Source organism: Marinobacter salinus (assembly GCF_001854125.1).
Taxonomy (GTDB): Bacteria; Pseudomonadota; Gammaproteobacteria; order Pseudomonadales; family Oleiphilaceae; genus Marinobacter; species Marinobacter salinus.
In genome coordinates this window covers 3787026-4017711 of the sequence record NZ_CP017715.1, presented here as the reverse complement: position 1 = coordinate 4017711, position 230686 = coordinate 3787026, and the positions used below count along the sequence as shown (strand labels likewise).

At 56.1% G+C, this 230686-nt stretch carries 213 protein-coding genes, 1 tRNA gene, 2 other RNA genes, 1 pseudogene and 2 riboswitches (2 of these 219 only partly in view); of the genes and pseudogenes, 114 read left to right on the top strand and 103 right to left on the bottom strand.

Annotated elements, in window-relative coordinates:
* Nucleotides 1–1183, bottom strand: the beginning of a protein-coding gene (gene aceE, locus BKP64_RS18510) for a pyruvate dehydrogenase (acetyl-transferring), homodimeric type (RefSeq protein WP_070973294.1). The gene continues 1481 nt to the left of window position 1, outside the view; 1183 of the gene's 2664 nt are visible here — the first part of the coding sequence; it begins with the start codon at nucleotides 1181–1183; the stop codon falls past the left edge of the window.
* A gap of 658 nt (nucleotides 1184–1841) precedes the next feature.
* Between aceE and BKP64_RS18505 the strand changes: the two genes are divergently transcribed.
* On the top strand, nucleotides 1842–3206 hold the full coding sequence (locus BKP64_RS18505) for a KamA family radical SAM protein (RefSeq protein ID WP_070973292.1): 1365 nt from the start codon (nucleotides 1842–1844) through the stop codon (nucleotides 3204–3206).
* 58 nt (nucleotides 3207–3264) lie between these two features.
* On the opposite strand, the gene paaY is transcribed toward BKP64_RS18505, so the two are convergent.
* Complete coding sequence (gene paaY / locus BKP64_RS18500) at nucleotides 3265–3861, bottom strand: phenylacetic acid degradation protein PaaY (protein ID WP_070973290.1); 597 nt, start codon at nucleotides 3859–3861, stop codon at nucleotides 3265–3267.
* A gap of 494 nt (nucleotides 3862–4355) precedes the next feature.
* Here paaY and paaG point away from each other — a divergent pair, with 494 nt between their 5' ends.
* The 11 genes from paaG to paaZ all read left to right on the top strand — a co-directional run bounded on the left by paaG (nucleotide 4356) and on the right by paaZ (nucleotide 15889).
* On the top strand, nucleotides 4356–5147 hold the full coding sequence (paaG, locus tag BKP64_RS18490) for a 2-(1,2-epoxy-1,2-dihydrophenyl)acetyl-CoA isomerase PaaG (protein ID WP_070973286.1): 792 nt from the start codon (nucleotides 4356–4358) through the stop codon (nucleotides 5145–5147).
* Nucleotides 5148–6671 carry a 3-hydroxyacyl-CoA dehydrogenase PaaH gene (paaH, locus tag BKP64_RS18485; protein ID WP_070973284.1) on the top strand — a complete coding sequence of 508 codons (1524 nt, stop codon included), beginning with the start codon at nucleotides 5148–5150 and terminating at the stop codon, nucleotides 6669–6671.
* Nucleotides 6668–7114 carry a hydroxyphenylacetyl-CoA thioesterase PaaI gene (gene paaI / locus BKP64_RS18480; protein WP_070973282.1) on the top strand — a complete coding sequence of 149 codons (447 nt, stop codon included), beginning with the start codon at nucleotides 6668–6670 and terminating at the stop codon, nucleotides 7112–7114. Before paaH ends, paaI begins: the two co-directional genes overlap by 4 nt.
* Nucleotides 7111–8358 carry a 3-oxoadipyl-CoA thiolase gene (gene pcaF / locus BKP64_RS18475; RefSeq protein WP_269466072.1) on the top strand — a complete coding sequence of 416 codons (1248 nt, stop codon included), beginning with the start codon at nucleotides 7111–7113 and terminating at the stop codon, nucleotides 8356–8358. Before paaI ends, pcaF begins: the two co-directional genes overlap by 4 nt.
* A 50-nt stretch (nucleotides 8359–8408) precedes the next feature.
* Nucleotides 8409–9719 carry a phenylacetate--CoA ligase PaaK gene (gene paaK / locus BKP64_RS18470; RefSeq protein WP_070973280.1) on the top strand — a complete coding sequence of 437 codons (1311 nt, stop codon included), beginning with the start codon at nucleotides 8409–8411 and terminating at the stop codon, nucleotides 9717–9719.
* 312 nt (nucleotides 9720–10031) lie between these two features.
* Complete coding sequence (paaA, locus tag BKP64_RS18465) at nucleotides 10032–11024, top strand: 1,2-phenylacetyl-CoA epoxidase subunit PaaA (protein ID WP_070973278.1); 993 nt, start codon at nucleotides 10032–10034, stop codon at nucleotides 11022–11024.
* Between the two features lie 17 nt (nucleotides 11025–11041).
* On the top strand, nucleotides 11042–11323 hold the full coding sequence (gene paaB, locus BKP64_RS18460; protein WP_070973276.1) for a 1,2-phenylacetyl-CoA epoxidase subunit PaaB: 282 nt from the start codon (nucleotides 11042–11044) through the stop codon (nucleotides 11321–11323).
* Nucleotides 11324–11335: 12 nt separating this feature from the next.
* Complete coding sequence (gene paaC, locus BKP64_RS18455) at nucleotides 11336–12100, top strand: 1,2-phenylacetyl-CoA epoxidase subunit PaaC (RefSeq protein ID WP_070973274.1); 765 nt, start codon at nucleotides 11336–11338, stop codon at nucleotides 12098–12100.
* Nucleotides 12084–12653 carry a 1,2-phenylacetyl-CoA epoxidase subunit PaaD gene (gene paaD, locus BKP64_RS18450; RefSeq protein WP_070973272.1) on the top strand — a complete coding sequence of 190 codons (570 nt, stop codon included), beginning with the start codon at nucleotides 12084–12086 and terminating at the stop codon, nucleotides 12651–12653. Before paaC ends, paaD begins: the two co-directional genes overlap by 17 nt.
* A gap of 13 nt (nucleotides 12654–12666) precedes the next feature.
* Complete coding sequence (paaE, locus tag BKP64_RS18445; protein WP_070973270.1) at nucleotides 12667–13746, top strand: 1,2-phenylacetyl-CoA epoxidase subunit PaaE; 1080 nt, start codon at nucleotides 12667–12669, stop codon at nucleotides 13744–13746.
* 97 nt (nucleotides 13747–13843) lie between these two features.
* A complete protein-coding gene (gene paaZ, locus BKP64_RS18440; RefSeq protein WP_070973268.1) occupies nucleotides 13844–15889 on the top strand; it encodes a phenylacetic acid degradation bifunctional protein PaaZ in 2046 nt (681 codons plus the stop codon).
* A 112-nt stretch (nucleotides 15890–16001) separates the two neighbouring features.
* Here paaZ and BKP64_RS19595 read toward each other — a convergent pair whose 3' ends face one another.
* The 6 genes and pseudogenes from BKP64_RS19595 to BKP64_RS18415 form a co-directional block, all read right to left on the bottom strand.
* A complete protein-coding gene (locus BKP64_RS19595; RefSeq protein WP_070973780.1) occupies nucleotides 16002–16706 on the bottom strand; it encodes an ABC transporter ATP-binding protein in 705 nt (234 codons plus the stop codon).
* A 210-nt stretch (nucleotides 16707–16916) separates the two neighbouring features.
* Nucleotides 16917–17366 (bottom strand): annotated as a pseudogene (locus tag BKP64_RS19590) (hemerythrin domain-containing protein); the annotation flags it as partial.
* Nucleotides 17367–17382: 16 nt separating this feature from the next.
* Nucleotides 17383–18141 carry an ABC transporter ATP-binding protein gene (locus BKP64_RS18430; RefSeq protein ID WP_070973266.1) on the bottom strand — a complete coding sequence of 253 codons (759 nt, stop codon included), beginning with the start codon at nucleotides 18139–18141 and terminating at the stop codon, nucleotides 17383–17385.
* Complete coding sequence (locus BKP64_RS18425; RefSeq protein WP_070973265.1) at nucleotides 18138–19157, bottom strand: branched-chain amino acid ABC transporter permease; 1020 nt, start codon at nucleotides 19155–19157, stop codon at nucleotides 18138–18140. The genes BKP64_RS18430 and BKP64_RS18425 overlap by 4 nt, the downstream gene beginning before the upstream one ends.
* A complete protein-coding gene (locus BKP64_RS18420; RefSeq protein ID WP_070973263.1) occupies nucleotides 19157–20032 on the bottom strand; it encodes a branched-chain amino acid ABC transporter permease in 876 nt (291 codons plus the stop codon). Before BKP64_RS18420 ends, BKP64_RS18425 begins: the two co-directional genes overlap by 1 nt.
* A 91-nt stretch (nucleotides 20033–20123) precedes the next feature.
* On the bottom strand, nucleotides 20124–21281 hold the full coding sequence (locus BKP64_RS18415; RefSeq protein WP_070973261.1) for an ABC transporter substrate-binding protein: 1158 nt from the start codon (nucleotides 21279–21281) through the stop codon (nucleotides 20124–20126).
* Between the two features lie 407 nt (nucleotides 21282–21688).
* Here BKP64_RS18415 and paaX point away from each other — a divergent pair, with 407 nt between their 5' ends.
* Nucleotides 21689–22660 (top strand): phenylacetic acid degradation operon negative regulatory protein PaaX, encoded by a 972-nt coding sequence (gene paaX / locus BKP64_RS18410; RefSeq protein ID WP_070973779.1) that lies wholly within the window; start codon nucleotides 21689–21691, stop codon nucleotides 22658–22660.
* A 318-nt stretch (nucleotides 22661–22978) separates the two neighbouring features.
* On the opposite strand, the gene BKP64_RS18405 is transcribed toward paaX, so the two are convergent.
* Nucleotides 22979–23842, bottom strand: a complete 864-nt coding sequence (locus BKP64_RS18405) for a thioredoxin family protein (RefSeq protein WP_070973778.1) — start codon at nucleotides 23840–23842, stop codon at nucleotides 22979–22981.
* 218 nt (nucleotides 23843–24060) lie between these two features.
* Here BKP64_RS18405 and lon point away from each other — a divergent pair, with 218 nt between their 5' ends.
* From lon to BKP64_RS18390, 3 genes are all read left to right on the top strand, one after another.
* On the top strand, nucleotides 24061–26511 hold the full coding sequence (gene lon / locus BKP64_RS18400) for an endopeptidase La (RefSeq protein WP_070973259.1): 2451 nt from the start codon (nucleotides 24061–24063) through the stop codon (nucleotides 26509–26511).
* 146 nt (nucleotides 26512–26657) lie between these two features.
* Nucleotides 26658–27923 (top strand): PQQ-dependent sugar dehydrogenase, encoded by a 1266-nt coding sequence (locus tag BKP64_RS18395; RefSeq protein WP_070973258.1) that lies wholly within the window; start codon nucleotides 26658–26660, stop codon nucleotides 27921–27923.
* Nucleotides 27924–27988: 65 nt separating this feature from the next.
* On the top strand, nucleotides 27989–28327 hold the full coding sequence (locus tag BKP64_RS18390; protein ID WP_070973256.1) for a c-type cytochrome: 339 nt from the start codon (nucleotides 27989–27991) through the stop codon (nucleotides 28325–28327).
* A gap of 23 nt (nucleotides 28328–28350) precedes the next feature.
* On the opposite strand, the gene BKP64_RS18385 is transcribed toward BKP64_RS18390, so the two are convergent.
* Complete coding sequence (locus tag BKP64_RS18385) at nucleotides 28351–28851, bottom strand: MarR family winged helix-turn-helix transcriptional regulator (RefSeq protein ID WP_070973777.1); 501 nt, start codon at nucleotides 28849–28851, stop codon at nucleotides 28351–28353.
* Between the two features lie 315 nt (nucleotides 28852–29166).
* On the opposite strand from BKP64_RS18385, the gene BKP64_RS18380 reads away from it, so the two are divergent.
* From BKP64_RS18380 to BKP64_RS18340, 9 genes are all read left to right on the top strand, one after another.
* A complete protein-coding gene (locus BKP64_RS18380; RefSeq protein WP_227515461.1) occupies nucleotides 29167–30171 on the top strand; it encodes a tetratricopeptide repeat protein in 1005 nt (334 codons plus the stop codon).
* A gap of 195 nt (nucleotides 30172–30366) precedes the next feature.
* Complete coding sequence (locus tag BKP64_RS18375; protein WP_070973254.1) at nucleotides 30367–31479, top strand: branched-chain amino acid ABC transporter substrate-binding protein; 1113 nt, start codon at nucleotides 30367–30369, stop codon at nucleotides 31477–31479.
* Nucleotides 31480–31641: 162 nt separating this feature from the next.
* Complete coding sequence (gene livH, locus BKP64_RS18370) at nucleotides 31642–32565, top strand: high-affinity branched-chain amino acid ABC transporter permease LivH (protein ID WP_070973252.1); 924 nt, start codon at nucleotides 31642–31644, stop codon at nucleotides 32563–32565.
* Entirely contained in the window at nucleotides 32565–33836 is a 1272-nt protein-coding gene (locus tag BKP64_RS18365; protein ID WP_070973250.1) for a high-affinity branched-chain amino acid ABC transporter permease LivM, read from the top strand. Before livH ends, BKP64_RS18365 begins: the two co-directional genes overlap by 1 nt.
* A 6-nt stretch (nucleotides 33837–33842) precedes the next feature.
* Entirely contained in the window at nucleotides 33843–34598 is a 756-nt protein-coding gene (gene livG / locus BKP64_RS18360; protein WP_070973248.1) for a high-affinity branched-chain amino acid ABC transporter ATP-binding protein LivG, read from the top strand.
* A 9-nt stretch (nucleotides 34599–34607) separates the two neighbouring features.
* Complete coding sequence (locus BKP64_RS18355) at nucleotides 34608–35309, top strand: ABC transporter ATP-binding protein (protein ID WP_070973246.1); 702 nt, start codon at nucleotides 34608–34610, stop codon at nucleotides 35307–35309.
* Nucleotides 35310–35582: 273 nt separating this feature from the next.
* Complete coding sequence (locus tag BKP64_RS18350; protein WP_070973245.1) at nucleotides 35583–36047, top strand: DUF3015 domain-containing protein; 465 nt, start codon at nucleotides 35583–35585, stop codon at nucleotides 36045–36047.
* A gap of 90 nt (nucleotides 36048–36137) precedes the next feature.
* A complete protein-coding gene (locus BKP64_RS18345; protein WP_070973775.1) occupies nucleotides 36138–38003 on the top strand; it encodes an Lnb N-terminal periplasmic domain-containing protein in 1866 nt (621 codons plus the stop codon).
* The gene (locus BKP64_RS18340; protein WP_070973243.1) at nucleotides 37973–38866 is read left to right on the top strand and encodes an alpha/beta hydrolase; all 894 of its coding nucleotides are present in this window, start codon (nucleotides 37973–37975) and stop codon (nucleotides 38864–38866) included. Before BKP64_RS18345 ends, BKP64_RS18340 begins: the two co-directional genes overlap by 31 nt.
* Before the next feature lie 85 nt (nucleotides 38867–38951).
* Here the strand turns inward: BKP64_RS18340 and pnp are convergent, their stop codons facing one another.
* The 13 genes from pnp to ftsH form a co-directional block, all read right to left on the bottom strand.
* Nucleotides 38952–41066 (bottom strand): polyribonucleotide nucleotidyltransferase, encoded by a 2115-nt coding sequence (pnp, locus tag BKP64_RS18335; protein WP_227515613.1) that lies wholly within the window; start codon nucleotides 41064–41066, stop codon nucleotides 38952–38954.
* 364 nt (nucleotides 41067–41430) lie between these two features.
* The gene (rpsO, locus tag BKP64_RS18330) at nucleotides 41431–41700 is read right to left on the bottom strand and encodes a 30S ribosomal protein S15 (protein ID WP_070973239.1); all 270 of its coding nucleotides are present in this window, start codon (nucleotides 41698–41700) and stop codon (nucleotides 41431–41433) included.
* A 78-nt stretch (nucleotides 41701–41778) separates the two neighbouring features.
* Entirely contained in the window at nucleotides 41779–42708 is a 930-nt protein-coding gene (truB, locus tag BKP64_RS18325; protein WP_070973237.1) for a tRNA pseudouridine(55) synthase TruB, read from the bottom strand.
* Nucleotides 42705–43136 carry a 30S ribosome-binding factor RbfA gene (rbfA, locus tag BKP64_RS18320; protein WP_070973235.1) on the bottom strand — a complete coding sequence of 144 codons (432 nt, stop codon included), beginning with the start codon at nucleotides 43134–43136 and terminating at the stop codon, nucleotides 42705–42707. Before rbfA ends, truB begins: the two co-directional genes overlap by 4 nt.
* The gene (infB, locus tag BKP64_RS18315) at nucleotides 43136–45688 is read right to left on the bottom strand and encodes a translation initiation factor IF-2 (RefSeq protein ID WP_070973233.1); all 2553 of its coding nucleotides are present in this window, start codon (nucleotides 45686–45688) and stop codon (nucleotides 43136–43138) included. Before infB ends, rbfA begins: the two co-directional genes overlap by 1 nt.
* An 18-nt stretch (nucleotides 45689–45706) precedes the next feature.
* The gene (gene nusA, locus BKP64_RS18310; RefSeq protein ID WP_070973231.1) at nucleotides 45707–47200 is read right to left on the bottom strand and encodes a transcription termination factor NusA; all 1494 of its coding nucleotides are present in this window, start codon (nucleotides 47198–47200) and stop codon (nucleotides 45707–45709) included.
* Between the two features lie 55 nt (nucleotides 47201–47255).
* Nucleotides 47256–47717 carry a ribosome maturation factor RimP gene (gene rimP / locus BKP64_RS18305; protein WP_070973229.1) on the bottom strand — a complete coding sequence of 154 codons (462 nt, stop codon included), beginning with the start codon at nucleotides 47715–47717 and terminating at the stop codon, nucleotides 47256–47258.
* Nucleotides 47718–48039: 322 nt separating this feature from the next.
* Nucleotides 48040–48124: transfer RNA gene (locus BKP64_RS18300), tRNA-Leu, on the bottom strand.
* A 7-nt stretch (nucleotides 48125–48131) separates the two neighbouring features.
* Complete coding sequence (gene secG, locus BKP64_RS18295; RefSeq protein ID WP_070973227.1) at nucleotides 48132–48512, bottom strand: preprotein translocase subunit SecG; 381 nt, start codon at nucleotides 48510–48512, stop codon at nucleotides 48132–48134.
* A gap of 24 nt (nucleotides 48513–48536) precedes the next feature.
* On the bottom strand, nucleotides 48537–49295 hold the full coding sequence (gene tpiA, locus BKP64_RS18290) for a triose-phosphate isomerase (RefSeq protein WP_083329262.1): 759 nt from the start codon (nucleotides 49293–49295) through the stop codon (nucleotides 48537–48539).
* 75 nt (nucleotides 49296–49370) lie between these two features.
* Entirely contained in the window at nucleotides 49371–50714 is a 1344-nt protein-coding gene (glmM, locus tag BKP64_RS18285; RefSeq protein WP_070973223.1) for a phosphoglucosamine mutase, read from the bottom strand.
* Nucleotides 50714–51544 (bottom strand): dihydropteroate synthase, encoded by an 831-nt coding sequence (gene folP / locus BKP64_RS18280; RefSeq protein ID WP_070973221.1) that lies wholly within the window; start codon nucleotides 51542–51544, stop codon nucleotides 50714–50716. The genes glmM and folP overlap by 1 nt, the downstream gene beginning before the upstream one ends.
* Before the next feature lie 101 nt (nucleotides 51545–51645).
* Nucleotides 51646–53589, bottom strand: a complete 1944-nt coding sequence (gene ftsH, locus BKP64_RS18275) for an ATP-dependent zinc metalloprotease FtsH (protein WP_236953990.1) — start codon at nucleotides 53587–53589, stop codon at nucleotides 51646–51648.
* 392 nt (nucleotides 53590–53981) lie between these two features.
* Between ftsH and yhbY the strand changes: the two genes are divergently transcribed.
* Complete coding sequence (gene yhbY / locus BKP64_RS18270) at nucleotides 53982–54293, top strand: ribosome assembly RNA-binding protein YhbY (RefSeq protein WP_070973219.1); 312 nt, start codon at nucleotides 53982–53984, stop codon at nucleotides 54291–54293.
* Between the two features lie 30 nt (nucleotides 54294–54323).
* On the opposite strand, the gene greA is transcribed toward yhbY, so the two are convergent.
* The 7 genes from greA to grpE all read right to left on the bottom strand — a co-directional run bounded on the left by greA (nucleotide 54324) and on the right by grpE (nucleotide 64119).
* Entirely contained in the window at nucleotides 54324–54803 is a 480-nt protein-coding gene (gene greA, locus BKP64_RS18265) for a transcription elongation factor GreA (RefSeq protein WP_083329261.1), read from the bottom strand.
* A 4-nt stretch (nucleotides 54804–54807) separates the two neighbouring features.
* On the bottom strand, nucleotides 54808–58023 hold the full coding sequence (gene carB, locus BKP64_RS18260; protein ID WP_070973218.1) for a carbamoyl-phosphate synthase large subunit: 3216 nt from the start codon (nucleotides 58021–58023) through the stop codon (nucleotides 54808–54810).
* 81 nt (nucleotides 58024–58104) lie between these two features.
* A complete protein-coding gene (gene carA / locus BKP64_RS18255) occupies nucleotides 58105–59235 on the bottom strand; it encodes a glutamine-hydrolyzing carbamoyl-phosphate synthase small subunit (protein WP_083329260.1) in 1131 nt (376 codons plus the stop codon).
* Nucleotides 59236–59476: 241 nt separating this feature from the next.
* Nucleotides 59477–60277, bottom strand: a complete 801-nt coding sequence (gene dapB / locus BKP64_RS18250; protein WP_070973213.1) for a 4-hydroxy-tetrahydrodipicolinate reductase — start codon at nucleotides 60275–60277, stop codon at nucleotides 59477–59479.
* Between the two features lie 23 nt (nucleotides 60278–60300).
* Nucleotides 60301–61428, bottom strand: a complete 1128-nt coding sequence (gene dnaJ, locus BKP64_RS18245) for a molecular chaperone DnaJ (RefSeq protein WP_070973211.1) — start codon at nucleotides 61426–61428, stop codon at nucleotides 60301–60303.
* 77 nt (nucleotides 61429–61505) lie between these two features.
* The gene (gene dnaK, locus BKP64_RS18240; protein ID WP_070973209.1) at nucleotides 61506–63431 is read right to left on the bottom strand and encodes a molecular chaperone DnaK; all 1926 of its coding nucleotides are present in this window, start codon (nucleotides 63429–63431) and stop codon (nucleotides 61506–61508) included.
* 91 nt (nucleotides 63432–63522) lie between these two features.
* On the bottom strand, nucleotides 63523–64119 hold the full coding sequence (gene grpE, locus BKP64_RS18235) for a nucleotide exchange factor GrpE (RefSeq protein WP_070973207.1): 597 nt from the start codon (nucleotides 64117–64119) through the stop codon (nucleotides 63523–63525).
* 288 nt (nucleotides 64120–64407) lie between these two features.
* Here grpE and recN point away from each other — a divergent pair, with 288 nt between their 5' ends.
* The gene (gene recN / locus BKP64_RS18230) at nucleotides 64408–66087 is read left to right on the top strand and encodes a DNA repair protein RecN (RefSeq protein ID WP_070973205.1); all 1680 of its coding nucleotides are present in this window, start codon (nucleotides 64408–64410) and stop codon (nucleotides 66085–66087) included.
* A 79-nt stretch (nucleotides 66088–66166) separates the two neighbouring features.
* Here recN and fur read toward each other — a convergent pair whose 3' ends face one another.
* Nucleotides 66167–66577, bottom strand: coding sequence for a ferric iron uptake transcriptional regulator (fur, locus tag BKP64_RS18225; protein WP_070973203.1), 411 nt, complete (start codon nucleotides 66575–66577; stop codon nucleotides 66167–66169).
* Nucleotides 66578–66699: 122 nt separating this feature from the next.
* On the opposite strand from fur, the gene BKP64_RS18220 reads away from it, so the two are divergent.
* Nucleotides 66700–67032, top strand: a complete 333-nt coding sequence (locus BKP64_RS18220; RefSeq protein WP_070973202.1) for an outer membrane protein assembly factor BamE — start codon at nucleotides 66700–66702, stop codon at nucleotides 67030–67032.
* A gap of 8 nt (nucleotides 67033–67040) precedes the next feature.
* On the opposite strand, the gene BKP64_RS18215 is transcribed toward BKP64_RS18220, so the two are convergent.
* From BKP64_RS18215 to BKP64_RS18205, 3 genes are all read right to left on the bottom strand, one after another.
* Nucleotides 67041–67322: an RnfH family protein gene (locus BKP64_RS18215; protein WP_070973200.1), complete on the bottom strand. Its 282-nt coding sequence runs from the start codon at nucleotides 67320–67322 to the stop codon at nucleotides 67041–67043.
* Complete coding sequence (locus BKP64_RS18210; RefSeq protein WP_070973198.1) at nucleotides 67322–67765, bottom strand: type II toxin-antitoxin system RatA family toxin; 444 nt, start codon at nucleotides 67763–67765, stop codon at nucleotides 67322–67324. The genes BKP64_RS18215 and BKP64_RS18210 overlap by 1 nt, the downstream gene beginning before the upstream one ends.
* Before the next feature lie 71 nt (nucleotides 67766–67836).
* On the bottom strand, nucleotides 67837–69459 hold the full coding sequence (locus BKP64_RS18205; protein WP_070973197.1) for a sodium-dependent transporter: 1623 nt from the start codon (nucleotides 69457–69459) through the stop codon (nucleotides 67837–67839).
* A 179-nt stretch (nucleotides 69460–69638) separates the two neighbouring features.
* Here BKP64_RS18205 and smpB point away from each other — a divergent pair, with 179 nt between their 5' ends.
* From smpB to BKP64_RS18165, 8 genes are all read left to right on the top strand, one after another.
* Nucleotides 69639–70118, top strand: coding sequence for an SsrA-binding protein SmpB (gene smpB / locus BKP64_RS18200; RefSeq protein WP_070973195.1), 480 nt, complete (start codon nucleotides 69639–69641; stop codon nucleotides 70116–70118).
* A 139-nt stretch (nucleotides 70119–70257) separates the two neighbouring features.
* Nucleotides 70258–71676, top strand: a complete 1419-nt coding sequence (locus BKP64_RS18195) for a wax ester/triacylglycerol synthase family O-acyltransferase (protein WP_070973194.1) — start codon at nucleotides 70258–70260, stop codon at nucleotides 71674–71676.
* Nucleotides 71677–71767: 91 nt separating this feature from the next.
* Nucleotides 71768–72132: a transfer-messenger RNA gene (gene ssrA / locus BKP64_RS18190) on the top strand.
* Between the two features lie 175 nt (nucleotides 72133–72307).
* Nucleotides 72308–73519 (top strand): tyrosine-type recombinase/integrase, encoded by a 1212-nt coding sequence (locus BKP64_RS18185; protein WP_070973192.1) that lies wholly within the window; start codon nucleotides 72308–72310, stop codon nucleotides 73517–73519.
* A 22-nt stretch (nucleotides 73520–73541) separates the two neighbouring features.
* Nucleotides 73542–75137, top strand: coding sequence for an ATP-binding protein (locus tag BKP64_RS18180; RefSeq protein WP_070973190.1), 1596 nt, complete (start codon nucleotides 73542–73544; stop codon nucleotides 75135–75137).
* Between the two features lie 341 nt (nucleotides 75138–75478).
* On the top strand, nucleotides 75479–75694 hold the full coding sequence (locus tag BKP64_RS18175) for a helix-turn-helix transcriptional regulator (protein ID WP_070973188.1): 216 nt from the start codon (nucleotides 75479–75481) through the stop codon (nucleotides 75692–75694).
* Nucleotides 75695–75984: 290 nt separating this feature from the next.
* Complete coding sequence (locus BKP64_RS18170; RefSeq protein ID WP_227515460.1) at nucleotides 75985–76665, top strand: inovirus Gp2 family protein; 681 nt, start codon at nucleotides 75985–75987, stop codon at nucleotides 76663–76665.
* A 58-nt stretch (nucleotides 76666–76723) separates the two neighbouring features.
* Nucleotides 76724–77653, top strand: a complete 930-nt coding sequence (locus tag BKP64_RS18165) for a hypothetical protein (RefSeq protein WP_070973184.1) — start codon at nucleotides 76724–76726, stop codon at nucleotides 77651–77653.
* Nucleotides 77654–77860: 207 nt separating this feature from the next.
* Here BKP64_RS18165 and BKP64_RS18155 read toward each other — a convergent pair whose 3' ends face one another.
* Entirely contained in the window at nucleotides 77861–78784 is a 924-nt protein-coding gene (locus BKP64_RS18155) for a viperin family antiviral radical SAM protein (RefSeq protein WP_070973180.1), read from the bottom strand.
* 101 nt (nucleotides 78785–78885) lie between these two features.
* Between BKP64_RS18155 and BKP64_RS18150 the strand changes: the two genes are divergently transcribed.
* The 3 genes from BKP64_RS18150 (at nucleotide 78886) to BKP64_RS18140 (ending at nucleotide 82141) form a co-directional block, all read left to right on the top strand.
* Nucleotides 78886–80877, top strand: coding sequence for a hypothetical protein (locus tag BKP64_RS18150; protein WP_070973178.1), 1992 nt, complete (start codon nucleotides 78886–78888; stop codon nucleotides 80875–80877).
* Between the two features lie 7 nt (nucleotides 80878–80884).
* Nucleotides 80885–81412, top strand: a complete 528-nt coding sequence (locus BKP64_RS18145; protein WP_070973176.1) for a GIY-YIG nuclease family protein — start codon at nucleotides 80885–80887, stop codon at nucleotides 81410–81412.
* 189 nt (nucleotides 81413–81601) lie between these two features.
* Nucleotides 81602–82141 (top strand): hypothetical protein, encoded by a 540-nt coding sequence (locus BKP64_RS18140; RefSeq protein WP_070973174.1) that lies wholly within the window; start codon nucleotides 81602–81604, stop codon nucleotides 82139–82141.
* A 70-nt stretch (nucleotides 82142–82211) separates the two neighbouring features.
* Here the strand turns inward: BKP64_RS18140 and BKP64_RS18135 are convergent, their stop codons facing one another.
* Entirely contained in the window at nucleotides 82212–85058 is a 2847-nt protein-coding gene (locus BKP64_RS18135; protein ID WP_070973172.1) for a BPTD_3080 family restriction endonuclease, read from the bottom strand.
* 10 nt (nucleotides 85059–85068) lie between these two features.
* Nucleotides 85069–88467, bottom strand: a complete 3399-nt coding sequence (locus BKP64_RS18130; RefSeq protein ID WP_070973170.1) for a site-specific DNA-methyltransferase — start codon at nucleotides 88465–88467, stop codon at nucleotides 85069–85071.
* A 412-nt stretch (nucleotides 88468–88879) separates the two neighbouring features.
* Between BKP64_RS18130 and BKP64_RS18125 the strand changes: the two genes are divergently transcribed.
* Together BKP64_RS18125 and BKP64_RS18120 are read left to right on the top strand one after the other, a co-directional pair.
* On the top strand, nucleotides 88880–89503 hold the full coding sequence (locus BKP64_RS18125; RefSeq protein ID WP_070973169.1) for a DUF6088 family protein: 624 nt from the start codon (nucleotides 88880–88882) through the stop codon (nucleotides 89501–89503).
* Nucleotides 89500–90570, top strand: a complete 1071-nt coding sequence (locus BKP64_RS18120) for a nucleotidyl transferase AbiEii/AbiGii toxin family protein (protein ID WP_070973166.1) — start codon at nucleotides 89500–89502, stop codon at nucleotides 90568–90570. Before BKP64_RS18125 ends, BKP64_RS18120 begins: the two co-directional genes overlap by 4 nt.
* 64 nt (nucleotides 90571–90634) lie before the next feature.
* Here the strand turns inward: BKP64_RS18120 and BKP64_RS18115 are convergent, their stop codons facing one another.
* From BKP64_RS18115 to BKP64_RS18075, 10 genes are all read right to left on the bottom strand, one after another.
* The gene (locus BKP64_RS18115) at nucleotides 90635–91438 is read right to left on the bottom strand and encodes a GIY-YIG nuclease family protein (RefSeq protein ID WP_070973164.1); all 804 of its coding nucleotides are present in this window, start codon (nucleotides 91436–91438) and stop codon (nucleotides 90635–90637) included.
* A gap of 143 nt (nucleotides 91439–91581) precedes the next feature.
* Nucleotides 91582–91956 (bottom strand): Rap1a/Tai family immunity protein, encoded by a 375-nt coding sequence (locus BKP64_RS18110; RefSeq protein ID WP_070973162.1) that lies wholly within the window; start codon nucleotides 91954–91956, stop codon nucleotides 91582–91584.
* Nucleotides 91957–92018: 62 nt separating this feature from the next.
* Complete coding sequence (locus BKP64_RS18105) at nucleotides 92019–92699, bottom strand: hypothetical protein (protein WP_070973160.1); 681 nt, start codon at nucleotides 92697–92699, stop codon at nucleotides 92019–92021.
* A gap of 174 nt (nucleotides 92700–92873) precedes the next feature.
* Entirely contained in the window at nucleotides 92874–93218 is a 345-nt protein-coding gene (locus tag BKP64_RS18100) for a hypothetical protein (protein ID WP_070973158.1), read from the bottom strand.
* Nucleotides 93219–93610: 392 nt separating this feature from the next.
* Nucleotides 93611–93826, bottom strand: a complete 216-nt coding sequence (locus BKP64_RS19430; protein WP_198402630.1) for a hypothetical protein — start codon at nucleotides 93824–93826, stop codon at nucleotides 93611–93613.
* Between the two features lie 54 nt (nucleotides 93827–93880).
* Complete coding sequence (locus tag BKP64_RS19425) at nucleotides 93881–94213, bottom strand: PIN domain-containing protein (protein ID WP_198402629.1); 333 nt, start codon at nucleotides 94211–94213, stop codon at nucleotides 93881–93883.
* Nucleotides 94214–94437: 224 nt separating this feature from the next.
* Nucleotides 94438–95331 carry a recombination directionality factor gene (locus BKP64_RS18090; RefSeq protein ID WP_070973156.1) on the bottom strand — a complete coding sequence of 298 codons (894 nt, stop codon included), beginning with the start codon at nucleotides 95329–95331 and terminating at the stop codon, nucleotides 94438–94440.
* A 62-nt stretch (nucleotides 95332–95393) separates the two neighbouring features.
* Entirely contained in the window at nucleotides 95394–96395 is a 1002-nt protein-coding gene (locus BKP64_RS18085; RefSeq protein ID WP_198402628.1) for a YqaJ viral recombinase family nuclease, read from the bottom strand.
* An 86-nt stretch (nucleotides 96396–96481) separates the two neighbouring features.
* The gene (locus BKP64_RS18080; protein ID WP_070973152.1) at nucleotides 96482–97444 is read right to left on the bottom strand and encodes a DUF932 domain-containing protein; all 963 of its coding nucleotides are present in this window, start codon (nucleotides 97442–97444) and stop codon (nucleotides 96482–96484) included.
* Nucleotides 97445–97475: 31 nt separating this feature from the next.
* Nucleotides 97476–97826: a hypothetical protein gene (locus tag BKP64_RS18075; RefSeq protein ID WP_070973149.1), complete on the bottom strand. Its 351-nt coding sequence runs from the start codon at nucleotides 97824–97826 to the stop codon at nucleotides 97476–97478.
* A gap of 256 nt (nucleotides 97827–98082) precedes the next feature.
* Here BKP64_RS18075 and BKP64_RS18070 point away from each other — a divergent pair, with 256 nt between their 5' ends.
* The 3 genes from BKP64_RS18070 to BKP64_RS18060 are packed head-to-tail and all read left to right on the top strand — an operon-like array spanning nucleotide 98083 to nucleotide 100198.
* Nucleotides 98083–99147 carry a hypothetical protein gene (locus tag BKP64_RS18070; protein ID WP_070973147.1) on the top strand — a complete coding sequence of 355 codons (1065 nt, stop codon included), beginning with the start codon at nucleotides 98083–98085 and terminating at the stop codon, nucleotides 99145–99147.
* Nucleotides 99148–99156: 9 nt separating this feature from the next.
* Nucleotides 99157–99564: a hypothetical protein gene (locus BKP64_RS18065; protein ID WP_070973145.1), complete on the top strand. Its 408-nt coding sequence runs from the start codon at nucleotides 99157–99159 to the stop codon at nucleotides 99562–99564.
* Nucleotides 99554–100198, top strand: coding sequence for a hypothetical protein (locus BKP64_RS18060; RefSeq protein ID WP_070973143.1), 645 nt, complete (start codon nucleotides 99554–99556; stop codon nucleotides 100196–100198). Before BKP64_RS18065 ends, BKP64_RS18060 begins: the two co-directional genes overlap by 11 nt.
* A gap of 218 nt (nucleotides 100199–100416) precedes the next feature.
* On the opposite strand, the gene BKP64_RS18055 is transcribed toward BKP64_RS18060, so the two are convergent.
* The gene (locus tag BKP64_RS18055; protein ID WP_070973141.1) at nucleotides 100417–101763 is read right to left on the bottom strand and encodes a S41 family peptidase; all 1347 of its coding nucleotides are present in this window, start codon (nucleotides 101761–101763) and stop codon (nucleotides 100417–100419) included.
* A gap of 137 nt (nucleotides 101764–101900) precedes the next feature.
* Here BKP64_RS18055 and BKP64_RS18050 point away from each other — a divergent pair, with 137 nt between their 5' ends.
* Nucleotides 101901–102557, top strand: a complete 657-nt coding sequence (locus tag BKP64_RS18050) for an SDR family NAD(P)-dependent oxidoreductase (RefSeq protein WP_070973139.1) — start codon at nucleotides 101901–101903, stop codon at nucleotides 102555–102557.
* 182 nt (nucleotides 102558–102739) lie between these two features.
* Nucleotides 102740–103627, top strand: a complete 888-nt coding sequence (locus BKP64_RS18045; protein WP_070973137.1) for a chemotaxis protein — start codon at nucleotides 102740–102742, stop codon at nucleotides 103625–103627.
* On the opposite strand, the gene BKP64_RS18040 is transcribed toward BKP64_RS18045, so the two are convergent.
* The 5 genes from BKP64_RS18040 to mqo all read right to left on the bottom strand — a co-directional run bounded on the left by BKP64_RS18040 (nucleotide 103628) and on the right by mqo (nucleotide 111282).
* The gene (locus BKP64_RS18040) at nucleotides 103628–104509 is read right to left on the bottom strand and encodes a periplasmic heavy metal sensor (protein ID WP_070973135.1); all 882 of its coding nucleotides are present in this window, start codon (nucleotides 104507–104509) and stop codon (nucleotides 103628–103630) included.
* Between the two features lie 46 nt (nucleotides 104510–104555).
* Nucleotides 104556–106229: an acetolactate synthase large subunit gene (locus tag BKP64_RS18035; protein ID WP_070973133.1), complete on the bottom strand. Its 1674-nt coding sequence runs from the start codon at nucleotides 106227–106229 to the stop codon at nucleotides 104556–104558.
* Nucleotides 106230–106334: 105 nt separating this feature from the next.
* Nucleotides 106335–108359 (bottom strand): hypothetical protein, encoded by a 2025-nt coding sequence (locus BKP64_RS18030; protein ID WP_070973131.1) that lies wholly within the window; start codon nucleotides 108357–108359, stop codon nucleotides 106335–106337.
* Between the two features lie 54 nt (nucleotides 108360–108413).
* Nucleotides 108414–109646 (bottom strand): ATP-grasp domain-containing protein, encoded by a 1233-nt coding sequence (locus BKP64_RS18025; RefSeq protein ID WP_070973129.1) that lies wholly within the window; start codon nucleotides 109644–109646, stop codon nucleotides 108414–108416.
* Between the two features lie 154 nt (nucleotides 109647–109800).
* A complete protein-coding gene (gene mqo, locus BKP64_RS18020; RefSeq protein WP_070973127.1) occupies nucleotides 109801–111282 on the bottom strand; it encodes a malate dehydrogenase (quinone) in 1482 nt (493 codons plus the stop codon).
* Nucleotides 111283–111605: 323 nt separating this feature from the next.
* On the opposite strand from mqo, the gene nhaD reads away from it, so the two are divergent.
* The 4 genes from nhaD (at nucleotide 111606) to sorU (ending at nucleotide 115709) form a co-directional block, all read left to right on the top strand.
* On the top strand, nucleotides 111606–112856 hold the full coding sequence (nhaD, locus tag BKP64_RS18015; protein ID WP_070973772.1) for a sodium:proton antiporter NhaD: 1251 nt from the start codon (nucleotides 111606–111608) through the stop codon (nucleotides 112854–112856).
* Between the two features lie 9 nt (nucleotides 112857–112865).
* Nucleotides 112866–113849 carry a calcium/sodium antiporter gene (locus tag BKP64_RS18010; RefSeq protein WP_198402627.1) on the top strand — a complete coding sequence of 328 codons (984 nt, stop codon included), beginning with the start codon at nucleotides 112866–112868 and terminating at the stop codon, nucleotides 113847–113849.
* Between the two features lie 245 nt (nucleotides 113850–114094).
* The gene (sorT, locus tag BKP64_RS18005) at nucleotides 114095–115321 is read left to right on the top strand and encodes a SorT family sulfite dehydrogenase catalytic subunit (RefSeq protein ID WP_070973125.1); all 1227 of its coding nucleotides are present in this window, start codon (nucleotides 114095–114097) and stop codon (nucleotides 115319–115321) included.
* A gap of 64 nt (nucleotides 115322–115385) precedes the next feature.
* Nucleotides 115386–115709: a SorU family sulfite dehydrogenase c-type cytochrome subunit gene (gene sorU / locus BKP64_RS18000; protein WP_083329259.1), complete on the top strand. Its 324-nt coding sequence runs from the start codon at nucleotides 115386–115388 to the stop codon at nucleotides 115707–115709.
* A 31-nt stretch (nucleotides 115710–115740) separates the two neighbouring features.
* Here the strand turns inward: sorU and msrB are convergent, their stop codons facing one another.
* A complete protein-coding gene (gene msrB / locus BKP64_RS17995) occupies nucleotides 115741–116166 on the bottom strand; it encodes a peptide-methionine (R)-S-oxide reductase MsrB (RefSeq protein ID WP_070973123.1) in 426 nt (141 codons plus the stop codon).
* A gap of 11 nt (nucleotides 116167–116177) precedes the next feature.
* Entirely contained in the window at nucleotides 116178–116834 is a 657-nt protein-coding gene (msrA, locus tag BKP64_RS17990; RefSeq protein WP_070973121.1) for a peptide-methionine (S)-S-oxide reductase MsrA, read from the bottom strand.
* Nucleotides 116835–117047: 213 nt separating this feature from the next.
* Here msrA and BKP64_RS17985 point away from each other — a divergent pair, with 213 nt between their 5' ends.
* The gene (locus BKP64_RS17985) at nucleotides 117048–118022 is read left to right on the top strand and encodes a metallophosphoesterase (RefSeq protein ID WP_070973118.1); all 975 of its coding nucleotides are present in this window, start codon (nucleotides 117048–117050) and stop codon (nucleotides 118020–118022) included.
* A gap of 12 nt (nucleotides 118023–118034) precedes the next feature.
* On the opposite strand, the gene BKP64_RS17980 is transcribed toward BKP64_RS17985, so the two are convergent.
* The 12 genes from BKP64_RS17980 to exaC all read right to left on the bottom strand — a co-directional run bounded on the left by BKP64_RS17980 (nucleotide 118035) and on the right by exaC (nucleotide 130288).
* Nucleotides 118035–118517, bottom strand: coding sequence for a CDP-archaeol synthase (locus BKP64_RS17980; protein WP_070973116.1), 483 nt, complete (start codon nucleotides 118515–118517; stop codon nucleotides 118035–118037).
* A 55-nt stretch (nucleotides 118518–118572) separates the two neighbouring features.
* Nucleotides 118573–119949 carry a class II fumarate hydratase gene (locus BKP64_RS17975; RefSeq protein ID WP_070973114.1) on the bottom strand — a complete coding sequence of 459 codons (1377 nt, stop codon included), beginning with the start codon at nucleotides 119947–119949 and terminating at the stop codon, nucleotides 118573–118575.
* 62 nt (nucleotides 119950–120011) lie between these two features.
* Entirely contained in the window at nucleotides 120012–120296 is a 285-nt protein-coding gene (locus tag BKP64_RS17970; RefSeq protein ID WP_070973112.1) for a hypothetical protein, read from the bottom strand.
* Nucleotides 120297–120373: 77 nt separating this feature from the next.
* Nucleotides 120374–122131 (bottom strand): PAS domain-containing hybrid sensor histidine kinase/response regulator, encoded by a 1758-nt coding sequence (locus tag BKP64_RS17965; protein ID WP_070973110.1) that lies wholly within the window; start codon nucleotides 122129–122131, stop codon nucleotides 120374–120376.
* Nucleotides 122115–123278: an alcohol dehydrogenase-like regulatory protein ErcA gene (ercA, locus tag BKP64_RS17960; protein ID WP_070973108.1), complete on the bottom strand. Its 1164-nt coding sequence runs from the start codon at nucleotides 123276–123278 to the stop codon at nucleotides 122115–122117. The genes BKP64_RS17965 and ercA overlap by 17 nt, the downstream gene beginning before the upstream one ends.
* Nucleotides 123279–123322: 44 nt before the next feature.
* Nucleotides 123323–125239 (bottom strand): alpha/beta hydrolase family protein, encoded by a 1917-nt coding sequence (locus BKP64_RS17955; protein ID WP_083329258.1) that lies wholly within the window; start codon nucleotides 125237–125239, stop codon nucleotides 123323–123325.
* The gene (pqqE, locus tag BKP64_RS17950) at nucleotides 125205–126353 is read right to left on the bottom strand and encodes a pyrroloquinoline quinone biosynthesis protein PqqE (RefSeq protein WP_070973106.1); all 1149 of its coding nucleotides are present in this window, start codon (nucleotides 126351–126353) and stop codon (nucleotides 125205–125207) included. The genes BKP64_RS17955 and pqqE overlap by 35 nt, the downstream gene beginning before the upstream one ends.
* Nucleotides 126350–126625, bottom strand: coding sequence for a pyrroloquinoline quinone biosynthesis peptide chaperone PqqD (gene pqqD / locus BKP64_RS17945; RefSeq protein WP_070973103.1), 276 nt, complete (start codon nucleotides 126623–126625; stop codon nucleotides 126350–126352). The genes pqqE and pqqD overlap by 4 nt, the downstream gene beginning before the upstream one ends.
* Nucleotides 126626–127381 carry a pyrroloquinoline-quinone synthase PqqC gene (gene pqqC, locus BKP64_RS17940; protein WP_070973102.1) on the bottom strand — a complete coding sequence of 252 codons (756 nt, stop codon included), beginning with the start codon at nucleotides 127379–127381 and terminating at the stop codon, nucleotides 126626–126628. It lies immediately after the preceding gene.
* Nucleotides 127378–128307 carry a pyrroloquinoline quinone biosynthesis protein PqqB gene (gene pqqB / locus BKP64_RS17935; protein ID WP_070973099.1) on the bottom strand — a complete coding sequence of 310 codons (930 nt, stop codon included), beginning with the start codon at nucleotides 128305–128307 and terminating at the stop codon, nucleotides 127378–127380. Before pqqB ends, pqqC begins: the two co-directional genes overlap by 4 nt.
* Before the next feature lie 55 nt (nucleotides 128308–128362).
* Nucleotides 128363–128434: a pyrroloquinoline quinone precursor peptide PqqA gene (gene pqqA / locus BKP64_RS19195; RefSeq protein ID WP_007153157.1), complete on the bottom strand. Its 72-nt coding sequence runs from the start codon at nucleotides 128432–128434 to the stop codon at nucleotides 128363–128365.
* 333 nt (nucleotides 128435–128767) lie between these two features.
* Nucleotides 128768–130288, bottom strand: coding sequence for an acetaldehyde dehydrogenase ExaC (exaC, locus tag BKP64_RS17930; protein WP_070973097.1), 1521 nt, complete (start codon nucleotides 130286–130288; stop codon nucleotides 128768–128770).
* Between the two features lie 376 nt (nucleotides 130289–130664).
* A riboswitch (guanidine-I (ykkC/yxkD leader) is annotated at nucleotides 130665–130778 on the top strand.
* Between the two features lie 59 nt (nucleotides 130779–130837).
* Here exaC and BKP64_RS17925 point away from each other — a divergent pair.
* From BKP64_RS17925 to BKP64_RS17905, 5 genes are all read left to right on the top strand, one after another.
* A complete protein-coding gene (locus BKP64_RS17925) occupies nucleotides 130838–131566 on the top strand; it encodes an urea amidolyase associated protein UAAP1 (protein WP_070973095.1) in 729 nt (242 codons plus the stop codon).
* A gap of 17 nt (nucleotides 131567–131583) precedes the next feature.
* Complete coding sequence (locus BKP64_RS17920) at nucleotides 131584–132222, top strand: urea amidolyase associated protein UAAP2 (protein WP_070973093.1); 639 nt, start codon at nucleotides 131584–131586, stop codon at nucleotides 132220–132222.
* Nucleotides 132213–135839 (top strand): urea carboxylase, encoded by a 3627-nt coding sequence (uca, locus tag BKP64_RS17915; RefSeq protein ID WP_070973091.1) that lies wholly within the window; start codon nucleotides 132213–132215, stop codon nucleotides 135837–135839. The genes BKP64_RS17920 and uca overlap by 10 nt, the downstream gene beginning before the upstream one ends.
* A gap of 70 nt (nucleotides 135840–135909) precedes the next feature.
* The gene (locus BKP64_RS17910; RefSeq protein ID WP_070973089.1) at nucleotides 135910–136986 is read left to right on the top strand and encodes a putative urea ABC transporter substrate-binding protein; all 1077 of its coding nucleotides are present in this window, start codon (nucleotides 135910–135912) and stop codon (nucleotides 136984–136986) included.
* A gap of 221 nt (nucleotides 136987–137207) precedes the next feature.
* Nucleotides 137208–137822, top strand: coding sequence for a TetR family transcriptional regulator (locus BKP64_RS17905; RefSeq protein ID WP_070973087.1), 615 nt, complete (start codon nucleotides 137208–137210; stop codon nucleotides 137820–137822).
* Here BKP64_RS17905 and BKP64_RS17900 read toward each other — a convergent pair.
* A complete protein-coding gene (locus BKP64_RS17900; RefSeq protein ID WP_070973085.1) occupies nucleotides 137802–138671 on the bottom strand; it encodes a bile acid:sodium symporter family protein in 870 nt (289 codons plus the stop codon). The two genes, BKP64_RS17905 and BKP64_RS17900, sit on opposite strands and share 21 nt — an antisense overlap.
* A 305-nt stretch (nucleotides 138672–138976) precedes the next feature.
* Between BKP64_RS17900 and BKP64_RS17895 the strand changes: the two genes are divergently transcribed.
* On the top strand, nucleotides 138977–140167 hold the full coding sequence (locus BKP64_RS17895; protein ID WP_070973083.1) for a helix-turn-helix transcriptional regulator: 1191 nt from the start codon (nucleotides 138977–138979) through the stop codon (nucleotides 140165–140167).
* A gap of 215 nt (nucleotides 140168–140382) precedes the next feature.
* Here the strand turns inward: BKP64_RS17895 and BKP64_RS17890 are convergent, their stop codons facing one another.
* Together BKP64_RS17890 and glnT are read right to left on the bottom strand one after the other, a co-directional pair.
* Nucleotides 140383–142038 carry a hypothetical protein gene (locus BKP64_RS17890; protein WP_070973081.1) on the bottom strand — a complete coding sequence of 552 codons (1656 nt, stop codon included), beginning with the start codon at nucleotides 142036–142038 and terminating at the stop codon, nucleotides 140383–140385.
* A gap of 149 nt (nucleotides 142039–142187) precedes the next feature.
* The gene (gene glnT / locus BKP64_RS17885) at nucleotides 142188–143546 is read right to left on the bottom strand and encodes a type III glutamate--ammonia ligase (RefSeq protein WP_070973079.1); all 1359 of its coding nucleotides are present in this window, start codon (nucleotides 143544–143546) and stop codon (nucleotides 142188–142190) included.
* Between the two features lie 160 nt (nucleotides 143547–143706).
* On the opposite strand from glnT, the gene BKP64_RS17880 reads away from it, so the two are divergent.
* From BKP64_RS17880 to BKP64_RS17870, 3 genes are all read left to right on the top strand, one after another.
* Nucleotides 143707–144738, top strand: a complete 1032-nt coding sequence (locus BKP64_RS17880) for an alpha/beta fold hydrolase (RefSeq protein WP_070973077.1) — start codon at nucleotides 143707–143709, stop codon at nucleotides 144736–144738.
* Between the two features lie 205 nt (nucleotides 144739–144943).
* Nucleotides 144944–145057: riboswitch (guanidine-I (ykkC/yxkD leader) on the top strand.
* Nucleotides 145058–145123: 66 nt separating this feature from the next.
* On the top strand, nucleotides 145124–145939 hold the full coding sequence (locus tag BKP64_RS17875) for an ABC transporter permease (protein WP_070973075.1): 816 nt from the start codon (nucleotides 145124–145126) through the stop codon (nucleotides 145937–145939).
* Nucleotides 145939–146724 carry an ABC transporter ATP-binding protein gene (locus BKP64_RS17870; RefSeq protein ID WP_070973073.1) on the top strand — a complete coding sequence of 262 codons (786 nt, stop codon included), beginning with the start codon at nucleotides 145939–145941 and terminating at the stop codon, nucleotides 146722–146724. The genes BKP64_RS17875 and BKP64_RS17870 overlap by 1 nt, the downstream gene beginning before the upstream one ends.
* 62 nt (nucleotides 146725–146786) lie before the next feature.
* Here the strand turns inward: BKP64_RS17870 and BKP64_RS17865 are convergent, their stop codons facing one another.
* From BKP64_RS17865 to pedF, 3 genes are all read right to left on the bottom strand, one after another.
* Complete coding sequence (locus tag BKP64_RS17865) at nucleotides 146787–148562, bottom strand: PQQ-dependent methanol/ethanol family dehydrogenase (RefSeq protein ID WP_070973071.1); 1776 nt, start codon at nucleotides 148560–148562, stop codon at nucleotides 146787–146789.
* Between the two features lie 212 nt (nucleotides 148563–148774).
* Entirely contained in the window at nucleotides 148775–149731 is a 957-nt protein-coding gene (locus tag BKP64_RS17860; protein WP_070973069.1) for a substrate-binding periplasmic protein, read from the bottom strand.
* 77 nt (nucleotides 149732–149808) lie between these two features.
* A complete protein-coding gene (gene pedF / locus BKP64_RS17855) occupies nucleotides 149809–150237 on the bottom strand; it encodes a cytochrome c-550 PedF (protein WP_070973067.1) in 429 nt (142 codons plus the stop codon).
* Nucleotides 150238–150500: 263 nt separating this feature from the next.
* Here pedF and BKP64_RS17850 point away from each other — a divergent pair, with 263 nt between their 5' ends.
* Genes BKP64_RS17850 through BKP64_RS17835 form a run of 4 tightly spaced genes read left to right on the top strand, consistent with a single transcriptional unit; the run spans nucleotide 150501 to nucleotide 154207 of the window.
* Complete coding sequence (locus BKP64_RS17850; protein ID WP_070973065.1) at nucleotides 150501–151673, top strand: ABC transporter substrate-binding protein; 1173 nt, start codon at nucleotides 150501–150503, stop codon at nucleotides 151671–151673.
* Between the two features lie 37 nt (nucleotides 151674–151710).
* Nucleotides 151711–152685, top strand: a complete 975-nt coding sequence (locus BKP64_RS17845) for a YVTN family beta-propeller repeat protein (protein WP_070973063.1) — start codon at nucleotides 151711–151713, stop codon at nucleotides 152683–152685.
* Complete coding sequence (locus BKP64_RS17840) at nucleotides 152682–153407, top strand: ABC transporter ATP-binding protein (RefSeq protein WP_070973061.1); 726 nt, start codon at nucleotides 152682–152684, stop codon at nucleotides 153405–153407. Before BKP64_RS17845 ends, BKP64_RS17840 begins: the two co-directional genes overlap by 4 nt.
* Nucleotides 153404–154207, top strand: a complete 804-nt coding sequence (locus BKP64_RS17835) for an ABC transporter permease (protein WP_070973059.1) — start codon at nucleotides 153404–153406, stop codon at nucleotides 154205–154207. The genes BKP64_RS17840 and BKP64_RS17835 overlap by 4 nt, the downstream gene beginning before the upstream one ends.
* Here the strand turns inward: BKP64_RS17835 and BKP64_RS17830 are convergent.
* Genes BKP64_RS17830 through BKP64_RS17820 form a run of 3 tightly spaced genes read right to left on the bottom strand, consistent with a single transcriptional unit; the run spans nucleotide 154187 to nucleotide 156616 of the window.
* The gene (locus BKP64_RS17830; RefSeq protein ID WP_070973057.1) at nucleotides 154187–154858 is read right to left on the bottom strand and encodes an ABC transporter ATP-binding protein; all 672 of its coding nucleotides are present in this window, start codon (nucleotides 154856–154858) and stop codon (nucleotides 154187–154189) included. The genes BKP64_RS17835 and BKP64_RS17830 overlap by 21 nt on opposite strands.
* Nucleotides 154851–155627, bottom strand: a complete 777-nt coding sequence (locus tag BKP64_RS17825; RefSeq protein WP_070973056.1) for an ABC transporter permease — start codon at nucleotides 155625–155627, stop codon at nucleotides 154851–154853. Before BKP64_RS17825 ends, BKP64_RS17830 begins: the two co-directional genes overlap by 8 nt.
* Complete coding sequence (locus BKP64_RS17820; RefSeq protein WP_070973054.1) at nucleotides 155624–156616, bottom strand: ABC transporter substrate-binding protein; 993 nt, start codon at nucleotides 156614–156616, stop codon at nucleotides 155624–155626. Before BKP64_RS17820 ends, BKP64_RS17825 begins: the two co-directional genes overlap by 4 nt.
* Nucleotides 156617–156888: 272 nt before the next feature.
* Between BKP64_RS17820 and BKP64_RS17815 the strand changes: the two genes are divergently transcribed.
* The gene (locus BKP64_RS17815) at nucleotides 156889–157566 is read left to right on the top strand and encodes a response regulator transcription factor (RefSeq protein WP_070973768.1); all 678 of its coding nucleotides are present in this window, start codon (nucleotides 156889–156891) and stop codon (nucleotides 157564–157566) included.
* A gap of 48 nt (nucleotides 157567–157614) precedes the next feature.
* Here BKP64_RS17815 and BKP64_RS17810 read toward each other — a convergent pair whose 3' ends face one another.
* The 4 genes from BKP64_RS17810 to BKP64_RS17795 all read right to left on the bottom strand — a co-directional run bounded on the left by BKP64_RS17810 (nucleotide 157615) and on the right by BKP64_RS17795 (nucleotide 163934).
* Nucleotides 157615–159894: a NahK/ErcS family hybrid sensor histidine kinase/response regulator gene (locus tag BKP64_RS17810; RefSeq protein WP_070973767.1), complete on the bottom strand. Its 2280-nt coding sequence runs from the start codon at nucleotides 159892–159894 to the stop codon at nucleotides 157615–157617.
* Nucleotides 159872–161041 carry a nitric oxide-sensing protein NosP gene (gene nosP, locus BKP64_RS17805; RefSeq protein WP_070973766.1) on the bottom strand — a complete coding sequence of 390 codons (1170 nt, stop codon included), beginning with the start codon at nucleotides 161039–161041 and terminating at the stop codon, nucleotides 159872–159874. Before nosP ends, BKP64_RS17810 begins: the two co-directional genes overlap by 23 nt.
* A gap of 202 nt (nucleotides 161042–161243) precedes the next feature.
* On the bottom strand, nucleotides 161244–162350 hold the full coding sequence (locus tag BKP64_RS17800) for a porin (RefSeq protein WP_070973052.1): 1107 nt from the start codon (nucleotides 162348–162350) through the stop codon (nucleotides 161244–161246).
* Nucleotides 162351–162521: 171 nt separating this feature from the next.
* Nucleotides 162522–163934 (bottom strand): WS/DGAT domain-containing protein, encoded by a 1413-nt coding sequence (locus BKP64_RS17795; RefSeq protein WP_070973765.1) that lies wholly within the window; start codon nucleotides 163932–163934, stop codon nucleotides 162522–162524.
* Nucleotides 163935–164255: 321 nt separating this feature from the next.
* On the opposite strand from BKP64_RS17795, the gene BKP64_RS17790 reads away from it, so the two are divergent.
* Together BKP64_RS17790 and BKP64_RS17785 are read left to right on the top strand one after the other, a co-directional pair.
* Nucleotides 164256–165179, top strand: a complete 924-nt coding sequence (locus BKP64_RS17790; protein WP_070973050.1) for an alpha/beta hydrolase — start codon at nucleotides 164256–164258, stop codon at nucleotides 165177–165179.
* Nucleotides 165180–165252: 73 nt separating this feature from the next.
* The gene (locus tag BKP64_RS17785; protein WP_070973048.1) at nucleotides 165253–166002 is read left to right on the top strand and encodes a DUF8198 family protein; all 750 of its coding nucleotides are present in this window, start codon (nucleotides 165253–165255) and stop codon (nucleotides 166000–166002) included.
* A gap of 18 nt (nucleotides 166003–166020) precedes the next feature.
* On the opposite strand, the gene BKP64_RS17780 is transcribed toward BKP64_RS17785, so the two are convergent.
* Nucleotides 166021–166299, bottom strand: a complete 279-nt coding sequence (locus tag BKP64_RS17780) for a polyhydroxyalkanoic acid system family protein (protein ID WP_070973046.1) — start codon at nucleotides 166297–166299, stop codon at nucleotides 166021–166023.
* A 126-nt stretch (nucleotides 166300–166425) separates the two neighbouring features.
* On the opposite strand from BKP64_RS17780, the gene ubiE reads away from it, so the two are divergent.
* From ubiE to BKP64_RS17735, 9 genes are all read left to right on the top strand, one after another.
* The gene (gene ubiE / locus BKP64_RS17775; protein ID WP_070973044.1) at nucleotides 166426–167217 is read left to right on the top strand and encodes a bifunctional demethylmenaquinone methyltransferase/2-methoxy-6-polyprenyl-1,4-benzoquinol methylase UbiE; all 792 of its coding nucleotides are present in this window, start codon (nucleotides 166426–166428) and stop codon (nucleotides 167215–167217) included.
* The gene (locus BKP64_RS17770; RefSeq protein WP_070973041.1) at nucleotides 167217–167858 is read left to right on the top strand and encodes a ubiquinone biosynthesis accessory factor UbiJ; all 642 of its coding nucleotides are present in this window, start codon (nucleotides 167217–167219) and stop codon (nucleotides 167856–167858) included. Before ubiE ends, BKP64_RS17770 begins: the two co-directional genes overlap by 1 nt.
* Complete coding sequence (gene ubiB / locus BKP64_RS17765; RefSeq protein ID WP_070973039.1) at nucleotides 167855–169498, top strand: ubiquinone biosynthesis regulatory protein kinase UbiB; 1644 nt, start codon at nucleotides 167855–167857, stop codon at nucleotides 169496–169498. Before BKP64_RS17770 ends, ubiB begins: the two co-directional genes overlap by 4 nt.
* 54 nt (nucleotides 169499–169552) lie before the next feature.
* Nucleotides 169553–169942, top strand: coding sequence for a phosphoribosyl-AMP cyclohydrolase (hisI, locus tag BKP64_RS17760; RefSeq protein ID WP_198402699.1), 390 nt, complete (start codon nucleotides 169553–169555; stop codon nucleotides 169940–169942).
* A 12-nt stretch (nucleotides 169943–169954) separates the two neighbouring features.
* Nucleotides 169955–170284, top strand: coding sequence for a phosphoribosyl-ATP diphosphatase (locus BKP64_RS17755; RefSeq protein WP_070973035.1), 330 nt, complete (start codon nucleotides 169955–169957; stop codon nucleotides 170282–170284).
* Nucleotides 170285–170374: 90 nt separating this feature from the next.
* On the top strand, nucleotides 170375–170620 hold the full coding sequence (gene tatA / locus BKP64_RS17750) for a Sec-independent protein translocase subunit TatA (protein ID WP_070973033.1): 246 nt from the start codon (nucleotides 170375–170377) through the stop codon (nucleotides 170618–170620).
* Between the two features lie 11 nt (nucleotides 170621–170631).
* Nucleotides 170632–171069: a Sec-independent protein translocase protein TatB gene (gene tatB, locus BKP64_RS17745; protein ID WP_227515458.1), complete on the top strand. Its 438-nt coding sequence runs from the start codon at nucleotides 170632–170634 to the stop codon at nucleotides 171067–171069.
* Nucleotides 171066–171851, top strand: coding sequence for a twin-arginine translocase subunit TatC (gene tatC / locus BKP64_RS17740; RefSeq protein WP_070973031.1), 786 nt, complete (start codon nucleotides 171066–171068; stop codon nucleotides 171849–171851). Before tatB ends, tatC begins: the two co-directional genes overlap by 4 nt.
* Nucleotides 171848–172567 carry a 16S rRNA (uracil(1498)-N(3))-methyltransferase gene (locus BKP64_RS17735; RefSeq protein ID WP_070973029.1) on the top strand — a complete coding sequence of 240 codons (720 nt, stop codon included), beginning with the start codon at nucleotides 171848–171850 and terminating at the stop codon, nucleotides 172565–172567. Before tatC ends, BKP64_RS17735 begins: the two co-directional genes overlap by 4 nt.
* Nucleotide 172568: 1 nt before the next feature.
* On the opposite strand, the gene BKP64_RS17730 is transcribed toward BKP64_RS17735, so the two are convergent.
* Nucleotides 172569–173483 carry a DUF808 domain-containing protein gene (locus tag BKP64_RS17730; RefSeq protein ID WP_070973027.1) on the bottom strand — a complete coding sequence of 305 codons (915 nt, stop codon included), beginning with the start codon at nucleotides 173481–173483 and terminating at the stop codon, nucleotides 172569–172571.
* Nucleotides 173484–173544: 61 nt separating this feature from the next.
* Nucleotides 173545–175362 carry a protein-disulfide reductase DsbD gene (gene dsbD, locus BKP64_RS17725; protein ID WP_070973025.1) on the bottom strand — a complete coding sequence of 606 codons (1818 nt, stop codon included), beginning with the start codon at nucleotides 175360–175362 and terminating at the stop codon, nucleotides 173545–173547.
* A gap of 120 nt (nucleotides 175363–175482) precedes the next feature.
* Here dsbD and BKP64_RS17720 point away from each other — a divergent pair, with 120 nt between their 5' ends.
* The 4 genes from BKP64_RS17720 (at nucleotide 175483) to BKP64_RS17705 (ending at nucleotide 178659) form a co-directional block, all read left to right on the top strand.
* Nucleotides 175483–176013, top strand: a complete 531-nt coding sequence (locus BKP64_RS17720) for a TlpA family protein disulfide reductase (RefSeq protein WP_083329254.1) — start codon at nucleotides 175483–175485, stop codon at nucleotides 176011–176013.
* Between the two features lie 42 nt (nucleotides 176014–176055).
* On the top strand, nucleotides 176056–176310 hold the full coding sequence (locus BKP64_RS17715) for a DUF4266 domain-containing protein (protein WP_083329253.1): 255 nt from the start codon (nucleotides 176056–176058) through the stop codon (nucleotides 176308–176310).
* A complete protein-coding gene (locus BKP64_RS17710) occupies nucleotides 176301–177653 on the top strand; it encodes a DUF3570 domain-containing protein (RefSeq protein ID WP_070973022.1) in 1353 nt (450 codons plus the stop codon). The genes BKP64_RS17715 and BKP64_RS17710 overlap by 10 nt, the downstream gene beginning before the upstream one ends.
* 61 nt (nucleotides 177654–177714) lie before the next feature.
* The gene (locus BKP64_RS17705; protein WP_070973762.1) at nucleotides 177715–178659 is read left to right on the top strand and encodes an FAD:protein FMN transferase; all 945 of its coding nucleotides are present in this window, start codon (nucleotides 177715–177717) and stop codon (nucleotides 178657–178659) included.
* Here BKP64_RS17705 and BKP64_RS17700 read toward each other — a convergent pair.
* From BKP64_RS17700 to BKP64_RS17685, 4 genes are read right to left on the bottom strand one after another with little or no spacing between them, the layout of a single operon-like run.
* A complete protein-coding gene (locus tag BKP64_RS17700) occupies nucleotides 178656–179879 on the bottom strand; it encodes an FAD-dependent monooxygenase (protein ID WP_070973021.1) in 1224 nt (407 codons plus the stop codon). The two genes, BKP64_RS17705 and BKP64_RS17700, sit on opposite strands and share 4 nt — an antisense overlap.
* The gene (gene ubiH, locus BKP64_RS17695) at nucleotides 179872–181152 is read right to left on the bottom strand and encodes a 2-octaprenyl-6-methoxyphenyl hydroxylase (RefSeq protein WP_070973019.1); all 1281 of its coding nucleotides are present in this window, start codon (nucleotides 181150–181152) and stop codon (nucleotides 179872–179874) included. The genes BKP64_RS17700 and ubiH overlap by 8 nt, the downstream gene beginning before the upstream one ends.
* Before the next feature lie 4 nt (nucleotides 181153–181156).
* Complete coding sequence (gene pepP / locus BKP64_RS17690; protein ID WP_070973017.1) at nucleotides 181157–182476, bottom strand: Xaa-Pro aminopeptidase; 1320 nt, start codon at nucleotides 182474–182476, stop codon at nucleotides 181157–181159.
* Nucleotides 182477–182502: 26 nt separating this feature from the next.
* A complete protein-coding gene (locus BKP64_RS17685; RefSeq protein ID WP_070973016.1) occupies nucleotides 182503–183102 on the bottom strand; it encodes a UPF0149 family protein in 600 nt (199 codons plus the stop codon).
* Between the two features lie 182 nt (nucleotides 183103–183284).
* Here BKP64_RS17685 and BKP64_RS17680 point away from each other — a divergent pair, with 182 nt between their 5' ends.
* Complete coding sequence (locus tag BKP64_RS17680) at nucleotides 183285–183857, top strand: ZrgA family zinc uptake protein (RefSeq protein ID WP_070973012.1); 573 nt, start codon at nucleotides 183285–183287, stop codon at nucleotides 183855–183857.
* Nucleotides 183858–183885: 28 nt separating this feature from the next.
* Here BKP64_RS17680 and BKP64_RS17675 read toward each other — a convergent pair whose 3' ends face one another.
* Nucleotides 183886–184407, bottom strand: coding sequence for a DUF3299 domain-containing protein (locus BKP64_RS17675; protein WP_070973010.1), 522 nt, complete (start codon nucleotides 184405–184407; stop codon nucleotides 183886–183888).
* A gap of 68 nt (nucleotides 184408–184475) precedes the next feature.
* Between BKP64_RS17675 and BKP64_RS17670 the strand changes: the two genes are divergently transcribed.
* The 6 genes from BKP64_RS17670 to BKP64_RS17645 all read left to right on the top strand — a co-directional run bounded on the left by BKP64_RS17670 (nucleotide 184476) and on the right by BKP64_RS17645 (nucleotide 187974).
* Nucleotides 184476–185192: an ABC transporter ATP-binding protein gene (locus BKP64_RS17670; RefSeq protein ID WP_070973761.1), complete on the top strand. Its 717-nt coding sequence runs from the start codon at nucleotides 184476–184478 to the stop codon at nucleotides 185190–185192.
* Entirely contained in the window at nucleotides 185189–186463 is a 1275-nt protein-coding gene (locus BKP64_RS17665) for an ABC transporter permease (protein WP_070973008.1), read from the top strand. The genes BKP64_RS17670 and BKP64_RS17665 overlap by 4 nt, the downstream gene beginning before the upstream one ends.
* A 102-nt stretch (nucleotides 186464–186565) precedes the next feature.
* Nucleotides 186566–186772, top strand: a complete 207-nt coding sequence (locus BKP64_RS17660) for a TIGR02449 family protein (protein ID WP_070973007.1) — start codon at nucleotides 186566–186568, stop codon at nucleotides 186770–186772.
* Nucleotides 186772–187068, top strand: coding sequence for a cell division protein ZapA (locus tag BKP64_RS17655; protein ID WP_070973004.1), 297 nt, complete (start codon nucleotides 186772–186774; stop codon nucleotides 187066–187068). The genes BKP64_RS17660 and BKP64_RS17655 overlap by 1 nt, the downstream gene beginning before the upstream one ends.
* A gap of 74 nt (nucleotides 187069–187142) precedes the next feature.
* Nucleotides 187143–187322: non-coding RNA, 6S RNA (gene ssrS / locus BKP64_RS17650), on the top strand.
* Between the two features lie 4 nt (nucleotides 187323–187326).
* Nucleotides 187327–187974: a 5-formyltetrahydrofolate cyclo-ligase gene (locus BKP64_RS17645; RefSeq protein WP_070973002.1), complete on the top strand. Its 648-nt coding sequence runs from the start codon at nucleotides 187327–187329 to the stop codon at nucleotides 187972–187974.
* On the opposite strand, the gene BKP64_RS19420 is transcribed toward BKP64_RS17645, so the two are convergent.
* A complete protein-coding gene (locus BKP64_RS19420; protein ID WP_198402626.1) occupies nucleotides 187944–188108 on the bottom strand; it encodes a hypothetical protein in 165 nt (54 codons plus the stop codon). The two genes, BKP64_RS17645 and BKP64_RS19420, sit on opposite strands and share 31 nt — an antisense overlap.
* 181 nt (nucleotides 188109–188289) lie before the next feature.
* Entirely contained in the window at nucleotides 188290–189822 is a 1533-nt protein-coding gene (ilvA, locus tag BKP64_RS17640; RefSeq protein WP_070973000.1) for a threonine ammonia-lyase, biosynthetic, read from the bottom strand.
* A gap of 140 nt (nucleotides 189823–189962) precedes the next feature.
* On the opposite strand from ilvA, the gene rpiA reads away from it, so the two are divergent.
* The 3 genes from rpiA to ppa all read left to right on the top strand — a co-directional run bounded on the left by rpiA (nucleotide 189963) and on the right by ppa (nucleotide 192578).
* Nucleotides 189963–190643 carry a ribose-5-phosphate isomerase RpiA gene (gene rpiA / locus BKP64_RS17635; RefSeq protein ID WP_070972998.1) on the top strand — a complete coding sequence of 227 codons (681 nt, stop codon included), beginning with the start codon at nucleotides 189963–189965 and terminating at the stop codon, nucleotides 190641–190643.
* A gap of 147 nt (nucleotides 190644–190790) precedes the next feature.
* Nucleotides 190791–191930, top strand: a complete 1140-nt coding sequence (locus BKP64_RS17630; RefSeq protein ID WP_070972997.1) for an acyl-CoA dehydrogenase family protein — start codon at nucleotides 190791–190793, stop codon at nucleotides 191928–191930.
* Nucleotides 191931–192050: 120 nt separating this feature from the next.
* Nucleotides 192051–192578, top strand: coding sequence for an inorganic diphosphatase (ppa, locus tag BKP64_RS17625; RefSeq protein ID WP_070972994.1), 528 nt, complete (start codon nucleotides 192051–192053; stop codon nucleotides 192576–192578).
* A 70-nt stretch (nucleotides 192579–192648) separates the two neighbouring features.
* Here the strand turns inward: ppa and BKP64_RS17620 are convergent, their stop codons facing one another.
* Complete coding sequence (locus BKP64_RS17620) at nucleotides 192649–193701, bottom strand: DUF2333 family protein (protein WP_070972992.1); 1053 nt, start codon at nucleotides 193699–193701, stop codon at nucleotides 192649–192651.
* Nucleotides 193702–193707: 6 nt separating this feature from the next.
* The gene (locus BKP64_RS17615) at nucleotides 193708–195708 is read right to left on the bottom strand and encodes a bifunctional diguanylate cyclase/phosphodiesterase (RefSeq protein ID WP_070972990.1); all 2001 of its coding nucleotides are present in this window, start codon (nucleotides 195706–195708) and stop codon (nucleotides 193708–193710) included.
* Between the two features lie 199 nt (nucleotides 195709–195907).
* Here BKP64_RS17615 and BKP64_RS17610 point away from each other — a divergent pair, with 199 nt between their 5' ends.
* The 12 genes from BKP64_RS17610 to BKP64_RS17555 all read left to right on the top strand — a co-directional run bounded on the left by BKP64_RS17610 (nucleotide 195908) and on the right by BKP64_RS17555 (nucleotide 209454).
* A complete protein-coding gene (locus tag BKP64_RS17610; protein WP_070972988.1) occupies nucleotides 195908–197521 on the top strand; it encodes a diguanylate cyclase in 1614 nt (537 codons plus the stop codon).
* A gap of 253 nt (nucleotides 197522–197774) precedes the next feature.
* Nucleotides 197775–198215, top strand: coding sequence for a type II 3-dehydroquinate dehydratase (aroQ, locus tag BKP64_RS17605; RefSeq protein ID WP_070972986.1), 441 nt, complete (start codon nucleotides 197775–197777; stop codon nucleotides 198213–198215).
* Nucleotides 198216–198242: 27 nt separating this feature from the next.
* Nucleotides 198243–198701: an acetyl-CoA carboxylase biotin carboxyl carrier protein gene (gene accB, locus BKP64_RS17600; protein WP_070972984.1), complete on the top strand. Its 459-nt coding sequence runs from the start codon at nucleotides 198243–198245 to the stop codon at nucleotides 198699–198701.
* An 18-nt stretch (nucleotides 198702–198719) separates the two neighbouring features.
* Nucleotides 198720–200066 carry an acetyl-CoA carboxylase biotin carboxylase subunit gene (gene accC / locus BKP64_RS17595; protein WP_070972982.1) on the top strand — a complete coding sequence of 449 codons (1347 nt, stop codon included), beginning with the start codon at nucleotides 198720–198722 and terminating at the stop codon, nucleotides 200064–200066.
* Between the two features lie 29 nt (nucleotides 200067–200095).
* Nucleotides 200096–200992 (top strand): 50S ribosomal protein L11 methyltransferase, encoded by an 897-nt coding sequence (gene prmA / locus BKP64_RS17590; protein WP_070972980.1) that lies wholly within the window; start codon nucleotides 200096–200098, stop codon nucleotides 200990–200992.
* 62 nt (nucleotides 200993–201054) lie between these two features.
* A complete protein-coding gene (locus BKP64_RS17585; RefSeq protein WP_070972979.1) occupies nucleotides 201055–202227 on the top strand; it encodes a DUF3426 domain-containing protein in 1173 nt (390 codons plus the stop codon).
* Nucleotides 202228–202452: 225 nt separating this feature from the next.
* Complete coding sequence (dusB, locus tag BKP64_RS17580; protein ID WP_070972977.1) at nucleotides 202453–203451, top strand: tRNA dihydrouridine synthase DusB; 999 nt, start codon at nucleotides 202453–202455, stop codon at nucleotides 203449–203451.
* The gene (gene fis, locus BKP64_RS17575; RefSeq protein ID WP_070972975.1) at nucleotides 203448–203765 is read left to right on the top strand and encodes a DNA-binding transcriptional regulator Fis; all 318 of its coding nucleotides are present in this window, start codon (nucleotides 203448–203450) and stop codon (nucleotides 203763–203765) included. Before dusB ends, fis begins: the two co-directional genes overlap by 4 nt.
* 84 nt (nucleotides 203766–203849) lie before the next feature.
* Complete coding sequence (gene purH / locus BKP64_RS17570; protein WP_070972973.1) at nucleotides 203850–205430, top strand: bifunctional phosphoribosylaminoimidazolecarboxamide formyltransferase/IMP cyclohydrolase; 1581 nt, start codon at nucleotides 203850–203852, stop codon at nucleotides 205428–205430.
* Between the two features lie 27 nt (nucleotides 205431–205457).
* Complete coding sequence (gene purD / locus BKP64_RS17565; protein WP_070972971.1) at nucleotides 205458–206744, top strand: phosphoribosylamine--glycine ligase; 1287 nt, start codon at nucleotides 205458–205460, stop codon at nucleotides 206742–206744.
* Nucleotides 206745–206850: 106 nt separating this feature from the next.
* Nucleotides 206851–207786 (top strand): alpha/beta fold hydrolase, encoded by a 936-nt coding sequence (locus tag BKP64_RS17560; RefSeq protein ID WP_070972969.1) that lies wholly within the window; start codon nucleotides 206851–206853, stop codon nucleotides 207784–207786.
* 114 nt (nucleotides 207787–207900) lie between these two features.
* On the top strand, nucleotides 207901–209454 hold the full coding sequence (locus BKP64_RS17555) for a cation:proton antiporter family protein (RefSeq protein ID WP_070972967.1): 1554 nt from the start codon (nucleotides 207901–207903) through the stop codon (nucleotides 209452–209454).
* Nucleotides 209455–209468: 14 nt separating this feature from the next.
* On the opposite strand, the gene BKP64_RS19675 is transcribed toward BKP64_RS17555, so the two are convergent.
* Nucleotides 209469–210035 carry an SUMF1/EgtB/PvdO family nonheme iron enzyme gene (locus BKP64_RS19675; RefSeq protein WP_250637460.1) on the bottom strand — a complete coding sequence of 189 codons (567 nt, stop codon included), beginning with the start codon at nucleotides 210033–210035 and terminating at the stop codon, nucleotides 209469–209471.
* Nucleotides 210032–210838, bottom strand: a complete 807-nt coding sequence (locus tag BKP64_RS19670; RefSeq protein ID WP_250637459.1) for a DinB family protein — start codon at nucleotides 210836–210838, stop codon at nucleotides 210032–210034. Before BKP64_RS19670 ends, BKP64_RS19675 begins: the two co-directional genes overlap by 4 nt.
* A 337-nt stretch (nucleotides 210839–211175) precedes the next feature.
* Here BKP64_RS19670 and BKP64_RS17545 point away from each other — a divergent pair, with 337 nt between their 5' ends.
* Together BKP64_RS17545 and BKP64_RS17540 are read left to right on the top strand one after the other, a co-directional pair.
* Nucleotides 211176–212567 carry a sigma-54-dependent transcriptional regulator gene (locus BKP64_RS17545; protein ID WP_070972965.1) on the top strand — a complete coding sequence of 464 codons (1392 nt, stop codon included), beginning with the start codon at nucleotides 211176–211178 and terminating at the stop codon, nucleotides 212565–212567.
* Nucleotides 212564–213625, top strand: coding sequence for a transporter family protein (locus BKP64_RS17540; RefSeq protein ID WP_070972963.1), 1062 nt, complete (start codon nucleotides 212564–212566; stop codon nucleotides 213623–213625). Before BKP64_RS17545 ends, BKP64_RS17540 begins: the two co-directional genes overlap by 4 nt.
* Before the next feature lie 16 nt (nucleotides 213626–213641).
* On the opposite strand, the gene BKP64_RS17535 is transcribed toward BKP64_RS17540, so the two are convergent.
* From BKP64_RS17535 to BKP64_RS17520, 4 genes are read right to left on the bottom strand one after another with little or no spacing between them, the layout of a single operon-like run.
* Nucleotides 213642–214133 carry a hypothetical protein gene (locus tag BKP64_RS17535; RefSeq protein WP_070973760.1) on the bottom strand — a complete coding sequence of 164 codons (492 nt, stop codon included), beginning with the start codon at nucleotides 214131–214133 and terminating at the stop codon, nucleotides 213642–213644.
* A 4-nt stretch (nucleotides 214134–214137) separates the two neighbouring features.
* Entirely contained in the window at nucleotides 214138–214830 is a 693-nt protein-coding gene (locus tag BKP64_RS17530; protein WP_070972961.1) for a C39 family peptidase, read from the bottom strand.
* Nucleotides 214831–214843: 13 nt separating this feature from the next.
* The gene (locus BKP64_RS17525; RefSeq protein WP_070972959.1) at nucleotides 214844–215194 is read right to left on the bottom strand and encodes a hypothetical protein; all 351 of its coding nucleotides are present in this window, start codon (nucleotides 215192–215194) and stop codon (nucleotides 214844–214846) included.
* Nucleotides 215195–215252: 58 nt separating this feature from the next.
* The gene (locus BKP64_RS17520; protein ID WP_070972957.1) at nucleotides 215253–216200 is read right to left on the bottom strand and encodes a hypothetical protein; all 948 of its coding nucleotides are present in this window, start codon (nucleotides 216198–216200) and stop codon (nucleotides 215253–215255) included.
* 108 nt (nucleotides 216201–216308) lie between these two features.
* On the opposite strand from BKP64_RS17520, the gene BKP64_RS19350 reads away from it, so the two are divergent.
* A complete protein-coding gene (locus BKP64_RS19350; RefSeq protein WP_157755439.1) occupies nucleotides 216309–216512 on the top strand; it encodes a hypothetical protein in 204 nt (67 codons plus the stop codon).
* A gap of 76 nt (nucleotides 216513–216588) precedes the next feature.
* On the opposite strand, the gene BKP64_RS17515 is transcribed toward BKP64_RS19350, so the two are convergent.
* Nucleotides 216589–218181 carry an isocitrate lyase gene (locus BKP64_RS17515; protein ID WP_070972955.1) on the bottom strand — a complete coding sequence of 531 codons (1593 nt, stop codon included), beginning with the start codon at nucleotides 218179–218181 and terminating at the stop codon, nucleotides 216589–216591.
* Between the two features lie 278 nt (nucleotides 218182–218459).
* On the opposite strand from BKP64_RS17515, the gene BKP64_RS17510 reads away from it, so the two are divergent.
* Genes BKP64_RS17510 through BKP64_RS17500 form a run of 3 tightly spaced genes read left to right on the top strand, consistent with a single transcriptional unit; the run spans nucleotide 218460 to nucleotide 220703 of the window.
* Nucleotides 218460–219953 carry a DUF1538 domain-containing protein gene (locus BKP64_RS17510; RefSeq protein ID WP_070972953.1) on the top strand — a complete coding sequence of 498 codons (1494 nt, stop codon included), beginning with the start codon at nucleotides 218460–218462 and terminating at the stop codon, nucleotides 219951–219953.
* Complete coding sequence (locus tag BKP64_RS17505) at nucleotides 219950–220300, top strand: transcriptional regulator (RefSeq protein ID WP_070972951.1); 351 nt, start codon at nucleotides 219950–219952, stop codon at nucleotides 220298–220300. The genes BKP64_RS17510 and BKP64_RS17505 overlap by 4 nt, the downstream gene beginning before the upstream one ends.
* Nucleotides 220301–220313: 13 nt before the next feature.
* A complete protein-coding gene (locus BKP64_RS17500) occupies nucleotides 220314–220703 on the top strand; it encodes a CBS domain-containing protein (RefSeq protein WP_069182034.1) in 390 nt (129 codons plus the stop codon).
* A 7-nt stretch (nucleotides 220704–220710) separates the two neighbouring features.
* Here BKP64_RS17500 and BKP64_RS17495 read toward each other — a convergent pair whose 3' ends face one another.
* Both BKP64_RS17495 and dauA read right to left on the bottom strand, forming a co-directional pair.
* Nucleotides 220711–222657, bottom strand: coding sequence for a CASTOR/POLLUX-related putative ion channel (locus tag BKP64_RS17495; protein ID WP_070972949.1), 1947 nt, complete (start codon nucleotides 222655–222657; stop codon nucleotides 220711–220713).
* 93 nt (nucleotides 222658–222750) lie between these two features.
* Nucleotides 222751–224469, bottom strand: coding sequence for a C4-dicarboxylic acid transporter DauA (dauA, locus tag BKP64_RS17490; RefSeq protein ID WP_070972947.1), 1719 nt, complete (start codon nucleotides 224467–224469; stop codon nucleotides 222751–222753).
* 111 nt (nucleotides 224470–224580) lie between these two features.
* Between dauA and BKP64_RS17485 the strand changes: the two genes are divergently transcribed.
* Both BKP64_RS17485 and BKP64_RS17480 read left to right on the top strand, forming a co-directional pair.
* Entirely contained in the window at nucleotides 224581–224760 is a 180-nt protein-coding gene (locus BKP64_RS17485) for a CopG family transcriptional regulator (protein ID WP_070972945.1), read from the top strand.
* A gap of 83 nt (nucleotides 224761–224843) precedes the next feature.
* Entirely contained in the window at nucleotides 224844–225788 is a 945-nt protein-coding gene (locus BKP64_RS17480; protein ID WP_070973759.1) for a ChaN family lipoprotein, read from the top strand.
* An 18-nt stretch (nucleotides 225789–225806) separates the two neighbouring features.
* Here BKP64_RS17480 and BKP64_RS17475 read toward each other — a convergent pair whose 3' ends face one another.
* Nucleotides 225807–226343, bottom strand: a complete 537-nt coding sequence (locus BKP64_RS17475) for a macro domain-containing protein (RefSeq protein WP_070972943.1) — start codon at nucleotides 226341–226343, stop codon at nucleotides 225807–225809.
* Between the two features lie 107 nt (nucleotides 226344–226450).
* Between BKP64_RS17475 and BKP64_RS17470 the strand changes: the two genes are divergently transcribed.
* Nucleotides 226451–227161, top strand: coding sequence for an SIMPL domain-containing protein (locus BKP64_RS17470; RefSeq protein ID WP_070972941.1), 711 nt, complete (start codon nucleotides 226451–226453; stop codon nucleotides 227159–227161).
* A gap of 9 nt (nucleotides 227162–227170) precedes the next feature.
* Here BKP64_RS17470 and BKP64_RS17465 read toward each other — a convergent pair whose 3' ends face one another.
* Complete coding sequence (locus tag BKP64_RS17465) at nucleotides 227171–228238, bottom strand: beta-N-acetylglucosaminidase domain-containing protein (protein ID WP_070972939.1); 1068 nt, start codon at nucleotides 228236–228238, stop codon at nucleotides 227171–227173.
* A gap of 163 nt (nucleotides 228239–228401) precedes the next feature.
* On the opposite strand from BKP64_RS17465, the gene BKP64_RS17460 reads away from it, so the two are divergent.
* The 3 genes from BKP64_RS17460 to BKP64_RS17450 all read left to right on the top strand — a co-directional run.
* Entirely contained in the window at nucleotides 228402–228860 is a 459-nt protein-coding gene (locus BKP64_RS17460; protein WP_070972937.1) for an ATPase, read from the top strand.
* A gap of 143 nt (nucleotides 228861–229003) precedes the next feature.
* Nucleotides 229004–230080: a TRAP transporter substrate-binding protein gene (locus tag BKP64_RS17455; RefSeq protein ID WP_070972935.1), complete on the top strand. Its 1077-nt coding sequence runs from the start codon at nucleotides 229004–229006 to the stop codon at nucleotides 230078–230080.
* A gap of 103 nt (nucleotides 230081–230183) precedes the next feature.
* Nucleotides 230184–230686 carry the 5' portion of a TRAP transporter small permease subunit gene (locus BKP64_RS17450; protein ID WP_070972933.1) on the top strand. 43 nt of this gene lie beyond the right edge of the window, so 503 of the gene's 546 nt are visible here — the first part of the coding sequence; the start codon lies at nucleotides 230184–230186; its stop codon lies beyond the right edge, outside the window.

Sequence of the window (230686 nt, the reverse complement as noted above, 5' to 3'; positions counted from 1 at the left end):
CGCCGAACCCATAGCCCTTGATGGTATGAGCCAGGATAACAGTCGGGCGTCCGCCGTTGTTGTGGATGGCGTGATGGTAGGCCGCGTAAATCTTGTAGGGGTCATGGCCACCGCGGTTAAGCTTGTTGATCTCCTCATCAGACAGACTTTCAACCAGCTTCGCCGTTTCGGGGTATTTGCCGAAGAAGTGCTTGCGGGTATAGGCAGGGCCGTTGCTCTTGTAGTTCTGTAACTCGCCATCACAGACTTCGTCCATGACATGCTGCATTTTGCCGTCCTTGTCATTCTCGAACAGGGGATCCCAGTGACGCCCCCAAACCACTTTCAGCACGTTCCAGCCGGCTCCCCGGAAGACGCCTTCAAGCTCCTGAATGATTTTGCCGTTGCCCCGCACAGGCCCGTCCAGGCGCTGGAGGTTGCAGTTCACCACGAAAATGAGGTTGCTGAGGTTTTCCCGACCGGCCATGGAAATGGAACCCAGGGTTTCCGGCTCGTCCGTTTCACCGTCACCAACAAAACACCAGACTTTGCGGTCGCCCATTTCGATGAGCTCCCGGCTATCCAGATACTTCATGACGTGAGCCTGGTAGATGGCCTGGATGGGGCCAAGCCCCATGGAAACCGTCGGGAACTGCCAGTAATCCGGCATCAGCCAGGGGTGCGGGTAAGAGGAAAGGCCGGTGCCATCCACTTCCTCCCGGTATTTGTCCAGATCCTTTTCCTCGAAACGGCCTTCAAGGAAGGAGCGTGCATAGATGCCCGGTGAGGAGTGACCCTGGAAATACACCAGATCGGATTCGCGCTTTTCATCGCCGCCGTGGAAGTAGTAGTTGAAGCCCACGTCGTAAAGCGTCGCGGCAGATGAAAACGACGAAACGTGACCACCCAAATCTCCGGGCCGCTGGTTCGCACGCATAACCATGGCCATGGCATTCCAGCGGATCAGGGAGCGAATCCGGCGCTCCATGAACAGATCACCCGGCATGGGTGCCTGCTGGGCAACAGGAATACTGTTCCGGAACGGCGTGGTAATGGAATAAGGCAGCTCGGTGCCATCGCGACTAGCTCGCTCGGAAAGCCTTTCAAGTATGTACTTGGCCCGGTCTACGCCTTCCTGCTCGATCAGAGACTCTAGCGCATCCAGCCATTCGCTGGTTTCAATGGGATCATCATCTTGGTACATCAAACCCTCCCCCTGGCATCAAAAATACGGCGCGGGCCGCGATCAGCAGCCGGGCGCGTTGCGGTGTTGTTAAGCTGCGATGGATTGCAGAATATTGTTATGGGTGTATCAGCCTGACAGATGCTCTGCAGACTGTAAGCAGAACCTCCATCAAGCATAGAACAGCTTTCGCACTTTTCCTGCCCGATCACCCTGTGAAATAAAGGCTTTTGCCCGGGATGATCGACGTTGCGGTGACCTTCCTGGAAAATCCGGCCCGATTACGTAGTATTTTTACTACATAATGACCTCCGAATTCAATCAAACTGGCTTTTAGATCCAGTTTTCCGATAACCTTTCGATTACTTACGGAAGAATGACCGTTTTCGGGCCATCAGACAACCATAATCAGACCAATGTCGTAGTATTATTACCGACACTCAATTCGTTCATACACTAAAAATAATAATTTCTCTATTTTCGTGACTTTTAGCCGAATTTCGTTGCTTTTAGCGGGATTTAAACATAGAAATGCATATCCCGCCGGTCTCAAAACCGGGATTATTAATTAGACCTGAAAACAAACCTCGTTTTATGTATACTCGCCTGCCCGTTTTTTAACCAACGGAGATGGAACCCCATCCTCCAGTCTTTTGGCCACAAACACAGAGGGCGATCTATGAACTCCATCGTCACCTTTCCGAACCGGATACCCACTACCGAGTTCGAGGAACGGCGCTTCAAGGTCTACACAGACCGCCAGCTTGACAAGATTGAGGTTATCCAGAACCTCCCGGCAGAGACCCTGTTTGAGATGAAGGTCGTTGCCAGCGTACTGCCCTTCCGGGTCAACGAATACGTGATCAATGAGCTGATCAAGTGGGACAAGGTCCCCAATGACCCCATCTATCAACTTGTCTTTCCCCAGAAAGCGATGCTGAAAGACGAGCATTACGAGCGTATGGCAAAACTGCATCAGGACGGTGCTGACAAGAAAGAAATACAAACGGTCGCAAAAGAAATCCGTGATGACCTGAACCCTCACCCGGCCGGGCAGATGGAAATGAACATGCCGGAACTGGACGGCGAGGTTCTTGACGGCGTTCAGCACAAGTACCGTGAAACCGTGCTGTTCTTCCCGGCTCAGGGGCAGACCTGCCATTCCTACTGCACCTTCTGTTTCCGCTGGGCGCAGTTTGTCGGTGACAAGGATCTGAAGATATCCAGCACCGAAGCCGAGAAACTGCATGGCTACCTGCAGGAACATACCGAGGTAACGGATCTCCTGGTCACCGGCGGCGACCCCATGGTGATGAAAACCAAAAACCTGGTCCAGTACCTCGAACCCCTGCTGCAGCCGGAGTTCGACCATATCCAGACCATTCGGATCGGCACCAAGGCCCTGACCTTCTGGCCATACCGCTTTGTCACAGACAAAGACGCTGACGAACTGATCGAACTGTTCGCCAAGCTGGTGGATGCCGGCAAACACGTCGCGATCATGGCCCACTACAACCACTGGCAGGAAATCACTACCGATATCGCGGAAGAGGCGATCCGCCGCATCCGGGCGACCGGCGCTGAAATCCGCGCCCAGGGCCCTCTCATCAAACACGTGAACGATGATGCTGACGCCTGGGCCAAGCTGTGGAAGAAGGAAGTGCAGCTGGGCATTATCCCCTACTACATGTTTGTAGAGCGGGATACCGGCGCCAAGAACTATTTCGAAGTGCCGCTTGCCGAGGCCTTCCGGATTTACCGGGAAGCGATGAAAAAGGTCAGCGGCCTTGCCCGTACCGCTCGCGGTCCGTCCATGAGCGCCGGCCCAGGCAAGGTTGAGATTCAGGGTATTGCCGAGATTCAGGGCGAGAAAGTCTTTGTTCTGCGGTTCCTGCAAGGACGCAACCCGGACTGGGTGCAGCGCCCATTCTTCGCCAAGTACAGCGAGACCGCCACCTGGCTGCACGAGCTGGAGCCCGCCTTCGGCGAGGAAAAGTTCTTCTTTGAGGACGAATTTGAAAAAATGAAGAAGGGCGAGGCATAACCTCCCTGACTGGCGGTCCCGTAGCCGATCCGAGGGCTACGGGACCCCTGCCCCGCTATCAGGATTGTTCGTACTTGGGGCGATAATCGCTGATACTCAGCCTTGGCCGATCCGACTCGGCCTCTGCCAGAGGCACGCACTCCTCAACTGTCTCAAGGCAACGCGTCGTCAGCCTCTGATACTCCTCGGTTCCTTTACGCTTCCAGTCAATCTCTTTGTCACTGAGAGCCCGCAGGACTTTGGCGGGAGACCCGACAATCAATGAGCCAGGCTCACATGAAAATCCGGCCTTCACGAAAGCACACGCCCCCACGATAGATCGCGGTGCAATCACAGCCTCATCCATTATCACTGCATTCATCCCAACCATGGCATCCTCACCGACCGTGCAACCGTGAAGGATGGCGCCATGCCCCACATGACCGTTTTTCTCAACCACCACATCCTTGCCGGGAAACGCATGGGTAACGCAGGTATCCTGTATGTTTGCCCCTTCCTTTAACACGATACGCCCAAAGTCTCCCCGCAGAGAGGCCGCAGGGCCAACATAGCAATCCGGACCAACCCACACATCACCGATCAGAATGGCAGTGGGATGAACGTAAGCGGACGGGTGAACAACGGGCCTTACCCCTTCGATACTGTAACTGGGCATTCTTCTCTCCTTTTTTCTGTGGCACGCAAACCGGTCACATTTTCTGATTCACTTTATAGACCACTTTATAGTTTTCCTGAGTATCTTTCACAGCACCAACGAGCATAAAACCGCCTTTAGACACCACAATTCGAACTAAAAGCCACTCATTGGTTATATTTTTCCTTTCTTTTTCAATGAGTAAAAAATTTCCACGCCGCCGCTCGCCAAAGTGATACAAAAGTTAGACTTTCGGGTTCTTGACGAGTATCAATTAATAGATATACTTATTTTCCAGTCAGCCAGCTCATTATTCGAACATAGTCTGGTGGTCACTCTGATTCTGAACCGTTCAGGTCTGCCAGCCCGAGCCAACCATTGAGAGAGCCACCCAGATAAGACGTTCCATCGTCAGGAAGGGCATGATGCCTTCCGGGAACAGCGCAAACCCCATTTCACGGGCCGGTATACCGTCGCCCTGAAGCCATCATCAATTCTGTTTATAGGACAACGCCATGACTCAGCCGAGCATTCTTCTCGAAATCGATCAGGGTGTGGCCCTGCTTACCCTTAACCGCCCAGACAACCTGAACAGTTTCAACGTCGAGATGCACGAACAGATGCGGGACGCAGTCAGCACGGTGCGCAAGGACAGCACCGTTCGCGTTCTGGTGATTACCGGTGCCGGTCGTGGTTTCTGTGCCGGACAGGATCTGTCTGATCGAAGCGTTGCCCCGGGCCAGGAAGCACCCGACCTCGGAGAGTCCCTGGAAAAATACTACAACCCGCTGATGCGCAGCCTCCGGGATCTGCCCATGCCCGTCCTGTGCGCGGTGAACGGTGTTGCAGCGGGTGCCGGCGCGAACATTGCGTTGGCCTGTGACATTACACTTGCGGCACGCTCCGCCAGTTTCGTGCAGGCATTCTGCAAGCTTGGACTGGTCCCGGATTCAGGCGGCACCTGGACCTTGCCGCGGGTCGCTGGCATGGCACGGGCCAAGGGCATGGCCCTACTGGGCGACAAGATTGCTGCCGAGCAGGCCGAAAGCTGGGGCATGATCTGGCGCTGTGTCGATAATGAGGCACTGATGGAAGAGACCATGAAGCTGGCAAGGCACTTCGCCACCCAGCCCACAAAAGGCCTGGCTCTGATCAAGCGCGCTCTGCACGCCAGTGCCAGCAACACGTTTGAAGAACAACTCAACCTTGAGCGTGATCTCCAGCGCATGGCTGGCCGATCCGAGGATTACCGCGAAGGCGTCGCTGCCTTCATGGAGAAACGCACGCCAACCTTCAAGGGGAAGTAAATGAGCCAGGCACTTGATACCCATACCGCCATTGCCGTCATCGGTGCCGGCGCCATGGGCTCCGGTATTGCCCAGGTTGCCGCCCAGGCTGGCCACAAAGTCTACCTTCACGACCAGCGCGAAGGCGCGGCGGCCACAGGACGCGATGGTGTTGCCAAACAGCTCCAGCGCCGGGTCGACAAAGGCAAGATGGAACAGCAGGCCGTGGACGCTATCATTGGCCGCATTCATCCGGTCAGCGCGCTTTCCGACGTAGCCGAGAGCAGCATGGTCATTGAGGCCATTATCGAAGACCTCGAGATCAAACGTGAACTGCTGGCAAACCTCGAAGAACTCTGTGGCCCGGAGACCATCCTTGCCACCAACACCTCGTCCATTTCAGTGACCGCGCTTGGCGCCAAACTCAGTAAGCCGGAACGCCTGGTCGGGATGCACTTCTTCAACCCGGCGCCATTGATGGCGTTGGTCGAAGTCGTCAAAGGGCTGGCAACCGACAACGTTGTTGCCGAAACCGTCCACGCCACCGCATCAAACTGGGGCAAGAAACCGGTCTTTGCCACGTCCACACCGGGGTTTATCGTTAACCGGGTCGCCCGCCCCTTCTATGCCGAGAGCCTGCGACTGCTCCAGGAACAGACCGCAGATGCGGCAACGCTGGATGCCATCATCCGGGAAGCCGGAAATTTCCGCATGGGACCGTTTGAACTGACCGACCTGATCGGTCATGACGTCAACTACGCAGTCACGAATTCGGTGTTCAACGCCTATTATCAGGACACCCGCTTTCTGCCATCACTGATTCAGAAAGAACTGGTTGAGGCCGGACGACTGGGCCGCAAAAGCGGTCACGGATTCTACAGCTATGCCGAAGGCAGCCAACGCCCCTCTCCCCGCACAGAACCGGAATGTCAAAGTCATGAAAACCGGCTGATTGTCGAGGGCGAGATGGGCCCTGCCAAGGCGCTGGTTGATCGCTTCCGCGACGCCGGGCTTGAGATCATCGAACGGGACGGCCCTGGCCAACTCCGCTTCGGCGACGCCGTATTGGCCCTTACCGATGGCCGCATGGCCACCGAGCGCGCCCAAGTGGAAGGCACACTCAACCTGACACTGTTTGACCTCGCTTTCGATTTCGCCAAGGCCTCCCGGCTTGCCGTTTCTGTCGCCAGTCAGGCCTCCGACAAGGCGGTTTCCGATGCGTGTGCTTTACTGCAAAAAGCGGGTATCGCCGTCAGTCTGCTTGAAGATCGCCCCGGCCTGGTGGTCATGCGCACTGTCGCCATGCTTGCCAATGAAGCCGCCGATGCCGCGCTGCAGGGCGTAGCGACGAAGGAAGATATCGACCTGGCCATGCAAGCGGGGCTGAACTACCCGGAAGGCCCGCTGAGCTGGAGCGACCGCCTGGGCAATGGCCGGGTATTCCGGGTCCTCAGAAACATTCAGGGCAGCTACGAAGAAGACCGGTATCGCCCGGCGCTGCTGCTTCGGAAAAACCATTATGCCGAGAAGGGGTTTTACGCATGACGGACACCAACCCGCAACAGCTCGCGGAGCAGTGCGCAGAAGCAATGTTTGCCCGTGACCAGGCGAGCCAGAAGCTGGGCATGGAGATCGTTTCAGTTGCGCCCGGCAAAGCCGTGCTGACCATGACCGTGACTGATGACATGATTCAGGGCCACGGTTCCTGCCATGGCGGCTACCTCTTCACCCTCGCCGACTCTGCATTCGCCTTCAGCTGCAATTCTTACGACAAGGCAACGGTGGCGTCCGGCTGCAGCATTGACTACATGGCTGGCGCCAAAGCCGGAGATATCCTGACCGCAACCGCCGAAGAACAGTCTCGTGGCGGCCGGACCGGTGTCTACGACGTTACCTTAACCAATCAGGATGGCCGTACCGTTGCCCTTTTCCGGGGCAAGTCCTACCAGGTCCGCGGCCCTGTCATTAATTCGGAGGAAAACTCATGAGTGGAGATAACCGCTTGCAGGACGCCTATATTGTCGACGCCGTACGTACGCCCATTGGCCGTTATGGCGGCGCACTGTCTGCAGTCCGGGCAGATGACCTGGGCGCCATCCCAATGAAAGCACTGGTGGAGCGTCACCCCGGTCTCGACTGGTCAAAAATTGACGATGTGCTCTATGGCTGCGCCAACCAGGCTGGCGAAGACAACCGGGATGTCGCTCGTATGTCACTGCTGCTGGCCGGCCTGCCAGTGGATGTTCCAGGCAGCACCATCAACCGGCTCTGCGGTTCCGGCATGGATGCGGTTGGCAGCGCGGCGCGCGCGATCCGCACCGGCGAAGCCCGCCTGATGCTTGCAGGCGGTGTCGAATCCATGTCCCGGGCACCTTTTGTGATGGGCAAGTCGGAGAGCGCCTTCAGTCGCAAAGCGGAGATTTTCGACACAACCATTGGCTGGCGCTTCGTCAATCCGGTACTGAAGAAACAATACGGCATCGACTCCATGCCCGAAACCGCCGAAAACGTTGCTGCCGACTTCGGAATTTCACGGGAAGACCAGGATGCGTTTGCCCTGCGCAGCCAGCAACGGACCGCCGCAGCCCAGGCCGCTGGCCGGTTTGCCAGTGAGATCACGCCGGTCTCTGTGCCCCGCCGCAAACAGGAACCGCTGATCGTCGATACCGACGAGCATCCGCGGGAAACCACCCTGGAAAAACTGGCATCGCTGCCAACACCGTTCCGTGAAAACGGCTGCGTGACGGCGGGCAACGCGTCTGGCGTCAATGACGGCGCCTGTGCACTTCTGCTGGCCAACGCCGACGCCATAGGACAATACAACCTGAAGCCCCGGGCCCGTGTGGTCGCCATGGCCACCGCAGGCGTCGAACCCCGCATCATGGGCTTCGGTCCGGCTCCGGCTACACGCAAGGTATTGAAAACGGCAGGGCTGGAACTGGGTGATATGGATGTCATCGAACTGAACGAGGCGTTTGCCGCCCAGGCACTGGCCGTCACCCGCGATCTGGGGTTGCCGGATGACGCCGAACACGTGAACCCGAACGGGGGCGCTATCGCCCTTGGCCACCCTCTAGGCATGAGTGGCGCTCGCCTGATCACAACCGCACTGAATGAGCTTGAGCGACGCCACGACAAGGGTGAAAAAGCCCGTTATGCACTCTGCACCATGTGCATCGGCGTTGGCCAGGGTATCGCACTGATCATTGAACGGGTGGACAGCGCTGCCTGATCCGTCAGAAGCAACGCTCCCGTTAAGCACAAAAAAAGCAGGACAGACTTATGAGCTTACCATCACAAAAACTTGGCAAACTTGACCGCATGGAGACCGCCAGCATCGACGAGCTCCGCCATGAGCAGTTGCAGCGTCTGCGCTGGAGCGTCGTCCATGCTTATACCAACGTGCCTTTCTATCGGAACGCCTTTGATCAAATCGGCCTGAAGCCGATGGACATCAACTCGCTGGAAGACCTGGCCAAAATTCCCTTCACAACCAAGGGGGATCTGCGGGACAACTATCCGTTCGGCATGTTTGCCACTCCGATGGATCAGGTAGTCCGGGTTCACGCGTCCAGCGGCACCACCGGCAAGCCCACCGTTGTCGGCTATACCCAGGGCGATATCAACACCTGGGCCGACATTGTTGCCCGCTCCATTCGGGCCGGTGGCGGCTCCCGGGGAGACAAGGTCCACGTGTCCTATGGCTATGGCCTGTTTACCGGCGGGCTTGGTGCTCACTACGGTGCCGAACGCCTCGGCTGCACGGTGATTCCCATGTCGGGTGGCCAGACTGAAAAGCAGGTTCAGCTGATCAATGACTTCCAGCCCGACATTATCATGGTAACCCCGTCCTACATGCTCAATATTGCTGACGAGATGGAAAGGCAGGGTATCGACCCTCACAAGCTGCCGCTCCGCCTCGGGATTTTCGGTGCCGAACCCTGGACCAACAGCATGCGCACCGAGCTGGAAGAGCGCCTGGGCATTCAGGCTCTGGACATCTACGGCCTCTCTGAAGTCATGGGGCCGGGTGTCGGTATGGAATGCATCGAGACCAAAGACGGCCCTACCATCTGGGAAGACCATTTCTATCCCGAGATCATTGACCCGAATACCGGCGAAGTGCTGCCCGACGGAGAGTATGGGGAGCTGGTCTTCACGTCACTCACCAAAGTGGCCTTGCCGATCATGCGTTACCGCACGCGCGATCTGACCCGTTTGCTGCCGGGAACCGCCCGCCCCATGCGCCGCATCGACAAGATCACCGGCCGCAGCGATGACATGCTCATTATCCGGGGCGTCAACGTATTCCCGAGCCAGATCGAAGAGCAGGTGCTCAAGTGTGAAGCACTGGCACCTCACTACGAGATTGAGGTCTACAAAGAAGGCAACCTGGACTGCGTCGACATTCGCGCGGAGCTCAAGCCGGAAGCCTCCGACAGTGAGGAAAACCGGGCCGCGGCTGCCAAAGAGCTCGCCCATCACATTAAATCCTATATCGGGATCAGCACCCGTATAGAGATTGTTGAGTCTAACCGTCTTGCTCGCTCGGAAGGCAAAGCAAAAAGGGTCTTCGACCGCCGCAAGCAGTAATGGCGAACCGGGTCTTGGCACAGTCGGTCAGTTTTCCGGTTGTGCCTCCCTTTCCGGTCTAACGAATTCGTTTTATTTTTTCATTTCCTTATTCCAGTTACTTTAATAATCATTCCTGGAATTATTTTTTACATTTTATATCAACATGATGCGGTCATCAGAACAACGCCTGAAGCCGAACATGACACACAAAGACATTTCTTGATATTTATTCAGTATCATATACTATGAGTAATATAGCCCTTCAGTATTTTCTGAGGGCATCGCTGTTCACGGAACAAGAGAACAACAAGCCCGAACCGGAGGTATTGTATGTACGCCCAGCTCGTTGAAACCGGCGCAAAACGCCTTAAGACACTGGAAGAGATGTCGCCTGAAGAGCGCGCTTTCCAGGAAAAGGTCGACGCCGAGACCAAGATCGAACCCAAAAACTGGATGCCGGAAGGCTACCGGAAGACGCTGGTGCGTCAGATATCCCAGCACGCTCACTCTGAAGTGGTTGGCATGCTCCCGGAAGGTAACTGGGTTACCCGGGCCCCCACCCTTAAGCGCAAGCTCCAGTTGATGGCCAAGATCCAGGACGAAGCAGGCCACGGCCTGTACCTATACAGTGCCATGGAAACCCTCGGTGCAGACCGCGACGAAGAGATCGAGAAACTGCATCAGGGCAAGGCCAAGTATTCCAGCATCTTCAACTACCCGACCCTGAACTGGGCCGATATGGGTGCTGTTGGCTGGCTGGTAGATGGCGCTGCAATCGTCAACCAGGTTGTGCTTCAGCGTACTTCCTATGGCCCCTACTCCCGCGCCATGGTCCGGATCTGTAAGGAAGAGAGCTTCCACCAGCGCCAGGGTTACCAGATTCTGCTGGACATGATGCGCGAAGGTACCGATGAGCAAAAAGAAATGGTGCAGGACGCCATCAACCGTCTGTGGTGGCCGGCCCTGATGATGTTCGGCCCGCACGATGACGAGTCCCCGAACTCACAGCAGTCCATGGCCTGGAAGATCAAGCGCAAGAGCAACGACGAACTGCGCCAGATGTTTATTGACCAGACAATTCCGCAGCTTGAATTCCTGGGATGCACTGCGCCGGACCCGGACCTGAAATGGAACGAAGAAACCGGCCACTACGATTTCGGTGAAATCAACTGGCAGGAATTCTATGACGTGCTCAAGGGCAATGGCCCTTGCAACCGCGAGCGCATCAATACTCGCAAGAAAGCAATTGACGAGGGCGCATGGGTCCGCGAAGCGGCCGTCGCCTATGCCAAAAAACAAAAGCAGCGCGCACAAGCCGCTTGATACCGGAGGATTACAACATGTCTGAATGGCGCCTTTATGAAGTCTTTGTGCGGTCCAAGCACGGCTTGAACCACAAACATGTGGGCAGCGTGCATGCCTCTGACGCTGAGATGGCCATGGAAAACGCCCGTGACCTATACACACGCCGAAACGAAGGTGTGAGCATCTGGGTTGTACCCTCCGATACCATCACGGCTTCCGCATCCGACGAAAAAGAAGTTCTCTTCGACCCGTCGGAAGATAAAGTTTACCGGCATGCTTCCTTCTACAAGCTGCCCGATGAAGTCGGACACATGTAAGGAGCGGTTCCAATGACACAAGCAGAAGCATTAAAGGAATACCTGCTGCGCCTGGCAGATTCTGACATGATCCTGGGCCAGCGCCTGTGCGAGCTGTGCGGCAAGGCCCCGGCAGTCGAGGAAGAAATGGCGCTGATGAATGTTGCCCTCGACCTCGTCGGCCAGGCCCGCAACTGGTACGAGTACGCAGCCGAGCTGATTAATGATGGCCGGGATGCAGACAAGCTGGCCTTTCGCCGTGATGCCCACGACTATCGCAACCTGCTCCTGACCGAGCAGCCGAACGAAGACTATGCGGTCACCATGGGCCGCCAGTTCTTTTACGATGTCTGGCACTACTTCACGCTCAAGAGCCTGACCGAAGCCAGCGACGAACGCATCGCAGGTGTTGCGGCCAAGGCGCTGAAGGAAGTCACTTATCATCTGCGCCGTTCATCGGAGTGGGTGAAGCGCCTGGGCGACGGTACGGACGAGAGCCACCGCCGCATGCAGGATGCTGTCGACATTCTCTGGCGCTTTACCGGGGAACTGATCACCCCGGACGAAACTGATCGCCTCATGGCCGAGGCCGGTATCGGCCCGGATCCTGAGCAGCTCAGGAATGACTGGCGTGGCATGGTCAATGAAGTGCTCACCCAGGCCACCCTGACACCGGGCGCAGAAGACGCCTGGATGTATATGGGCGGCAAGCACGGCGAACACACCGAACATCTCGGTTTCATTCTGGCGGAAATGCAGTTTCTGCAGAGGGCCTATCCCGATGCCACAACATGGTGAGTCAGACAGCCGGTCAGCAGTAGATATCCTGATCGCCAGTGACCGGGTGCCAGCCAACGCTCGCCCCGATTTGCTGACAGAACAGGATATCTGGGCAATTCTTGACAAGGTCAAGGATCCGGAGGTACCGGCGGTAAGCGTCGTGGAGCTCGGTATTGTCCGAGCAGTTCGATGGGATGGAAAAGAGTTGTCCATCGATGTCACACCGACTTACTCCGGCTGCCCTGCCACTGAACTGATTGAAGAGCTGATTGCCGAGGCCCTGCGAGCCGCAGGGTTCCGGGATCCGAAAATCAATCAGGTGCTGACCCCTGCCTGGACCACCGACTGGATCACAGACGAAGGCAAAGAGAAGCTTCGGGCATTCGGAATCGCACCGCCCCAGGGCAGCTCCAGCAAGATGAGTCTGCTTGGCGAACCTGAAGTGATCACCTGCCCCCATTGTGGCAGCGAAGACACCGAGCGGGTCAGCGAATTCGGATCCACCGCCTGCAAAGCCCTTTATCGTTGCAAGGAATGCCTCGAGCCCTTCGACTATTTCAAATGCATCTAGAGCCGATACGATCATGAACAAATTCTACTCACTGACCCTCAAAGAGGTCAGACCTGAAACAAGAAACGCCGTATCACTTGCTTTCGACGTGCCGGAAGATCTGGCAGACAAGTTCCATTACCAGCAGGGCCAGCACCTGATCGTGCGGACCAAGCTGGATGGCGAGGAAGTTCGTCGCTCCTACTCGATCTGCCGAAGCGTCAACGATCAGGAACTGCGCATCGCGGTCAAGAAGGTTGCCGGCGGCCGGTTCTCCACGTTTGCCAATGAGCAACTAAAGCCGGGCCAGACGCTGGAAGTCATGCCGCCCCAGGGCCACTTCTCCGTCGACCTGGATCCCGAGCGCGAAGGTAATTACCTCGCGGTCGCCGCAGGCAGTGGCATCACCCCGATCCTGTCGATCGTCAAGACCACCCTGGAAACCGAGCCCAAGAGCGAGGTAACGCTGTTTTATGGCAACAAGGCCACCAGCAGCACCATGTTCCGGGATGAACTTCAGGATCTGAAGAACGAATACATGTCCCGGCTGAACCTGGTGTACATCTTCACCCGGGAAGACCAAGACATTGACCTCTATAACGGGCGGATTGACCACGACAAGTGTGATGCCCTGTTCGACCATTGGATCAACGCCAAAGAGCTTACGGCGGCCTTCATCTGCGGTCCACAATTAATGACAGAAGACGTGCGGGACTCACTGCTTCGCCACGGTCTGGACAAAAGCAAGATCCACTACGAGCTGTTTACGCCGGTCGGTGGTGCGCCCCAGGCCCGTAAAGACCGGGCGCCGTCAAAAGTGGATCCACAATCCATCAGTGAAGTAACGGTGATTGCCGACGGTCGCTCCCTGACCTTCCCGCTGGTTCGTGATACCAAGAGCATTCTTGAGGCCGGCAACGAGGAAGGCGCGGACCTGCCCTACTCCTGTAAGGCTGGCGTCTGTTCCACCTGTCGCGCCAAGGTTGTCGAAGGCGAGGTGGAAATGGACCAGAACTTTGCCCTCGAAGATTACGAGGTAGAGGCTGGCTACGTGCTTTCCTGCCAGTGCTACCCGATCAGCGACAAGGTGGTTCTCGACTACGACGAGATGTAAGCCGTTTCCCCAACAACCGAACAATATGACTCGACAAAGGCAAGTTCTGCAGAAGCAGGACTTGCCTTGACGTTTTCAGAAACGAACGGAGTTTCCAATGTCAGTCCTTAAGAGTTTCATCGCCGGCCAGTGGGTCGGTGAGAAAGCCGCCAAGGCTTTGCCCAGCGCCGTCAATGGCGACATCGTGGCCCACACTCACGACGATACCCTGGATTTCAGGGAAGCCGTCCAATACGGCCGCAAGGTCGGCGGCAAGAGCCTGATGGCCATGGATTTCCAGGAACGCGCCCTGGCCCTGAAAGCGATGGCAATGTACCTTCAGGAGCACAAGAAAGAGCTCTATGCCCTGTCCATGCACACAGGTTCAACCAAAGGTGACAACGGAATCGATATCGATGGCGGTTTCGGCACCCTGTTTTCCTATGCAAGCATGGGCCGCCGGGAGCTCCCCTCCGGCAATGTGCTCCACGAAGGACCCGTGATACCTCTGGGTAAGAACAATCATTTCGCAGGCACTCACATTATGGTGCCCCGCGGTGGTGTAGCCGTACACATCGATGCCTACAACTTCCCGGTCTGGGGCATGCTGGAGAAATTCGCACCCACGTTCCTCGCGGGTATGCCCTCCATTGTGAAGCCAGCCACCTCCACCTGCTACGTTACCGAACTGGCGGTGCGGCTGATGCAGGAATCCGGCGCCTTGCCTGAGGGCAGCCTGCAGCTGATCATCGGCAGCACCGGCGATCTGTTCGATCACCTGGAAGAACAGGACGTGGTGACCTTCACCGGCTCGGCGGCGACCGCCCGCAAGCTCAAGAACCATCCGAACATCATCAACCGTTCGATTCCGTTCAACGCCGAGGCTGATTCACTGAACAGTGCCATTCTGGCGCCGGACGTCACCCCGGAGCACGAAGAATTCGACATCTTCGTGAAGGAAATACGCCGCGAAATGACCGCCAAGGCCGGTCAGAAGTGTACCGCCATTCGTCGTATCCTGGTGCCGAAAGATCAGGTAAACGCGGTCTGCGACAAGCTGAAAGAGCAGCTCTCCAAGGTCACCGTGGGCGATCCTGCAGTAGAAGGCGTTCGGATGGGCGCCCTGGCTTCCGTCGACCAGCTGGAAGATGTCAAAGCCAATATCCAGGAACTGTTCAAGACCAGTGAACTTGTTGTCGGTGGCGAAGGCAACTTCAAACCCACCGGCGACGGCACTGAGAAAGGCGCCTTCATCGAGCCGCACCTGCTGCTGTGCCGGAACCCTGAAAATGGCTGTGGCGCCCACGATATCGAGGCATTTGGTCCGGTCGCGACCGTTATTCCCTACGACACTATTGAAGATGCGCTGGAGCTGTCTGCCAAGGGCCGTGGCTCGCTGGTCACCACTCTGACTACCCGCGACCCTGCCATCGCGGCCAGGATCGTACCCGCACTGGCGGCCTACCATGGCCGCCTGCACCTGCTGAACGCCGAAGCCGCCAAAGAGTCGACTGGCCATGGTTCGCCACTGCCAATGCTCAAACATGGTGGCCCGGGTCGTGCCGGCGGTGGTGAGGAACTGGGTGGTATCCGCGCAGTTCACCATTACCTGCAACGTACCTCGATCCAGGGCTCTCCCACGATGCTGGCTGCCGTTACCGGTGAATACGTCCGTGGCGCCGAGCTGATCGAATACGAAGTACATCCGTTCCGCCGGCATTTCGAGGATCTGCAGATCAACGAATCGCTGCTGACGCACCGCCGCACTGTGACCGAGGCTGACATTGTAAACTTCGGTTGCCTGTCCGGTGATCACTTCTACATGCATTTTGATGACATCGCGGCGCGGGAATCGCAGTTTGGCAAGCGCATTGCGCACGGATACTTCGTGCTCTCGGCAGCGGCCGGCCTGTTCGTGTCTCCGGGTGAAGGCCCGGTACTGGCGAACTACGGCCTGGACACCCTGCGCTTCATCGAACCCGTAGCGCCGGGCGACACCATCCGTGCCCGCCTGACGTGTAAACGCAAGATTGATCAGGGTCGGACATCACCAGACGGACACCCCCAGGGTGTGGTTGTCTGGGATGTTCAGGTTCACAACCAGAACGACGAAATGGTTGCGAGCTACGACATCCTGACGCTGGTTGCCAAGAAGCCCCAGTAAATCGGGGCTTCATCCGGCTAACGTTTGTCTTGGACCCCAAACGTTAGCCGGAGGCACAAAAAAAGGCAGGTGATGAACCTGCCTTTTTTTGTGCCTCCGGAAACCTGTCGGGTTACATGCCCAGATACGCCTCCCGGACTTTCTCGTTACTCAAAAGCTCCTTGCCGGTTCCCTCAATGACCACCCGACCGGTTTCCAGGACGTAGCCCCGATCCGCCAGGGCCAAGGCCTGGGAAGCATTCTGCTCGACCAGAAAGATGGTAATACCCTCTTTTTTGAGCTCTTTCACGATGTTGAAAATCTCTTCGATGATCAGTGGCGCAAGCCCCATGCTGGGCTCATCGAGCAGCAACAAGCGGGGACGGGCCATCAGCGCACGCCCCATGGCCAGCATCTGCTGCTGGCCGCCGGAAAGCTCACCGGCCAGGTTATGACGCTTCTGCCGAAGGATCGGAAACTTGCCGTACATCCGTTCCAGATCCGCCGTGACTTCCGGGCTTCGGCCGCGGGTGTAAGCGCCCAACAAAAGGTTGTCATGGACACTCAGGTCCTTGAAGACCTGACGCCCTTCCGGCACCTGGACAATACCTTGCCCAACACGCTGGTCAGCACCCACTTTGGCCAGATCTTTCCCGTCAAACATCACGCTGCCACGATCCACCGACTGCAAGCCGGAGATGGTCATCAACAAGGTCGACTTGCCGGCGCCGTTGGCACCAACCAGCGATACAATCTCACCGCTGTTGATCTTGATATCCACATCATGAAGCACTTCAATCTGACCGTACGAGGTAACCAGGCCTTTCACCGAGAGCAGTTCCTGCTTCTCATGCGGCGCAGTAACGCGCTCCTCGTGCTGCAGGCCAAGACCGCCAAAACGTTCCGGGGTATAACTGATGATCTCATGACGAAGTTCCCGGAACTCGTCACGGACCCGTTCACCGAACAGAGGATCATTCTCCACATCCCTGGATTCAATGATCTTTTCCCAGTCGTCCTCGCTGAACAGTTCACGAGCCCTGGGAATTACCACACCTTCTTCCTTGCGGATATGCTTGCGCAAGGCTTCGGTAAAGCGTGCCAGTCCGTGGCTGAACTCTTCACGCCCTTCCGGCCACTTTTCCATACAGACTTTAAGCAGCTGACGCAGTTCATTAATTTTTGCGTCGCCAATCTCGTAGCCTTTGGAGAGTTTCTCAAGAAGCGGCACGGATTCCAGAGACCTTTCTCCCAACAGCCGGTACAGCACAATTTCTGTAGGCTGACTATGCACCCGACGGGCAAAATGCTGAATGTAATTGAAAATGGTGGTGAGCAGCTTCTCGTCCGGACGTTGCTCATTAATGTTCATGTCATGCAGCAGCTGATCCAGAAGATCAAGAGTCCGCCAGAGCGCCTGATGCTCCTGCACGATGGTTCCGATGGCCTGCTGACTGCGTGACTGGGCAGGCGCAATTTCCGTGTGTTGCTGTGTCATTCGAATTGCCTCCTGTTCAGCCACCCAGATAGGCAGCAATAACGTCTGGATTCTGACGAATTTCCGCCGGGGTACCTTCAGCCAGTACACGACCGTAATTAAGAACCAGAAGCCGGTCTGAAATGCCCATCACCAGCTTCATGTCATGTTCCACCAGCATGACGGTGGTTCCCTCGTCAGCAATTTTTCTGATTAATTGCTCAAGGGCTGCCGTCTCGGTCGCATTCAGGCCGGCGGCGGGCTCATCCAGAAGGATAATCTTCGGGTCAGCGGCCAGTGCGCGCGCGATCTCAAGACGCTTGAGGGCGCCATAGGACATTGCCGAGGCTTCGGTATCCAGATAGTCACCACAGCCGACGTACTCCATCAGCTCTGCCGCCCGCTGTCGGGCATTGTCCTCATCCCGGCGCAGTGCCGGCAAGCGGAACAGGGTCGTAAACAGACTGCTTTTGAGCTTGAGGTGACGACCGAGCATGACGTTTTCAATGGCCGTCATGTTCATGCAAATCTGCATTTGCTGGAACGTACGACACATTCCGCGCTCGGCCAGTTGATTGGGCTCAAGATCGGAAGTGCTTTCACCGTTGAGCCGGATCTCCCCCTTTGTCGGGGTATAGAGGCCGGTAATCAGATTGAACAAGGTCGTCTTGCCGGCACCGTTCGGACCGATAACAGAATAGACCTGCCCGGCATCAACTGAAAAACTGACCCCTTCAACCGCATGCACCCCTCCGAAGGCCTTGTCGAGGGCTTTTACTTCGACCAGTGCGCTCATGATGCACCCCCTGCCTTCTTTTCAAGCTTCTTTTCAAACTTCTTTGAGACAACCGCAGTTAACGTGGGCAACAGTCCCTTGGGCATGAAAATCATCGTGAGCATGAGGATTGCACCGAACATGACGGTTTCCAGCTCCTGGAAGTCCGCCAGCACCTGCGGCAACAACTTCAGAACAACCGCGCCCAGAATTACGCCAAAGGTAGACCCCATACCGCCCAAAACAACCATTGTGATAAGTACGATCGAGAATTCGAAGCTTGCCACGGCGGGAGTGATAAAACCCTGAAAATGGGCGTACAGGCTGCCCATGAGACTGGCATAAACGGCAGAGATTACGAACACCAGGCTTTTGTACTTTGCTGTATCCACACCGACGACCCGTGCGGCCACTTCCGACCCATGCACCGAACGCAGGGCCCGACCGATGGGCGACTCAATAAGGTTCTGGGCAAACCACACCGCCAGCAGCAGGATCAGGCTGGCAAAGAGGTACCAGGCCAGAAAGCCTTCGATCTCCAGACCAAACAATGAATACTGCCCGAACGAGCTCAATTCCCAGCCGAACAGATCAAGAGCAGGCACTGGCATGCCGTCGGGGCCGCCCGTGATGGCACGCTCGTTATTCAGGATAATGGCGATAATGAAGCCCACCGCCAGCGTTGCCATAGACAGGTAATGACCTTTCAGGCGCAGAATGGGGCGCCCGACAACCCAGGCGATAAACCCGACAACAATCGCACCGACTATCAATGCTGGTACCGCAGGCCAGCCATAGGTTCCGGTCATGATGCCGGTGAAGTAGGCTCCCAGACCGAAAAAGCCCGCATGCCCCAGACTGATCTGACCGGCAAAACCGACCAGCAGATTCAGGCCGACCACCGTGGCAGCGATGATTGCCATCTGTGTTGCCAGATCATAATGGAAGGGGTTGCTGAGAAACGCCGGCAGACAGAGCAGGATGATCGCGAGGACAATCAGCCCCCGGAGACGCAACTGCAAAAAACGGTTCAACATCAGACACGCTCCACGACTTTGGCACCGAACAACCCGCGAGGCAGGAAGAAAAGCACCAGCAGAATCATGGAGAAGGCCACCGCATCCTTGTAGTCGGAGGACAGATAACCCGCCGCCATGGCCTCAACCACTCCGAGAGCGAGTCCGCCAACAACCGCACCGACACCGCTGCCCAGGCCACCAATAGCTGCCGCAACAAAGCCTTTAAGGCCAAGGATGATACCAATGTCATAGGAAGTGAACGTGATAGGGGCAACAACGATTCCGGCAACGGAGCCCAGCAACGCAGACACCATAAACGCAAGCATCAGCACCATCTGGGTCCGGATGCCAACCAGGCGGGCAGCTTCCTTGTTCATTGACGTCGCGAGGATGGCCTTACCAATCAGCGTCCGGGTAAAGAACAGCACCAAACCAACCACAAGCACAGCCCCAATACCAAGAACCCACAGACTTTGGCTGTTCAGAACCGCTCCGAACACCTGAATAGGTTCATCACTGCTGAAATTCGCCATGACATGGTATTCCTTGCCCCAGATTAACTGGGCCAGGCCACGGATAAAAATAGAAGCGCCGATGGTGATAATAATGAGCGTCACCACGTCAGCCTGCTTCGCAGGTGCGATGGCAAACCGTTGCAGGGCAATACCCAGTATGCCGGCCAGCAGAACCGCAAGAACAACCGCCAGAATCATGGGCACGCCCATGGAAGTCAAAGATACCGTTGCCATGCCACCAATCATCAGGAACTCGCCCTGGGCGAAGTTGATGACGTGACTGGCGTTATAGATGAGGGTAAAGCCGAGGGCAATCAATGCGTAGGTTGCACCGATAGTGATCCCGGTAAAGAGGTACTGCAAGAATTCTGAGAACATAGCCTTGATTCCGGTCGAACACCAACCGGCTGACTGCGCACCCTCTCAGGGGCGAGCAGTCAGCCAGCGGAGAGACAAGTTACAGATAGGATCAGTCGATCAGCTTCCATTCTCCGTTCTGGACTTCCAGAATACGGAAAGAGTCAGCATCGAGGCCGTTATGGTCTTCTGGAGACATGTTGAACTCGCCAGTCACGCCAACGTAGCCACTGATGCTTTCCAGAGCGTTGCGAACGGCTTCCGGATCGGTGCTACCAGCAGCTTCAATAGCCCGGACTGCCAGCATCAGGCCGTCATAGGCATAGGCACCAAATGTCGACACTTTGGAGTCCCAGCGTGCTTCATACTCAGCTTTGTAGTTCTGGACAACCTCTTTTTGCGGATCAGACTCTGGCAGAGAATCCGGCACCAGAAGAGGTGAAGCCGGCAGGCGCAGACCTTCGGCCGAATCTCCGGCCAGTTCCAGGAAGCTGTCAGAGGCAACACCGTGAGACTGGTAGAACGGCAGGTCAATTCCCAACTGATTGTAGTTGCGGGTAACAATGGCCGGTCCCTGACCGAAGCCAAAGTTGAGCACAGCCTGAACACCATCGGTATTACGGATATTGGTCAGCTGAGCAGTCATGTCGGTATCGGAGCCGCTGTAAGTCTCGTCGGCCACAATTTCGACACCCATCATTTCAGCAACTTCGAGTGTCTGGGCACGGCCAGAGCTACCAAAACCGCCGGTTCCGGAAATCAGACCCACTTTGGTCAGACCACGGGCCTTCATATCACCCAGAACACGCTCAGCGGCCATACGGTCAGTTTGCGGAGTTTTGAAAACCCACTTCTTCACCGGTGTGGTGATAACCACTGCGCCGGCGAGTGAAATGAAAGGTACGCCCGCTTGTTCCACCAGCGGAACAGCGGCCATTGTTGCCCCTGTGGTGCTCCCGCCTACGATAATGTCAACCTGGTCAGAGCGAAGCAGACGGCTCGCAAAGTTGCGTGCTGATGAAGCGTTGCCTACGTCATCGTAGTGAATCAGTTCCAGTTGACGCCCCAAAACACCACCCTCTTCGTTGATCTTCTCAACATACATCTGAAGGGTTTTCAGCTCGGGATCACCGAGAAACGAGGCCGGCCCTGTCACGGACAGGAAGGAGCCGATTTTGATTGGTTCCGCTGCCTGGGCGCTCATCATCATGAGACCAGCCGCAGCAACAGCTGCGCATTTTCCTGCGCGACGCATCATTTTGCTAAGCATTGTTTTTGTTCTCCCGAGTTGTATGGGGCCTGAGCAACCCCCGTCTTAATCTCTCAGAAATAAGACAGCGACCTTATGTTTAGAAAGCTCTTCCGTGTCACAAACATCAGATCACCTTGCTTTCCCTGATCGCTCCCCAGCCGTTAAAGCCACGTAAGAGCATATCAGAGCCTTCGCTTTCCGGCATTAATTCGATACCGTTGACGAATATCAATTGAAGTTATTGTATCATAAAGTCAGTGTCAACTAATTTTGGAGGCACCCGAAAGTCCCCTTTCAAGTAAAGTCGACCTTCGGCGAAGCCGCCAGTTTCGACGCTTATGGACGGCGAGCTTTACCTTAACGGACAGAACCGCATAATAACCGGCAGACGAAATTTTCATTTCCATGAATCCGATACCAAAATCATGTCAGCAAAGACCCAGTTAGATAACCTTGTAAAAGAGTTCAAGAAAAAGCGGCCACTCCGGGCGGGCTCGCTCATCATTACTGTTTATGGTGACGCCATAGCGCCAAGAGGCGGGACAGTCTGGCTCGGGAGCCTGATGAAATTGCTTGAACCCATGGGGATCAGCCAGCGCCTGATCAGAACATCGGTCTACAGACTGGTCCAGGAAACCTGGCTGCAAACGGAGCGTATCGGCCGGTGCAGCTATTACAGCCTGACCGGCCCCGGCCTCCGCCGCTTCCAGCAGGCCTTTCAGCATGTTTACAGCATCACCAACGAAGAATGGAGTGGGAGCTGGTGCCTGGTCTTTTTGAACCAGCTCAGTCCGGAAATGAAGCAAAAGGTCCGCGAAGAACTGAAGTGGCTAAGTTTCGGGAGCATGGCTCCGGGAGTAATGGAACATCCCCGCTATACCCGTCATCAGTTGATCCCCATGCTTCAGGAGTGGGGCGCACTGGATGACACCATTGTGATGCAGACCCAACCTCTGGAGCAGAAAAGTCCCAGAGCCCTCAGGCTTCAGGTACGGGAAAGCTGGAATCTGGACGAACTGGCGTTCCGGTACCGGCGTTTTCTGGAACAGTTCAGGCCCTTATGGCGGGAACTGCAGTCAAATGACAACCTGACCCCGCAGGAGTGCCTCCTCGCCAGAATTTTGCTGATCCATGAATATCGGAAGATTCTCCTTAGAGACCCGCAACTGCCTGATGAGTTGTTGCCGGGTGACTGGGAAGGCCGAAGCGCCAAACAGCTATGCCGAAACCTGTATCGGAAAATCTACGCACGGGCAGAACAGTGGCTGGATGAAAATCTGGAAAACGCGTCCGGCCCCCTGCCCAGCCCGAACGAGTCGTTTTACAAGCGTTTTGGTGGGCTAAGGGATACACCCCAGGCCGGACAACTGACTCCCAATGGATCCATTGTCGGGTAGCGCCCCCGATGTAGCGGAAAAGAGAGAGGGGTCGGCTAACCAAATACCCTCCTCTCTTTTTCATCGAGCAGGACAGCTTGTATACCTGTTTTAATTGGGCAGGGTCGGCACACCCATAAAGTACGGGTAACCAGGTTCTCTCTGGAAAACAGGCTTTGAAAGCGCTTCTTGCGATGCAGATGCTTCGGAATGAGGTGGTGACGAGTAAGTCGTGCGACAGGTCGTTCACACAGTTCACAGTTGTCGGGCTGGGGTGGGAGCTTCAGCATACAGAACTCGCGGAGCAGGCGCTGACACCGGCCCCGCGCGGATCAGGTATCAGTGCATCAGAGTATAAAGTTTACGCCGATAAGTGCGAACATCCGGGTTGCTGTTACCCAGCTTGTCGAACAACTCAATCAGCGTGGTCTTGGCAACCTCATCCTTGTACTTGCTATCGACCTGCATCAGTCGAATTAACAGGTCCATGGCCTGAGCATTGTTCTCCTGCAATACGTGATGCAGCGCCAACTGGTGCAACGCGTTGGGATCTTTCGGATCCTGCTCCAGGGCCATCTCAAGATCTTTGACCGGGGGCAACTCGGCAGACTGCTTCAGGAATTTCAGCCGGGCCGCCAACTGCTTGGCCTGATGCTGCATTCTCTCTTCCGGCGGCAGACTGGCAAGGACCTGTTCCGCGGTGTCCAGATCACCCATTTCCGCTTTCAGTTGAGCCAGGTCTATCAGGACCTTCAGGTTTTCAGGGTCTTTCTGGTTCATCTCGGCCAGAATCGTCAGAGCACCATCCACGTCGCCTTCTTCCCAAAGGCGATGGGCTTTCTCATACGGATCTTCCTCAGGTGCCTCAATGTGCTGGTCCAGCACCTTGCGAATTTCACCTTCTGGCAACGCACTGTTGAAGCCATCTACCGCTTGCCCGTCCTTGACCAGGATGACCGTCGGAAGACTGCGCACACCCAGACTTGAAGTCAGCTGTTGCTGTTCATCGGCATTGACCTTCGCCAGCAAGAAGGCGCCCTGATATTCATTCACCAGTTTTTCCAGAATGGGCATCAACTGTTTGCAGGGGGCACACCAGTCCGCCCAGACATCCACCAGGATCGGCGTACTGGCTGACGCCTCCATCACCTGCTGCTGGAAGTTTTCCATGGTGGCTTCAAATACGTAGGGAGAATCGCTCATGCATGGCACCTGCAAAGTCGAATGAATCGTCGTGATTGCCAGAAACATGGGGGCAGACAGAAGAAAATCAAGCATCTACCCGGATCCCTGCTGAACAACGGCGAGATCCTTGAAATACCCGTAACTGCCGTTACATAGGCTATTAAGCGTTAGATCGGATACAGCTCAGGTTCGTATCCAGACCATACCACAACCGTTCCGGATGGATACCTCACTGCATGAATGATGAAAACCACAACGACTCAATCGAAGGATTCGAAGAGGACGTGACCGAGTACATCGGCAAGGACGAACACAGCAAGAGCCTCGCCCTGCCCCAGCAGATGATGCCAAGGCGGATGTATGTGCTGCCGGTAACCAATCGCCCGTTTTTCCCGGCCCAGGTTCAGCCCATCATGGTGAATCAGAATCCTTGGCAGGAGACCCTCAAGCGGGTCGGCGAAACGGATCACCGGGTGCTCGGCATCTGCTTCGTGGATGAGCATGAAGCCGAACAGGGCATTCCTGACAGCGAGGAACTGGAGACCATGGGTTGCGCGGTCCGGGTTCATCATGCCCAGCCGGAAGGGGGTAAGGTTCAGTTCATTGCCCAAGGCCTTCAGCGCTTTCGCATTGTCCAGTGGCTGCGCCGGAAACCACCCTACCTGGTTGAGGTGGAATACCCGGACGAGCCGGAGGAAGACGCCGATGAACTAAAGGCCTATACCCTTGCAATAATAAGCTCCATCAAGGAGCTGCTGCGCACCAATCCGTTGTACGGCGAAGAGGTCAAACAGTATCTGTCCCGTTTCGGGCCGGACGACAGCTCGCCGCTGGCTGATTTTGGTGCCTCCATGACCAGCGCACCAGGCCCTGAATTGCAGGATGTGATTAATACAGTACCTCTGCTGCGGCGCATGGAAAAAGTGCTCCTGCTCATGCGCAAAGAGCAGGAAGTAGCGCGCCTGCAGTCCGAAATCAGCGAAGAGGTGAACGCCAAGGTTCAGAAGCACCAGCGAGAATTCTTTCTGAAGGAACAGCTGAAGGTCATACAGCGTGAGCTCGGTATGGCCAAGGACGATAAAACTGCGGATGCGGAGCGGTTTGCAGAACGCATGGCCAAACTGCACCCGCCCGAACAGGTGCAGGAACGTTTTGACGATGAACTGCAGAAACTGCAGGTTCTGGAGCAGGGGTCGCCGGAATATGGCGTGACCCGCAATTATCTGGACTGGCTGACCCAGGTACCCTGGGGCACCCACTCAGAGGACCACTTTGACCTGGCCGAAGCACGCCGCATTCTTGACCGGGACCATGACGGCCTTGATGACGTAAAAGACCGTATTGTGGAGTTTTTGGCCGAAGGAACCTTCAAGGGCGAAGTCAGTGGGTCCATTCTTCTGCTGGTCGGCCCCCCGGGCGTAGGCAAGACTTCGATTGGCCATTCCGTGGCGGATGCGCTGGGCCGAAAATTCTATCGCTTCAGTGTCGGCGGCATGCGGGATGAAGCCGAGATCAAGGGGCACCGACGCACTTACATCGGCGCCATGCCCGGCAAATTTGTGCAGGCACTGAAGGATTCGAAAGTCGAAAACCCCGTGATCATGCTCGACGAGATCGACAAAATCGGTGCTTCCTTCCAGGGCGACCCCGCGTCGGCACTCCTGGAGACGCTGGACCCTGAACAGAACCGCGAATTTCTGGATCACTACCTGGATGTGCGCATGGATTTGTCCAAGGTTCTGTTCATCTGCACCGCAAACCAGCTGGACACCATTCCCCGGCCATTGCTGGACCGGATGGACGTGATTCGCCTGTCCGGCTACATCGCGGAAGAAAAGCTGGCAATTGCCAAGCATTACCTGCTGCCACGCCTGCTCAAGAGGGCCGGCCTGCTCAAGAAACAGCTCAATATCAGCGACGCCGCCATCAAGCAGGTCATTGAAGGCTATGCCCGTGAGGCCGGAGTCCGCAACCTCGAAAAGCTGCTTCACAAGATCATCCGAAAGGGCATCGTGAAGCTGCTCGAAACTCCGGACAAGCCGGTGAAGGTGGGGGCCCCGGACCTTGCCACTTACCTGGGCCAACCCGCATTCCGCAAGGAGAAATCCCTGAAGGGGATCGGCGTGGTTACTGGCCTGGCCTGGACCGCCATGGGCGGCGCCACCCTGAGCATCGAGGCCTCACGGATTCACAGCACCCAACGGGGGTTCAAGTTAACCGGCCAGCTCGGCGACGTCATGAAAGAATCGGCCGAGATCGCCTACAGCTATGTATCCTCCAACCTGAAGCGATTCAAGGGTGACCCGACCTTCTTCGACAAGTCCTTCGTACACCTCCATGTCCCGGAAGGTGCCACACCCAAGGATGGCCCGAGCGCCGGCGTCACCATGGCGACTGCGCTCCTTTCCATCGCCAGGAAGGAGCCACCCCAACAGAATCTTGCGATGACCGGGGAACTGACCCTGACAGGCCAGGTGCTGCCCGTCGGGGGCATTCGGGAAAAAGTCATCGCCGCCCGCCGGCAGAAAATCAGCAACCTGATTCTTCCCGACGCTAACCGGGGCGACTACGAAGAGCTTCCCGACTACCTGAAGGAGGGCCTGACCGTAAACTTTGCCAGACATTACAATGATGTATTCCAGGTCTGCTTTGGAAATAAACCGCGCAAGGGGTCAAGCGTCCACTGATAAACTGGTCTAACCAGTGGGCGGTCAACTTGACGCTCACTGGACCGCTGTCTTTACTCGATGTGTAGCAGTGATCAAAAAGTAACCGGTCGGCAGCTTCCAGATTGCCGACTTCCTACTCGTTGATAAAGAGAGCGGAAAAAACAATGAACAAGGAAGCCTCAATACTGTGTATTGCCGCAAGCCTGGCCATAGCACCTTACGCCCATAGCCAATCCGACGACACATTGAAAAAACTTGGCAACTTCCAAACTACCGGAAAGGCAGAATTCACTGTCATTGACCAGAAAAGCGACAGCGCTGATGCCATAAGGAATACCCTGAAAAAAATCCAGTTGCCGAAAGGCTTTGAAATCAGCCTTTATGCCCTGGTTCCCGACGCCCGCCACATGGCAGTGGGTCCGCAGGGTGTCGTCACCTTCGTGGGGACCCGCAAGACTGAGGTCTGGGCGGTCACCGATCGCGACAAGGACCGGGTGGCAGACGATGTCAAAAACTTCGCACCCTCCGTGGCCAAGGCGGTACCCAATGGCCCCTGCTTCTCCCCCGACGGTGTGCTTTACATCGCGGAACAAAACCGCGTATTAGCCTACCCGGCTGCGGAATTCTTCTATGAAGGCGGCGATGTAGTGGCCGAGCAAGTGGTCCCCGGAGGTGAGCTGATCCCGGATCAGTTTGTCAGTTACAACCATACCGCGCGGGTCTGCGACATCGGTCCTGACAACAAGCTCTACATCTCTCTGGGACAACCCTACAACGTCACCCCACATGAGCACCTTGATGAGTTCAGCGAGTTGGGCATCGGCGGCATCATCCGGATGAATCGGGACGGCACCGGAAGGGAGGTATACACCCGGGGTGTCCGGAATTCGGTTGGTCAGGATTTCAACCCCAATACCGGCGAATTGTGGTTCACTGACAACCAGGTGGATGGCATGGGTGACGATATCCCGCCGGGCGAAATCAACCGCCAGACCGCGATGGGTCAACACTTTGGCTTCCCTTGGTATGGTGGTGGCGATGTTCGTACCAACGAATACAAGGGTGAGGAAGTGCCCGTCGATGTGGTGTTCCCGGTATCGGAAACCGTTGCCCACGCTGCGGACCTGGGGATGATGTTCTACACCGGAAAGATGTTCCCGAAAGCCTATCAGGGCGGAATATTCTCGGCCCAGCACGGGTCCTGGAACCGGACTGTACCCATCGGCGCACGAGTGATGTTCACGCCAGTGGATGCGGAGGGCAACATCGCCGGCGAGACCGTTCCGTTTGCTGAAGGTTGGCTCGATGAAAACGGCGAATACCTCGGCCGCCCTGTCGACGTAGCCCAACTCAAGGATGGCTCACTGCTGGTGTCCGATGATCTGGCTGGCGCCGTCTACCGGATCGCTTACACCGGCTCCGGTTCCTGAGCTACCCCCAACAACTGCCCCAGTGCCGGAGAGCCTTGAGCTCTCCGGCCAATCGGAGAAACCGTATGTCCAGAAAGGCCAAAGCTGCTCTGTCGGCCGCACTGACAGTGTTGCTTATGATCCTTCCTTCCCTGGCACTTCCGGCAGATCCTGTCGCGGGCCGAAAACTCGCAGGCCAGTGTAAAACCTGCCACGGCCTGGATGGTATTGCCAAAATTCCGATCGCCCCGAACCTGGCCGGTGAAAGCCAGATCTATATTCAGAATCAGCTTAAAGCGTTCCGAAGCGGAAAACGGCAGCATGAGATGATGACCGTGGTAGCCAGAGACCTGACCGATCAGCAGATAGCCGACGTGGCAGCATGGTACGAATCCATCGAAGTCACCGCAAAGCTACCGGAGTAAGGCAACAACTCTCCGGCACTGACTCAGGATTTGGAGTCTGCCTTCCAGCCATCTTCCCGAAGGACCGGCCCCACGTGGAGGACGGGGGAGGCATCAATATTATCAGCGTCCATCATATTGGCCACCCGCTGAAGCGAGGCCAGGATCATGGTCTGCTCCCATTCGTGCAGGCTCTGGTACTTCTTGATGAAATCCTCCTGAAGAGGATTAGGCGCTCTCGCCAGGATTTCAGCGCCTTCTTCAGTCAGGTGCGCATGGACTTTGCGCTTGTCCTGGGTACTCCGGACCCGGTAAACCAGCTTCCGGTGTTCCAGCCGGTCCAGGATCGTGGTCACCGTAGCCTGACTGAGACTGACCTTGTCAGCGATGGTGCCAATGGTGACCTCACCGAGGTCACGAATCGTCCGCATAATCAACAACTGAGGTCCTGTCAGCCCGGCATGCTTGCTGAGGCGCTTGGAGTGGAGATCCGTCGCCCGAATCACCCGCCGGAGCGCCACAAGTACTTGATCATAATTAGTCACGTCATTGCTCCGAACAAGGTCCACTGCCCCCTGTTGATCAGGATCGGAGGCATTGGGAAGTTTTGAATATGTACCCTTGGTACTCGCCATCGGCTTAAGCCTCACTCCAACGATGTCTTTGTTGCCCTTTCAAGCTCAACAAATTTATTTATACCACTAACTATTAGAGGTCTTTGCACCATAAATTGCAAGCAACCACTTCGAACTGACTAAGCGCGGCCCGCCCAACTTCGGCTGCCAGGGACATTTTTTCCAGCAGGCACTGTGCTAAGGTCAGCATCTTCCCGAAATCCTGCATAAACGGAAGCAGCTCAAATGATCATGCGATACGTTCACCGCTTCGTACCTGAACTACTAATACCCCGGAATCAATCGGGCCGTCTTGTCCGGCGAAGGGGAACCCTGCCCGGAATTATTGCCGTTGTCGCACTGGCTTTTATGGTGAGCGGGGCAGCTCAGGCGCAAAGTTCGGGATCCACGGCATCCCAGCGCAAAGACGTCACCTCGGACGACGTTGCCGCAGCGCTCGCCGACCTGGAAGAGCCCATGTACACGCCCTTCATCGAGTTATACCTGCTTGAGGAAAGCAAGGCGCTGCGCAAAGAGATGCAGAATACCCGTGCAGAACTGATCGAAAAGGTGGTCGACAAAGAACTGTCGGTTGCTGACAAGACCATGTCGTACGCAACCGATACGGTTACCTACTTCTTTTACCTGATAGCGGGCGCCACCTCCATTCTCGTCGTAATCGGCTGGAACTCGATTCGCGATATGCGGAACCAGCTGACCAGCCTGGCAGAGAAACGGGTGAACGAACTGGTCGTCGTCTATGAAAACCGGCTCGCGTCGATTGAGGAGCAGTTGCAGCAGAAATCCGACATCATCCATCAGAACCAGGCCGAGATTGAACGCACTAATGAGGTGCATTCGCTCTGGCTTAAAGCAAGCCAGGAGACCTCCCAGCAAAACAAGATTGCTGCGTATGACCAGATTCTCGACCTCCGCCCGGACGATGTTGAAGCACTCAGTTACAAGGCGGACGCGGTTCTGGAAATGCAGGAACCCCTCTGGGCCATCAGCCTGTGTCAGCGGGCACTCAAGCTGGGACAGGATAATGGCCACGCCCACTACCAGCTGGCCTGCGCCTACGCGGAGATCGGGCGCTGGGAAGACGCGGTTGCCACGTTACAAAAAGCCATCGACATTTCAGAAGCATACCGTGACGATGCTTCGGTTGACGTCAGTTTCGAACAGTTGCGTGAACACGAAAGCTTCCGCACACTGGTGTTTCCGGACCAGGATGAGAGCACGGATGCGTGACAGGTCTCAGACCGGCACAGGCTTTGCTAGCAGGCTACGTTGTTTGTATCGACAGGCATCAATCAAGACCTGCTCTGCATCCCTGTGTTCCGAGACAAACTCCAACCCACTACGCTTGACAAGAGGCGGGGTGTAGTGTTTGTTTAACTCTCTGAGAACACAAGAATAACCCTGAACCAAACAGGACAGAACCTAATGAGAACTTCAGTTAAGAAACTCGTAACCGCTGTTAGCACATCCGTAGCCCTCATGGGCGCCGGCCACGCCGCCGCCGAAATCCAGATTGGTATCGCTGGCCCAATGACCGGCCCTGTCGCCCAATATGGTGACATGCAGTTCTCCGGTGCCCGCATGGCCATTGAGCAGATCAATGCCGCCGGCGGTGTCATGGGCGAGGAACTTGTCGCCGTGGAATACGACGACGTATGTGACCCAAAACAGGCTGTTACCGTAGCCAACAACCTGGTTAACGATGGTGTCCGCTTTGTTATTGGCCACCTGTGCTCCAGTTCCTCCCAGCCCGCCTCCGACATCTATGAGGATGAAGGCATCTTGATGGTGACACCGGCATCCACCAGCCCGGAAATCACTGAGCGTGGCTATGAACTGGTATTCCGCACGATCGGCCTGGACAGCATGCAGGGACCGGTTGCCGGCAACCATATTGCAAGCCTGAATCCGGAGCGTGTCGCGATTATTCACGACAAGCAGCAGTATGGTGAAGGCATCGCGACTGCCGTTCGCGACACCCTGAAGAACAAGGGCGTTGAGATCGCCATGTTCGAAGGTATTACCGCGGGCGACAAAGACTTTTCATCCCTGATCACCAAGCTGAAACAGGCAGATGTCGATTACGTTTACTACGGCGGCTACCACCCGGAACTGGGCCTGATTCTGCGCCAGGCCCGCCAGGCGAATCTGGATGCGACCTTCATGGGCCCGGAAGGTGTCGGCAATAAAGACATCAACACCATTGCCGGTGAAGCAGCCGAGGGTCTCCTGGTTACTCTGCCACCAAGCTTCGACAAGAAGGCCGAAAACCAGAAGCTGGTTAAAGCCTTCGAAGATAAAGGTGAAGACCCCTCCGGTCCGTTCGTCCTGACCTCCTACACTGCAGTGCAGCTGGTTGCTGAAGGTATTGAGAAGGCCGAGTCTACCGATCCGTTTGATGTTGCCGCAGCGCTGCGCAGCGGGTCATTCCAGACTCCAATCGGTACTGTCGAGTACGACAAGGCCGGTGACATGAAGTCATTCGAGTTCGTTGTATACGAATGGCATTCAGATGGAAGCAAAACTCCGGTAAACTGAGCCAAAATCGTTAACAAACGGTAATACTGGGAACACCTTCTCACCGCGATCCGGGAGAAGGTGTTTTTCTAGGCTCCTGTTGAACCTCCCCTACCCCCGGCGCGGATATCCCGCTCTGAGGGTGTGGCAGTGGAGGGAGCAGGCTTTCGGAGTTCCAAAACAATGCAAGACCTCCTGTATTTTTCTCAGCAGCTCATTAACGGGCTAACGATCGGGAGCACCTATGCCCTGATCGCCATCGGTTACACGATGGTTTATGGCATCATTGGCATGATTAACTTTGCCCATGGTGAAATCTACATGATTGGTGCCTACACGGCGCTGATTGCGATCACTGGCCTGGCCTCCCTTGGTGTCGCCTGGTTGCCGGTGATTCTGCTTGTCGCGCTCATCTGCGCCATGCTTGTTTCGAGCGCCATGGGCTGGGCAGTGGAACGGGTGGCGTACCGTCCGGTGCGCGGGCGACACCGCCTGATCCCGCTGATCTCCGCTATCGGCATGTCGATTTTCCTTCAGAATTACGTACACCTTGCCCAAGGCTCCCGTAACATCGGCTTTCCGGCACTGATTGACGGCGGCTTCCAGTTCGGTTCGGAAGGCGCTTTCCAGATGTCGTTGTCCTATATGCAGATCACCATATTCATTACCACGCTGATCTGCATGACCGCACTGTCCCTGTTCATTGCTCGCTCCAGAACAGGTCGTGCCTGCCGCGCCGTCTCACAGGATCTCGGCATGGCCAATCTGCTCGGTATCGACACCAACCGGATTATTTCCGCAACGTTTGTTATCGGCGCAGCACTGGCTGCAGTGGCGGGCCTTCTCCTCGGGATGTACTACGGCTCGGTTGATCCGCTGTTCGGCTTTATCGCGGGCCTCAAGGCCTTTACTGCAGCGGTTCTGGGTGGCATCGGGAGTATTCCTGGCGCGATGCTGGGCGGCCTGATTCTTGGAGTTTCCGAAAGCATGACCTCCGGCTACCTCAGCGGTGAGTACAAGGACGTGGTCTCCTTCGGTCTGCTGATCCTCATTCTGCTGTTCAAACCCACCGGCCTGCTCGGCAAACCGGAGGTTGAGAAGATCTGATGGCTGCTCATAACGTCAAACATGCGCTCTTCTGCGCATTTATCACTCTGATTATTTCCTACCCTATCCTAGGCTTTAACCTGGAAGCCCAGGGCATCAATGTCACGCTTACCGGCGCCAAGACATCGACCCTCTTGATGGTATTCCTGGCAGCAGCCGTTGTCTTTGCGTTCCAGCTTTTCCGGGACCAGATCATGGCCAGGATCCGCAGCTTGCCGGGCCTGAACCCCATGGCCCACAAGGAACCGATGGAAGAAAACCGGCGTGCCAAGGTGGAGTCCTGGGTTCTTACCGGGATTGTTATTTTTGCCCTGTTCTGGCCCTTCTTCGTTTCACGGGGATCGGTCGATCTGGCAACGTTGGTTCTGATTTACATCATGCTGGCCCTCGGCCTGAACGTGGTGGTGGGTCTGGCTGGCCTGCTGGATCTGGGCTACGTGGCCTTCTACGCGGTGGGTGCCTACACTTTCGCGCTCTTATCCGACTATCTCGGAGTCTCGTTCTGGCTAGCGCTGCCGATTGGCGCACTGCTGGCCGCAACGTTCGGGCTGGTGCTCGGCTTCCCGGTGTTGCGATTACGGGGCGATTATCTGGCGATCGTGACCCTGGGCTTCGGTGAGATCATCCGGATTCTGCTCAACAACTGGACCAGTCTGACCGGCGGCCCCAACGGGATCGGCGGCATACCCGACCCCACCCTGTTTGGCATGGAATTCGGTCGTCGGGTCAAGGAAGAAGGCAACACCTCCTTCCATGAAACCTTCGGCATTGCCTACAGCGGCGAACACAAAGTAATTTTCCTGTACCTGATCGCACTGGTTCTGGCGGTGTTCACCGCGCTGGTCATCCGTCGCTTCATGCGCATGCCGGTAGGCCGCGCCTGGGAAGCCCTGCGTGAAGATGAAATCGCGGCCCGCTCCCTGGGCCTGAGCCGGACGGCCGTCAAGTTGTCCGCATTCACCATTGGCGCATTCTTTGCCGGCTTTGCCGGTACTGTCTTTGCCTCGAAGCAGGGCTTTATCAGCCCGGAATCCTTCGTCTTCCTTGAGTCTGCCATCGTTCTGGCGATTGTGGTTCTTGGCGGGATGGGCTCCCAGGTTGGCGTCATTCTGGCGGCGATTGCCGTCACCATCCTGCCGGAGCTGGCCCGCGAGTTTTCCGAATACCGCATGCTGATCTTTGGCGCTGCCATGGTCCTTATGATGGTCTGGCGGCCACAGGGTCTGATGCCCATGCGCCGAATTCACATTGAACTTAAAAAGCAGGAGTGACGGGCGATGCTTGAAGTACAGAATCTGTCCATGCGCTTTGGCGGCCTGCTGGCGGTAGACCAGGTGTCTCTGGACGTGAAAGAACGGGAAATTGTTTCCATCATCGGCCCAAACGGAGCCGGAAAAACCACTGTTTTCAACTGCATGAGCGGTTTTTACAAGCCAACAGGTGGCAAGATCCTTTTTGAAGGCCAGGAAGTTCAGGGTAAGCCGGACTACAAGATCTCCCGTCTCGGCATGGTAAGGACTTTCCAGCACGTGCGTCTGTTTACCCAGATGACCGTCGTGGAAAACCTGCTGGTAGCCCAGCACCGCCACCTGAACACCAACCTGATTGCCGGCTTGCTTAAAACCCCGAGCTACCGGGACCGGGAACAGAAGTCCCTTGACCGCGCAGCCTACTGGCTTGAGCGGGTCGGGCTGATGGACCTGGCTAACCGGGAAGCAGGAAACCTGGCCTACGGACAGCAACGACGACTGGAAATAGCCCGTTGCATGGTGACTGAACCGAGCCTGCTCATGCTGGACGAACCCGCTGCGGGTCTGAATCCGGCGGAAACCAAGGACCTCAATCAACTGATCGTCAGCCTGAAAGAGGACTATAACGTTTCCGTAGTGCTGATTGAGCACGACATGAGCCTGGTTATGGATATCTCTGACCGGATCAACGTCATCAACCAGGGACGCCCCCTGGCGAATGGTACACCGGAAGAAATCCGCCAGAATGACGACGTGATCAAAGCCTACCTGGGCGAGGCCTGAGGAAGAACCATGCTTGTACTAGAAGATGTCCATACCCACTACGGCAAAATCGAAGCACTGCACGGGGTTTCTGTCGAGGTCAAGAAAGGTGAGATCGTCTCCCTGATAGGGGCCAATGGCGCGGGCAAAACCACGCTGCTAATGACCGTTTGCGGAAACCCGCAGGCGAGCTCCGGGCGCGTGATCCTGGAAGGCCGCGATATCACTCGCGAGCCGACAGCGCAAATCATGCGCTCGGGGATAGCCATTGTCCCAGAGGGGCGCCGGATCTTTTCCGGACTCACTGTGGAAGAAAACCTGCATATGGGCGGGTTCTTCAACTCCAAGGCCGAGATCCGCAAGAGCCAGGATCATGCCTACGAGCTGTTCCCTCGCCTCAAAGAGCGTGAGCACCAGCGTGCAGGCACCATGTCCGGCGGTGAGCAGCAGATGCTCGCCATTGGCCGCGCGCTGATGAGCAGGCCCAACATGATCATCCTGGATGAGCCCTCGCTGGGCCTCGCACCGCTGGTGATCAAGCAGATCTTCGAGATCATCGGCCACCTTCGTGACGAGGGTATTACCGTGTTTCTTGTCGAGCAGAATGCTCACCAGGCACTGAACCTCGCGGACCGCGGCTATGTGCTGGAAACCGGAAAGATCCGACTCCAGGACACCGGGAAAAACCTGCTGGCCAACCCCGATGTGCAAAACGCATACCTTGGCGGCTAGGCCACCAACACCCCATAGGCAAGAAGCCGGTGCATATTTCCATGCGCCGGCTTTTTTCGTTTCAGCGCCAGAGAAACGGATCGGTTTGTGCGGAATTTCGTGTTTAAATCAATTAGTCACGTAAGAATTGGTTGGCGCACGCACGATCTGCACTATACTCAAGATAACGGTCATCCTGTCTCCACATACAAGTCAGGGCCGTTCCCGCATATTCCGCTGGAAAGATTCGGTGGAATACGCGTGACGTAGCTAAAACACACAAAGGAGTGGATAATGAAAAAACTCATCGCAGGTGCAATTCTTCTCGGCGCTTCTTCCATGGCCTTCGCCCAGCCAGGCTGTGGCGTGGGTGCAATGATCTGGAAAGGACAGTCCGGTATCGCCCCACACGTGCTGGCCGCCACAACCAATGGCACTTTTGGTAACCAGACGTTCGGCATGACGACCGGCACCCTGGGCTGCCAGACCAACGCTGCCGTCCAATCCATGGCCATGTACATGGACAGCAACATCGACAAGGTTGCCCGAGACATGTCTCGTGGCTCTGGCGAAAACATCGATACCCTCGCGGTATTGCTGGGCGTTGAAGAAGCTGACCGCGGCACCTTCCGCAAAGTACTTCAGGATAACTTCGCAACTGTATTCCCCAGCTCTGAAACCACCTCTGGTGAAGCGGTAGACGCAATCGTCGCCTTGCTGGAGAAGAATGAATCACTGAGCAAATACGTGGCAGCCTGATCCAGGCCACAAAAAGGAATGCCTATGCGCCAGGGACGGCGCATTTTTCTGCATCACGCCCCCCGTCAAATCTGGAAGAATCGATCACTCATGGGCTATTCGCTTCGCATTGGGCCGGCTCTCATCTGGCTCGCTCTCACAGCAACCGCGCACGCAGACCCGGATGCCGGGGCAGGCCAGCCCTACCTGGACCCAGCCTGGCTCATGCTAGGCCACTATCACCCCGACACTCTGGGAGACGGCTATACCAGCCAGGCGGATGACCCTGCGTTTTTCCTCAGTAAAAATGGAAAGCATTCACCCGCCTCAGAACTGGAAGCGACCTTATCCGCCATCCAGAGGCCGGGCGGGGGCGACAATCACGCCCGATGCCGTTACCCGGCCAGAACCGCCTGGCTTCAGCAGGAATTTGACCTTTCTCTGGCGCCTATGGACTGCCCCGCATACGGGGAGTGGAAAGAGACTCTGAATACAAAGACCGTAACTTTGGTCTTTGCAGCCTCTTACCTGAACAGCCCTTCGTCGATGTTCGGGCACACATTCCTGAGACTTGACCCACCCCAGGAAGACGAAGAAACGAACCTGTTGCTGGCCAGCACCATATCCTACGCGGCCGACGCAGCAGCACATGACAGCGAGATCCTGTTTGCCTACAAAGGGATCTTTGGCGGATACCCGGGCATAACAACAATACAACCCTATTATGAAAAGATCCGCCTTTACTCCGATATCGAACACAGGGATCTCTGGGAATACACTCTGAACCTCAATCAGGAAGAAGTAGACCTGATGCTTGCCCACGCCTGGGAAATTCGTGATCGCAACTTCGATTACTATTTCTTCGACGAAAACTGCGCCTACCGACTGTTAGCTCTTATTGATGTAGCGCGCCCGGGCACAAACCTTCTGGACGAAGTGGGCACTCACGCTATCCCCTCCGATACCGTTCGGTGGGTTGTGGACAAAGATCTTATCAGCAGCGTTCATTACCGGCCATCGGCCGCCACCTCGGTCGCTTACAGCTTGTCCTCATTGCCGGACTCGCAGCAAACACTGGCCGCTGCCGTGGCCAATGGTTATGTCTCCGCTGATGCCGACGAGCTAAAGCGACTGACCGCCAGTGAAAGGGCCCATGTACTGGACGCCACCTACGACTATGTGCGCTACCAGAGCGAAGCCGAAGGCTGGCCGCGTGACATCGCGGCCCCGCTATCCCATGAATTGCTGCAAGAACGCAGCACCATCGAAAACGTACCGCCTCCCGAAACCCCACCCGAACCCGCTATCCGGGACGACCAGGGCCATGACACTTTCCGTCTGAGCCTGGCCGGCGGCCAGCTGGACCACCGGGAATTCACCCAACTCACCCTTCGGCCTGCCTATCACGATATTCTTGACCCTCCGGAGGGCTACCGTAGTGGTGCCCAACTCCAGTTCCTGAGACTGGACGCCCGCTACTACACCGACAACGACGAACTGCAACTGGAACAGCTGACGGGCGTAGAGATTCGCTCTCTCAGCCCCAGAAACCAGTTTTTTTCGCCTTTGTCCTGGCAGGTAGGCTTTGGTGGCCGCAGAACCGATACCGGCACTGAGCGTGTGCTGGCGCCTTATCTTGAGGGCGGCGCAGGAGGTAGCTGGCAATTGGCTCCAAAAACCCAACTCTTCGCCATCGCAACCGCCGACCTGGAGATTGATGACGACCTCCGCCGCGGCTACGATGCCGCATCCGGCGCCGACATCGGGCTGCTGCACCAAAACAACCAGTTCAGCCTGATGGCCGGAGCCAAGACCAAAGCCTGGATCGTCAGCAGCCAGCACAGACAGTATCAGGCCTACGCAAAAGCCAGCTGGCACATAGGCCGGGAGTTCAGCCTGTTTGCCGAATTCACCCGGGAAGATCACTACGACAGGTACGAGAGCAAATGGCAAACCGGACTGCACGCCTACTTCTGACTGTATCAAGGGTGAAAGCGGCCATTGCGGCCGCAGGCGCGGTGGCAGCCACACTGAGCCTGAGCGGCTGCAGCAGTGTCTTCTTCTATCCAGATAACGTCACCTACATCACCCCGGACCGGCTCAACCTGAGTTATGAGGATGTGTACCTCAATACCGCCGACGGCGAAACCCTCCACGGCTGGTGGCTTCCCGCCGAGACCACACAAAGCCCTCCGCGAGGCACCGTCTACTTCCTCCATGGTAACGCCCAGAACATTAGCAGCCACATCCTCAACGTCGCCTGGCTGCCTGCGGAAGGCTACAACGTCTTCGCCATCGACTATCGCGGCTACGGAAACTCCACCGGTGCGCCAGACATCGGAGGGGCCCTCCATGACACAGAGTCCGGTCTCCGCTGGCTGGTGAACCAACCCGACGTCCAGGGCGACCCTGTTTTCCTTCTCGGCCAAAGTCTGGGGGGCGCACTGGGCGTAGCCTTGGCCAGCGAGTGGGTACAACGGGAAGAAACGCCAGAGCTCAGCGGCGTCGTGCTTGACGGAACCTTTTCGGGGTTTCGGGGCATTGCGAGGGAGAAACTGGGAAACTTCTGGTTAACCTGGCCACTCCAGATCCCCCTGAGCTGGACGATTCCCGAAGACTATGAAGGCGTGAACCGCATTGCCGCTATCAGCCCGGTTCCGGTTTTGGTGATCCACAGCGCCCGCGACGGCATCATCCCCTTCCATCATGGCAAAGCACTCTATGAGGCTGCAGAGGAGCCTAAAGAATTTCTGCAGACCGACACTCCCCATGCCGCGACATTTGTGATCCCGGCCTATAAACAAATGGTTTTGGACTTCCTCTCGAGGGCCAGCAACTGAGGCCTAAGCTGGTTTTGGAATCAGAAAGAAAAAACCCGCCAATCCAGAGGAAAGACGGGTTTTCAGGCCGTTTAGCGGTTAGCTATCAGGCAGAGAAGTCAGTCGGCTGCTCGCCTTCCTGAACTTCCTTCATGGACAGCTTGACGCGACCACGGTTGTCCACATCCAGAACCTTAACCAGAACTTCCTGACCTTCGCTCAGCTCGTCAGTCACGTTCTCGATACGGCGCTCGGAAATCTGGGAGATGTGTACCAGACCATCCTTACCAGGCAGGATGTTGACGAACGCACCGAAGTCCACAATGCGCTCAACACGACCCTTATATATCGCACCAACCTCGATTTCCGCGGTAATTTCCTTAACCCGGTTAACCGCAGCCTGAGCCGCTTCCTGGTTATCCGCGTAAATCTTCACATTGCCATCGTCATCCAGATCGATAGACGCGCCGGTCTCGTCACAGATAGAGCGGATAGTCGCACCACCTTTACCGATAACGTCACGGATCTTGTCCGGGTTGATCTTGATAGTGGTGATGCTCGGTGCACGGGCAGACAGCTCTGGACGCGACTCGGCAATAACCTTGTTCATCTCGCCAAGAATATGCAGCCGCGCTCCGTGAGCCTGCTCCAGGGCAAGTTCCATGATCTCGTCGGTAATGCCGTTGATCTTGATGTCCATCTGCAGGGCAGTGATACCGTCTTTGGTGCCAGCGACCTTGAAGTCCATGTCGCCCAGGTGATCCTCGTCACCCAGGATGTCGGTCAGAACAGCGAATTTCTCGCCTTCCTTGACCAGACCCATGGCAATACCGGCAACTGGCGCCTTCAGCGGAACGCCTGCGTCCATCAGCGCAAGGCTGGAACCGCATACGGAAGCCATGGAACTGGAACCGTTGGACTCGGTGATCTCGGAAACCGCACGGATGGTGTACGGGAACTCTTCGATAGTCGGCATCACTGCGGCAATACCGCGCTTCGCCAGACGACCGTGACCAACCTCGCGACGGCCTGGAGTACCCATGCGGCCAGCTTCACCAACCGAGTACGGAGGGAAGTTATAGTGGAACAGGAACGGATCCTTGCGCTCACCTTCAAGGGCATCAATGATCTGCATGTCACGGGCGGTCCCCAGCGTTGCAGTAACGATTGCCTGGGTTTCACCCCGGGTAAACAGCGCGGAACCGTGCGTGCTCGGCAGAACGCCCACTTCGATTTCTATCGGACGAACAGTCTTGTTGTCGCGGCCATCAATACGTGGCTTGCCGTCAATAACCTGCTGGCGAACAACTGTCTTCTCGATCTTGCCAAAGTACTTCTTGACCTCTTCCCCGGAAGGCTGGCCTTCTTCTTCGCCCGCAAACTTTTCAACTGCTGCGGTCTTGATCTCGCCCAGACGAGCGTAGCGCTCCATCTTGTCGCGGATGCTGTAGGCTTCCTCAATCGCACCGGAGAATTCGCCCTTGATCGCGCTCAGCAGTTCGGTATTTTCTGCTTCAACCTGCCAGTCCCAGCGCGGCTTGCCAATCTCGGCAGCAAATTCCTTGATCGCGTTAACCGCAACCTGCATTTCCTGGTGTGCGAACAGAACGCCGCCCAGCATCTGGTCTTCGGTCAGGCCCTTGGCTTCGGATTCAACCATCAGAACCGCGTCTTCAGTACCGGCAACGACCATGTCCAGCAGCGAGGTTTCAAGCTCTTCATAAGTCGGGTTCAGGAAGTAACCGCGCTCATTGGTGAAAGCAACACGGGACGCACCAATGGGGCCGTCGAACGGGATCCCGGAAATCGCCAGCGCAGCAGACGCAGCCAGCATTGCGGCAATATCCGGATTCTGGGTCTTGTTGGCAGACATAACGGTCAGGACAACCTGAACTTCGTTCATGTAGCCATTGGGGAACAGTGGACGGATCGGACGGTCGATCAGACGCGACGTCAGGGTTTCTTTTTCAGAAGGACGGCCTTCACGCTTGAAGAAACCACCGGGGATCTTGCCTACAGCGTAGGTTTTCTCGGTGTAGTTAACCGTCAGCGGGAAAAAGCCCTGCCCCGGCTTTGGTTCCTTGGCACCGACAACTGTGCCCAGCACGGACACATCATCGATGGTAACGAGAACAGCGCCAGTAGCCTGACGGGCAATACGGCCGGTTTCGAGAGTGACGGTCTTGCCGCCGAGCTCAAATGATTTCTTTACAGGTTTCAGATCCACAAAAAACTCCTGATAACTCTATTCCAGATTGATTCGATCGCCACGCCCATGCGCCCGATCGTCGCTCCACAGGTGTTTGTCGTGTGATCCGAAGGCAACCCGTCTGAAAGCTAACAGGCTGTTGCAAAACCCCGGAAAAACGGTAGACGTCCATGAGGAAGGTCCGCCCGGGCTTTTCAACAACCTGCTATCAATTTCGGCTTCCCATTACGACAGAGAGTCCTTCGATATCACTGACACATCAACTGCGGCATTGCTTGTGAGAAAAGCACAACCGGCAGAACCAGAAACGGTTCCGCCGGTTGCCGGCGTGCTTCCAGCCATGGCTGGAAACAGCCCTCAGGTCGAAAAGACCGGATTAGCGACGCAGACCCAGACGCTGGATCAGCTCCAGGTAACGGTCAGCATTTTTGCGCTTCAGGTAGTCCAGCAGTTTACGACGCTGGTTTACCATCCGGATCAGACCGCGGCGGGAATGATGATCCTGCTTGTTGGTCTTGAAATGATCCTGCAGCTTGTTGATGTTGGCGCTCAGCAGTGCAACCTGAACTTCCGGAGAACCGGTATCGCCTTCACCTTGCTGATAATCCTTAACGATCTGTGACTTCTCACTGGCAGAAAGTGCCATATTTCACCTCATTGTTTGCGATGCTATCGAATACGGCCGAACCGCGCATCTCTACAGCCCGGCTAGACAGCGACACGCTTATCGCTTGTCGCTGCTCTTCACCAGTCGGCGGGGAATCAGATTGACAACCTCACCTTCCGGGAATGCTTCTGCCAACCCCACAAAACCTTCGTTGCCATACAGACGAACAAAGCCTTCAAAGGATTGACCCGATATTCTAACCGGTTGCCCGTTCAATATCGACACCAGTGACGGCCCGGTCAGCTTCACTTCGGGGAACATCGAAAGGGCCGCATCCGGCGCCACCAGAAGTCCATCGAGACTCTCACCACGCTCACGCATAGCCTCAAGTTCCGGGACCTCGTGGGCGTTGGCCAGAGTAAAACCCGACGCCATGGTACGGCGCAAAGCGGTAACATGGGCACCACAACCCAGGACAGCGCCGATGTCCTCAACCAGTGAGCGAATGTACGTACCCTTGGTGCAACTGACGGCGATATCCAGCTCATTCTCCCGAACTTCCAGCAGGGTCAGCTCATAAATGGTGACCGGACGGGCAGGACGCTCTACTTCAATTCCCTCACGGGCATACTCGTAAAGCGGGCGTCCTTTGTGCTTGAGCGCCGAATACATGGACGGAACCTGCTGGATGTCGCCCCGGAAACCTTCCAGAACGGACTCCACCTTTTCCACTGACAGATCGGCTGGGACAGGCTTTTCCTCAACCACTGCACCTTCACTGTCTCCTGTTTCCGTCCGGACGCCCAGCCGGGCGGTCGCGATGTAGGACTTGTCACTGTCCAGCATCATCTGGGAAAACTTGGTGGCTTCACCGAAGCATAAAGGCAGAACACCCGTGGCAAGCGGATCGAGAGCACCCGTATGTCCCGCTTTTGCGGCACCATAAAGGCGTTTGACCTGCTGAAGGATGCCGTTGGACGTAATGTCCAGAGGCTTGTCGATCACCAGAATTCCGTTGACGTCACGACCTTTGCGTCTGCGGCTCAAGCGTCTCGCTCCGGGTTGTCAGAAACGGGATCGTCATTGTCTTCCCTGGGGACGGCCGGCTTATCACCCACCGCCTTGCGGATAAGACTATCCATTTTTCGACTGTATCCCTGCAAGGTATCGAAGTGGAACCGAAGCTGGGGAACAACCCTCAGCTTCATTGCCCGTCCAACGTGGCCCCGCAGAAAACCGGAGGCCTTGGACAACACCTTGAGAGACTCCTGGACTTCCGGAGACTCCTCGGTTAGTTCCTCGGTGGACAGCAGCGACACGTAGACATCGGCATAGCCTAGATCACGACTCACTTTCACGGCATTTACCGAAACCATGCCGACCCGCGGGTCTTTGACCTCCCGCTGGATCAGCTGGGCCAGTTCTCGCTGCATCTGATCGCCAATGCGATCAATACGACTGAACTCTCTTGGCATCAGGCCCCCGTGGATTCGAGCTTACGCTCAACACGAACGCGGTCAAACACCTCGATCTGGTCACCGACCTTGACGTCATAACCCTTAACACCGATACCACATTCCATACCGTTGCGAACCTCGGGCACGTCATCCTTGAAGCGACGCAGGGACTCCAGCTCGCCTTCAAAGATCACTACGTTATCCCGCAGGACACGGATGGGCTTGTTACGGTATACGGTACCTTCAGTCACCATACAACCGGCTACCTGGCCGAACTTCGGCGAACGGAACACATCGCGCACATCTGCAATACCAACGATGTCTTCGCGGAACTCCGGCGCCAACATGCCAGTCAGGGCGGCTTTCACATCATCAATCAGGTTATAGATGATGCTGTAGTAGCGAAGGTCCAGGCCTTCCTGCTCGACCAGGCGCTTCGCTGCAGCGTCGGCACGAACATTGAAGCCGAAGATCACCGCATTGGTGGCCATGGCAAGGCTGATATCGGTCTCGGCAATACCACCAACACCGGAAGACACGATCTTCACCTGGACTTCATCATTGCCCAGGTCCTGAAGTGCCTTGGTGATGGCTTCCAGAGAACCGCGAACATCCGTCTTGAGAACAACATTGAGGGTTTTGACTTCATCCTTACCCATGTTCTCAAACAGATTCTCAAGCTTGGCAGCCTGTTGGCGCTGCAGGCGCTGCTCACGCTCACGCGTCTGACGGAACTCGGCGAGTTCTTTCGCCTTCTTCTCGTCCGCCACAGCGAAGAACTCGTCACCCGCGTCCGGAGTACCGTTAAGGCCCAGGATCTCGACCGGGATCGACGGTCCTGCTTCCTTGGTCTGCTTACCCGCTTCGTCGGTCATTGCCCGAACTTTACCGAAGTAGGAACCGGCTACAACCATGTCACCCTGGCGAAGGGTACCGTTCTGAACCAGAACAGTCGCAACGGAACCACGACCGCGCTCAAGGCTGGACTCAACCACGACACCTTTGGCCGGAGCGTCCGGGGATGCTTCCAGCTCGAGAATCTCGGACTGCAGCAATACCGCTTCGAGCAGGGCTTCGATGCCCTCACCGGTGTGCGCGGAAACAGGAACAAACTGAGTGTCCCCGCCCCAATCTTCCGGAACCACTTCCAGCGCAGCCAGCTCACTCTTGATCCGATCCGGATCCGCCCCTTCCTTATCCATCTTGTTGATGGCAACTACCAGGGGAACACCTGCGGAACGTGCATGCTGCACAGCTTCCTTGGTTTGCGGCATAACACCGTCATCGGCAGCCACAACCAGGATAACGATATCGGTGCACTGGGCACCGCGTGCACGCATCGCAGTAAACGCTGCGTGGCCCGGGGTATCAAGGAAGGAGACCATGCCATGGTCGGTTTCCACGTGGTACGCACCAATATGCTGGGTAATGCCACCGGACTCACCGGAAGCCACCTTGGTGCGGCGGATGTAATCCAGCAGCGAGGTTTTACCGTGGTCAACGTGGCCCATAACACTGACGACCGGCGCACGCTTGGTTTTTTCGCCGCCTTCAAAGGAGAATTCGCTCAGAACCTCTTCTTCAAACGCATCGTCACTGACGGTCTTGGCCTTGTGCCCCAACTCCTCAGTCACCAGAACCGCTGTTTCCTGGTCCAGTGCCTGGTTGATGGTAGCCATTACGCCCATACCCATCAGGGTCTTGATAACGTCGGCTGACTTGACTGCCATACGCTGGGCAAGGTCACCTACGCTAATCGTCTCGGGAATCTCTACTTCTCTGACCATTGGTTTGGTCGGCCTCTCGAAAGCATGACGCTTCTCTTTGGGTTTCTTTTTCGCACGCAGCGGCTTACGCAGGGTGGTGTCTTCTTCGTCCTCGGTAATAACCAAGGGCTCTTCCACCGGGCGGCTGCGCGGACCACGATGACCAGCCGATTTCTTCTTCGGCTTGCCTTCCTCGGCCTCATCGGCGCGGTCGCGAACTTTTTCTTTCTTTTTCTTCGGCTTCCGGTCCTTGCCCTCGCCTTCGGGAGGCGGAATGGGCATATCTTCCGGCGCCGGAACGGGCTCAGGCTCCCGAGCCTTCTCAGGCGCTTTTTCAGCGACCGGCTCTTCCTCAACAGAGGTAGCAGGCGTCTGTTCCTGAGTCGGCTTTTCGGTCTCGACCGCAGGCGTCTGCTCAGCAGTTACCTGCGGAGTTTCCTCTACCGGTTGTTGCTCCGGAATTTGCTCTTCTGTTGCCGCGTCAGACTGGGGAACTTCCGCTTCCGGCTGTAATTCAGCGCGCTTGATGTAGGTGCGACGCTTGCGCACTTCCACATTGACCGTTTTCGCCTTGCCCGCCTTAAGCGTGGTTGTCGTCTTACGCTTCAACGTGATCTTGCGGGGCTCAGAATCCGCCTCACCGTGCGTCTTTCTTAAATAGGCCAGCAACTGCTGCTTCTCATCGCTGGATACAGCGTCGTTTTCAGAGCGGGCCTTGAGGCCTGCTTCCACGATCTGCTTCAGCAAACGATCCACGGGAGCGCCTACATCTTCGGCCAGTTGTTTTACCGTTACTTCAGCCATACTGGTCCTCCTCCCGAATTAAGCCTGGTCTTCAAACCAGGGGGCGCGTGCGGTCATAATCAACGTACCTGCACGCTCTTCATCCATACCTTCAATATCGAGCAAGTCGTCAACCGACTGCTCCGCCAGATCTTCCATGGTACGCACACCCATGCCTGCCAGCTTGAACGCCAGGCCCCGGTCCATGCCATCCATCGTCAGAAGATCTTCTGCCGGCTCTGCACCCTCGAGAGCCTCTTCGCTTGCCAGCGCCTGGTTCAGCAGGACGTCTTTAGCGCGGCGACGCAATTCGGAGACAGTGTCTTCGTCAAAGCCTTCGATCGCCAGCATCTCTTCCATCGGTACATAGGCCACTTCCTCAAGCGAAGTGAAACCTTCCTCGATCAGAACAGCAGCAAATTCCTCGTCGACATCGAGATGACTAACGAAGTGCTCTACCAGCCGAGTATACTCCTGTTCCTGACGCTCACCGGCCTCTTCTTCGGTCATGACGTTCAGGGTCCAGCCGGTCAGTTCTGTTGCCAGCCGTACATTCTGACCATTCCGGCCGATAGCCTGGGCCAGATTATCTTCAGCGACAGCCACCTCCATGGTATGACGATCTTCATCCATCACAATGGAAGCCACTTCAGCCGGAGCCATGGCGTTGATTACCAACTGCGCGGGGTTGTCGTCCCAGAGCACGATGTCCACACGTTCGCCGCCTAGCTCATTGGAGACCGCCTGCACACGCGAACCGCGCATGCCGACGCAGGCACCAACCGGATCAATGCGGCGGTCATTGGTCTTCACGGCAATCTTGGCACGGGATCCCGGATCACGGGCGGCGCCACGAATTTCGATAAGCTCCTCGGCAATCTCCGGAACTTCAATGCGGAACAGCTCAATCAGCATCTGCGGAGAGGTCCGGCTCAGGATCAACTGAGGTCCCCGGTGATCGGTCCGGATCTCCAGCAACAGTGAGCGCACCCTGTCCCCCATCCGGAATGTTTCCCGGGGAATGAGGTTTTCGCGGGGCAACAGCGCTTCGGCATTGGCGCCGAGATCCACAATCACATTGTCGCGCGTTACTTTCTTGACGGTACCGGATACAAGCTCGCCAACACGGTCACGGTAGCTATCCACAATCTTGGTGCGTTCAGCTTCGCGAACCTTCTGGAAAATGATTTGCTTGGCCGCCTGCGCACCAATCCGCCCGAAAGCGACTGACTCGATCTTCTCTTCATGAATATCGCCAGGGCGAAGGTTTGAATCAATTTCCTCCGCTTCCTGCATGGTCAGTTCGGTACCCAGAGCTGGCACGGCATCATTATCGACAACCAGCCAGCGCCGGAAGGTTTCGTATTCTCCGGTACGGCGGTCAATGGAGACCCGGATATCCGCGTCCTCATCTTCATAACGTTTTTTGGCAGCGGTGGCGAGCGCAAGCTCGATCGCCTCGAAAATCACATCCTTCTCGACTCCTTTCTCGTTCGAGACGGATTCAACCACCAGCAAGATCTCTTTACTCATTGGATTGCCCTGCCCTCAAAATAAACTGTGCGTCCACTGACTTTCTTGAATGTATTCATTCAAATACCGGGATGATGTGTGCTTTTTCTATGCTGTCAAACGGCAGCAGATACTCGTGATCATCAACAACGACAATCACCTCATCACCCTCAACGCCTTTGATCAGGCCCTGAAACTTCCGCCTGCCCTCAAACGCCATGCGCAAGCGAATCTGTACCTGATGACCAGCAAAGGCCTCGTATTGTTCAAGACGGAACAGCGGGCGATCCATCCCCGGGGATGAGACCTCAAGTGTGTACTCGGTCTGGATGGGATCCTCCACATCCATCACACCGCTGATCTGGCGACTGACCTTTTCGCAGTCCTCAATCGAGATGCCATTTTCGACATCATCAATAAAGACCCGCAGCTTGGAATGATGTCCCTGCGAGCGATATTCGATACCCCAGAACTCATATCCCAGGCCTTCCACTACAGGCCGAAGTATGTCTTCCAGTTGTTTAAGCTTGGCTGACAAGTTATGCCGTCTCCGTTTTCAAATTTACCGGCCCCAAAAACAAAAAAAGGGCTGTTGATCAGCCCTTTTTATGCACCAGGGCCTGATGCGCCAGGCCCCTTAATCAAAAAGCCCCTAAAAGTGGGGCTCTTTGTTGCAAGAACTCACAGGAAACAAAACGATGAACCGTTTCCTGCTGACAGACACCTGGCCTGCCAGAAACCCGCCGACTTATATGTCCGCCGGTCCCAATATCCGCCGGAGTATAGAGACGCCGACAGGAGTGGTCAAGGACTGACCAAAAAAAACGGCCTGGAGATACCAAGCCGCTTTTCTTCTAATATGGTGCCCGGGGCCGGACTCGAACCGGCACGGCTTTCGCCACTACCCCCTCAAGATAGCGTGTCTACCAGTTCCACCACCCGGGCAACACTCTTACTCGAGCTCGGGAAGATCAGACTTCCCGCTCTCGGCTTCGCCTGTTTGCGCTGCATCAACCTTATCAGCGGCCTGATCAACCGGGTCCTGCTTTGATTCCTGAACTACCGGAATACCCGCTTCACCAGCCACTTCGGCACGCTGCTTGGCAAACACAGCCAGCGAAAAACTTGTCACAAAAAACACAATCGCCAGCAGAGTAGTGACACGGGTCAAAAAGCTGCCACTGCCCTGACTGCCAAAAACAGTCTGGGACGCACCGCCACCAAATGCCGCACCGGCATCAGCACCCTTGCCCTGCTGGATCAGAACCAGACCCACCAGCGCCACGGCGATTACCACGTGCACAACGACTACCAGTGTTTCCATCCAATCCATAACGACTCTCGCCAACCTTTAACTTTAGGTACCTGCCGGCATAGACCGGCAAATACTCACAAAATCTTCTGCTACAAGCGATGCCCCGCCGATCAAACCGCCATCGATATCTGGCTCGGCAAAAAGAGCGGCTGCATTATCCGCTTTTACACTGCCGCCGTAAAGCAGAGATATGCTTTCGGACGGCGCGCCCATGTCCGCAAGCACATCCCGGATCATCGCGTGCATTGCCTGAGCATCTTCTGCCGTGGCTGTTTTACCGGTGCCAATTGCCCAAACCGGTTCGTAAGCCACCACGATCTTGCCCCACTGGTCAGCGCTCACACCCGACAAACCACTTCTAACCTGCCCCGCCACAACACCATCAGCGCGACCGGCATCGCGTTCCTCCAGGGTCTCACCGACACAAACAACAGCAATCAACCCACTGGAGACCACACGCTCAACCTTGGCAGCCACCACGTCATCGGACTCTCCGAAAATCTGGCGACGCTCTGAGTGACCAACCAGTGCATACTTGCAACCCTGATCTCTCACCATCTCCGAAGATATTTCTCCGGTGTAGGCACCTGATGGCCACTGGCCTAGGTTCTGGACACCGACAGCCAACGTACCAGCTGCGTGTTCAACCACATCCCTGACATAGATTGCGGGAGGGATGATAACAACCTCCACGCCATTATCAAGAGACTCGGCCTCTGACCGCACATAGCCCACCAGCTTTTCGGCCAGGTCTTTCGACCCGTTCATTTTCCAGTTTCCGGCTACGATCCTGTGACGCATAACAGTTCCCGAACGTAAGGGAGGGCGAACTATACAGCAGTCCCTCCTGGCAGACAACCGCCTGAAAACACAAAATTAAGGCGTGGAATTCTCCACCACCAGCGCGAGCTCTTTCGCGATGCGGGAAATTTCCGCCGCATCCTGCCCTTCCGTCATAACACGAATCAACGGCTCGGTACCGGAAGCACGCAGAAGGACACGCCCGGAACCCCCAAGCTGCGCTTCGGCCTTGCGAACCGCGGCGACAATATCCTCCCGACCCAGAGGATCAAAACGCTTCGCGACCCGAACATTCACCATGGTTTGCGGTAACTTGCTCATACCCTGACGAAGTTCCATCAGTGACTTACCAGACTTCCTGACGGCGAGCAGAACCTGCAGCGCCGAGACGATTCCATCCCCGGTGCTGGTACAATCACGGATAACCATGTGGCCAGAGCCTTCGCCACCAAGCACCCACTGCCTTGCCAGCAGGCGCTCCATCACGTACCGGTCACCGACCTTGGCACGCTCGAATTCGATGCCCTGCTCTCTCAATGCCAGCTCCACACCGAGGTTCGTCATCAGCGTACCAACAACGCCCCCGTTCAGACGACCTTCAGAAAACCGCTGAGAGGCAATCACGTACAACAGTTCATCACCATCCACTTCGGAGCCATCACGATCGACCATTAACACCCGGTCGCCGTCGCCATCGAACGCGATACCGAGATCCGCACCTTTCTCCAGCACCGACTTCTTGAGGGCACCAAGATGGGTGGATCCCACATTCAGGTTAATGTTAAGACCATCCGGATCACCACCGATAACGGTGACGTTGGCACCAAGCTCCCGGAACACCTTTGGCGCAACGTGGTAGGTTGCACCATGGGCGCAATCAAGCACGATATTCATTCCATCGAGCGCAAACTCATTGGGCACAGTGCTCTTGCAGAATTCCACATAGCGACCGGGCGCATCGTCTACCCTGGATGCCTTGCCCAACTCCGAGGACTCACACACCTGGATGGGCTTGTCCAGCCAGCGTTCAATTTCTGTTTCCAGCGCATCATCCAGCTTGGTGCCGGCTGGCGAGAAGAACTTGATGCCATTGTCATGATGCGGGTTGTGGGAGGCGCTGATGACAATACCCGCCGACGCCCGGAACGTTCGCGTCAGGTAAGCAATGGCAGGTGTCGGCATCGGTCCAAGCAGCTTCACATCCACTCCGGCGGCAGACAGCCCAGCCTCCAGAGCGGATTCGAACATATACCCGGACAGACGGGTATCCTTACCGATCAGGACACTGTTGCGCTGACCACCCCGCTTGAACGCCTGACCTGCGGCCCAACCAAGGTGAAGCATGAACTCCGGAGTAATGGGAAACTCGCCCACGTGCCCCCGTATACCATCAGTGCCAAAATACTTTCTCTCGGACATCAACCTGCCTCCTTCAAAGCCGCCACCACCTTGACGGCGTCTACTGTTTCCCGGACATCATGCACCCGAATGATGCTCGCCCCCTTCATGGCCGATATTGTCGCGACGGCAAGGCTCGCGGGCAACCGTTCATTTACATCACGCCCGGTAATGGCACCCAACATGGACTTTCGCGACATTCCGACAAGCAGGGGATGACCAAGAATATGCAGTTGCTCCATAGAAGCCAGTAACTGGAGATTATGCTCAAGCGTCTTGCCAAATCCGAAGCCCGGATCCAGCACAATCTTTTCCGGCCGCACGCCCGCCAGTTCGGCAACGCGCATACGCTCACTCAAAAATGCACTCACTTCGCGGCGAACATTACGGTATTCAGGACGCTGTTGCATGGTATCCGGCTCACCCTGAATGTGCATGATACAGACTGGAATACCCGCTTTTGCCACCACCTCCGGTGCGCCTTCACGCTGGAGCGCCCGAACATCATTAATGAGCCCGGCACCCAGGCGTGCGGTTTCGGCCATTACTTCCGGCGCACTGGTATCAACCGAAATGACCACTTCCAGCTCCCGGGCAATCCTCTCAACCACCGGGCAAACGCGATCCAGCTCTTCCTGGACCGATACTGCAATAGCACCGGGCCGGGTGGATTCGCCGCCCACATCAATAAATTCCGCGCCATCAGCGACCATCTGGTGGGCACGTAGTAAAGCGTCCTCCGGGCGATTGAACTTACCCCCATCAGAAAAGGAATCCGGCGTGACATTCAAAACGCCCATGACATGGCTGCGGGACATATCCAGTACCCGGCCGGCAAAATTCATTTCCATAGCGAATTCGTTCCCCAGTCACAAATTTCGAAGTAACAAAAACAAACGCCGCCCGGAGTCCGGGCGGCGCTGAAATCAAACCACTTGGTTGTTCAGGCTGGTCAGTGCTCTCCCGCCGGCCGGCCAACGCCCGGCTGACGACCGTCATCAGAGCCTTGCTGATCCGGAGCCTGTTCCGGCTCGTCCGCCTTGACGCCACCAGTCGGGCCACTATCACCCCAACCTTTCGGCGGGCGGGGGACACGACCTTCCATGATGTCGTCGATCTGGAAGCGATCGATGGTTTCGTACTTCATCAATGCATCAGCCATCAAGTCCAGCTTGTCACGATTGTCGACCAGCAACTGCTTGGCTTTTTCATAACACTCATCAATGATGTTACGGACCTCTTCGTCGATTCGCTGTGCAGTTTCAGGCGAGTAAACAGTTTGAGCCTGACCCGCAGACCGACCCAGGAAGGGCTCCTCACTGTCGGTGTCGTACTGCAGTGGGCCAAGCTTTTCCGAAAGGCCCCAGCGCGTAACCATATTTCTGGCCAGACTGGTTGCACGTTCGATGTCGTTGGACGCACCGGTAGTCACCCCGTCAAAGCCAAGGGTCAGCTCTTCGGCAATACGGCCACCAAACAGGCTACAGATCGAGCTGATCAGGAACCGCTTGCTGTGACTGTACTTATCCTCTTCCGGCAGGAACATAGTCACACCAAGGGCACGGCCACGAGGAATGATACTCACCTTATACACCGGATCGTGCTCGGGCGTGAGACGGCCAACAATAGCGTGGCCTGACTCATGGTAAGCGGTGTTCCGCTTTTCCTTCTCGCTCATCACCATGGACTTACGCTCGGCGCCCATCATGATCTTGTCCTTGGCGAGCTCGAACTCTTCCATTGAAACCAGACGCTGGTTACGGCGAGCCGCAAACAGGGCAGCTTCATTCACCAGGTTGGCGAGGTCAGCACCGGAGAACCCCGGTGTACCACGTGCAATCAACGCAGGCTCTACGCCGTCTCCCAAAGGCACCTTCTTCATGTGCACTTTCAGAATCTGCTCACGACCGATGATATCCGGAAGACCGACCACAACCTGACGGTCGAAACGGCCGGGGCGCAACAGCGCCGGATCCAGAACGTCAGGGCGGTTAGTGGCGGCGATGACGATAACGCCCTCGTTGCCTTCAAAGCCGTCCATTTCAACCAGAAGCTGGTTCAGGGTCTGCTCACGCTCATCATGTCCGCCGCCCATACCGGCACCACGATGGCGACCAACGGCATCGATTTCGTCGATAAAGATTATGCACGGGCTTTGCTTCTTGGCCTGCTCGAACATGTCACGCACACGAGACGCGCCAACACCCACAAACATTTCCACGAAGTCTGAGCCAGAGATGGAGAAGAAAGGCACCTTGGCTTCGCCGGCAATCGCCTTGGCGAGCAAGGTTTTACCGGTACCCGGCTGCCCCACCATCAGAACACCCTTCGGAATGCTGCCGCCGAGGCGCTGGAATTTGCTGGGATCCCTGAGGAAATCAACCAGCTCCTTCACATCTTCCTTGGCCTCATCAACGCCAGCAACGTCCGCGAAGGTCGTCTTGATCTGGTCTTCACTCATGAGACGCGCCTTGCTCTTACCGAACGACATGGGGCCTTTGCCACCACCGCCGCCCTGCATCTGGCGCATGAAGAAAACAAATAACGCGATTATGATCAGTATCGGGAAGGCGGCTACCAGCAACTGAGTCCACAGGCTCTGGCGCTCCGGCTCCTTACCGATCACTTCCACGTTGTTGGCCAGCAGGTCGTCCATCAGCTTATTATCCGCTACTTGCGGACGGATCGTCTGGAACTGGGAACCGTCACCTCGGGTACCCTGAATTTCCAGGCCATCAATCGTGACCTTGTTGACCTGGCCTTGCTGGACCATTTCAACAAACTGGGAATAATTGACTTGTTGCCCGCTAGTGGTGGGAGAAAAGTTCTGAAACACCATCAGCAGTACTGCGGCTATAATTAGCCAAAGAACCAGATTTTTTGCCATATCGTTCAAGGATCATCACCTGTGAATTGAAGAGCCGCCCTCACGGGACCCACCCTTTTCTGACACCTTACACCAATTGTACGCCCGTCCACCAGAAACGGCCCATCCGTATCGGCCACAGGCTGCCTTCCCTCGGGTCAGCCATCAAAGCCTCCGGAATTCGGAAAACTTCGACCTCACCCCTGATATTGGGCGTCAAATCTCAAATTACAACGCCTACCAGATATTTCGACCGGATCCGGGCGGCCAAGTTCATCAACTGCAGCTCACAGAGCGTCATCCGTAAGTGTTAACTGCCATTTTTAACGCAGAGCGATCTGGTACAATCCCCGAATTATACGACTATGCCAGCGAAAACATCGCTGACCTTTTGTTAATCGCAGCTATAAAGAGATTACATCATGAGTCTTTCACCGGAACAGCGCCGGGAATATCGGGCCATCGCCCACAATCTGAAGCCGGTCATCATTGTTGGTGACAAAGGCCTGTCGGAAGGACTTCAGGAAGAGCTGGAGCGCGCACTCAACGATCACGAGCTGATCAAAATCAAAGTGGCCAGTCAGGATCGCGAAGCCCGCCAGGAAGCCATCGATGCGTTGTGCGATTCATCCGGAGCAGAGCTGGTTCAAAGCATCGGGAAAATGGCGGTGATCCTCCGCCGGGCGAAGAAGCCCAACCCGAAACTGTCGAACCTTCTGCGCTTCAAGCACTGACCGGAAAGGTCGCTGAAAGCTCCATCAATATCAGATGTACTCTACTTCTTCGACCTCATATTCCACGGTGCCGGAAGGCACCCGGATGGCCACAACATCACCTTCGCTCTTGCCTACCAACGCCCGGGCAATCGGTGAGGATATGGAAATTTTGCCGGCCTTGATGTCAGCCTCGTCTTCTCCGACGATCTGGTAAACCACCTGCTCGTCAGTATCCATGTTGAGCAGGTGAACCGTCGTGCCGAAGATCACCTTACCGGTGTTCTCTATAGTCGTGACATCAATCACCTGAGCACCGGAGAGTTTCCCTTCAATCTCCTGGATACGGCCTTCGATAAAGCTCTGTTGCTCCCTGGCGGCATGATATTCCGCATTTTCCTTGAGGTCGCCGTGCTCACGGGCATCGGCGATGGCCGCAATCACCCGTGGACGATCTTCGGACTTCAGCTTCTGAAGCTCCTGCCGGAGGCGGGATTCACCTGCGATAGTCATCGGTACTCTGTCAGCCATAGTCTCACTTTCCTGCGTGAAGGTCCTGGAGGCGGCGCACAGTGCGCTCCGGGCCAAACTTGATGGCCCGGCAGAAGGCTTCGCCACCCGCCAGGGTAGTTGTATATGTCACTTTGGTCTGCAATGCGGACTGGCGAATCTGCGCCGAATCCGAAATCGCCTTGCGACCCTCGGTGGTATTGATAATCAGTTGAACCTGTCCGTTTTTGATCGCGTCCACAATGTGAGGACGGCCTTCACGGACTTTGTTAACTCTCGCAACCTCAATGCCGGCTTCTTTTAGCGCCTTGGCGGTTCCGGTGGTGGCAATCAACTTGAAGCCAGCCTCCACCAGATCACGGGCGACCTTGGCAGCGCCGGGTTTGTCTACATCTCTTACGGACATAAACGCAGTCCCCTTGACGGGCAAGCGTTCACCAACCGCCAGCGCAGCCTTGGCAAAAGCCTCATCAAAGCTGTCACCCAAGCCCATCACTTCGCCGGTCGACTTCATTTCCGGCCCGAGGATCGGATCCACCGCCGGGAACTTGTTGAACGGGAACACGGACTCCTTCACCGCGTAATAGGTGGGCACGATTTCCCGGGTGAAGCCCAGCTCTTTGAGGGTCTTGCCGGCCATCACTCGGGCCGCCACCTTGGCCAGGGAAACGCCAATGGCCTTGGACACGAACGGCACGGTCCGGGACGCCCGCGGATTCACCTCGATGACGTAGATCTCGTCATCCTGCCACGCCAGCTGGACGTTCATCAGGCCGATGACCTCAAGCTCGATGGCCATTTTCTTCACAGCCTCGCGCATCTCATCCTGCACCGCCTTGGGCAAGCTGTACGGCGGCAGGGAACAGGCGGAGTCCCCGGAGTGAACACCGGCCTGCTCGATGTGCTGCATGATGCCGCCGATGACCACGTCGGTGCCGTCGGAGATGGCGTCGATGTCCACCTCGATGGCGGCGTTCAGGAAGTGGTCCAGCAGCACCGGGCTGTCGTTGGAGACCAGCACCGCGTTGCGCATGTAGCGCACCAGTTCGGTTTCGTCGTAGACGATTTCCATGGCCCGGCCGCCCAGTACGTAGGACGGACGCACCACCAGCGGGTAACCGATTTCCCGGGCCGCCAGTATGCCTTCCTCGTGACTGCGCACGGTGGCGTTTTCCGGCTGCTTCAGGCCCAGGCGGGTAATCATCTGTTGGAACCGCTCACGGTCTTCGGCGCGGTCGATGGCATCCGGGCTGGTGCCGATGATGGGCACCCCGGCCGCTTCCAGGCCACGGGCCAGTTTCAGCGGGGTCTGACCACCGTACTGGACAATCACACCCTTGGGCTTTTCGACGTGAATGATTTCCAGCACGTCTTCCAGGGTGATCGGCTCGAAGTACAACCGGTCGGAGGTGTCGTAATCGGTGGACACGGTCTCCGGGTTGCAGTTGATCATGATGGTTTCGTAGCCGTCCTCACGCATGGCCAGGGCCGCGTGCACACAGCAGTAATCGAACTCGATGCCCTGGCCGATCCGGTTGGGGCCACCGCCGATGACGACGATCTTCTCGCGATTGCTGGCGTCCGCCTCGCACTCCTCCTCATAGGTGGAGTACATGTAGGCGGTGTCGGAGGCGAATTCGGCGGCACAGGTGTCCACACGCTTGTACACCGGGCGGATACCCAGGTCGTGGCGCAGCTTGCGCAGGCTGACTTCGGAGAGACCCAGCAATTTCGCCAGACGGCCGTCCGAGAACCCCTTACGCTTGAGCCGGAACAGCGTGGCCTGATCGATGTCGGCCTTGCCGGCACTCTTGAGTGCCTGCTCTTCTTTGATCAGGTCTTCAATCTGCACCAGGTACCAGGGATCGACGTGGGTATTGGCGAAGACTTCCTCAACCGTCATGCCGGCGCGGAAGGCGTCGCCGATGTACCAGAGCCGTTCCGCGCCCGGCACATTCAGCTCCTGGGTGAGGGTTTCCTGCCCGTCAGTCGTGGCCAGATCCACCTTCTCCTCAAAGCCTTCGGAGCCTACCTCAAGGCCACGCATGGCTTTTTGCAGGGATTCCTGGAAGGTCCGGCCGATGGCCATGACCTCACCCACGGATTTCATCTGGGTGGTCAGGCGGGCGTCGGCCTGGGGGAACTTCTCGAAGGTGAACCGGGGAATCTTGGTGACCACGTAGTCGATGCTGGGCTCGAACGAGGCCGGGGTGACGCCGCCGGTGATTTCGTTGCGCAGTTCGTCCAGGGTGTAGCCGATGGCCAGTTTCGCGGCCACCTTGGCAATCGGGAAGCCGGTGGCCTTGGAGGCCAGGGCCGAGGAACGGGACACCCGCGGGTTCATCTCGATGACGACCATGCGGCCGGTGTCCGGATTAATCCCGAACTGGACGTTGGAGCCGCCGGTTTCCACACCGATCTCACGCAGGACCGCCAGGGAGGCGTTCCGCATGATCTGGTATTCCTTGTCGGTGAGGGTCTGGGCCGGAGCCACGGTGATGGAATCACCCGTATGCACGCCCATGGCGTCGAAGTTCTCGATGGCACAGACAATGATGCAGTTGTCCGCCTTGTCGCGAACCACTTCCATCTCGTATTCCTTCCAGCCGATCAGGGACTCGTCGATCAGCAGTTCGTTGGTCGGCGACAGGTCCAGGCCACGGGTACAGATTTCTTCAAACTCGTCCCGGTTGTAGGCGATACCGCCCCCGGAGCCGCCCATGGTAAACGACGGGCGGATGATGCACGGGAAGCCGATGTCGTCCGCCACATCCCAGGCTTCCGCCATGGTGTGGGCGATGGTCGCGCGGGGACACTCCAGGCCGATTTTCTTCATGGCCTTGTCAAAGCGGTCCCGGTCTTCGGCCTTATCAATGGTGTCGGCGTTGGCGCCGATCATTTCCACGCCGTGTTCGGCCAGAACCCCGTGCTTTTCCAGGTCCAGGGCGCAGTTCAGGGCCGTCTGGCCACCCATGGTGGGCAACAGCGCGTCCGGCTGCTCTTTCTCGATGATCTTGGCGACGGTTTTCCAGGTAATCGGCTCAATGTAGGTGGCATCGGCCATCACCGGATCGGTCATGATGGTCGCCGGGTTGGAGTTGACCAGAATGACCCGGTAGCCTTCTTCCCGCAGCGCCTTGCACGCCTGGGCGCCGGAGTAGTCAAACTCGCACGCCTGGCCGATCACAATCGGGCCCGCGCCCAGGATCAGGATGCTCTTGATGTCAGTACGTTTTGGCATGTCTTGGTAAACCTGTCAGCAACTTTTAAATTCTTGCAGCGCAAAACGCAGCGCCCGTGAGTATTCCGCAGCGATCCGCACTCAGGCAGATCGCGATTTCATTAGACGGATAAACTCGTCAAACAGGGGCGCCACATCGTGGGGGCCGGGGCTGGCTTCGGGGTGACCCTGAAAGCTGTAAGCCGGCTTGTCGGTCCGGCGGATGCCCTGCAATGTGCCGTCGAACAGCGATTTATGAGTCGCCTGCAGATTGGCCGGCAGTGTTAATTCATCCACGGCGAACCCGTGATTCTGGCTGGTAATCATCACCGTACCTTTGTCCAGATCCTGCACCGGGTGATTGGCTCCGTGGTGACCGTGCCCCATCTTCATGGACTTGGCACCACTGGCGAGGGCCAGCAACTGGTGTCCCAGGCAGATTCCGAACACCGGAATTTCAGTCTCCAGCACTTCCTGAATCGCCTTGATCGCGTAGTCGCAGGGCTCGGGATCACCGGGGCCGTTGGAAAGGAAGATGCCGTCCGGGTTCATCGCGAGCACTTCGGAGGCCGGGGTCTGGGCAGGCACAACCGTAATATCGCAGCCGCGAGACACGAGCATGCGAAGGATGTTCAGTTTGACGCCATAGTCCCAGGCGACAACCTTGAACGATGACTCGCCACCCTCGCCGTAGCCCTCAGTCAGGGACCATTCGCTCTGTGCCCAGCTCCATTTTTTTCCGGAGGTCACTTCTTTGGCGAGATCCATGCCTTTCAGGCCCGGAAAAGCTCTGGCAAGTTCCAGGGCGCGCTCAGCGGTAGCATTTTCACCAGCAACCACGGCGCCATTCTGGGACCCCTTATCGCGAAGGATTCGGGTGAGACGACGAGTGTCGATGTCGGCAATTCCGACAATGTTGTTGCTTCGCAGGTAATCGTCCAGCGTGCCTTTGCTGCGCCAGTTGCTGGCCATCAGAGGCAGGTCGCGAATAATCAGGCCCGCGGCATGAATGCGATCCGACTCTACATCCTCCTCGTTGACACCGGTGCTTCCGATGTGAGGATAAGTCAGAGTTACAATCTGGCGTGAGTAGGACGGATCGGTCAGGATTTCCTGGTAACCGGTCATCGCGGTGTTGAACACCACTTCACCACTGGTTTCTCCGTCAGCGCCAATGGCGGTGCCGTAAAACAGGCTTCCGTCTGCGAGTGCAAGGATTGCGGGTGTGCTCAAGGCTTGTATCCTCATCGAGTGGCGTATCGGTTCGTCACGAACAGGAACGCAAGCGCAAATTCAGGTCGCAAAAAAGCGAGAGGGAGTCAAAACTCCGTCCCGCTTTTTTGTAGGCCGGGAACGGTTTTTGTTCTCCGGGCGTTTTTCAAAACTACGCTTGGTGCAGTTAAACCGCCTTATTGTAAAAAATATGGCGCTTTGTGTCCATCTGAATCCGCCCTCCCGACCTCCGGGATGACGCCTACTTCAGCGAGAGCACATCCTGCATATCGTAAAGACCTGCGGGCTTGCCTTTCAGCCACAACGCTGCGCGCATCGCCCCCTTGGCAAAAGTCATGCGACTGCTCGCCTTATGAGTGACCTCGATACGCTCGCCTTCGGTGGCGAACAGGACAGTATGATCACCTACTACGTCGCCAGCACGAATGGTCTCAAAACCAATCTCCTTGCGGGTACGCTCCCCGGTAAAACCTTCACGACCGTAGACGGCGCATTCCTTCAGATCACGACCGAGGGCATCCGCCACGACCTCACCCATACGCAAAGCCGTGCCGGAGGGTGCGTCTTTTTTGTGACGGTGATGGGCCTCAATGATTTCCACATCGTAGTCGTCACCTAAAGTAGCCGCAGCAGTGCGCAACAGGTTGAGGACAACGTTGACCCCGACACTCATGTTGGGCGCAAACACCACCGGGGTGGACTCTGCGGCCAGCGCCAGCTGCTCTTTTTCAGCATCGGACATGCCGGTTGTCCCGATGACGAGCATTTTGCTGTTGGCTTTGCAGAACTCGGCGTTTTCCAGCGTCAGATCCGGGAAGGTAAAGTCGACCAGTACATCGAAGTCATCCTTCACGTCTTTCAGAGCGCCCGCAATTTTGACGCCCGTTTTTCCGATACCGGTCATTTCGCCAGCGTCCGCGCCAATCAGACTGCTGCCCGACTCGACGATGGCCGCACCAAGCTCCAGACCTTCGGTACCGTCTACCGCTTCGATCAGAACTTTACCCATGCGCCCAGCGGCGCCGATGATTGCTACCCTCATGATCGGATTCCTTTATACGCCCGTCAGAATTTCATTTCGTCGAAGAAGCTTTTTACACCTTCAAACCAGGAGGTTTTCCGCGGAGCGTGATGATTGCCGACGCCTTCATCGAGCGTTTCCTGGAATTCGCCCAGCAACTCCTTCTGGCGCTTGGTCAGGTTCACCGGCGTTTCAACGATTACACGGCACAACAGATCACCGGCCGGGCCACCGCGTACCGGGCTCACGCCCTTGTTACGGAGGCGGAACAGCTTACCGGTCTGGGTTTCCTCGGGGATCTTAAGCTTTACACGGCCATCCAGGGTCGGCACTTCCAGCTCGCCTCCGAGTGTGGCATCAACGATGCTGATCGGCACTTCGCAATAGAGATTGCGGCCATCACGGGTGAAGATGGAGTGCTCACGGACAGCGATCTGAACATAAAGGTCGCCGGGCGGGCCGCCATCAACTCCCATTTCACCTTCGCCAGAGAGACGGATACGGTCTCCGGTATCCACGCCAGGCGGAACTTTGACGGACAGCGTTTTCTCTTCCTGAACGCGGCCCTGGCCGTGACAGGCTTTACACGGATTCTTGATAATTTGACCTGAACCACGACATGTCGGGCACGCCTGCTGCACAGTAAAGAAACCCTGCTGCATACGCACCTGGCCCATGCCCTTACAGGTTCCGCAGGCTTCCGGCCGAGAACCTTTCTCGGCGCCACTGCCATCACAGACCTCACACTCTCTGTGGCCGGGAATCTGGATCTGGACGTTTTTGCCCTTTACAGCTTCCTCGAGATCCAGTTCAAGAGTGTAGCGCAGGTCGGCACCACGAGTGCTGCGGCCGCGACCGCCTCCACCGCCGAAGATGTCACCAAATACGTCACCGAAGATGTCGGAGAAGCTTCCGCCACCACCTCCGAATCCTCCACCAGCCTGACCGTCAACGCCGGCATGGCCGAACTGGTCATAGGCTGCCCGCTTGGAGTCATCCGCCAGAATCTCGTAGGCTTCGCTGGCCTCTTTGAACTTGTTCTCGGCGTCAGTGTCGTCCGGGTTACGGTCGGGGTGATACTTCATCGCAAGCTTGCGGTAAGCTCGCTTGACTTCCTTCTCGTCCGCATCCCGGGATATGCCGAGAATTTCGTAATAATCGCGCTTGGCCATGCTTTAAAACCCTGTTTTTAAACGCGGAAAACGCGGGGAACTCCCCGCGTTTTCCAACTACCTGATGTACGTCAGAATTACCGCTTGTCGTCGTCTTTGACTTCTTCAAACTCGGCGTCGACAGCGTCGTCAGCCTGCTGGGACTGAGCCTCTTCCTGCCCGCCAGCCTGCTGGGCCTGTGCGCCCTCTTCTGCGTACATCTTCTGAGCCAGCTCAGAAGAAACTTCTGTCAGCTTCTTGGTCTTGGCTTCAATGTCGTCCTTGTCCGATCCTTCCAGAGCTGTTTCGAGTTCCTTGATGGAGGCCTCAATAGACTCTTTCTCGCTCTCACTGACCTTGTCACCAGCCTCGGTCAGGGTCTTGCGAACGGCATGAACCATCGCGTCACCCTGGTTGCGAACCTGAACCAGCTCCTCGAACTTGCGATCTTCCTCGGCATTCGCCTCGGCATCCCGCACCATCTTCTCGATCTCGTCATCGTTCAAGCCGGAAGACGCCTTGATCACGATGGATTGCTCTTTGCCGGTGGCCTTATCCTTCGCAGATACGTTCAGGATACCGTTGGCATCGATGTCAAAAGTAACTTCGATCTGCGGAACACCGCGCTGTGCCGGCGGAATATCGGCCAGATCAAAACGGCCCAGTGATTTGTTCTGGGCAGCCTGCTTACGCTCACCCTGGACCACGTGAATGGTAACCGCCGTCTGGTTGTCATCAGCTGTGGAGAACGTCTGCGACTTCTTGGTCGGGATCGTGGTGTTCTTGTCGATCAGAGGAGTCGCCACGCCACCCATGGTTTCGATACCCAGGGTCAGCGGAGTAACATCCAGCAACAGCACGTCTTTCACGTCACCAGAGAGAACGGCCGCCTGGATAGCAGCACCCATAGCCACGGCTTCGTCCGGGTTAACGTCCTTACGGGCTTCTTTGCCGAAGAACTCTTTAACCTTTTCCTGCACCAGCGGCATACGCGTCTGACCACCGACAAGAATAACCTCGTCGACTTCACTGGCTTTCATGCCTGCGTCCTGCAGGGCAACCTTACAGGGTTCAAGGCTGCGCTGTACCAGATCTTCCACCAATGACTCGAGCTTGGCGCGGGTCAGCTTCACGTTCATGTGCTTGGGACCGCTGGCGTCTGCCGTAATGTAAGGCAGGTTCACGTCGGTCTGCTGGCTGCTGGACAGTTCAATCTTCGCCTTTTCGCCCGCTTCTTTCAGACGCTGCATCGCCAGTGAGTCGCCGCGCAGGTCGATTCCGCTGTCCTTCTTGAACTGGTCTGCCAGGAACTCAATGATCTTCAGGTCGAAGTCTTCACCGCCCAGGAAAGTGTCGCCGTTGGTTGCCAGCACTTCGAACTGGTGCTCGCCGTCGACATCGGCAATCTCGATGATTGACAGATCGAAGGTACCACCACCGAGGTCATAAACCGCTACTGTGCGATCGCCGCTCTTCTTGTCCAGGCCATAAGCGAGGGCAGCCGCGGTCGGCTCGTTGATGATGCGCTTCACTTCCAGACCTGCAATCTTGCCAGCGTCTTTGGTGGCCTGACGCTGACTGTCGTTGAAGTAAGCCGGAACCGTGATAACGGCTTCGGTTACTTTCTCGCCCAGATAGTCTTCTGCAGTCTTCTTCATTTTCTTCAGGACTTCAGCAGAAACCTGAGGCGGAGCCATCTTCTCGCCCTTCACCTCAACCCAGGCATCACCATTGTCAGCTTTCGCGATTTTGTACGGGACCATCTTGATGTCTTTCTGTACCACGTCGTCTTCGAAACGACGACCGATCAGACGCTTGATGGCATACAAGGTGTTGTGCGGGTTGGTAACCGCCTGACGCTTTGCAGATTGACCAACCAGAGTTTCGCCATCATCGGTGTACGCGATGATGGACGGGGTGGTGCGATCACCCTCGGCGTTTTCAATAACCTTCACCTTGTCACCATCCATGATGGCAACGCAGGAGTTTGTGGTTCCCAGGTCGATACCAATAATCTTGCTCATTGAGTCACTCCAATTCTTCTGAATACTTTCCCGGAGAAGTTTGCTCCGGATTTGGCCAGTTACAGGCTATATTGGCGCTTTAATCGGCTTTTCAAGCCTGCTCATCAATTTTTGGTGCGTCTGCGGCTTTGGCGACGACGACCATGGCCGGGCGTACTACGCGACCATTCAGGAGATAACCTTTCTGCACCACAGCAACAACACTGTTCGGCTCTGCGTCAGGCGCCGGCACCATGGACATGGCCTCGTGCTGCTGCGGATCGAACGGCTCACCAACCGGATTCAGCTGCTCAACGTTGAATTTCTTAAGACTTGCAGTGAACAGATTGAGCGTCATTTCCACGCCTTCGCGAATCGACGCAACCAGCTCACCAGTATTCTCGTTGGCCTCGGTGCTTTCTACCGCCTTTTCCAGGCTGTCCGCCACCGGCAACAACTCCTTGACAAACTTTTCGAGAGCAAACTTGTGAGCTTTTTCCACGTCGATCTCAGCTCGACGGCGCACATTCTGCATCTCGGCCTGGGAGCGCAACATTTGCTCCTGGGCTTCCTGGACCTGGGCCTTCAGTACTTCCACCTCGGAGCCTTCGTTTTCGGCACCGGAAGCCTCAGCGTCCTCAGCTGCAGCTTCGGTCGCTTCCTTCAGCTCTTCCTCTACCTGTTCGTTGCGGTTTTCATCAGTGCTCATGACTACTCCTGCTGAATATCCGGCGGCCAGCTTCATACCGGCCGATTAAACATGGCTCCCGGCCGCAGCGAGCCGGAAAAACTGTATTTCCGAACGGATATGGGGCCCGTCCGTCAGGTTTCAACCGCTATACACCTCAATACTGAAGAAATTCACATCCCGGGATTTGCAAACAGGAAAAACCCTGTATATATTCACAGTCACTGTATGAAATCACAGTGTTTGGCCAATCGCTCATTTTGAGCAACCCGCCAAGACGCTGGCTCGAAGAACGCGGAGGTTATCTGCATGCTCACACAGCTCACGGTTTCCAATTACGCCATCGCCGAACGGGTAGAGCTCCAGTTCGGCAAAGGGATGACAGCACTGACCGGAGAGACCGGCGCCGGCAAATCCATTGTTCTTGACGCCCTTGGGCTGGCCATGGGCGGGCGCGCCGATGCGGGCGCCGTGCGTCATGGAGCCAAACGTGCAGACATCACCGCCAGCTTCGAAGTGTCTGGCATTCCGGAAGCAGTGCAGTGGCTTGAAAACCACGAACTGGATGATGACAGCGACTGTATCCTGCGCCGTGTCATCAGCAAGGACGGGCGCTCACGAGCCTATATCAATGGTCAACCCTGCCCCCTGGCGCACCTGAAAGATCTGGGCGGCCTGCTGATGGACATTCATAGCCAGCACCAACACCAGTCCCTGCTACGCAAGGATACCCACCGCAAACTGCTGGACGAGTATGCTGGCGTTGAAACCCTGGCCGCCGACACCCATACAGCCTGGAAAGGTTGGAACCAGACCCGCCAGCGCCTGACAGAACGAAAGCAGAATGCGGACGAAACCGAAGCCAAGCTGCAACTGCTCCGCTACCAGGTGGAAGAGCTGGACCGCCTGTCACTGGAAAACGGCGAACAGGACCAACTTGAGCAGGAACAGGCACAACTGAGCCAGGCCGACGCAGTTCTGCACAACAGCCACCAGGCTGCGCTGCTCTGCACCGAAGAAGAAACCAGTGCCGCCGACCTGGTTCGCCAGGCGCTGCAACAGCTTGAACAGCTACCGGTCGATGTGCCGGCGCTGGCAGACACCATTCAGATGCTGACCGAAGCCCAGATCCAGATCAGCGAGGCGGGCGATAACCTGCGCCGTTTTGTCGAGGACTATGAGGCAGACCCGGCAAGACTGACAGAAGTGGAAGAGCGGCTTAGCGCGATATACCAGATGGCACGGAAACACCGAATCACTCCGGAAGAGCTTCCGGAATTCCATCAGCGGCTAAGTGCAGAACTTGCCGAACTGGACGGCGGCGCGGGCAGCCTTGAACAGCTGGAAGCAGAATTGGAAAAACAGCGCGCATCCTTTGACCAACTGGCCGACAAGCTTACAGAAGCACGCGAACAGGCAGCGGTCGAGCTGGATCAGCGCATTGCGGAAGAACTGACACAACTGAGCATGCCGTCCGTGCAGTTTGTCACCCACCTTAGCCGTAACGCCAACGGCGAGCCTGCGCCCCACGGCCAGCAGGACATTGAGTTTTTGGTCAGCGCCAACCTTGGCCAGCCGGCTCGCCCGCTGGCGAAAGTCGCCTCCGGCGGCGAACTATCCCGGATCAGCCTCGCGATTCAAGTGGTAGTGGCCCAGACGTCAACCACACCTACTCTGGTTTTCGACGAGGTGGATGTGGGCATCGGCGGCGGCACTGCCGAAGTCGTTGGCCGCCTGCTCCGCAGTCTTGGCAACAGCGGACAGGTCCTGTGCGTTACGCACCTGCCCCAGGTGGCAGCCCAGTGCAACCAGCACCTGTTCGTCAGCAAGTTTACCGAACACGATGCTACGTTCTCGAAAATAGAAACACTGGATGATCAGGGAAGAATCAGCGAAGTGGCCAGAATGCTGGGTGGAGTGGATATGACCGAGCATACCATTGCCCATGCAAGAGAAATGTTTTCCAAGGGACAGGCAACCCACCACTGAATTGCCCAAAGATACCTCTACCCCTCTCGATCCTGAGAGCTGTTGGGGCGGGCCTAAAAACCCGCCCTTTTTTTTCGGCTTACGACTTGGCGGGTTTTACGTAGAGAATCAGGCTGTGATCGACAATCTCATAGCCATGCTCTGCAGCAATCTTTTTCTGACGCTCCTCGATAACCTCATCGACGAACTCAATAACCTCGCCAGTCTGGGTACAAACCATATGATCATGGTGATCGTCCCCGGCCATTTCAAAGACTGCGTGGCCACCTTCAAAATTATGACGGAGCACGAGGCCAGCCGCCTCAAACTGTGTCAGAACCCGATAGACCGTTGCCAGCCCCACGTCATCTCCCTGCTCCAGAAGCTTCTTGTAAACGTCTTCTGCACTCAGGTGGTGTTCGTCGGCGTTCTCCAGAATATTGAAGATCTTCACTCTCGGCAGAGTAACTTTCAGACCGACTTTACGTAATTCGGCGTTTTCAGATGACATGTTACTATTCACTCTTTGGTGTGCCTCACGGCTTCCGGTATGATGAAGCCGCCTTTGAACGGTTTGACCGTGTCACACCTGCCCCTGGCAGGCGAATTCAAGATAGAGGATTTCCCCCGGCGATGCAAAAGCTCACAGCTCTCATTCTCACTCTCACTCTCATTATGTCAGGTTGCGTTTTCCCAGGCGTTTACAAAATCAACGTCCAACAAGGCAACATCGTGACCGATGAAGAGCTGACCGCACTGACCGAGGGCATGCCCCGCAGCCAGGTACACGCCGTCATGGGCACACCCCTGATGCTGAACCCGGTCGACCTGTCCCGGGAATACTACGTGTACACCTTCCAGCGCAGTGGTGGCGACATTGAGGAACAACGAATCGTGGTCTATTACGACAACGACCTGTTTTCCCACTATGAAGCACAGCTTCTTGAAGAAACTCCAGCCTACTAGGACAGCCGTCAGGCTTTCTTCTTCGCCCGGTTCTGGCGCGCCTGCTTCGGATCGATCTTGAGCGGGCGGTAGAGCTCAATCCGGTCGCCTTCCCTTACCTGGTGGGCAGCCGGATCCTTGATGACTTTGCCAAAAATACCCATATCGGTAGCGTCTGGATCAATTTCCGTGAAAATTCCGGAAATACCGGACAACTTGACTGCTTCCAGCACAGTGGTTCCCTCAGGCACTTTAACCGCCAGAATTTCCTGTTTGTCCGGGCGGGCATAGGCGACTTCCACGTTCGGCATCACGCGCCTCCCCGATACAAGTCATCTGCCCGGCGGCAAAACGCATCTACCATCGTATTCGCAGCCTGGCTGAAAATGGTGCCAAAGGCCATTCGGGACAAGGAACCGGAAAATTCGAATTCAAGACTCAGAATAACCTTGCAGGCGTTTTCATCCAGTGACTTGAAGTGCCATCGACCCCTCAGGTTCTGAAACGGGCCCTCGACCAGGTTCATCTCAATCGCGTCCGGCATCAGCAGCTGATTGCGTGTGGTCAGCGTATGGCGAATGCCCCCCTTGGCGATTTCCATGGAGGCCGTAATTTGCCCGGAATCCTGGTCATGAATTTCTGCATTCGCGCACCAGGGCAAAAACTCCGGATAACGGGCGACATCGTTAACCAGATGGAACATGCGCTCAGCCGAGTGCATGACAAGAGCTGTTTTATCAATCTGATGGGGCATTGGAGCCGAATGTCCTGCTTACAAACTTGCGGTGATATCGGATACGGACGTCAGTGAAATGACAGTCTGAATCAAACGCTATTATAAAGGATTTCGCCTTCCTTTGGGGTATTTTCAGCGGGTGCCGGCTCTGCCCCGGTTTTTTCCGGCGGAACCTTTTCCTCCGGCGCTGGCGGGATCGAATCACCAGACTCCCTGACCGGGTCCGCCGTGGATGCCTGGCCACGCGACTCACTCTGTTCGCGCCCAGGGGCATCGTAGATAGCAGCTTCAGGCTGGCCACACCACAAAGCATTACTGCCGTTTTCACACAGACCCGCCAGCGAGAACGCGGTGTACTGGATACCGATATAAGCCACCACAACTGGCAACACGAGACGCATTACCCAGAACCAAATGAAAGCAAACAGCTTGGGCGCCTGCCCCAGGATTCGATGGGACAGACTTCGAGTCAAGCACCAGCCTGCGAACACCGCAACCAGGATGGCCACCACGGGAATGAGAAAACCACCCGTCATCAGCTCTAGCCAGCGGAAAACGGTTGCCCCCGCATAGCGGTCCTGGGACCAGATGTTGAAGGAAAACAAGGACGCCAGGCCGGCAAACCATACCGCCAGTCCGGCCAGCAGCACCGACCAGCCCCTGGGCGCTCCGATCCACTCCTGCAACCAGCCAACGACCGGCTCCAAAAGACCAATTGCGGTAGTCCATACAACCATAACCACCATCAGAAAAACGGCTGCAATTACAAACTGACTCCCGGGTAGCTGTGCCAGTGTGACCGGCAGAGAAACAAACAGAAGACCGAACCCACGCTCGCCATCAAAGCTGCTTCCATCTGTGGCTACCGCATAAATCATCAGCCCGGCGAGAATCGCCACTAGTGCGTCCATCAGAACAACCGCCAGAATTGATCGCTTCAACCGGGTATCCGGCGTGGTGTAAGCGCCAAAAATGGCCCACACGCCCATCCCAAGACCGAGAGTAAAAAACGCATGGAACAATGCCGCCTTCAGACTTTCCAACGTCACATCCTGGGGATGCATTTCAAGGATATGACTGACAGCCCCATCGATCCGCCCATGCCAGGCTGCCAGGGCAAACAGGCCGAGCATCAGCATCAGACTGCCCGGCACCACAATTCTGAGGGTCCGCTCCAGCCCCTTTGCTACACCCTGAACGGACACCCATACCACCAGCACCATGAACAAGGCGTGCCAGCCCATGAAAACACGGTATTGCCGGGGGTCAGACACAAGGGCTGAGAGAATGCCCGTGGCATCGGCTTGATCCGCGCCGGTAAACCGCCCCATCGCGCCAAAGAAGATATAGGCCAGGGCAATGGAGCCAAACACCGCGGTATAGGACAGTACAAGGAAGGCAGCAACAATGCTGAGGCGCCCGGCCGCCATCCACGCTCGCGAAACCTTGGCACTGCGGATAAATCCGTCCATGGCCAGGACAATGCCATGGCGGGAATAACGCCCAAGCGCTGCCTCGGTCACCATTAAAGGAAGCGTGACCAGTAAGAGACAACCCAGATACAACAGCACAAATACCCCGCCGCCGTGAAGACTCGCAAGGTACGGAAACTGCCACAGATTCGCGAGGCCGACAGTGGCGCCGACCGCTGCCCAGAAAAATGTGGATTTGCGGGTAAAGGACCCTATGGCTGTCTGATACGGCTTAGGCATTGGCATCCCTGATCAAATTCAGACCCACATTGTAGCCGATGGACTCGCGGGCGCACGACCGACAACTCCCCATGAAGGCGATTTCGTGACCGGTCTGGCACTCCTGAGCTACAATGCGCGTTTTGCCGGCCACCTATCGGCCGGCTCGTTCATTCGTCCGAACCCGGATTAACTGATTCATGAGCAAGAAAAAGCCCGGAACGCCGAGCGGTACCATCGCCCTCAACAAGAAGGCGAAACACGAGTATCACATTGAGGAACGCTTTGAAGCGGGCCTTGCCCTGCTGGGCTGGGAGGTTAAATCCCTGCGCGCCGGCAAGGCACAGCTGGTGGACGCCTACGTGTTACTTAAAAATGGCGAAGCCTGGCTGCTCGGCTCTCACATCACGCCTTTGAATACAGCCTCAACCCACGTGATCGCGGACCCGACCCGCACGCGGAAACTGCTGCTGCACGCCAAAGAAATTTCCAAAATCATGGGCAAGGTCAACCAGACTGGCCATACCTGCGTTCCCCTCGCCCTGTACTGGAAAAAGAACAAAGTGAAGTGCGAGATTGCCCTGGTAAAAGGCAAGAAGGAATTCGACAAGCGGGCCACCGAGAAAGAGCGCGACTGGAACCGCCAGAAACAACGCATCATGCGTGATGCCAACGCCTGATTGTGTAAGTGACTAATCACTGAGTACCTGACATCGGTCATATGCGACACGTATCAGTGTGTCGCATACTCATGCTCTTTGCGCACCTGTTTATCGGGCCTATACTCGGGAATCCCGGTGCATGGCAAAGGGAGGACTTATGTCACCAACTCAAACACCTATGTCCGCTGTCGACCGTGCCTGGCTGCGAATGGACACGCCCCAGAACCCCATGATGATCTGTGGGGTGTGGACCCTGGACCGCCCCGTTTCCATGGACCGTCTCAGGCGCACGCTTGAGGAGCGATTCCTGCGATTCAACCGGTTCCGTCAGCGGGTTATCGACACCGGAGACCGGGCTTACTGGCAGGATGACCCGCTGTTCGATCTGGACAACCACCTTCACCAGATCGCCTTGCCCGGCAAGGCCGACAAAGCCGAACTCCAAAAGCTCGTCAGTGACATGAACAGCACCTCGCTGGATTTCCGGCGGCCGCTCTGGCAAATGCATTACATCGACAATTACGAGGGCGGAAGTGCGCTGCTTATTCGCATTCACCATTGTATTGCCGATGGCATCTCACTGGTTCGGGTCATGCTGTCCCTGACGGATAAAACCCCGGAACCCAGACTCAGTAAAGTGGCGTCGAAGCGGCATTCAAAACCGCATCGAAGATCGGCAGTCCAGAAGTTTCTCCACCGTGCGGTGGACAATGCACAAACCGCAGCAAGTCAGGCCAGACTGTTCATTCAGTCCGTTCGGGAAGAGCCCAACTACCCACTTAAACTGGCGTCGACCGCCAGCGGCGTGGCCCTGGATCTCATCAAGCTTGGCCTGGCCCCCTATGAACCGGCAACCGGTTTGAAGCAGCCGCTCTCCGGCCGCAAACATGTGGCCTGGGCAGACCCTCTGGACCTCTCAGAAGTAAAGGCCTGCGCCAAAGCCCTGGGTGGTACGATAAACGATGCACTGCTCTGCACGGTCACCGGGGCTTTGCAGCGGCATTTTGCAGCGCACAAGGAAACCATTCCCGAATGCGGGATCCGAGTGGCTGTGCCCTTTAACCTGCGCCCCCTTGACCAACCTATCGAAACCCTGGGCAACCAGTTTGGGCTGGTGCTGGTTACCTTGCCGGTAGAAGTGCTGGATCCGCTCATGTGCTTCCGGCAGGTGCAGGAGAACATGAACCGCCTGAAACGTTCTTATCAGGCCCAGGTTACCTACAGCCTTCTTGATTTATTCGGCCGCGGCCCGGATATCATTGAACGGCGGGCACTGGACCTGCTTAGCAACAAGGCGTCTGCCGTGCTGACCAACGTGCCGGGACCGAAAGACGCCCTCTACCTGGCGGGTAGCAAGCTCACCCAACCCATGTTCTGGGTGCCCCAGAGCGGCACTATCGGCATCGGTATGAGCATTCTCAGCTACGCGGGCACCGTGCAGTTCGGCATTACCGTCGATAAAGCCATTCATGCGGACCCGGATGCGGTGATGGGCTACTTCCGGGAAAGCTTTCAGGCCCTGAGCCATGCGGCTTTGGCAGGCCGGCAGGGCGAGCCTGAACGAAGGGCAGGATAGCGGCGGTAAGTACAACTACCGGCAAAAATACAGAAAAGCGGAAAAAAGAAACCTTGAAGTCCGGCAAACCGGACACATATACTGTGAGTAAGGGGACGACATGGCTTCGACGCCGGTGGCGAACCCTTGAGTGCATGTCGAGATGGCAGCGAATCTCGTTAATCCAAAGCTGCAACGCAATAGTCGCAAACGACGAAAACTACGCACTAGCAGCGTAAGCTGCTAGTCGTCCTGACTGGGTCGCCCGTAGCCCAGAGCTACATCTCAGGACGTCATCGCTTACGGGATGCTCCGTTATCCAGAGCTCACTGGCTAACGGCTAAGATTTAAAGAGATCGCTTCTTGCACCCTGACCTTCGGGTCGCTTGAAGTTAAATTAATAGAAGGACACTAAGCATGTAGACCCTCAAGGCTGAGTACTGGCGGACGCGGGTTCAATTCCCGCCGTCTCCACCAACCAAGAGTTTCAGAAGGTCCAGCGAGATCCACTGAAACGCCCTAAGGCCCCGGAAACGGGGCTTTTTTATGCCTGCAAGGTCCATATTGATCCACTGGCTTCCACGCTCACTTGTGGGTAACATTGCGGGTAACAGCGCTTTTTCATGCTCCGTTACCCACAAAATGGATACCCATGGCCCGCCAGCTCAACAAACTCTCCGCCAACGAAGTGAAAAATGCCAAAGATTCCGGGAAGATGCGGAAACTGGCCGACGGCGGCGGCCTCACCCTGGTCATTAAGGGCGAATCCAAGTACTGGTGGTTGCGGTACCGCTTTGCGGGTAACGAGAAGACCCTTTCGTTAGGCAGTTACCCACAAATTTCCCTCGCGGCTGCGCGCAAGGCGCGGGATGATGCCAGAGCATTACTCCAACAGAAGATCGACCCCAGCGCTCACAAACGGCAGGAATCCACGCAAAGAGCATCCGACGGTGAAAATACCTTCCGCACCCTCTGTGAGGACTGGTATCAGCAGAAGCATTCCGTTGAAGTGACGGAGGCACACGCAGTTCGGAACTGGAGAAGACTGGAAATCTACACTTTTCCTCTGCTGGCCGGACGCCCTATCCGCTCCATTCAGCCAGTGGATGTCCTGCAAGCCCTGGATGCCATTGTCAAAAAAGGCAACACAGAGACCGCTCACAGGGTCAAAACCCTTATCAGCCTGGTGTTCCGGTACGCAGTTGCAACATCGAGGGTCGACTCCGACGTTACCCGCGATCTGACCGGTTACTTACCCAACACACAAGTGAAACACCAGCACGCGTTGGTTCGGCCCGATGAAGTCTCACAGCTGCTGAAGGATATCCATGCCTACCAGGGTCACTTTGCAACGTCAGCCGCCTTAAGGCTCTCGCCGCTGGTATTTACTCGTCCTGGCGACACCAGACAGATGCTTTGGGAACAGATCGATTTCGACAAGGCGCAGTGGGAGCTACCCTCGACGAAAAACGGCGCACCCTTGATCGTGCCTCTGTCCCGCCAGGCAGTTGCGATACTTAAGGAAGTAGAGCCAGTCACGGCGCACCGCAGTCGCTATGTATTTCCCAATGCCAGGGATGCAAAGCGCCCTATGAGCAATGTAGCTATCAAAGCAGCATTGGATCGGATGGGATACGGGGGAAAGATGACCGCCCATGGATTTCGGGCGATGGCCCGGACTCTGCTGCAGGAAGAACTCAAGTACCCCGTCGACCTGATCGAAATGCAATTAGCCCACCGTGTTGCGGACATGCACGGTCGCGCCTATAACAGGACAGAGTTCATCGATGATCGCAAAGAGATGATGCAAGCTTGGGCAGATTACCTAGACGATCTCAGGCACCCGCCTGACTCCACCCATTAATTGACATCATGAGCCCGAAAAGATGAGCAACCCAGCGAATCCAGACAAATACCCGCAACGAGTTAACATTCCTAAGCCAACACCCCCGACGAAGAGCGATCAGGTAAGGGCAATTGTCGAACTCACATTGTCCGTCATGCAGAAACGCTTGCATAAAAACGGAAATGTTTACCTCGTAGATACTGAAACCAGAGAGGTCTTCTTCATCGACGAGGAGACAATTTTTAATAAGATTACAGACGTAGCATTCTCCAGTTACCATATCGTTATTAGTAATTCAGCGATAGAAACAGCGAAACGTATCCTCAAAGCTGAAACTAAGGCTATTCCAAGCAAGATAAGTATTAGAGTTGGTATAGGGCAGCACTCTTATTTTTTGGATCTAGCTGACGGAACGAATTTCATTCGATATTCATCAGATGGAGCTGAACATTTTCTCCTTGATCCCCAGTCTAAGCACCTCATAGATGTTGATTTTTTACGACCACCCAACCTTTCCAGCATCGACGCTAGAATTCGCCATGATTCAGGTGTACCTGGGGCCTTGCTGTCGAACCCTGATGAAAAAGAATTTCCTTACCTGCTATCAAAAAAATCGCCTCATCTAACTTATATATTAGGCCTGACCAACATTCCCGAAACATACTACAGCACCGTGATAACTTGGATGGTTTGCACACTTTTTCCGGAGGGAGATCAAACAATTCTGGAAATAACCGGCACAGAAGACTCTGGAAAAAGCACCGCAGCCTGGATTATTAAAAACTTGATAGATCCGACTGATAAAACATTAAATGAAGTACCAAGCTCGCCAAAAGAATTACTTTCCCTCGCCCAAAATAATTACATAATTGCAATAGATAATGCAGACGACATTTCAGAGCCTATGCAAAAGCAGATTTATGAGTTGTTAAACAATGGAATAAATAACCGGATCAACCACGGAAACTCAGGAAGCAACTGGACCATCAATCTAAGGAATCCAGTTATTGTTGCCAGTACATCCTCAATACTTTCAAATCCACTTCTTATCAAAAAAGGAATATCTATTGACCTTCCAATACTAGATGCAAAAACCTTGAATGAAAATTTAAATCAGCTATTTAAAGAAACCAGGTATAAAGCCTTACTTGAATTGGTAAACATTGCAGCTGGCACACTTAACAAGCAAAGATCACTATCACTTAAAATTAATGACGAAATATATTTCGACAACTTTGCATTAACGGGAGCAATGGTCTGCAAATACTTTAATGCCAATATTAGCTCATTTGCAGAAACACTTAGTGAGTTAAGAAGCGAAACCAACGAAAACATCATAGATGAATCTGTTGTTGCCAGATCTCTTCTCTTATGGGCAGCTGAGAACCCCAAATATAAAGAAAATAAGCCGTTAAATGATTGGCAAAAAGATCTCTTCAAAAACCTTCCAGAAGAAGACCGTAATGACTGGCCGAAAAGCACGCGGAAATTTGGCGCTGAATTAAAGATAGTTGCCCCTCGGCTTAAGAAAAAAGGAGTCTTTTGCAAATCATTAGGAAAGCAAGGATCGAACGTTGTTTGGGAGATTCGAGCCACTGAGACCACTCAATCCTCCGACGACATTGACGACGTCTAAGACATTTTTTCTGTAATTTCATAATTTTTTTCAAAGCTCAGCCCCCAAAATAGGCCAGATAAAGCCCTGAAGTCGTCTCGAATTGGCGAGGCGGTTGTCTTCCAACTCTCACTCGCTCACCCGAGCACACCCATAATTTTGCTGCCTGAGCTGAACACACGGCTAGGTAAACGATTACCGATCAGCGCCCCAGGCTATAAGCCACAAAATCTGGCTTCCACCGCAATAGCTTATATAAAGGCAAGCCCTATATTAAGACTTGCCTCCATAGATACACTGGCATCTATTATTGTTTACACGCTCGCCAGATCCTCTGAACCCATACGCTTTGGAGGAAATAAATGAAAATACTTCGGCTAAAAGATGTCATCGAAAAAACCGGCCTAGCCCGTTCAACCATATATAAGTACGTTTGCGCAGGCACATTCCCTAAACCCATCCCCCTGGGTGGTCGGAGTGTCGGCTGGGTTGACGCAGAGGTCCACAGGTGGATTACAGAAAGAATCGAGAATCGCGACATCCAGAACCACCCGATGAATCGCAATTCCGTTGCTTGATCGGATCCCTAAGAAATAATAAATGCTTGTTCAAACACCTTGATATTGATGCAGAGTAACGCCGCTCTATAATCCTGATGATCTCTCGATCAAGTTAGCACCAATATTCAAGCCGCATCGACAAACTAGTTGTAGGTTTTAAATAGTATTTACTTACGGGCATCAAGTCATCCATCTCACCACTACATAACAACCAATTGAATAGCTAGATCAGATACCTATAGGAAGCCTATGCATTAACCAGGTTACCTAGGGATTGCTGTGTCTGGTGATTGACTAATAAGGAATTCATGATGATTGATACACTTAACCTCTACAGACACTCTTCTGATCCAAACCTCTGGATTTATAATGGTTATGCCTACAACGGTATGCCTCTTGTTTGGCAGCAGGGCCCGTTCATTCATAATTATCTTCAACGTATTGATGAAACGATTGAGGGAGCGCTGAGGCAACATGCCAGCATAATGGCCGTCAGGGTCGACCTTAGACTCCCGCTCCAGTTCGACTGGAGGCACCATCCAGATTGGCGCCCTGTATTTAGCAGGTTCATTGCTTCATTGAAGGCCAAGATAAAAGCCAGGCAGGCGCAGGCGGTACGAGATGGGAAGCGATTTCATCCGACTGCACTTCATTTCGTTTGGACCAGAGAATTTGGAAAAAATGGCAACCCTCACTATCACTGCGCCCTTCTACTCAACAAGCAGACTTTTCGCGGATTAGGAGAATTCAGCCCGTACTCAGGAAGCCTCTACGGCATGATCAGTAGTGCCTGGGCTAGCGCACTAGGAATGGAAGAGCATCTGGCTGACGGACTTGTCAGCATCCCTAGGAAGCCGATCTATCGGATCAACAGGGGGGAGCGGTACGACGATCTCTTCTACCGCCTCAGCTACTTCGCCAAGCTCGCCAGCAAGTTATTCGGATCAGGCAACCATAACTTCGGCTCGAGCAGAACGTCGAGCAGCTGAGTTGCCACCTACTCAATACCCCCTCCGTACTCCCCCACATTGCCTAGAAGAGTGCCTCATGAAAAACAATTCAAGCCAACCGCCAACGGCTGCGGAGATTGCTGCGTATTTCCAGGGGAAGAAAGCCACAGAATACCAAGCAAGAATGATTCGCGAGTGCGGGCAAAAAGTGAAAACCTACCCGTTTGAGCGTGTCGTGACCAATCCGTACTTGCTGGCCTGTCATCACCGGTTCTGCCCCGATTGCCAACGAAGGCGTGCTCGAAATTGGGCGTCGGCACTACGGTCGGTGATTGACAGGGAATCCATGCCCACTTCTGAAAGCGACCCGAGGCGCGCGCCTCACTGGATTGCCATCGTATTGCCAGGCGTGCCATGCGATGCGTCAAATTTACGAAATCAGCTCGAGACCCTTATAGCGTACTTATATCTCGCCCGTGACCAGCCGTTCTGGCGTTACACCGTCAGAACGGCGCTGCGGCTCCTGAAAGTCGAGATCAGTCGAACAACAGACCGGAAGCTCCAGATCACACCGACATTTACATGTCTCGTGAGCGTCTCGCGAGATTTGCTCAACGCACAAAGGCAAGGGCGGCTAATTCAGCGGGTTCAACGAGACTGGATTCAGCCTGAAAATCCAGATAGCTGGCCCGGGACGCGTTCATTCATTATCCCCACAGCAACAGCAAGAGAACGAGATATCCTACAGAACAAGGTCTCAGAGATGATCGAAGGCCACTCCCCCCAAATGAGCAGGCAGGCCTTTCTGACCATCAATGAGCAATTGAAGGGAGTTAAGACAGTGGCCATGTATGGACCTGAAGGGACGCCATTTCGGCCCCCCAACGTTTCACAGGCTGATGATCTTCGCTATGAGCAGGAGTACTCCGTTTCCAGGATTGGTGAAGACCTACCGGAATCCATGAGCGGAAACCGAGGTCTTGAGCTGCTGCCATGGAATTTGAAGGCGCAGCTCAAGGCGCGGTAATGTCAACTCGCGCTGCAGGTTAAAGATTACGAACGGCCCACGCCAACTCCTGAACCGCTCTTTTACTGCTTGGGCTTGTCGGTACAACTACGATGCCCCTGCGGCCAGGGGCAATTAACTTCCCGTGTTTCTTGCCACGCTTGAAGCCCCACCCCTCTCGAACCAGTTGTTTTGCATACTTGTTGACATCTTTATCCGAGGAATACTTCATGCCACTCCCCCGCCGTTTCCGGGGTATCGGGAGCTGAACTTATCGACATCGAAGTTAACCTGGCTGAATGCCTTTTCAGCACCAACCCCGAGGATAGGCTGGCTATACTCATAGCCTGCTGAACAGGGCGAGTTCTGAAAAAACCGGCCCTGAGGATCAACCATGATGTAGGACTCCACCATATCCTGGTTATCTTCAATCACGGCAATCTTGCCGTACTTTCGGTGCCGGTTTAAAAAAAACTGAAATTCCTCATCTGTGATGGTCATGGACTGATCCGTCACAGGCAGAACTCTTAAGACCTTCCACTTGTCGGGCTGTATCAGCGATATCAGGTCCGAGAAATCATCCTGCCAGTTCACTCGATTAACAACGGTATTCAACTTGATCTTAATCGCCGGGTTCCGCTCCCTGATGGCTTCAACAGCCCTCTGCAGCTGCCCCAAGTCCAAGAACTCCCCTTGCGAATTGATACGCCCAATAAGGCGGTTACTGAATGGTTGAGCTGAGTCGATGCTGATTCCTAACACCTCCAGGCTTGAACCAATGCGACGAGCAATCCGTTCTGTCAGAAGGGAGCCGTTCGTTATCAGCGAGGCCCGAAGCCCAACCCGTCGCGCAAACTTAACAGTGTCCTCGACAACGGAGGGAAATAGCAGCGGCTCACCTCCAGCGATGTTCAACCGGGTGTTCGACCAGGCCATTTTCCAAGCCAATGGGTTCCGGGAATTAATCGGATCGAAGAACCCTCGCAGCTCCGACAGCAGCTGATGTATCTGGTAGTCTTGCCGAATCAGATCTTTTACCGACTCATCGCGTTGCCAATGGGCATAGCAATACCGGCATGAATAATTACAGGCTTCTGTGAGATGCCAGTTGATGACCAGCTGTTTCGGATTGTGGGCGTTGTAGTGCAGCATCGTTTCCTCTCCTCAGTTTGACGACGTGAGAGCAAACAATAAGTTTTGAGTGGTGGGGTTAGTGGAAAACGCTTTCCCACCCCCCCCTAAAGGGAGAAGTTTTGGCCAACATTCCCTCAAAAGAGTCTGTCCTCGCCTTCATTCGCGACATCCTCCAGGCGGGTCCAGCCGACAAGAAGAGAAGAGAGTTCGAGGAACTTCGACGAAAGAGCGACAGCCAACTCGCAACAACGGAAGATTATGTCGATGACATCCTATCCTCACTTGGCGTAGATGAAGTTGCTCAGTTGCAGGCCCGGCACAACTTCTCAGTGTGGTCAGAGGTCAATAATTTCCTGGAACGCAATATCTGGGTTTCCCATTCAGACCCAAAACACGTCATATGGCTGATGGCAACGCACGTGTATGCCCCAGGTCTTGGCAGGCACCTAGCTTTTTGGGACACAGAGCAAAAAACAGATCCCGGAATGCCGGGTGGACGATTCTGGTATCTTCCAGCGGTAATGGAAGAAAATGATGAAGTGCTAACAATGCCAGTGACTCAGGTGCTGGATTGGCTTCTCGATTTACTGTCGGGATCGATTGATGAGCTTGCACAAGCCCTCACCGACTCCAACATGATTGGAGGTCGAGAAAAAGACACGGTTGCTGACGCAAGATCCATACGAAAAACCTTAGGGAACTGGTACACGGGCGCACGGACGCCCGGAATCAACAAAATCCTCGAGTTCTTCCCTAACAGGCTCAACTTAAAGTTCAAAGGAACCTTTGAGTGGGACGAAAACAACAGCCTTGATGAAAACTTCGAAAGGGCTCGAGCGTTCGTCAAACTGAAGGGCCTCAACGAACATGCGCTTAGTGTTGAAACCCCTATTCCTGAGGAAATGGCAAAAAATCTCCTCGAGAACGACCAGCTCAGTGCCGAAGAAAAAGACTACTTTTGTCACCACGTATCCCTGCGGTATCACCCGCCAACGATTCGAACGATTCGAAAGCGTCTTCTTTACGCCAGAGCCTTCCAAGCCACCTACTTCATGCTTGCAGAGGCTATAGGCGTACCTGACGAAGCCAAGAGACTGCCAAACCCTTCAATCAATCAGGCGATGCAGGTGGTCTCTCTCTTTCAGGTGGCTTACAACACCACAATTGGTACCTGCAAGCGGACCGACGACGAAAGGACAGAACGCCAGTTGTTCAGAGAAACACTAGATGAACGCTTTCCATTGGAAGCCCGGACAACTTTACTGTCAGTGACCCCGCTTGATGGCAACCTAAACTTTCTCTCGAACCAGTTGAACAAGAGATTGATGGAGCTGGGCAATACCGATCCAATTCAAGATGAGTCACCGTTCGCTTTCTCTAAAGAGCATTTCGTGGCGCTCTACAAGCGAAAAGCTGAACTTCTCCGAGCATGTCAGATCGAGTATGAGGAAAGCGACTGGTTAAATACTGCACCGACAGATAGCGACCTCTACCAACGGATCGACAACACTCAGAACTGGGCGGCCCTTAACAGCGTGGTCTGCTCTGACACAATTTCATTACCTGTGAGAAGGGCTGCCGGATGGAGGATGGTGAATCTAGCAAGCACTGATCTTGAACAAGCCTATGGATTCGTGAGTTTGCTCTCGCAACTACTGAATGACCCGGACAAACGGAATAGACCTGCCGATGCTCGTGAGCTGGCAGATACTCTTTTTAATCGACTAAAGCAGCTCCCGACTGCAGACAATCTCAGGCCTCTAATACTTCAGCTGGAAGCAAAGCACGAGTTGGCAAATAACCACCTGGAAGCATCGAAGAAAAAGTTTGACCAGGCCCTGAATATGCTCAGTAGGCAAGGTTTTGGCGATATTCGCGGAGAAGTCGCGAGAGATGCTCTTGCTGTCTTTGCTTGCGGGCACCATCGCGGGTTTAACCCAGGTGCATGCGACCAATACAGATTGTCGATTATTTACTATGGCGGTCTGGAAGAGCCTGTGATGTACCTTCCTTCAACAGAAGAAATGGTCAAGAAGGTACGGGAGTATTTTTGGGAAAACCTATACCAAACCTATGAGGGCGTTCCACGACTGCAACCCCAAGGAGGCTAATCCACCGGTGCACAATTCCAGTCAAATCCGAACCGTCAACGAAATCTGTTCAGGGAGAAAAATTGACCTTCCACATGATGCAGGCATCTATGCGTTTTGGTGGCTTGGCGACCGGGAACAGCTTTTAAGATCGAATAGATCCGTTGTTCTGAAAGGCCCCGGGGGCAACCTGGTGCAAGTAAGATACGAAGACTGGTGGCCTCAGGAATTGGAGTTTCCATGCCTTTACGTTGGGAAAACGACCAATATTCGCGGGCGGTTCTCTCCCCACCTCAAAAGAGGGTGTTCTGGCAGGCTCCACGGGACTGAACCAGAAAACCGTAAAGCACGTCCGAAAACCACATCCTGTCAACTACGCTGGGGCATTGAGCATATATTTCCTGATGAGAAGGAGCCACTGACCCTCATTGGATCATCGGTCGGCTTTTCGTATCGTACTGACTTTGAGGACAATGCCATTGCAGAACGCTTCTTCGAAGAAGATCGCCTGATTGGCGCTTGGCGGCCGTGGTTCAATATTGACTCGGAGCGTTGAATCCGAAAAACACAGCCGCCGAACGCATGAATAATATAGACCCTCATGGCCGCAGGTGAACCCCAATCCTGCCATCGAGTAAGACTTGGCGTGGCCCGCCGCCGTGAATTGGCCATCGAACCTGATACAGTCCAAGGCTCTGCGGGCGAGAGGTATTTCAGCTTGAGAGAAAACTAACCCACGGACGAAATGGAAACGAAATTGATTGAAGCATCGATTGGAACTATCGGAACCATCACGACGGCCGTAATCGGGATTTGCGCTCTCGGCCTCACTATCTATCAAGCCGCCCTGGCGCGTAAGCACAACCGACTCTCCGTCCGGCCCCACCTAACCAGGTTCACTCACCGGACCACTGAACCGGGCAAAGGGGTCCTGTCAATCGACCTGATCAACAAAGGGATTGGCCCTGCCTTTATCAACGAGTTTGAGGTTTACCTTGATGGCAAGCCAATAACTGACGTTAAAGAAGCGGTGAACAAAATGCTCTCCACGCGACGGTATCACCAGCAAATAACATTGCTCACCGACGACTATGCTCTGTCTGCAGGTGAGTCGAAATCATTGCTCACAATAGCAGTTGCCCTCCAGGACGGTGACAGCCTCGACCAGATCGAAAAGGAGCTGAGCCGGTTGGATCTCCGGGTGGATTATGAATCTGCCTACAAGGAATCTTACCAACTGGACACCCGCGAAGGAGAGATTGCCAAATCAGGACAAGCGACTTAACCAAGAGTCTTGAGGTATCAGCTGAACCAGCCGCCCATCACCCGGAAACAAACGTCATTATTCGCTGATATCAAGCAGAAGCAGGCTGTTTGGAATGGACAGCAATCACATCCCTCGCCAAGCTTGGATCAAATACCGTATCAAAGCACCAGGAGCCAAAGCCCCCTTGCTCGTTCACGGCTTTAACCCAGACATCCATCGCTGCCCGCTTGGCTCGATTCTGCTCTGAATCCTGCCCTTTAACTTCCAATACCAGTGTCAGGCCATTCTTTAGCCGAATTAGATAATCCGGTATGAAGTTCCGGGAAGAGCCATTCCACAGGTACCGGACCTTGAAGCCCAAATGATCGTTCTTCGCCCATGAATGGACTGATTCGTCCTTTTCACAGACATCCGCTACAAGTTTTTCCCAGGTGCTGTCATAAACAACATGGCTGATCTGTGAACGCTCTGTCTGCCTGCACGGCTTGGTGGTTAGCCAAGGCCGCATCTGAGAGGTCGCGCCAATTGGCTGATGCTCATCGAACAAAGCTTCCAGACGTTCAACGTTCTGTTTGCTTACAAACCGATTCACATGGGTGACTACGTTATCCATATTCAGCGCGAACAAAAGTCGGCGGCGAACCGGGTCCTGGTGCCACAGGCTTGGGATATCTAACTTCTCGGACTCCAGGAACTGCTCAACGATACGGATTAGCTGAACGGCCAGATACTGTTTATCCCCCTCAAATCCAGCGCTGCTACTGATGAAAAGCTTTTTGGCTGCACGAAAGATCAGGTGCTGCAACCTGAAGTCCTCTACAGCCTTCTCCAGATCGATCTGAGAGGCCTGTGCAAGATTAGGAATACCGGTCAGGGCAGGTGCAATTTCCGCATTCAGCGGCGTTTGGGCCGGGTCCAGAGTCAGTGGCTCAACCGCCTCCCAATCCATTCTCAACTCTGGTTTGAGAACAGTCTGAACCCGGTCAATATTGGGCCAACGGATTTCAAAGTGGTTTCTGCCAGGCTCAACTTCTACCCGTACGCTGGGTTTTGGAGGAGGCGGTGTCTCGCCACCCTCGCCCACTTCCTGGAAAATCGATAGCGGCACACCAAATACATTGACGTATTCTGGAATGAACTTGCCGTTCTCATCCATATCGTGCGCTACCCGCCGTAACCCTCGGCCAATAACCTGTTCACATAGAAGTTGGCTGCTAAACGCTCTCAAGCCCATGATGTGAGTTACATTGGCCGCGTCCCATCCCTCGGACAGCATGGCTACCGAAATCACGTTCTCAAGATTCTGACCGGGCTTTCCTCGTTTGCCGACTGTATCGACCAGAGCCCGGAGCTGCTCCTCTTGCTTCAATGAAAGAAGCTCTTCCTTCTTATCGGCCGGGAGCATGGATGCATTGATTATCTCCTCCATTCTCACCGCATAATCTTTATCCTTCGTGATGCTTTCCCCTCGCTCGGCTTTTTCCAGAACCCTCGAATCAACACGCAAGGTAGCCAGCGGATTCTGGGTTCCGGAAATCAGGCAGTCGCCGCTGTTGAAGAAATGCTCAATACGGGACGCGGTTTCGGTTCGGTTGCAAACGGTAAGCAGCACGGGTGGAATCGTGTGACCTTCTGCCTCCCAGCTTTTTGCCGTCTCTTGCCAATCATAGGCAAGGATCGCATAGGCCTTCTGAACCAGATCCGGCAAGGGGTCGGTAGGCTGAGCTTTGCGGGCAAGATCCTGCTTTACGGACTCGTCCCGATACAGATGGTACAGCTTGCTGGCATATGTCTTCGCATCCGGTAGCGCGTCATCCCGAACGACAATTCGAGGTGTCTTGACCAATCCCGCTTCAATGGCGTCATTGAGGCCAAAATCCGAGATGATCCACTCAAACAGCCCTTTCTCCGTGTTTTTCTTGCCCGTAGGTGAGAAAGGAGTCGCGGTTACGTCAAAGCATCGGCGAATTCGACGGGTCTTGTGAATGCGATCCAGCCCCTCAATCCAACGGGTCGCCTCCTCCAGATCGATCCCCATTTCCTCAGCCTCTTTCTTGCTGACTTTTACCTCAGCCTTTTGGCGGTAGGCGTGGTGGGCTTCATCGTTAATAACCAAGATGTCTTTGTAAGAAGCCAGCTTGCCAAGCACTCTTCGGGAAAACGCCTCGTCGCTCTCTTTACCCTTTTTCACGACGGAGCGTGTCTGCTCTTTGAGGGGCATCAGGCTGTGCCAGTTTTCGATGACCAGAACCACCTGGTTCAGCTTTTGGCGCATTGCCTCGTTCGGGCACAACACGAACTCATCGTAAACATTACTTTCGTTGCCAGGGTTGAGAACCTGTAGCCGGCTTTTTACCGTAAGACCTGGCGCCACCACAAAAACGGCCTTTGAGTAACGTTTATCTTTCGGGTAGGTGACGGCATTGAGGGTCTGCCATGTAATGATCAAGGCCATCAGCGAGGTTTTGCCGGAGCCTGTCGCCATTTTGTTACAAATGCGCTCCCAGGGACCGCCATCGCCTTGCAGAAAGATTCCTTGACGGTAATCCTCTGGAGCTTCCAGCCACCAGATCAGAGATTCAATCGCTTCAAGTTGGCAAAAATAGAACGGAAAAGGCCTCGGACCACCATTCCAGCGCTTTGAGTCAGAGTCCCACTCACCCCTTGAGTACCAGTGGCTAAGCAGTTCACGGGAAACACTCGTCACCCCTGGCCAGCCAGCCTCCCGCCACGCATCGACACGCTGACGGATTCGGTTAACCGTTTCCAGCTCCTCAACTCGACGCGTATTATTCCGGGAATCATAGAGCTCATAGGCGGCAGGTCTACGGCCACTCACTACACCGGCAACACGGCCATTATCATCCTGTGACCAGAACTGATCTGGCTTGTCATAAGGCGAATTGATCACCAGGGAATTCGGTTTATCAGCCATGCTCCCCTCCTCAATTCAGCCTGATGACTTTCAGTGACTCAATACCCCGATCGTCGACGATCTTAACCGCTATGCAGCGATTGTCGCCTGGCTCGAAAGGAATTGACTTAGTACCGTGAAACTGGTCCAGCAGATCTTCATTGAGCTCAGCACGGATGTCTTTCTTCAGCTTGTACCAGCCATCTTTTTTGCCTGCCATTGGGAAGAATATCTGGCGTGCAAAAAGTGAACGATTGTCATAGTCAGTGTCGAGCTGCCACATCGCTATGTTTTTCTTACCACCAGATTTAAGCTCCCCGGTTTTGGTATCGAAATAGTCAAAACCATGGACCTCAACTTGAAGCTTACCGCCCTTATGGTCATGTACCTCGATGTCTGGCTGCCCCATGAGCCAAAAGGACTGGTTGCTTGCCCGACCTTTCTTGAGATCTTCCGTAAGCAAGTCCGTGTTCATATGAACTTTCAGCGCCGGAATACCTCTGATGTTGTCTATATCTTTCGCTGCTTCAGGATCAAAGTTGAAAGCACAGAAAACCAGCATCTTGGGGAGCGGAAACAGATCTCCCGCCTCACGCATCGCTATCTCAACTTGCCGCTGTTCCAACGCGACGTGTTCAGGCCCAAAGCTAACCGCTACACGATCTCCGGTGTCTGCAATAGTACCGACAGCATGAATGTAATGAGCACCTGGAAGTGTTTCGAGGTCCTGCATTTTAATTTGCTGGCCACCCTTTCCACGGATGCCTGCTTTGAGTAGTTCTTCTCTCCATTGCGCCTGAATTGAAGTGACACCAGATCTTGCTAAAGTAACATCTCCCTCTGCGGTCTGGTCTGTTTCGTCTAGGCCCAACACCGTCGCAAATGGAACCGCTTCGACCGTAAACGGTCCTGTAATCCTCAGCTTGTCCTTGCTTATTTGTGGCTGATCATAAAGCACCTCTTGTTCTGAGTGAGAAGCAATACTCTCGTCTATGCGCGCTTGCATAGATGATTTAGCCGTATGGAAGCTACGGAAGGACGATTCTGTTGCCTTAGGCCAATCGTCGGGTAACGAAAAAGGCACTTCCCATTCAAGCAGTTCATTCGATTTGGCTAGATCACCATTAGGTAACTCATACTCATCAACTGCAGATTTTGAAAACACTAAATTTTTTCCGGATCTAACCCCACCCGCAACCCGGAATGAGACGTTACTGCCCTTCAGAGCAGCGTTTATTCCGTTCAGATGCCTCTCAACAGAGGGGTGCATCGAATTGTAGGCATCGTCAATCTCGGGATTATTTGCGATTGCCTTTAATCCGATATGCGCAGCAATTTTATAAACGAATCCGCCCTTCAATCCCTCCTGCGGATATTTCAGCTCATAGTAATCAAAACTTGCTGTCATCAATCGTTGCTTTGCAAGAGTGATTGCAACGCGAGAAGTATCACAAGTAATCCAACGTCTTCCCCATTTCTCAGCCACAAATGCAGATGTACCTGAACCACATGTTGGATCTAAAATTAAATCGCCTGGGTTGGTAACCATCAACAAGCATCTTTCTATTACTTTAGCGGACGTCTCAACAACGTAGCTTTTATCGGCTGCGAACCCAGCAACGCCTGTGTCACTCCACAAATTGTTGATCGGATATACAGGGAAGTCGCTTAAAAACCTGACATATCTCAGCGTATTCCCAATCAACGCAACACGGTTTGCTTTGATAAGGCGAGGCATCCCTTCTTGTCCGGTTTTCCAGTATCCGGTTCGAGGAGTACTGACAATTCCGCTTAATTCAACAGGGAAATTTCCCGGTGGGCGCTGACTGGTGAGGTTATCAAATGTTAGCCATTTACCTTTATTTGCATTCTTTTTCGCATTTTCACCTCGAACTCTCTCTCCTGATGGTAACTGCACACTGGTATAGCCCGTAGCGCCTTTACCTCCAATTTCTTTATCAAAATACAACTGGTTGTACTTCATTTTGGGCAGGTCTTTCGCATACCAAACGATGTAATCAGAAACAGCCGCTAATCTATCGGAGGTCGCACTACTCGTTTTCGTGAATGTAATTACAGAGACAAAATTTTCCGGCCCCATAACTTCATCCAGAAGCTCCCTCACATGATGCAAGTTCTCATCCGAAATCTGCACGAACACACTTCCGGAGCTGGCGAGCAATTCCCTAGACAAAAGCAGTCGATCTCGAAGGTAGGTAAGATAGGAGTGAATACCCAACTCCCAAGTGTCCCTGAATGCTTTGATCATTTCGGGCTCTTGAGTAAGATCTTGATCATCTCGATCTTTAACTTCCCTTTTGTTTACGAACGGCTGAAAGTTAGATCCATATTTGATGCCATACGGAGGATCGATATAAATCATTTGTACCTGTTCAGCCATTCCTTCCTTTTGAAGAAGGGAATTCATAACCAACAGTGAGTCGCCGGCGATCATGCGGTTAGCCCAATCACGCTCGTGCTTGTAAAAATCGATGGCATCCCTGAGCGGTAGATTTTCAAATGGTGCATGGAAAAGATCGGACTGGAGTGCTGGCGAGGCCTTCCCCTTTGCGTCTTTAATTTTTTTCTGGACTGCAGCCAAAATAGTCGCTGGATCAATTCGCTCGTGAACATGGAGCGAGACGGTATCTACCTCAAAACTGGTCCGCTCCGCCTTGCCGCTCCAGTTCAGATACGGAGCTTGCATCCGTTTGAGTTCAGCAAGATCATCCCGCTCGCGCTCCAGAAATTCCTTGTCAGCCACCCTCTTTCTCAGATTGGATACAACCTCCCGAACGGCCTGCTCGTTGTCCGCCGCCAAAGCATGGTCCAACCAAGTCAGCAAATCATCTTTGGCCTGTTTTGCTTCCACCTCTCTGGCTTGCAGGGCATCTTCAATTAGGTCTTCAACGCGGGATCTAGTTGGATCGAACTGCAATTCAGGAGAGAGGTGAGGATCGTATTGCCAGGTTGTTTTCTGCTCGACGCCGTCTGAGTGAGTATCGACCATCCCCACGTGAGGATTATTCTTCCGCTTTTCGTCGTACCGGTAAGACAGCACCTGGTTGTGCTCGCCTCTTTTTTTACCGGGTTGACGATTAGTTTGAGGCCGAGCGGGTTTCTGTTTCTCGCCAAAGGTCAGATCTTCCTGGGACGGAGCTACCTGCGCCTGCAACTCAAATCCAGCCGGAGCTGACTGCTCAGCGGCACTTGCCTGGTTAAGATACGTTGCACCTCCACGACCACGCCCCTTGCCGATGCCCCCCTCCGTCAACAGGCTCTGTCTGGCTGCGTCAAATTCCTCATCAGAGATTACCAACTGATGCTGAGTGCGTAACTGCTCTTTGAGGCTGAGATTTCCGACAGTAGAGCCATCTTTTGGTAACAAAGACAGCAGCAGGGATTTGATCTGCTCGATGTTGGTGCTCATGGGATGCTCGCTACGAATTTAGTGGTTCCGTCCTGCCTCTAGCCCTCGCGGAAAGGCACAGGCTTGGCAAGCAGCTACTGACGGAGAATGCCGCCATGCTGCCAACCGGTTTTAGACCGAGTAGTGCGGGTAAAAGTAGCAGAAAGAGCCCTCCGTATCAGGTGTTTAACCCATTTACTCAGAGAGGAGCTATTTTAAAAGCTATTCCCCCGACCAAACTGAGGGCGTAACAGGCAAATTTGCACGGTTGAAATAGAACGTTAAGTGAACAATCAGAAGAATCCTAACTCAGCTAAAACCTTTCTTTGTTCACCGTAGTAACTTACACAGTCCTGACATCGGGATGCTTGCGCTTCCCATCAGTAAAGGTCTAGACTAATTCGACTATGTTATCGCTATGTCAGGTTAAGCCATGTCTACGTCAGAAAAAATAACCCGTCGATTGCGGCACATGAGGCGGGGCGTCCCGTTTTCCATTAGTCAGTTCCATGAGCTGGGCTCGAGTGCGTCTGTGCAAAAAACACTAAGCAGGCTCGCTCAAGAAGGCGTCGTCGAGCGCGTAGCCAAAGGTATGTATGTTCGCCCAAAGCCCCTGGCTAGCATGCCATCCATCAAAATCACGGCTAGCGCAGAACAGGTCGCTAAAAAATGGGCACAAGAACATGGTTACACGCTGGTAAGGCAAGGTGTTGAGTCCGCTTATCGACTCGGCCTGCAAACACAGGCCCCCGTCAAAACGGTGTTTTGGAGTAACGGTGCCAGCAGAACGTTTTCGATAGGCAATGAAGTTGTAGAGGTGCGGCATGTCGCCGAGTCAAAGCTACGATGGAAATCACGCCCGGAAGGTGAGTTACTGCGAAGCTTGACCGTCACTCCGGCCAACTCCGTTAAACTCAGCGGACTGAAAAAGGCCATTTCCAGGCTGAAACTTTCCGAGTCAGAAAGCCGAACAGCGATCAGGAAGCTTAAATCGACGCATTTGCCTGAAGGGTGGCATGCCAAATTAGAGCAGTTCGAAAAGGAAATGATGGCTTGACAGACATTTTCGATCTTTATCGCGATCCAAAAAAGCATGACGAGCTGAAGGCCATCCTGAACCTTGGCGCCCAAAAGCATCCCGCTGGACTGGCCCAGAATTTCCTTGAGAAGGATATCTGGGTAGCGGAGGTCCTTCGCCTGCTCTACAACGAGAACCTGCTTGGCGCCCACTCGACCGCCTTCAAGGGCGGCACCGCCCTGAGCAAGTGCTGGAAGGCCATTGAACGCTTCTCGGAGGACATTGATCTCTCCATTCACTGGAGTGATCTCGCCGGTGAACACGACGAAATTGAAGCCTGGGAGCGATCCACCCGAAGCACCAATCAAAGGGATAAATTTCGTAAGCGGCAGACAAAACTGCTAACCGAATGGTCTGCGAACCTAGTTGATCGTCTCAACGAAAGACTGGCTGAGTACGAGATTGAAGGGCTACGGGCGGAGCTGGAGCCTGACTCGAAAGGGGAAAAGATCAACGTTCACTTTCCGAGACTGAGCAGCTATGACAGCAACTACCAACTCGACTACATCCTGCTGGAATTCGGTGGTCGAAACCGGGGCCGACCAACGGTAAACCATAAGGTCGAATGTTATCTGGCAGAACTGGAAGAACTTCAAGCCATCGCATTTCCTGAAGCAACGGTTGCCGCATATCACCCAGGCTATGTTCTTTGGGAAAAGCTTACCGCACTGCACCAATTTTCGACTCAGGAGAAAGACCCGGACCCTCATCGACTGGCGCGGCACTGGTACGACGTGGACCGCCTCCTGAAGCAAGATGATTTCATTAGCCCCCTTGAGTCCATGGACGCAATGGCCGATGTGGTGGCTATGAAGAGTCAGCGATGGGCGCAAAAGGGCGTGAGTTTTGAGGCGGTGCTAGAGGGTAAACTGGTTCTCGTACCGGAAGATGACCGACTTGACCAGATTGCAGCTGATCACACGGCAGCGATTGAAGGTAGGATGTTTTTTGGCGTCCCGGACGACTTCGAGATCATCATCTCTAGGCTTCGGGCAGCTGAGGATAAGATAAATGCCGGGATTACCCTTGACAACCCACACGAATAAAGCCGAGCCAAATTACGAATGTAGATTGCCGTGCCGAACCCTGAGCCGACCGCAAACGTTGCGTTTAAATCAACAGCTCCTGGAAATCCACTGAGAACTCCTCTTCCAAACAGGCGACGGTTAGAGGTTGCGCATCCAATGAAGCCCGAACCAGCTGCGACGTGAAGAGTCCGCTTCGCGCCTTCCAGTAGGCTTCAGGCCGTTTTCTTATAGAAATCCAATCAACCAGACACGCATATTCCGACTTGTCCGGATCATCACTGTTTTCAGCAATCTGGGGACACTTCAACTCCTGCTGCAGGAGGGGCCTGCCGTCAACGTAGACCTCTCGAACTGGCTTTGCCTTCTCTGTTATCCGGCCGATTCCCACAAAACCATGCCTCTTCAGATAAGCAGCGAAAATGTCTCCCTTTTCGAAACCCAGCATTGCGTCACGAAACCGAGAAGCCTGCCCTCCGGAAATGAAGCCAAATCTCAAATAGTCATCCCAATTCCGATGAGTTCCCTCGCCGACATTGTAGTAATAGAGCCCGTTTTGGAAATCAAACCCAGACAGCTTTTTGTGCAAGGCATCGTGTGGCCGGAAGTTACTCGCATAGTGGCCTGACGAGATATTGGTGAGATGCTTCCCCAATTTCCAGAGCAGCGTTTTCTCGACCAGCAGCGCATCGTGCTCAGACAAATTCCGGGCGATAACCCGAATGATCGGATCTAGCCCTTCCTTCCTGATAGCGTTTATTCGCCTGGACTTCTCTGTATCGGAGGTCTCGCCCAGGTGTGCGTCTTTTCGGGAACCTTTACCTTTGCCGTAGTAGAACCCTTCAAAATTCCGAGGATCGATGTAGACGTAAACGTAGTAATCGTTCATAAACTAAAAAGTCCAGCGATTTCATCTTGAGTTTTGCGTTTCCACCTGACCTGCATCTTCGCTGGAATTCCAAGTCCCGATTGTCGAAGAGCACCTGAAATAGGACACGATTGGAGGGATTCACACAGGTATTGCACCGAAGCTTATTTACAAGGAAACGCCTCTCTAAAGGCCTGAACTGCAAGCTCAACTTCGTGTTGATCCAGTTTTTGAGGGTTGTCTTTCAAGTATTTCAAAACAATCCTTGCAGCTTCGCCATTAGTTACACCTTGCTCAGGAGTACAAAATAAAGCGCCATCGCGAAACAAAACCTCATAAATCTTATTCAGGTTAGTCAGCCCCTGCATCATTCCCGTACAGGTACCGAGCGAGAGTCCGTACTCAAAATTCAATGTCGCGTCCTCGCTGGGCACCTCCAGCACACTGCAATCGTTGAGTAAGTCGTTGCCATCAGCGAACGCAGCACCACTAAAAACAATTGAGAACCAAGCGGTCAACACTACGGATAAAATTTTCATTATTTCCCTTATATTTTCATCCTAAGACACTTCAAACCCAGCTTTTCTCGGAACAAAAGAGCCTAGTCGGTCCTGACGAATTTACGTTTTACCCAGGTATATTCTTTAAAAAGGCCCTGTGATCCGACTGGTAACTCGATGGTGTCCTGTTCAAGATACGCCTTTTGTTGACCCGAAAATGAACCGATCAACTCCCAATTCTCTGCGCGAGCGGCATTACTAGAAGACTGAGGCGCATGATACTTAACAACTTTCACAGCCATGTCGAGTAAGCCATTTCCAACAGCAACAACGATTTCAGGCACATCGTCGCTGTCGAAATCATGTTCCGCGATTTGGACGTAGTAGCCCTGATTAAGGTCGCCCCACTTGTTGAAGCCCTCGAAACTGTCACTGAACTCCAGTGGCAAATTAACGGCAGCCCCAGGGAACTTGGCTAGGAACCTTGTTCCATTTGGGGTGTTCCGCCCAACCCTTAGGAACTCTGGCCTGACATCTGTCTGGTAGTTGAGTTGGAGAGTAGTGTCATCGAAAGACGTTTTCCCCCAGGTCTTCGAGTTCGATAACGGTCGCACTGTCCCGCCTGCATCAACAAGACGGAGGAGGTTGCCTTCTTGTGCAGAAGCAAGGTCTGTAGACCCAGAGGAGAAAGCGGCTTGATTTTCTTCATGCTGTGAACCTAACAGGTACCCTCCGCCCCCAACCGCTAAGGCGGAAACCATCATGACTATCTCTTTCTTCATCGTCTTTCCTTATTGCGAATACAGCTTGGCACAGACCTAGAAAAACCTACAGAAGCCCAAACAGTGACATCTTTTGAAGCCAGCCATTGCAGCATTTAATCTCCAGACGGGAAGGCGGCCGCACCAAATTAAGATAGCCAATGCGGTGTAGATTACGGCTATTGGGGTTTCGACTTAAGTCATTGAATAAACAACGATGGCAAGGGCAATATTAACGAATAGGGTGACCACGCTAAGAAGGTAGTTCAAACCTGGAATTTGAAGAAATCCGGAGAGCACTGCCCCTCCAATCGAAGCAAGCACGAAGAAGAGTCCGTCGAGAAATCCGTTCCCATAATCAGAGCCAATAAAATACGCAGCGGGCAAAATACAAAACCATCCGCCAAAAGCACCAAGTGACGACAACATACTCATCGCAGGATTCGCATAATCTGCGCCAACGAATCTCTTTGCCTGTTTTTCAACCAGAGCATTCGTTCCGACGAAATACCCCATCACTACTGCGATTAAGTACAGCAAACATTATCTCCTGTTCAATTGTTTTTTGATTTAGAGGCAATTGCCAGCAGCTGCGGCTTTAGGCGCGTACCGGCAAAAGGCATTCGAAAGACGCTCTTTGTTAACGACTACTGGGCTGGGCAGGTATTGGTGCAAACAACGTATGACTCCCTGCATGCTCGCAATGTTTCGGTTTTGAAGCCAACCTGGTTGCCCTGAGAAACGCACGTCGAATAACTCATTGCGCACTCCCTGATACAGCTTGGCTCCTTGCCGCTCACATCTACATCTTTGATGCTGTATGCGCACCCGTAAAGGGTAAAGATCAGTCCCACCATAACAGCCACTTTCAACATAGATAACACCACTTCGTTCAAAATTTAGCGCAGCTCTATAAAGCCACGGAGCAGCCGTTAAGGCTTGCCGGGTAACTGGTAACTGACCTTGGAACCATTCGTAATGACGATTTTCTGGCGAACGAGCTCATCCATAATCTTCGCCAACTCCTCTTCTTCGAGCCTCTTCATGAATAGGGAGTTCACTGAATTAGACAGCATTTTCACGGCCCTTGGCTTGGCCGATCCACGGGCTTTAAGAAATTCAACGATGGCATCAATACGCTCTGCCATAGATTTTGAGTTTGCGATCTTGAGAAGTGGGATTTCGGAGATATCCTTTTCTCGCTAAGCGTAGATTTTCCTGGTTTTCAGGTGCTTGATCAGCGGATCAAAGCCGGTGTCCTTTGAAATGACATGGAAGTAGCAATCGGGATCTTTTGCTGCGATGTTCCCAATGTAGAACGCGATATGGAAGTCCAGAGCATTCGGCCCATTGCCCTCAATTTTTACATATTCGGCATCAGGGCCTAGAGATTGCATTGCACAAGCGAGATCAAACGAAATCTTCACTTGCTTAGAGCCCACGAAAACAAGGACTTTAAAGCCATGACCCTTTAGCAGCTCGAGGTTTTTCGGCTGCACATTTTCGAAGTCGATCAGTACATAGTTAGTTTCCAAGGCTACTTCTCCGCTTCCTTGCTGATAGCTTGAACAGGAGTCAGCCAGAACTCCAACACGTTGCGACTCCCTTCAATTAATCAGCAGGTTAGACCAAACCATAGTTCGTTACCATGTGGTCTGACTAGGACCCTGCCTTTTACCCCAGCAGCATCCCTCCGCAACCAAAAAATAAACATGCAGCAGGCCAGGTGAGTGGCCCATGCAGGACCACTCGTTTAATGTCATCCGGATGCTGACGTCGCAGGTTCGAGGCCCCTTTGCAGCTTTGATACGACAGAGGAACCGTCCACTGGCCCCTTGTCTGCATCTTTAGTCACTGTGTAAAACTCCTCAACCACCTGACTCATCTCATCTTCATCATATTCAAACAGCGCATTGCCGAACCCCTTTGCAGCCGCAGCATCCAACGCAGCCTGATCAACGCCCTCTTCTTTTACCTGCCTGGCCTTTTCCCTCGCCTCTGCCACCGCTTCCTGCAGCGACATCCCCTCCTTGACCACCAGATCCACATAATAAATCGGCGTCCGATGGCTCTGTGTCGTGCTTTTGCCTCGCAGCTTCAATTCCAACGGCATGTACGCCAGCAGACCACCAGAGACGGCCTGGTAGTAGCTCAGCCTGGCTGCAAGGGTCCGGATGCTGTTGTAACCAGTCGTCCGGAAGATAAAGGTGCCAAGATCATCATCGTCACCGACCTTGACGTTCAGGCGGCCGTAGGGCTTGCAAAGACCACCTTTACCGAACTCACAGAGCGTCGGCCCCGGGCATGGCAAAGGCTGCACTCCTGATTGCGTAAGGCGCTTGCAGGTGTCGCCATTGCCTACACACATAGGCCGCCCGCTTTTACGGTCGAACATGGTGTATTCGGCCCGCAGATTCAGATCCGCGTCGTTGAAAAGCATGCGCACCGGGATAGTCCGGAGTTTGCTGTTTGGGGCATCCTTTCTCAGTTCCTCGTCCATGGGGTGAAGCACCCAGCCATCCTTCTCCTGAATCTGGGAGGTGATGGTAAATTGATCGTCTTTCTGCGGTAACCGAATGCCGTTCTTCTCGACGACCCGGCCAATGCTGATACGCCCCAACACGGGAGGCGTGATGGCTAAACCTTTAATCATGATGACTCTCCTGTAAAAAGGACCACAGGGCACTCGTCACGCCCGCGTGGCCAATGGGGTATTCATGCTTGGATGAGGAATCGACGGCTTCCTGGCTTCGTCAGTGGGTATTGCTCAAGTAGTCCAGGCTGATCCTTCAATAACCGTTTTACGTTGAGCCCGACGGAATCCTTGCTGCGCTTCCAGCTGACGCTGCCGCTCGGGAAGGTTGCCTTTGAGGCTTCGCCCATCTGGCTTTCAATACGCTGTTTCAGGTGGGATTCTGTAGAGCTGAGGGCCTCCATTTCCTTGCGGATTGCCAGCAATTCGTCGAAGGCATCGGACAGCTCCTTACTTTGGCTGAAGTCCAGGATCTCCCCTCTATCTATTGGATACAGATGACGCAAGGCACGTTCAGCAGAATCAGTTCCATCGACTGGTGGCGGGGTATCCGTTTCCACGAAATCCCAGAACTGACGCTCCAGCACGTAAAGTGCATCGATGAGCTCCTCGTTCCTTTCAAGGCGGTAGATCTTTAACTCCTGGCCACACAGCAGAACGCACACGTCCGCTGCCTGTTTGCCGGTGACAGCCAACTGGTGCTGCACCTGGCACTGTATGTAGTCCGGCACACCCTCTTTCCAGAGGCGTGACCCGAACTCCCCTGCCGTTTTGCATTCCAGGATTTGCACGTCGTCATCAGCCACCACGGAGTAATCCAGGTTGGCCAACATCCAGTGCTTTTCCGGATCTGGATGCTGCAATACAGCATTCACCCGGCGCACTTTCCGGCCCGTCTGCTGGCTGTACTGCTCGGCCACAATTGGTTCCAGGATATGGCCCCAGTAAACCGGTGAAGTCGGATCGTCCGAATCCGGCTTTGGTAAGCCAGCATCTCTGCCGGTTTTGACCATCCAGAGTTCCAACTGGGATTGGTATGGGTTCATGCTCACGGCTGCAGCCGCATCGCTACTGCCAATGCCCTGCTTACGTACCTTCAACCATTCATCCCGGCTGAGACCCTTGGTGGAGACCAGGCGCAACGCTGGCCGTTGTTTCTGAATTACCTTTTCACTCATGCCCATGGTGTTTTCCTCCAGACATAAAAAAGCCCACCAGAGCATCAGGCTCCGGTGGGCTTTATGGCGGTTTCGAGATTTGTAAGATTGGCTCAGGCCACAAGTGACATGGCTTGCTCTAATGCACGGTTCTTAACAGCGGCACCGGTTCCGAACCAGGCAGAATCCAGCCGGTGGTCAACGGTTTTGGCACGGCGCTGGTGGTCGATGAATTCCGTCACTGCATTTAGCAGCCCGTAGGCTGTGCCGTCCGATGAAGCCAACGTGGCGCCCATGCCTTCGCCTTCATAAAGGGACAGAGCTTTGGCCATAGATCGCTCGTTGGTTTTGCCAACACCACTTCCGGAGTCATCGGTGAATACCTTCAGGAAGTAGTTCCTGGCCTCCGAGGTCTTCACCTTTCGCTCACTCAGGGTCTTCAATCGGTACATGAAGTCGTCCCACGCACTGACCGAAATACCGAGCTGCTTCTTGACCAGGTCCGCATCAAAGGCGGTGTTGTGCTTCACCTTGACGGCGTTGGCAGTAGCGCCCTTCAAGGCGACGACGAGAGTGTTATTGCACACCACTCGAATACTGGTGAACTGAGCAGTGGTTGCCATGGTGCCGTCACAGGCGGTTGCCAGCAGCACGTATGCATTGGTCTGGTCGTTGCCCTTGAGCATGCCAGTTTGGCCGGTACGGGCGAGTGCCCACATTTTCCGGCCACCTTTCAGAACACCTGCAGTTTCCAGCTCAAAACCAGACACCTCCGTAAGATCCCGGTAGAACTCCAGGATTTCCTCGGGCTGGACCACCTTGAAACGGCTACCAACCACCGACAGCGGTGCCCTTGTATCGGAGCGGTAAAGCACCTTGGAATCCGGGTAGGACAGGATCTCGCCCAGAGTGCCGCCGGAATTGGTGACATAGCGGACCGGGCTTTCCTGAATCTGCCAGTCCAAACCGGCTTGCTTTGCCCAGACTTCCAAGGGCTGATTTGAGGTCAGTTCATTCCCCAGGCCATGCCATGGGGTTTGGCCAACATAGGCCATTTGCTCGATGAGATGAGCCATGGTTGTTCTCCTTTGAAATGCGCGAGGGGAATTAACGGATGTCGTCTGGGGAGTCAGGGTCGACACTGAAGGAATAGCCGCAATCAAGGCAGCGGTAGTTGTCGAGCACACGCTCATCGAGAACGTCGCCCAGGATTACACCAGCGGAAGCACCGGTTGCGCCGCCAAGCAACGCACCGATAACAGCACCGCCAATACCACCGACAGTCGCGCCTATCGGACCGCCGACGATTCCCAGGGCGGCACCGGCCTTAGCACCAGCGGTTGCTGCGGCAAAACCGCCATAGGTACCGGCAGACGCACCGACCACACCAGCGGTTTTCTTGCCGTAGTTGTTTTTGCTGATCCGGACGGATAGGCAGTTGGGGCATTTTTCAGACATTGGAATTACCTCTGTGAATTGGGAGGGGAGGCACAGTCAGTGCCTTGGTTCACAGAGGTGATATAGGTTTGAATTTTTTTTATTTGCGGACCGATCTGAACTTCCCAACTAAAAGAAATCCGCCAACCTGATATTGATATATGAGACAGCTTGCCAGAGCAGAGGCAGTCCGACGAACCCCTCCCTTTTGGTTTCTTTGAGTGGTTACTGGTATGTTGACCGACCAGTGGAGCGCACGCATCATTAAGGATCAACAATGCTAGCTGACCTTTTAAATTCCATATCCGTTAGAACCCCTTATCTCGTAATGAACAAGCTGGTTAGTTCAAAGGAACTGCCAACTGGCCACGGGTATGAAAAATTAAAAGCAAATATACTTGCGTTAAAGGGAGAGGAAAGAACCTCAGCTGAGCAAGACCTAACCTCTTTCTACGAAGAGCAAATCTTGGTTGGCGAAAAAGCCGTTGTTCTTTTAAATCAAACAGTTGACGGCTTTCGAGAAAGCCTCATCGAAGCATTCCGCGAGCTAGAGATACCTGAATCGACACCACAGAAGTTATTTCCGCTTTACCTACCACAAGCTGATTTATTATCGCTTGAAGACACACCGTACCTCTGCAGCATGCGGGAAGATGAGCAATATCTAAACGTCATATTCAGCTCCAAACGGTTTTTTACTGAGAGGGTCGAGGTTCCTTTAAGTGATATAAAAGAATCCGAAAAAGACGACTACTCGGGCTACGATGAGATCGTCGCGGTGCGACGGCACTATCAACAGTTTTTCGACGTAGTATCGATCCCTAAATTAGAGGGCCCTATCGAAATTCGCGTCGATGCCCCTGGATTGATGCCAAAAGCAGAGATAAACCGCGCAGTAGAGCAAATAGAAAAAGAGCTTTGGAGGCTCGGCAAGAATGCGGGCTTGGAGACGTCGACGCATTTGGAGAAAGTTAACCTCTTTCCACTTATCGATAAGATCTATGAATCGTCGACAGGGTCCATTTGCGAGCTTGGCTTCGTAACCGATAGTGGCGGCATAAAAACTGCTCGCATGCGCCGAATTGCAGATGACCTAAGGAACGAGGCGTATCACAAAGCTGGAAGTGAGAGCTCAGAAATTGTCCCATTCCGAATTGGCGTCCGCTGGCAAAGAAAAATGGCAGACGAACTATTTTCTAACCCGGAACTACTCATTCCTGGAAAGTTCCAACAGTTGAGTGCTCCGTCCAAAGAGAAACAGTATCATTGTGCTGTGAAGCGCTGCGTATCTCTTGAGGATTATCGATTCGTTCTCGACAAAATCAGCCAACTGATCAATTAGACGCAACTTATGACCCCTAGGGTGCTACAAAAGGTTATTGAGACCGACTGGGCTGAACAAGTGGAATTTTGTGCCGCTTGCCTGGCAGTAGTGGACTATGTCCACTCGACTCAAGAGCTTTCGCACCTAACTTTCGGCAAGATTCGAAGAATCGTTAAGAATGAAACGAAGATCGATCTATCTGAACGCGACCTTGTTTCCCTGACCGCCTATCTGTGCCGCGACGACCTCAGCGTACTGCAAGTTGGTTTTGAGTTCCTCGATGAAAATGAGGAGATCTTCCCCCTCTCTAAAGAAGATATCAGCCGTGCTGAACGCGAGCGATCGCTCCCCCACCCCCTGACAGGGGATATGATCGAGGACTTCAAAGACCAGATCCTCATTTTCTTTGAGCCGGGGGAGAGAATTGAGCGATAGCAATCTTAGAACTCTAGCGCAGTTAGAGGACGTTATAAGTTCTGGCGAGAAAGACGCTCAACCGAACTCGATAAAACAGTTTACCGCGTGTGACTTTCAGGAATTTCTTGAAGGCTTCTACGAGGCGCTTGATGACTGCCTGGAGGATTTGAGCACAGGCCCGCAATATTTTCAGCAAGATCATGTGGGGGAGGATCGCGTCACGTTTTTTCTGACCAAAATGTTGAAGCTAAGTGGATTTGCCGTGGAGAGGGACGAAAGAGCTGGAAATCCAGATCTTGTTCTATCTTGGAAAAAACATTCCTGGATCGGTGAAGCGAAAATATACAAAGGGCCGGCGTACCTGCTTGAAGGCTGGTTGCAACTCACAACTCGATATACATCAGGAACCTCGAGACAGAGTAACGGCGGCATTCTTGTGTATTTTTACGGTGAAGATGCACTTTCCGCCAGCCAGGCTTGGCAAAAGAAGCTTCAGGTTGAACAGGAGACCATCAACGTATCCAGCTGTCATCTTGACGCGCTCTCATTTAGAACTACCCATCCACATAGAAAATCAGGCTTACCTTTTTACGTTCGCCACTGTTTTGCATTATTGAAGCATGATCCCCAAGATCGTAGCGGCCGCACATGAATTTCTAGCTATCTATTAGGACACTACCTATTTAGTCGAGCCTAATGTGGGTAATTTTGTGGGTAACTCAGATGTCATATGCTAGTAATTTTTATATAAAACATATAGTTAAATGTATTATTAAGGTGACGCCGTCTCCACCAACTACCAAGAGAAAAGCCCCCGACTTCGGGGGCTTTTTTCGTTTACACCTCCCCAAAACCCCGCAACTTAACCCGTCATGGCCCGGCCAGCTTAAGCACCCGCTCCAGCATTGGATCCTTCCCCTCCTCGCGGCCCTTTCGGCCAAGGTAATGAAGACGGATATGGGGCGGGATGCCAACGTCCTCGTATACCTGGCCGTCATAGGCCCGGTAGATCTCGTTCGATAACGTCAGGTGCCAACCATTTGGCAGGTGGCGCTCAAGGGTATCGGAGAGGATGCCGTGGGTAGGCTCGCCAATCAGGGTGAGGCGGGGATGTTGCAGTAACGAAAGCACAAAGATTTCAGCGGCACTGGCCGTCAGCTCGCTGGTCAGCACAAACAGGTTGCCACGAAAGGTCTTGTTGGCAGGCGCGACATGAATGCTCTGCTTACCGGTAAACCCGCTGCCATGGCGGGCGGACTTGGTGAAAGCCAGGCGTTTGCGATCCAGCAGGTAGGCGGCAAACCGCAGCGCGACACCGTCATAACCGCCGCCATTGCCACGAAGGTCCACGACCACATTGGGAAGCTCGCCAATGTCGGCCAACACCTTCTGCATTATTCCGTCTACAGCGTTCAGGTCTGCTGCTGGCTGGCCGGTCTTGCCACTCTGGCCAGCCATCGCGCGGATATGAAGGTAGCCGATGGTTTCACTGAGTCGCCCCCACTCCACCAGCCGGTTGCCACCATGGGTTACACCATTCGCGAGATAGTCCTCATGGATGACATCGTGTAGCCATTCTTTCAGGTCACCCAGATAACTGGTGAGCTCCCGGTCATCGCTGGCGTCTTCCAACTCCCGTGTCAGCCGCTGGTATAGCGCGGGCTGGGCACCGGCGCTGAAGTGGCCCCAGGGTGTATGCAAACGGATATGGCCGTCCTTCAATGGCCGCAGCATGGCCGCCATGGTGGCGAACAAGGCTTCTCGTGAGCTGCCCGCGTGGATTTGCGGCCGATAGGTGCGATAGGCCTCGTCCCACGCCACGCCTTTGAGTTCAAAAAGAGCATACTGCTCGGCGAAGGTTCGCCAAAAGATCTCGAAGTTGTACTCCGGGTTCCTGGAGTCCTGCTTAAGGGTTTCAAAGGCACTTGTGGGTAATGCTTTCAGGCGCCGAAAGCCAATACGTGCCACACCACTGACACGGTGGGCACTGAATGCCTGTCCGCCAGGGGAGACCTCAAGGTCTTCATAATAATGACTGAGTTCATCGAGACTGCCCGCATAGAGCTTCCGGCAACTGATGGCGGTTTCTTCAAACAGGGTATACCGGTCGCTCTCGATCCACAGGACCTTGCCATAACCTTGCGAACGCCAGACACCCTGAAGGTTTTTGAAGACCGGGACAGAAGCAGCATGACTGTTCGGTTGGCTTTGCTTCATAGAGCACTCCAGGCCCGTTTGTGCGACGCTTGAAAGTATGGGCCATGCGTCCGGGACATCGTATGATCCTCACCAATAAAGAGTAGTCAGTGCAGCACTAAAAGGTAAGTGACCATCAACTTAATGGAGACTCAAGAATGTCGATACTGATTACGGGTGCCAATCGTGGCATTGGCAGCGCGCTGGCCACCGAGTGGCAAAGTGCGGGGGCAGCGGTTATCAAGACGGCCCGGAACTCCCCTGGCATGGAGCCGCTGGATGTTGCCGACCCGGCCAGTATCAAGGCATTGGCCCTGCGGCTTGAAGGCCAGCCAATATCCACCCTGGTCTGCAATGCCGGTGTTTCTCTGGATAAATTCGATGAGCTGGAAACAGGGTATGCTCCGGAACTCTGGGCACAGTCGTTTGCCGTCAATGTAACCGGTGTCTTTCTGGTGGTTCAGGCTCTTCTCCCCAACCTGCGGGCCAGCAGGGACACCGGCCACGCCCCGAAAATCGCGATCATTGCCAGCCAGATGGGTTCACAGAACGCACCGGCGGGAAACCGGTTCATTTACCGGTCTTCCAAAGCCGCAGCCATCAATCTCGGGCGCAACCTGGCGGTAAGTCTTGAGAATGAAGACATCGCGGTAGGTATCTACCATCCTGGCTGGGTTGCGACGGACATGGGAGGCGATTCAGCAGATCTGACATTGGAAGAAGCAGTACCTGGACTGCGCACCCAGATTGACAAGCTCACGATCTCCGAGACTGGATGTTTTAAATGCTGGGACGGGTCTGACTGTGAGTTCTGAGCACCTGAAGGATTTTGTCACCATTTGAAACAAAGCTGCTAACTCTCACCTTGGGCTAAACCTGCTACTATTACGACATACCTTGGGCACATGAGCATGCTATCTTTTGCCGGTGCCATTCCGAGTCAACAGTTCAAAAGCTCCTCCTTTCAGGGGCTTTGTTTTTGAAAGGATCCGGTTTTATGTCCAGCAAGGCCACGCAGACCCAAAAACTTTTGCTGTTCCGGCTGTCCGGTAATCGGTTGTTCGGTCTTGGCACACTGAAGATTCGGGAAATTCTTCCTTTCATGCACCTGACCAAGCTTCCCCACAGCCACCATGCGGTTATTGGTACGGCGACCTTCCGGGGCTCGGCGGTGCCGGTGATTGATATGGCCGCAGCGGTTGGCTATCCACCGTTAACCCGGGAGGAGCAGGAGAAGGCCTCGATCATCATCACGGATGTCCAGCGCCAGGAAATCGGCTTTCTGGTACGCGGCGTCCAGCAGATCATTGAGGCGAACTGGAAACATGTAACACCGCCACCCAAGGCCCTTGGCGAACGGGCGTTTATCACCGGCCTGCTGGATGTGGACGGGGATATCATCCAGTTGCTGGATGTCGAGTTGTTGCTGGCCAAGGTCTACCCGGAATCCCTCAACACAGACGACGTCATGCTCACCGACATTCAGAGCGGAACCCTCAAGTCACTCAACATCCTGCTGGTGGATGATTCCCAGGTGGCCCGAAAACAGTTGAGTGATGTGCTGGACCGCAAGGACATTTCCTACCAGGTCACGTCCAATGGTGACGAAGCCCTGCAGATCCTCCTGAGGGACGACGAACTGGGCCGTCCCATCGACATTCTGGTGAGCGACATTGAAATGCCAGGGCTGGATGGCTACGAACTCACGTTCAACATTCGGGACAACAACGCCCTGAAACAGCCCTATATCATCCTGCACACCTCACTGAACAGTGAGATGAGCCTGAGTTATGCCAATCAGGTGGGTGCCAATGAAGCGCTCACCAAGTTCGACGCAGAAGAACTGCTGCAGGCCATGTTGCGGGGCACCGAGCACGCCGGGTAACTAGCCCTGTGAGCTGAAACGCTGGTTCAGATTCTCGAAAAAGTCTTTGGTCTCGGCGCGAATCTCGGCCAGTTTGGCTTCCCAATCATTCTGGTAACGGCGGAACGTCTCGTCACTCAGTCGAGTGAAGCGCTCGCCGGTTTCGGCCAGGGTACGGCTCGCATCCGCCAGGTTTTCTATGGTGGGCTCGTCCAGCGCCTCCCCCTTGCTGTCCAGATCCCGCGCTGCCTGCTCCAGAATCACCCGATCTTCCGGCGGCGCCTGCTGGTCATCCTTGAGCGCTTCCTCCACCGACTCCTGAAGCTCCCTCATGGCGTCCTTCAGCGTCTCCCCGAAATCGTCCATTGCTTCCTGGGCGCGCCGGCGCATTTCAGAGGAGTAGTCGTCAAAGCTGCGGGCAAACTCATCCATGCGGGCTTCAAAATCGTCGGATGATGATGAGAAGCTCTCGGAAAGCTTCTCGCCCAGCTTGTTCAGTTCGCCCATGATGCCGCGAAACGGTGATGGGTTAAGAATCGCCTCGCCGGTGCGCTGGTAATCCACGAGCCAGCCATCAGGCTCCCGGACCAGATAGGTGACCAGCTCCAGCCGCTCCCCTTCAGAGGCATCTTCTGCCGGCAGGCGAGTCACGATGGTCGCTTCCCTGCCTTCAATGACCACCCGGCCGAACGATGGAACGGCGTTGGTCCAACTGCGTTTGTAGCCGTCGAACTGCGCCGATTCCGTCAGCGTGGAGAAATCCACCACATCGCTGGCGTCGTTATCGGCCATGGCCTGCCAGAAGGCTGCCGCGACTTCCTGCGGGCTTTCAGGGCTGCTGCAGCCCGCCAGGAAAGCAAATACGAAAGCAGTCATCAGCCCACGGAACAGGGAACGGGTCATTACCATAGATCCTTTGTGTTTACGTAAGGCCGTCATAATACACTGCCTAGAGCCGGCAGGTCAGTTCCGCCAGCTCCTCATCAAACACACGGCGGTTCTCACTGTAATCCACGGGAACGTCCACCAGGTGCACTCCGCCAGCAGCCAGGGCTGCTTTCAGGGTCGGTCGCAGATCTTCCGTGCGGGTAACGTGGTGACCGCTGGCCCCGTAGGACTCTGCGTACTTCACAAAGTCCGGGTTCTGGTAATCCAACCCGAAATTCTCAAAGCCTTCCTGGGACTGCTTCCACTTGATCATGCCGTAGGCGCTGTCATTGATAATCAGCACCACCAGATTAAGGTTCAGGCGCACGGCGGTTTCCAGCTCCTGGCTGTTCATCATGAATCCGCCGTCGCCACACACCGCCATAACCTTGAGCTCCGGGTACAGCATGGAAGCCATCATGGCACTGGGTAACCCTGCGCCCATGGAGGCAAGAGCGTTATCCAGTAACACCGTGTTGTTGTCGTACGCCGGGTAATTCCGTGCAAACCAGAGCTTGTACATGCCGTTGTCGAGGGCAATGATGCCGTCCTCGGGCATCACCCGGCGAACATCGTGAACAATACGTTGGGGAATGACCGGAAAACGGCCGTCCTCGGCACGATCCTGCAGATGCGCATCCACCGCCTGCTTGACCTCCATCAGGCCTGTGAAGTCGTGATTGGAACAGTGACCGCAGTTTTCAGCCATGTATTCCACGCTGTTGGCGATATCGCCCACCACTTCGTGCTGAGGGAAGTACACCGGGTCCACGTCGGCCGCACTGAAGTTGACGTGAATAACCTTCTTGCCGCCCGGTGTCATGAAAAATGGCGGTTTTTCGACCACATCATGACCAACGTTGATCACCAGATCTGCGCGGTCGATGGCGCAATGAACAAAGTCGCCAGCGGAAAGCGCGGCGTTACCCAGATACCCGGGATGCCGTTCATCAACAACACCCTTTCCCATCTGGGTGGTGAAGAAAGGAATGCCTGTTACGTTCACCAGATGGAGCAACGCCTGTGACACCCGCTTCCGATTGGCACCAGCGCCGATCATAATCACCGGGTGCCTGGCCTGGCGCAGCATGTCGCAGGCCATCTCCAGACTCTTCCCGCTGGCCGACGGCCTGCGAGCATCACTGGGTTTAAAGATGTGGGTATCTGGTCCCGGCGCCTCAGCGGCAATGTCCTCCGGCAGCTCCAGGTGTACTGCACCCGGGCGCTCTTCCGAGGCCAGCCGGAAGGCTTCACGTACCTTGGCAGGTATCGTATTGGCGTTACTGATCTGGCGGGTGTACTTGGTGAGCGGGCGCATCAGGTCCACCACATCCAGAATCTGGAACAGCCCCTGCTTGGAGGACTTGATAGGCTTCTGACCCGAAATCATCATCATTGGCATGGCGCCCAACTGGGCATAGGCCGCTGCCGTCACCAGGTTGGTGGCGCCCGGGCCCAAGGTGGAAAGGCAGATCCCGACCTGTCCGGTCAGGCGACCGTAGGTGGCGGCCATGAAACCCGCGGCCTGCTCGTGCCGATTCAGTACCAGTTGGATATTCGAGGTTCGCAGTGCCTCAAGAAAATCCAGATTCTCTTCGCCCGGTACTGCGAAAAGGTATTTTACGCCCTCATTCTCCAGGGCCTGAATGAACAGTTCTGCCCCGTTACGAGCCTTGGCGCGTTGCTGGTTTGCCATGGTTCTCTCCAACTGGTGGATTTGATACCGGGCATAGCATTGTCAGGCCATGCCGTTCTTAGCCATGGCTAACTATACGTCAATCAGAGGCAGTGGATTCCAGCATCATTCGGACAGCGGCGGTTCGGCCTGCAAAACCTCGGCAGGCAAGCGGTCTTCACCCCAACTGCGATAAACACCATCCACCACGCGCTTAAGCTCATCCTCGCCCACGTTCGCGGGTTCACCGCGTTCGAGCGGATCGTAGTGGAAAATATACAGGCGCGACGTGAATTGCTCAAACGGCAATGACGACTCTCCAAAGCGTTCGCCATAACCTGCCGTGCTCACCCGCACGTCGTCCCCCCAGTTCTGACCGCTGTCGTTGTTGGGGTTAAAGAAGTACACCCGCATCTGGCCTTCCGGGTCCAGCGTCACCCGCAGTATGGTTATAGCGTGCCAGCCAATAAACCGGGCAGCACTATCGGTTACGGCAATGCCCGCAGGTTGCGGATGGATCAGCGGCTGGTTGCCGTTGTAGTACGGATGATAGCTGGCGTAAAAATGCCGGATGAAGCCGTCCAGGTCGTCCAGCTTTCCGGTCGCCACATCCACGTTGATGGCAAAACCCCGACCGGCGGACCAGCCATGGAATTCGGGGTTAACCCATTTATGGGGATCCCCTTCCCGACCGGCAACCAGACGCCCCATTTCGGCGTAGATCCGGTCAAGATGAGGCACCACAACCAGCGATACCGGATCAAGATCCAGCGTCACTTCCGAGGCAACACCCCCAAGGCTGCGAGCCGATGACACCGGCTGACCCTCGAAGTGCATGATGATTTCATTATCCCGTGCCGCCCAGGCCACCATCTGCAAGAGATAGTCCGGGTCGTTGTAGGCCCACATGGAAAGTGCCCGGGCAGACTGACACGTAGGATTATTGCCCTGGCCTACCCCAAGCGGCTGCCCCAGCATGTTCAGAACACCCTGAATCAGCCAGGCACCCGGCTGTGGCTGATAGCCATACGCAAGCTCAAGCCGCTCGCGCGCCTCCGGACACAGCGACAAACGGGCCTGGCGCCAGAGTGCCGGGGCGACGGGAGGCTGATAAAGAATGCCTCGCTCAAGCAGCAGTGCCAGCCCATAGAGCCCCTGAGCCGTTTCCGGATATACGCCCTCACTGATCAGGGTATGCACCAGTTCGCGATAGCACAGCAGGCAATCACGTCCTGTGCTTGATAAACCCAGCGCTTCGCCCAGCAGGGCGCCCTGATCTTCAAGGATGAACCGGACAAAGGAAGCATGGTAGGGCGACACCAGACCCGTGTCGTGCATAGCCCGGGCAAAACCGGTTGCCTCATTCTGCAGCGCCTGCGCGTCCATGGACTCCAGGCGCTGCTCGTACACCACCGTACCCGGGTCTTCGCTGCAGGCGCGGGTTGGTCCGTAAAGACTGGAAATCAGGCGATCCGCGCCACGGCCCGCCCCCCCAAGATCGGCATCAGGCTCGGCCCGGCAAATAGCAATCTGGGTGATCATCTTGCGGACATCCGTCACCTGGATCGGACGTTGCTGCAGAATGCGCCAAATTTCCTCAATAAGGCTGTCGATGACATGCTCGTAGCCAATGTGATGGGCCACGTACTGCACCAGGGCCTGACTGATCAGAGAAAGCTTACCCTGCTCCCGCTCGGCTTCACCGGTCATACCAAACAGCAAACCGAGATTGATGGCGAGCACTTGGGTCAGGTAATGATGTGCCTGCTCCACCGAAACCGACGGATGCAGATAGAAACCGCGAGCCACCGCCAGCAGGCGGAGCTCGCTGAAAGCCTCAATGACCACCGTGTCTGCGCTCTGACTCTGCAGCGAATAGGTGGTCAATGCAGGCAACAGGATGCTGGGTTCGGCCCAGTCGGTGCCGGCGAAAACGCCGGCCTCCTCCAGGCGCCTGGCGCGTTCCTCAATAATACGGCAGCCCTCGGGCTGCAAGAGAACCCTGCGGGCAATATCAAGCACGCGTGGAAGCTTGCCGGCCTTGGCAAACGACCGGCTTTCTTCCATCGCGACAATCGCTTCATCCAGTCTCTCCACCAGCTTGTCAAAGTTGACCGCTGGTGGCGGGCTGCCCGGTTGGTGATCGCTCAAACGACTTTCCTCAGGGCCTGCACCAAACCCAGTTGTTGTTAAGACAGCTCCCGATTATACATAGAAATCGAGTTCTTCCTGATGTTTCAGGAGATCTCTCATAACGTATGGATCCTCACCGAAGAAATACACCAGCCCCCAATGCGTACCGAATGCAGTCCGCTTGGTGACAGTCTCCTCCAGCGGCGGTGTCAGCTCGTGAGACTCGAAATACTCGTGATTCTCGGTCTCTTCCGGGATTTCCAACTTGCTGACCACCCGACGACGCGGGTAAACACCGAAGCAGCCGGCATAGCCTTTGGCATCCACAACCTCTTTCGGGAAGAACGCTTTCACTTCTTCCTCAGTGGTCTTTGGATCAAAAGTCATGATCATGCCCTGGTAGGCGTTGAAACCATACGCGCGTTCAAGCAGCTCAAACACCTTGAAGCCCGGCGGGCGATACGCCACTTCACCAAAGTACATGGTCCTGTCACTGGTCACGAAATACTCGGGGTGGATGAAACCAAACTCAATGTCGAAAGTCTTGATCAGCTTTTCGATTTCGCCCCGGATCTGGTCCCGATACTTTTCAAGGTCCGGTGTTGCCGGAACAAACACGGAATACCCCAGAGTCACGTACTCGGAGATGTTCAGGAAAGCGATCTTGCCGTTGTGAATCCAGGCTTCTACCGCAAACTCCCATCCGTCCAGGTGGGATTCCATCAGCACCGGAAACTCTTCTTCGGGGATGGTGTCGACCTCATCCGGCGTACGAATAACCCTGTGACCGAGGCAACCGGCCTTGTCAAATGCCTTGAGGTGAATCGGGTCGTTCGGGTCGCCATCCAGCTTCAGCAGGGTCTGATTTACCCGTTTAAGGAAGCGGATCACGTCGCCTTTGTCGTGGGCTTCCTCAAAGATGCCTACCCGGATGCCGCCGAGCTGGGCACGACGCTTCATCAAGGCCTTGTCGCGCAGCAACATGGCCTGACCGAACAGACGCGGCTTGTCCATGAGGACCGAGTTGATCGCACCCGCCCACTCGACGGTTTCCTCAAACAGGGGAATGGCCACATCCACGCCCATGTCTTTGAGGGTCTGGGCGATTTCAACGGATCGGTCGTTAAGGCGCTCGAAGTTCCACGGTACGTAGGGGATGTCGTGCTCTTTGCAGTAAGCTTCGGCCCAGTCCGGAGCGACAACGACATAACGTCGGTCGAACTTGTCTGCGGCTTCGACGGCGTTGAGACTCCAACCAAGGAGTGCAACGTACCCCTTGTCCGGATTGTACTTATGCTCGCTCATAGGCTCTCTCCTTTGCTTGGGGTGTCTATTTACCCTACGCGTTAACTGAAAAATCGCAAACTAGACTGGCCAAAAAACAAAAAAAGCACTTAGCGTGCCGGTTTTAAACCCGCCACACTCAGTGCTTCAATGTCTTATATATCGATTAGTAATATCAGGCCAACTTAAGGGCCGAGAGGGTCCGCTCTCGCACTTTCAGCAGCAGCTGCTCATCATTTACCAGCGACTGACCGTACGAGGGCACCAGTTTTTTCATCCGTTCCTGCCATTCGGCGGTCTTGAAACTCTCAGGGAAACAGCGCTCAAGTACGGTAAGCATGGCATTAGCCGCAGTGGAGGCGCCAGGCGATGCTCCCAGCAGGGCTGCCAGCGTGCCGTCTTTGGCCGCTACAATCTCTGTACCGAACTCCAGCTTGCCGCCACCACCGTCAATCTGCTTGATAATCTGGACCCGCTGGCCAGCCATCTTCAGCTCCCAGTCTTCCTCGCGGGCATCCGGGAAAAAGTTACGCAGCGCGGCAACACGATCGCTATGGGACTGGAACACTTCGCCAATCAGATACCGTGTAAGGTCCATGTTGCTCTTGCTCACCGACAACATCGGGCGCAGATTGGTTGGCTTCACGGAACCAAGCAGATCAAAAACCGAACCCTGTTTCAGGAAGCGGGTGGTAAAGCCGGCAAATGGGCCAAACAGCAGGGCCGGTTCGCCGTTGATGATCCGGGTATCCAGATGTGGCACCGACATGGGAGGCGCGCCAATCGGGGCTTTACCATAGACCTTGGAGTGATGTTGTTCGACGACTTCCGGTTTGCGACACACCAGCCATTGACCACTGACCGGGAAGCCACCGTATCCCCGAGCCTCCTCAATGCCGGATTTCTGCAACATCGGCAGGGCACCGCCACCAGCGCCAAGAAATACAAAACCGGCTTCAAGCTTGGTCAGCTCTCCGGTTTTCTGGTTTTTCACCCGCACCTTCCAGCGACCATTGTCGCGCTGGTCGATATAGTGCACCGGGCTGCTCAGCATCAACTCAAAGTTGGGCTGGCTTTCCAGGTAGCTCACCATGCTTCGGGTCAGCGAGCCGAAATCGACATCGGCACCATGCCTGATGCGAGTGGCAGCCACAGGTTGCATCGGATCCCGGTGCTTGACCACGAGAGGCATCCACTGCTCCAGCTCTTCCGGGGATTCCGTGTATTCCATTTCCCGGAACAGATGGTGGGCACTCAAGCGCTCGAACCTCTGTTTCAGGAACGCCACATCCTTCTCGCCCCAGACAAAGCTCTGGTGCGGGGTGCGGTTAATGAATGTCTTGGGGTCCGGCAGCATGCCCTGTTCGACCAGATACGACCAGAACTGAAGCGAAACTTCGAACTGGGCGTTTATCTGGAGCGCCCGGTCGATGGCAACGTCGCCATCGTCGGTTTCTGGGGTGTAATTCAGCTCACAGTAGCCGGCGTGACCGGTGCCTGCATTATTCCATCCGTCCGTGCTTTCATGGGCAACGTGGTCAAGACGCTCCACCATGACGATGTCCAGGGACGGGTCGAGCTGCCTGAGCATCATGCCGAGGGTGGCGCTCATGACGCCACCGCCGACCAGCACTACATCTGCCTGTCTAGCGGCCATTGGTTTATACCCTAGCTAGTATTGAACCTGTTTACCCCTCCACGATCAGCAGAGAGGCCTGTCGGAAGCCGGTCGAGCGCAAGGTAAAAGGCACTGCCGTTTACTTCCTGTCTGAAATTGGGAGCAATTATCCCGATTTTCATCGAAATAATAAATTGAGTATGTCAATCATTGCAGCCGGAATCGCGACGGCCATGATTTACCTTATGCCTGCCACTTACGGACAGTGGCCCGACAAGGTTCAAAGGTCTAAAATCTTGCGGCGAATTTTTCTTCGGCCAACTCCGGCCTTTGTTTCTGAAAACCTGGACGGGATTTCCCCAATGTCTTCCCTTGAAGCTGTTCTGATTACTCTTGCTGTTCTGGCGCTCCTCGGCGTCATTTTTGAAGAGGTCACCCACGTCAACAAGGCCAAGGTAACCCTGTTCTTTGGCACGCTGAGCTGGATTCTTCTGTTTCTGGCCAGCGGCAGTGAAGAGGAAACCGCCTCGATTTCCAAAGGCCTTTCCGAAAGCATTGCTGAAATAGCGGGCCTGTGGCTGTTCCTTGTCGCGGCCATGACCTTCGTCGCTTACCTGAACAAAAAGGGAATGATCGAAAACCTCATCTATCTGATCATGCCGAAACAGGTAAACGAACGGAAACTGCTGTTCCTGACCGGTCTTTTCTGTTTTATTTTCTCCTCTTTGGCAGACAATATCACCGCTACGTTAGTCTCATGCTCCCTGATCCTCTCCCTTGATCTTGAGCTGAAAAAGCGTCTTCAGTTCATCACGCTGGTGGTTTTTGCGGTGAACTCAGGAGGTGTGTCACTGATTACCGGCGACGTCACCACGCTGATGATTTTCCTCGCCGACAAGGTGGAAATACTGACTTTGCTGACTCTGGCGGTACCTGCTTCACTGACCGTTTTCGTGCTCGCGATATTCCTCTCCAGGGGCCTGACAGGCACCGTCACCCTGCACTCCACAAAAACTGAAATCCGACCCGTAGATGCTGTGATCAGCGGGCTCTTTTTGTTAACAATCCTGTGTACCATTGCCAGCAACGCTCTGTTCAGTGTTCCACCGGTTCTGACCTTCCTTTTCGGGCTTTCCATCATGTTCCTGGTCTCCCGATTCATGAGCGATGACAATGACCTGGACCCGATTCTGGAATACATACGGGTCATCGAGTTTGAAACACTGCTGTTCTTCCTCGGCATACTCCTGCTGGTTGGCATGCTCAAAGAAATACATGCACTGGATTCCTTCGTAGCTATTTATGATGTAATGCCGCCCCTCTATGCAAACTACCTGATGGGCATTTTCTCGGCGGTCATTGATAACGTTCCATTAACCGCAGCCCTGCTCAAGGCCGGCATTGAGATGAGCCCTGGTGAGTGGATGGGGCTGACCTATGCCGTGGGCGTTGGCGGTTCACTGCTGATTATCGGCTCCGCTGCCGGCATTGTGGCCATGAGCAAGATTGAGGGGCTGACCTTCGGCCGCTATATGCGGTATCTTGCCCATCTTTTGGCGGCCTATACCCTGGGTTACGCTGGCGTCTACATGCTCGGGCGCTTCATCAACTGAGGTTTTTCTATGGTTATGGCAATTGGTGCCATCCTGGCCGGCCTTGTGCTGCTGGTCTGGAGTGCCGACAAGTTCGTGGAAGGCGCTGCGGCGACTGCCAAGCACCTGGGCATGCCCGCCCTGCTGATAGGCATGGTGATTATCGGCTTTGGCACCTCCGCTCCGGAGCTTGCGGTTTCCGCAATGGCTGCAGCCGACGGCAACCCGGGCCTGGCCCTGGGTAACGGTTACGGATCCAACATTACCAATATTGCCCTGATCGTCGGTCTCACGGCGGTGATCGCTCCTATTGCGGTGCACTCCCAGGTGATCCGAAAAGAACTGCCCTTGTTGGTGGTATTGACACTGATTGCCGGCGCGCAGCTAATCGACGGAGAACTGTCCCGGCTTGATGGCTGGGTGTTACTGGCCGTCTTCGCCGCGGTGATGGGCTGGTCTATTTACCAGGGCATGCAAGGCAAATCCGACGGCCTTGCAAGCGATGCGGATGCGGAAATCATTGCCCACCCCATGCCACTGAAAACCGCCGTCATATGGCTGGTGGTTGGCTTGATCCTGCTGGTTGTCAGCTCACGTCTTCTGGTCTGGGGCGCGGTTTCCATTGCTCAAAGCCTGGGCGTGAGTGACCTTGTTATCGGGCTGACTATTGTCGCTATTGGCACGTCACTGCCTGAGCTGGCTTCAGCCCTGGCGGCGGTCAAAAAGAACGAGCATGACCTGATCCTCGGCAACATTCTGGGCTCGGGAATCTTCAACACCCTGGCGGTGGTCGGGCTGGCCGCAGTAATCGAGCCATTGGCGGTGGATCCGGAGGTCCTGTACCGGGACTGGATGTTGATGCTGGCACTGACTGTCGGGCTTTTGGTGATGGGTTTTGGCCTCACAGGCTGGAAAAAAGTCATCAGCCGCGTCGATGGCGCCGTTCTGCTTCTGGTTTATGTGACCTACACCGGATACCTCCTGTCCACCGTGGTATCCGCTTCTGCAGCCTGACCCCGCTTTATCAAAGTGTGAGGCTGAGTTATTCAGCCTCACCACTCCCCGGCATAACTTCAGGCCACCGCTTCCGGCCAATCAGGGCATTACAAAAACAGCGTTAATAAAGACGCCGTGAATGGCCCGTCTTCAGTTGATCATTTATCAATCAGCTCCTATAAGTAATAAGGATATTGCCTGCTGCGGAGGGTCCGCGGCAATGGCCTCACCGTCCGAAAACAAACTATCCAAGGAGACGGATCATGAAACAGGAAGCAACTCTCCAGCGGGGCCGGAACGTTCCCGGCCTGGAGAACCCCGGAAGACGAAGCCTTTTGGTTGGCAGTGCAGGCGCCATGGCAGCAGTCAGCCTGCTCGGGCTCACTCCTTTAGCGAAGGCAGAGGAACCCAAAACCTTGCCTGACTATGCGGCGTGGAAAGACCGCAGCGCGCTGATCGTCCATAGCGCCAACACCATGGAAACCCAGCGCGGCGCAATCGGTAACGGCGTTTTGACACCTAGTGACCGACTGTTTGTGCGTAACAACCTGCCTGCACCTCCCGAGTCCATCGTTGCTGACCGCGATGCCTGGGAAGTGCGCATTGAGGGCGTAAAAAACCCCAAAACCCTGACCATCGGAGATTTAAAGAAAATGGGCGTTACCACCGTCGCATCGGTACTGCAGTGCTCTGGCAACGGTCGCGCCTTTTTCCCCCACGGCGCCAGCGGCACGCAATGGTCCGTGGGTGCGGCCGGCTGTGTCATGTGGACCGGAGTACCGCTGAAAGATGTGGTTGACACGCTCGGCGGCCCTGCAGAAGGCACCAGGTACATAACCAGCACCGGTGGTGAAGAGCTGCCCGACGGGCTGGACCCGAAAACGGTTATGGTGGAACGGTCGGTGCCAGTTCGGGCCATGGATCACGCCCTGCTTGCCTGGGAAATGAATGACGAACCACTACCCCTGACCCACGGTGGACCACTGCGAATGGTAGTTCCCGGCTACTATGGCGTGAATAACGTGAAGTACGTTAAAAACGTCGCCTTTACCGAGGGCCAGACTACCGCGAAGATTCAAGCCTCAGGCTATCGCATTCGGGATATCGGCAAGAAGGGCGCACCAGACCAGCCGTCCATGTGGGAAATGAACGTGAAATCCTGGGTGACCGCACCGCTCACCAACACCGCAAGCGGCCGCAACATGATTTATGGTGTTGCCTTTGGCGGCACCGTTGATCTGGAAAAGGTCGATGTTTCGCTGGATGGCGGAAAAACCTGGAAACAGGCCCGTTTCCTCGGCCCAGACCTTGGCCCGAATGCCTGGCGCCCGTTTGTCATGGCTGCCGACCTGTCACCGGGTGAATACCGTGTTGTCAGCAAGGCCACTGATGTAAAGGGCAACTCTCAGCCCGAAGGTCGCACGGAAAACGAACGTGGTTATGGCCACAATGGCTGGAATGACCACGGCGTAACCATCACTGTCGGATGAACCGGGCGGGGGGCCAGAGCCAAGGTTCCAGGCGGCCCCCTGCCATACAGACCGGAAACAATTCATGAAAAGACGAGAACCGATAATGTTCCTGGTGGCCGGTTTGCTGGCGACCAGTGCCACGGCAGGCGATCTTGCAGAACGTGGAAAGCAGGTTTTTACTCAGGAAGCCCAACCGTCCTGCACTATCTGCCACACACTGTCAGATGCGGGCGCATCAGGTGAGATTGGCCCCAACCTGGACGAACTGGCACCGTCTGAGGATCAGGTCCGAAATGCAGTCACCAGTGGAGTAGGTATTATGCCGGCTTTCAGTGAATCGCTTTCGGAAGAGCAGATCAATGCCGTGGCGCGCTACATTTCCTCGGTAACCGGTGGCAAGCCATAAAAAAACGGGGCGCAAAGCCCCATTTCCAGTATCAGCCGTTTTCCCGGAAAACCATTGCGATGGAGTTCAGGCAGTAGCGCTGACCACTCGGTGGCGGACCGTCGGGGAACACATGTCCCAGGTGGCTGTCGCAGCGAGGGCAACGGATCTCGGTGCGCATCATGCCCATACTGTTATCTTCCAGGTAGCGGATGTGCTCCGGGTCAAACGGCTGAAAGAAGCTGGGCCATCCGGTGCCGGAATCAAACTTCGAGTCCGAACTGAATAACGGCAAATCACACAGACGACAGTGGTATACACCGGCCTGCTTATTGTCCAGCAGCGTTCCGCAGAACGGGTGTTCGGTACCGTGATCAAGCAGCACCGTACGCTCTTCCGGCGTGAGATCCGCCGCCTTCTCATCAATTTCCGCTTTCGTCAGCGGTGTCAGGTCATAACCTGCTGCAGAAACACTCATGGTTTACCCCTTCAGGCCATGTTGTCGGAGTTGTCGTCGTTCGCATATTCCGGTTTCAGCCGATCCCCATAGCGATCGACCAGCTTTTCCATTTTCGGAGCCGCGACCGCCATGATGTATGGCTGGTATGGGTTCCGGGCGGCAAAGTTCTGGTGATACGCCTCAGCCGGATAGAAGGTCTCCAGCGGTTCCAGAGTGGTAACGATAGGAGCCTCATAGACACCGCCCGCATCCAGTTGATGAATATAGGCCTCGGCAACCAGTTGCTGATCCGGCGTTTCGAAAAAAATCGCCGATCGGTACTGGGTGCCCCGGTCATTCCCTTGCCGGTTCAGTTGGGTCGGGTCGTGGGCGACCGAGAAAAAGACCTTGAGCAATTCACCAAAACTGACCTTCGAAGGGTCATAGTGAATATCCACCGCTTCGGCGTGGCCGGTCGTCCCGGTACAAACCGCTTCGTAATTCGCGGTATCGGCATCACCTCCCGCATAGCCGGATTCCACTTTCTGGACACCGTCCATAGCCAGGAATACCGCTTCGACACACCAGAAGCAGCCTCCAGCGAGGACGAGTCGAGCTTCGCCACCTGCTTGCGCCAGATCCCGTTCGGGATCGGGAAAACGGCTTCGGGGCACGCTCAGCCCGGGAATATCACATGATGTCGCCATGTTGCCCTCGAATCTCAAGATGTATGTGTTGGGATCTTTCTTGTCGTGAATTGTGGCTGTTACGCTGCCGTTTTGCCAATGGCATAGTGCTATACGAAAACATGAACATTATGTCTTTACGGTTGCATCCCCCGGAGGCGTATCCATAATGAAACACAGGGTTTGCAACAAACTTCATTGGCAGTCGCCCGCTCCGCATATCAGGGAAAAAAAATGACGGCAAGGGCCCGAACACCTGAAAACCAGGATGAACTCCTGGAGTATCGCCTGAGCCTCCGGCTCGGTCCCGTTCATGCCCGCCAGCGCCTGGGCATAGAACAGGAAGCGGACGCCATGATTTTCGGCCGGGACCATACCTCTTTCCACCTGGAGAATCTGGCCACTGCTCCGGGTTTTATTCGCTTTTGCCTGAAGCTCGTCGGCCTTTATGGCCGGGCCCAGAACAACAGCCGGCAGATCCACACCGTCCACAACCGTTTCCACCTGACCGACTTGCCAGCCGCGTTTGAAGGGTTTCGCATCCTGCATCTCACCGATCTCCACGTGGACATGGATGAAGCAAACCTGCAGGCCGTCATCCGGAAAATTGAGCCACTGGAGTACGACCTGTGCGTTCTCACCGGTGATTACCGGAAACTGACCTGGGGCCCCATAGATGAGGCTCTGAGTGGCATGGCCCGGCTGCGGGACGCTATTCGCGGCAAAACCTTCGCGGTTCTGGGCAATCACGACAGCATCCGCATGGTGCCAGCGCTCGAAGACATGGGCTACTCACTTCTGATGAACGAAATGGCACCCATCGAGCACAAAGGAGAGCACGTTTACCTGTCAGGAGTGGACGACGCTCACTTTTACAAAGCCCATAATCTTCACAGGGCCGGGGACAACATTCCCGCCGGAGGTATCAGCATTCTGCTCAGCCACACCCCTGAAATATGGCGCGAAGCGGCCCACGCCGGCTACGACATTTTTCTCTGCGGCCATACCCACGGCGGGCAAATCTGCCTGCCCGGCGGCATTCCCGTTACGCTGGACTCGGACTGCCCGCGCAACCTTGGCCGGGGTTACTGGCGAGTCAATGGCATGCACGGCTATACCTCGCCGGGCTCGGGCACATCTGTGATTAATGTCAGGCTCAACTGCCCTCCAGAAGTCACCATACACACCCTGACCCGCGGACCGGCGTAATCTTCGCGGCGGTTAATGAGGCTGACGCCGGATGCCAAGGCGATACAGTAATGGGGAGAAAAAAATGTTCGACAGGGTGAAGAAGACAACAATCAGAACCGAAGGTCCCCACCCCACACCCAGCCAGAATACCGCCATAACCATGGGCAGAGCCGCCTCCGGAACCTGATCCAGGACCAGGGCCCTGGAGCTTGATTGAAGCCCGAGGCGGCGCTTGGTGAAGCTGCTGATGAGGTCACCCAGCAAGCCCAGCAACCCGAACAAAAACCCGAAAATGAAACCCAGGCCGGTGATCAGCGAAAACAGGGCACAGCTTAGCGAGCCAGACACCAGTCCCCGCCATGTTTTACTGGCGCCCAGTATCGGACGGCCATCTTTCCATAGCCGACCGCCATCAACCGGCTCGCCCCAATGGCCTTTGAGCACGCGCGAGGCGACCACCGGAGCACCGTTGGCCAGCACCAGCATTACGAACAACTCCAGGTATATCAGCAAGTGCCGCGCCTCCTGTGCAACAGTACCGCATCTGTCCGGTTGCCACTCAAAGAGCTCAGGCGAGCCCACCACGAGTCAGCTTCAGAGGGTCCATCAGCTCTTCCAGCCGCTTCCGGCTGAGACCACTTCGCTCCTCCGCCACGTCAATCACCGGCCGACCGGTGCGATAGGCTTCCTTGGCGATATCCGCCGCGAGGCTGTAGCCAATCTCCGGATTCAGCGCAGTAACCAGCACCGGATTGCGACCAACGCCGGCATCAAGGGTCTCGGTATTTACCGTGAAATCCCGGATTGCCTTGTCAGCCAACATGTTCGACGCGTTACTGAGCAGATCTGTCATATCGATCAGGTTACTGCCAACAAGAGGCAACATAACGTTAAGCTGGAAATTGCCGGACTGGCCGGCGATTGCCACAGCACTGTCAAGGCCCATCACCTGGGCACCCACCATGGCCACAGATTCCGGAATAACCGGGTTGACCTTACCGGGCATGATACTGCTACCAGGCTGCAACGCTGGCAGGCTTATTTCCGCAAGGCCATGGATAGGGCCACTATTCATCCAGCGCAAATCGTTGGCAATCTTCGTAAGCACGATCGCCACACCCCTGAGTTGGGCAGACAGCGCAACCGGGCCGTCCACCGCGCTCTGGCCCACAAACTTGTGCTCCAGTGAGGAGAACGGATAGCCGGTGTTCGACTTAAGAAACCGGATAAACTGGTCGGCGAACTCCGGTGCGGCATTCACCCCGGTGCCAACCGCCGTTCCACCCTGAGGCACGGCGAGCAGTTCATCGACCGCCGCTTCAACCCGCTTTTCCACCGCCACCAACTGCTCCCGCCACGTCCTGAGCTCCTGGCCCAATGTCACCGGCATGGCATCCATCAAATGGGTTCGCCCGGTCTTCACCTGCTCCGAAAAAATGGCCTCACGCTCGTAGATAACGCCTCGGAGGTGTGTCAGCGCAGGAATCAATTGTTGCTTGGTGGCTATCACCGAACTGACATGAATCGCTGTGGGAATCACATCATTGGAGCTTTGACTCATGTTGACATGATCGTTGGGGTGCACCTCGGCACCGTGCTTGCGGGCGATTGCCGAAATGACTTCGTTGGCGTTCATATTGGTACTGGTGCCGGAACCGGTCTGATACCGGTCTACCGGAAACTGATCAACGTATTCGCCGTTAATCAACGTCCGACAGGCATCGACAATCGCGTCCCGGCGCTCATTATCGAGCAATCCAAGACTGGTGTTGGCCTCGGCTGCAGCCTGTTTGACATGAGCCACTGCGGCAATGAACGCTTTGGGCACAGGCTGCCCGCTAACCGGGAAATTTTCGACGGCCCGCTGGGTCTGGGCACCCCAGAGCGCATCTGCAGGAACGCGAACCTCACCAAGGCTGTCTTTTTCCGTTCTGTATTCGCTCATGCTCCCTCCTGTCTGTGCGCATATCGGGTCGTCTGCGTGTACAGAACGGTCCGGGCTTTGTATCAGCCACCGTTCTGTGATCTGAGCCGGACATGATCACAAACCCCGGTCACCTGTTCAAAGTTGAGAATCAGGGTATGGACCGTATTGGTGTAGGTATCGTGCAGGTGAAACTTGAAGCGATGCTGTTTCTCCCCCTGGAGATAGGCATCGTATTCGCGCACAAGTTCCCGCACATCCCCGCCCTCATCCTTGCTCCAGGTCGCATTGAAAGGACCGAGCACAGCGCCGCCGGCAAGGCAGATGGTAACTTCATGATTGGTGAGACCGCTTTCGTGAGCATTCATAGCAGTAACCTCATCCTGTGGTGGTCGTTCAGGATAAGTGTAGACGGTTACATCGAAATCGCAGGTGGGAGAAAGTGTTATCCGGGGCTGGACAAGAGGCTTGTGAGCAATGCCCGCAACCGGTTCGGTTTGACCGGTTTGTTCAGAATCGGGAGGTTTTGGGTACGCATCAGCTGCCGGGTCTCATCGCTGCGATCGGCGGTAATCACCGCGGCCGGAATATCGAGCCCGAGTGCACGACGCACTGCGTGAATGGCCTCACAGCCAGTCAGGTCGTTGTCGAGGTGATAGTCGGCCAGAATGACCGAGGGCGCCTCATCCGCGCTAAGCCGATCCAGTATGGCCAACGCCTCAGATTCAGCGGCGGCGGTCAGTACCGAACAACCCCAGCGTTGCAGCAGCAGGTTCATACTCTCAAGGACGGCAGGCTCGTTATCAATGACCAGCACCCGCGCACCCTCAAGTCCTCCGTTAAACGCGTCGAACCCCTGTGGCTTTGACGGAACCGCGTGCGTGGCTGCCTGTTCCAGGGGCAGGCTGACCACAAACCGGGAGCCCTGTCCCGGCCGTGACGTCACATCTACCTGGTATCCGAGCACTCTGGCCATTCGTTCAACAATGGCCAGTCCCAGGCCGACGCCCTGACGGCCCCCGGTACCCTGTGGCAACAACTGATGAAATTCAGTAAAGATATCTCTCAGCTTGTTGGACTCAATACCCACTCCGGTGTCCCAGATCTCGATCCGGAGCTGGTCACCGCGGATTCGAAGAGCCAACAACACACCGCCAGCCCGGGTATAGCGGAAGGCGTTGCTAAGCAGGTTACGGACGATGCGAATAAGCATGCGGTGGTCGGTTCTTACCAGTGCCGGCCGGGTGTGGACCCGGAAATCCAGGCCGGCGTTGGTGGCCACAGCATCGAACTCCTCGCCAAGGCCTTTCAGGAGTTCTGCCAGATCCGTGAATGTCAGGTCCGGCTGCATGGCTTGCTGATCAAGCTTGGAGATATCCAGCAGATCCGCCAGCAGATCCTCCGCCCCCTCAAGGGCCCGGTGCACCTGGTGTACCATCCGGCTTTCCTGCTCAGGCAGGTGGCTGTCCTGTAATGCAGAGATCATCAGACGGGCCGCGTTCAGGGGCTGTAGCAGGTCGTGGCTGGCAGCAGCCAGGTATTTATCTTTGCTGCGATTGGCATCCTGCGCCAATTCCATGGCCAGAACGAGTTCACGCTCCACCTTTTCCCGTTCTTCAATCTGATATCGCAGGCCGACGTTGGCATTCTGCAAAGCCTCGGTTCGTTCCTCCACCCTGTGCTCAAGATCGAGGTTGAGCTGCTCCAGTTTATGACGCGCCTGAACACGCTCGGTGATGTCCGCCACAAAGGCTTCCACCACTTCCGGACCGAGATCGGGCCGCCGCAACAGTGTAATCGCCACATAAACAGGCGTCTGGTCCGCCCGCCGCAACCGGGTTTCCCGGGCGCTGAGGCTGCCGTTGTCGAGCAATTCCTGACGCACGGCATCAAACTCGGCGGCACTGCAAAACAGCTGCTCGCGCAGCCGGATTACCCGGCGCTTAAGGTCGTCCGCATTTTCGTATCCGCATATCCGGGCCATGGCCTGGTTGCAGGCGACGAAACCACCGCGCAGATTTGCCTGAAAGATGCCGTGAAGGGCGTTCTCAAACAGCCATTTATATCGGTTGCGCTCCTGTTCCAGCTCGTCAATCCGCTCCTGGAGGGCCGGATAATAGTTCTTGCGGACGGACTGGCTTCCCAGACCAAGCAGATCGCCAATTCCATAGCCACTGTCCTGCGGGTCAGAGGGCTTCTTCATAGACGACCTGGACATCCCGCAACGACGACTTGCGCGGGTTGGTGAGAATGCACGGGTCTTGCAGAGCAAACCCCGACAGATAGGGTATGTCCGACACGGTTACGCCCAGTTGCGCAAGCCTGGCTTCCAGACCCACTTTTTTCTTCAGATCGATAATCCGGCCCATCAGGCGCTTCTTGATCTCGGCTTTACCCATGCCGCGGGTATCAATATCCATGGCTTCAGCCACTCTGCGGAAACGATCCTCGGCTGAGTCAAAGTTATAAGCCACCACGTGCTCCAGCAGCAAGGCGTTGCACAGGCCATGGGGCAGATCCAGGAAACCGCCCAGACTGTGGGACATAGCATGCACCGCGCCGAGAATCGCATTGGAAAAGGCCAGCCCCGCCTGCATTGACGCCAGCATGATCTGCTCCCTCAGGAACGGATCTGCGGTATTGCTCACCAGTGGCTCAAGATGACGATTGATAAGCCGGATCGCTTCCAGTGCATGGGTATCGGTGAGCGGACCACTGCCGGTGGAAACAAACGCCTCAATGGCGTGAACCAGGGCATCCACGCCGGTGCAGGCGGTCAGGTAGGCATCCATGGTTTCCGTTACTTCCGGGTCAATCAGGGAGACGTCCGGAACCACCGCCTTGCTGATAATGGAAAACTTGAACCGGCGGTCAGGGTCGGAAATGATCGCAAACTGGGAAACATCAGCCGAGGTGCCTGCCGTGGTTGGAATCAGGATGAGGGGTGGCGGCGGATTGGTGATGGTGTCCACTCCCTCAAATTCCAGAATATTCCGCCCGTGGGTTGCGACAATTCCGATACCCTTGGCGCAATCCATGGGGCTGCCGCCACCAATGGCCACAATGACGTCGCATTCACTGGCCCGGTAGAGCTCGGCACCGGTCATCACCTCCTCCACCTTGGGGTTCGGCGAGACACCGGTAAACACCGTCGAGCGGATTCCCGCTTCGGTTAACAGGGTAACAATCTGATTAACCCAGCCAGCAGCCGCCACGCCCGGGTCCGATACCAGAAGCACATGGCGGGCGCCGAAATTGCTGGCAAAATTGGCGACCGACTTGCGGGAACCGGCGCCAAACACAATTTCGGGCGAAACAAACTTGCGCAGTGAGGAAATGTCGTGGCTCATCGGGGTGTACTCGACAGTTTGTTTTTATAGGAATACCCGAGAGTCTAACTCAAGTGTTCAGCGTGATCATCGGCCTTTAGGCTATGTTTTCGGTAAAAACTGAACAACCATTCGAGCACGCCCGCCTGGTTGGCCTGCTGGCGAAAGCCATGACCTTCTTCCTCGAACCAATGCAGTTGCGGAAATCCGCCCGCGGCCTTGATCGCAGAGACCATAGCCCGGGTCTGCTCCGGCACCACCACCTGATCCCGCCCGCCCTGAAAAAAGATTACGGGGGCAGAAATAGCTGCGGCACGATTCAACGGCGTACGTTCGTGCCAGCGGTCAGGGAAGGCTGCCGGTGAACCGAGCAACCAATCCAGATAGCCGGATTCGAAGCGGTGAGTCATGGCGCGCAACCTTAACGGGTCGGTGACACCGAAGAGGCTGGCACCTCCGGCAAAACGGTCACTCTGGATCATTGCCATGAGTGCGGTGTAGCCACCGGAACTGCGCCCCTGAATAAACACCTTCTCCCGGCTGGCAAGGCCATGGCCGGAAAGGTGATCAGCGGCACGCTCCATGTCTTCCACGTCCGCCTCACCCCAACGGCCGGCCAGTGCCATCCGGTAAGCCCGGCCAAACCCGCTGCTGCCCCGATAATTCACCTCGGCAACAGCAAAGCCCCGCTGGCACCAGAACTGGACCTGTGGGTTGAATACCGGATACGCAGCGGATGTCGGCCCCCCGTGGGCAATAAGAATCAACGCAGGTGGCGCATCGCCCGGCGTCTTCTGACAGTAGAAAAAACCGGATACCGGAAACTCCACTGCCTCATCGGACGGGATCTCGAACCGAAGGGGCTGCACGACACTCCGGCTTGACCAGGGCGGCTCGCCTCCGGCCAGAACGTTTACCTCTCCGGTTTCGGGATGGATCTGTAGCACAGCGTCCATCGTGTTAGCGGAACGTGCTATGCAGTAGATGCATTCCCCATACGTCTGGAGGCAACGAAAGTCACCGTATGCCCGTGCCAGACGAACCGGCTCACGCGCGCCCGGTTGCCTGAGCCAAAGTTCACCACCGCCCTGGCTGTACCTGACCCGCAGCCAGCCACCCCCAGGAAAATGGCAGTGATGGTGCTCCCCCAATTGCCATGGTGCACTGGCATGATCAAGATCGGGCGCTTCCCCCTTCAGCCAGACGCCGATGCCGTGATGGGCTACGAAACGAAAGGGCTGCCACCAGCCGTCGTGGTCCGACAGCACCCACAAATCGTCGCCGTCAAACACCGGCTGCTGGATACTGCCATCAATGGGTGCTGACCACGCCCGGGCATCGCCAAGAACTCCCTGTTCATCCAGCGCAGCGGTCCAGAGCGTGGACCGGATCCAGGGCATGTCCGGCAATTGCCAGGAAATCCAGGCAATTTGCCGGCCGTCGGAGGAAAGTACCGGAGCACCATAAAAGTCTTCGCCCTGATGCAGAAGCTCCAGACAGCCCTGATTATCAACCGCAACCAACTGCTGCCCGGCTGCTGTTTCACGCACTGCCAGAACGCGCTGACGCGCGGTATCGGCGACTAACCCGCCAAAGCAGTCCGGGCCACTGCCTGCCAGCACCTGGCTCTTGTGACTGGCCAGGTCAAGGCGAACAATCTGTTGCTCCTCAGACACGGCATACAGGCAATCGCTGCCAGCACAAAGTGCTCCGCCTCCATACCCGTTAACCCGGCTGCGAATGGCCAGGGACTGGTCAAGCGGTCGGCAGGAGCCTCCGGCATCCAGTGCGGTAATAACGGTCCCGCCAACGCTCGGCTCAAAAGTCAGCCAGAACACACCCCGCTCCGATACCGAAAGATCCCCGAACTGCCGAAGCGACGATGCAGCGTCCCAGGCAGACAAACAGGGCGCAGAGTCGCCCGAAGTCAGAGAGGCCGGGACCTGGTCAGCCCCGGAAGAATAGCCGTGAGTTGTTCGCATTTCGGAAGGTCAGCTCTTCAATGCCCGCCGTGGCATGGTCCGCGGCCCTCCTGGCCGCAAGAATCCGATCATGATGCGGAGATTTGCTGCACACCGGGTCGGCGTTATCCGCGTTGCCTGTCAACAGGTAAGCCTGGCAACGGCAACCGCCAAAGTCTTTGCCCTTCTCATCACATGAGCGGCAGGGTTCCGGCATCCAGCTGTCGCCGCGGTAGTGATTAAAGCCGGGGCTGTCATACCAGATGCTCCTGAGTTCCATATCGCGGACGTTGGGGAACTCGATAGGCAGCAGACGGGCACTGTGGCATGGCAATGCAGTTCCATCCGGTGCCACGGTCAGGAACAGGCTGCCCCACCCGTTCATGCACGCCTTGGGGCGTTCCTCATAATAATCAGGGGTCACGAAAATCAGCTTCATCAGCGACCCGTCAGCCTCGAGTCGACGCCGATAGTCGTTCACCTCTGCCTCAGCCTTTTCGAGCTGGGCTTTAGAGGGCATCAGGCCCTCCCGGTTCTCGAAGGCCCAGCCGTAGTACTGACAGGTAGCCAGCTCGACATAGTCGGCCCCCAACCGGTCACACAGACTGATGATGTCGTTCATCTGGTGGATGTTGTGCCGATGAATAACGAAATTGAGCACCATGGGGTAGCCCGCTTCCTTGACGGCCCGGGCCATGGCCAACTTCTGGTCAAATGCCTTTCGCGAACCCGCCACCGCGTTATTGAGCTCAGGATCAGAGGCCTGAAAACTGACCTGAATATGGTCCAGTCCGGCTTCCGCGAACGCTTCGACTTTGGCCTCGGTCAACCCGAGACCAGAGGTAATCAGGTTGGTGTAATAACCCAGGTGGCGCGCTTCCGAGATCAATTCCGGCAAATCCTGGCGCACCAGCGGTTCGCCTCCGGAAAAGCCCAGCTGCGCAGCCCCCATCGCCCGCCCCTGACGCAGCACACTTACCCACTCTTCGGTGGTTAACTCACTCTCAGTCTGGGCAAAGTCCAGCGGGTTTGAGCAGTAGGGGCACTGCAACGGGCAGCGATAGGTCAGCTCCGCCAGCAGCCAGAGTGGCGGACCAACAGACGGTGGCATTTGCGGCGCGGCGGGTGCAGTCATGTCAGTTCGATCCAGTGTTGCTTCTCGGCATCCTGCAGGAAATCAGCCACATCCTGGCCAAGTGAACCTGCATCCGGGAATTTCTGCTCCAGTGATGAAACGATATCTGCGACGCTGCGCTGACCATCCACTTCATTGAGAATAGCGCCAGCACTACCGTTAAGCTTCACCATGCCTTCCGGATAGAGCACGACATAAGACTCCTGTGCTGGCTCCCATTGGAATCTGAAACCGCGGCGAAATCGCGGGGTCCTCGCCATCATGCTCTCCATTTACAGCCCCCGATGCCAGACTTGCTGGTCAGTGACGGTATGGAACGGCGGCGTCTTATGCATGTAAGCCATGGTCAGGGCATCGAGCATGGACCACAGGATGTCCAGTTTGAATTGCAGTATGTCCTGTGCCCGCGCCTGCTGAGCCGCTGTGGTGAAATGATCCAGGGTAATAGACAGACCGTGCTCCACATCCCGCCGGGCCTCGGACAAACGTTTGCGGAAATAACTGTAACCACCCTCATCGATCCAGGGGTAGTGCTGGGGCCAGCTGTCCAGTCGGGACTGGTGAATCTCCGGGGCAAACAACTCGGTCAATGACGAACAGGCGGCTTCCTGCCAAGTGGCCCTGCGGGCAAAATTCAGGTAGGCATCCACGGCAAACCGGACACCCGGCAGCACGTGGCGCTGGTCAATGACTTCTTCCCGGGTAAGGCCAACGGCTTCAGCCAGGCTCAGCCAGGCTTCGATTCCACCGGCATCGCCGTCATGGCCATCGTGATCCAGAATCCGCTGCAACCACATCCGGCGCACGCTGGCGTCGGGACAGTTGGCCATAATCGCAGCATCTTTCTGGGGTATCCTGATCTGGTAATAGTACCGGTTCGCGACCCAGCCGCGGATCTGTTCCGGCGTACACTGCCCCCCGTACATGGCTTTATGATACGGGTGGTGAATGTGATAGAAACGGCCCTTGTCCCGCAGGGCCTGCTCAAAGTCCTGACGGTTCATGGCGGTATTGGCAATGGCGTTCATAGCGGCCCCGACAAGTCTATGTGCATTCCGTCCCAGGACACCTCGATACCATGCCGGGTCAGCTCGGCACGCTCGGGAGAGTCTTCGTTCAGGATCGGATTGGTGTTGTTGATATGGATGAGAATCTTGCGACCGGCACCCATGGAATCCAGCACGTCGATCATGCCGCCCGGGCCGCTCTGAGCCAGATGCCCCATCGCCTGCCCCGTCTTGGTCCCCACTTCCTGGCGAATCATTTCATCGTCATGCCAGACGGTACCGTCGACCAGCAACACATCCGCTTTTCTCATCCAGTCCAGAATGCGCTCGTCGGGCTCACCCAGGCCCGGCGCGTATAGCACCTTCTGTCCGGTACGGGTATCTTCCAGGAAAATGCCAATGTTGTCCCCCGGATGGGGGTTATCCCGACGGGGCGAATAGGGCGGTGCATTGCTCAGGAGCGGAATGGCGGTCAGCCGGATCGACGGCGCGCATGGTATAGCAAATGGCGTTTGCTCGGACGCTTCAATCGGCCGCCAGTTCAGGCCACCGTTCCAGTGTTTCAGCATGGTGAAAAGCGGAAAGCCGCCACTCAGGTCTTCATGAACCTGTTCGGTGCACCACACATCCATGGGCAGTCCTTCCCGCAGGGATAACAACCCCGTGGTGTGGTCCACCTGACTGTCCATCAGCAGGATGGCATCAATCCCCGTGTCGCGCAGAGTGCGTGCTGGCTGCATCGCTGCAAAAGAAGCCAGCTGGGCACGGATGTCCGGGGACGCATTAAACAGAATCCAGTGTTCACCATCCTCACTAACGGCAATCGAGGACTGGGTGCGAGCGCGGGCGTTGAGGGTCCCGCTACGGAAACCGTCGCAGTTGGTGCAGTTGCAATTCCACTGGGGGAAGCCACCGCCGGCAGCGGAGCCGAGGACGTGAATCTGCATTGGAAGAACTCCGAAAAAAAACGGCCAGCGAAAGTGCGCTGGCCGTCCGGTTTGCTCAGCGGTTGGCGAAGTACATAGTTACTTCAAAACCGATCCGCAGGTCTTCGTAGGCTGGTTTGGTCCACATAATGCTCACCTCTTGTCGTCGTTGTTAGGCATTGATGGTGCATTATCAGTCTAGCTGATAACTCAGCTTTCATCGTATCGATGGTCACCAGAACCCAAAATGCTACTTTGGCACTGTTTTTCGGGGTCCTAAAGACCGAGACCACAGGAGGTCCGGTTTCGTTCCCTGCACACAGAAAAAAAGGCCCTGGGAAGGACCTGAAGAGAGTGACAGAAAACCCAGAGGCTCCCGCAGGAGCGCCCCCGGCCAGACACCGGGGGAACGAAGGCGCACATCCACTGTGCTGACTCACATCCGGGCCCGTGTGGATGGGCCCGCTTGCCGCTTTTCCGATCAGAAGAAACCCAGCGGATTGGTGTCATAGCTGATCAGCATGCACTTGGTTTGCTGGTAATGCTCCAGAGCCATCTTGTGGGTCTCGCGACCAACGCCGGACTTCTTATAGCCACCGAAGGCGGCGTGCGCCGGGTAGGCATGGTAGCAGTTCATCCAGACCCGTCCGGCCTGGATATTGCGGCCCATCCGATAGGCAAGGTTGGTGTCACGAGTCCAGACGCCGGCACCCAGACCAAACTCGGTGTCGTTGGCGATAGCCAGGGCTTCTTCCTCGGTCTTGAAGGTGGTTACACCAACAACCGGTCCGAAGATTTCTTCCTGGAACACGCGCATCTTGTTGTCGCCCTTGAACAGGGTCGGCTGGATGTAGAAGCCGTTGTTGAATTCATCACCCATTTCCTCGCGATCACCGCCAGTCAGAACGACAGCGCCCTCTTCCTTGCCAATCGCAAGGTAGGACATGATCTTGTCGAACTGCTCCTTGCTGGCCTGAGCACCCACCTGCACATCAGTGTCCAGCGGGTTACCACGCTTGATTGACTTGGTTCGCTCGACCACTTTCTGCATGAACTCTTCAAACATGTCTTCCTGCACCAGTGCCCTTGACGGACAGGTGCAGACCTCCCCCTGGTTAAAGAAGGCAAGAACCAGACCTTCCACACACTTGTCGACGAACTCAGGCTCAGCCTTCATCACGTCAGAGAAGTAGATGTTGGGGGACTTACCGCCCAGTTCCACGGTAGAAGGGATGATGTTCTCGGCGGCACACTTGAGGATGTGGGAACCGACCGGCGTGGAACCGGTGAACGCAATCTTGGCGATCCGCTTGCTGGTGGCCAGGGCCTGACCGGCTTCAATGCCATAACCGTTCACGATGTTGAGCACGCCCGGTGGCAGCAGATCACCGATGATTTCCATCAGCACCAGAATGCTGGCAGGCGTTTGCTCAGCCGGCTTCAGTATGGTGCAGTTACCGGCCGCCAGGCATGGGCCCAGCTTCCACGCAGCCATCAGGATTGGAAAGTTCCAGGGAATGATCTGGCCAACGACACCCAGAGGCTCATGAAAATGGTACGCCACCGTGTTGTGGTCGATTTCACCCATATGACCTTCCTGGGCGCGCAGGCAGCCAGCAAAGTAGCGGAAGTGGTCCGCCGCCAGCGGAATGTCCGCATTCAGGGTTTCACGAACGGCCTTGCCGTTATCCCAGGTTTCCGCAACCGCGAGCTTCTCAAGATTGGCTTCGATGCGGTCCGCAATTTTCAACAAAATGTTCGAGCGCTCGGTGGGTGAGGTCTTGCCCCAAGCCGGTGCAGCCTTGTGGGCAGCATCCAGGGCCACCTCAATATCTTCGGCGGTGGAACGGGGAATTTCACAGATCACATCACCGGTGACCGGGGTAATATTTTCGAAGTACTGACCCTTTACCGGGGCAACCCACTCGCCACCGATGAAATTCTCATAACGGGATTTGAAAGAAACGACGGAGCCATCCTTTCCTGGTTGTGCGTAGATCATGATGTCGACCTCTTGTTGTGTTTGTCGCAGGGCAACGCGGCCTTTCGCGCTTACTCGTTCAATGTAGACCCCAAACCGGAATAGTTGAATGATGCGATGGAGGCGAAAAACTCCTCCCTTGGTAGTAGATGACCTGGAGGCCGCAGCAGGGTTACCTCCGGCACCAGACCGGCGACGATTACAATTTGCACAGATAGCGCTCCGAGACCCGCACCTAAACAGTGCGCGCGCCCTGTCAGGAGGCAGCTATTTTTTTACGTCAAAAAATAAAACCTGAAAAAACAGTTAGTTATTTTATTGGCACGGACTCTGCAATTTATTCGTAACGCAGCGAGAAGTCGGTTACTGAAACCACAATCAAAGCGCGACAATCTGACAAATAGTCGACTAGGGTTCCGGCCTGTCCCTCCAAGCGAGTCAAGACAGGCGACTGGTCCGAGAGTTGACGGCCTTTTCCAAGGCTACACGGCGGGACAAAAGCCCGGGAGGATCGTTCAGTTACTGACGCCTCTCGTGTTTTTAAACACTCCCAGCCATGAGGAAAAGGTTATGTTGCAATCTGCAGCCCCCCTCTACGACGATCTGATTCCCGGCGGATCCCACTGGTCTTTCATCATGCGCCGCGGCCACGTGCTGCGCCTGATCGATGAAACCGGCGGTGCCAACGTCGGTATGTTGATGTACAACCCCGAGAACCCACTCGAACGCTACAACATGCCGGACACCCTGAAAAACCAGCACACATTCCTGCTGACCAAAGGCCATGTTCTGCTCTCGGATATGGGCAGGGTCTTTGCTTCCATTATTCGCGACGACCTGGGGTGGCACGATACCGTCAGCGGAACCTGTAACGCCGATCAGGTGGAAAAGCGCTGGGGCAAAAAGACCTATCAGGAAGCCCACAACCACTATCACCGCAACGGGTTCAGCAGCTTCCTCAATGAACTGGCCAAGTACGGCCTGGGAAAGAAAGACCTGACCGCCAACCTGAACTGGTTCAGCAAGGTAAAAACCGACGATGACGGCAATATGGCGTATGTCAGCGATCACTCATACGCTGGCGCCACCGTGGACCTGCGGTTTGAAATGGATACTATTGTGGTGCTGCACACCTGCCCGCACCCACTCAACACCACACCGGACTATCCGAGACACCCTCTTCGCTACCAGCTATTCAAGGCCGCGCCGGTCACCGATGCCGACCCTTGCAAGATCTCGTCACCGGAGGCCACCCGTGCCTTCGCCAACACTGCCCTGTATCACATGATGCAGTCCTGATCGCGAGGAGGCCGGACATGATTAAAGAAAGCGAATTAAAGCCAGAGAACGCCAGCTTCCGCGAGACCGTACCCGCGGGCGACTATTTCCTGAAAGTCGTCAAGGCCGGGGAGACCGTCCGCATTCTGGACCTGGAGGGCAATCAGGCCGCCGACACCCTGTTCTACAACGCCCATAACCCGACCGAGCGTTACAGTGCGGTGGACACCATCCGCGAACAGGGCAATGTCTATCTGACTGCAGGTTCGAAGCTGATGTCCTCCGAGAACAACGTCATGCTGGAGATCACCGCCGACACCTGTGGCCGCCACGACACCCTCGGTGGCGCCTGTGCCGCGGAAAGCAACACCACCCGCTATGCCCTCGAGAAAAAGTGCATGCACGCCTGCCGCGACAGCTGGCTGGTGGCGGTCACCGAGCATGAAGAGCTGGGCATGACCAAGCGGGACATCACCCACAACATCAACTTCTTCATGAACGTACCGGTCACCGCCGACGGCGGGCTGACGTTCGCCGACGGCATTTCCGACGCTGGCAAGTACGTGGAGCTGAAGGCGGCAATGGATGTGCTGGTGATGATTTCCAACTGCCCCCAGTTGAATAACCCCTGTAATGCCTACAATCCGACACCGATTGAGGTGCTGGTATGGAGCTGAACCGAGACATCAACAAGGTCCTGATCGCCAACCGGGGCGCCATTGCCTGCCGGATCATCCGTACCCTCCGTGCCATGGGCATTACATCAGTTGCCGTATATGCAGAAGCCGATGCCGATTCGCTGCATGTACGCCAGGCGGATGAAGCCTGGCCACTGGGGGATGGCTCTGCTGCCGACACCTATCTGAATCAGGACAGACTGTTTGAAATTATCGTGGAGAGCGGCGCCGGTGCCATCCATCCGGGTTACGGCTTTCTCAGTGAGAACGCCGGTTTTGCCCGACGCTGTGACGCTGCGGGTGTGGTGTTTCTCGGGCCTACGCCGGAACAGATGGAAGAGTTTGGCCTCAAGCACACAGCACGGGCACTCGCCGAACAGGCGGGCGTGCCTCTGTTGCCTGGCACCGGCCTGCTAACCGATCTGACCGGGGCGCTGAAAGCCGCTGAAACCATTGGTTACCCGGTGATGCTTAAAAGCACCGCCGGCGGAGGCGGCATCGGCATGTCACGCTGCTACGGCCCGGAGGATCTCAGCAAGAGTTTCGAGTCGGTCCAGCGCCTTAGCCAGAACAACTTCAGCAACAGCGGCGTATTCCTGGAAAAATTCGTGGAGCATGCCCGGCACATTGAAGTGCAGTTGTTTGGTGACGGCCAAGGCCAGGTGGTCGCACTTGGCGAACGGGACTGCTCAGCCCAGCGCCGCAACCAGAAGGTCATTGAGGAAGCCCCCGCGCCGGGGCTGAGCAACGAGGTCCGCGAGCGCATGCACGCCACCGCACGCCAGCTCGGCGAGAGCATCGCTTACCGCAGCGCGGGCACGGTGGAATTCATCTACGACCCGGACACCACCGGATTTTACTTCCTGGAAGTAAATACCCGCTTACAGGTGGAGCACGGCGTTACCGAGCAGGTCTATGGCGTCGACATTGTGCGCTGGATGGTTCAGTTGGGTGTTGGCACCCTGCCCGACCTGGCGAAACTTGCCGGCGGCCTGACCCCGACCGGCCACGCCATTCAGGCACGAGTCTATGCCGAAGACCCCAACAAGGACTTCCAGCCCAGTGCCGGGCTGCTGACCAATGTCCGCTGGCCAGAGGATGACAACCTGCGGATCGACACCTGGATCCAGCCGGGCACAGAAGTATCCCCCCTGTTCGACCCGATGCTGGCCAAGGTGATTGTCCATGACCAGGACCGCGAAACTGCCCGCCAGCACCTGATCAATGCCCTGGCCGACAGCCAGCTCTACGGTATCGAAACCAACCGGGAGTATGTCCGTCAGGTCCTGGATGACCCTCGATTCATCGAGGGACGCCTGTTCACCAGCAGCCTCAATGAATTCGCTTACACTCCGGCGACCGTGGATGTGCTTAGCGGCGGCACCATGACCACGATTCAGGATTATCCGGGCCGGATCGGCTACTGGGAAATCGGCGTGCCGCCCTCCGGCCCGTTTGACAGCTACTCCTTCCGGTTGGGTAACCGTTTGCTGGGCAACCCCGAGAGCGCCCCCGGCCTGGAGATCACCCTGAAAGGGCCGACCCTGGTATTCAACCGGGCCACCCAGATTGTGCTCACGGGTGCTGAACTCCATGCCAGCCTCGATGACCAGGCCGTTCCGTTCTGGCAGGTCATTGATATCCCGGCCGGGGCCACCCTGAAACTGGGCGCCACGACCGAAGGCGGTGCACGGGCCTATGTCCTGTTCCTCGGTGGTCTGGATTGCCCGGAATACCTGACGTCCTGCAGCACGTTTACCCTCGGCCAGTTTGGCGGCCATTGCGGGCGAGCACTGCGGGCAGGTGACGTGCTGGCCCTGAACAAAGCCGAACCGGCACCGGCCGTGGTGCTCCCTGAAGATCTGAAACCGTCCATTGGCAAAACCTGGAAGCTGCATGTCACCTATGGGCCCCACGGGGCGCCAGACTATTTCACCGGGCAGGACATCGACACCTTTTTCGACAGCAACTGGGAGATTCATTACAACTCCAGCCGGACCGGAGTACGCCTGATCGGACCGAAACCGGAATGGGCACGCAGTGACGGCGGCGAGGCCGGCATGCACCCGTCCAACATCCACGACAACGCTTACGCCGTGGGCACCGTGGATTTCACCGGGGACATGCCGGTGATTCTGGGTCCGGACGGCCCGAGTCTCGGTGGCTTTGTCTGCCCGGTCACAGTGATCAGCGCCGATCTTTGGAAACTGGGCCAGCTCAAGGCTGGTGACAGGGTGCAGTTTATCCCGGTCAGCCAGGATCAGGCCGTGAGCCTGCGCTCTGCCCTGGACGAATCCGTGACCAACCTCACCCCGGCAATCGTGGACATTACGCCGATCCGGCCAGACACTCCGATCCTGGCATCCTTGAGCACTGACCAACACGAAACCGGCGTTGTCTATCGCGCTGCCGGGGACAATTATGTACTGGTGGAATACGGCCCCATGGAGCTGGATATCCGCCTGCGTTTTCGTGCCCATGCGCTGATGCTCTGGCTTCGGGAGCACGACCATGACGCCGTTCTGGAACTCACGCCGGGCATTCGGTCCCTTCAGGTGCATTACGACAGTCGAAAACTGGACCAGCGCACCCTGCTGGACCTGCTGATCGGCGCCGAAAAAGAACTGGAGAAACAGCCGGAATGGGACGTGCCTGCACGCATTGTGCACCTGCCTCTGTCCTGGGATGACGAGGCCTGCCATACCGCCATTGCCAAATACATGCAGTCGGTGCGCAAGGACGCGCCCTGGTGCCCGAGTAACCTGGAATTCATCCGGCGCATCAATGGCCTGGCGAGTATCGACGAGGTCAAGAAAACACTCTTCGAGGCCAGCTACCTGGTCATGGGACTGGGCGACGTCTACCTCGGCGCCCCGGTCGCGACCCCACTGGACCCGCGCCACCGGCTGGTCACCACCAAGTACAACCCGGCGCGGACCTGGACCGCGGAAAACTCCGTGGGCATCGGCGGCGCCTATCTGTGCATCTACGGCATGGAAGGCCCCGGTGGCTACCAGTTTGTGGGTCGCACGCTGCAGATGTGGAACCGCTATCGCACCACCGAATTTTTTGAAGAGGGCAAGCCCTGGCTGCTGCGGTTCTTCGATCAGGTGCGTTTCTACGAGGTCAGTGCCGAGGAATTGCAGCGAATTCGCCGTGATTTCCCGAACGGCGATTACCCGATTCGCATTGAGGAGACCCGCTTCAATCTGAAGGACTATGAACAGTTCCTCGCCGCCCATGACGATCAAATCCGCCAGTTCACCGGTCAGCGCCAACAGGCCTTCGATGAAGAGCTGCAACGCTGGATCGAGTCCGGGCAGATTAACTTCAGTTCCGAGGCCCCGATGGAGGACACCGGCGAAGACGACATCGCCAACCTGCCGCAGGGCCAGCATGCCGTGGAGAGCCATGTTGCAGGCAATCTTTGGGAATGTCTGGTGAAGCCCGGCGACATGATTGAGGCCCAAAGACCGGTCGCCATCATTGAATCCATGAAAATGGAGATTGAACTGCTCAGCCCGGTCAGCGGGCAAGTGGTCGAGGTGCGCCGGGAAGCCGGCCAGGCGGTATCACCGGGCACCCCGGTGGTGATCGTGGAAGAGACTAACGAGTAATGCCAGCAACCATCCAAAACTGATAATGACGAAACCTGAACAATACGGGCAAGGCCCGAGGAGAGACACCATGAAAACACGCAACTCACGTAACTTCGGCAAACGGCTTGCGGCCGGGCTGTTCACGGCCACCCTGTCCATGGGCGCCCTTGCCCAAGAGAAGGATTCCTTCAGCATTGCCTGGACCATCTACGCCGGCTGGGTGCCCTGGCAGTATGCCGAGGACTACGGAATCATGAAGAAGTGGGCCGACAAGTACGACATCGACGTGGATATCGTGCAGGTCAACGACTACATCGAATCCATTAACCAATTTACTGCCGGCCAGTTTGACGGGGTGGTTGCAACCAGCATGGACGGCCTATCCATTCCCGCCGCCTCCGGTGTCGATACCACTGCGCTGATCGTCGGCGACTACTCCAATGGCAACGACGGCCTGGTCTCGAAAGACGCCACGTCCATTGCCGGGCTGGAAGGCGAAACCGTGCACCTCGTTGAATTGTCCGTTTCCCACTACCTGCTGGTTCGCGCCCTGAACACCGTCGGCCTGGAAGAGCGTGACATCAGCGTGGTGAACATTTCTGACGCCGATCTGGTCTCCGCTTTTCAGACCGACGACGTACGCCATGTGGCGACCTGGAACCCGCTGCTGGCGGAAGTGGAAGCCTTCCCCGGTGCCACCAAACTGTTCGATTCCAGCGAGATTCCGGGCCACATCAAGGACCTGACCCTGGTGAACACTGAAACCCTGGCCGACAACCCGAAGCTGGGTAAGGCTCTTGTCGGCGCCTGGTACGAAACCATGAGTATTCTTGCGTCTGACTCCGAGGAAGGTCAGGAAGCCCGTGCATTTCTGGGCGAACTGTCCGGTACCGATCAGGCCGGCTACGAAGCCCAACTGGCCGGCATGAAGATGTTCTGGGAGCCACAAATGTCGGTGGACTTCATCAACAGCGAGGAAGCCCACGAGGCGATGGACAGCGTTCGCCAGTTCTCCTTTGAGAAGGGCCTGCTGGGCCAGGGCGCCATGAGCCCGGACTTTGTCGGCATTGAGTTTCCGGACGGATCGGTCATGGGTGACGAGGGCAACGTGAAGCTGCGCTTCAACGATAGCTACATGAAAATGGCGGCGGACGGCGAGCTATAAGCCTTGCCTGGACTTGCCTGATCAACGACCGAAGGGCACGATACTCGTGCCCTTTTTTATTCCTGGGGAGGGTTGGTGCGGGATACCCTTTACGAAACACGCTCCTTGCGGCACGTCCATGTGACGCTTGAGCTCCGCCATCCATGGCTCCGCACAGTTTCGTAAAGGGTATCCCGCACCAACCGTCAGAGTTCACAGTTGCTACAGAGTTTTCGAAACCAATGCGTCGTACCAAGGAAGATGCCGAAAAAACCCGCCAGACTGTGCTGGACGCTGCGCTGATGCTGTTCAGTCGAGATGGTTATTCACTGACCACGCTGAGCCGCATCGCGAAAGAAGCCGGCTGCAGCCGGGGCCCGATTTACTGGCACTTCCAGACCAAGGACGATCTGTACGAGGCGGTGCTCGCCTATTCGCAGGAACCGCTGGAGGCTCTGGTGGCTGAATGTCAGGGTATGGGCAACCGGCCCGTCGACGCCATGAACCATTTCATTGAGCGCTGGCTGGGGTTACTCGCCAACAACCGGAAATACCGGCAGTCGTTCGAGATCCTGCTGAACAAAACCGAACTGACCGACGCCATGAACCGGACCCTGACACGGGAGCGGCAACTGACCCGGTCAATCATTGCACTTTTTCAGACACTCATGGAGCAGGCACAGAAGGACGGGCAGATAACCACGGAGGAAGCCCCCGAAGACCTCGGGCTACTGAGTTACACTTACCTGATGGGCATAACCCAAACCTGGCTGTTCTCACCGCGCCTGTTCTCGCTGAAACAACAGGCGCCGTTTTTCCAGCGCCGGTTCTGGCGGTTACTGGGTGACAGGAACTAGCCGTCGTCCCATGGCAATCAGAATGCAGCCAAAGCCATACATCAGCACGCTGTAGACTACGGCGGGTATCGACATTTCACTGGATTCGAGCAGGGTCAAAGCAACCATGAGAGCGATGGTGCCGTTCTTGATGCCCAGCTCTACGGCAATGGCCAGAGATTCTCTCTGGGAGAGCTCCGCAAGCCGGCTGGCGCCCAGACCGATTGCAATGCCTATCAGGTTCAGCAGGAATGCCGCCGGGCCGGCCTGCGCCAGCAATTCGGGCAACCTTTCTCTGGAACTCCACATCAGGGCAACGATCAGCAACAGCAACACCAAGCCGCCGAACAGGCTGACGACACTCTCCGCTTTTTGAGCTTTCGCGGGTGCTTTGGTACGGATAAACATGCCGATGGACACGGGCAGCAGCACAATCACCACCAACATGGCGATGGTCTTGCCGACCGGCAGCGAGATGTTCGCTGCTTCGCCGAAGTACATCTGCAGGGCGTAGTTGGTGAAAAAGGGCAAGGTTACGATGGTGATCAGGCTTGCCGAAACGGTCAGCAGGATGGACAACGCGATATGGCCTCGCGCCAGGAGCACGAACAGGTTCGAGGTGGTGCCACCAGGGCAGGCCGCAATGATGACCAGGCCGACCGCCAGGGCCGGAGCCAGCCCCAGGGTGGCGGCGATGGCAAAGGCAACCAGAGGCATCAGCAGGATCTGGGCAATGGTGCCCACCACGATGCTCCGGGGGTTGCGGGTTACCTGCCCAAAATCCCTGAGCGTCAGGGTCAGGCCGATGCCTACCATGATGATGAACAGAGAAACTGGCAGGCCGATCGAGATCAGCGGACTGGACTCCACGTAGTGACTCCTTGTTATTGTTTTGTTTTTTTGAGACCAGGCACCCGCTGGAAAAGCGGCGCAGTGGTGGGGTGACAGTGTTATGCCCAGTGGCCGGCGCTTAGCAGTCTAATCGAGAAGCCGCCCCAAGAATGTAAACTATTTGACAGTCTTCAATGCAGAATTTTACGAAGTTTTACGTTTGAACAAATCAGATTCGGCTATGATTTTACCTATTCCGATGCCTTATCTGATGCAATCCAATCATAATAACAAGCCCTTGCGCGCCGGACGGCAGGGACCAAGAACTGAAGGAATTCAATGCGGTGACGAAACTGAAATCCCGGAGCCACTCCCCCCCCAACGAAGAGTTGTCTCTGGCATTCCCCACGCTCACCGCCGAAGACCTACAAGCCTATAACACTCTCGTCAGCACCCTGTATCGCTGCCTGCACGACAATACCGGCTTCCAGCCGTTCTTTGATGCCTTCCAACATCGCTTCAAGGCCATGCAAGGTGGCATCCTGGGGCTCACCAGCAACCCACAGCGCATGGTGTATGGCTGGACTTTTGGTTATCCGGAGGGCTTCGAAGAGTGGTATATCAACAGCGATCTTCCGGAACGGGATGAAGCCCTCATCCGCTATGTAAAACTTCCGCCACGCCAGTTCGACTCTTTTCTGCGAGGAGACACCAGTCGCACCGTTTTCGATGTTCTCGGCCCGGAAAGTCAAACTCGTGTTTGGGCGGAACAGGTTGGAATGGGCGATAGTGCAGGCATGCTGGTTACCCGGGAGAACGGCAGCAATGTGGTATTCATTGCCAACCGGCACAAGGAATTCGGCCCCTACACCGATGACGAACTTCTGCAGATGAATCTGCTGGCTCCCCATATCGAGAATGCCGTTGCCCTGCATCTGAAGCTCTACGAAACGCGCAGCGATAATGAAAACCTGGCGATGGCACTCAACCACGTAAAAAAACCGCTCATCGTCTTCAACGCATTGGGCAATATCGCCCAGGCCAACGACGCGGCCCTGGCTCTTATGGAAAACAGCAGGAGCCTGTCCATTAATGACCCAGGGCGACTGCAAAGCGCGGATCGCCGAATCACCCGCAAGCTACAGGATGCCATCACCACCTGCATCGTCCACTCCCACAAAGGCATACTCTCGCCGCAAACTGTATTTTGCAGTCGCGGCCATGAACGTATCGCGGTCTGTCTGACCCCTCTGGTCGCCGATAGCGCCGAAAATAACGGCGTATTGGCGGAATTGTTCTGTTTTGACTCTTCGCTGGAACCGGATCAGGAACGACTCCAAACACTATTCCAGTGCACACCGGCTGAAGCCGCGGTTGCGGCAGATATGGCTCAGGGCCTGAGTGCCAGTGATGTCGCCGAGAGAAAACAGATCTCCATCCATACCGCCCGCCAACATATCAAGAGCCTGCTGGCGAAAAACGGCTATCGCAAACAGACTGAACTGGTGTCCATGCTGGTGCGGGTTTTGGGGTAATGAAAACGATGACACTGGAACTGCAGAGTAAGCACTCCCTGATTCAGTCCCTTTAAGGTGTGTTGGCCGATCAGGAAGGGTTTCACGGATTTCTGGAAAAACTGGTTAGCATAGCCAGTGACTGTAATTCTAGAGCCAGGAAAGCATGACTGGCGCCCCCTTATGGGGCCCCAGTCATACAAACCATTATGAACGGTCAGCGCTCACTGCTGCAGTTACAGCGGCCTCAACTCGCTTACATAAAAGCCCAGCAGGCTCTCAGTTGTGCCGTCAACGTGCCGGAAATCCACAAGTGCCCATTCTTTTCCATCATCGCTCTTGATGGGAGCGAACACCCAGTGCCCGGTGGACGAATCCCCAACATTGGTCTCAGTGTATGAAATGGCACCACCCGCATTCACGGACCAGGCATCAATAAGAGACAAACCATCGGAATAAGTAACCGAACCTGTACCATCGGACTGCAGGGTTACCTGAGCTGCATCGGCTTCGCCCACGAGATCAAACTCAAATGCTTTGCCCACTCCGCCTGCAAAGAGGTCACCGCTACGCTCGACAAGAATGCTGCTGGTATTTCCGGCCAGATCGGTCAGTTCCACACTGAAACGACCAACCCGTCGGAGGGCAAACATGGTATCGCCCGCAGGTTCAAGCTGCAGATCCCCGTATCCTGTAACGGTTGACGTGGCGGTCAGACCACCGGTACCGCCAGCATCGTACAGTCCGCCAGGGCCATCGGTTTCCGTTTCGACACCGGTAACCTCAAAGCTACCGTTGGTGAGGCTGTATGTGCCCCACTCGGAGGAGACCGCCACAAGGTCAGTACCTGCGTATACTTCACCATTCATGTTATGGGCGATCACATAATGGCTGTCATCAAGAATGGTCAGCACATTGAAGCCTTCCCCTTCTGGCAAATACCATGCGCCCACGTATGAGTTACTGGCATCCTTGATGGACTGGAAGGGAGTCGCCGCACCTGCCTCGCTGGCAAAATGCAGCTCATCGCCCACCAGCTGGACGCTCTCCGTGCAATTTCCCACGTCCGCTGCTAAACCCGGACACAGGCCGCCCTCGCCTCCTTCTGACTCACCAAGTACTTCGATAACCAGTGCCCCGGTTGCCGGATCCCAGGTGTAAGTGCCCCATTCCGCCGTCGCGGGTCCCTGGTCCAAATTGCCGTACTTGTGGGCAAGGATGTAGATGCCACCATCCAGAAAGGTCAGCACATTGATTTCTTCGCCATTCGGACCCTGACCGTTACTGCTTTCACCGGAGGGTTCGACAAATATCCAGCTTCCATGCAGATCCGCTTGCTGGGAAGCATAAAAATGGGCTTCGGCCTCCCCTGCACTGATCAGTGTTTTGTTAACCGAGATTGCCACCTCATCCGAAAACTGGGCTTCAAATGCAGTAGCGGGCTGATCCACCACCACCAGAGCATTCTCCAGCGCCGTATGGGTTTCACCGGTGATGGTAATGCCGTTATCCGGATTGCCATCCTCGTCCAGGCTCTGGAGCAGTCTCAGGATATTGGTCAGTTGGTCAGTGGAGCTCGCTTCTGCCGTCATGTCAGCGGGTGTAACACGCCCGGTTGCTGCGACCGGAGGTAGCTCAATGCCGCCGATACTGAAGGTCACCGTTTCACCTTCAGCGTACTCGTATTCCCCAAGAGCATTGGTAAAGCCACTTTGGGTCATAGTCTGGTACCGGATATTCGCGACTGCACTATCAGTAAAGACGCCCGTTTTGGTGTCTTCCAAAGTAGTCGTATCGTCAGTAAGAGCGCTCGACGAAGAGCTACCACTATCGCCGCCACAGGCACTAAGTGCCACTGCCAAGGCCAGAGAGCCGAACTTGAATACTTTCATACTTTCTCCATATATCGAGATAATCGAAAGTAATATTTACTAGTATCCACCCCCCTCCGCATCCCCAATCTTGGGGATGCGGAGATCGACCAGCGGGGAACGGGTCACAGCCGAGACACAAGCAACGAAAGCCCCCTTAAGGTAATCGCTCAGAACATTTTCAGATAACGGTCGATTTCCCAGGACGAGACATGGTTCTGGTAGCTTTCCCATTCGCCACGCTTGTACTCGATAAAGCTGTTAAACATCGCCTCGCCAAAAACCTCTTTTGCCAACGGATCGGCCTCGAAGGCCTCAACCGCCTCGCCCAGGTTGCGGGGCAGATACTCTATCCCCTGTTCGGCAATTTCGGCATCGCTGTAGTTGTACATGTTTTCGTGGTGGGGAGCGCCGGCATCCAGGCCCTCGCGAATGCCCTCAAGCCCGGCGGCCAGAATCAGTGCGCCACCCAGGTAGGGGTTGCAGGCAATGTCCGCTGCCCGGCATTCGATCCGCCCACCCATGCCGGGAATCCGGATCATGTTGGTGCGGTTGTTGGAGCCGTAACACATGAACACCGGTGCCCAGGTGGAACCGGACATGCTGCCCTGGCGGACCAGACGTTTGTAACTGTTGACGGTCGGCGCGATGACAGCGCTGATAGCGGCGCCGTGTTTCAGAACACCGGCAATGAAGTGGTAAGCGATTTTGCTGATGCCGCAGTTGTGCATGTCGTCGCCGCCGGGTTCAAACAGGTTCTCACCGGTTTCAAGGTCCGCCAGGGACATGTTGTAGTGGGCGCCACTGCCGGTGCGGTCCGCAAAAGGTTTGGGCATAAAGCTGGCGAATGCGCCGTGCTTGCGGGCAATTTCGTTGGCCATCATCCGGAAGAACACCAGGCGGTCGGCCATGGTCAGGCCATCGGCGTATTTGAAGTCGGTTTCAAACTGGCCGTTGGCGTCCTCGTGATCAAACGAGTAAACGTCCCAGCCCAACTCATTCATGCCATCAACCAACTCGTCCATGATCTCCAGGTTGTCCATTAATGTGCGTGGGTCGTAGCATGGCTTGCCCAGGTTGTCGCGGTCGCTCAACGGGGCGAAGCCACCATCCTCGGTATCACGGAACAGGAAAAACTCGGTTTCGATTCCGAGATTAAAGCGGTAACCCATGTCTGCCGCAACGCTGAGCTGGCGACGGAAGATATTGCGGGAACAGGCCTCGAAAGGCGCACCCTTCAAATACAGGTTTCCAGGGAACCAGGCCAGTTGGCGGTTCCATGGACATACTGCGACGCCACTGGCGTCTGGCATGGCCGCCACTTCATCATCGGAGATGTCCTGCGGCACGCCATCCAGCGCCGCGCCGGTATAAAGCTCAGAACCCTCCATCATCTGTCCCATATGGGCGATAGGGACGAACTTGCCCTTCGACACCCCATGGATATCCACGTAGCTGGCAATGGCATATTTGACGCCAGCCTCGGCGAGTGACGCTTGCAGGGCTTTGTTATCGGTCAGATCAGTCATGATGATTCCTCGTTTGAACCCGGCAGCCCGGGCAGATCAATAGGTTTCTGGCACGTTTCTTTCTACGGATTACCCATTCAACTTACATGCCAGCATGTATATATAGTTACCTGAAGCGTGCTTCATCCGGGTTAGAAACGGGATCAAAGGAAATAACGAAATGACCGAAAAACAGTGGATTACCGAAGATTTCGAGGCCGGCGACCTGACACTCTCGGGCGGCGAAACGCTGAGGTCTGCCCGACTGCACTATCACCAGATCGGAGAGCTGAATGCACCAAAAGATAACCTGATCCTGCTACCGACGTACTATGGTGGTGCGGCCGCCGGTAACCACCCCTGGGTCGGCGCCGGCAGTCCGCTTGATCCGGACGAATACTGCATCGTGATTCCGTCGCTACTGGGCGCCGGTGAATCCTCATCTCCGTCTAACACGTTCGGGGAGCAGGCAGGCCACCGGTTCCCACGGGTCAGTCTGTTCGACAACGTGATGCTGCAGAAACGACTGGTGGATGAGGTGTTTGGCGGTGCAAGCCTGGCTCTGGTGATGGGTTGGTCAATGGGCGGCATGCAGGCACTGCAGTGGGGGTGCCTGTTCCCGGATCAGGTCCGGTCAGTGCTCGCGACCTGTTGCACCGCACGCTGTTACCCCCACAACCAGATCTTTCTTGAAGGCGTGAAAGCCGCTCTGACCTGTGACCATGATTTCCGTGATGGTGATTATAAGCGACCGCCGGCCCGGGGCCTCAGGGCATTTGCCCGGGTTTACGCCAGCTGGGCATACTCCCAGGCTTTTTTTCGCCATGAACGCTGGCGAGAACTCGGCTTCGACTCCATCGAGCAATTGCTGGTGTTCTGGGAACAGGACCACCTGGCCCAGGATGCCAACAACCTGTTGGCCGTTCTGACCACCTGGCAGGAGGGCAACCTCGCCAATAATCCGGCCTTCAACGGAGACTACCGGGTGGCGCTGTCTGCCCTCACCATGCCCACCCGACTCATGCCCTGTTCCACCGACCTCTACTTCACCGCAGAGGACGCGACAGCCGATGCCGGTCACATGCCCGGTGCCGGGGCACAAGTTCTTCAGTCGGACTGGGGTCATATCGCCGGCGGTGCCGGTCGTGATGCTGCCAGCCACAGGGAGATTCTGGCGGCAGCGAAGCAGTTACTCGGACATCAAGACCACTAACAGTGCGCAATCCACTCAAGCGCCCTTTTATAGTGCAGCCTTCTCAGGCAAACGGATGTAGACGTTACCGGATTCCGCGTTCCATCGAATCTGGCACGCAGCCTGCAATGGAACAGCCAGGACAGACGGACGGTTTACCAACCATGATCCGTTTACAGCATCCATTTAAAGCAACACCGCAAACCGTGCGGCAAACACAACGGACACAATGGGTAACTAGGGTTCCGATCCGGGCAGAGATCCACCAGCAGCCCGGGTGGCTGGTCCGAGAGTTACCGACCTCTGGGAGGTTACACGGCGGGACAAAAGCCCGGGAGACTGATTCGCACGCGAACGCCTTGTTTGCGATGACCATGCCGTGTTGTGTAACCAGAGGAGAAGCCATATGCGATTGATCAACCGCCACCCCGGGCGAGTTTCGGCCGCCCTTCTGGGGCTACTGCCCTTCCTGCTTATCATGCTGATCTACAGCCTCGCTTCCCAGGAACGCCTGGCGGAAAACCCGAACGACAAGCTCCTGCCCGGCCTGGAACAGATGACGGCGGCGGTGGATCGCATGGCGTTTCAGGAAGACCGTCGTAGCGGCGATTATCTGATGTGGCAGGACACCACAGCCAGCCTCGAAAGACTGGGAATGGGCGTTGGCATTGCGGCCCTGCTGGCCCTGTTCGTGGGCCTTCTTAACGGGGTGCTGCCTCTGGTTCGGGCCAACATGGCGCCACTGGTATCGGCATTATCCATGGTGCCACCGCTGGCCATATTACCGATCCTGTTTATCGTGTTCGGCCTTGGCGAGTTATCCAAGGTGATGTTGATCGTTATTGGCACCGCTCCGATCATGATGCGCGATGTCGCCCAGCGGGTGCGGGAACTGCCCGGCGAACAGCTGATCAAGATCCAGACGCTTGGCGCCAACTCCTGGCAGGTGATAACCCGCATGGCCCTGCCCCAGGTAATGCCCCGGCTGATCGATGCCGTACGACTGAGTCTCGGGCCAGCCTGGCTGTTTCTGATTGCGGCAGAAGCGATCGCCTCAACCGAAGGCCTGGGTTACCGGATATTCCTGGTGCGCCGTTATCTGGCCATGGATGTCATCCTGCCTTACGTCATCTGGATCACCATCCTCGCCATTGTCATCGACCAGTGCCTGCGCTTTACCAACCGCAGGCTGTTTCCGTGGTACAACGCAGGAGGCCACTGATGAGCTTTATCACCGTCAATAAACTCTGGAAGGAATACGGCGACCAGATCGTTCTGGAAAACCTGAACCTTGAGGTTAAACAGGGAGAATTCTGCACACTGGTGGGCGCTTCCGGCTGCGGTAAGTCCACGTTCCTGAAAATGCTGCTGGGCCAGGAAAGCGCCAGCCGGGGCGAGCTGCTTCTGGACGGCCAGGCATTCCCGGGGGAACCTGACCGCAATCGCGGCATTGTATTCCAGCGCTACTCCGTCTTCCCGCACCTTACCGTGCGTCAGAATGTGCTACTGGGACTGGAGCTGGAACAGAAACCATTACTCGGCAAACTGTTCGGCGCCGGCCGCCGGGAGGCTCTTGAAAAAGTGGATGCCATGCTGGAATCTGTCGGCCTGACCGGCTCCGCGCAAAAGTGGCCCCATGAATTGTCTGGCGGCATGCAGCAGCGCCTGGCCATCGCCCAGTCCCTGATCATGCGCCCGCGAGTGCTGCTACTGGATGAACCCTTCGGTGCACTGGACCCCGGAATTCGTGGCGACATGCACGATTTACTGCTGAAACTCTGGCAGGAGACCGGCACCACGATTTTCATGGTGACCCATGACCTCCAGGAAGGGTTTCATCTGGGCACCCGGCTGCTGGTGTTCGATAAAGTGCGGAATGACCCCCATGACCCACAGGCGTTCGGGGCCACCATTACCTATGACTTGCCGATCGGCCGGAACGACCGACAGCTGTTTGACGACATCAACAAGTCAGTCAGTGAAACGGCCCGAAACCAGGCGGCCTGACACCATTTCATCAGCCACAAAAAAGGTCGCCCGCGGGCGACCTTTTTCATTTCCGATCAGGATCAGTTGCTGGCAACGCGATCCTTCGGCAGCTTGAACGTCCAGACCATGCCGCCCTGGTTGAAGTCCTTCACCACCTTGGCCACTTCGCCACCCCAGAGCGGAACCGCACCGCCCCAGCCGGAAGCCACGGAGACGTACTGCTCGCCACCCATGGTCCAGGTCACCGGAGTCCCGACGACGCCGGAACCGGTATTGAACTTATACAGTTCCTCGCCGGTCTTGGCATCAAACGCCTTCAGGTAGCCTTCCGGGGTACCGGTGAAGACCAGATTACCGGCGGTCGCCATGACACCACCCCACAAAGGTGCAGTGTTCTGGTAACGCCACACTTCCTTGCCGGTCTTCGGATCCATGGCGCGGAGTACGCCGATGTAATCATCATTCGCCGGTTTGATGGTAAAGCCGGCACCCAGGAACGCAGCGCCCTTTTTGTAAGAGACGGGCTCGTTCCAGATGTCCATGGACCACTCGTTGGAGGGAACATAGAACAGACCGGTGTCCTGGCTGTAGGCCATCGGCATCCAGTTCTTACCGCCCAGGAATGCAGGCTGTGCGACGACCGGATTGCCCTTGGTGCCTTTGGTGGCAGTAGGATCACCTGGGCGGCCATTTTCGGTAAAGATTGGACGACCGGTCTTCGAATCCAGGCCCGAGGCCCAGGTAATTTTGTCAACAAACGGGAAACCCCGGATGAAATCGCCGTTCTCACGGTTCAGGACATACATGAACCCGTTACGGTCAGCGGTGGCTGCCGCTTTGACGGTCTTGCCGTTTTCCTTGTAATCGAAGGAGATCAGCTCGTTGACACCGTCGTAGTCCCAGCCATCATGGGGCGTGGTCTGGAAGTGCCACTTGATGCTGCCGTCGTCTGGATCAATGGCCAGGCGCGAGGAAGAGAACAGATTGTCACCCGGGCGCAGGTGTGAGTTCCAGGGTGCCGGGTTACCAGTACCGAAAAACAGGGAGTCAGTGTCCGGGTCGTAGGTGCCGCCCAGCCAGGTTGCCGCGCCACCGTTTTTCCACATATCGCCAGGCCAGGTTACACCAGCCTTGCCGCCGGAAATGCCACTCTCAATAGCCTTGCCATCCTTGTAGACATAACCCATGTGGCCTTCAACGGTCGGGCGCGTCCAAACCAGCTCTCCGGTGTTGGCGTCGTAGGCTTCAACCTTACCGACAATACCGAACTCACCGCCCGATACCCCGGTAATGAGCTTGCCTTTAACCACGATGGGCGCTGCGGTAATGGCGTAACCCGCCTGATAATCCGCCACCTTCTTGATCCACATCGGCTTTCCGGTGTCCTTGTTCAGGGCAACCAGCTTGGCGTCGAGGGTACCGAAGATCACTTTGTCGTCGTACAGGGCGACACCGCGGTTGACCACGTCACAGCAAGGCATGATGCCATCCGGCAGACGGGCATCATACTGCCAGAGCTCCTCGCCAGTTTTGGCGTCGATGGCGTAAACACGGGAATAGGAGGCGGTTACATACATCACACCATCCTTCACCATCGGCTGGGACTCCTGCCCGCGCATTTTTTCGCTACCAAAGGAAAAGGCCCATACCGGCTGCAGGTACTGGATGTTGCTGGTATTCAAGTCGTCGATGGTGCTGAAACGCTGCCCCTGGGTGCCCATGCCGTAGCTGACAATATCTTCCGGCGTGTTGGCATCGTTCATGATGTCTTCGTCGGTGACCGCATGGGCCCCGTACGACACCGCCAGTGCCAGGGCGCTGGCAGCAATGCGAATCCCGAACTTGTTCGATCTCATGGTTGCGCTCTCCAATTCTCTTGTTTTCGGTTTCTCGGTGAACCGGGAACTTTTCCCGCCTCTACACAGATTCTTCGCTTTGTGGGAAAAACCAACAATTACCCCCCGGAACAGGTTTTCTCATCACTTGGTAGTACTACCTCAAACAAAAAAGCCCGCGACGGCATCGCGGGCTTTACCAGGTCTTTTCCGGAACTACCGGGAGGCAGGAATCACAAATCACCCTCAGCACGGGCAATCGCCTCTTCGCTGAGAAATTCACGGTAATAACCGGGCAGGCCATACTGAAGGTCGAGGTCGGCGAAGAGGGCATCAAGCTCCCCCGACTTGACCAACTCGCCCATAATCGCTTCCACGGCATAACCGAGCTGCCGGTGGTTGGATTTGATCGCCATGCCGACATCCCACACCTGCCTGCCAATGCCAGGAAAGCCGTTACCAGCGGCCCGGAACCGACTGTTTTCAGATTTCGACAGTTCGTGGTCAATCTCCGCCCGCATACCCATCACCGCACTGACCTTTCCATCGCGCATGGCGCGGAATGCTTCCCGTACATTGGCGAAATGATGAACCTGATCCCGCATTCTTCCTTGCAGCCCGGAGGTCAAGTAAAAGTCCGGGAGGGTGTCGATCTCCACACCAATCGGGTGATACTGAAAGACCGCAACGGTGTCCACCGAGTCCAACTGTCCGGGGTTGAACGCGATCTGCCACTGCTCCTGCTGATAGGGTCCGAACAGCACCACCTGCTCGTTGATATATTCGCCCGTGGAGTCCTGCATATAGGCGTACTCCCTGTCATACGGCACGCGCATCATGATATCGGCCAGGCGTTGCTTGGCGAGGTAATGTCCCTTCCAGACATTGTTTCGCAGATCGTCGCCGAGATTCTCATCCGGCACGATCCAGTGAACCTTGAAATCCACACCCATTTCCCGGGCGATGCGTTTACCGACCTCCACATCGATACCCCGGGGCTCGCCATCCACGGCGTAGGAGTATGGGGGAAAGTTTTCATAGACACCGACCTTCAGATAGCCGGACTCCAGAATAATATCGTAGGTGCGGTCGGCGGGCCGATTCAGCAAAGGATCGCCATCGTTAAAGGCCAGCACGTCAGACGTCTGGAACAGCAGAAGCAGTGCGAGAATACTGGCTATTGTTTTCATTGTTTTCTCCCCAACCACATCAGGCCGGCTCAAGGCCGGCCCTGAAACAGACCTTTATCTCAATTGCCCAACAGGCATTACTCGGGCTTGGGCAGTGATTCCACGTAGGTCTTGATGGCCCACATGGCGTTCTGATCCAGTGTCTTTTTCCAGGACGGCATGCCCCGGTCGGTACCATTACGGACGCGATTGATATAAAACTCATCGTCCCATTCGGTCAGTTCCCGAAGGTCCGGAGTCAGGCCACCGGACATGGCACGGATGCCATGACAACCTGCGCAATTCCCGGCATAAGCGCTTTCACCGATTTCGACCGCCTGGGCATTTGCGTCGCCATGGGCATTGCCCTCACGAAACGGGTTTTCGAGCAGAACATCTTCACCGAGTGTGGGCAGATTGCCGGTATCCACTTCCTGGGGGGTGACGTTGCCGTGGGCCATAACCAGACCGGCTGCGCCCAGAAGCGTCGCAGTGATCAATGCTTTGAGTGAAAAGGAAGTTGCCATTGTTGCTACCTCTGTTTTGATTCCCCATCCGTTGGCTATTGGATTTGTCAGGTGCCAACTTGCTGACCTCAAGTCTAGGAATCCCGCTGCCCAATCCGAATGCCACTTTGGAGGATTTGACCTACTTCCTTAGTAGTAGATTGGAGGTGCCGTCGCCAAAATCTCCTCCCTTAGTAGTGCCTGATTGCGACTTTCTGAATATTTCAGCCCCAGGTCGCCTTGTCTAAGCTCGATGGGAAAGACAACAAGAACCCGGAGTTTCTATGTACCGCCAGCTGCGGCCAATTGCCATTCTGCTTACAGCAGCCTTTCTCTCGGCCAAACTGGCTGCGCAGCCAATAGAGGCAACCATTGGCTATATTCAATGGATACCCGATCAGGGGCCCGTGCTGTCCAATGTTCTTCCAGAACCTGAAGATGCTGGTCTTCGCGGTGCCGAACTTGCCATCGACGACAACAACACCACCGGCAAATTTCTGGGCCAGAGCTATCTTTTCGAAAGCGAGACCGCAGATTCGGAGAGGACGGCAATCACGGCATTTGAGGCAATGCAGAGCAGGGGCATTGAGCTGTTCGTCATCAGAGCGCCGGCCGACACCCTCGAAAACATGCTCGACAAGGCCGGAGAAACCACACTGATCTTTAACGCCAGCGCAAAGGACGATCGCCTTCGCACCACCAGCTGCCATCCGAACCTGCTGCATACCATACCCAGCTACGCCATGCTTACCGATGCCCTGGGCCAGTGGCTCAGCCAGCGCCGCTGGAATGACGTTTTCCTGATTACCGGGCCCACCGAGGCGGATCAATCCTGGGCCGATGCCTTCCGCCGTTCCACCAAACGGTTTGGGCTGGACATCATTGCCGACAAGCCCTGGACCTTCGATGCCGACCTTCGCCGTACGGCGTCCAAAGAGTTGCCCTTGTTTACCCAGGCTGACGACTACGACGCGGTCGTGGTTGCCGACGTCCGGGGCGACTTCGGCGAGTATGTACCGTTCAACACCTGGCTACCCCGCCCGGTTGTGGGTACCCAGGGTATGTCTCCGGTCACTTGGCACCGGGTAGTGGAGAGCTGGGGCGCGGCACAGTTGCAGAACCGTTTTCGCGATCTGGCAGGCCGGGACATGACCAGCGAAGACTACGCCGCCTGGTCTGCCATTCGCTCTATCGGCACTGCGGTGACAGCACTTGGCAGCGCCAGCCCGGGCAAGATCCGCAGTTTTCTATTCAGTGACAAGTTCCAGCTGGCCGCGTTCAAGGGCCGCAAGCTCACCTACAGGAACTGGAACGGTCAGCTACGACAACCCATCCCGCTGGTTCACCCCCGCGGTCTGGTTGCTCGTGCTCCCTTTGAAGGTTTTCTACACCCCAACTCACAGATGGACACCCTCGGTTTCGACAAACCCGAGAGCGAATGTCGCATCAACAACTGAGATGCCGACCAGACCCGGAACAACAAGGAGAACGTTTGTGAAAACAGCATTGAAACATACTGCCCTGGCGGCCCTGATTACCCTGTCCACACCGACACTGGCAAGCCTTGCCTACGTTTCCAACGAAAAGGACAACACACTCTCGATCATCGATACGGAGTCACAGACAGTGGTCGACACCATCGACGTTGGTGCCCGGCCCCGGGGCATTCTGCTCTCAAAAGACTTCACCAAATTGTATATCTGTGCCAGCGATGACGATACGGTCCAGGTGATGGACCTGGCTACCCGCACGATTATTGATACCCTGCCCTCAGGCGAGGATCCCGAACAGTTCTCGCTCCACCCGAACAACAGGCACCTGTATATTTCCAACGAAGACGACGCCATCGTGACCGTGGTGGACGTGGACACCAAGGATGTACTCGCGCAGATTGATGTCGGCATCGAGCCGGAAGGCATGGCGGTCAGCCCGGATGGCAAGTGGGCGGTGAATACCAGTGAAACCACAAGCATGCTGCACTGGATCAACACCGAAACCTTCAAGATCGAGAAGAACATCGTTATAGGCCAGCGCCCTCGACACGTGGAGTTCAGCAAGGACAGCAAGATCGCCTGGGCGTCTGCGGAAATAGGCGGCACCGTGCACATCATTGATGTCGACAAGCTGGAGCAAATCCATGAAATGTCGTTCAAGGTTCCGGGGGTCAATCAGGATCGTGTTCAGCCGGTCGGTATTGAGCTGACGTCTGACGGCAAGTACGCTTTCGTGGCACTGGGCCCCTCCAACCACGTTGCCGTGGTCGATGCCAGGACCTATGAGGTGCTGGATTACCTGCTCGTCGGCGCGCGAGTCTGGCAACTGGATCTGGATAAAGACGAAAAACACCTCTATACCACTAATGGGGTGTCCGGCGATGTCTCGATCATCAATATCGACGATATGAAGGTCATCAAATCCATAAAAGTAGGCCGCTACCCCTGGGGTGTGGTTATTGATCCGACTTCATGACGATAGAAGCCCGTAACATCAGCTTTCGCTATGGCGACAAGCCCGTGCTCAAGGAGGTCAGCTTTGCCCTGACCTCCGGGCATTTCCATGCTCTCCTGGGCCCCAATGGCGCCGGAAAGTCTACCCTGTTCGGTTTGCTGACCCGTCTGTTGGCGTTGCAACAGGGCGATATTCTGATGGCCGGTCAGTCTCTGAAAAACCAGCCGGCCGAGGCCATGCGCCAGATTGGCGTGGTCTTCCAGCAGAACGCCCTGGACCTTGACCTGACCGTGCGGCAGAACCTGATGTACCACGGTGCGTTGCATGGACTGTCCCGCAAAGAGACCCGTGCACGCGGCGATCGCGAGCTGGAGCGCTTCGGATTGCTGGACCGAGCCAATGATGCGGTGCGAAAGCTCAATGGCGGGCACCGGCGACGAGTGGAAATCGCCCGCGCGCTCTTGCACCAGCCTTCGTTGTTGTTGCTGGACGAACCAACCGTTGGTCTGGATGTGGCCAGTCGCCGTGCGCTGAATGATCACGTGCGCACGCTCTGCGATGACGATGGTTTGACGGTGCTCTGGGCAACCCATCTTATTGAAGAGGTACAGCAAGAGGACAGGGTGCTGATTCTGCATCAGGGCCAGTTACTGGCCGACGGCTCCGGCCGCTCAATCTGCGAAGCCGAGGGTACCCGGGATCTGGCAGAGACCTTCGAATCCCTGACTGGAGCAGCATCATGAAACCGGCTCATTATTGGCACTGTTTTGTGGGCATCCAGACCCGGGAATGGCTGCGGTTCTGGCAGCAGCGCACCCGCTTTGCCAGTGCCCTGGTGCGGCCCCTTCTCTGGCTGGTGGTATTCGCCGCCGGGTTCCGGGCGGTGCTGGGCATTTCCATCATCCCGCCCTATGAAACCTACATCACCTACGAGACGTACATTGCCCCCGGACTGTGCGGCATGATCATCCTGTTCAATAGCATGCAGGGCGCGCTGTCCATGGTGTACGATCGGGAGCTGGGCAGTATGCGGGTGCTGTTAATGAGTCCCCTGCCCCGGCCTTTCCTGCTGGTAACCAAGTTACTGGCGATGGGTGTGGTGTCAGTGGGCCAGGTGTATGTTTTTTTGTTGCTGGCTCTTCTGGTGGATGTGGAACCCCCGCTTTGGGGCTATCTGGCGGTGCTCCCGGCGCTGGTGCTGGCCAGCCTGATGTTGGGCGCGCTTGGTTTGTTGATTGCCACCTGGATCAAACAGCTGGAGAACTTCGCCGGAGTGATGAACTTTGTCATCTTCCCGATGTTTTTCATGTCCTCGGCGTTGTATCCGCTTTGGAGAATGAACGAAGCCAGCCCCTGGCTCTACTGGATCTGTCAGTTCAACCCTTTTACCCATGCAGTGGAGGCGATTCGGTTTTCGCTGTATCTGGAGTGGAACTCTCAGGCCTGGGGCGTAACAATCGGAGTGACGGCGGCTTTGGTGATGCTGGCCACCGCCGGATTTCGGCCTCAGAGGACCAAAATACTAGGGGCCAGGCAAGCCTGACTTCCGGAGTTTTCCTAACAACCCATCGACCAGGTCGGGTTCAGCAATCGCATCATCCCATTGCAGTCGTGCCGGCTTGCCGTCAAGGTACCACAGCCGATTGGCCAGGATTGCAGCGTCTCCTGCATCGTGGGTCACGCAGATCATTGACATGCCCGGGCTGGCATCCAGTATCCCGGCAATCAGTTTTTTCAGCTCACCCGCCATGACAGGATCGAGTGAGGCAAAGGGTTCGTCGAGCAGCAACAAATCGGGTTTCACAGCCAGGCACCGGGCCAGTGCTGCCCGTCTGGCCATTCCGAGAGAGAGCTGATCGGGCAGATAGCGCCCGTAACCAGCAAGACCGACCTGACTCAGCAGATCTTCCGCCTCTTCCTCGCTCGCACCGACCAGGCGAAGGTTCGAATTCAGAGTCCGCCAGGGTAGCAGGCGGTGTTCCTGAAACAGGTAGCCTATCCGGAGTTTGCTTCGTCCAATGACAGCTCCATCCAACACCGTTTGGTCGAGGCCCGCAATAGCATTCAGCAGTGTCGTTTTGCCTATCCCGGAAGGGCCAAGCAGACAGATGCGGTCTCCGCGCTCCACTTTCACAAAGACCTCGCCAAGGACCGGCTGAGCGAAAGCCCGGCCAGCGATTCTGAGCTCAAGCATGGGCTGCCCCAGGCTGGCGCCAGCGGCTTGAACGGCGTTCGAGGGGCTGGAGGATAGCCAGTTCGATGAGCTGGACGACGGCAATAAACGCCAGGCTGTACGCGAGGATGGCGGCCACGTCGAAGACCTGGAAGGCCATGTGCAACTGGAATCCGACCCCACTGGAGCGACCCAGCAGTTCCACCACCAGCACGATTTTCCAGATCAGCGCGAGGCCTCCCCGGGTTGCGGCCATCAGGTAAGGAAACAATTGCGGCACCCAGACTTCGCGCAATCGTTGCCAGCGACTGAAGTCGTAGACGGTGGCCATTTCTTCAAGCCGGTAATCGAGACTGCGAGCCCCTTCCCGGACCGTAACGGCAACGTTAGGGATCTTGTTGATGACCACGGCCATCACGGCTGCCACCTCCACCAGACCGAACCATACGTACATCAAAATGATGGTGACCAGTGCCGGCAGATTAAGCAAAAGCACCAATAAAGGGTCGAACAGGGCATTGGTGGTTTGAGAACGGCCCATCACGATGCCGATGGCAGTACCAATAACCATGGCCAGGGCAAAGGCCACAATTACTCGCCCAAGGGTGGCCCCCAAGTGGTGCCAGAGTTCGCCGGAGGCACACTCCCGCATCAGGGTGTCGAGCACGTTCAGGGGTGTAGGCAGCAAAGGCGATTGAATCAACAGGGCGGCCAGCGCCCAGAGCAAAACAAACGCAGGCAGGACTACCCAATAGCTCCAGAGTGGCGGACGTGCGGAGCGGCCGTTCACGGCTGCGCCCTGTAGAACAGATTTGCCGGCATGAGGTTGTCCGGGGCAGCGCCGGTGAGGACCATCAGTCGCTGCAGGTCGGTGATACGCCTATCAGTCTGGGGCGCTGGTCTACCGGCAACAAAACCCTCTCGCAATGCCGCAAAAACTTCGTCGCCCGGCTCCCCCATAAGAGGACGCAATCGCTGCCAGTAGGTTTCACTCTCCGCCAGCTCGGCTTTCGCTCTGTGCAGGGAAGCCGCGAAACGATCAATCAGCGAGCCGTGATTTTCAGCCCAGTTTGCCGGAAAGACGTAGCCGAGTACCGGCAGAGTACGGTCCAGACCCAGCTCAGTGAGCAGATCGGCCATGCCGAACGCCGATCGCCAGCCACCCTCTCCTCTCAGGCGGGCGGCGAAATGCCAGTAGGTCACGATGACATCCACCTGGCCCCGTTTCAGGGCCTGGCTCAACAGGGGCGGGGCTGCATACTGTATTTCAGAGGATTCCTCCAGCTTGATTCCCTGTTGCCCGGCAACCTTCTGCAACAGTATCCAGCCCTTGCTGCCCGGCCCGCCAGCGACGCCGATGCGTTTACCGGCCAAATCTGCAACGGTGCGGATGCTGGATTGCTCAGACACCACGACAGCGCCAATTTGGGAAGAAAAAGGTACATAAAGGTAAGGCGTGCCGGCCTCGAAGCGAGTCTGCGCCCACAACAGGTCTGCCACCGCCCCGTTCACCGATCCGCTAGTGACCGCAAGACGTGATGCCGGGAGGTTGGCAACCAGTTTCAGCGACAGTTGATAACCATGTTCGCGATCCAGTTTCCGATGAACAATATGATCAAGCTCCCAATGAGCTGTACCAAATTGCAGCACGCTCACCGACAGTTCCGGCAATGGCTCCCCCTGATCGGCGAAAGCAACTGTTGCAGACAATTGAAGCAGGGCCAGTGCAAGTCCGGCGATCAATGCTGACAGACCCGGTTTTCGTTGTTGTAGGTTCATACCCCCACGATACGAACCTCGGTCGCACTCAAGAATAGTACTTTGGTGCCTGTTTTTTGGTGCGATGGTCGCATTCAACGGAAGGTCGGTATGGCGTCTAATGAAGTCATCACAATAATAATCCGAGGTCGGTCGCCACCTGACTGTACCGACTGCCCTCTGCACAGGAGGCTGCCATGCTTGATGAGCTCGATGCCACACTCACTCCCGAAAACCGCTATCATGAATCGGAAGCAATTCCCGACAACGACAACAAACAGGCAGACACGTTCATGGAGCCGGCTTATAAGATCCTGATCGCCGACGACCACCCGCTTTTCCGGGAGGCCATCAGCAGCGTCATCGCCTCAGGCTTCGTCGGCAGCGAAATCATTGAGACAGACGACCTGGATAGCGCCCTCGAGATTACCCGGGCAAACGATGATCTGGACCTGATTCTTCTGGACCTGAACATGCCTGGCATGCACGGCCTGAACGGTTTGATTACGCTTCGCAATGAAGCCCCGACCATTCCCGTTGTGATTGTATCGGCCGAGGAAGACAAACAGGTGGTGCTGCAAGCCATTACCTATGGCGCCGTGGGCTTCATTACCAAGTCTTCTCCACGGGCCCGGATGACGGAAGCGATCCAGCAAATCCTGAACGGCAATGTGTACCTGCCATCGGACATCATTCGCACTGGCAAGGAAAGCTCCAACCGCCGGAGCCGTAACGATGACAACCCGATCTCACCGGAATTGCTCAACTCCCTGACCCGCCGCCAGCTATTGGTTCTGGAACGCATGTCAAAAGGCGAATCCAATAAGCAGATTGCCTACAACCTCAATATTGCGGAAACCACAGTCAAGGCCCATGTTTCAGCCATTCTGCGCAAGCTGGGCGTTCACAATCGGGTGCAGGCTATCCTCTCAGCCAGTGATGTGGATTTCAGTCAGTACCTGAAACGCTAGAAGGCGGATGAGCACACCCTGAAAAAGCCGGGCATCATCCCGGCTTTTTCAGGGCCGGTTCCGGCCGGGTCCGTTAATCAGGTGTGTCAGGGTGCTTCGAAGTTTGAGCGGCTTGACCGGTTTGTTCATCAGGATATGGCCAAGCCCCCGAATGTGTTGCTTCAGCTCGTTGGTGTAGTTGGCGGTAATCATGATCACCGGCGCGGGACACCGCCGACGACTATTGATACTGGCGACCACGTCGACGCCGGTTTCATCATTATCGAGATGGTAATCGGCCAGAATCAGGTCCACCGGGCTGTCGGCGGGGTTCAGTTGAAGTTCCAGATCGGTCAGGGATACCGCGGTAATCACCTGACAGTCCCAGCCTTCCAACAGTGTCTGCATGCCCCTGCAAATAGCGTAGTCATTGTCGATCACCCAGATCCGCGTGCCATCCAGACCGCGGTCCGGGAGGGCGAGCCGCTGGCCCTCCTGCCCTGACCGCTTGGGCTGCAGCCGGCCAAGGGGCACCCGGACACTGAATACCGAACCCTTACCCACAACGGACGAAACGGTCACTTCATGCCCCAGCATCCGTGAGATCTTGTCCACAATCGCCAGACCCAGCCCAAGCCCCTTGTCAGGTTGCGAACCGGACGGCCGGATGCGCTTGAACTCCTGGAAAATCTCGGTGAGCTTGTCCTCCGGAATCCCGGGCCCGGTGTCCCAGACCTGCAACAGAGCGTGATCTGCACGACGGCGACAACCTAACAGGATACGTCCGGCACCCGTGTAACGAATGGCGTTGGTGAGAAAGTTGCGCAGTATTCGCGCCAGTAACTGGGAGTCGGATTCCACCACCGCGGACGACGGCACAAAATCAAGCGCCAGCCCCTCTGCCACAGCCATCTGCCGGAACTCCCGGGCGATGTTGTTAAGCAAATCCCTGAGGTCAAATGCCGTAACATCCGGCTTGATAACCCCTGCGTCCAGTTTGGAGATATCCACCAGAGTACCTAGCAGATTTTCGACATCATCCAGGGACGTGCTGACGGAGCGAACCAGTCCTTCGGCCTTGGGCCCGAACGATTGCTCCAGCAAGGCACTGGTGAACAGGCGAGCGGCATTCAATGGTTGCAGCAAATCATGGCTGACCGCAGCCAGGAACTTGGTCTTGGACAGGTTTGCCCGTTCAGCGTCGAGCTTGGCATCCCGCAGGCGGGCTTCGACGGCCGCACGCTCGGTTATTTCCTGGCGCAACTGGTTGTTCAGCCCTGTCAATGCCGCCGTGCGCTCCTTCACCCGGCGTTCCAGATGGTCATAGGCCTGCTCAAGTGCCAGCGCAGTCTTACGGCGATCGGTAATGTCGCGAATCAACACGAAAAACCCAATAATCACGCCGTTTTCGTCAAAATTGGGCACGTAAGAGCGCAGCATATATCGCACATCGCCCTTCTCGCCCGTTTCCTCAAATTCAAAAGTAACACTCTTGCCCGCCAGGGCCTGCTCAACCTGGGGCAGCAAGCGGCGGTATAGGTCGGGGGAATGGACTTCCTGCAATGACTTGCCCAGCGGTGCTTCGCCGTTGCGGCCATACCAGGCGTCATAGACCTTGTTGCAGAACTGGACAGTCATATCCGCACCAACATAGGCGATTAGCGCCGGCACATGGTCGGTTACCACCCGGACCCAGCGCTCGCTCTCTTCAAGCGCCTTGATTCGACGCGCCATTTCGCTGTTCTTGACGTCGGTGATGTCGGAATAGAGCACCACCAGACCACCCTCACGTGTTGGCCGTTCGGTCATTTGCACCCAGCGGTCGTTGGACAGCAGAAACACCACCCCTTCGGAATCCGGGTGCCCGTGTTCTTCCAGAATAAGGCCAGAGGTCAGTGCCTGCTTCTTCACATCGGCAATGGAAGTGCCTGCAGCGGGCGGCTCCAGACCGGCATGACGCCAGTAGCCGCGGAAACGACTGTTGCTCTGGATTAGCCGGTGCTGGTGATCAAACAACACAAAACCATCTGCAATACTTTCGATCGCATCGCTGAGGCGCTGACGGGTGGTTTCAGCCTCTTCCCTGGCACGATTCAGAGCCTTGTTACTGCCCTTGAGCTCTTCCATGGCCTGATTCAGCGCCTCGGTACGTTCACGCACCTGTTCCGCCAGCACCACAGAATGCTCAAACGCCGCATAGGGCTCAGGTTTGTGGGCGGAGCCGGACTCCACCCGGACAATCAAGGCATCACGAATCTTCCGAAGGCGTTCATTTTCCGCCTCCAGCTCGGCAATCCGCTGGTCCTTGAGCTCATCCCTGGGCGGCTCAGGATTGTCCGGAGCGGACATCAGGCTGGCCAATGACCACCCCCGTAAAAGTCTGATTGATATGCATACCGTCGAACTGCTCACCGTAGGTGTTGAACCCGATGACCTTGTGGTGCCGCAGGAATTCGGAAACGGCCTCCACTTCTCCGGTCAGTTCCGCCTCGAGGCGGCGCAGGAAACAGTCACAGCCTATGGTGACCAATGGCGGCCCGACAACGCGCTCTGACGCTTCAAGTTGCGTGCGGACACTGTCGAGCAGTGATTCCGGTTCCATGGCTGTCATTACGATTCCGGTCTCTACCGCGCAATAAAATGTGAGGCTCTTGTCGGGATTTACCCGCTGGATCGAACGAACAAAATAATGGCCACCGATTTTTACCCCAAGCGGACGCAAAGCAAATATTTTTCGGTCCAGGGCGTCGACAGTCACGCCAACCGCGCGGGCATAGGCATCGGCCGCGGGTTCTGCATTGAGTTCATAAACCGTGCGGCTCTCGGCGCAGGCATCGGTAACCACCAGTTTCTGGCTTCGCTCAACCATGTGGTGGGTGGAAAACACCCGGAAATCCAGCGGAGTGTTCACCAGCATTACCGTAGCGGCACCGGTGTGAAACTCGCCATCATAGAACACGTGGGTATTGGCCAGCCGCTCATCGTCACCGGCCGAGCCGCCGAACTGGGGAATGGAGCCAAGGGCAGCGTTCAGCGTTGCCAAAACAAGCTCCTCTCGGCTGGAGAGGCCATCCAGCAGAGTGATGGCAAAGGTATTTCCTTTCACCGGTGCCAGGCGCGCGTCCCGGCACGTCGATAGCAAACCGTCTATCACCCCCTGGGCGTCCTGAAGCGAAAACTGGTCCAGCTCCCGAATCAGTGCGCAGTCAATCGCAAAATAGCGCTGATCAAAGCCGATGGCCGTGATGCATCCACGGCCGTAACCCTCGGGAGTAATCTCGCCGGCTGACGTGCAGCCACAAACCCGAACGCCCTGGAAAACATGTTCAAGGGCGATTCCCAGGCCACCCAAATCGTACTCGGCAGAACAGAAAAACAGCACGCAACCAAGATGGTCGTGACTGAGCTGGCTTGCAAGATTGGTGGCAGCCAGCATCGGATCGCGAACGCTGGAGCTTGCAACCCGAACGGCGGGTATAGTCGTCGCTGGCTTCATAAAGGCAGGCTCCGAAAACGGATAGCTTTTGACCGATTTTACGGCATCCGCAACCGTAGCCAATGCGACTTCAGTGCTTTTAATTGGCGCGCCGAAATGATCGTAAGCCATTGATTAAAATACCTCCTGAATCAATGTCCGGTGGCGCGGCCGGCTCCCTACCTGGCAAACCGGCACTTTAGTCTTAGTCGGGACCCTTGGGTCAGAAGGTAACGATGGCACCCAGCGCAATGGTGTCGATGTCGGCAGCGTCTGCACCAGTCGACTTGGTTCTCTGCTCAAACATGTTGTATTCGGCCACCAGCTTGAAGCTGCTGTTCACATTATGGAACACCGCCACGGAGGTGTTTTCAGTCTCAAAGTCCGCCTGATCGGAATCCGTTTCGCCATAGGACAGAACGAACCGGTTCGCGCCCAGAGTGTAGGACCCCTGAACGAGGTAGCCGTCGGCATCCTCTTCCGCCAGGGGCGCGGCCGTGTCGGAAATCAGCACCGGCACATCACCTTCAGACGTAAAGCCAGAGGCGGTCAGGGAAAAACCGGCAACGGAGGCACGGACACCGTAACCGAGTCCGGTTGAGTCGACAGACGTGGTGGCATTCTCGGACTTCTGCGAACGGCCATTCAGCCAACCGGTCAGTGCCACGCCACTCAGATCTGCACTGTAGGTAACCTCGGCCTCAAGCCTTGGCGCGGACTGCTCTGACTGAGCACCGGGCGTTGTGTTGGCCGGCTCAAAAATACCGGCCGCCACTTTCAGGCCACCCATATCCGGAGTCCGGTAGGTGATCTGCGCAGACGGGTTCGGGTAAGGATAGCCGGTGCGGATATTACCGAAGGAAACGCCCGTCGGCGCACCGGGTGAACCAAAGCCCATCAGGATTTCGTCCAGAAAGATGTTGGAACGGGCGTACAGGCCAAAATCCTTACCGATCAGCACTTGGCCGAACGAACCGTCAACCGTGGCGTAAAGCTGACGAACATCAATCGCAGTGTCAGTCGGCGATTGCAGGCTGTCGTTGATGGTGGACCAGAATGAGGAACGGCCGCCCATAGTCAGGTCGCCCACTTCCTTGCTGAAATTGAAGCCTATGGTATTGGGCAGGAAGCCCATCTTGACGTCCGAATTGCGGGTATCGGCCAGCTTGTCATCACGGTTCACGTAGAATGCGTTGAAGTAACCGTCCACGGAAAAGGACGTACCGTCCTGATTATAGACTTCAACCGCCGCGCTGGCTCCAGTACTGGCGCCCATGGCTGCGGCCATCGCAATCGCCAGGCCTGACTTTCTGAAATTGTTGTTGTTCATACTTCCCCCGGTTGTTTTTGGAAATCTGGGAACGGGGTACCGGGTCATCCGGCAACCCAAGGCGTGGTCTGTCGCCTGATTCCATGGTCGGTTAAGGGAAAGAAGGGGGGAATGCGTCAAGGGAGCAGGTTTTCTGCTCATTTGGGAGGCACTGCAAACAGAACTTTAGGATTAAGACCAGCCCGGAAACTGCTCCAGCTCCTGCAGGCAATCGGCAAGAAAGTCCTCAGGGTCAGCCATGATCGCTTCGTCCGCCACCACACCAAACTGAACCTGGCCAGCGTAACTGACGATGCTGACCCCGAGCCCGATATCGCCCGCCTGAGGTACCCAGAACATCTGCTCGGTAATGCGGCAGCCAGCAAGATAGCGGGTCTCAGGCGTACCCGGAACATTGGAAACCACCGTACTGGCCTTGCGATAAAACATATCGGCCACTGGCTTTCGCCAGGGTTCCGGGATCACCGATGCGCTTGCCGTCAGGCCCCAGGCAATACCGGGCTGCCAGCTCTTCTTGAGCCGCCGGGTTTCATGCTTGATCCGGTAAAGCCTCTCCAGTGGACTCTCACCGTCGACAGGAAGGGGCACAAACACCGTGCCGAAGAAGTTGCCCAGGGAACCGGACTCCGGCTGCAGGTCCTCCGGCAATCTTTCACGAATATCCACAGGGACCGCTGCGTGTAGAATGGCGTCCTCGAGGTCATCACCCTCCAGACCGAGCCGCGTGCGCACTGCGGCAGCGACACAACTGAGCAGGACATCATTGATGGTGGTATTGGTGGCTCTTGCGATGGCCCGCAGCTGATCCAACCGGACCGGTCGAGACCATCGACACTGTCGTCGACCCAACAAGGGCCGTTTCAGATCCGACGCAGTGTCCTCCGGTTCGATCAGAAAATTACTGAATTCATGCACCAGCCTGAGGCCCTTTTGCCCAACCCGATCAACCAATCGCCCGGCCTGAAGCCACTGGTTGGATTCCGCGGCTTCCAGGTCCGCCTCATCTGTCGTCGGCCCATCCGGATTCGCGCCATCTGCCACCAGCTGTCCCAGCCAGGCCTGGGCTGCTGCATACCATCGAGACAACTCGGACGTTTCCGCCGCACCATAGATGGCCGGATGTTGCTGGGGGGAGACCGGGCACAGGCGATCAAACATGCCCAGGAGAGACAGCCCGTCCGCGTAACAGTGATGCATGCGCAAAAGCAACGCGGCTCCACCCTCAGCGTTAGGTGCCAGCCAGAATTTCCAGCGGGGACGGTAGAGAGCCAGCGGCTGGTTCAGGCGAGCAGAAACCCAGTCCTGCAACTCTTCGGGCGAAAACCGGTCAATAACGACATCCAGGTGATGCTTGAGATCAAAGACGGGGTCTGGCACCCACCACCAGGCCGGAGAGCGCCAGACCGGCATAAAGCAGAAGCGCTCCCAGGCGATCCAGTAAACCCTCAGGAATTCCCGGAATCTGGGGGCGGTCAGGCCATCCACCCTCAACATGACCGTGATGGTCATTGGGTTCTCTGGTCGTTCCAGAGCCAGCCAGGCTGAATCCGCAGGCAGCAGGAGGTGCGATTGCTCGTGACTCAAACCTGAACGTCCCCGGGTGAATAATGAAGGTAAGTAAAAACCGAACTTCGCATTGTGCCAGACAAGCCTCACCGGCTCCATATACTGCGCTCGCGCGCGAAGTTACAAAAAATTACACTTGAGTAACGGTTCAGTCCTATACTGGTTATAAGCCTTAATGTAATGGTTATTAGCCGTATCGAACCGTCATCGATTGACCCCGGCTAATCGTATCGGAGGTTAGCAGTGCCAATTGATGACTGATCGGTTCGGAGTAAAACAGCGTCACCAGCACGTTTATCATTAATCACGAGCCATTGTAGTGCTGGGAGGAGAGCCGTCATGAAAGCGAGCCACGTTCGCAAACTGATCAAGCCAATCGAAAGCGCTTACTCCGAGATGTTCTCGGGGCGAGTGTATCGTGTTGGCCATGGTGCCGTTTCAGTTCGAAACCACAGCGGAAAGGGCGAACAGACTGTTGTGGGCGTGCACGGCTTTCTCGAAAACCACTGCTATTTCACCCAGGCCTATGAAGCGCCCACCACGGAACTGATCCTGCTGACCTGCAGTAATTATCATATTCCTGTTAATGGCGTAACGCCGGAAACACCGGACTGGGAAGTACCGATCAAGCATTTGGCAGGCACTATTGAATACGATGCCTGCATCCTGGGCCAGGCAATGGCCAACCTTCCCACCACTGCCAATGTGCGTGTGCATGGCCACTCACGGGGTGGCGCCGTGATTCTGGAAGCCATCAAACAGTGGCCGGAACTCTTTGAAGATGTGGAAGTCGTCCTGGAAGCGCCGGTGCTGCCCCAGGCTAGACTTCATGGCCTGGTCACCACGCTGCTGGAGCCCGTGAGCCATGGCATGTGGCCCTGGCTGATTCGCCTGATCAACAGCGCGCCTTCTTCAGCCTATGGCCAGACCTTTTTCGGTAAGATGAACCCACGTAAAAAACAGCTTCTCAGCAAGCTGTTTTCTGCCACCAGGGACCACCTGACCATTGTCCGGAACATTGAAAACATCATGGACTGGATGACCCGGACAGATACCAGCATTTACGACAACGTTCGTTATGGAACCTTCCTGATTCCCGCCGTTGACAGAATCCTGGATCGCAACGCCATGCTGGCCAGTGCCCGCAAAAGCCCGACAACCATGCGCATTGTGGAAACCGAGGCCCCGAGCCACTTCATAACGCTCGACAGCAAGGAGTGGGTCCCGGGGTTCGAGACGCTTTCGGCCACTGCCGAGGGCTAGCCTTACTGCACCGCCTGCCATCCTTCGTTAAACTGGCCCATCTTTTCCCTATGGTTTAACGGAGCCGGCTACCATGTATCGTGAGCGCCTCGTCGCTACCCAGGTTCATTCCGGCAGCGCCCGCCGTCTGCAACAGATGTTGCTTGACTACCACGATTTCCGTCAGCACAAGGTGGCCCACCCGCTGCTGGAGAGCACCTTCGACGTGTCCGACTGGCAAGCCAGGCGGCTGAAAGCCACTCATCAGGATCTTTACCAGCACCCCGGTTATCACAGCGGTCTCGAATTCCTGTTGAGCGACCTTTACGCGCCCGCCAGCATGACCCGGAGAGATGACAACATAGACCGTATTTTCCCAAAGATGGTCAAGTGGTTGCCAGATAACCTCCTGAACACTTTCGCGGGACTCGTCGAACTCAACCTGATCACACAGCAACTGGACCTTGAGCTCGCAGAGTTGCTACACGAGCGAGATATCCCCACCAACGACCTGGCAATCGAGCATTACTGCGAGACTTACAGATGCAGCCGTCAGCTGGCAAAACGAGAGCGCCAGATAGATCTGGTGGCTGATGTTGGCGAGCAGCTTGACCGTTACGTTCGCAATCGCACCCTTGGCTGGCTGCTGGCGATGAGCAGGGCACCGGCCGAAATGGCAGATCTGAGCGACCTGCACAGCTTCCTGCACCGAGGCTACACCGCGTTCAGGAACATGCATGATGTAGAGCTACTGATTGACCGAATCGTAAGGCGGGAAAAGCAGGTAATGGCGAATATTCTGAATGGTCACCCGGACCCTTTCCGGCTTCCGGGCAACCTCTGAAAGCACAGTGACCAACGGTCAGACCTTGATGATCTGGTCCAGCTGGGAGTGTATTTCCTGCTCAATCCTCGACTTGAATGCCCTCAGCAGCATACCCAGTTCGAGGTGCACGTGCATATCCGCATGGTCGATGGTCAGATGGCCCTTTACGCCACTGCGCTTGAAGCGCAGCACATCGCCCTCCCACTCGTAATTCACATCGAACTGGCGGGACAGGTCCTGGGCCAGCGTTTCTGCAACTCCCCGGGCGTGTTCCTTGTCGAGGGTATGGGGTCGGTGTATGTCAATCACAGACATAAATCAGTTTTCTCTCGGAAAATGGACGGTTTCACAGTGTAAGACGGTATTTAACTTGTAGCCACCCTTGTAGCAACCCGGCCAACCGTTAGAATACGGAGTTCAGATTCAGACAGGACTTATCCCATGAGCGAGCAACACACGCCAGCCAACAAGGACCGGACCAATCCGGGCCAGGATGACGTCACCCATTTTGGCTTCCGCGATGTACCCAAAAGCCAGAAGGCGAGCCAGGTGGCCGAGGTATTCCACAGTGTGGCCGGCAAGTACGACCTCATGAACGACCTGATGTCCATGGGCATTCACCGCTTGTGGAAACGCTTCACCATTGAGCTTTCCGGGGTTCGGCCCGGCCATCAGGTACTGGACATTGCAGGCGGCACCGGCGACCTGACCATGAAGTTTTCCGATCTGGTGGGCCCGGACGGCAAAGTAGTGCTCGCAGACATCAACGCGTCGATGCTGGAAGTCGGGCGGAGTCGCCTGATTGACCGTGGTTATGCCGGTAACATCGAATACGTGCAGGCAGATGCCGAGCACCTCCCGTTCCCGGACAACAATTTCAATGCAGTCTCTATTGCCTTCGGTCTGCGCAATGTCACTGACAAGGATCAGGCGCTCCGTGATATGGCGCGGGTACTCAAACCCGGCGGCAAGCTGATGGTTCTGGAGTTCTCCAAACCGACCAACCCGCTGCTGAGCAAGGCCTACGATACCTATTCGTTCACCGCGCTGCCGCTGATGGGCCAGCTGTTTGCCGGTGACAGCGAAAGCTACAAATACCTGGCTGAGTCCATCCGTATGCATCCGGATCAGGAAACCCTGAAAGGCATGATGGAGAACGCCGGACTGGTCAACTGCAAATATTACAATATGACGGGTGGCATCGTGGCACTGCACGTGGGAATCAAGCCCTGATGTTTCCCGGGCCGACTCTGCTGGCAGCTGTGACTGCCATCATTGAGCGTGGACTGAACCAAGCCCTTGAGCTTGACCCGGCTGGCCGGCAGGCGCTGCTGGGCGCAATGGAAAGCCCTATAGAGTTCAGCATTACCGCGCCTTTTGCCCTCAGCTGTTCGCTGTCCGGGGTCGGTGAGCGGGTTCAGGTCAGTAGTCAGCCCTCCGAGGCTCCTGCACTGGAAGTCAGCGGCAAGCCCCTGGCGTTCGCAGCACTGGCCACAGGCGACGACAGGGTATTCCGTGACGGACGGCTCTCTGTTGTTGGTGACACTGCCCTCGCCCACCAGCTGCAACAGGCCCTCAACCAACTGGATCCGGACTGGGAAGCCGCCATGGCGGCTCACGTTGGCGATGTACCTGCCCACTTCCTCGGCAAGCGCATTCGCAACGCCGTGAAATGGAGCCGGCAGGCCTTCCATTCCCTCAATGCCAACATTGAGGAGTATGTGCACGAAGAAAGCCGAACACTGCCCGGCCGCCGCGAACTGGAGGCCACCTTTGAGGACATTGACAACCTTAGCCTCCGGACCGAGCGGCTGGAAGCGCGCCTGAACCACGTTGAAAACCGCGGCAACCCTGACGAACCGGAGAACCTGTGACCCGTCTGCAACGCCTGTTCCGAATTGCCTGGGTGTTCTGCCGTTATCGGCTGGACACCTTTTTACCATTGGCGGAACTCCCTGCTCCCCTCAAGATATTTTTCCTGCTGGCGCCGTGGCACCTGTTCCCGCAACCCAAGCTGGACCGCGGTGATCGCCTCAGGTTGGCCCTCGAAGAGCTGGGCCCGGTGTTCGTCAAATTTGGCCAGATCCTGTCCACGCGTCGGGACCTCTTGCCGGATGACATGGCCGAATCCCTGAAAACGCTGCAGGACCGGGTTCCACCGTTCCCCAGCGATGTTGCCCGCGGTATCATCGAGACGTCTCTGGGTGCTCCGGTCTCCGACCTGTTCCAAGATTTCAGCGCAGACCCCATGGCCTCGGCATCTGTAGCCCAGGTGCATGCGGCCACGCTGCCCAATGGCCAGGAGGTGGTGGTCAAGGTCCTGCGCCCGGGCATCGAAAAGGTCATTCGCCAGGACCTGGCGTTGATGTACCTGATGGCCGGCCTGCTGGAAAAATACTGGTCTGAGGGCAAGCGCCTGCATCCTGTGGATGTAGTGGCAGATTACGACTCAACGATTCATGATGAACTGGACCTGCAGCGGGAAGCCGCCAATGCAAGCCAGTTACGAAGGAATTTCGAGAACTCCTCACTGATTTATATCCCGTATATTGACTGGAATTACACCCGCAAGTCCGTTCTTGTCATGGAGCGTATTCACGGCATCCCCATTGCCGATGTTCCGGCTCTGAAAGCGGCTGGTGTGAACATGAAGGTACTGGCCGAAAAGGGCGTGGAAATCTTTTTCACACAGGTCTTTCGCGACAGCTTTTTCCACGCTGACATGCACCCGGGTAATATCTTTGTGGATTGCTCCAACCCGAGTGACCCGAAATACATTGCCATTGATTTTGGCATTGTCGGCACCCTGGCACCGGACGACCAGAGCTACCTTGCCCGCAATCTGCTGGCGTTCTTTCGCCGGGATTACCGGCAGGTGGCCCAACTTCACATCCAGTCCGGCTGGGTGCCCCCGGATACCCGGGTGAATGAATTCGAGGCGGCCATCCGTACTGTATGCGAGCCGATTTTCGAGAAGCCGCTCAAGGATATTTCATTCGGACATTTCCTGCTTCGTCTGTTCCAGACAGCGCGCCGGTTCAACATGGAGGTGCAGCCGCAGCTCGTTTTGCTTCAGAAAACCCTGCTGAACGTGGAGGGCCTCGGCCGGCAGCTTTATCCGGAACTGGACCTCTGGAGCACGGCCCAGCCATTCCTGGAAAGCTGGATGCGTAAACGGATTGGTCCCTCTGGTCTGATCAAGTCCCTGCAAACCCACCTGCCGGCCTGGCTGGAACAGTCACCAGAGATGCCCCAACTGGTTCACGATGCGCTGCTGCAATTACGGCACTCGGGGCCCACAGAACAGCAGAATAACGATACACTGGCGCTTCTCCGTGAGCAGCAGACTCGCGCGGACCGGCGGTGGCGTCGAGGCCTGACAGCACTGGCACTGGTCACCGCCGCGGCGCTTGGAACCCAGCCGGAAGCACAGGCATGGGCACAAAGCATTCCGGTATGGAGCTGGGTATTGCTTGCAGCCGCGGGCGTACTGGTTCTGCGCGGAAGCCGTTAAATCACACAGAGTTCAGGATTTCAAAAGATGCAAGACTCACCCGATAACGCCGACATTCCTGACTGGCTTGAAACCATCCGCTGGACGGCCGACGGCCTGGTCCCCGCAATTGCCCAGGACGCGGCCACCGGAGACATCCTGATGATGGCCTGGATGAACCGGGAATCCCTGCGCCTCACGGCCGAAGAGGGGCATGCCGTTTATTGGTCACGCTCACGGGGCAAACTTTGGCGTAAGGGTGAGACGTCCGGGCATCAGCAGGTCGTAAGGGATATCCGCCTCGACTGCGATGAGGACGTCATACTGCTGAAAGTGGAACAAAAGGGTGGCATTGCCTGCCATACCGGACGGCGAAGCTGTTTTTACCGAACCTTAGAAAACGGTGAATGGGTCAGCGTTGAACCCGTTATTAAAGACCCTGATGCCATCTATGGCAGCAACTGAGGAGCATACAAGGTGAGTGACGTACTCGAACGCCTGGCTCAGGTACTGGAAGAGCGAAAACAAGCTGACCCGGACACATCCTACGTAGCCAGCCTTCATGCCAAAGGCCTGAACAAAATCCTGGAAAAGGTCGGCGAGGAATGCACGGAAACCCTGCTGGCGGCAAAGGATGCGGAACAATCCGGCGACACCGCAGAACTGGTTTACGAAACCGCGGATCTGTGGTTTCACAGCATGGTCATGCTGTCCCGGCTAGGCCTTGGCCCGAAAGAAGTTCTGGAGGAACTGGCGCGCCGATTTGATCTTTCAGGGCTTGAAGAAAAGGCCTCCCGGAGCGACTGAAATTTCCATACCCTTTAGGGGGTTTCCGCAGACGGATTCTGTTAACGTATAATGTAATCAGACAGAAACATCAAAAACGAGGGTCCCCTGATGGGCATCAGTATCTGGCAACTTCTTATTGTACTTGGCATTGTCATCCTGCTGTTCGGAACAAAAAAACTGCGCAACATCGGCACCGATCTCGGAGGCGCCATTCGCGGTTTCAAGAAGTCCATGAGTGAAGACGAAAAGAAAGACGCCGACCAGCAGGACCCTGACTCTCTGGAAAAGAACGCCGAATCCCAGGACCAGCAGGCCGGGGCGGAAGACAAGCCACGGGACAAGTCCCACAGCTGAGACCGGGCTGAATGTTTGATATCGGCTTTCTTGAACTTCTGATCTGCGGCGTCATTGCGCTGCTGGTGCTTGGCCCTGAGCGTTTACCGGCAGCGGCCCGGGCTGCCGGCCGTTGGGTCGGTGGTGCGCGCCGCATGGTCAGTCAGTTCACCTCGGAACTGGACCGCGAGCTCAAGGCGGAAGAACTCCGGGAGGAGTTAAAAAAAGCCGGCGATATCGGGCTCGACGACGTCCAGAAAACCGTTCGCGGTGCTTTGGATGAAGCCAAAAAATACGAGCACATGATTTTGCCCGACGAAGCTTCCGGGAAACGCAATACGGAGCCGGCTCAAACGGAAGCCATCCGTGACGATTCCTCGGATACGCCGCCAAAACAGGACACCAACGCTGAGCCCGGGGGCCCTGACAACAACGGCTCCAGGCAAGGCCCTTCGGATAATCGTTCATGAGTTCCAGGCCAGACGGCAACCAGCACCCTCCAGAACACCAGGAAATGCCATTAGTCGAGCATTTGCTGGAACTGCGAAACCGCCTGCTAAAGATGGTGCTGGCAGTGGTAATTTGCTTTGCCGCCATCTATCCGTTTGCCAATGAGCTCTACCTGTGGCTCTCCCAACCACTGCGCGAACTGCTCCCGGTCGGGCAGACCATGATCGCCACCGACGTCACATCGCCTTTCTTTGCTCCGCTGAAACTCGCGCTGGTGCTGTCGGTCTTTGCCGCCATTCCCGTTATCCTTTACCAGCTCTGGAGCTTCATTGCGCCGGGTCTCTATTCCCATGAGAAGCGCCTCGCTTTCCCGCTGCTGTTCACCTCAGTGATCCTGTTTTATCTGGGTGCTGCGTTTGCGTATTATGTGGTGTTCCCTCTCGTCTTCAGTTTTTTTACCGCGATCGGGCCCGAGGGCATCGTTGAACTGCCGGACATCGCCAGCTACCTGAATTTCGTACTGAAGATGTTTTTTGCATTCGGTGTTGCCTTCGAAATCCCGATTGCGACTGTCCTTCTGATCCTCACCGGTGCGACCACACCGTCCGACCTGGCAGCCAAACGCCCCTATATTGTGGTTGCCTGCTTCATAATCGGCATGCTGCTGACTCCACCCGACATCATTTCCCAGACATTACTGGCCGTGCCCATGTGGATCCTGTTCGAATTCGGGATTATTTTCGGGCGCCTGGCCAAGCGGGAAGTGACCGAACCGGAATCCGAAGAGCCGTCCGGCGGATGAATCTGGCGTTACTGTTTGAAGAGGATTTCACGCGCCCGGACAGGGTACGGCTGACAGGCCGCCGCCTGGCTCACCTGCAGTCCGTCATCAAGGTAGGCGTTGGTGACTGCATTCCCGTTGGTCGTGTGAACGGTCGGATTGGCACGGGGGAGATCCTGACCCTGACCGATTCCGAGGCTGAGCTGGCCGTGGCATTTGATCAGGCACCTCCGCCAGTCCTGCCGCTCACACTGATCATAGCCATGCCTCGTCCCAAGATGTTCCGTCGCGTTCTGCAGACGTGCGCAACGCTGGGAGCGAAAGATATCTGGCTGATCAACAGCTACAAGGTAGAGAAAAGTTTCTGGCAAACGCCCTGGTTATCCGACGACAACCTGCGGGAAAATCTCACACTTGGACTGGAACAAGCCAGGGACACCATCATGCCGGAGGTCCGTATCCGAAAGCTGTTCAAACCCTTTGTGGAAGACGAACTCCCCGCGTTGCTGTCCGGAAAGCGGGCCCTGGTTGCCCACCCCGGAACCAACACACCATGCCCGACACACCTGAACCAGCCTGCCGCCCTGTGCATCGGGCCGGAAGGCGGCTTTACACCCTACGAGGTCGGGAAGCTTGAAGAAGCAGGGTGCGAAGCAGTCCATCTCGGCCCACGCATCCTTCGGGTGGAAACGGCTGTACCCGTGCTGATAAGCCGGCTGTTCGACGCCTGCCGCTAGCTCAGGCCGAGCGTTCAGCCCAGAGCTTTTGCAGCGGGGTGATAACCGCAACCAGAACAGCGCCTGCCAAAAGCCCCAGGGCGCCGTTAATCAGGGTCGGCATCAGGGCGCTTCCGACACCTCCCAATCCCTCGGCAAAGTGATGGATGGCCTCATACACTGGTGGCACGCCGTGGGCGAGGATTCCGCCCCCCACCAGAAACATGGCGATCGTGCCTAGAATGGACAAGGTTTTCATCATGTAGGGCGCAAGCCAGAGAATACCCCGGCCCATTTTTTGCGCAAGTTCGCTGTCTTGCTGGCTCAGATACAAACCACCGTCGTCCAGTTTCACGATACCGGCCACCAGCCCATAAACGACTACGGTAATCATGATGGCCACAACGGCCAGCACCAGAAACTGAATGCCAATGGTTTCACCGGTGACCGTGCCGAGGGTGATGGCGATAATTTCTGCAGAGAGAATGAAATCGGTACGAATCGCACCTTTAATCTTGTCCTTCTCCAGAGCCTTCAGATCGGCCTCGGGATTTTTCAGGGCCGCTTTCAATTCGCTCTTGTGGGCCTGATCTTCCTCACGGTGCAGAAACTTGTGGGCCAGCTTTTCAAAACCCTCGAAACACAGAAAAGCCCCTCCCAGCATGAGTAACGGCGTCACCAGCCAGGGCACGAAAAAGCTGATGGCGACCGCTGCCGGAACGAGGATTGCCTTGTTGACGAATGACCCCTTGGCTACAGCCCAGACCACCGGTAACTCCCTGGCGGGCTTCACTCCTGTCACCTGCTGGGCGTTGAGGGCAAGATCGTCTCCCAGAACACCTGCGGTTTTCTTGGTGGCAGTTTTCGTCATCAGGGACACATCGTCCAGAATGGTGGCGATGTCATCGATAAGCGCGAGCAGACTGCTTCCTGCCATGGTGCTGACGTCCTTAGCGTAACGGTTCCAGATCGGCCGAGTTTATCCGAAACCGGAACCCTCAGGAACCCAGCTTTTTCAGGCCGTAGACCACAGACTCCAGCGAGGCCTCACCCAGCAGGCGATTTGCCGGTGCGCTGTTCGTCCCGGAAAAAAACAAAACAGCGGGAGGACCCGGAACCTGCCAGCTATCAAGCTGGTCTTTCTGCGCCTGCGTAAAGTCCGTTACATCCAGCTTGATGAAATGCACCTTATCCGACCAGGCCATGACATCCCGGGTACTGAACACTTCCTCGTCCATGACCTTGCAGCTGACGCACCAGTCCGCATAAACATCCACCATGACAGGACGGCCGCTGCCGAGCGCCACATCAAGATCAGCAATTTCCTCGATCACCTCAAAGCGCTCGACTGGCGTTCTTGCTTCTGTCGAGGCAATGCCAAAGCCGGCCAGGGGCTGCCAGAGCGAACCCTCCCCACGGGCTGCACCCAGCACCAGCAACAAGCCCCATACCGACAACAAAACCCCGGCCGTCTTGCGCGACCCTGCCCAGCCCCGGGAAACACCTTCGAGGGCGCCGAGCTGGATGCCACACCACAGCAATAACGCACCCCACAGCGCCAGTGCGGCCGTCTCTGGCAGGATACGTTCCAGCAAGCCAAGCGCCACAACCAGCAGACCAACACCAAAGAGTTGCTTGACCCGCTCCATCCAGAGGCCGGCTTTGGGCAGCATTCTGGAACCGGTGGTGCCGATCAGGATCAGTGGCACACCCATGCCCAGCGCCATGGCAAACAGTGCACCGCCCCCGATAACCGCATCACCCGTGGTCGAAATATAAAGCAGTGCCCCGGCCAGAGGCGCTGACACACAGGGCGACACTACCAGGGCTGAAATCAGCCCCATGAGAGCGACCCCGAGCCATTGGCCGCCTTTGGATTTTTGTCCGAGACGATCAAGGCGATCACGCAGCCCCGCAGGCAACTGAAGCTCAAACAGACCAAACATGGATAAGGCCAACGCCAGAAAGAGCACGGCAAAAACAACGATTACCGCGGGCTGCTGCATCGCCGCCTGCAGGTTTGCACGAGCCCCCAGGTAACCCACAGTGATCCCTAACACCGTATAGGTGGAAGCCATTCCCAGTACGTAGGCTACCGACAGCGAAAAGCCTTTGGCCGCGGACGCTGACGGGTTCTGACCCACGACGATGCTCGACAGGATGGGCACCATAGGCAGGACACAAGGCGTAAAGGTCAACCCCAGCCCCAACAGGAAAAAGGTCCCCAGAATAACCACCAGCCCGGCATCGCTGAGAAGGCCGGCCAGGCCTTCCGCCTCGCTGGCTGGAGCGGCCTCTTCAGGGATGTTTTGTGCGCTGACGACTAACGGTGCCGCCGTGTCGGCACTGGATGCGGCCGGGGCCGGGGACACCGTTAAGGTCCGGGTTTGCGGTGGATAACACAGACCTGCCTCCGCACAGCCCTGGTAACGGTATTGCACTTCGGTTGCCGGCCCCAGATTCACCGGCACCTGCCACGACGCTTCGTTGTGGTAAACGGCTTGTTCGCCAAACCAGGGGTCCTGTTTGACCTCCGGTGTCGAGAGAAATTCACCGGCCGCTGGCATTTCCCCGCCTACCTCTACCGAGATCCGCGACTGATACAGGTAGTAGCCCGGTGCAATTTGCCAGTTAATGGCCAGCAGGCCCTCGTTGTAGGTGACATCCGGCCGGAAAGCCTGATCCACGGAAAGAAACTCCTCCTCGCCGGCGACCGCAAAAGTCGGCAGCAACACCAGCAGCAACAGTAATCCCAGAAGCATCCCGGAAAGAATTCCGTCTGCTTGATGAATGACAGGATCGTTCTTGAGGGCCATACCCATTTCTCCAGAGCCGCAACCACAGACACATTTGTTTGCAGTATCCTTTGGCACCCTTAAGACTTCCTTAAGATTATGCTTTTAGACTGGCTCCATTGATCCACTGGAGTCTTAGCCATGCTTTGCTCAAGAACACTCGCCTGTATCCGTATCCGTCTCACCCCCAGCGCCTTGATCCTCCTGGGCGCCGCGTTGTTAAGCATCAACACCCACGCAGCGACCACCGGCCTCGCGCCGGAACTGAACCTGCCCACAAAGGACGGCAAAGTCAGTCTCGCTGACCTGCGCGGTAAAGTGGTCCTTCTGGATTTCTGGGCCTCCTGGTGCGGCCCCTGTCGCGAGTCATTCCCCTGGATGAACAGCATGCAGGCCAAATACCGGAATCAGGGATTCGAAGTGGTTGCGGTCAACCTCGACCAGGAATCTGAAGCAGCTGCAGAGTTCCTTGCAAAGATTCCGGCGGCCTTCACCGTGGCGTACGACCCCGAGGGCCAGACTCCCCAGGCCTACGAGGTCATGGGCATGCCAAGTGCCTACCTGATCGACCGGGAAGGCCGTATCCACAGTCAACACATCGGCTTTCACAACGATCGCAAGGATAACTACGAAGCGGAAATCCGCAGCCTTCTGCGGGCAGAACAGAACTGATCCGGCGCTATTGAGCGCCCGCCTTACCACAAGGAGAAGAACATGCCCGATAGCACCTGGTTGACCGGTCGCCGTTTCAGGCGGGCCGGCACTGCATTGATGCTGGTCTCAATAGTAGCCCTGGCAGGCTGCAGTAGCCTGGGCGTCAAGCCCTGGGAGCGCGATCTGCTGGCTGATCCCGATATGCAGTTAACAGTATCCGGCGTCGACGCCGGTCTTGATGATCACATTTATTTCAGCAAGGAAGCGTCCAGTGGCGGGCGCGGCTTTGGCGGAGGTGGCTGCGGATGCAACTGACCAATAAAGACAAAAACGGTAAGCCGGTGGGGCGCGCACTCGCAGCCGCTACCTGCGCCCTTCTCGGCGTTCAGGCAACGAATACTCTCGCCAAGGATAAACCCGGCGAATGGGACGTCGAAACGGCGCTCCTGGTCTATTCAGAAACGGATGACCGGGTCCAGGCAGCAGAACCGGTCATCAGTGCCACACGTAATTACGACGGCGACCGCAAACTGAACCTTAAACTCATTGCCGACACGCTCACCGGGGCATCCCCGTCCGGAGCAACGCCCAGTGACCTGCCGCAAACCTTTACCAGGCCATCGGGCAGCGGCAGCTACGACGTCCCCGCCGGCGAGCCACCTCTTGATGACAGTTTCAAGGATACCCGTGTTGCCCTGTCGGCCTCCTGGACGGCTCCGCTTAACCGGGACTACACCTACACTGTCGGTGCTTATGGCTCAAAGGAGTACGATTACCTTTCCACCGCCGTAAACGGCAGCCTCTCCCGCTATCTCAACAACAAGAACACCACTCTGACCGGTGGTCTGTCTCTGGGTGTCGATCTCGTGGATCCGGTTGGCGGAGCACCGGTAGGGCTGTCCCGCATGCCCTTGAGGACCAACAAAACCGAAGCCCAGTTCGACCAGGAATTCGCCTTGACCCGGGAGAGTGATGACACCAAAACCCTGGTGGACGCCCTGTTCGGTGTCACCCAGGTCATCAACCGTCGCACCCTGATGCAGTTCAATTACGGCGTCAGCTATTCCAGCGGTTACCTCACCGATCCATACAAGATTCTGAGCGTTATCGACGATGCGAGCGGCGCCAACTTCGGAGGCAACCTGATTGAATCCGATGGTAACCCGGTTTACCTGTACGAGAACCGTCCGGACACCCGGATGAAGCACACGCTCTACTGGCAAACAAAGTACATGCTGGGCAATGGCGACGTCATGGACGGTTCGTACCGGTTCATGGTCGACGACTGGGGCATCACCTCCCATACGGTGGACCTGAAATACCGCTGGAAATTGGACAAGAGCTATCTGGAACCTCATTTCCGGTATTACCTGCAGTCCGAGGCCGACTTCTACAAACGGTATCTGACGGCAACCGAATATAACGGTGGAACGCCAGTCCTGTCTGAAGCCAGCGCCGATTACCGGCTGGGTGAGCTGACCGGACTGACCTTCGGAGCCAAATGGGGCTATCGCTTCGACGAAGACCGGGAACTGGCGATACGGGCGGAATACATGATTCAGACCAATGACGGCGACGAAGGCTTCGGCAAACTCGCCAGCCAGGACCTGTATCCAGACACCAATGCCATGTGGCTTCAACTCAGTTATAGTTTCTGACGAACTCCAATCTACCCTGCGGATCCCGTCTGCCTCTGGCGGCGGGATGCCCGAGGAAGCCATGATCACGATTGACGTCAGCCCCGAAGCCAATCCCGCCAGACACCCCCTACCCAAGCTCACGGGCAGTCAACGATCCTGGCAGGGCCGGTTTGAGGCCATGGGCAGCCCCTGCGAGGTTTTGCTGGAAGGTGTCGGGCGCACCGATGCTGAGCAGGCACTATGCCACGCCGCCCGGGAAGCCTGGCGACTGGAGCACAAGTTCTCCCGATACGTGTCCGGCAATCCCGTTGACAGAATCAACCAGAGTCAGGGTGAGCCTGTGACCGTCGACGATGAGCTGGCTCTGATGCTGGACTACGCTGCCCAGTGTCACGAACTCAGTGACGGCCGGTTCGACGTCACCTCCGGGGTACTGCGCCGGGCCTGGCGCTTCGATGGCAGCGACCACCTTCCACAACAGGACGAAATCACGCCCCTGCTCAAGCTGGTCGGATGGAACAAACTCGACTGGCAGCGTCCGCAACTGACCCTGCCGAAAGGCATGGAAATTGATTTTGGTGGAATCGGAAAGGAGTATGCCGTAGACCGTACCCTTCTGGACCTGAAACGGTTGTTGCCGGACGGCAGTTCAGTGCTGGTGAATTTCGGCGGTGATCTGGCATGCAGCGGACCGAGGACCGATGGCAAAGCCTGGATCGTAGGAGTGGAAGACCACCGGAGGCTGACCAACAGCAATGAAACTCTGTCACTGCACGGTGGCGCCCTCGCCACCAGCGGTGACAGCCGCAGGTATTTGCTAAAGGACGGCATTCGCTATGGCCACATCCTTGACCCCCGAACCGGCTGGCCGGTACCGGACGCGCCCCATAGCGTTACGGTTGCCGCCCCAACCTGCACACTGGCCGGCATGCTGGCGACCTTCGCCATGCTTCAGGGCGCAGACGCGGAGGATTTTCTGAAAGCACAAGACGTCCCGTTCTGGGTTCAGCGCTCTACCGCCTAACGTCCCAGCCCCATGGCCTCTGCAGCTATCCGGTTCTTTACCGGCCCCAGGCCATCAAGCCAGCGCATACCCGTATTTCTCAGCCACCTCAGCGGCAGTTCGTCACGGGCAAACAGCTGCTTGAACCCTTCCATCGCGGCCATCATCGCCAGGTTTTCGCCCTTGCGCCGGCGTTGATAGCGCGCCAACACAAGATCTTCAGCGGGACCAACACCAATCCTTTTTGCACGGGACAGTTCTTCAAGCAAAGCGCGGACATCACCATAGCCAAGGTTGGCGCCCTGGCCCGCCAGCGGATGAATGGTATGCGCTGCGTCCCCGACCAGCGCGAAACCGGACGCGACATAATCCTTGGCATGGCGCTGCCGCAACGGAAACGCGAAACGCCTGGAAACCGTTTCGACTGCACCCAGCTGACGCTCAATGGCAGTTTCCAGCCCGGCTGCGAAGGCACCATCATCCAAGGCCATCAAGCGTCGGGCCTCATCCGTATCCTGAGACCAGACGATGGAACAGAAGTGATCGTCGCCCTGCTCGGTTAACAGCGGGAGAAAAGCCAGCGGACCCGTTGACGAGAACCGTTGCCAGGCCGTATACCGGTGACTCTGGGCCGTGCGAACGGTACAGACAATCGCCTGCTGGTCGTAGTCCCACTCGCGGGTGGGCAGACCAACCCACTGACGCAGTCGGGAATGGGCGCCATCCGCCGCAACCAGCAACTCAGCTCCCAGTTTTCGGCCATCCGCCAGCTCGACACCCCGCTGTTTCCCCTCCTGCCAACAGCCGGTCACCTTTACGCCATCCGTCAGATCAACGTCACTGGCTTCCAGGGCGGCCAGAAGCGCCCTGACAATGCTGTGGTTTTCAACAATGGTTCCCAGAGCCCGAGACTGCAGTTCGGCGGCATCGAAGTGGATACGGCCCGTCCCGTCACCATCCCAGACTGTCATCCCCTGATAGTCACAATGACGCCCGACCATGACGTCCTCCCAAATACCCAGGGATGCAAGCAACTGCTCGCTGGCGACAGAGATGGCGCTTACCCGGGGCTCAAAATCCTCAACGTCCGTCGCTGGCTCCAGCGGTTTCAGTAGCGCCTCGCGGGTGCTCCCCTCCACAAGTCCCACATGCCAGCCCTGGCGGGACAGGCCAAGGGCCAATGCGGAACCGATCATGCCACCACCTACCACCAGAATGTCGTAGCTCCGGGTCTCACTCATAGTCTGCAGACTCCCGTTTCCCCGAGCCCGGCCCGGTTATGACCGCTCGACGTCCGCCAATGCCCATGGCCTTGCGGGCAAACCAGCGTTTCGCCCCGGGAAGCAGGTCCAACCCCATAAGACCGGCATCACGGGCGACTGCCAATGGCATTAGCGACTGACCAAAAAGACGGATCAGGGAATCCGAGAACCGGACAGTCTGCTGCCAGTCCTGACGATGCAGCTCCTGGTAACGGCGCAGCACCCGTAGCTCCCCCAGTGACTGATTCTGCTCCACCGCGAGCCGGAACTGCTCCACCAGAGTCATTAAGCCCCGGAGTGCCAGGTTGAACCCCTGCCCCGCTACCGGATGCAGGGCATGGGCGGCATTGCCGACCAGAGCCACACCGGGCCTTACCGGCTCATCAACGGTAGTCAGTGTCAGCGGATAATGGCTGCACTCGCCAATGCGGGTAAAGCGACCAAGTCGCCAGCCGAATCGAGCTTGAAGTTGCCGACACTTATCTTCACCGGATAGGGCAAGAATATCCTGCAGCGATTGATCAGTGAGGGTCCACACAAGCGCCGACTGATTGCCGGCACGGGTCGGTGACCCATGAGGCAAAAGCGCCATCGGACCAGCATCGGTAAAACGTTCGAAGGCAGCGAACCCGTGGCTGTCGGAGGTAGAAACATTGGCAATCAGGGCATTCTGGCCATAATTGTGCGTTCGCGTCCGGAAACCAAGCTTTTCCCGAAGACCGGATCGACCGCCATCTGCCACGATTAGACACTGGGCGGTGATGGTGCTGGTTTCAGCCCCGGCTTTCAGAGAGACACAAACGCCATCCTCCGTGGGCAGCATGTCGACCACTTCTGCCGGTGCCCGCCATTCAACGTTGGTGTCGAGCAGCTCCCGCATCAGGCACAGTCCCATCCAGCGATTGTCCGCCACATAGCCCAGAGCTTCCTGCTGGTACTCAGCTGCATTCAGGCGGGTGGCCCCAAAACGTCCACGATCCGACACATGAATATAACGAATCGGTGTTGCATGTTCCGATAACCTTGACCACAACCCCAACTCCTCGAAAATCAGCCGGGAGCCCCAGGCCAATGCTGTGGAGCGGGCATCGTAGCTGGGCTGGTAGTCTTCGGGCAAAGCATCCGCAGACAGCGGGAAAGCCTCAACCACGGTAACCCTGAGCGAAGGCACCGCGCGAGATAACGCCAGTGCCAGCGTTGCCCCGGCCAAACCGCCACCGGCAATAACAAGATCAGTATCGGAACGGGTCACAGGCTCAGTCCGCCATCAGCGCTTCGATCTCGGCGATCGTTTTAGGCACGCCTTCGGTCAGTACCCGGCAGCCTTCTTTGGTTACCACCACATCGTCTTCAATGCGGATACCGATACCGCGCCATTTCTCATCCACACTGGTATTGTCTGGCGCGATATAAAGGCCGGGTTCGACAGTCAGCGCCATACCGGGCTCCAGCTCCCGCCACGCATCACCGACCTTGTAATCACCCACGTCGTGCACGTCCATGCCGAGCCAGTGACCCGTCCGGTGCATGAAAAACGGCTTGTAGGCCTCCTTGGCTATGGCCTCTTCGACGTTTCCAGACAGCAGCCCGAGATCGATCAAGCCCTGGGTGAGCACCTTGAGCGCGGCTTCGTGGGCATGATTCCAGTGGTTACCGGGACGCACTGCGTCAATGGCTTCATATTGGGCAGCAAGCACCACTTCATAGAGAGCCCGCTGTTCGGGACTGAACTTGCCGCTTACCGGGAAGGTCCGGGTAATGTCAGAGGCATAGCATTCGAGCTCACAACCCGCATCAATCAGGACCAGATCCCCCGCTTTCAGGGGGGCACGGTTCTCGATGTAGTGCAGGATACAGCCGTTGGCTCCGCCACCAACAATCGAAGGGTAGGCCGTAGAACGGGCGCCATGATCCATAAACGCATGAATAAGTTCGGCTTCGAGATTGTACTCATAGCCACCCTTGCGGGCGCGCTTCATGGCGCGGCAATGCGCTTCAGCACTGATCGCGCCCGCCTTTGCCATCACTTTGATCTCATTGGCACTTTTGTACAGACGCAAGTCATGCAGCATGTACTCCAGGGCAACAAACTCACCCGGAGGATGGGCACCTGAGCGAACCTTGCTGCGGATCACCTTGACCCAATCCATGACTTTGGTATCGAAGCTGTCATCTTTACCCAGTGGGTAGTAAACCCGGCTGCGGCCCTCGATCATGCCCGGAAGAATGTCGTCAATATCGGAAATGGGAAAGGCATCGTCCAGCCCGAACCGCTCTATGGCGCCCTCGGGGCCTGCGAGAAAACCGTCCCACATTTCCTTCTCAGGATTGCGCTCTTTGCAGAACAACACCGACTCTCCGTGTTCACGACCGGGAATCAGCGCCAGTACGGCTTCCGGCTCCCCAAAGCCGGTCAGGTAATGGAAATCGCTGTCCTGTCGGAACGGATGCAGCACATCCCGGTTACGCACGCGTTCCGGCGCTGCGGGAATAATGGCAATGCTGTCCGGCGCCATGCGTTCCATCAGGCGACTACGGCGCTCGGCAAATTCCTTAACGGGTATCATTGACGGCATAAACTCTCCCGCGGTGTGCGCCCCGCTCAGTGCAGGGTCGGTGATTGAGAGGCCGGCTTCTCCGGAGCATTGAACTCGGTGAACACGGCCAAAGCCCCCAGCCGGATGTATTCGGTGATTTCCAGCAGCTGTTGTTCGCTCTCATCATCAGCATCTTCCTCTTCCGAGAGCTGGCTGATGGCCACCATGTCTTCAATCAGCTCGCGAATCTCTTCCGGCGCCTGGCCGAGGGATTCACCGGCTGACAAGGCCATGCCTTCAAGAAAACCGCGTACCCAGGCCACCAGGGCCTCAAGACGCTGCTCAATGGCGTAATCGTCATCGGGCAGTAAAGGATGGAAACTCATGTCTGCCGATTTCAAGAGCTCGAGACTCTGGTCATAGGCTTTATTCATAAACGGCGCCAGGTCATCGGATTCCTCGACGGCGCTTTCGGGCAGCCCCATGTGTTCACACACCATCGCCATCCACTCCGGCTCTTCTATACGGGAGCCGGCTGACAGGCGACCACATAGGACACCATGCAATTCTGAGGGATGACTGAAAGCCTTGTGAGCGGTAAATACATTGGCCCAACGCTCAAATTCAGCGGCGCGGGCGGCGCCGGAGGTGTCGGTTTCTGACATGAACCAGGACAATCCTGTGTTGTTGAATGAAGCTCCTATCCTAGCATTCAGGCGATCTCAAGGCACTTTTTAGGCGAGCCAGAGAAGCACGAGCCTTCCTACACCGGATAACAGGAGTTGCTTTTCAATAAGGTAACTTACAAAATGTTATAACATATCATTTATTGCCCTGAGACAACGCCATGACTTCAGAAAAACTACCTGCCTACATCTTCGCTGCCGCCGCTCTGACCGCCTTACCAGCAATGGTATATGCCAGTGACAATCCAGGCGCCCATCAGCACGGTCATGCCGGATTACAGGTTGCTGTCAGTGGCAACCAGATTGATCTGATTTTCACTTCCCCCGCCTATAATCTGCTGGGGTTCGAGCACAAAGCCCGCACTGAAGCACAGAAAATCCGGGTGAAAGATACCATTGCCTGGCTCGGAGACACGCCCCTGGTAAACACACCCGAATCCGGCTGCAGCCTCAACGAGGCCGACGTGCACTCGGACGCAGGTCCCGACGATGACAATGGCGACCACCACGACCATGGGCATGACCACGGCGAACAGCCCGGCAGCCATTCTGATATCGACGTCACCCAGACCCTGACCTGTTCGGGGCTTGAAGACTCAGACGAGCTTGCCACGCCCCTGACCACCCGCTTCCCGGAGCTCGAAGAGCTCAGCGTGGAATGGGTGTGGTCCGAAGGACAAGGTTCAGTCCGTTTGGCTCAGGGAGAGAGCAACTTTACGCTGACCGCCAAATAATCGGGCTGCCCGCAAGCCCGCTCAGCGGTCACTCCTCGTAGGGTTCAACCCCCGTGGCGACCATGGAGTAGGAGGAAGCGCCAAGGTCATTCTCGGTACGCTCAATCACCAGTTTGCCCTCAATCCAGACCGGATCGTAAAGAGCTTCCAGGGTAAAGCCCTCTTTGAACTTGACGTGAATAATCTGATTTGGGGGTGGTGGAGGCACATGAATACAGGCGCCATAGTAGGGCACCAGGAAGAACTCCAGAATGCGCATGTCCTGAGTAGTTTTCAGCGGCACCACAAAGCCGGGAATCCGCCCTTCGACGTCGCCCATTTCCGGCACAACCCGACCGGTCATGATCTCGTCCGGTAACAGGGGCGCACCATCGCCGTCATGCTCAATCTCTGGCATATTCTCCAACAGAGCGAGATCCTCGGCCGGCATCAACTCCAGCCAGTCAATCTCCCAGGTTTCTGCCCGCCCCGTCGCGGGGAGCAGGAGCACAATAACGATCACTGTAAACAAAGGCAGAGACAAGCGTGTCCATGCAGGGGAAAGAGTCATCGGATCAAACACTCCTGGGATCGGATTCCGGAAAAACGCCATCATACACCGGGCAGACAGCAACCAACATGACCAGCAAGACAGACTCATACAGTGTCAGTTCCCCCGGCCCCGAAACCGCCATTGAAGTGCACGGCCTTGGCTTCTCCTGGCGTCCGGAGCAGGAGGCATTAAATTTTCCGGATTTCAGCCTGAATCGGGGAGAACACCTTTTCCTCCATGGCCCGAGTGGCAGCGGCAAGAGCACATTACTGAGCCTCCTCGCCGGCATGCTGCGTCCGGGAGCCGGCTCTGTCCGCATACTTGGTACCGACCTCTACCAACTCCGAGCCGGCGCCCGGGATCAGTTCCGGGCTGATCATATCGGCGTTATTTTCCAGCAGTTCAACCTGGTGCCCTATCTGACCACCCTCGCCAACGTCACCCTGCCCTGCCGCCTGTCCACACATCGTCGCGAGAGTACCGAACTCACCCCGGCGGACGAAGCGAAGGGCCTGCTCCGAGCCCTTGCCATTCCCGAAGACCACTGGCAGCGCAAGGTCACCAAACTGAGCATTGGTCAACAGCAACGAATCGCCGCGGCGCGGGCACTGATCGGCGCACCCGGCCTGATTCTGGCGGATGAGCCTACCTCGGCCCTGGATACCGACAACCGGGACCGGTTTCTGGAGCTGCTGCTGAGCCTCGCCCATAGGCACACGACCTCGGTACTGTTCGTCAGCCACGACCGATCCCTTGCCCACCATTTCCATCACCAACTGGACCTGCGGGGTACCCACAAGTGAGAGCACGCCTTGCTGTATCACTGGCTCTGGCCAGCCTCTGGCACCGGAAAAAGGTTCTGGCCCTGGTGTGCCTGACTCTGACCCTGAGCGTTTCGCTGCTCCTCGGCATCCAGTACCTGCGCACGGAGGTCAAGCAGTCTTTCACCAGCACCATCAGCGGCACGGATCTGATCGTGGGCGCCCGCAGCGGCCAGCTGAATTTGCTGCTATACACGGTGTTCCATATCGGCGATGCCACCAACAATATTCGCTGGCCCACCTACCAGGCTCTCAAAAATGACAGCCGTCTGGACTGGCTAATCCCCATCTCTCTGGGAGACAGCTACCGGGGTTACCGGGTCGTGGCCACCGACGAGAACTTCCTGAAGCATTTCCGTTACGGCCGTGACCTACCGCTGGCGCTGGCGGAGGGAGACTGGTTTTCAGGTGTTTTTGAGGTTGTGCTCGGGGCCGGCGTCGCCAGAGACCTCGGACACCAGACAGGCGAAAAATTAGTACTGTCCCACGGTGGCGGCCGGACCAGCTTTTCCAACCATAAAGACACCCCGTTTACCGTGACCGGCATTATGGAGCCAACGGGTACACCGGTGGACCAGGCGGTTTATATCGGACTGAATGGCATGGAGGCGATGCATGTAGGCTGGGAGTCCGGTGTAGCCATACCCGGTCGTACCCTGACACCGGAAAAGGCCCAGGGGAGAGACTTCACTCCCGAGGCAATCACCGCCGCCTTTGTTGGCATTGAACGGAAGGTCCTGACCTTCCGTGTGCAGCGGGAGATCAACCAGTTTGCCGACGAACCACTGTCTGCCATCCTTCCCGGGGTCTCGCTGAGCGAACTCTGGCGCCTGATGGGGCAGTTCGAGAGGGCTCTGCTAGGCATTACCGGCTTTGTCGTGGTTACCAGCCTGATCGGACTTATCGCGGTTTTACTTACTCTTCAGGCCCAGCGGGCTCACGAGATTACCGTACTTCGGGCAACTGGCGCTTCGCCCGCGCTGATTGCCTCTCTGTACATACTGGAATGCGTTTCCCTTGCCCTGATCGCCTGCCTGCTGGCCATCGCCATCGGGGCGGCCTGCCTGTCGCTGGCAAGCTCCTGGCTGTTAACCAGCTTCGGATTACAGATCTCCCTTAGACCGCTGACGGTTACCGAATGGGGGCTTCTGGCCGCAGTGCCTCTGGCGTCTTTTGTGGTAGCCCTGATACCGGCGTTCAGCGGTTGGCGCCAGAGTAGAAAGCTCGGGCTCGGGGAGGCCGCTGATCAGTGACCTGCATCACGCAAGTGTTGCAATGACAACCCTGTAAATTGACCGACTTAGCGTCCACACTTATAGTTACTTGCATTCACAACAACCGACGTTGGGCCCGTGATGGAACAGTCCGAACTACAGGCATTAGCGGACAAGCTGGATAAGCTGATCGAGCACTGCCAGAAACTCGAGCGTGACAACGCCACGCTGCGGGAACTGCAAGATGACTGGAACCGGGAACGGGCCCAGCTAATGCACAAGAATGATCTTGCCAAAAACAAGATTGAAGCCATGATTGGCCGCCTGCGGGCGCTGGAGCACCACTGATGTCACAGCAACCCACCACCGTTGAGGTGAAAATTCTCGACAAGGAATATCTGGTTGCGTGCCCCGAAGAGGAGCGCGAAGCCCTGCTTCGCTCCGCCCGGCATCTGGACAGCAAGATGCGGGAAATCCGCGCCAGCGGCAAAGTATTCGGCACGGAACGTATCGCGGTTATGGCAGCCCTGAACATTACTCACGAGCTGCTGGAACAAGACACCATGTCTGATACCACCAGCACAATTCTCAAGGCCATGGGTGACAAACTGGATACCGCGCTCAGCGACTCATCGGGGCACTGAGGTTCTGCGGATGATTAAAAGAGTTTCCGAAACAGCTATTGCATTCGGCCCGGGCTGTACCCGTATAATGGATCAACTTCCTGGGCTGTTCGCTGGTCGGATTCGTCCTCGAGCCGATGCGCACTACCCAGGTGGCTACTACAGGGCATTGTGAGCACGTCCCCGACAGGGGAAAGCCTAATATGTCACAGCGGCCACCGACCTTGAACTTTGGGTTCAAGGGCCACATCCGATAACGGCAGCCCGGGAAGCTTTCTTTTGAGCCAGTTTATCGACCCCCAACCCTTTGAGTCCCACCCGGACAACCTCTCACGCAGCCAGCTGCGAAAGGAGCTACGCCAGCAACGTCGAGCATTGTCGTTCGAGCAACAACAGCAGGCTTCCGAGTATCTCGCCCTGAATCTGTTGAAAAATCCGGACCTGCACCGCGCGCGTCACATTGCCATCTATTTGCCCAACGACGGTGAGATTGATCCCCATCTGTACCTGGACATCGCCCAGCGCAAAGGCATTCATTTCTATCTGCCAGTACTGCACCCGATTTATCAGGGCAAACTGGTGTTCAGCCCCTATTTTGACGGTGTTGAACTGATCGCCAATCGTTTTGGCATACCTGAGCCACCGTTCAGCAAGGGCATAAAGCGGCCGGCCTGGGCCCTGGACGCAGTGCTGTTTCCACTGGTTGGGTTCGATGAGAGTGGCGGGCGCCTGGGCATGGGAGGAGGTTTCTATGACCGAACTTTTGCGTTCAGCCGACTAAGACCACGACTGGCACCAAAACTGATTGGCTTGGCTCATGACTTCCAGAGGGTGGAAGCCTTACCGACTGAACCCTGGGACGTGCCTTTGCACAGCGTGGTTACAGACAGAGGGTATTACCGGTTTAAACGATCGTTGCCCGCCTGAATCGAGCCAATCGTGACATTATCCTGAACCCGCGGCTTGTCTTCAGATGCATGAATGGAACTAAACCCGGTAATAACAAGGCCAACAGCAAAAATCAGTACTATGGCTTTGATGATGTCCGGCTTGCCACCCATGGACCTCGGTTCCTTCAAATGCGAATGTTAAATTAGCGGAAAATCAGAGAGCTATTCTTGTTTTCCAGAATTAGACGAAAGACTAACATGCATCTTCAATTTTACAATTTTTGACAGGTTACAATTCAGTAATATTTTCAAAAGCCCGGAATCGGGGCCGCGGCCCCGATTCCGGGCAAGCCTATGCCGGGTTGTTTCCAGAGCCCAGAAACAGCTGGTAGGCCTCATTATCCGTCATGTTCTCATACCGGAAGCCTACCTTGTCGAGCATCTGCTCGAAGTCCTTCACTTCATCGTCATTCACCTGTGCGCCCAGCAATACCCGGCTATAGGCAGCACCATGATTGCGGTAGTGGAACATCGAAATGTTCCAGCGTGTGCCGAGGGACATCAGGAATTTCAGCAATGCACCCGGGCGCTCCGGAAACTCGAACTGAAATACCTTTTCATTGGTAATACTCGGTGCATGGCCACCCACCATGTGGCGAATATGCTGTTTCGCCACATCGCTATCGGTCAGATCAACCACCGAGTAACCATTTTCCCGCAGATCCTGCACCAACTCATCCCGGCCCAGGCCGCCAGCCTGAATCTGTATACCCACGAAAATGGTGGCCTGACTGGCATCGGCATAACGATAGTTGAACTCGGTGATGCTGCGTTTGTGCAGGGCGTTGATAAATGCCTTAAACGCGCCCGGTTTTTCGGGGATAGTCACCGCCAGAATCGCTTCCCGTTTTTCACCGACCTCCGTGCGCTCGGAAATATAACGCAGGCGATCGAAGTTCATGTTGGCGCCACTGAGTGTCGCCACCAGGTTTTCGTTCTCAATTTTTTCCCGCTCAACATACTTCTTGATCCCGGCAACACCCAAAGCGCCCGCCGGTTCCGCGATGGACCGGGTGTCTTCGAAGATATCCTTGATCGCCGCACAGATTTCGTCGGTGGATACGGTGATTACCTCATCCACGTGGTCCTTGCAGATCTCCCAGGGGTACTTGCCAACCTGCTTGACTGCCACACCATCAGCGAAAATTCCGACCTCATCCAGCACCACGCGCTTGCCGGCCTTCAAGGCAGCCTGCAAACAGTTGGAATCCTCGGGCTCCACGCCAATAACTTTGATTTCAGGCCGCAGATATTTGATGTAGGCCGCCATTCCGGCAATCAAGCCACCCCCGCCCACACAGATGAATACGGCATGGATGGGCTTGCTGAACTGCCACATCAATTCCATGGCCACCGTACCCTGGCCCGCGATCACGTCCGGGTCGTCATAGGGTGGAATGTAGGTATAGCCGTGTTTCTCAAGGAGCTCCTGTGCGTGATCAGCCGCCTGGTCGAAGGCATCTCCCTTGAGCACCACCTTGGCACCGTGGTCCCGCACCGAACGCACCTTGATCTCCGGAGTGGTCTGGGGCATCACAATGATCGCCTTGATGCCCAGATTCTTGGCCGCCAGCGCCACACCCTGGGCGTGATTGCCGGCAGAAGCACAAATTACGCCCTTGGCTTTCTGCTCTTCGGACAACTGGGCTATCCGGTTATACGCACCACGAATCTTGAAGGAAAACACCGGCTGAAGGTCTTCACGCTTAAGCAAAATATTGTTGCCAAAGCGCTTTGAAAGACTGCGGGCTTCAGTGAGCGGCGTTTCGATGGCCACGTCATAGACGCGCGCATCGAGAATCTTCTTGATGTAGCGTTGCGGCATAGTGATTCCAGTTGTTGCTGATGGATGGCTGGGAAAAAACCAATAGTGTAGAAAGTTTGCACGGCAGCCGTCTATAAGCAGAGGTCCCTTAAGCGCTATAATGCGCACAAAGCCAATCTGATTTGCAGCCGGAGCCTCCCATGACCCAGGACGAACTGAAAAAAACCGTCGCCAAAGCCGCCATTGATTACATCGCCCCGCGCCTTGATAGCGACAGCATTGTTGGTGTTGGCACCGGGAGCACCGCCAACTTCTTCATCGACATGCTTGCAGACTTGAAAAATGAATTCGACGGCGCAGTCGCCAGTTCCGAAGCCACCGCCGATCGCCTGAAAAGCCACGGCATCCCGGTGTATGAGCTCAACAGTGCCGGTGAACTGGAGTTCTACGTCGATGGCGCCGATGAAACCAACGAACGCCTGGAACTGATCAAGGGTGGCGGCGCCGCACTAACCCGGGAAAAAATCGTGGCGGCGGTCGCCAAGACCTTCATTTGCATCGCCGACGACTCCAAAATGGTAGGTATTCTGGGCAAATTCCCGCTGCCGGTGGAAGTTATCCCCATGGCCCGCAGCCATGTCGGCCGGGAAATCGTGAAACTTGGCGGCGACCCGGTTTACCGGGAAGGTGTCGTGACCGATAACGGCAACATTATTATCGATGTCCACAACATGGATATTTCCCAACCGATCCGGGTGGAAGAGCGGCTCAACAACATTGTCGGCGTGGTCACCAACGGCCTGTTCGCCCGCCGCCGGGCGGACCTGCTGCTGCTGGGAACCAAAGACGGCGTGAAAAGCATCTCGAGCGAAGGCGCCTGACCGGTTCCTGTCACGCCTCGATCGTAGAAGCTGGCCTTTCGGGCCAGCTTTTTTATTGCCCGAACCCCTGACTACCAAGCGCTTGCTTGGTGGCAGCATTTGGGCGACACTGCTCTCCATTGATTCCGAGTCAGAGGGAGCCTAACAGTGTCCGAATACTTCAATGAAACCCACGAGCAGGTCAGAGCGAGCGCCCGCAAGTTCATCGAAACCCACGTGTTACCTCACATCGACGACTGGGAAGAAGCGGGCGAATTTCCCAGGGATCTCTACAAAAAAGCTGGGGACGCTGGTTTGTTGGGCATCGGCTTTCCCGAAGCATTGGGCGGTATCGGCGAAGGCGACATCTTTCTGAAAGTGGCTGTCTCCGAAGAACTGATGCGCTCCACCTCCGGCGGCCTGGTGGCCGGCCTCGGCTCCCTGGATATCGGACTGCCGCCGGTGGCCAAATGGGCGAAAAAGGAAATCCGCGAACAGATCGTACCGCCAGTTCTACGGGGCGAAAAAATTGCCGCCCTGGCCGTTACCGAACCTGGCGGCGGTTCCGATGTCGCCAACCTGAAAACCCGGGCGGTCCGTGACGGCGACCATTACATCGTCAACGGCAGCAAAACCTTCATCACCAGCGGCATGCGCGCCGACCACTACACCGTCGCCGTACGCACCGGTGGCGAGGGCCACGGCGGTATCAGCCTGTTACTGATCGACCGGGACATGCCCGGATTCTCCACCGGCAAGAAACTGCGAAAAATGGGCTGGTGGGCCAGCGACACCGCCGAGCTTTTCTTCGAGGATTGCCGTGTCCCGTCGGACCGCCTGATCGGCGCCGAAAACGCTGGCTTCATCGCCATCATGAGCAACTTCCTGTTCGAACGCCTCAGCCTGGCAATCATGGCCTACATGACCGCCCAACTCGCCTACGAGGCGGCCCTGGAATACACCCAGCAACGCAAGGCGTTCGGCCGCAACATTGTCGGCTTCCAGGTAACCCGGCACAAGCTGGTGGACATGGCAACCCAGATCGACGTGGCCCGGGAGTACACCTACCGCTGCGCCGCCCTGATGCAGGCCGGCAAGAACCCCATCAAGGAAGTGGCTATGGCCAAGAACTTCTCGGTGGAGGTCTGCGAAAAAGTCACCCGGGAAGCGGTGCAGCTGTTCGGTGGCATGGGGTATATGCGGGAAACCGTTGTCGAACGGCTCTACCGGGACGCCAAAATTCTCTCCATCGGCGGCGGCACAACTGAAATCATGAAAGAACTGATTGCCAAGCAGATAAAACTGTAGCCGTATGCACTGAATTCAACGACCAAGGTTTAGTTTCGAACTGCAGGAGACTCCCGTATAATTGCGGCCACTTTTTAACCGCAGTTAAACGTACCTTTAACGTACCAGGAAGGATCGCACATGCAATTCGACAACATTCCCGCAGGCAAGAACCCGCCTGAAGACATCTACGTTGCCATCGAAATCCCGGCCAACAGCTCCCCGGTGAAGTACGAACTGGACAAAGACATGGGCGCCCTGCTGGTAGACCGCTTCATGGCTACACCCATGTTCTACCCAGCCAACTACGGCTTCATCCCGCACACTCTGGCTGATGACGGTGACCCCCTGGACGTGCTGGTTGTGACCCCCTACCCGATCCAGGCTGGCTCTGTGATTCGCTGCCGTCCGGTAGGTGTCCTGAACATGGAAGACGAAGCCGGTGGCGATGCCAAGCTGGTTGCGGTTCCCCATGACAAGCTGACTACCACCTACCACGACGTCAAGGAAATCGACGATCTGCCCGAGCTGCTGCGCGACCAGATCAAGCATTTCTTCGAGAACTACAAGACTCTTGAGCCGGGCAAGTGGGTCAAGGTACAAGGCTGGGACAACGCCGACGCGGCCCGAAAAGCCATCGTGGAGTCAATCAGCGCCTACAAAGGCTGATCTGACAATACGATCCATAAAAAAACCGGGCTGAATGCCCGGTTTTTTTTATGCCTGCAGGACACGCTGATCAACCCCGGGACAAAAGATCCCGCATGTCGCTGATTGCCGCGCTGGCACGGGAAATATAGGCCGCCATGGTCAGAGAGTGATTGGCCATAATTCCGAAACCACTGCCATTCAGGATAACCGGACTCCACATCGGTCCCTGAGCACCTTCAAGCTCGATGATGATCTGCTTTACACTGGCCATCGCATTCTTGTCCTGCAATACCTTCCGGAAGTCCACTTCGATAGCACGGAAAATGTGCAACAACGCCCAGGAGCTGCCCCTGGCCTCGTAAAACACGTCATCAATTCTGGTCCAGGGAGTTTTTACGTCAATCGAACCCGTTTCTTCTGCAAGAGGATTATCTTCATCAACATTGGCGACAGCGTCGGATACAGAAGCCTTGCCAACGCTTTCGCCCAGGGTGCGTGAGAGACTGCCCAGTCGGGTTTCCAGATCGGCCAGCCAATTGCTCAGGTTGTCCGCACGGGCGAAGAACTGGGCATTGGACTGCTCCGGATTCGACAGCCGGTTAAGATAACGTTTCAAAGCATCGATACCGCGGCCGTACTCAGCCTCGGTTGAAGGAATCGCCCAGCTACCGCTATCAAAGTGTAACTGCGGCTCGGCGATAATAAGGTCCGGATCTTCGGCAGACTGACTCTGGGAGCGCGCAATATCGCGGCGCATGGCACGGGACAGGTCGCGCAGCTGAACCAGCACGCCAAACTCCCAGCTGGGCATATTATCCAGCCAGAGCCCCGGCGGAAAAATATCATTGGAGATGTAACCACCAGGTTTGTCCAGAAGGGTTTCAGCAATGCGAATCATGGTAACGGTGGTGGCAAACCCCGTTACCGGCTCCCGCTCCATACTATTGGCCACGGAGCGCGTGTGCTCTCTTACCGAGAAGGTCTCAGGCTCACTGCTCCAGTACATACCCAGAATCACGGCCACCAGCAGATAGACAACCAACACAATCAGTACGAATTTACCAATCACACCGCTACCACCGGCATAATCCCGAGCGTCGTCTTTCCTGTCCCTGAAGTATTGTCTGATTTTGCCTGGCATAGAGCCCTAATCCCCCGTCAATTGGTTGTCAGCAGCAAATGGCCGACCAAGATGGTAACCCATGGCCCCGTCAATACCCAGTTTCGAGAGTACCGAGTATTCCGCCGCGGTTTCCACTCCGGTGGCAAAAACCTTCACCCCGCGACTATGAGCAATGGCAAGCACCGATTCCAGATAGAAGCGGTTGTCCTCATGAGTATCAACATCGTGGATGAAACTGTTATCAATACGCAACGCCTGGAACCGCAGATTCCTGAGATAACTGAAAGGCACGCCACCCACCCCAAAACGGTCCACTAATACCGGCACTCCGAGACGCCCAAGCTCCCTGACAAACAGCCGCACCGCCGTGCGATGATGGTGAATCGCCTGTTCCGCTATGCCAATCCAAAGCTGACGGGCGTTCGGACCAGCTTGCTCCAGCATACCCAGGACATCGTTTCGGAAAGATTCACTGGCCACGGACGCACTGCCAAGGGAAACCGCCAGGGGTTGATCAGGCACCTCGGCCAGACGCGCCAGCACCCGCTGGACAAGCAGCCGGTCTATATCCGCTATTAAACCGAAGCGTTCCGCCATGGGCACGAACACGCCCGCCTTCAGTGACCCCTCCACGTTATCAATTCTCGAAAACACCTGGTGATAAACCGGAACCGCTTGCTCCTCGCTGACCATAGGCTGCAACCACAAAGAGATAGACTGGTCCCGGATGGCCTGACTGATGATCATGCGCCATGTTTCCAGGTCGTGGTGCCCCTCTTTTTCTGCGTCCGCCAGATGACAAGCCGACTCCTCGCCGGCCTGCGCCTGCCGCAAAGCTTCGTCCGCGGCTGCCATCAGATCCCGTGTACCCCGCCCCTCCCGTGTGCGCGCCATACCCGCATGAACTGCGGTATCCATTGGAGCAGCCATATCGGCATAGACGCCGTCCATCTCGACCACCAGCTCACGACACCAGACACCGGCATCCGCAGGCATTGCACCAGGCACAAAGATGGTAAATTCCGCCCCCGTCGGACGACTGGCAAACGACCCTGCGTGTGTCTCCAGAAAGCTATGCACCACGCCCGCGATACGCAACAGCAAGCGGTTTGCTTCGCTGCGGCCATAGGCTTGATTGAACCCCGCGAAATTTGACAGTTGAACCATTATCACGACCCCGGGCGCCGCTTTCTCCTCCGACTCCACCTCCACCTTCAGGCGCTGATCGAAGGCATTTCGGGTGAGCAGTCCAGTCACGGAATCCTCATTATTCAATCGGCGAAGATGCTGAATCAGTTTTGCCTGACCATCAAACAGCTGGCCGAGGTCATCTGCCATCTGATTCATCGCGGCCGTCACCTGGTTCAGCTCCCGGGTTGACCGGACCGTCACCCGGCGACGGAAATCCCGTTGCCCGACCGCCTGTGCCTGCTGCTCCAACTCATCAAGGGGGCGCAAGGTTCGCCGTAGCAACAGAAACAATGCAAACAGACCGACGCCCCCGATTATTGCGGTACTGGCAACCAGTCCTACGGTTATTCGCCACAGGTCCTCATAGGCCCGTCCGGGATGACTGACGACCTGAACCTTACCCAGCCGACTCCAGCCCCGAACGACCTCTGCCTCGGCCACATGAAGCTTCAGGTTCGCAATGGAGCGAAACCAGGGCGGCACACGAATATCGCTGAGCGCCATCGAGCGGCCCGCGACTTCACCCCCTTTATGATTCAGATATTTCACAGAAAGGTAACGACCACTGTCGAACACCGCGTCGATCAGGGACGCAGCGGCAACAGGATCTCGGGCATCAATGGCATTCGAAAGAGACAAACCAACGGCGGTGGCACCATCACGGGCATGCCCCGCAAGTTGCCCGGCAACATAGTCACGAAAGTAGCCAAAGCTCGTAATAAAGCCAGCGATCAGGATCAGCACCAGCAAACCACCGGTAAACAGCAGAAGTATGGTTCGCAGAGTGGCTACCCCCCTCTGTTTGTGCTTTGTACTGGCGTGCGTCCCTGCCATGAAAGACCCCACTCGTTGGCTTCGCGCCATCCGGCTGACGGATTGTGACCTGCGCCGCAGAGTTGACAAACATTTACATAGCGCAACCTACGCCGACAACACTAAACACTATAGACTCTGGAAAAGGACTAAGGTTGAAAAAATCGTCCAGACCGGACACGGGCGACCAATAACGAAAAAAGAGACAGGCCGGAACTCAATGAACGACGAGAGCCAGAAAGAAAAACTCAGGCAGCATTTCGCACGACGTGTAACAACCCAGGCCCGGGTTGTTCTGGACACCTGGCAGAAGATTCACGAGGACCGGAAGATGTCCGGCGCCCACCGTAGCGAATTCAAAACCGCCACCGACAAACTGGTGCGCTATGCCAAGCGTTTTGAAATGGCCAGCCACGCAGACGCCGCCGAGAAGATCCTTGAACTCATGGAGCAATGGAGCAATGGAGCTCCACTGAATGAAGCACTAGAGCGACAGATCCAGGACGCCATTGAATCGCTCTCTCGCAGCACTCTCCGAAGCACAGACCAGGAAGGCGCCGAAACACCGCACCAGTTCCGCCGCACACCTGTCTACATTGCGTTGGCCAATGAGGAAATGGCGGGGCGTCTGATACGCCAGCTCGAATTTTTCGGCTTTCGGGCATCCGCTTTTACCAACGCATCGGAGCTCATCGAAGCCTGCGCTCTTCACAAACCCGAAACCATTTTGATGGACGTTAACTTCGGGGGTAAAGCAAACACGGGCATCGCCACAATCGAACAATTACAGGAGCGCCACGACACACCCATCCCCATCATTTTCATGAGCGATGAGGACGGCACCATCGAAACCCGGTTGCAGGCATCGCGGTGTGGTGGTGAGGAGTTCTTCTACCCGGCGGTAGACCCGGGCCAGCTGATCGAGAAGATTGAGACGTACACCCACGGCAATACCGTCGAACCCTATAAAGTCCTGGTGCTGGACGATTCCCGGGCCCAGGCAAAGTACATGGAGACGGTATTGAAAAAGGCCGGCATGACGGCCCATATCATCACCGATCCGATGCAGATCATCCACGCCCTTGAAGAATTCTCGCCCGAAATCATCATCCTGGATATGTACATGCCCGGCTGCACCGGTATGGAAATTGCCCGGGTTATCCGTCAGCAGGACCGGTTCCACAGTGTTCCTATCATTTATCTGTCAGCCGAAGAGGACGTTACCAAACAGCTGCATGCAATGAGCCTTGGTGGTGACGACTTCCTGACCAAGCCCATTGACCCCAAGCACCTCATTGCCACTATCCACAACCGCGGGCGTCGGGCGCGCTCACTGTTGGCACTGATGATCCGCGACAGTCTGACCGGGCTCTACAACCACACACATACCCTGCACCTGCTGGACCAGGAAATTGTGCGGGCGCGGCAGAAGGATCACCCTTTGTGTTTTGCCATGATCGACATTGACTACTTCAAGAAGGTCAACGATACCTTTGGTCACCCCATTGGTGACAGGGTCTTGCGCAGCCTCTCAATGTTTCTTAAACAGCGCCTGCGCAAAACAGACCACATTGGCCGGTACGGCGGCGAAGAGTTCGCCATTATCCTTCCCAACACACGCCCCAGTGATGCACGTAACGTCCTGAACGAAATCCGAGAGCGTTTCTCCGAGCTTCAGCAGCCTGCCGGAGACAGGGAGTTCAATGTCACCTTCAGCTGCGGCGTGGCAGCCTGGCAGGGGGATTCGTCACAGGCTTTGTGTGAGCGCGCAGACCGCGCACTCTATAGCTCCAAGAATGCAGGACGAAACTGCGTTATGGCCTCAGAAGAGTAGCTGCTGACGGAATAAATACGTGGCGACACTATGAAACCAACGTCTTATAGAAGTTCCGCCCCCGCTTGACGACAATCACTGTCATCAGAGGAAAGATCCCGCTTCCATTTAAAAGCCGTCTTTTTACGACCAATTGACAACACCGATGATTGTCAAAAAGTGTTGATCTGAGGGAAACAAGCACGCACCATTATGGGAAAGTGCCGTTATTTTCGGTGATCCTGTAAAAAAAGACATCAAGGCAACCTGAACCATGTCGACAATTCTCGTGCTCCATGGCCCCAACCTCAACATGCTTGGCACCCGCGAGCCCGAGGTCTATGGCTACGAGACTCTCGCCGACATTGACGACCGACTCCGACAAAAAGCGGCGGATGCAGGCCACCACCTGTTGCACCTTCAGTCCAATGCTGAATATGAGTTGATCGAGCGGGTTCACGAGGCAGGGGCAGAAGGTGTGGATTTCGTCATCATCAATCCAGCCGCTTTCACCCACACCAGCGTTGCCCTTCGGGATGCCATGCTGGCGTCAGGCATCCCGTTCATCGAAGTGCACCTTTCCAATGTTCATGCGCGGGAACCCTTCCGCCATCACTCCTATTTTTCCGATATCGCAACAGGCGTTATCTGCGGGCTGGGCAGCCAGGGGTATGACCTTGCTCTCCAGGCGGCCCTGCAACGAATTCACCGATAGACCTGACAGAACAGGACTGGATTAATTATGGATATTCGCAAGATCAAGAAACTTATCGAACTTCTCGAAGAGTCCGACGTCGAGGAGCTGGAAATTCATGAGGGCGATGATTCTGTTCGCATCTCACGCCGGCGCGAACAGGCTGCCGGTACTCAGTACGTGAGTCACTATCCGGCTCCCGCACCACAGGCCGCGCCTGCGCCTGAAGCGGCAGCACCGGCACAGACTGAAGCATCTCCGGCAGCGCCAAGCGGCCACTCCGTCAAGTCGCCCATGGTTGGCACCTTCTACCGCTCACCCTCCCCTACCGCAAAAGCCTTTGTTGAGGTCGGTCAATCGGTGAAAGCAGGTGACGTTGTCTGCATCGTGGAAGCGATGAAGATGATGAACCAGATCGAGGCCGACAAGAGCGGCACTGTCACTGAAATTCTGGTCGAGAACGGCCAGCCGGTGGAGTTTGATCAGCCCCTGATCGTCATTTCCTGAACTCGGTGATTGCTACTCATGGCCATGTTAGAAAAAGTTCTGATCGCAAACCGGGGTGAAATTGCCCTCCGGATTCTGCGTGCCTGCAAGGAGTTGGGCATTAAAACAGTGGCTGTGCACTCACAGGTCGATCGTGACCTGATGCACGTGCGACTGGCAGACGAATCTGTCTGCATCGGTCCCAACAGCCCGCTGGAAAGCTACCTCAATATTCCGACCATCATCAGTGCCGCTGAAGTCACAGATTCCGTCGGCATTCATCCCGGCTACGGTTTCCTTGCGGAGAATGCGGATTTTGCCGAACAGGTTGAAAAAAGCGGCTTCCGCTTTATCGGCCCGAAAGCGGAGACCATCCGCCTGATGGGCAACAAGGTTTCAGCCATCAGCGCGATGATCAAGGCCGGCGTGCCAACGGTTCCGGGATCCGACGGTCCGCTGACCGATGATGATGAGCGAACGCTGAAAGTTGCCCGCAAGATCGGCTATCCGGTAATGATCAAGGCAGCGTCTGGCGGCGGCGGCCGCGGCATGCAGGTGGTCCATTCGGAAGCAGCTCTGCTCAAAGGCGTGCAAATTACCCAGAGTGAAGCACAAAACGCCTTTGGTGACCCCACCGTATACCTGGAAAAATTCCTCGAGGCTCCCCGCCACGTGGAAGTTCAGGTTCTGGCAGACATGCACGGCAACTGCATTCACCTGGGTGATCGCGACTGCTCCATGCAACGCCGGAATCAGAAGGTGATAGAAGAAGCCCCTGCACCGAACGTCGACCCAGAATCCCGGGCACGAACACTCAAGGCGTGCGTGGACGCCTGCAAGGAAATCGGCTATGTGGGCGCAGGTACCTTCGAGTTTCTCTACCAGGACGGTGAGTTCTACTTCATCGAAATGAACACCCGCGTGCAGGTGGAGCACCCGGTGTCCGAGATGGTCACTGGCGTGGACATCGTGCGCGAGCAGCTTCGTATCGCCAGCGGGTTACCGCTGCAATACACCCAGGACGACATTCGCATTTCCGGGCACGCCATCGAGTGTCGGATCAACGCGGAAGACCCGAAAACCTTCGTGCCCAGTCCTGGCAAGGTGAAGCACTTCCATGCTCCCGGCGGCAACGGCATTCGCGTCGACTCGCACCTTTACAGTGGTTATACAGTCCCGCCATTTTACGATTCCCTGGTGGCAAAACTGATCACCTGGGGAGATGACCGTGAAATCGCAAGGCGGCGCATGAAAAACGCATTGGACGAGCTGGTTGTCGAAGGCATCAAGACCAACCAACCCCTGCACAGAAAACTGGTACGCGATGGTGGCTTCAAGCAGGTAGACTTCACCATCCATTACCTTGAAAAACTGATGCGGGACTGACGTCCCACATCATCAATGCAGGAAAATATATGCCGTGGATACAACTCCAGATCCCGGCTGATCCGGACAATGCGGACCAGCTTGAAGATCTGCTCATGGAGATGGGCGCGGATGCCGTCTCCATGGAAGATGCCGCCGACCAGCCTCTTTACGAACCAGATCCGGGAACAACGCCGTTGTGGAGCCATACGACGGTCACCGGCCTGTTCCAGTCCGACCGGGACATCGATCAGCTATGTGCGGACATCCGCGACGCCTGGCACCAGCAAAGCCAGCAGAGCCTCGCAGAAATAGACGTCACACTGGTTGAAGACAAAGACTGGGCGCGAGCCTGGATGGAGGACTTCCACCCCCTGAAGTTTGGCGAGCGGCTCTGGATTGTTCCCAGTTGGCACGAAGCACCGGACCCGGGTGCCGCCAACCTGATGCTTGACCCCGGCCTTGCATTCGGCACCGGTACTCACCCGACCACAGCACTTTGCCTGGAATGGCTTGACGGCCATGAGGTTCAGGGCAAGCAGGTTATCGATTACGGCTGCGGTTCCGGTATTCTCGGGCTGGCGGCCCTGCTACTGGGGTGCGACCATGTGGTCGGCGTCGATACCGACCCCCAGGCCCTAGAAGCCAGCCGCGAGAATGCCAGGCGCAACGGCGTTGATGAGAGCAAACTGGACCTCTACCTACCCGAGGACGAGCCCGACACCAAAGCGGATGTCATGCTCGCCAACATTCTTGCACAGCCTTTGATTAGCCTGGCACCGCACCTCGCAGCATTGACACGGCCGGGCGGAGACATTGTGTTGTCCGGCATCCTCGCCTATCAGGCACGTGACGTTATGGACGCCTACGAGCCCTGGTTCGTCATGGACGAACCAGAACAGCGTGAAGACTGGATCCGCCTCACAGGACGACGTAACGATAGATGACGAATACCGCCTTAACGACTAAACTCCGTGACTCGTAGCCTAGTCGCTTTCAGGAACGAAGCATGACCCAGAGCAGCCTGCAGACACAGTGCCCAAATTGTCAGACCCGATTCCGGGTAACCGATGAACAGCTTGGTATTGCCAAGGGCAAGGTTCGCTGCGGCAACTGCATGGAGGTTTTCAACGCCATTGAACATCAGGTTATTCCTCGCACCGCAAAGCCAGGAGCCGCCCGACCGACCATCGACAGCTCTCCCGGCACCAGCGCTGCCACTCCGGAAAACCGGCATGCTACGGAAGAAGATTTTGTCTTTGCGGACAACCCTGAAGAGGATGCGGCAGAAGGTCCTTATGCCGGCACGAAACTGACATTCTCTGATGATGAGCTGAGCGACAGCTTCCGCACGGTTGACGAAACCGCCGGGGCTGACTTTCAGGATACTGACGAAGACGTCGGGCACGAAAAGGTTGATGAGAGCTGGGCAGAGGCAATCCTTCAAGACAGCGACAAGCCCTCCTCTGCGCCTGCAGTAAAAGAGCAGCCTCCGGCTCCGACACCAAAGCCCGAACCCGTATCCACTGAGCCTGCACCCACTCTCCCGGAGCCGGATGACTTCTACGAGCCGCTTCCGGCAGAGCCCGGTTTTGACTTCGATCGCGACGACAACCGAAACCCCGAATCAATGGCAGCCACTATGCCGTTCAACGATCTCCGCCGCGACCCGGTTTCGGTGGGAGGCGGTAACGGCGGCAAACTGCGAACAGTCTTGTGGACCCTTGTAGTCCTGGCCCTGGCGGGCACTCTCGTAGCCCAGGTCACCTGGTTCCAGTTCGACCGGCTCTCTTCCATTCCAGAGCTTCGGCCTTTTTACGAGAAAGGGTGCGAACTGGCAGGCTGTGAATTGCAGCCGCTGATCAACGTCGACGCCATTCAAAGCCGAAAGCTGGTTGTCCGAACGGATCCCGACAACCGCAGCCAGCTTCTGGTGGATGCCGTGATCATCAACCGGGCGGCGTTTGAGCAGCCCTTCCCCGCCATCGCGCTGACGTTCTCCAACCTCAACGGAGATATCGTCGCACAAAGCATCTTCACGCCTGATGAATACCTGGCCGGAGAAGGCAGAAACCTCGAAGCCATGCCGCAAGGTACACCGGTGCGCATAGCCATTAATATCCGCGACCCTGGCAGGGATGCAGTGAACTACAACATAAACTTCCGCCCGGTTTCGCCCTGAGGGCATTAGTAGGTGTTTACTTGGCGTTGACAAGCAGGGGCCACCGACCAGAACAAAAGTCAACCAGAAAGCACGAAAAATAATCAACTTTTTCGCCGCCCAGCCCCTTCAATCACACCTCCCCCGGCGGTATCATTAGCGCCCTTCGGAAACTGGATCGGTTATTTATTGAACAACCGCTCAAATCCGACTCTTGCTTAACCCGCTGTGACACGGACTCAGATCATGCTGCCAACGGCAAAAATCGGGCCGTACACCTTGCCCAACCCGCTCATTGTTGCGCCCATGGCCGGTGTAACAGACCGACCCTTCCGGCTTTTGTGCCGCAGGATGGGTGCCGGACTGGCGGTGTCAGAAATGGTCATAGCGGATAGCAAACTCTGGCATACCCGAAAGTCCAGGTTCCGCCTGGACCACAGTGGAGAGCCGGAACCCCGATCCGTTCAGATTGCGGGTGGCGATCCGGAGATGCTGGCCAATGCGGCCCGCCAAAACGCCGAATTTGGCGCCCAGATCATTGATATCAACATGGGCTGTCCGGCAAAGAAGGTCTGCAATAAGGCCGCCGGCTCTGCGCTGATGAAAGACGAAGGACTGGTCCGGGAAATTCTCGAAGCCGTGGTAAATGCTGTCGACATTCCGGTCACCCTGAAGATGCGTACCGGCTGGGACCGCGATCACCGAAACGCACCACTCATAGCGCGCATGGCGGAAGATGCCGGCATCCAGGCCTTGGCAATCCATGGCCGGACCCGCACCGACAAATACAATGGGGATGCGGAGTACGACACCATTGCAGAAGTTAAGTCGCGGGTCGGCATACCTGTGTTCGCCAACGGTGACATCACATCACCGGAAAAAGCACGTTTTGTGCTGAAGCATACAGGGGCGGACGGATTGCTCATCGGGCGTGCAGCCCAAGGCAGGCCCTGGATTTTTCAGGAAATCCTGCATTTTCTGGAGACCGGCCGGCACCTTCAGGCGCCGCCACTTCATGAAGTGGAGCAGATCCTGAGCGAGCATCTGGAAGCATTGCACAGCTTCTATGGCGAGACCATGGGTGTGCGCATTGCCAGAAAACATGTGGGCTGGTATCTCCAGTCACACGACGACAGCAAACAGTTCCGCAAAAGCTTCAACACCATCGGTGATGCGTTGGAGCAGAAAGACAGCATTCAACAGTACTTTGCAGGCTTACGAAATGGAGAGGTATTCGCAGCATGACCGCTGAGACTTTGGCAAATGACAACCTGAGCACCCCGGCCAACGATGATATTCACCAGTTGCAGACGGTGAACAGCAGTGGCAACAGCGTCACCCTGCGTGACAGTGTCGAGGTCGCCCTGAAAAACTACTTCGCCCAGCTCGATGGCGCGCCCGTAACCGAGGTATACCAACTGGTGCTCTCCGAAGTGGAGGCGCCCCTGCTGGAGCAGGTTATGAAGTACACCCGCAACAACCAGACCAAAGCATCCACCATGCTCGGTCTGAACCGCGGCACGCTCCGCAAGAAGCTCAAGCAGTACGGTCTGCTATAATCCAGACACCCTGACTTGACAAGGGCCTCCCGGAAACCATTCGCGAGGCCCTTATTCGTTCATCTCCAGCGAAGAAAGTGAATCATGGCAAACCAGGCTAACTCCCCCGTCCGTCGCGCATTGATCAGCGTGAGTGATAAAACCGGCATCGTAGACTTCGGTCGAGCCCTCACCGAACGCGGTATCGAACTGCTCTCAACCGGAGGTACTTTCCGTCTCCTGAAGGAAAACAACATTCCGGTGACAGAAGTATCCGACCACACCGGGTTTCCGGAAATGATGGACGGCCGGGTAAAAACCCTGCACCCGAAGATTCACGGCGGCATCCTTGGCCGTCGTGGCACTGATGACGTCATTATGGGCGAACACGGTATCAGCCCGATCGATATGGTGATCGTGAACCTGTACCCGTTCGAGGAAACCGTCGCCAACCCGGACTGCGATCTGGCAACCGCCATCGAGAACATCGATATCGGTGGCCCTACTATGGTTCGCGCCGCTGCCAAGAATCACAACGACGTCACCATTGTGGTTAATGCCTCCGATTACAGCCGAGTACTCAAAGAGCTTTCAGCCAACGACGGCGAGTTGACCTACAGCACTCGCTTTGACCTGGCGGTGAAAGCTTTCGAGCACACGGCTGGCTATGACGGTGCTATTGCCAACTACCTGGGTGGCCGCACACCGGATAACGACAACGCCGACTTCCCACGCACATTCAACGCCCAGTTCGTGAAGGTGCAGGACATGCGCTACGGAGAGAACCCGCACCAGCGCGCAGCTTTCTATGCCGAACGCAACCCCAGGGAAGCTTGTGTGGCGACCGCAAAGCAGCTTCAGGGAAAAGAGCTCTCCTACAACAACGTGGCCGATACCGATGCGGCACTGGAGTGTGTGAAGCCGTTCGCCGATCCGGCCTGCGTGATCGTCAAACACGCCAACCCCTGTGGTGTCGCCATCGGCGCCGATATCGCTCAGGCCTACGATCTGGCCTTTGCCACAGACCCCACATCGGCCTTTGGCGGGATCATCGCCTTCAACCGGGAGCTGGATGCGCAAACCGCCAAAGCAATCGTTGACCGCCAGTTTGTTGAAGTCATCATCGCCCCGACCGTTGCGCCGGAAGCGGTGGAAATCGTGGCTGCCAAGAAAAACGTGCGGCTCCTGGCCTGTGGTGAGCTCGACAGTGAACGGGTCCAGACCATGGACTACAAACGTGTGACCGGGGGCCTTCTGGTTCAGGACCGCGATCTCGGCATGGTTGCCATGGAAGACGTTAAAGTGGTCACCGAGCGCCAGCCCTCAGAAGCAGAACTGAATGACCTGCTGTTTGCCTGGGAAGTGGCCAAGTACGTCAAGTCCAACGCCATCGTTTACGCCAAAGCAGGACGTACCATTGGCGTTGGCGCAGGTCAGATGAGCCGTGTATACAGCGCCAAAATCGCCGGAATCAAAGCCGCTGACGAGAACCTGGAAGTCAAAGGCTCCGTCATGGCATCGGATGCCTTCTTCCCGTTCCGGGACGGCATAGATGCGGCAGCCAAAGCGGGCATTACAGCCGTTATTCAGCCGGGCGGCTCAATGCGCGACCAGGAAGTGATTGATGCAGCCAACGAACATGGCATTGCTATGGTCTTCACCGGCATGCGCCATTTCCGTCACTGATCCCGGACCAGCTAAAGGATTCTGAATATGAACATTCTTGTGATTGGCAGTGGTGGACGCGAACACGCCCTGGCCTGGAAAGCGGCACAATCTCCGGATGCAGACCGAGTGTTTGTTGCTCCGGGCAACGCCGGCACCGCCCGCGAAACAGGGCTGGAAAATGTCGATATCGACGTCGTGGACCTGGATGGACTGGCCAACTTTGCCGCCACCAACAACGTCGAACTGACCATTGTAGGCCCGGAAGCACCCTTGGTCGCCGGCATTGTCGACCGGTTTGAAGAGCGCGGCCTGCGAGTATTCGGGCCAAGCGCGGGAGCTGCCCAGCTTGAAGGCTCCAAGGCCTTCACCAAGGACTTTCTGGCTCGTCAGAAAATCCCGACAGCCGCCTACGCCAACTTCACGGACGTGGACCAGGCTCTGGCCTACGTACGCGAACAGGGTGCCCCTATCGTGGTCAAGGCTGACGGTCTGGCAGCAGGCAAGGGTGTCATTGTTGCAATGACCCTGGCCGAAGCCGAGGACGCCATCCGGGATATGCTTGCAGGCAATGCTTTCGGCGATGCTGGTAGCCGTGTTGTCGTTGAGGAGTTTCTGGACGGCGAGGAAGCAAGCTTCATCGTCATGGTGGATGGTGAGCACGTACTGCCCATGGCCACCTCCCAGGATCATAAGCGGGTTGGCGATGGTGATACCGGTCCCAACACTGGCGGAATGGGCGCTTACTCCCCGGCACCGGTTGTCACCGACGACATACACCAGCGCATCATGGATGAAGTGATTTATCCGACAGTCCGTGGCATGGCGGCCGAAGGTCACCCCTACAAGGGGTTTCTGTATGCGGGTCTGATGATTGACACCGACGGAGCGCCCAAGGTTATAGAGTTCAACTGTCGCTTTGGTGACCCGGAAACCCAGCCAATCATGCTGCGCATGCAGTCTGACCTGGTGGAGCTCTGCGGTGCCGCAATCGACGGGAAGCTGGACCAGTGCAGTTCTGACTGGGATGACCGCGCGGCGGTGGGGATCGTCCTGGCCGCTGGCGGCTACCCGGGAAGCTACAACAAGGGCGACGTCATTTCCGGCTTGCCGGAGACCGAAACGGAAGGCGAGAAGGTTTTTCATGCCGGAACACGACTCCACGGCGAGCAGGTTGTAACCAATGGCGGGCGTGTACTCTGTGCAACAGCCCTCGGCAATACCGTCACCGAAGCCCAGCAGCGGGCGTATAAGCTGGCAGCCACCATCCAGTGGGACGGTGCGTTTTACCGCAAGGATATTGCATATCGGGCCATAGCCCGGGAACAATCCTGACCCAGCACACGGAATGGGGGCCCGGTCATTGACCGGGCTTTTTTATGGGGTACTTTAAAGGGCGCTGCACAGGATGCCTTGTCACCGCCACATCCAGGAGCCTTACATGCCTCGTCAAGCACCGTTTACCCTGTTTTTTCTGGTCATCACGGCCCTGCTGCTCAGCGCCTGCTCACGCCAGAGTCTTTATGACACCGCCATCAACCTGGAACGAACCAGCGCCGGCCTGGAAGCGGACAGCATTCAGCTGGGGGAGCTCCAAATCACCTATCTTCGCAATCAGGAACGGAACAACGGCGATGCGATCGTCATGATCCATGGCTTTGGCGCGAACAAGGATAACTGGACCCGCCTTGCCAGCGAACTGACCAGCGACTTTAACGTCTATGCCATAGACCTTCCCGGGCACGGCGAAAGCAGCAAGCCACTGGACCTGGGGTACAGCCTTGAAGAACAGACCGCGCACCTGGCCGACATTCTGAAGGCCTTAAAAATCGGCGAAGCCCATATTATGGGCAACTCGATGGGCGGTGCCATCACCGCCCTTTACGCGGCCAACTATCCCGATCAGGTCAAGACCGCAGTCTTGTTCGACCCGGCCGGCATCCTTGAATACGAAAGTGAACTGGTGGATCTGGTTCTCGAGGGCGATAACCCGCTGATTCCCGCAAAGCCCGGAGACTTCAAGCGGTTGATGAATTTCGCGCTTGAAGAAAAGCCGTTTGTACCCTGGCCGGTTCTTGAGGTCATGGAAGAGAAGGCCATCAAGAATCAGGCGGTGAACAAGGTCATTTTCACCGCCATCCGCGACAGTGGATACGAGTCGGAATTCCGCGACACTATTACCCATATCCAGGACCCGGTTCTGGTGATCTGGGGCAGGGAAGACCGGGTGATTGACTACCGTAACGGCGAACTGTTTGCTGAGACCATTCCGGATGCTCGCCTGGAAGTTCTGGAAGGCATTGGCCACGCGCCCATGATTGAGGCTCCCGAAGAGTCTGCCAGGCTGTTCCTTGAGTTCATCGACGATCAACGGTGATCGAAATCAGAATTCGAGCAAATTCAGGGAGATTCGACCTACATCCACTGTAACGGGCCGACAAAACAGGATAGCCTTGCAGGCATTGCCCAGCGTCACCTGAAAGACTGACTCATGCCTGAAGCTATCTGGATATCATTTGCATTTGTTCTTGGCCTGATGGTCAAGGGCATCGGTTTACCGCCACTGGTGGGCTACCTTGCCGCGGGTTTTGTCCTGAGCGGCCTGTCCGCCTCCACCGGTATAGCCATAGAAGCCACGGATGCGCTGGGCCATATCGCCCATATGGGCGTGCTTCTGCTGCTGTTTACCGTCGGCCTCAAACTGAAACTCCGCTCCATCGTCAGTCCGGAAGTCATCGGCGGCAGCCTGCTGCACTTCGGCATAACCTGTTCGGTTTTTACCCCTGGCCTCTATCTGCTCATGGATCTCTCCTGGCAGACGGCTCTCATGCTGGCGATCGCCCTGTCGTTTTCTTCCACCGTACTTGCAGCCAAGGTCCTGGAGTCCAAACGGGAGCTTCGGGCTTTCCATGGTCGTGTTGCCATCGGCATCCTGATCATGCAGGACCTGATCGCACTGATCGTCATGAGCCTGGCCGCGGGTCAGACTCCTTCCCAGTGGGCACTGATCGTGTTTGGTCTCCCCCTGCTGCGGCCGGCACTGTTCCGGCTGCTTGATGCCAGTGGTCACGACGAACTTCTGGTCCTGCTAGGCCTATTGCTCGCACTCGTACTGGGCGGCTATGGATTCGAATCCGTCGGGCTAAGCTCGGAGCTGGGCGCTCTGGTATTCGGTGCGATGCTGGCCAGCCACCCTCGTTCCCAGGAATTGTCCAAATCCCTGTGGAGTGTGAAAGAAGTCTTCCTGGTAGGGTTTTTCCTGCAAATTGGCATTGGCGGGCTTCCTGACAGCCAGGCACTGACTTTTGCTCTGGTAGCCGCGCTGGTGCTACCGCTGAAGGGCATTCTGTTTTTCTTTCTGCTACTTGCGTTCCGGTTACGCGCCCGAAGCGGGTTTCTCAGTGCTCTCGCGCTCTCCAACTACAGCGAGTTCGGACTTATTGTCGCCAGCATTGCCTTACCACAGTGGCTGGTACCTCTGGCCATTTCGGTTTCGGTCTCGTTTCTGATCTCGGCGCCGCTGAACCGGCTGGCCCACAGCCTTTACGAACGTTTTGCCCACCGTCTGAGCCGTTTCGAAGGCCAGAAGCACCACCCGGACGAGCAGCCACTCTCCCTGGGCAGTACCAGGGTTCTGATTATGGGAATGGGGCGCACAGGCACGGCCGCCTACGACTGGTTAAAGAAGCAGGAAACGAAGTTGATAGGGCTGGACTCAGACCCTTCCAAGGCCCGCGAGCATCAGAAGGAAGGACGTAACGTGGTCTTTGCCGATGCAGAGGACGCTTCCTTCTGGAACGGCCTGCACATGCCGGATGTTCATTCGGTAATTCTGGCGTTGGGGGATATCGAGGGTAAGCTCATCGCTGCGCGCATGCTCAGAAAGCTTGGCTTCAAGGGCTACATCGTAGCCCATACCATGTACGCTGACGAGGCCCGCCAGATCCGGGAGGCCGGGGCCAACGACGCCTACCTGACCATGAACGAAACCGGCGTTGCCCTGGCCAGCCATATTATGGGCCGTTCCGCAGAACGGGAGCACTGACCGGGCCAAAGTGGCTATGACAGTGCGCAAGTCCGGAAACCGGTGAATACATCGTTTCGCTGAGGCAAGTAAGCCTGGCGATAGGTGCCGCGGATCAGACACGAAGATGTCGCGCAGCTGCCACCACGGGATACCTTGTGATCGCCGAACTGAAGAGTCGACATGAAGGGGTACATGTCGATTCTGAACCCGTCATAGGGGAAAAACTGGCTGCTGGTCCATTCCCATACGGCGCCGATCATCTGCCGACATCCGAACGGACTGTCTGCCTCCGGATAATCGAACACCGGATTTTGCGCCATATGCTGGCCGTCCATATCCGCCAGGGACGCGTCAGGACGCTCGTTTCCCCAGGGATATCGGCGGCACGCCTTGCCCGGGCGATTGCCCAGAGCGGCCACTTCCCATTCAAATTCGGTCGGCAGCCTCCTTCCGGCCCAGTTGCAGTAAGCCTCGGCTTCCCAGTAACTGACATGAGTGACCGGCACATCGGGATTAAGCCGTTGCCACTGATCAAATAAACGCTCTTGCCAGCGCCCTTCGTGCCAGCGCCAGTAGATCGGGTGTGCCGGTGTCCTCATGAGGGGTTCCGAGCAGCCATGTACCAGAGCCATGTCCACTTCTGTCTCCAGCCACTTCCGCCCCCGAACGACCAGAGTTCTGGTCTGCGATAACCTCCGTCATCGACAAACGCCAGATACTCCCTGTTCGTTACCAGTTGACGGGAAATCGCGAATGACTCCAAATCCACCTCGAATCCCGGCTTCTCGTTGTCAAAGGCGAAATCCTTGGTTGCGAAGGATTCTGACTCACCGGGCATGCCAATCAACCAACGGCCAGCGGGGATAACCGTATCGCCGGAAGCCGGTGTTCCCGGTGAGGAGCGCTCACGGGTCATCCCCGGAGGCGCAGCATAGCCGACCGTCTGACGGCACCAGATCAACGATTCAATGTGCATGTTCTGGTGGAAGATCGCATAGCGATAAAGATACAAGGCCTGATCTGTCAGAGGCTGCACACGGATACGCTCTGCCACCCGGTCATAGATCGTGTCGAAATAATCGAGCGTCTCCACCCGTCCGGGAAACAGGTCACGATTCCAGCGGTCCCGGTGTTCAATGTGGAACGAGTCCCAGAGGTCGTCCATGGCCGGATCAAAGCTCGGCGCGCCGTCCAGGAGATTAAAGACAAACACTTCATAGAAGAACGCTGCGTGTCCCATCTCCCAAAGTGGCGGGTTCACGCCGGGATGATAGGGCACGTCCAGTTGCGCCTCTGAAAGCGACGTGATCAGTTGACGGGTGCGTTGGCGGGTATGTTCAAGTTCCGCCAGCAAATCCTCCCTTACTGACTGTTCGTCCGTCATGACCTTCCTCTCACCCATAAAGCGACTCGTAACATTCCATGATTTTTTTCCAGCATAACAGAACCCGCCACGGGTACAGAGGTTCACAATCGCCGTCAGATGTCGGCCGGCTTTACAGTTTTACGCAGTGCGCCGCATCTGGATTTCGCAACCACCTGAAAGCCGTACTTATATAGCTCCTGGCATGCATTCTGAATGCCTGAAGTCAAAACAGCGCATCATCCACCTCTGCCCCTGCGGCAGAGTGGCAGGTCACAGGGCAGTGGCCGGAGCTTTCCGCCGTACCGGTTAACTAACGCAATCCTGAACGACTAGCAGTCCGATTCCCGAGGCACCACTCTTATGGAGGTTTGCCATGCAGGAAAAGAGACCGCTTGTTTGGTTGTCAGCGGCAAACAGCAATGCCTCTTTGACGAAGGAACTGGAGGCAAATTGGGATCTGATCCGTTTTAACCTTGACGACCCCGTACCCACGCTTGTTTCAGCCCTGGATAACGCTAAAGTCGGGGTGCTGGATCTCTCCGGCCTTCCGGACGGGGATCTGCCGGGACTGGAACACTGGTGCGAGGCACTCAGTCTGGTTTACTGGGTCGGCATCGTCCCCCACCGCCCCATCACAGGAACACGCACGGCCCAAGTCATCACCAGTTACTGTTCAGATTTCCATACCTTGCCCGTAGATTACGAGCGGATCAATACGGTTCTGGGCCATCTTTGGGGCATGGCGAGCATCCAGGGGCCCGCGCACAAACTGACAAGAGATGACTACCAGGCCTTGGTACTGGAAGGAGACTCCGAACCCATTCGCCATACCCGCAGTCTGCTCCGTCGTTTCTCGACAACGATGGAACCGGTCCTGATCACCGGAGAAAGCGGCACCGGCAAAGAGGCGGCTGCCCGCTTCATTCATGCCCACTCCTCCCGCGCGTCCGGTCCCCTGATTACCATCAATTGCGCTGCCCTGCCCGATGCTCTCACCCAGAGCGAGCTGTTCGGCTATGAAAAAGGCGCCTTTACCCACGCTCTCAATGCGCGCCAGGGGCGACTTGAGCAGGCGAACGGAGGCTCTTTGGTACTGTCTGGCATCGACGAGCTGCACCTTGAGCAGCAATCCGCCATCCTGCGTTTTCTCCAGGAAGGGCAAATTGAAAGGATCGGTGGCAGCAGCTCCATAGCCGTCGATTGCCGGATAATTACAACCACCTGCCGCCCTTTGCCGGACCTGATTTCGACTGGCCAGTTTCGGGCCGATGTTTACTACCGGCTTGGCGGTCTTGAGGTAAGACTTCCTGTTTTAAAAAGCCGGTTTGAGGACATACCGACGCTTGCCAGTTCTTTGCTCGACTTGCTGCAACAAGGGTCAGAGCAAAAACACCTGAGCAACGAGGCGATCCGCAGTCTGGTTAACCATTCATGGCCCGGCAATTTCAGAGAGTTTCAGAATCGGTTGCGCCAGGGTTTACTGCTCAGCGAGCGCCCGGTCATTGAGCCTTCCGACCTGGGGCTTGCCGAGGCTTTCCTGGACAGCGGCGCACCCTCCAACCTCAGTCTTGAAGAGTTCCGCGCTCGGGCAGAGCGGCAGGCGCTCTCATGCAGTCTCAAGTTGGCAGACCACAACGTTTCCAAGGCCGCGAAAATCCTGAAAATTTCCCGTGTGTCATTTTACCGGCTGCTGGACAAGTACAACACAGCCGCGCACAACCGCCACACCCAACCAGAGAATTACCGAAAGGGGGACCTGTCATGAGAGCACGCACCTGTTTGCTGATCACCATGAGCGCATGCCTGCTTTCCGCAACCGGCGTTGCGAAGCCTGAATATGATGACTTTGGGGAATCAGCGTCACGCACGGAACAGCAAAAAGACCAGGCAACGGATATTGCTTCAATCACATCGGATCGGGGCATTGTCACTCGCCCCGGTCGTTTCACTATCGAACCGTCATTCTCCCATGCCCACAGTAACGCCACTCAGGTCGCGGTGGAGGGCTATACCGTCATTCCCGCGTTGCTGGTGGGGCTGATCAATATCTCGGAAATCCAGCGGGATATTTTCGTCGGAGCGCTGTCGCTCAAATACGGTTTCACCAGCCGGTTTGAGGCAGCAGTGCGAGTGCCCTACCTGAGCATCCAGGAAGACCTTCGGGAACGGGAAGCATTCGAGGGAACTCCGGTGGATACGCTGCGTGAATCCTCAGGCGAGGGCCTTGGAGACGTTGAGCTCTCGGTGCGCTACCAGCTTAATGACGGCCTGGATGGCTGGCCTTACATCATTGGCGTCGTTCGGGTCAAAACGCCCACGGGAGACAGCCCATACGATGTTGATCAAAAGATTATTGAGGACAGCGGAGGCAATCCAATCGGAATTGAACTGGAAGAGCGCCCTACAGGCTCCGGATTCTGGTCATTTGAGCCAGGGTTCTCATTCATCTACCCGTCGGACCCGGCCGTGCTCTATGGCAGCCTCAGTTATGTTTACACTCTGAAAGACGATAAAGGATACGAGAATGGCCTTACGGTGAACCCAGGGGATGTGATTCGCTATGGGTTTGGCATGGGGTTCGCGTTTAATGAACGGACGTCGTTCAGTCTTGGCTATGATCACTCGATCATCCGCAAGACAACCTACGAGCGTGATATTGATCTGTTTGGCGCAACCTTTGACAGCATTCAGATCGGTTCGCTGTCGTTCGGTCTTTCTCAGAAAATTTCATCCAGCACAACCCTGAGCCTGACTGTCAGTATCGGCGTAACCGAAAATGCGCCAAATAGTGAGATCACGCTGAAACTGCCAATCAGCCTGTGAAACACTGCCGATGTAGCTATTGACCGAGGAATTGGAGAACAGGCTCCCTCATAACGTCGGGAAGACGATACCCGGAGCCCAGATTATTCAGTTCAATATTCAGTTGCCGGGCATTCTGGATAACCGTGCTATCCAGGTTATTCTGGATCAGCGTCATCCACCCGCTGTCGCCCGCTGTCGCTGAAATAAGGGCCTGGCCACTGTTGCCGGGGCTGATAATGCCGAGAACTGTTTCCATCTGGTGCGGAATAGCCTGCCCACTCACCATTTGATTCAGATTGGGAATAGTCAGACGGTTGATCGCCAGAGTTTCACCATTCACAGAAACGACCTGCTCCAGACCAATGGATATCTCCAGATTATCGAGCATAAAGCCTCCCCTCAGAGATGCCAGCTCGTCATTCGTCAGCGCCTGCTCCGGAAATATGCCATCGGCATTGGCTGTCGTCACGACACAACCGAGCGCAAGGGACATAATCGCAGCCAAATATGATTGTCGGTTGATCATCACACTACCACTCCCTCGAAGATGGCCAATATGGCAGGGTGTGGCCAAGAGACGGCCCCTTCTGGCCCTCAAATAAGGGCGCACGGGCAAGCTGTGGCCAGTCCCCCTCAACCAGGAAGGTCTCCCTCCCCTGGGCGAGATGGCTGCGAATAACGAACGCGGCACCGTCCCAGTAGTCCTCGAACTGAGTTCTGGAATAGACCTTCAGGCCCCGCGCCGGGTCACCAACGAACACTTCGGTCTCGCTGATTCCCTTGATAATCACGAAATGACGAAACCCGTCTATGTTCACAAGAACAATAACCGGCAACCGCACCTTTTCCCTCAGGCCGGCCAGCGGCATACGAAAACCATCGGCCCGAAAACCCTCCGATTCCAGAAACCGCTTCATATCCAGCATGGAAAACCCCTCCCGCCGAACCTTCTCCGGATCCGAGAGCGCATACATTCCGGAAAACACTTCCTGCTCGGTCACTTCATACCCGTAATGGTACGAAAGCAACGAGGCAAGCGCCGCCGAACCGCAGCTGAAATCATATTGCTGCCGCATCACGGAACTGAAACGCTGTTCCTTGAAACTGCGGACATCCAGCTGAAGCCCGCCACCCAGTCCAGGTACCATGACGGTTCCGGCAAATGCGGCAGACCACAACATGACAGCACATGCACCGAACGCCGCAAGTGTCTGCTTTGCCATGGCCCACCTCCTTTCAACGATTAATGAGGATGTTTACCTGGGTGCTGTCCTGAATCACCACCTGGTTACCGGTGTTCTGAATCACCGTAGCAATACCACTCATGTTCTCGAATGCGTGATCTGAGATCAGGTTATCTCCGGTCATGGACGGTCCTGACAACACGTTCCCCGTGACCATTGCACTTTGCTGATTCTCATTGAGCTGCCATTGCAGCGGAATTCCCTGACGGCCACTGGCACCTTCCAGCTGATCCGTACTCATCGGGGGTAAATCCATCCACTCTTCGGCAGCGGCTACGCCAGATTGTCCCAAGACAGCACATAAACATGCGGCACCCAGAATCCCTCTGATCACGTTACCCATGACACGTCTCCCGGCAGAAGCCGGGCCGCACCCGGGTTCAGGGTGCGGCCGGCCTCGCTCAGTTGCTGCCACCACCTGTGGACAGGTTGGACATGACGCTCACATTGGCTTGGGTCACGCTGCCTACGCCGGCGTTCTGGGCAAACGCACCCACACCGGTGAAGTTGGCCGAGCCTCCAGAAATCTCGTTGCCGGCACGAGCCTCTGTGTAAGAGCCGCCACCAATAGCGTCTCCATAGGTCACGTTGGTTCCACTGACAGTGCCGTCGAGCTCGGCATCGTTCATGAACACCTCCAGCGACACGTTCAGCTCAGTCGTGCTGCTGTCTGAGTTGTCGCTGTTATCGGTGTTATAGGAACCAGCAGCATTAGTGGAGTTGTTTGAACTGTCACTGTTGCCGCTATCTGCTGTGTTGAATGAATCGTTAGTGCTGTTGTTCGAGTTGTCCGAATTATCGGAGTTGTCCGAATTGTCCGAATTGTCGGAGTTATCGGAGTTGTCCGAATTATCGGAGTTATCGTTACCGCTATCAGCAATCTTGAACGAGTCATTCACACTGGTGCTGTTATCGGAATTGTCGGAGTTGTCCGAGTTGTCCGAGTTGTCCGAGTTGTCCGAGTTGTCTGAATTGTCAGAGTTATCGGAGTTGTCCGATGCATCAGTATTGCCGCTGTCGGCAATCTTGAAGGCATCGTTCAGGCTGGTGCTGTTGTCCGAGCTGTCGGAGTTATCCGAATTATCGGAGTTGTCCGAATTGTCAGAGTTGTCGGACATGTCATTGCCACTGTCAGCAATCTTGAACGCGTCGTTCAAATTGGCGCTGTTGTCCGAGCTGTCAGTGTTGGTGGAATTATCATTTCCAGAATTGTTATTGGCGGTCGATGTGTTATCCGCATTAGTGTTCGGGCTTCCATCTCCCCCCTGGTCGTCCTCTGCCAATGCCGCTCCTGAGATACCCAGGCCCACGGCGATAGCAATCGCTAGCATGCTTCTTTTGGTGTTCATAACGTCAATTCCTTTGAGGTTGTTGGCTTATCAGGGAGCCTGCCCAGACCCGCTAGCCTTCGGGTACATCCGTGATTCAGGCCCACGGCTATTACCAGAGCGATTCCCGTGCCAGATCTCAAAGAAAAACTGCAGATGGTTGTTTTTATTGTCTATTTACATTTAGTCCCGCAATTTGGGCCCCACCCGTACTTGGCTAACTGTTTCAAAGCTGAAACAGGGAAAACCGTGGCTTTTGGTGTCCATTTGCCTTTTGTTTTAAAAATCATTCAGATGCGCAGAAAAGAAAGTGTTAAAAATCCCAGCCCATAAAAAAACCCCGCCGATGGCGGGGCTCTTTTATCACTCCCGGGCAACCCCCGGGAGCAATGACAACCAGACCGTTCGATTAACCGAACTGGTTCATGGTGTTGTCTTTACCACCGGCCTTCAGCGCGGCTTCACCAGCGAAGAATTCCTTGTGGTCGTCACCGATGTTGGAACCAGCCATATCCTGGTGCTTAACGGTGGCGATACCCTGACGGATTTCCTTGCGCTGAACACCGGCAACGTAGGCCAGCATGCCTTCGTCACCGAAGTAGCCTTTGGCCAGGTTGTCGGTAGACAGAGCCGCGGTGTGGTAGGTCGGCAGGGTGATCAGGTGGTGGAAGATCCCGGCTTCGCGTGAACCATCACGCTGGAAGTTACGGCACCACTCGTCAGCCAGCTGACCCAGCTCGGTGTTGTCGTACTCTTCGCTCATCAGCTTGGCGCGATCGTACGCAGATACGTCCTTGCCTTCTTCCTTCCATGCGTCGAATACCTGCTGACGGAAGTTCAGAGTCCAGTTGAAGGACGGGCTGTTGTTGTAGACCAGCTTGGCGTCGGGAACCACTTCCTTGATGCGGTTAACCATGGCAGCGATCTGGCCAACGTGGGGCTTCTCGGTTTCGATCCACAGCAGGTCTGCACCGTTCTGCAGGCTAGTGATACAGTCCAGGATAACACGGTCTTCACCAGTGCCCGGTTTGAACTGGAACAGGCCAGAGGCCAGGCGCTTCGGACGAACCAGCTGACCGTTCTGCTTGATCACAACGTCGCCGTTGTTAATGTCTTCAGCCTTCTCGATAACTTCACCATCGATGAAGCTATTGTACTGGTCGCCCAGATCGCCCGGCTCGTCGGTGACGGCGATTTTCTGGGTCAGGCCTGCGCCCAGGGAGTCGGTACGGGCCACGATAACCCCGTCATCAACACCCAGTTCCAGGAACGCCAGACGAACGGCATTGATCTTGGACAGGAAGTCAGCGTGCGGCACGGTAACCTTGCCATCCTGGTGACCACACTGCTTCTCATCAGACACCTGGTTTTCGATCTGGATGCAGCAGGCACCGGCTTCGATCATCTTCTTGGCCAGCAGGTAGGTCGCTTCAGCGTTACCAAAACCGGCGTCGATGTCGGCAATGATCGGCACTATGTGAGTCTCGTGGTTGTCGATCTGCTTGATCAGCTCTTCAGCCTTGGCGTTGTCGCCAGCGTTCTCGGCTTCTTCCAGGGCACGGAACAGGTGGTTCAGTTCCCAGGCATCCGCCTGGCGCAGGAAGGTGTACAGCTCTTCGATCAGACCGGATACAGCCGTCTTCTCGTGCATGGACTGGTCAGGCAGCGGGCCAAACTCGGAACGCAGGGCGGCAACCATCCAGCCAGACAGGTACAGGTAGCGGCGCTTGGTAGTGCCGAAGTGCTTCTTGATGGACAGCATCTTCTGTTGGCCGATAAATCCGTGCCAGCAACCCAGGGACTGCGTGTACTGGGAAGTGTCGTTGTCGTAGTTCGCCATGTCTTCGCGCATGATCTTGGCGGTGTACTTGGCGATGTCCAGACCAGTCTTGAACTTGTTCTGGGCGCGCATGCGAGCGGCGTGCTTCGGGTTGATGGCATTCCAGGTCGGATTCTGCTTCAGGATGGAAGCAATCTGGTCAACGTCTTGTGCGTAGGGCATGGTCTCAATCCTTTCTACGTTGGTTTTCTAAGTCGATGCGGAGAAGCATACTGCGACATCCGGAGCCAACAACCTGCTCACTTTTTGAGCTAGGCGCTGACGTTGACGGTTACTTTAGTGCTTTCAAATTTATAATTGAAATTTATATAATCTATTTTCGGCATTTTTCTGATGAATGACGAAAAGGCGCAGGTTTTGAGTTGGATCAACACAGGAACAGTGGCTATTGTTACTGTTATCGACGAGCACTTCCTACCGGAACCCACCAGGCGCAAACAGTGTTCTATCTGCGAGCTTTCAGCCATTCCCTTGTGCATGCCCTGAAGAATCTGTTTCCGATCATCGCCGTTGTTGTCTTCTTCCAGCTCGTGATTCTCCAGCAGATACCGGAGAACACCCTCATGATGGCAGCAGGTTTGCTGATTGTGGCGGTGGGCGTTGCCCTGTTTCTTCAGGGTCTTGAACTCAGCATTTTTCCGGTCGGAAAAAGCCTGTCCAATCAGTTTGCCAGAAAGGGATCGGTACCGGTTCTGCTATCGTTCGGCTTCGCCATGGGTTTTTCAGCAGTAGTGGCAGAGCCGGCACTGATTGCCGTGGCGCAGCAGGCGGAAGAAATCAGTGAAGGCAAGATCAAGGCCCTGACGCTCAGGATACTGGTAGCCGTCTCTGTCGGGCTGGTGGTTGCCCTGGGCGTGTTCCGGACCATCTTCGGTTACCCGCTGCACTGGTTCATGATCATCGGCTATATCGTTGTGGTGATCATCACCTGGTTCGCACCACCGGAGATAGTTGGCCTGGCTTATGATTCCGGCGGCGTCACCACCAATATCGTCACCGTGCCTCTCATTGCGGCCCTGGGCATCGGCCTGGCGGCCTCCATTCGAGGTCGCAATCCGTTACTCGACGGCTTCGGCCTGGTGGCACTCGCCGTAATGGTCCCCATGATCACCGTTCAGCTGTACGGGATTGTGGTGTATTCCGGTGAAACCTCAGATCCGACGGGGCTGCCAATCCTGACCCAGAATGGAACAGCCGATCAAACCCCGGTTCTGCTGGGCATGCTGCTCGATCTTGCCGGAATGCTCCGGGATGTCCTGCCAATCATCATTACCATCCTGTTTTTTCAATACCTGATACTGCGCCGTGGGCTGACCAATCCCCGCAAGATCCTGTTCGGATTTGCCCTGGTGGTGCTGGGGCTATATGCCTTCGTGGTCGGTCTGAAACTCGGCTTGTTTCCAATTGGCACCAGTATGGCCCGGCAGCTGATGAGCATGGAGGGCTTCGTGTTCGTCTATCTCTTCGCGTTCATGATCGGCTTTGCCACCACCATGGCCGAACCAGCATTGATCGCCATCGGACACCAGGCAGAACAGGCAGCGGCCGGCACCATTAATGGCAATGCCATCCGAATCATAGTGGCCATCGGGGTCGCCGTGGGGATCACCCTTGGGGTCCACCGGATTATCAGTGGCGATTCAATTCACCATTACATCATTGGCGGCTATATTCTGGTCATCATCCTGACCGCGCTGGCCCCCAGGTACATCATACCCCTGGCGTACGATCTCGGCGGGGTAACCACCTCAGAGGTTACCGTGCCGTTGGTGACCGCGCTTGGTATTGGCCTGGCCAGTAGTATTGAAGGCCGCAACGTGCTGATCGACGGTTTCGGCCTGATCGCCTTCGCCTCCATCTTTCCGATTGTGACGGTGATGAGCTACGCCATCATCGTTGAAATGCTTGCAAAGCAGAGGAAAACAGACTCATGAAATTTTCGGTACTGGTTGCAATCGTTCCCGAGGATCAGGAGCAGGAATGCGTTGATGCCGCAAGGGATCTTGGCGCCGGTGGCATTACGGTGCTTTCCGGTCGAGGCATCAGTAACACCGCCAAGAAAACATTCTTCGGCCTGACCTACGATGGCAGCCAGAGCGTTCTGCTGATGGTGCTGGAGAAGGGCCTTTCGCTCGATATTCTGAAGGCCATCCAGAGGATTCTGATGCCAGACCATAACGACTCAAAGGGGCTTGTGTTCACGCTTCCCCTCGAACACCTGGGCGGGATCGATATGTCACAGGTCGCGAAGTTCGAACAACACCTGAAAGATTCACTGTAACCGGAGAACAGCCATGAAACTGGTCAAAGATGTGATGGTGCGGGACGTAATAACCATCTCTCCGTTTGCCAGCATCCGTGAGGCGCTATCAAAGATGAAGCAGCATTCTTTGAAGTCTCTGGTGGTGGAAAAGACAAGCGAGCACGATGCCTGGGGGCTGATTACCTATACCAATGTACTGAAAACCGTCATCGCCGAAGACGGCGATATAGATCTTCTGAATGTTTACGACGCCTGTGCCAAGCCTGTGATCAGCGTCGGTGAGAACCTGAACGTCCGACATGCGGCGAGCCTGATGAGCAAATACCGGGTAAAGCGTCTTCTGGTTTTGGCCGACAATGATCTCAAAGGCTTCGTGGTCATGGACGACATCATGGCGGCCCTGCTCGACAGCATCGACTGATGATTAATCAGGTCAGGCACAGCACCACCAGTCGGTCGCCCGGCTGCAGCTCCAGATAGTCCTTCCGGGACGGATTCAGTTGCAGGTGGCGACCACGTTCATCGGCGCTGTGGCGAAACACACCCAGAGCCAACTCGCCCTCCGCCGCCACGGTCTTTTCCAGAACCTGAAAGGTTGCACTGGCCGGCAACGGGTAATCCGCGGGGTCCCGGAACTGGATCTCGGCACCGCCCACGGTGAACAGCTCATCCAACACGATTCGAAGCTCCCGCCGCAAGGCCACCTGGGCCAGAACATGACTCAGAATCATGGGGCTGATCATCATTTCGCTCTGATGCCCATCCAACAGGTGCCGGTTGTCAGGGTCGCTCAACTCCATGATCAGTTGGGGCCTCCGGGCAAAATCGGCCAGGATATCTTCAAGCTGGAGGTAACCTACCATCGCCCGAGCATCGGCCTCTTCGCCTGAGGCCAGTCGATCACTGCTAAGCAGGATCACGGTATCGTAGCCCGCCGGCCCGATCCGGCGCAGCTCGCCTTCCACCATGTAATCCGCCTCGATATGCCGACAGGTCAGGCGTTCAGAATTCTCCACGTACCGGGCTATGGCCTGTTCCCGCTCGGCTCTCGGAACCACGGAAACCAGGTCCACTTCAAAATGGCGGTGTCCGTAGCTCAGAAACTCCGCGATCAGGCTGGGCACCCGCCGGTTCCAGCCCAACACCAGAACCCGGTGGTTCGCCTGATCGGCAGGCCGGTCGACGCGCACCGCTTGTCCTCTCTCCAGCTCTGGCAAGGTTGCCTTTTTGGGATCGGGTTCGGTCTCGGAATAGTCCCGGGCCATGATGACGACCCGATCGGCCGGATCAATTCGCGAGTCTGAAGGTGTCAGCAGCTGGACGTCCCAGCCTGCATCGCGGTGTTTCAGAAGCCCCAGCACGATAACCTCGGGCCGGGCCGCGGCCAGCTCACCAAGCGTCATTCCGCCCAGCGATTCTCCGCCCCGGATATAGATTTCGTTGCCCTCACCGGCCGTGAGCAACTCGTTGTAAACTTCCGACAGCCCGGGATGAAGAATGTTCTGAACCATGAGACGACTGATGGTGGCATCGCCGGCCACGACTTCCACCGCGCCGGGATAGGCCCGTTCAATCACCGGCAGCTTTCGGACGTCCTGGATCTCAGCCACGACGAACGGCAGGGAAGCCTGAAAGTGCCTGGCCTGGGCGGCAATGGAAAGCAGTGCCTTAACGGTTTCCACATCCGACGTCACCAGGCTGCCGGCCTCATGGGCTGCGCTGGGAACGATCACGGCCGCTGCATCCAGGCAGGCCACCCGGTGCAGGGCATCCGGCTGTATCGCCGATCCTGAACGCAGGATGATCTGGCGGGCTCTGCGCCCGATACCCGGCTCACTGCGCAGCTCATGCACCTGGGCCGCAGAAGCCTCCTCCGACAACACCACCAGGTTCAGCTTCTGGGCATCGTGCTTCTCCAGGAAACGGCGCATCCGGCCACTGGAGCCCAGCAATTCAGAGAGTAGCGGCAGGGTCTGGCTGGTCCAGCCCAGTACCACCACATGATTTTTAAGAGTCACCGGCGTGAGACCGCGCTCAAGGTCCGCCATTTTGGCAATCAACCACCGTGTCAGGATGGCCACCAGGGTACCCATGAACACCACATAGCCACTGACCGTGAGCAGGGTGGACACAAAACGTTGCCAGGTACCGACATCGTCTCCCAGGTAACCGGGATCGGTCAGCCGTAAGAAGGCCCACCAGATGGCTGATCCCACGTTCTCGAATGACTCCCCCAGTGGCACCACCAGCAGACCTCCGATAAGGGAGATCAGCGCAATAAAGGCAGCAACCACCAGCAACTGGAAACCGGCACCCTTGACCAGCTGTCGCTCAACAATGAATTTGATTCGGTCAACAATCCGGAAAGGGAGCATGCGGGGTCCTGTGTCGGGCCATCAAAGATACCGCAAGCATAGCTGATAGAAGGCTGAAAACAGCAATCTTTCCGGGATGTCAGGGCTTGTGCATTAGCTGACCAGATTGAGGGCTTCGTGCAGGGAAGGACAGAACCGGCTCACACCATCGATGGGTTTTACGCCCGCTCGGGCTAATGTCCGCAGCGGCTGAAACTGCAGGTCTGCAATGACCACCTCGGTGCCGTCCTTCTGGCAGGTGGCAATCAGTTTGTTAAGCGCTGACAGGCCACCGGCATCAAGGATGGTGACGCCGTCCATGTAGAGAATGAAGCCGCGGGCATTGCTGGACAGCTCCGCGAGTTCGCCGAATATTCGGTCTGCTGCGGCGAAAAACAGAGGCCCGTTGATTTTGAAGACCCGCCAGCCGTCGGGCAGATCCGAGCTTATGATGCGTTTGTCATGGGTGATATCCGTTACCCGGGTCATCTGTGCCATCTCACGCATGAACAGTACGGCCGCCAGCAGGATACCGGTGGTTATTGCAATAACCATATCCAGGATCACTGTCAGTGAAAAACAGGTCAGGAAAACCAGAATGTCACTGCGCGGAGCTGTTTTCAGCAAATGTAACGCTTTGGGGGCCTCACTCATGTTCCAGGCCACCATGACCAGTAAGGCTGCCATGGCAGGCATGGGCAGATACGCAAGGACACCTGCCAGGGACACCAGGGCCAACAGCACCACCAGGGCATGAACCATTCCGGCCACGGGCGACTCCGCACCAGCCCGATAGTTCGCAGCGGAGCGGGCAATAGCCGCCGTTGCGGTGATACCCCCGAAAAACGGGACAATGATGTTACCCAGGCCCTGCCCCATCAGCTCACTGTTGGCGCTGTGCCGCTTACCCGTCATGCCATCCAGAACCACCGCACAGAGCAAGGATTCAATGGCACCGAGCATGGCAATGGCGAACGCTGAGGGCAGCAGTTCCCTTACCATATTCCAGGACAACCCAAGCGGTTCGCCACTGGCGTTGGCCTGATGCCAAGGCCAGGAAAACTCCGGCAGAAAAGGCGGAATTCCAGCTCCCCGGGTACCATCCGGCAGCAAGTAACTGAATCGGGAACCTATGGTCTCTATGGAGGCTCCATGCGCATTGAACCAGAGTGCCAGAAGGCTGCCCACCACGACAGCCGGGAGGTGAGCTGGCACAGGTGTCTTCAGCCGTGGCCAGAGCAGCATAACCATGAATGTTGCAGCGGCCACCAGTGTACTGACTGCATCAAGTGCTGGCATACCCTGGACCAGCACAGCAATCTTGTCCCAGTATTGCTCCGGCATGGCTTCCAGCTGCAGACCGAAGAAATCCTTTATCTGCAAGGTGGCAATCACTACAGCGATTCCCCCGGTAAATCCCAGGGTTACCGATTCGGGAATGTATTCAATGAAGCGTCCCAGCCGCATCAGAGCCATAATTATCAGCAGGATGCCCGACATCAGGGTGGCAAGCAGGAGGCCACCGAGTCCGTAGCTCTGGGCAATGGGGTACAGGATCACAACGAAGGCCGCAGTCGGGCCGGAGATGCTGAAACGGCTGCCCCCCGTGAGCGCAATGACAAAGCCGGCAATGAAGGCCGTGTACAAACCGTATTGCGGCGCCACGCCGCTGGCGATGGCTAATGCCATGGCCAGCGGAATGGCAATAATACCAACCGTAACGCCGGCCATGACATCGTGCAGGAAGCGACCACGACTGTACCGTTCATCCAGGCAGGCCTCGCGAAAGGCATGGGCAAACCGGAGCGAAAAGAGGTAGGCACGATGGGGCATGAATGTCCAACCTGTTGCAGAGCGTTAAGTTACATTATATGGTCATCCAATAAGTATTCAATGTTAATATGGTTAACATAAATCATCACCGACAAGAGCCCGGAACACGCCATGGAAAACCGCACTGCACGACTGACACTGCTGATTGACCCGGAAAAAAAAGCGGTCTTTGAAGCCCTGTGCAAAGAGGAAGACGTTACACCGTCCCAGAAAGTTCGCCAGTTTATTCGGGAATATGTCGAGGAAAGACTGGGAACAGACTGGCGGGGAAAAACAAAGCAACAACCATAACCCAGATGCTTTCGTATACTCCGGCTATGAAAACAGTATCCATTGCCCTGACATTCGCAACACTGACCACCCTCGGTGGATGTATGACCATCACCCCAGCAACGGCCCCGGTTACACCACCGGAGACCCAGTACGATGCCCGGATAGTTGAGGCATCTACTGGCAGGCAGCTCTCTATCGAAGCGCTCGCGGACCAGCTCGTCACAACGGACGTGGTCGTGGTTGGCGAGTATCACGGCCACCACGGCTCCCACCTGCTCCAGTCACAGCTCCAGCGGGCACTGTTCCAGCTCCGGCCGAAGCAGGTACTGACAATGGAGCAGTTCGACCTTGCCCATCAAGCGGAACTGGACCTCTACATGGCCGGGAAAACCGGCGAGACCGAAATGATAGAGGACGCCGGAGCCTGGGATAATTATCGGGCGTCGTACCGGCCCCTGGTGGAGTTTGCCAGGACACACAAGGTTCCTCTGGTTGCCGCCAATGCCCCGGCGCAGATCGTAAGGTGCGTTGGCCGCATGGGGCCGGCCTACCTCGATAAACTCGGCGCCGGCATTCGCGCCCGACTACCCGAACAGCCTTTCATCGATACCCCGGGCTACAGCGAGAAATTCGTGCAAGCGATCACCGGCAGCCATGGCACCGGTGACCCGGCCATAAGCGAACGCATGAATAACACTTACCGGGCTCAGCTCCTGCGCGACAACACCATGGCAGCCCGAATTCTGGAGGCTCGCGAAACGCACCCGGGGCACCAGATTCTTCACCTGACCGGCACCTTTCACAGCGAAGGCCGGCTGGGCACGGTGGCGCTGCTGACACGGCGGGCCCCGGACCTCTCGGTGGCGGTTATAACACCGGCATTCTGGACGACAAGCGACAAAGGCATACCGCTGGAAGACCGTCGCGGGGAAGGCGACTACCTCTACTTCATTCAGCCACTGCCAGACGAGTATCGCGATGAAGAGCGGGAACGCGAGGCAATGAAGGCCCGCTTCAGTCGCCCTGCAACGCAAAACTGCGACTGATACGACCCCCTCCTTTGCTCAGCCGTTGCAGCCAGCCAACGGTGTACGTTCCAGAGCTTCTTTAAAAACGTTCAGGTCCGAACCGCTGTACAGCACCATCCGGATTTTCCGGACCGACTGGAGAGCCGTTAGTTTTTCGCTGATCGCAGCCATGGCCACAGTCGCGGCTTCGCGCACCGGGTAGCCGAAAACCCCGGTGGAAATAGCCGGAAAGGCTATGGATGACAGCTGGTATTGCTCTGCCAGTGCCAGGGCATTCCGGTAACAGTCAGCCAGCAGCTGGTCAGAAGGTTCGTCAACCCCGTAGACCGGACCAAGACAATGAATGATGTATCGGTTCGGCATGTCATGCCCAGAGCTGATAACCGCTTGCCCCGGTTCTATCGGCGCCAGACCCTGGCATTCCAAAGCAAGCCCGGGGCCAGCGGCGTCATGAATGGCGCCGGCAACTCCGCTACCAGGCATCAGCCGGGCATTGGCTGCATTGACCACCGCATCCATATCCGGCTGCGCGGCGATGTTGCCCTGAACACACTCAACTTTCACATCTGTCATCATTATTTCCTTTTAGCCCTCATCCTGAGACGCTAATCTTGCCTTTGCTGTTCAGGATAGCAGCCTCTGCACTCGCAGCACTGTTTGGATGACTGAAGGAAACCGTCATGAAAGTACTCGCCGCCCTGATTCTCGGAATTAGCGCTATTGTCTCCGCATCCCTGATTGGCGACGGACTGACCGACCTTCGCACAGGCGACCGCTATGTCACCGTCAAAGGTGTTGCTGAGCGGGAGGTCAATGCAGATCTCGCCTTGTGGCCCATTCGTTTTGTCGCGACCGGCGAGACCCTGGGCAAAGCTCAGGAAAAAGCTCGGCGCAGCCGCGAGGCGATCATGGCATTCCTGAACCTCCAGGCCATCAACGAAACCGCGGTTGAACTGCAGCGACTGGACGTCACCGACACTCGCGCCAACCCTTATCAGGGCAACAACGGCGAGCAGAAATTCATCATCAATCAGACGCTGATGGTTCGCAGTGAGGAGATCGACAAGATCCGGCAGGCTGCCCAGGGTGTCAGCGAACTGGTGGATTCCGGCGTGGTGCTATCGTCTGACTATGGCCCCGCAGGCCCTACGTACGTGTTCAACGGGCTGAATGCAATCAAGCCAGCCATGATTGCTGAAGCAACGGCATCGGCACGGGAGGCGGCCGCTCAGTTTGCCAAGGACGCCAATGCCGAACTGGGCGGCCTGCGCCGGGCCAATCAGGGCGTCTTCCAGATTCTGGCCCGGGATCAGGCACCCGGCGTCATGGAAGGACAGCAACCGACCAAGACCGTTCGGGTCGTCTCAACCATTGACTACTATCTCCGGTAGTCAGCCCGGTTACTGGGTCTCAACCATCTCGTCGGTGACCTGGTACTCGCCGCCCAGCCAGCGCAGGATCTCGTTTGCAGCAGGGTGGTCAAACGCGTCATAGGTGTGCTGGAGGCTTTGCCGCTTTTCATCACTGATGCGACTCAGCCCAGCGTCCTGAAGCACCAGCAGGTCTGCGAGCAACTGAGCTGCCAGGTCCCGCCCCAGAACCTCCCGGGCCGCATGGCGAAACGCCTGGCCGTACTGGTACTGCGGTCCGAGGCGATAGGACTCGGCCAGGGTAATGGCAGGAATCGCTGTTAACGTCGGCTGTAACGCGGGATTGATGCCATGGCCGGCAATATGAGCCGCATTCGCGGCCGACCTGCCAGTAAATGCCCGCAGGTGCAGGTGCTGTGACATCCGGTCTCCGTCATTGACCGGGTAGTTATCCCAGAGAACCGGCTTACGCCCCAGCAAGTCCCCTACTCGTTTGAGATGGCCCGGGGAAATTTCCCGGGAACAGACCTCCTCGCCGGTCCAGAACACATTGACGGAGTGGTCCAGTTTGCGACCGAGCGCCTCCAGGTAATCTGCCGGTCGCTCGCCGAACACCCGGTCCAGTACCGGATCGTCGGAATAGTAACTTGGGCAGACACTCAGCTGTTTCGCGGAGGTGCGCTCCTTGATCCAGTGCACGATCTCAACCTGGGTTTCTGCCAGATCCGGCGTATCCGAGCGCATGTCGTCGAACAGAATCGCGAGCTCGTCAATGCCGATCCGGTCAAGCCATGCCAGCTTGTCCGCCAGCGCTGCCCGTGCGTCGTCATCAAAGTGATTAAAAATCTCGAACGGACTCAATCCAATGCCGAAGCGTAAACCCTCCGTCCGGCAGAAACGGGCAAAATCCGCCAACTCCGCAGCCACTGCCGGCGGATGAGGCTCCTGCCAGCGCCGGCGCAGAAACACGTCTGCCTTGGGTGCATAAAGATAAAAACCGTAACCGTGAGCAGCCAGGGAGCGCACAAGTTGCCGACGCTCCTGCCAGTTCCACATGGGCCCGTAAAATCCCTCGATGATCCCCAGCATGGTCATCATGACCTCACTTTCCGTTAACAGGAACTTTGATAATAACCGACCTGATACATCCGTGTAATCAGCGAAGGCCTCGCGGAAAGCTGCAACGAGACAATTGGCAACAATATTGACTAGACTGGTCATTAAACCAATTCATAAAAACAACGGACTTCAGGAGCCTGCCATGGAAATAAAAACCTTTGAAGATCTCATCGACTGGACGCGCCAGTTACACGCCCATCTTGCCAAATGCCTCCATGAATCCGCAGCAAAGAACACCAACGAGCGGGCGAGCGCTCTTCTCGACTATGTCAGCAGTCATGAAAGCCTTCTGGAAAAAGCGGTGGCCGAGTTCGAGAAACAGGCCGACCCCAGAGCCATGCAAACTCGACTTTACGATTACGCCAATCACAAGCCGATCGAAAGAAACCGAACTTGTGATACTCATTACGCGGATCTTGATTTTGAAGGTATTGAGCGGGAAATTTTCGATTTTCATGACCAGGTCATGGATCTTTATGATGCCCTGATCGGCAAAGCCGAAATCCCCGAAGCAAAAAGCTTGCTGGAGGACCTGAAAGCTCTGGAGGAGCACGAAGCGATGCGCCTGGCTCGCCAGATCGGCCGGATGGACGACGTTTAACACCTACGACCTAGGTCGTAGATGAAAGTGTTTTTCATTCCGTTTACTACCGATAATTGCTACCTTGGGCTAGCGTTAAGAGTTGACCCTTCCCCACTGGAAGACACTCTAAAATACAAAAACGATAAGAGGATAGAAGAGCAATGAAGATCCGTTCTGTTCTTTCCGCGGCTGTGCTGGCTGTAGCAACCACCTTTGCCGCCACACAAGCGCTCGCACAAGACACATTCACACTCCGTCTCGCAGAAACCTGGGGGCCGAACTTCCCGATTTTTGGTGACGCCACCAAAAGCATGGCGGCCATGGCCGAGAAGATGTCTGATGGCCGACTGAAAATCCGCATTGACTCCTCTAATAAGCACAAAGCCCCACTGGGCGTGTTTGATATGGTCAGGGCCGGACAATATGACATGGGGCATTCCGCCTCCTACTACTGGAAAGGCAAGGTACCCAACACCCTGTTTTTCACCAGCATGCCATTCGGTATGACCGCTCTCGAGCAGTACGCGTGGTTCTACTACGGCGACGGCATGGAGCTGATGCAGGAAGTGTACGAGCCTCTGGGACTGAAGTCCTTCCCGGGCGGCAACACCGGCATCCAGATGGGTGGCTGGTTCCGCAAGGAAATCAAATCTATAGAAGATCTTCAGGGTCTGAAGATGCGTATCCCGGGGTTCGCCGGTGAAGTCTTTTCCGAGGTTGGCGTCAGCCCGACCAATATCGCACCGGGTGAGCTTTATACCGCCCTTGAGCGGAACACCATCGATGCTGTTGAGTGGGTAGGCCCGGCTCTGGACCTGCGTCTCGGCTTCCAGCAGATTGCCGACTACTACTACACCGGCTGGCACGAACCTGCAACCGAGCTGCAGTTCCTGGTCAACCAGAAAGTCTGGGACAAGCTGCCGGCTGACCTTCAGGAAATCTTGCGCATCTCCATGCGGACTGCCGCGTACGACATGCTGATCCAGTCGCAGCATGAAAACGCGAAGGCCTGGGCCAGCATCAAGGAAGAGTATCCGAACGTCCAGATCAAGAAGTTCCCGACAGAAGTGTTCCAGACCATGTACAAGGCTAACCAGAAGCTGCTGAAGGAAGCTGCCGCTGGTGACGAACTTGCCGCCAAGATTGTTGAGTCCCAGGAAGACTATCTGGAGAAGACACGCGCTTACACTGATATTTCAGAGCGCGCATACCTCAACACAATGGCCGAAGTCGAGTAAGATATCAGCCGTTCCTGAGCCGGGATCGTTCTCTCTGGGCGATCCCGGTTTTCTCGTTTATAGAATCTGAAAAATCGCCAATCCGCTTGGCGGAGGACTGGAAATGCGGTGGATTATCAAACTGGATGAGGGCCTGGCCCGACTATCCAATCTCTGTGGCTGGGTTGCCTGTGCTGCCATGATACTGATGGCCGGCAACGTCTTTTATGATGTTGTGTCCCGCTACGCGTTCAACGAAGTTTCAATTGGCATGCAGGAGATGGAATGGCACCTTTACTCGGTTGTTTTCCTGCTTGGTATTCCTTACGCGCTCCGCACGGATGGCCACGTACGTGTAGATGTTTTCTACACGAACTGGAGCAACAAGGCCAAGGCCTGGGTTAACCTGTCGGGCGCGGTTCTTTTCGTTATCCCGTTCGCCTACCTCATTGGCTCTTACGGTTACGATTTTGCGCTCGATTCCTACTCTATGGGCGAAGGCAGCGGTGATCCCGGCGGCCTGCCCTATCGCTGGATTATTAAAGCCGTTATCCCCGTATCAGCATTCTTTATTGCAACCAGTGGCCTTGGCATGGTGACTTTCGCGATTCGGGTGCTGTCCGGTGA

Coding starts and splice junctions, on each gene's coding strand:
- smpB (WP_070973195.1), top strand. CDS start 69,639: ATGAGCAAGAAAAAGCCCGGAACGCCGAGCGGTACCATCGCCCTCAAC.
- sorT (WP_070973125.1), top strand. CDS start 114,095: ATGAAACAGGAAGCAACTCTCCAGCGGGGCCGGAACGTTCCCGGCCTG.
- BKP64_RS17535 (WP_070973760.1), bottom strand. CDS start 214,133: ATGATCAACCGACAATCATATTTGGCTGCGATTATGTCCCTTGCGCTC.
- BKP64_RS17685 (WP_070973016.1), bottom strand. CDS start 183,102: ATGTCAGAAACCGACACCTCCGGCGCCGCCCGCGCCGCTGAATTTGAG.
- rbfA (WP_070973235.1), bottom strand. CDS start 43,136: ATGCCAAGAGAGTTCAGTCGTATTGATCGCATTGGCGATCAGATGCAG.
- BKP64_RS18390 (WP_070973256.1), top strand. CDS start 27,989: ATGTCCAGAAAGGCCAAAGCTGCTCTGTCGGCCGCACTGACAGTGTTG.
- paaB (WP_070973276.1), top strand. CDS start 11,042: ATGTCTGAATGGCGCCTTTATGAAGTCTTTGTGCGGTCCAAGCACGGC.
- dauA (WP_070972947.1), bottom strand. CDS start 224,469: ATGCCCCATCGTGCCTACCTCTTTTCGCTCCGGTTTGCCCATGCCTTT.
- purH (WP_070972973.1), top strand. CDS start 203,850: ATGGCAAACCAGGCTAACTCCCCCGTCCGTCGCGCATTGATCAGCGTG.
- BKP64_RS18425 (WP_070973265.1), bottom strand. CDS start 19,157: ATGTTGAACCGTTTTTTGCAGTTGCGTCTCCGGGGGCTGATTGTCCTC.
- pqqD (WP_070973103.1), bottom strand. CDS start 126,625: ATGGAGAGCATGATGGCGAGGACCCCGCGATTTCGCCGCGGTTTCAGA.
- BKP64_RS17835 (WP_070973059.1), top strand. CDS start 153,404: ATGAAACCGGCTCATTATTGGCACTGTTTTGTGGGCATCCAGACCCGG.
- glmM (WP_070973223.1), bottom strand. CDS start 50,714: ATGTCCGAGAGAAAGTATTTTGGCACTGATGGTATACGGGGGCACGTG.
- BKP64_RS17705 (WP_070973762.1), top strand. CDS start 177,715: ATGATCACGATTGACGTCAGCCCCGAAGCCAATCCCGCCAGACACCCC.
- ubiE (WP_070973044.1), top strand. CDS start 166,426: ATGAGCGAGCAACACACGCCAGCCAACAAGGACCGGACCAATCCGGGC.
- glnT (WP_070973079.1), bottom strand. CDS start 143,546: ATGACTGATCTGACCGATAACAAAGCCCTGCAAGCGTCACTCGCCGAG.
- BKP64_RS17700 (WP_070973021.1), bottom strand. CDS start 179,879: ATGAGTGAGACCCGGAGCTACGACATTCTGGTGGTAGGTGGTGGCATG.
- nhaD (WP_070973772.1), top strand. CDS start 111,606: ATGTCTTCCCTTGAAGCTGTTCTGATTACTCTTGCTGTTCTGGCGCTC.
- sorU (WP_083329259.1), top strand. CDS start 115,386: ATGAAAAGACGAGAACCGATAATGTTCCTGGTGGCCGGTTTGCTGGCG.
- msrA (WP_070973121.1), bottom strand. CDS start 116,834: ATGGCGACATCATGTGATATTCCCGGGCTGAGCGTGCCCCGAAGCCGT.
- BKP64_RS17545 (WP_070972965.1), top strand. CDS start 211,176: ATGCAGGAAAAGAGACCGCTTGTTTGGTTGTCAGCGGCAAACAGCAAT.
- BKP64_RS18395 (WP_070973258.1), top strand. CDS start 26,658: ATGAACAAGGAAGCCTCAATACTGTGTATTGCCGCAAGCCTGGCCATA.
- livG (WP_070973248.1), top strand. CDS start 33,843: ATGCTTGAAGTACAGAATCTGTCCATGCGCTTTGGCGGCCTGCTGGCG.
- pqqB (WP_070973099.1), bottom strand. CDS start 128,307: ATGCAGATTCACGTCCTCGGCTCCGCTGCCGGCGGTGGCTTCCCCCAG.
- BKP64_RS18045 (WP_070973137.1), top strand. CDS start 102,740: ATGTCCAGCAAGGCCACGCAGACCCAAAAACTTTTGCTGTTCCGGCTG.
- BKP64_RS18405 (WP_070973778.1), bottom strand. CDS start 23,842: ATGAGCGATTCTCCCTACGTATTTGAAGCCACCATGGAAAACTTCCAG.
- BKP64_RS17985 (WP_070973118.1), top strand. CDS start 117,048: ATGACGGCAAGGGCCCGAACACCTGAAAACCAGGATGAACTCCTGGAG.
- grpE (WP_070973207.1), bottom strand. CDS start 64,119: ATGAGCACTGATGAAAACCGCAACGAACAGGTAGAGGAAGAGCTGAAG.
- BKP64_RS18155 (WP_070973180.1), bottom strand. CDS start 78,784: ATGCTGCACTACAACGCCCACAATCCGAAACAGCTGGTCATCAACTGG.
- paaG (WP_070973286.1), top strand. CDS start 4,356: ATGACTCAGCCGAGCATTCTTCTCGAAATCGATCAGGGTGTGGCCCTG.
- BKP64_RS18195 (WP_070973194.1), top strand. CDS start 70,258: ATGTCACCAACTCAAACACCTATGTCCGCTGTCGACCGTGCCTGGCTG.
- BKP64_RS17465 (WP_070972939.1), bottom strand. CDS start 228,238: ATGATGACCATGCTGGGGATCATCGAGGGATTTTACGGGCCCATGTGG.
- BKP64_RS17485 (WP_070972945.1), top strand. CDS start 224,581: ATGGAAAACCGCACTGCACGACTGACACTGCTGATTGACCCGGAAAAA.
- dnaJ (WP_070973211.1), bottom strand. CDS start 61,428: ATGGCCAAGCGCGATTATTACGAAATTCTCGGCATATCCCGGGATGCG.
- BKP64_RS18055 (WP_070973141.1), bottom strand. CDS start 101,763: ATGAAGCAAAGCCAACCGAACAGTCATGCTGCTTCTGTCCCGGTCTTC.
- BKP64_RS18345 (WP_070973775.1), top strand. CDS start 36,138: ATGGGCTATTCGCTTCGCATTGGGCCGGCTCTCATCTGGCTCGCTCTC.
- BKP64_RS18170 (WP_227515460.1), top strand. CDS start 75,985: ATGATGATTGATACACTTAACCTCTACAGACACTCTTCTGATCCAAAC.
- BKP64_RS19430 (WP_198402630.1), bottom strand. CDS start 93,826: ATGGCAGAGCGTATTGATGCCATCGTTGAATTTCTTAAAGCCCGTGGA.
- BKP64_RS17655 (WP_070973004.1), top strand. CDS start 186,772: ATGTCACAGCAACCCACCACCGTTGAGGTGAAAATTCTCGACAAGGAA.
- BKP64_RS18140 (WP_070973174.1), top strand. CDS start 81,602: ATGGAAACGAAATTGATTGAAGCATCGATTGGAACTATCGGAACCATC.
- paaC (WP_070973274.1), top strand. CDS start 11,336: ATGACACAAGCAGAAGCATTAAAGGAATACCTGCTGCGCCTGGCAGAT.
- BKP64_RS18165 (WP_070973184.1), top strand. CDS start 76,724: ATGAAAAACAATTCAAGCCAACCGCCAACGGCTGCGGAGATTGCTGCG.
- BKP64_RS17455 (WP_070972935.1), top strand. CDS start 229,004: ATGAAGATCCGTTCTGTTCTTTCCGCGGCTGTGCTGGCTGTAGCAACC.
- rpiA (WP_070972998.1), top strand. CDS start 189,963: ATGACCCAGGACGAACTGAAAAAAACCGTCGCCAAAGCCGCCATTGAT.
- BKP64_RS18105 (WP_070973160.1), bottom strand. CDS start 92,699: ATGAAGAAAGAGATAGTCATGATGGTTTCCGCCTTAGCGGTTGGGGGC.
- yhbY (WP_070973219.1), top strand. CDS start 53,982: ATGAGTCTTTCACCGGAACAGCGCCGGGAATATCGGGCCATCGCCCAC.
- BKP64_RS18040 (WP_070973135.1), bottom strand. CDS start 104,509: ATGACCCGTTCCCTGTTCCGTGGGCTGATGACTGCTTTCGTATTTGCT.
- BKP64_RS17515 (WP_070972955.1), bottom strand. CDS start 218,181: ATGCCCTACGCACAAGACGTTGACCAGATTGCTTCCATCCTGAAGCAG.
- BKP64_RS19675 (WP_250637460.1), bottom strand. CDS start 210,035: ATGAGGACACCGGCACACCCGATCTACTGGCGCTGGCACGAAGGGCGC.
- BKP64_RS17680 (WP_070973012.1), top strand. CDS start 183,285: ATGACTTCAGAAAAACTACCTGCCTACATCTTCGCTGCCGCCGCTCTG.
- BKP64_RS17505 (WP_070972951.1), top strand. CDS start 219,950: ATGAAATTTTCGGTACTGGTTGCAATCGTTCCCGAGGATCAGGAGCAG.
- recN (WP_070973205.1), top strand. CDS start 64,408: ATGCTCACACAGCTCACGGTTTCCAATTACGCCATCGCCGAACGGGTA.
- BKP64_RS18135 (WP_070973172.1), bottom strand. CDS start 85,058: ATGGCTGATAAACCGAATTCCCTGGTGATCAATTCGCCTTATGACAAG.
- BKP64_RS17830 (WP_070973057.1), bottom strand. CDS start 154,858: ATGCTTGAGCTCAGAATCGCTGGCCGGGCTTTCGCTCAGCCGGTCCTT.
- BKP64_RS18010 (WP_198402627.1), top strand. CDS start 112,866: ATGGTTATGGCAATTGGTGCCATCCTGGCCGGCCTTGTGCTGCTGGTC.
- BKP64_RS18130 (WP_070973170.1), bottom strand. CDS start 88,467: ATGAGCACCAACATCGAGCAGATCAAATCCCTGCTGCTGTCTTTGTTA.
- rpsO (WP_070973239.1), bottom strand. CDS start 41,700: ATGGCACTTTCTGCCAGTGAGAAGTCACAGATCGTTAAGGATTATCAG.
- BKP64_RS18050 (WP_070973139.1), top strand. CDS start 101,901: ATGTCGATACTGATTACGGGTGCCAATCGTGGCATTGGCAGCGCGCTG.
- BKP64_RS17620 (WP_070972992.1), bottom strand. CDS start 193,701: ATGCCAGGCAAAATCAGACAATACTTCAGGGACAGGAAAGACGACGCT.
- BKP64_RS18365 (WP_070973250.1), top strand. CDS start 32,565: ATGGCTGCTCATAACGTCAAACATGCGCTCTTCTGCGCATTTATCACT.
- pqqE (WP_070973106.1), bottom strand. CDS start 126,353: ATGACTGCACCCGCCGCGCCGCAAATGCCACCGTCTGTTGGTCCGCCA.
- paaY (WP_070973290.1), bottom strand. CDS start 3,861: ATGCCCAGTTACAGTATCGAAGGGGTAAGGCCCGTTGTTCACCCGTCC.
- BKP64_RS17710 (WP_070973022.1), top strand. CDS start 176,301: ATGCAACTGACCAATAAAGACAAAAACGGTAAGCCGGTGGGGCGCGCA.
- dnaK (WP_070973209.1), bottom strand. CDS start 63,431: ATGAGCAAGATTATTGGTATCGACCTGGGAACCACAAACTCCTGCGTT.
- BKP64_RS18025 (WP_070973129.1), bottom strand. CDS start 109,646: ATGAGCGAGCATAAGTACAATCCGGACAAGGGGTACGTTGCACTCCTT.
- pcaF (WP_269466072.1), top strand. CDS start 7,111: ATGAGTGGAGATAACCGCTTGCAGGACGCCTATATTGTCGACGCCGTA.
- BKP64_RS18085 (WP_198402628.1), bottom strand. CDS start 96,395: ATGGGCATGAGTGAAAAGGTAATTCAGAAACAACGGCCAGCGTTGCGC.
- BKP64_RS17520 (WP_070972957.1), bottom strand. CDS start 216,200: ATGAACACCAAAAGAAGCATGCTAGCGATTGCTATCGCCGTGGGCCTG.
- paaK (WP_070973280.1), top strand. CDS start 8,409: ATGAGCTTACCATCACAAAAACTTGGCAAACTTGACCGCATGGAGACC.
- BKP64_RS18175 (WP_070973188.1), top strand. CDS start 75,479: ATGAAAATACTTCGGCTAAAAGATGTCATCGAAAAAACCGGCCTAGCC.
- paaX (WP_070973779.1), top strand. CDS start 21,689: ATGTCAGCAAAGACCCAGTTAGATAACCTTGTAAAAGAGTTCAAGAAA.
- BKP64_RS17480 (WP_070973759.1), top strand. CDS start 224,844: ATGACCATCACCCCAGCAACGGCCCCGGTTACACCACCGGAGACCCAG.
- accB (WP_070972984.1), top strand. CDS start 198,243: ATGGATATTCGCAAGATCAAGAAACTTATCGAACTTCTCGAAGAGTCC.
- BKP64_RS17860 (WP_070973069.1), bottom strand. CDS start 149,731: ATGAAAACAATAGCCAGTATTCTCGCACTGCTTCTGCTGTTCCAGACG.
- BKP64_RS17920 (WP_070973093.1), top strand. CDS start 131,584: ATGATTAAAGAAAGCGAATTAAAGCCAGAGAACGCCAGCTTCCGCGAG.
- BKP64_RS17715 (WP_083329253.1), top strand. CDS start 176,056: ATGCCCGATAGCACCTGGTTGACCGGTCGCCGTTTCAGGCGGGCCGGC.
- BKP64_RS17905 (WP_070973087.1), top strand. CDS start 137,208: ATGCGTCGTACCAAGGAAGATGCCGAAAAAACCCGCCAGACTGTGCTG.
- BKP64_RS18065 (WP_070973145.1), top strand. CDS start 99,157: ATGACCCCTAGGGTGCTACAAAAGGTTATTGAGACCGACTGGGCTGAA.
- tatB (WP_227515458.1), top strand. CDS start 170,632: ATGTTTGATATCGGCTTTCTTGAACTTCTGATCTGCGGCGTCATTGCG.
- BKP64_RS18115 (WP_070973164.1), bottom strand. CDS start 91,438: ATGAACGATTACTACGTTTACGTCTACATCGATCCTCGGAATTTTGAA.
- BKP64_RS17925 (WP_070973095.1), top strand. CDS start 130,838: ATGTTGCAATCTGCAGCCCCCCTCTACGACGATCTGATTCCCGGCGGA.
- BKP64_RS17460 (WP_070972937.1), top strand. CDS start 228,402: ATGGAAATAAAAACCTTTGAAGATCTCATCGACTGGACGCGCCAGTTA.
- BKP64_RS18185 (WP_070973192.1), top strand. CDS start 72,308: ATGGCCCGCCAGCTCAACAAACTCTCCGCCAACGAAGTGAAAAATGCC.
- BKP64_RS17865 (WP_070973071.1), bottom strand. CDS start 148,562: ATGAGATCGAACAAGTTCGGGATTCGCATTGCTGCCAGCGCCCTGGCA.
- carB (WP_070973218.1), bottom strand. CDS start 58,023: ATGCCAAAACGTACTGACATCAAGAGCATCCTGATCCTGGGCGCGGGC.
- tatC (WP_070973031.1), top strand. CDS start 171,066: ATGAGTTCCAGGCCAGACGGCAACCAGCACCCTCCAGAACACCAGGAA.
- ilvA (WP_070973000.1), bottom strand. CDS start 189,822: ATGCCGCAACGCTACATCAAGAAGATTCTCGATGCGCGCGTCTATGAC.
- paaZ (WP_070973268.1), top strand. CDS start 13,844: ATGTCAGTCCTTAAGAGTTTCATCGCCGGCCAGTGGGTCGGTGAGAAA.
- infB (WP_070973233.1), bottom strand. CDS start 45,688: ATGGCTGAAGTAACGGTAAAACAACTGGCCGAAGATGTAGGCGCTCCC.
- pqqC (WP_070973102.1), bottom strand. CDS start 127,381: ATGAACGCCATTGCCAATACCGCCATGAACCGTCAGGACTTTGAGCAG.
- exaC (WP_070973097.1), bottom strand. CDS start 130,288: ATGATCTACGCACAACCAGGAAAGGATGGCTCCGTCGTTTCTTTCAAA.
- livH (WP_070973252.1), top strand. CDS start 31,642: ATGCAAGACCTCCTGTATTTTTCTCAGCAGCTCATTAACGGGCTAACG.
- uca (WP_070973091.1), top strand. CDS start 132,213: ATGGAGCTGAACCGAGACATCAACAAGGTCCTGATCGCCAACCGGGGC.
- pepP (WP_070973017.1), bottom strand. CDS start 182,476: ATGCCGTCAATGATACCCGTTAAGGAATTTGCCGAGCGCCGTAGTCGC.
- BKP64_RS17785 (WP_070973048.1), top strand. CDS start 165,253: ATGTATCGTGAGCGCCTCGTCGCTACCCAGGTTCATTCCGGCAGCGCC.
- prmA (WP_070972980.1), top strand. CDS start 200,096: ATGCCGTGGATACAACTCCAGATCCCGGCTGATCCGGACAATGCGGAC.
- BKP64_RS18350 (WP_070973245.1), top strand. CDS start 35,583: ATGAAAAAACTCATCGCAGGTGCAATTCTTCTCGGCGCTTCTTCCATG.
- lon (WP_070973259.1), top strand. CDS start 24,061: ATGAATGATGAAAACCACAACGACTCAATCGAAGGATTCGAAGAGGAC.
- BKP64_RS18220 (WP_070973202.1), top strand. CDS start 66,700: ATGCAAAAGCTCACAGCTCTCATTCTCACTCTCACTCTCATTATGTCA.
- BKP64_RS17890 (WP_070973081.1), bottom strand. CDS start 142,038: ATGAAAGTATTCAAGTTCGGCTCTCTGGCCTTGGCAGTGGCACTTAGT.
- BKP64_RS17555 (WP_070972967.1), top strand. CDS start 207,901: ATGCCTGAAGCTATCTGGATATCATTTGCATTTGTTCTTGGCCTGATG.
- BKP64_RS17560 (WP_070972969.1), top strand. CDS start 206,851: ATGCCTCGTCAAGCACCGTTTACCCTGTTTTTTCTGGTCATCACGGCC.
- BKP64_RS17770 (WP_070973041.1), top strand. CDS start 167,217: ATGTTTCCCGGGCCGACTCTGCTGGCAGCTGTGACTGCCATCATTGAG.
- BKP64_RS18355 (WP_070973246.1), top strand. CDS start 34,608: ATGCTTGTACTAGAAGATGTCCATACCCACTACGGCAAAATCGAAGCA.
- BKP64_RS18340 (WP_070973243.1), top strand. CDS start 37,973: ATGGCAAACCGGACTGCACGCCTACTTCTGACTGTATCAAGGGTGAAA.
- BKP64_RS19670 (WP_250637459.1), bottom strand. CDS start 210,838: ATGGGTGAGAGGAAGGTCATGACGGACGAACAGTCAGTAAGGGAGGAT.
- BKP64_RS18430 (WP_070973266.1), bottom strand. CDS start 18,141: ATGAGCGCACTGGTCGAAGTAAAAGCCCTCGACAAGGCCTTCGGAGGG.
- BKP64_RS17810 (WP_070973767.1), bottom strand. CDS start 159,894: ATGTCCGCTCCGGACAATCCTGAGCCGCCCAGGGATGAGCTCAAGGAC.
- BKP64_RS17610 (WP_070972988.1), top strand. CDS start 195,908: ATGAACGACGAGAGCCAGAAAGAAAAACTCAGGCAGCATTTCGCACGA.
- paaI (WP_070973282.1), top strand. CDS start 6,668: ATGACGGACACCAACCCGCAACAGCTCGCGGAGCAGTGCGCAGAAGCA.
- BKP64_RS18070 (WP_070973147.1), top strand. CDS start 98,083: ATGCTAGCTGACCTTTTAAATTCCATATCCGTTAGAACCCCTTATCTC.
- BKP64_RS17475 (WP_070972943.1), bottom strand. CDS start 226,343: ATGACAGATGTGAAAGTTGAGTGTGTTCAGGGCAACATCGCCGCGCAG.
- BKP64_RS17720 (WP_083329254.1), top strand. CDS start 175,483: ATGCTTTGCTCAAGAACACTCGCCTGTATCCGTATCCGTCTCACCCCC.
- BKP64_RS17880 (WP_070973077.1), top strand. CDS start 143,707: ATGACCGAAAAACAGTGGATTACCGAAGATTTCGAGGCCGGCGACCTG.
- BKP64_RS17875 (WP_070973075.1), top strand. CDS start 145,124: ATGCGATTGATCAACCGCCACCCCGGGCGAGTTTCGGCCGCCCTTCTG.
- BKP64_RS18180 (WP_070973190.1), top strand. CDS start 73,542: ATGAGCAACCCAGCGAATCCAGACAAATACCCGCAACGAGTTAACATT.
- BKP64_RS18210 (WP_070973198.1), bottom strand. CDS start 67,765: ATGCCCCATCAGATTGATAAAACAGCTCTTGTCATGCACTCGGCTGAG.
- BKP64_RS17840 (WP_070973061.1), top strand. CDS start 152,682: ATGACGATAGAAGCCCGTAACATCAGCTTTCGCTATGGCGACAAGCCC.
- BKP64_RS17500 (WP_069182034.1), top strand. CDS start 220,314: ATGAAACTGGTCAAAGATGTGATGGTGCGGGACGTAATAACCATCTCT.
- paaA (WP_070973278.1), top strand. CDS start 10,032: ATGTACGCCCAGCTCGTTGAAACCGGCGCAAAACGCCTTAAGACACTG.
- BKP64_RS17540 (WP_070972963.1), top strand. CDS start 212,564: ATGAGAGCACGCACCTGTTTGCTGATCACCATGAGCGCATGCCTGCTT.
- BKP64_RS17780 (WP_070973046.1), bottom strand. CDS start 166,299: ATGTCTGTGATTGACATACACCGACCCCATACCCTCGACAAGGAACAC.
- ercA (WP_070973108.1), bottom strand. CDS start 123,278: ATGAGCCACGACATTTCCTCACTGCGCAAGTTTGTTTCGCCCGAAATT.
- fur (WP_070973203.1), bottom strand. CDS start 66,577: ATGTCATCTGAAAACGCCGAATTACGTAAAGTCGGTCTGAAAGTTACT.
- msrB (WP_070973123.1), bottom strand. CDS start 116,166: ATGAGTGTTTCTGCAGCAGGTTATGACCTGACACCGCTGACGAAAGCG.
- BKP64_RS17675 (WP_070973010.1), bottom strand. CDS start 184,407: ATGACTCTTTCCCCTGCATGGACACGCTTGTCTCTGCCTTTGTTTACA.
- BKP64_RS18505 (WP_070973292.1), top strand. CDS start 1,842: ATGAACTCCATCGTCACCTTTCCGAACCGGATACCCACTACCGAGTTC.
- BKP64_RS17670 (WP_070973761.1), top strand. CDS start 184,476: ATGACCAGCAAGACAGACTCATACAGTGTCAGTTCCCCCGGCCCCGAA.
- BKP64_RS18090 (WP_070973156.1), bottom strand. CDS start 95,331: ATGATTAAAGGTTTAGCCATCACGCCTCCCGTGTTGGGGCGTATCAGC.
- accC (WP_070972982.1), top strand. CDS start 198,720: ATGGCCATGTTAGAAAAAGTTCTGATCGCAAACCGGGGTGAAATTGCC.
- ppa (WP_070972994.1), top strand. CDS start 192,051: ATGCAATTCGACAACATTCCCGCAGGCAAGAACCCGCCTGAAGACATC.
- BKP64_RS17730 (WP_070973027.1), bottom strand. CDS start 173,483: ATGGCAGGAAGCAGTCTGCTCGCGCTTATCGATGACATCGCCACCATT.
- tatA (WP_070973033.1), top strand. CDS start 170,375: ATGGGCATCAGTATCTGGCAACTTCTTATTGTACTTGGCATTGTCATC.
- BKP64_RS17495 (WP_070972949.1), bottom strand. CDS start 222,657: ATGCTCCCTTTCCGGATTGTTGACCGAATCAAATTCATTGTTGAGCGA.
- BKP64_RS17525 (WP_070972959.1), bottom strand. CDS start 215,194: ATGGGTAACGTGATCAGAGGGATTCTGGGTGCCGCATGTTTATGTGCT.
- dapB (WP_070973213.1), bottom strand. CDS start 60,277: ATGAGGGTAGCAATCATCGGCGCCGCTGGGCGCATGGGTAAAGTTCTG.
- paaD (WP_070973272.1), top strand. CDS start 12,084: ATGCCACAACATGGTGAGTCAGACAGCCGGTCAGCAGTAGATATCCTG.
- tpiA (WP_083329262.1), bottom strand. CDS start 49,295: ATGCGTCACAGGATCGTAGCCGGAAACTGGAAAATGAACGGGTCGAAA.
- BKP64_RS17470 (WP_070972941.1), top strand. CDS start 226,451: ATGAAAGTACTCGCCGCCCTGATTCTCGGAATTAGCGCTATTGTCTCC.
- nosP (WP_070973766.1), bottom strand. CDS start 161,041: ATGAAGCCAGCGACGACTATACCCGCCGTTCGGGTTGCAAGCTCCAGC.
- BKP64_RS17955 (WP_083329258.1), bottom strand. CDS start 125,239: ATGCGAACAACTCACGGCTATTCTTCCGGGGCTGACCAGGTCCCGGCC.
- BKP64_RS17790 (WP_070973050.1), top strand. CDS start 164,256: ATGAAAGCGAGCCACGTTCGCAAACTGATCAAGCCAATCGAAAGCGCT.
- nusA (WP_070973231.1), bottom strand. CDS start 47,200: ATGAGTAAAGAGATCTTGCTGGTGGTTGAATCCGTCTCGAACGAGAAA.
- BKP64_RS17820 (WP_070973054.1), bottom strand. CDS start 156,616: ATGAACCTACAACAACGAAAACCGGGTCTGTCAGCATTGATCGCCGGA.
- BKP64_RS18125 (WP_070973169.1), top strand. CDS start 88,880: ATGTCTACGTCAGAAAAAATAACCCGTCGATTGCGGCACATGAGGCGG.
- greA (WP_083329261.1), bottom strand. CDS start 54,803: ATGGCTGACAGAGTACCGATGACTATCGCAGGTGAATCCCGCCTCCGG.
- BKP64_RS17965 (WP_070973110.1), bottom strand. CDS start 122,131: ATGAAGAAGCCCTCTGACCCGCAGGACAGTGGCTATGGAATTGGCGAT.
- BKP64_RS18035 (WP_070973133.1), bottom strand. CDS start 106,229: ATGGCAAACCAGCAACGCGCCAAGGCTCGTAACGGGGCAGAACTGTTC.
- BKP64_RS18110 (WP_070973162.1), bottom strand. CDS start 91,956: ATGAAAATTTTATCCGTAGTGTTGACCGCTTGGTTCTCAATTGTTTTT.
- BKP64_RS18215 (WP_070973200.1), bottom strand. CDS start 67,322: ATGCCGAACGTGGAAGTCGCCTATGCCCGCCCGGACAAACAGGAAATT.
- BKP64_RS18075 (WP_070973149.1), bottom strand. CDS start 97,826: ATGTCTGAAAAATGCCCCAACTGCCTATCCGTCCGGATCAGCAAAAAC.
- fis (WP_070972975.1), top strand. CDS start 203,448: ATGACCGCTGAGACTTTGGCAAATGACAACCTGAGCACCCCGGCCAAC.
- BKP64_RS18415 (WP_070973261.1), bottom strand. CDS start 21,281: ATGCTTAGCAAAATGATGCGTCGCGCAGGAAAATGCGCAGCTGTTGCT.
- BKP64_RS17615 (WP_070972990.1), bottom strand. CDS start 195,708: ATGGCAGGGACGCACGCCAGTACAAAGCACAAACAGAGGGGGGTAGCC.
- paaH (WP_070973284.1), top strand. CDS start 5,148: ATGAGCCAGGCACTTGATACCCATACCGCCATTGCCGTCATCGGTGCC.
- BKP64_RS17910 (WP_070973089.1), top strand. CDS start 135,910: ATGAAAACACGCAACTCACGTAACTTCGGCAAACGGCTTGCGGCCGGG.
- BKP64_RS17870 (WP_070973073.1), top strand. CDS start 145,939: ATGAGCTTTATCACCGTCAATAAACTCTGGAAGGAATACGGCGACCAG.
- BKP64_RS19420 (WP_198402626.1), bottom strand. CDS start 188,108: ATGGGTGGCAAGCCGGACATCATCAAAGCCATAGTACTGATTTTTGCT.
- BKP64_RS18375 (WP_070973254.1), top strand. CDS start 30,367: ATGAGAACTTCAGTTAAGAAACTCGTAACCGCTGTTAGCACATCCGTA.
- BKP64_RS18420 (WP_070973263.1), bottom strand. CDS start 20,032: ATGTTCTCAGAATTCTTGCAGTACCTCTTTACCGGGATCACTATCGGT.
- BKP64_RS18080 (WP_070973152.1), bottom strand. CDS start 97,444: ATGGCTCATCTCATCGAGCAAATGGCCTATGTTGGCCAAACCCCATGG.
- paaE (WP_070973270.1), top strand. CDS start 12,667: ATGAACAAATTCTACTCACTGACCCTCAAAGAGGTCAGACCTGAAACA.
- BKP64_RS17735 (WP_070973029.1), top strand. CDS start 171,848: ATGAATCTGGCGTTACTGTTTGAAGAGGATTTCACGCGCCCGGACAGG.
- folP (WP_070973221.1), bottom strand. CDS start 51,544: ATGGAAATGAATTTTGCCGGCCGGGTACTGGATATGTCCCGCAGCCAT.
- BKP64_RS18380 (WP_227515461.1), top strand. CDS start 29,167: ATGATCATGCGATACGTTCACCGCTTCGTACCTGAACTACTAATACCC.
- secG (WP_070973227.1), bottom strand. CDS start 48,512: ATGGATTGGATGGAAACACTGGTAGTCGTTGTGCACGTGGTAATCGCC.
- BKP64_RS17975 (WP_070973114.1), bottom strand. CDS start 119,949: ATGAGCGAATACAGAACGGAAAAAGACAGCCTTGGTGAGGTTCGCGTT.
- dusB (WP_070972977.1), top strand. CDS start 202,453: ATGCTGCCAACGGCAAAAATCGGGCCGTACACCTTGCCCAACCCGCTC.
- dsbD (WP_070973025.1), bottom strand. CDS start 175,362: ATGGCCCTCAAGAACGATCCTGTCATTCATCAAGCAGACGGAATTCTT.
- BKP64_RS18205 (WP_070973197.1), bottom strand. CDS start 69,459: ATGCCTAAGCCGTATCAGACAGCCATAGGGTCCTTTACCCGCAAATCC.
- pedF (WP_070973067.1), bottom strand. CDS start 150,237: ATGGCAACTTCCTTTTCACTCAAAGCATTGATCACTGCGACGCTTCTG.
- mqo (WP_070973127.1), bottom strand. CDS start 111,282: ATGGCCGCTAGACAGGCAGATGTAGTGCTGGTCGGCGGTGGCGTCATG.
- aroQ (WP_070972986.1), top strand. CDS start 197,775: ATGTCGACAATTCTCGTGCTCCATGGCCCCAACCTCAACATGCTTGGC.
- purD (WP_070972971.1), top strand. CDS start 205,458: ATGAACATTCTTGTGATTGGCAGTGGTGGACGCGAACACGCCCTGGCC.
- BKP64_RS17530 (WP_070972961.1), bottom strand. CDS start 214,830: ATGGCAAAGCAGACACTTGCGGCGTTCGGTGCATGTGCTGTCATGTTG.
- BKP64_RS17800 (WP_070973052.1), bottom strand. CDS start 162,350: ATGAACAACAACAATTTCAGAAAGTCAGGCCTGGCGATTGCGATGGCC.
- BKP64_RS17815 (WP_070973768.1), top strand. CDS start 156,889: ATGGAGCCGGCTTATAAGATCCTGATCGCCGACGACCACCCGCTTTTC.
- BKP64_RS17850 (WP_070973065.1), top strand. CDS start 150,501: ATGTACCGCCAGCTGCGGCCAATTGCCATTCTGCTTACAGCAGCCTTT.
- BKP64_RS17970 (WP_070973112.1), bottom strand. CDS start 120,296: ATGAATGCTCACGAAAGCGGTCTCACCAATCATGAAGTTACCATCTGC.
- BKP64_RS17585 (WP_070972979.1), top strand. CDS start 201,055: ATGACCCAGAGCAGCCTGCAGACACAGTGCCCAAATTGTCAGACCCGA.
- BKP64_RS17660 (WP_070973007.1), top strand. CDS start 186,566: ATGGAACAGTCCGAACTACAGGCATTAGCGGACAAGCTGGATAAGCTG.